General features: G+C 70.1%; 196 protein-coding genes, 1 tRNA gene and 3 pseudogenes (1 of these 200 running past the window's edge). 120 read left to right on the top strand and 80 right to left on the bottom strand.

Features of this window, described 5'->3' with window-relative positions; genetic code table 11:
* From ACYVAG_RS12225 to ACYVAG_RS12215, 3 genes are all read left to right on the top strand, one after another.
* Positions 1-352 (top strand): integrase core domain-containing protein (locus tag ACYVAG_RS12225; protein ID WP_460770028.1); only part of this gene is annotated, 352 nt, incomplete at its 5' end.
* The gene (locus tag ACYVAG_RS12220; protein WP_460770027.1) at positions 324-1,964 is read left to right on the top strand and encodes an AAA family ATPase; all 1,641 of its coding nucleotides are present in this window, start codon (positions 324-326) and stop codon (positions 1,962-1,964) included. The genes ACYVAG_RS12225 and ACYVAG_RS12220, both read left to right, overlap by 29 nt.
* A gap of 130 nt (positions 1,965-2,094) precedes the next feature.
* A complete protein-coding gene (locus tag ACYVAG_RS12215; protein WP_460770026.1) occupies positions 2,095-3,204 on the top strand; it encodes a DNA cytosine methyltransferase in 1,110 nt (369 codons plus the stop codon).
* 3 nt (positions 3,205-3,207) lie between these two features.
* Here the strand turns inward: ACYVAG_RS12215 and ACYVAG_RS12210 are convergent, their stop codons facing one another.
* Both ACYVAG_RS12210 and dprA read right to left on the bottom strand, forming a co-directional pair.
* A complete protein-coding gene (locus tag ACYVAG_RS12210; protein WP_460770024.1) occupies positions 3,208-5,148 on the bottom strand; it encodes an ATP-binding protein in 1,941 nt (646 codons plus the stop codon).
* A 120-nt stretch (positions 5,149-5,268) separates the two neighbouring features.
* The gene (dprA, locus tag ACYVAG_RS12205) at positions 5,269-6,261 is read right to left on the bottom strand and encodes a DNA-processing protein DprA (RefSeq protein WP_460770023.1); all 993 of its coding nucleotides are present in this window, start codon (positions 6,259-6,261) and stop codon (positions 5,269-5,271) included.
* 196 nt (positions 6,262-6,457) lie between these two features.
* Here dprA and ACYVAG_RS12200 point away from each other — a divergent pair, with 196 nt between their 5' ends.
* On the top strand, positions 6,458-6,829 hold the full coding sequence (locus tag ACYVAG_RS12200) for a sulfate permease (RefSeq protein WP_460770021.1): 372 nt from the start codon (positions 6,458-6,460) through the stop codon (positions 6,827-6,829).
* 471 nt (positions 6,830-7,300) lie between these two features.
* Here ACYVAG_RS12200 and ACYVAG_RS12195 read toward each other — a convergent pair whose 3' ends face one another.
* The 5 genes from ACYVAG_RS12195 to ACYVAG_RS12175 form a co-directional block, all read right to left on the bottom strand.
* Positions 7,301-8,572, bottom strand: coding sequence for an IS110 family RNA-guided transposase (locus tag ACYVAG_RS12195; RefSeq protein WP_460769628.1), 1,272 nt, complete (start codon positions 8,570-8,572; stop codon positions 7,301-7,303).
* 291 nt (positions 8,573-8,863) lie between these two features.
* The gene (locus ACYVAG_RS12190; RefSeq protein ID WP_460770020.1) at positions 8,864-9,367 is read right to left on the bottom strand and encodes a DUF4411 family protein; all 504 of its coding nucleotides are present in this window, start codon (positions 9,365-9,367) and stop codon (positions 8,864-8,866) included.
* Positions 9,367-10,524, bottom strand: a complete 1,158-nt coding sequence (locus tag ACYVAG_RS12185; protein WP_460770018.1) for an ImmA/IrrE family metallo-endopeptidase — start codon at positions 10,522-10,524, stop codon at positions 9,367-9,369. Before ACYVAG_RS12185 ends, ACYVAG_RS12190 begins: the two co-directional genes overlap by 1 nt.
* A 536-nt stretch (positions 10,525-11,060) precedes the next feature.
* Entirely contained in the window at positions 11,061-11,702 is a 642-nt protein-coding gene (locus ACYVAG_RS12180; RefSeq protein WP_460770041.1) for an oxygenase MpaB family protein, read from the bottom strand.
* 119 nt (positions 11,703-11,821) lie between these two features.
* On the bottom strand, positions 11,822-12,445 hold the full coding sequence (locus ACYVAG_RS12175; protein ID WP_460770016.1) for a VOC family protein: 624 nt from the start codon (positions 12,443-12,445) through the stop codon (positions 11,822-11,824).
* A 58-nt stretch (positions 12,446-12,503) separates the two neighbouring features.
* On the opposite strand from ACYVAG_RS12175, the gene ACYVAG_RS12170 reads away from it, so the two are divergent.
* Both ACYVAG_RS12170 and ACYVAG_RS12165 read left to right on the top strand, forming a co-directional pair.
* Positions 12,504-13,565, top strand: a complete 1,062-nt coding sequence (locus ACYVAG_RS12170; RefSeq protein ID WP_460770014.1) for a DUF2207 domain-containing protein — start codon at positions 12,504-12,506, stop codon at positions 13,563-13,565.
* 3 nt (positions 13,566-13,568) lie between these two features.
* Positions 13,569-14,312 carry a TSUP family transporter gene (locus ACYVAG_RS12165; protein ID WP_460770013.1) on the top strand — a complete coding sequence of 248 codons (744 nt, stop codon included), beginning with the start codon at positions 13,569-13,571 and terminating at the stop codon, positions 14,310-14,312.
* 4 nt (positions 14,313-14,316) lie between these two features.
* Here the strand turns inward: ACYVAG_RS12165 and ACYVAG_RS12160 are convergent, their stop codons facing one another.
* Entirely contained in the window at positions 14,317-14,442 is a 126-nt protein-coding gene (locus ACYVAG_RS12160) for a hypothetical protein (RefSeq protein ID WP_460770011.1), read from the bottom strand.
* Positions 14,443-14,474: 32 nt separating this feature from the next.
* Complete coding sequence (locus tag ACYVAG_RS12155) at positions 14,475-15,002, bottom strand: hypothetical protein (RefSeq protein WP_460770010.1); 528 nt, start codon at positions 15,000-15,002, stop codon at positions 14,475-14,477.
* Between the two features lie 95 nt (positions 15,003-15,097).
* Here ACYVAG_RS12155 and ACYVAG_RS12150 point away from each other — a divergent pair, with 95 nt between their 5' ends.
* Positions 15,098-15,601: a GNAT family N-acetyltransferase gene (locus tag ACYVAG_RS12150; protein ID WP_460770009.1), complete on the top strand. Its 504-nt coding sequence runs from the start codon at positions 15,098-15,100 to the stop codon at positions 15,599-15,601.
* A gap of 51 nt (positions 15,602-15,652) precedes the next feature.
* Here ACYVAG_RS12150 and ACYVAG_RS12145 read toward each other — a convergent pair whose 3' ends face one another.
* Both ACYVAG_RS12145 and ACYVAG_RS12140 read right to left on the bottom strand, forming a co-directional pair.
* On the bottom strand, positions 15,653-15,859 hold the full coding sequence (locus ACYVAG_RS12145) for a cold-shock protein (protein WP_460770007.1): 207 nt from the start codon (positions 15,857-15,859) through the stop codon (positions 15,653-15,655).
* 212 nt (positions 15,860-16,071) lie between these two features.
* Positions 16,072-16,500 (bottom strand): hypothetical protein, encoded by a 429-nt coding sequence (locus ACYVAG_RS12140; protein WP_460770006.1) that lies wholly within the window; start codon positions 16,498-16,500, stop codon positions 16,072-16,074.
* A 171-nt stretch (positions 16,501-16,671) separates the two neighbouring features.
* On the opposite strand from ACYVAG_RS12140, the gene ACYVAG_RS12135 reads away from it, so the two are divergent.
* Complete coding sequence (locus ACYVAG_RS12135) at positions 16,672-17,109, top strand: arsenate-mycothiol transferase ArsC (protein ID WP_460770004.1); 438 nt, start codon at positions 16,672-16,674, stop codon at positions 17,107-17,109.
* Between the two features lie 113 nt (positions 17,110-17,222).
* On the opposite strand, the gene ACYVAG_RS12130 is transcribed toward ACYVAG_RS12135, so the two are convergent.
* The 3 genes and pseudogenes from ACYVAG_RS12130 to ACYVAG_RS12120 all read right to left on the bottom strand — a co-directional run bounded on the left by ACYVAG_RS12130 (position 17,223) and on the right by ACYVAG_RS12120 (position 22,024).
* Positions 17,223-20,201 carry a glycoside hydrolase family 2 TIM barrel-domain containing protein gene (locus ACYVAG_RS12130; RefSeq protein WP_460770002.1) on the bottom strand — a complete coding sequence of 993 codons (2,979 nt, stop codon included), beginning with the start codon at positions 20,199-20,201 and terminating at the stop codon, positions 17,223-17,225.
* Positions 20,202-20,232: 31 nt separating this feature from the next.
* Positions 20,233-20,840 (bottom strand): annotated as a pseudogene (locus ACYVAG_RS12125) (glycoside hydrolase family 2 TIM barrel-domain containing protein); the annotation flags it as partial.
* Between the two features lie 326 nt (positions 20,841-21,166).
* A complete protein-coding gene (locus tag ACYVAG_RS12120) occupies positions 21,167-22,024 on the bottom strand; it encodes a glycoside hydrolase family 16 protein (RefSeq protein ID WP_460770000.1) in 858 nt (285 codons plus the stop codon).
* Between the two features lie 300 nt (positions 22,025-22,324).
* Between ACYVAG_RS12120 and ACYVAG_RS12115 the strand changes: the two are divergent.
* The 3 genes and pseudogenes from ACYVAG_RS12115 to ACYVAG_RS12105 form a co-directional block, all read left to right on the top strand.
* Positions 22,325-22,447, top strand: a pseudogene (locus ACYVAG_RS12115) (hypothetical protein); the annotation flags it as partial.
* Between the two features lie 419 nt (positions 22,448-22,866).
* A pseudogene (locus ACYVAG_RS12110) lies at positions 22,867-23,046 on the top strand (DUF3798 domain-containing protein); the annotation flags it as partial.
* A 17-nt stretch (positions 23,047-23,063) separates the two neighbouring features.
* Complete coding sequence (locus ACYVAG_RS12105) at positions 23,064-23,378, top strand: substrate-binding domain-containing protein (RefSeq protein ID WP_460769999.1); 315 nt, start codon at positions 23,064-23,066, stop codon at positions 23,376-23,378.
* A gap of 2 nt (positions 23,379-23,380) precedes the next feature.
* On the opposite strand, the gene ACYVAG_RS12100 is transcribed toward ACYVAG_RS12105, so the two are convergent.
* Positions 23,381-23,908 carry a TetR/AcrR family transcriptional regulator gene (locus ACYVAG_RS12100; protein ID WP_460769997.1) on the bottom strand — a complete coding sequence of 176 codons (528 nt, stop codon included), beginning with the start codon at positions 23,906-23,908 and terminating at the stop codon, positions 23,381-23,383.
* A gap of 353 nt (positions 23,909-24,261) precedes the next feature.
* On the opposite strand from ACYVAG_RS12100, the gene ACYVAG_RS12095 reads away from it, so the two are divergent.
* A complete protein-coding gene (locus tag ACYVAG_RS12095; RefSeq protein WP_460769996.1) occupies positions 24,262-24,933 on the top strand; it encodes an FAD-dependent monooxygenase in 672 nt (223 codons plus the stop codon).
* Positions 24,934-25,035: 102 nt separating this feature from the next.
* On the opposite strand, the gene ACYVAG_RS12090 is transcribed toward ACYVAG_RS12095, so the two are convergent.
* The 3 genes from ACYVAG_RS12090 to ACYVAG_RS12080 are packed head-to-tail and all read right to left on the bottom strand — an operon-like array spanning position 25,036 to position 27,087.
* Positions 25,036-26,052 carry an NADP-dependent oxidoreductase gene (locus ACYVAG_RS12090; protein WP_460769995.1) on the bottom strand — a complete coding sequence of 339 codons (1,017 nt, stop codon included), beginning with the start codon at positions 26,050-26,052 and terminating at the stop codon, positions 25,036-25,038.
* A gap of 38 nt (positions 26,053-26,090) precedes the next feature.
* Positions 26,091-26,747 carry a VWA domain-containing protein gene (locus ACYVAG_RS12085; protein ID WP_460769993.1) on the bottom strand — a complete coding sequence of 219 codons (657 nt, stop codon included), beginning with the start codon at positions 26,745-26,747 and terminating at the stop codon, positions 26,091-26,093.
* Between the two features lie 28 nt (positions 26,748-26,775).
* Positions 26,776-27,087 carry a hypothetical protein gene (locus tag ACYVAG_RS12080; protein ID WP_460769991.1) on the bottom strand — a complete coding sequence of 104 codons (312 nt, stop codon included), beginning with the start codon at positions 27,085-27,087 and terminating at the stop codon, positions 26,776-26,778.
* A gap of 132 nt (positions 27,088-27,219) precedes the next feature.
* Between ACYVAG_RS12080 and ACYVAG_RS12075 the strand changes: the two genes are divergently transcribed.
* A complete protein-coding gene (locus ACYVAG_RS12075) occupies positions 27,220-27,849 on the top strand; it encodes a maleylpyruvate isomerase family mycothiol-dependent enzyme (protein ID WP_460769989.1) in 630 nt (209 codons plus the stop codon).
* Positions 27,850-27,894: 45 nt separating this feature from the next.
* Here ACYVAG_RS12075 and ACYVAG_RS12070 read toward each other — a convergent pair whose 3' ends face one another.
* From ACYVAG_RS12070 to ACYVAG_RS12060, 3 genes are all read right to left on the bottom strand, one after another.
* Positions 27,895-28,467: a TIGR03086 family metal-binding protein gene (locus ACYVAG_RS12070; RefSeq protein WP_460769988.1), complete on the bottom strand. Its 573-nt coding sequence runs from the start codon at positions 28,465-28,467 to the stop codon at positions 27,895-27,897.
* 70 nt (positions 28,468-28,537) lie between these two features.
* Entirely contained in the window at positions 28,538-30,271 is a 1,734-nt protein-coding gene (locus ACYVAG_RS12065) for a fumarate hydratase (protein ID WP_460769986.1), read from the bottom strand.
* 75 nt (positions 30,272-30,346) lie between these two features.
* A complete protein-coding gene (locus ACYVAG_RS12060) occupies positions 30,347-30,724 on the bottom strand; it encodes a cytochrome b5 domain-containing protein (RefSeq protein ID WP_460769984.1) in 378 nt (125 codons plus the stop codon).
* A gap of 61 nt (positions 30,725-30,785) precedes the next feature.
* Between ACYVAG_RS12060 and ACYVAG_RS12055 the strand changes: the two genes are divergently transcribed.
* The gene (locus ACYVAG_RS12055) at positions 30,786-31,667 is read left to right on the top strand and encodes a TetR/AcrR family transcriptional regulator (protein ID WP_460769982.1); all 882 of its coding nucleotides are present in this window, start codon (positions 30,786-30,788) and stop codon (positions 31,665-31,667) included.
* On the opposite strand, the gene ACYVAG_RS12050 is transcribed toward ACYVAG_RS12055, so the two are convergent.
* Positions 31,658-32,245, bottom strand: a complete 588-nt coding sequence (locus tag ACYVAG_RS12050; RefSeq protein ID WP_460769980.1) for an alpha/beta hydrolase — start codon at positions 32,243-32,245, stop codon at positions 31,658-31,660. The genes ACYVAG_RS12055 and ACYVAG_RS12050 overlap by 10 nt on opposite strands.
* 242 nt (positions 32,246-32,487) lie before the next feature.
* On the opposite strand from ACYVAG_RS12050, the gene ACYVAG_RS12045 reads away from it, so the two are divergent.
* A complete protein-coding gene (locus tag ACYVAG_RS12045) occupies positions 32,488-33,015 on the top strand; it encodes a PadR family transcriptional regulator (protein ID WP_460769979.1) in 528 nt (175 codons plus the stop codon).
* Between the two features lies 1 nt (position 33,016).
* Here ACYVAG_RS12045 and ACYVAG_RS12040 read toward each other — a convergent pair whose 3' ends face one another.
* A complete protein-coding gene (locus ACYVAG_RS12040; protein ID WP_460769977.1) occupies positions 33,017-33,166 on the bottom strand; it encodes a DLW-39 family protein in 150 nt (49 codons plus the stop codon).
* A gap of 95 nt (positions 33,167-33,261) precedes the next feature.
* Between ACYVAG_RS12040 and ACYVAG_RS12035 the strand changes: the two genes are divergently transcribed.
* Positions 33,262-33,861: a hypothetical protein gene (locus ACYVAG_RS12035; RefSeq protein WP_460769975.1), complete on the top strand. Its 600-nt coding sequence runs from the start codon at positions 33,262-33,264 to the stop codon at positions 33,859-33,861.
* Between the two features lie 57 nt (positions 33,862-33,918).
* Here the strand turns inward: ACYVAG_RS12035 and ACYVAG_RS12030 are convergent, their stop codons facing one another.
* The 6 genes from ACYVAG_RS12030 to ACYVAG_RS12005 form a co-directional block, all read right to left on the bottom strand.
* Positions 33,919-34,995 carry a glycoside hydrolase family 88 protein gene (locus ACYVAG_RS12030; RefSeq protein WP_460769973.1) on the bottom strand — a complete coding sequence of 359 codons (1,077 nt, stop codon included), beginning with the start codon at positions 34,993-34,995 and terminating at the stop codon, positions 33,919-33,921.
* 101 nt (positions 34,996-35,096) lie between these two features.
* A complete protein-coding gene (locus tag ACYVAG_RS12025; protein ID WP_460769971.1) occupies positions 35,097-35,966 on the bottom strand; it encodes an endonuclease domain-containing protein in 870 nt (289 codons plus the stop codon).
* A 199-nt stretch (positions 35,967-36,165) separates the two neighbouring features.
* Positions 36,166-38,058, bottom strand: a complete 1,893-nt coding sequence (locus ACYVAG_RS12020) for a hypothetical protein (RefSeq protein WP_460769969.1) — start codon at positions 38,056-38,058, stop codon at positions 36,166-36,168.
* The gene (locus tag ACYVAG_RS12015; RefSeq protein WP_460769967.1) at positions 38,058-39,515 is read right to left on the bottom strand and encodes an MFS transporter; all 1,458 of its coding nucleotides are present in this window, start codon (positions 39,513-39,515) and stop codon (positions 38,058-38,060) included. The genes ACYVAG_RS12020 and ACYVAG_RS12015 overlap by 1 nt, the downstream gene beginning before the upstream one ends.
* Positions 39,506-41,290, bottom strand: coding sequence for a hypothetical protein (locus tag ACYVAG_RS12010; RefSeq protein WP_460769965.1), 1,785 nt, complete (start codon positions 41,288-41,290; stop codon positions 39,506-39,508). The genes ACYVAG_RS12015 and ACYVAG_RS12010 overlap by 10 nt, the downstream gene beginning before the upstream one ends.
* Entirely contained in the window at positions 41,278-43,077 is a 1,800-nt protein-coding gene (locus ACYVAG_RS12005; RefSeq protein WP_460769964.1) for an outer membrane protein assembly factor BamB family protein, read from the bottom strand. Before ACYVAG_RS12005 ends, ACYVAG_RS12010 begins: the two co-directional genes overlap by 13 nt.
* Before the next feature lie 122 nt (positions 43,078-43,199).
* Between ACYVAG_RS12005 and trxB the strand changes: the two genes are divergently transcribed.
* The 10 genes from trxB to ACYVAG_RS11955 all read left to right on the top strand — a co-directional run bounded on the left by trxB (position 43,200) and on the right by ACYVAG_RS11955 (position 51,427).
* The gene (trxB, locus tag ACYVAG_RS12000; protein ID WP_460769962.1) at positions 43,200-44,204 is read left to right on the top strand and encodes a thioredoxin-disulfide reductase; all 1,005 of its coding nucleotides are present in this window, start codon (positions 43,200-43,202) and stop codon (positions 44,202-44,204) included.
* A gap of 68 nt (positions 44,205-44,272) precedes the next feature.
* Positions 44,273-44,593 carry a thioredoxin gene (trxA, locus tag ACYVAG_RS11995; RefSeq protein WP_460769961.1) on the top strand — a complete coding sequence of 107 codons (321 nt, stop codon included), beginning with the start codon at positions 44,273-44,275 and terminating at the stop codon, positions 44,591-44,593.
* A 2-nt stretch (positions 44,594-44,595) separates the two neighbouring features.
* Positions 44,596-45,213 (top strand): hypothetical protein, encoded by a 618-nt coding sequence (locus ACYVAG_RS11990; protein WP_460769959.1) that lies wholly within the window; start codon positions 44,596-44,598, stop codon positions 45,211-45,213.
* A 92-nt stretch (positions 45,214-45,305) separates the two neighbouring features.
* Positions 45,306-45,746, top strand: a complete 441-nt coding sequence (locus ACYVAG_RS11985) for an OsmC family protein (protein WP_460769958.1) — start codon at positions 45,306-45,308, stop codon at positions 45,744-45,746.
* Positions 45,747-46,001: 255 nt separating this feature from the next.
* Positions 46,002-46,997: an AAA family ATPase gene (locus tag ACYVAG_RS11980; RefSeq protein ID WP_460769957.1), complete on the top strand. Its 996-nt coding sequence runs from the start codon at positions 46,002-46,004 to the stop codon at positions 46,995-46,997.
* A 67-nt stretch (positions 46,998-47,064) separates the two neighbouring features.
* Entirely contained in the window at positions 47,065-47,949 is an 885-nt protein-coding gene (locus ACYVAG_RS11975; RefSeq protein ID WP_460769955.1) for a DUF58 domain-containing protein, read from the top strand.
* On the top strand, positions 47,936-48,466 hold the full coding sequence (locus ACYVAG_RS11970) for a hypothetical protein (protein ID WP_460769954.1): 531 nt from the start codon (positions 47,936-47,938) through the stop codon (positions 48,464-48,466). The genes ACYVAG_RS11975 and ACYVAG_RS11970 overlap by 14 nt, the downstream gene beginning before the upstream one ends.
* The gene (locus tag ACYVAG_RS11965; RefSeq protein ID WP_460769953.1) at positions 48,463-49,452 is read left to right on the top strand and encodes a VWA domain-containing protein; all 990 of its coding nucleotides are present in this window, start codon (positions 48,463-48,465) and stop codon (positions 49,450-49,452) included. The genes ACYVAG_RS11970 and ACYVAG_RS11965 overlap by 4 nt, the downstream gene beginning before the upstream one ends.
* Positions 49,449-50,528 (top strand): vWA domain-containing protein, encoded by a 1,080-nt coding sequence (locus tag ACYVAG_RS11960; protein ID WP_460769951.1) that lies wholly within the window; start codon positions 49,449-49,451, stop codon positions 50,526-50,528. The genes ACYVAG_RS11965 and ACYVAG_RS11960 overlap by 4 nt, the downstream gene beginning before the upstream one ends.
* Positions 50,525-51,427, top strand: coding sequence for a hypothetical protein (locus ACYVAG_RS11955; RefSeq protein ID WP_460769950.1), 903 nt, complete (start codon positions 50,525-50,527; stop codon positions 51,425-51,427). Before ACYVAG_RS11960 ends, ACYVAG_RS11955 begins: the two co-directional genes overlap by 4 nt.
* A gap of 10 nt (positions 51,428-51,437) precedes the next feature.
* Here ACYVAG_RS11955 and ACYVAG_RS11950 read toward each other — a convergent pair whose 3' ends face one another.
* From ACYVAG_RS11950 to ACYVAG_RS11940, 3 genes are all read right to left on the bottom strand, one after another.
* The gene (locus ACYVAG_RS11950) at positions 51,438-52,424 is read right to left on the bottom strand and encodes an IS481 family transposase (RefSeq protein ID WP_460769948.1); all 987 of its coding nucleotides are present in this window, start codon (positions 52,422-52,424) and stop codon (positions 51,438-51,440) included.
* 224 nt (positions 52,425-52,648) lie between these two features.
* The gene (locus ACYVAG_RS11945) at positions 52,649-53,251 is read right to left on the bottom strand and encodes a MerR family transcriptional regulator (protein ID WP_460769947.1); all 603 of its coding nucleotides are present in this window, start codon (positions 53,249-53,251) and stop codon (positions 52,649-52,651) included.
* Between the two features lie 86 nt (positions 53,252-53,337).
* Positions 53,338-54,012: a TetR/AcrR family transcriptional regulator gene (locus tag ACYVAG_RS11940; protein WP_460769945.1), complete on the bottom strand. Its 675-nt coding sequence runs from the start codon at positions 54,010-54,012 to the stop codon at positions 53,338-53,340.
* A 134-nt stretch (positions 54,013-54,146) separates the two neighbouring features.
* Here ACYVAG_RS11940 and ACYVAG_RS11935 point away from each other — a divergent pair, with 134 nt between their 5' ends.
* The 5 genes from ACYVAG_RS11935 to ACYVAG_RS11915 all read left to right on the top strand — a co-directional run bounded on the left by ACYVAG_RS11935 (position 54,147) and on the right by ACYVAG_RS11915 (position 58,952).
* Positions 54,147-55,139 (top strand): NAD(P)-dependent alcohol dehydrogenase, encoded by a 993-nt coding sequence (locus ACYVAG_RS11935; protein WP_460769944.1) that lies wholly within the window; start codon positions 54,147-54,149, stop codon positions 55,137-55,139.
* Positions 55,140-55,231: 92 nt separating this feature from the next.
* A complete protein-coding gene (locus ACYVAG_RS11930) occupies positions 55,232-55,720 on the top strand; it encodes a DUF6326 family protein (RefSeq protein WP_460769942.1) in 489 nt (162 codons plus the stop codon).
* Between the two features lie 138 nt (positions 55,721-55,858).
* Positions 55,859-56,623, top strand: a complete 765-nt coding sequence (locus tag ACYVAG_RS11925; protein ID WP_460769941.1) for an SDR family NAD(P)-dependent oxidoreductase — start codon at positions 55,859-55,861, stop codon at positions 56,621-56,623.
* Positions 56,620-58,089, top strand: coding sequence for a four-carbon acid sugar kinase family protein (locus tag ACYVAG_RS11920; protein ID WP_460769939.1), 1,470 nt, complete (start codon positions 56,620-56,622; stop codon positions 58,087-58,089). The genes ACYVAG_RS11925 and ACYVAG_RS11920 overlap by 4 nt, the downstream gene beginning before the upstream one ends.
* Positions 58,086-58,952 (top strand): NAD(P)-dependent oxidoreductase, encoded by an 867-nt coding sequence (locus ACYVAG_RS11915; RefSeq protein ID WP_460769937.1) that lies wholly within the window; start codon positions 58,086-58,088, stop codon positions 58,950-58,952. The genes ACYVAG_RS11920 and ACYVAG_RS11915 overlap by 4 nt, the downstream gene beginning before the upstream one ends.
* Positions 58,953-58,956: 4 nt before the next feature.
* Here the strand turns inward: ACYVAG_RS11915 and ACYVAG_RS11910 are convergent, their stop codons facing one another.
* The gene (locus ACYVAG_RS11910; protein ID WP_460769935.1) at positions 58,957-59,979 is read right to left on the bottom strand and encodes a prenyltransferase/squalene oxidase repeat-containing protein; all 1,023 of its coding nucleotides are present in this window, start codon (positions 59,977-59,979) and stop codon (positions 58,957-58,959) included.
* Positions 59,980-60,442: 463 nt separating this feature from the next.
* Between ACYVAG_RS11910 and ACYVAG_RS11905 the strand changes: the two genes are divergently transcribed.
* Complete coding sequence (locus ACYVAG_RS11905; protein ID WP_460769934.1) at positions 60,443-61,345, top strand: hypothetical protein; 903 nt, start codon at positions 60,443-60,445, stop codon at positions 61,343-61,345.
* A 181-nt stretch (positions 61,346-61,526) separates the two neighbouring features.
* On the opposite strand, the gene ACYVAG_RS11900 is transcribed toward ACYVAG_RS11905, so the two are convergent.
* Positions 61,527-62,699: a hypothetical protein gene (locus ACYVAG_RS11900; RefSeq protein WP_460769932.1), complete on the bottom strand. Its 1,173-nt coding sequence runs from the start codon at positions 62,697-62,699 to the stop codon at positions 61,527-61,529.
* 137 nt (positions 62,700-62,836) lie between these two features.
* Between ACYVAG_RS11900 and ACYVAG_RS11895 the strand changes: the two genes are divergently transcribed.
* From ACYVAG_RS11895 to ACYVAG_RS11875, 5 genes are all read left to right on the top strand, one after another.
* Entirely contained in the window at positions 62,837-63,940 is a 1,104-nt protein-coding gene (locus tag ACYVAG_RS11895) for a serine/threonine-protein kinase (protein ID WP_460769930.1), read from the top strand.
* A gap of 48 nt (positions 63,941-63,988) precedes the next feature.
* The gene (locus ACYVAG_RS11890) at positions 63,989-64,528 is read left to right on the top strand and encodes a DNA-binding protein (RefSeq protein ID WP_460769929.1); all 540 of its coding nucleotides are present in this window, start codon (positions 63,989-63,991) and stop codon (positions 64,526-64,528) included.
* Between the two features lie 97 nt (positions 64,529-64,625).
* Complete coding sequence (locus ACYVAG_RS11885) at positions 64,626-64,916, top strand: hypothetical protein (RefSeq protein ID WP_460769927.1); 291 nt, start codon at positions 64,626-64,628, stop codon at positions 64,914-64,916.
* Between the two features lie 50 nt (positions 64,917-64,966).
* Positions 64,967-65,821, top strand: coding sequence for a hypothetical protein (locus tag ACYVAG_RS11880; RefSeq protein ID WP_460769925.1), 855 nt, complete (start codon positions 64,967-64,969; stop codon positions 65,819-65,821).
* Between the two features lie 467 nt (positions 65,822-66,288).
* On the top strand, positions 66,289-67,227 hold the full coding sequence (locus ACYVAG_RS11875; RefSeq protein ID WP_460769924.1) for a PRC and DUF2382 domain-containing protein: 939 nt from the start codon (positions 66,289-66,291) through the stop codon (positions 67,225-67,227).
* Positions 67,228-67,409: 182 nt separating this feature from the next.
* On the opposite strand, the gene ACYVAG_RS11870 is transcribed toward ACYVAG_RS11875, so the two are convergent.
* Positions 67,410-67,931: a MarR family winged helix-turn-helix transcriptional regulator gene (locus ACYVAG_RS11870; protein ID WP_460769922.1), complete on the bottom strand. Its 522-nt coding sequence runs from the start codon at positions 67,929-67,931 to the stop codon at positions 67,410-67,412.
* A gap of 134 nt (positions 67,932-68,065) precedes the next feature.
* On the opposite strand from ACYVAG_RS11870, the gene ACYVAG_RS11865 reads away from it, so the two are divergent.
* The 6 genes from ACYVAG_RS11865 (at position 68,066) to ACYVAG_RS11840 (ending at position 73,720) form a co-directional block, all read left to right on the top strand.
* A complete protein-coding gene (locus tag ACYVAG_RS11865; protein WP_460769920.1) occupies positions 68,066-69,337 on the top strand; it encodes a cupin domain-containing protein in 1,272 nt (423 codons plus the stop codon).
* Positions 69,337-70,173 carry a hypothetical protein gene (locus ACYVAG_RS11860; RefSeq protein WP_460769918.1) on the top strand — a complete coding sequence of 279 codons (837 nt, stop codon included), beginning with the start codon at positions 69,337-69,339 and terminating at the stop codon, positions 70,171-70,173. Before ACYVAG_RS11865 ends, ACYVAG_RS11860 begins: the two co-directional genes overlap by 1 nt.
* Positions 70,174-70,283: 110 nt before the next feature.
* Positions 70,284-70,895 (top strand): DUF4333 domain-containing protein, encoded by a 612-nt coding sequence (locus tag ACYVAG_RS11855; protein WP_460769916.1) that lies wholly within the window; start codon positions 70,284-70,286, stop codon positions 70,893-70,895.
* Between the two features lie 120 nt (positions 70,896-71,015).
* Complete coding sequence (locus ACYVAG_RS11850; RefSeq protein ID WP_460769915.1) at positions 71,016-71,603, top strand: hypothetical protein; 588 nt, start codon at positions 71,016-71,018, stop codon at positions 71,601-71,603.
* A 149-nt stretch (positions 71,604-71,752) separates the two neighbouring features.
* Positions 71,753-72,928: a fumarylacetoacetase gene (fahA, locus tag ACYVAG_RS11845; protein ID WP_460769913.1), complete on the top strand. Its 1,176-nt coding sequence runs from the start codon at positions 71,753-71,755 to the stop codon at positions 72,926-72,928.
* A 195-nt stretch (positions 72,929-73,123) separates the two neighbouring features.
* Positions 73,124-73,720: a hypothetical protein gene (locus ACYVAG_RS11840; RefSeq protein ID WP_460769912.1), complete on the top strand. Its 597-nt coding sequence runs from the start codon at positions 73,124-73,126 to the stop codon at positions 73,718-73,720.
* 89 nt (positions 73,721-73,809) lie between these two features.
* Here ACYVAG_RS11840 and ACYVAG_RS11835 read toward each other — a convergent pair whose 3' ends face one another.
* Together ACYVAG_RS11835 and ACYVAG_RS11830 are read right to left on the bottom strand one after the other, a co-directional pair.
* Positions 73,810-74,547: a 3-hydroxybutyrate dehydrogenase gene (locus tag ACYVAG_RS11835; RefSeq protein WP_460769910.1), complete on the bottom strand. Its 738-nt coding sequence runs from the start codon at positions 74,545-74,547 to the stop codon at positions 73,810-73,812.
* A gap of 67 nt (positions 74,548-74,614) precedes the next feature.
* A complete protein-coding gene (locus ACYVAG_RS11830; RefSeq protein ID WP_460769909.1) occupies positions 74,615-76,546 on the bottom strand; it encodes an alpha/beta hydrolase family protein in 1,932 nt (643 codons plus the stop codon).
* 101 nt (positions 76,547-76,647) lie between these two features.
* Here ACYVAG_RS11830 and ACYVAG_RS11825 point away from each other — a divergent pair, with 101 nt between their 5' ends.
* A complete protein-coding gene (locus ACYVAG_RS11825; RefSeq protein ID WP_460769908.1) occupies positions 76,648-77,034 on the top strand; it encodes an HsmA family protein in 387 nt (128 codons plus the stop codon).
* A 16-nt stretch (positions 77,035-77,050) separates the two neighbouring features.
* Here ACYVAG_RS11825 and rraA read toward each other — a convergent pair whose 3' ends face one another.
* Genes rraA through ACYVAG_RS11810 form a run of 3 tightly spaced genes read right to left on the bottom strand, consistent with a single transcriptional unit; the run spans position 77,051 to position 81,589 of the window.
* Entirely contained in the window at positions 77,051-78,142 is a 1,092-nt protein-coding gene (gene rraA / locus ACYVAG_RS11820; RefSeq protein WP_460769906.1) for a ribonuclease E activity regulator RraA, read from the bottom strand.
* A gap of 36 nt (positions 78,143-78,178) precedes the next feature.
* The gene (locus ACYVAG_RS11815; RefSeq protein ID WP_460769905.1) at positions 78,179-79,258 is read right to left on the bottom strand and encodes an MFS transporter; all 1,080 of its coding nucleotides are present in this window, start codon (positions 79,256-79,258) and stop codon (positions 78,179-78,181) included.
* 39 nt (positions 79,259-79,297) lie between these two features.
* Complete coding sequence (locus ACYVAG_RS11810; RefSeq protein ID WP_460769903.1) at positions 79,298-81,589, bottom strand: cytochrome P450; 2,292 nt, start codon at positions 81,587-81,589, stop codon at positions 79,298-79,300.
* 101 nt (positions 81,590-81,690) lie between these two features.
* Here ACYVAG_RS11810 and ACYVAG_RS11805 point away from each other — a divergent pair, with 101 nt between their 5' ends.
* A complete protein-coding gene (locus ACYVAG_RS11805) occupies positions 81,691-82,353 on the top strand; it encodes an IclR family transcriptional regulator (protein ID WP_460769901.1) in 663 nt (220 codons plus the stop codon).
* Between the two features lie 19 nt (positions 82,354-82,372).
* On the opposite strand, the gene ACYVAG_RS11800 is transcribed toward ACYVAG_RS11805, so the two are convergent.
* Positions 82,373-82,999: a hypothetical protein gene (locus ACYVAG_RS11800; protein WP_460769899.1), complete on the bottom strand. Its 627-nt coding sequence runs from the start codon at positions 82,997-82,999 to the stop codon at positions 82,373-82,375.
* A gap of 49 nt (positions 83,000-83,048) precedes the next feature.
* Here ACYVAG_RS11800 and ACYVAG_RS11795 point away from each other — a divergent pair, with 49 nt between their 5' ends.
* The 4 genes from ACYVAG_RS11795 to ACYVAG_RS11780 all read left to right on the top strand — a co-directional run bounded on the left by ACYVAG_RS11795 (position 83,049) and on the right by ACYVAG_RS11780 (position 86,313).
* Positions 83,049-83,810 carry an SURF1 family protein gene (locus ACYVAG_RS11795; protein ID WP_460769897.1) on the top strand — a complete coding sequence of 254 codons (762 nt, stop codon included), beginning with the start codon at positions 83,049-83,051 and terminating at the stop codon, positions 83,808-83,810.
* Positions 83,811-83,862: 52 nt separating this feature from the next.
* Entirely contained in the window at positions 83,863-84,219 is a 357-nt protein-coding gene (locus tag ACYVAG_RS11790) for a DUF3817 domain-containing protein (RefSeq protein ID WP_460769895.1), read from the top strand.
* A gap of 319 nt (positions 84,220-84,538) precedes the next feature.
* Complete coding sequence (locus ACYVAG_RS11785) at positions 84,539-85,381, top strand: ParA family protein (protein ID WP_460770040.1); 843 nt, start codon at positions 84,539-84,541, stop codon at positions 85,379-85,381.
* On the top strand, positions 85,378-86,313 hold the full coding sequence (locus ACYVAG_RS11780; protein WP_460769894.1) for a ParB/RepB/Spo0J family partition protein: 936 nt from the start codon (positions 85,378-85,380) through the stop codon (positions 86,311-86,313). The genes ACYVAG_RS11785 and ACYVAG_RS11780 overlap by 4 nt, the downstream gene beginning before the upstream one ends.
* 488 nt (positions 86,314-86,801) lie before the next feature.
* On the opposite strand, the gene rsmG is transcribed toward ACYVAG_RS11780, so the two are convergent.
* The 6 genes from rsmG to rpmH all read right to left on the bottom strand — a co-directional run bounded on the left by rsmG (position 86,802) and on the right by rpmH (position 89,996).
* On the bottom strand, positions 86,802-87,449 hold the full coding sequence (rsmG, locus tag ACYVAG_RS11775) for a 16S rRNA (guanine(527)-N(7))-methyltransferase RsmG (protein WP_460769893.1): 648 nt from the start codon (positions 87,447-87,449) through the stop codon (positions 86,802-86,804).
* A gap of 1 nt (position 87,450) precedes the next feature.
* Entirely contained in the window at positions 87,451-87,897 is a 447-nt protein-coding gene (locus ACYVAG_RS11770) for a Jag family protein (protein ID WP_460770038.1), read from the bottom strand.
* A gap of 205 nt (positions 87,898-88,102) precedes the next feature.
* Positions 88,103-89,113, bottom strand: coding sequence for a membrane protein insertase YidC (gene yidC / locus ACYVAG_RS11765; protein ID WP_460769891.1), 1,011 nt, complete (start codon positions 89,111-89,113; stop codon positions 88,103-88,105).
* Positions 89,113-89,490, bottom strand: coding sequence for a membrane protein insertion efficiency factor YidD (gene yidD, locus ACYVAG_RS11760; protein WP_460769890.1), 378 nt, complete (start codon positions 89,488-89,490; stop codon positions 89,113-89,115). Before yidD ends, yidC begins: the two co-directional genes overlap by 1 nt.
* The gene (gene rnpA, locus ACYVAG_RS11755) at positions 89,487-89,843 is read right to left on the bottom strand and encodes a ribonuclease P protein component (RefSeq protein ID WP_460769888.1); all 357 of its coding nucleotides are present in this window, start codon (positions 89,841-89,843) and stop codon (positions 89,487-89,489) included. The genes yidD and rnpA overlap by 4 nt, the downstream gene beginning before the upstream one ends.
* Positions 89,844-89,858: 15 nt before the next feature.
* Positions 89,859-89,996 (bottom strand): 50S ribosomal protein L34, encoded by a 138-nt coding sequence (rpmH, locus tag ACYVAG_RS11750; RefSeq protein WP_460769887.1) that lies wholly within the window; start codon positions 89,994-89,996, stop codon positions 89,859-89,861.
* Positions 89,997-90,239: 243 nt separating this feature from the next.
* On the opposite strand from rpmH, the gene dnaA reads away from it, so the two are divergent.
* Positions 90,240-91,769 (top strand): chromosomal replication initiator protein DnaA, encoded by a 1,530-nt coding sequence (gene dnaA, locus ACYVAG_RS11745; protein ID WP_460769885.1) that lies wholly within the window; start codon positions 90,240-90,242, stop codon positions 91,767-91,769.
* Between the two features lie 365 nt (positions 91,770-92,134).
* On the opposite strand, the gene ACYVAG_RS11740 is transcribed toward dnaA, so the two are convergent.
* Complete coding sequence (locus ACYVAG_RS11740) at positions 92,135-92,725, bottom strand: TetR/AcrR family transcriptional regulator (RefSeq protein WP_460769883.1); 591 nt, start codon at positions 92,723-92,725, stop codon at positions 92,135-92,137.
* Positions 92,726-93,202: 477 nt separating this feature from the next.
* On the opposite strand from ACYVAG_RS11740, the gene dnaN reads away from it, so the two are divergent.
* The 8 genes from dnaN (at position 93,203) to ACYVAG_RS11700 (ending at position 100,801) form a co-directional block, all read left to right on the top strand.
* Entirely contained in the window at positions 93,203-94,363 is a 1,161-nt protein-coding gene (gene dnaN, locus ACYVAG_RS11735) for a DNA polymerase III subunit beta (protein ID WP_460769882.1), read from the top strand.
* A gap of 33 nt (positions 94,364-94,396) precedes the next feature.
* Positions 94,397-95,740 (top strand): GH1 family beta-glucosidase, encoded by a 1,344-nt coding sequence (locus ACYVAG_RS11730; protein ID WP_460769880.1) that lies wholly within the window; start codon positions 94,397-94,399, stop codon positions 95,738-95,740.
* Between the two features lie 102 nt (positions 95,741-95,842).
* On the top strand, positions 95,843-96,172 hold the full coding sequence (locus tag ACYVAG_RS11725) for an SDR family NAD(P)-dependent oxidoreductase (protein WP_460769879.1): 330 nt from the start codon (positions 95,843-95,845) through the stop codon (positions 96,170-96,172).
* Positions 96,150-96,665, top strand: coding sequence for an SDR family NAD(P)-dependent oxidoreductase (locus tag ACYVAG_RS11720; protein ID WP_460770037.1), 516 nt, complete (start codon positions 96,150-96,152; stop codon positions 96,663-96,665). The genes ACYVAG_RS11725 and ACYVAG_RS11720 overlap by 23 nt, the downstream gene beginning before the upstream one ends.
* Positions 96,662-97,783 (top strand): flavin-containing monooxygenase, encoded by a 1,122-nt coding sequence (locus ACYVAG_RS11715; protein ID WP_460769878.1) that lies wholly within the window; start codon positions 96,662-96,664, stop codon positions 97,781-97,783. The genes ACYVAG_RS11720 and ACYVAG_RS11715 overlap by 4 nt, the downstream gene beginning before the upstream one ends.
* Before the next feature lie 183 nt (positions 97,784-97,966).
* The gene (gene hutH, locus ACYVAG_RS11710) at positions 97,967-99,538 is read left to right on the top strand and encodes a histidine ammonia-lyase (RefSeq protein ID WP_460770035.1); all 1,572 of its coding nucleotides are present in this window, start codon (positions 97,967-97,969) and stop codon (positions 99,536-99,538) included.
* Positions 99,539-99,555: 17 nt separating this feature from the next.
* Positions 99,556-100,080, top strand: a complete 525-nt coding sequence (locus tag ACYVAG_RS11705) for a glycine cleavage system transcriptional repressor (RefSeq protein ID WP_460769876.1) — start codon at positions 99,556-99,558, stop codon at positions 100,078-100,080.
* Positions 100,073-100,801 carry a class I SAM-dependent methyltransferase gene (locus ACYVAG_RS11700; protein ID WP_460769875.1) on the top strand — a complete coding sequence of 243 codons (729 nt, stop codon included), beginning with the start codon at positions 100,073-100,075 and terminating at the stop codon, positions 100,799-100,801. Before ACYVAG_RS11705 ends, ACYVAG_RS11700 begins: the two co-directional genes overlap by 8 nt.
* A gap of 162 nt (positions 100,802-100,963) precedes the next feature.
* On the opposite strand, the gene ACYVAG_RS11695 is transcribed toward ACYVAG_RS11700, so the two are convergent.
* The 4 genes from ACYVAG_RS11695 to ACYVAG_RS11680 are packed head-to-tail and all read right to left on the bottom strand — an operon-like array spanning position 100,964 to position 104,995.
* Positions 100,964-101,794: an HpcH/HpaI aldolase/citrate lyase family protein gene (locus ACYVAG_RS11695; protein WP_460769874.1), complete on the bottom strand. Its 831-nt coding sequence runs from the start codon at positions 101,792-101,794 to the stop codon at positions 100,964-100,966.
* A complete protein-coding gene (locus ACYVAG_RS11690) occupies positions 101,791-102,978 on the bottom strand; it encodes a CaiB/BaiF CoA transferase family protein (protein WP_460769873.1) in 1,188 nt (395 codons plus the stop codon). Before ACYVAG_RS11690 ends, ACYVAG_RS11695 begins: the two co-directional genes overlap by 4 nt.
* Positions 102,975-103,997 carry a hypothetical protein gene (locus ACYVAG_RS11685; protein ID WP_460769871.1) on the bottom strand — a complete coding sequence of 341 codons (1,023 nt, stop codon included), beginning with the start codon at positions 103,995-103,997 and terminating at the stop codon, positions 102,975-102,977. Before ACYVAG_RS11685 ends, ACYVAG_RS11690 begins: the two co-directional genes overlap by 4 nt.
* On the bottom strand, positions 103,994-104,995 hold the full coding sequence (locus tag ACYVAG_RS11680) for an ADP-ribosylglycohydrolase family protein (RefSeq protein WP_460769870.1): 1,002 nt from the start codon (positions 104,993-104,995) through the stop codon (positions 103,994-103,996). Before ACYVAG_RS11680 ends, ACYVAG_RS11685 begins: the two co-directional genes overlap by 4 nt.
* Before the next feature lie 57 nt (positions 104,996-105,052).
* On the opposite strand from ACYVAG_RS11680, the gene ACYVAG_RS11675 reads away from it, so the two are divergent.
* From ACYVAG_RS11675 to ACYVAG_RS11645, 7 genes are all read left to right on the top strand, one after another.
* The gene (locus tag ACYVAG_RS11675) at positions 105,053-106,114 is read left to right on the top strand and encodes a LacI family DNA-binding transcriptional regulator (protein WP_460769869.1); all 1,062 of its coding nucleotides are present in this window, start codon (positions 105,053-105,055) and stop codon (positions 106,112-106,114) included.
* The gene (locus tag ACYVAG_RS11670; RefSeq protein ID WP_460769867.1) at positions 106,111-107,058 is read left to right on the top strand and encodes a carbohydrate ABC transporter permease; all 948 of its coding nucleotides are present in this window, start codon (positions 106,111-106,113) and stop codon (positions 107,056-107,058) included. Before ACYVAG_RS11675 ends, ACYVAG_RS11670 begins: the two co-directional genes overlap by 4 nt.
* Positions 107,055-107,891 carry a carbohydrate ABC transporter permease gene (locus tag ACYVAG_RS11665; RefSeq protein ID WP_460769865.1) on the top strand — a complete coding sequence of 279 codons (837 nt, stop codon included), beginning with the start codon at positions 107,055-107,057 and terminating at the stop codon, positions 107,889-107,891. The genes ACYVAG_RS11670 and ACYVAG_RS11665 overlap by 4 nt, the downstream gene beginning before the upstream one ends.
* A gap of 25 nt (positions 107,892-107,916) precedes the next feature.
* A complete protein-coding gene (locus tag ACYVAG_RS11660) occupies positions 107,917-109,206 on the top strand; it encodes an ABC transporter substrate-binding protein (RefSeq protein ID WP_460769864.1) in 1,290 nt (429 codons plus the stop codon).
* 61 nt (positions 109,207-109,267) lie between these two features.
* Positions 109,268-110,434, top strand: a complete 1,167-nt coding sequence (locus ACYVAG_RS11655) for an ADP-ribosylglycohydrolase family protein (RefSeq protein WP_460769862.1) — start codon at positions 109,268-109,270, stop codon at positions 110,432-110,434.
* A gap of 11 nt (positions 110,435-110,445) precedes the next feature.
* Positions 110,446-111,774 (top strand): ADP-ribosylglycohydrolase family protein, encoded by a 1,329-nt coding sequence (locus ACYVAG_RS11650; RefSeq protein ID WP_460769861.1) that lies wholly within the window; start codon positions 110,446-110,448, stop codon positions 111,772-111,774.
* Entirely contained in the window at positions 111,771-112,607 is an 837-nt protein-coding gene (locus ACYVAG_RS11645) for an alpha/beta fold hydrolase (protein WP_460769859.1), read from the top strand. Before ACYVAG_RS11650 ends, ACYVAG_RS11645 begins: the two co-directional genes overlap by 4 nt.
* Positions 112,608-112,904: 297 nt before the next feature.
* Here the strand turns inward: ACYVAG_RS11645 and ACYVAG_RS11640 are convergent, their stop codons facing one another.
* Entirely contained in the window at positions 112,905-113,684 is a 780-nt protein-coding gene (locus tag ACYVAG_RS11640) for an IclR family transcriptional regulator (protein ID WP_460769857.1), read from the bottom strand.
* A 143-nt stretch (positions 113,685-113,827) separates the two neighbouring features.
* Between ACYVAG_RS11640 and hutU the strand changes: the two genes are divergently transcribed.
* The 3 genes from hutU to hutG are packed head-to-tail and all read left to right on the top strand — an operon-like array spanning position 113,828 to position 117,776.
* Positions 113,828-115,495: a urocanate hydratase gene (gene hutU / locus ACYVAG_RS11635; protein ID WP_460769853.1), complete on the top strand. Its 1,668-nt coding sequence runs from the start codon at positions 113,828-113,830 to the stop codon at positions 115,493-115,495.
* Between the two features lie 5 nt (positions 115,496-115,500).
* Positions 115,501-116,691 (top strand): imidazolonepropionase, encoded by a 1,191-nt coding sequence (gene hutI, locus ACYVAG_RS11630; protein ID WP_460769852.1) that lies wholly within the window; start codon positions 115,501-115,503, stop codon positions 116,689-116,691.
* Complete coding sequence (hutG, locus tag ACYVAG_RS11625; protein ID WP_460769849.1) at positions 116,688-117,776, top strand: formimidoylglutamase; 1,089 nt, start codon at positions 116,688-116,690, stop codon at positions 117,774-117,776. The genes hutI and hutG overlap by 4 nt, the downstream gene beginning before the upstream one ends.
* On the opposite strand, the gene ACYVAG_RS11620 is transcribed toward hutG, so the two are convergent.
* Positions 117,773-118,726, bottom strand: coding sequence for an FAD-dependent oxidoreductase (locus tag ACYVAG_RS11620; protein WP_460769847.1), 954 nt, complete (start codon positions 118,724-118,726; stop codon positions 117,773-117,775). The genes hutG and ACYVAG_RS11620 overlap by 4 nt on opposite strands.
* Before the next feature lie 215 nt (positions 118,727-118,941).
* Between ACYVAG_RS11620 and ACYVAG_RS11615 the strand changes: the two genes are divergently transcribed.
* From ACYVAG_RS11615 to ACYVAG_RS11595, 5 genes are all read left to right on the top strand, one after another.
* On the top strand, positions 118,942-120,438 hold the full coding sequence (locus ACYVAG_RS11615) for a purine-cytosine permease family protein (RefSeq protein ID WP_460769845.1): 1,497 nt from the start codon (positions 118,942-118,944) through the stop codon (positions 120,436-120,438).
* A 77-nt stretch (positions 120,439-120,515) separates the two neighbouring features.
* Positions 120,516-121,232, top strand: a complete 717-nt coding sequence (locus ACYVAG_RS11610) for a CPBP family intramembrane glutamic endopeptidase (protein ID WP_460769843.1) — start codon at positions 120,516-120,518, stop codon at positions 121,230-121,232.
* A gap of 2 nt (positions 121,233-121,234) precedes the next feature.
* Positions 121,235-122,686 carry a tryptophan-rich sensory protein gene (locus ACYVAG_RS11605; protein WP_460769841.1) on the top strand — a complete coding sequence of 484 codons (1,452 nt, stop codon included), beginning with the start codon at positions 121,235-121,237 and terminating at the stop codon, positions 122,684-122,686.
* A 55-nt stretch (positions 122,687-122,741) separates the two neighbouring features.
* Positions 122,742-123,239 carry a pyridoxamine 5'-phosphate oxidase family protein gene (locus ACYVAG_RS11600; RefSeq protein ID WP_460769839.1) on the top strand — a complete coding sequence of 166 codons (498 nt, stop codon included), beginning with the start codon at positions 122,742-122,744 and terminating at the stop codon, positions 123,237-123,239.
* 56 nt (positions 123,240-123,295) lie between these two features.
* Positions 123,296-123,853, top strand: coding sequence for a hypothetical protein (locus ACYVAG_RS11595; protein ID WP_460769837.1), 558 nt, complete (start codon positions 123,296-123,298; stop codon positions 123,851-123,853).
* A 112-nt stretch (positions 123,854-123,965) separates the two neighbouring features.
* On the opposite strand, the gene ACYVAG_RS11590 is transcribed toward ACYVAG_RS11595, so the two are convergent.
* Positions 123,966-124,175, bottom strand: coding sequence for a hypothetical protein (locus ACYVAG_RS11590; RefSeq protein ID WP_460769836.1), 210 nt, complete (start codon positions 124,173-124,175; stop codon positions 123,966-123,968).
* Between ACYVAG_RS11590 and ACYVAG_RS11585 the strand changes: the two genes are divergently transcribed.
* Positions 124,165-125,535 carry a M15 family metallopeptidase gene (locus tag ACYVAG_RS11585; RefSeq protein ID WP_460769834.1) on the top strand — a complete coding sequence of 457 codons (1,371 nt, stop codon included), beginning with the start codon at positions 124,165-124,167 and terminating at the stop codon, positions 125,533-125,535. The two genes, ACYVAG_RS11590 and ACYVAG_RS11585, sit on opposite strands and share 11 nt — an antisense overlap.
* Positions 125,535-125,702: a hypothetical protein gene (locus ACYVAG_RS11580; RefSeq protein WP_460769832.1), complete on the top strand. Its 168-nt coding sequence runs from the start codon at positions 125,535-125,537 to the stop codon at positions 125,700-125,702. Before ACYVAG_RS11585 ends, ACYVAG_RS11580 begins: the two co-directional genes overlap by 1 nt.
* Positions 125,703-126,120: 418 nt before the next feature.
* Here ACYVAG_RS11580 and ACYVAG_RS11575 read toward each other — a convergent pair whose 3' ends face one another.
* Genes ACYVAG_RS11575 through ACYVAG_RS11560 form a run of 4 tightly spaced genes read right to left on the bottom strand, consistent with a single transcriptional unit; the run spans position 126,121 to position 130,906 of the window.
* A complete protein-coding gene (locus tag ACYVAG_RS11575) occupies positions 126,121-126,987 on the bottom strand; it encodes a ribokinase (protein WP_460769830.1) in 867 nt (288 codons plus the stop codon).
* Between the two features lie 14 nt (positions 126,988-127,001).
* Positions 127,002-128,810, bottom strand: coding sequence for a DNA/RNA non-specific endonuclease (locus ACYVAG_RS11570; protein ID WP_460769827.1), 1,809 nt, complete (start codon positions 128,808-128,810; stop codon positions 127,002-127,004).
* 44 nt (positions 128,811-128,854) lie between these two features.
* Positions 128,855-129,247, bottom strand: coding sequence for a phage holin family protein (locus ACYVAG_RS11565; protein WP_460769826.1), 393 nt, complete (start codon positions 129,245-129,247; stop codon positions 128,855-128,857).
* A gap of 33 nt (positions 129,248-129,280) precedes the next feature.
* Positions 129,281-130,906, bottom strand: a complete 1,626-nt coding sequence (locus ACYVAG_RS11560; protein WP_460769824.1) for an AMP-binding protein — start codon at positions 130,904-130,906, stop codon at positions 129,281-129,283.
* A gap of 226 nt (positions 130,907-131,132) precedes the next feature.
* Here ACYVAG_RS11560 and ACYVAG_RS11555 point away from each other — a divergent pair, with 226 nt between their 5' ends.
* The 9 genes from ACYVAG_RS11555 to ACYVAG_RS11515 are packed head-to-tail and all read left to right on the top strand — an operon-like array spanning position 131,133 to position 140,564.
* Positions 131,133-132,122, top strand: coding sequence for a Bug family tripartite tricarboxylate transporter substrate binding protein (locus ACYVAG_RS11555; protein ID WP_460769822.1), 990 nt, complete (start codon positions 131,133-131,135; stop codon positions 132,120-132,122).
* Entirely contained in the window at positions 132,119-132,610 is a 492-nt protein-coding gene (locus ACYVAG_RS11550; RefSeq protein WP_460769821.1) for a tripartite tricarboxylate transporter TctB family protein, read from the top strand. Before ACYVAG_RS11555 ends, ACYVAG_RS11550 begins: the two co-directional genes overlap by 4 nt.
* Positions 132,607-134,163: a tripartite tricarboxylate transporter permease gene (locus ACYVAG_RS11545; RefSeq protein WP_460769819.1), complete on the top strand. Its 1,557-nt coding sequence runs from the start codon at positions 132,607-132,609 to the stop codon at positions 134,161-134,163. Before ACYVAG_RS11550 ends, ACYVAG_RS11545 begins: the two co-directional genes overlap by 4 nt.
* Positions 134,153-134,788 (top strand): nitroreductase family protein, encoded by a 636-nt coding sequence (locus ACYVAG_RS11540; RefSeq protein ID WP_460769818.1) that lies wholly within the window; start codon positions 134,153-134,155, stop codon positions 134,786-134,788. The genes ACYVAG_RS11545 and ACYVAG_RS11540 overlap by 11 nt, the downstream gene beginning before the upstream one ends.
* Complete coding sequence (locus ACYVAG_RS11535) at positions 134,785-135,930, top strand: acyl-CoA dehydrogenase family protein (RefSeq protein ID WP_460769815.1); 1,146 nt, start codon at positions 134,785-134,787, stop codon at positions 135,928-135,930. The genes ACYVAG_RS11540 and ACYVAG_RS11535 overlap by 4 nt, the downstream gene beginning before the upstream one ends.
* Before the next feature lie 4 nt (positions 135,931-135,934).
* Positions 135,935-136,903: an acyl-CoA dehydrogenase family protein gene (locus tag ACYVAG_RS11530; protein ID WP_460769813.1), complete on the top strand. Its 969-nt coding sequence runs from the start codon at positions 135,935-135,937 to the stop codon at positions 136,901-136,903.
* A gap of 22 nt (positions 136,904-136,925) precedes the next feature.
* Entirely contained in the window at positions 136,926-137,735 is an 810-nt protein-coding gene (locus tag ACYVAG_RS11525; RefSeq protein WP_460769811.1) for an enoyl-CoA hydratase/isomerase family protein, read from the top strand.
* A complete protein-coding gene (locus ACYVAG_RS11520) occupies positions 137,722-139,833 on the top strand; it encodes an acetate--CoA ligase family protein (protein WP_460769810.1) in 2,112 nt (703 codons plus the stop codon). The genes ACYVAG_RS11525 and ACYVAG_RS11520 overlap by 14 nt, the downstream gene beginning before the upstream one ends.
* Before the next feature lie 11 nt (positions 139,834-139,844).
* Positions 139,845-140,564, top strand: a complete 720-nt coding sequence (locus ACYVAG_RS11515; protein ID WP_460769808.1) for a FadR/GntR family transcriptional regulator — start codon at positions 139,845-139,847, stop codon at positions 140,562-140,564.
* Positions 140,565-140,583: 19 nt separating this feature from the next.
* Here the strand turns inward: ACYVAG_RS11515 and ACYVAG_RS11510 are convergent, their stop codons facing one another.
* The gene (locus tag ACYVAG_RS11510; RefSeq protein ID WP_460769807.1) at positions 140,584-141,888 is read right to left on the bottom strand and encodes an MFS transporter; all 1,305 of its coding nucleotides are present in this window, start codon (positions 141,886-141,888) and stop codon (positions 140,584-140,586) included.
* A 197-nt stretch (positions 141,889-142,085) separates the two neighbouring features.
* Here ACYVAG_RS11510 and gnd point away from each other — a divergent pair, with 197 nt between their 5' ends.
* On the top strand, positions 142,086-143,021 hold the full coding sequence (gene gnd / locus ACYVAG_RS11505; protein WP_460769805.1) for a phosphogluconate dehydrogenase (NAD(+)-dependent, decarboxylating): 936 nt from the start codon (positions 142,086-142,088) through the stop codon (positions 143,019-143,021).
* A gap of 122 nt (positions 143,022-143,143) precedes the next feature.
* Here the strand turns inward: gnd and ACYVAG_RS11500 are convergent, their stop codons facing one another.
* Together ACYVAG_RS11500 and ACYVAG_RS11495 are read right to left on the bottom strand one after the other, a co-directional pair.
* Positions 143,144-143,668, bottom strand: coding sequence for a hypothetical protein (locus ACYVAG_RS11500; protein WP_460769803.1), 525 nt, complete (start codon positions 143,666-143,668; stop codon positions 143,144-143,146).
* 100 nt (positions 143,669-143,768) lie between these two features.
* Complete coding sequence (locus ACYVAG_RS11495) at positions 143,769-144,539, bottom strand: CPBP family intramembrane glutamic endopeptidase (protein ID WP_460769801.1); 771 nt, start codon at positions 144,537-144,539, stop codon at positions 143,769-143,771.
* Positions 144,540-144,766: 227 nt separating this feature from the next.
* Here ACYVAG_RS11495 and ACYVAG_RS11490 point away from each other — a divergent pair, with 227 nt between their 5' ends.
* Positions 144,767-146,923 (top strand): alkaline phosphatase PhoX, encoded by a 2,157-nt coding sequence (locus ACYVAG_RS11490; protein ID WP_460769800.1) that lies wholly within the window; start codon positions 144,767-144,769, stop codon positions 146,921-146,923.
* A gap of 69 nt (positions 146,924-146,992) precedes the next feature.
* Here ACYVAG_RS11490 and ACYVAG_RS11485 read toward each other — a convergent pair whose 3' ends face one another.
* A complete protein-coding gene (locus ACYVAG_RS11485) occupies positions 146,993-147,913 on the bottom strand; it encodes a type IV toxin-antitoxin system AbiEi family antitoxin domain-containing protein (protein ID WP_460769798.1) in 921 nt (306 codons plus the stop codon).
* Between the two features lie 158 nt (positions 147,914-148,071).
* Here ACYVAG_RS11485 and recF point away from each other — a divergent pair, with 158 nt between their 5' ends.
* Positions 148,072-149,361, top strand: coding sequence for a DNA replication/repair protein RecF (gene recF / locus ACYVAG_RS11480; RefSeq protein ID WP_460769796.1), 1,290 nt, complete (start codon positions 148,072-148,074; stop codon positions 149,359-149,361).
* Positions 149,358-149,990 carry a DciA family protein gene (locus ACYVAG_RS11475; protein ID WP_460769794.1) on the top strand — a complete coding sequence of 211 codons (633 nt, stop codon included), beginning with the start codon at positions 149,358-149,360 and terminating at the stop codon, positions 149,988-149,990. Before recF ends, ACYVAG_RS11475 begins: the two co-directional genes overlap by 4 nt.
* Positions 149,991-150,011: 21 nt before the next feature.
* Here ACYVAG_RS11475 and ACYVAG_RS11470 read toward each other — a convergent pair whose 3' ends face one another.
* Positions 150,012-152,042: an Hsp70 family protein gene (locus tag ACYVAG_RS11470; protein ID WP_460769793.1), complete on the bottom strand. Its 2,031-nt coding sequence runs from the start codon at positions 152,040-152,042 to the stop codon at positions 150,012-150,014.
* A 92-nt stretch (positions 152,043-152,134) separates the two neighbouring features.
* Between ACYVAG_RS11470 and ACYVAG_RS11465 the strand changes: the two genes are divergently transcribed.
* The 11 genes from ACYVAG_RS11465 (at position 152,135) to ACYVAG_RS11415 (ending at position 161,288) form a co-directional block, all read left to right on the top strand.
* The gene (locus tag ACYVAG_RS11465; RefSeq protein ID WP_460769791.1) at positions 152,135-154,006 is read left to right on the top strand and encodes a dynamin family protein; all 1,872 of its coding nucleotides are present in this window, start codon (positions 152,135-152,137) and stop codon (positions 154,004-154,006) included.
* Positions 154,007-154,026: 20 nt separating this feature from the next.
* The gene (locus ACYVAG_RS11460; RefSeq protein ID WP_460769789.1) at positions 154,027-154,404 is read left to right on the top strand and encodes a hypothetical protein; all 378 of its coding nucleotides are present in this window, start codon (positions 154,027-154,029) and stop codon (positions 154,402-154,404) included.
* A complete protein-coding gene (locus ACYVAG_RS11455) occupies positions 154,401-155,753 on the top strand; it encodes a dynamin family protein (RefSeq protein ID WP_460769787.1) in 1,353 nt (450 codons plus the stop codon). The genes ACYVAG_RS11460 and ACYVAG_RS11455 overlap by 4 nt, the downstream gene beginning before the upstream one ends.
* Complete coding sequence (locus ACYVAG_RS11450) at positions 155,750-156,319, top strand: RNA polymerase sigma factor (protein ID WP_460769785.1); 570 nt, start codon at positions 155,750-155,752, stop codon at positions 156,317-156,319. Before ACYVAG_RS11455 ends, ACYVAG_RS11450 begins: the two co-directional genes overlap by 4 nt.
* A 186-nt stretch (positions 156,320-156,505) precedes the next feature.
* Positions 156,506-158,560: a DNA topoisomerase (ATP-hydrolyzing) subunit B gene (gene gyrB / locus ACYVAG_RS11445; RefSeq protein WP_460769783.1), complete on the top strand. Its 2,055-nt coding sequence runs from the start codon at positions 156,506-156,508 to the stop codon at positions 158,558-158,560.
* An 87-nt stretch (positions 158,561-158,647) separates the two neighbouring features.
* Positions 158,648-159,067 (top strand): YbaB/EbfC family nucleoid-associated protein, encoded by a 420-nt coding sequence (locus ACYVAG_RS11440; RefSeq protein WP_460769781.1) that lies wholly within the window; start codon positions 158,648-158,650, stop codon positions 159,065-159,067.
* Complete coding sequence (locus ACYVAG_RS11435; RefSeq protein ID WP_460769779.1) at positions 159,064-159,378, top strand: hypothetical protein; 315 nt, start codon at positions 159,064-159,066, stop codon at positions 159,376-159,378. Before ACYVAG_RS11440 ends, ACYVAG_RS11435 begins: the two co-directional genes overlap by 4 nt.
* A gap of 1 nt (position 159,379) precedes the next feature.
* Complete coding sequence (locus tag ACYVAG_RS11430; RefSeq protein ID WP_460769777.1) at positions 159,380-159,862, top strand: WXG100-like domain-containing protein; 483 nt, start codon at positions 159,380-159,382, stop codon at positions 159,860-159,862.
* A gap of 1 nt (position 159,863) precedes the next feature.
* Entirely contained in the window at positions 159,864-160,412 is a 549-nt protein-coding gene (locus ACYVAG_RS11425) for a GH-E family nuclease (RefSeq protein ID WP_460769775.1), read from the top strand.
* Positions 160,405-160,950, top strand: coding sequence for a hypothetical protein (locus ACYVAG_RS11420; protein ID WP_460769774.1), 546 nt, complete (start codon positions 160,405-160,407; stop codon positions 160,948-160,950). The genes ACYVAG_RS11425 and ACYVAG_RS11420 overlap by 8 nt, the downstream gene beginning before the upstream one ends.
* Positions 160,947-161,288, top strand: a complete 342-nt coding sequence (locus tag ACYVAG_RS11415; RefSeq protein ID WP_460769771.1) for a DUF2185 domain-containing protein — start codon at positions 160,947-160,949, stop codon at positions 161,286-161,288. The genes ACYVAG_RS11420 and ACYVAG_RS11415 overlap by 4 nt, the downstream gene beginning before the upstream one ends.
* A 66-nt stretch (positions 161,289-161,354) precedes the next feature.
* Here the strand turns inward: ACYVAG_RS11415 and ACYVAG_RS11410 are convergent, their stop codons facing one another.
* Positions 161,355-161,969 carry a C39 family peptidase gene (locus ACYVAG_RS11410; protein WP_460769768.1) on the bottom strand — a complete coding sequence of 205 codons (615 nt, stop codon included), beginning with the start codon at positions 161,967-161,969 and terminating at the stop codon, positions 161,355-161,357.
* Between the two features lie 310 nt (positions 161,970-162,279).
* Between ACYVAG_RS11410 and gyrA the strand changes: the two genes are divergently transcribed.
* The 3 genes from gyrA to ACYVAG_RS11395 all read left to right on the top strand — a co-directional run bounded on the left by gyrA (position 162,280) and on the right by ACYVAG_RS11395 (position 166,415).
* The gene (gyrA, locus tag ACYVAG_RS11405; protein WP_460769766.1) at positions 162,280-165,006 is read left to right on the top strand and encodes a DNA gyrase subunit A; all 2,727 of its coding nucleotides are present in this window, start codon (positions 162,280-162,282) and stop codon (positions 165,004-165,006) included.
* A complete protein-coding gene (locus ACYVAG_RS11400; RefSeq protein WP_460769765.1) occupies positions 164,999-166,261 on the top strand; it encodes a DUF3566 domain-containing protein in 1,263 nt (420 codons plus the stop codon). Before gyrA ends, ACYVAG_RS11400 begins: the two co-directional genes overlap by 8 nt.
* 80 nt (positions 166,262-166,341) lie before the next feature.
* Positions 166,342-166,415, top strand: a tRNA-Ile gene (locus ACYVAG_RS11395).
* A 227-nt stretch (positions 166,416-166,642) separates the two neighbouring features.
* Here ACYVAG_RS11395 and ACYVAG_RS11390 read toward each other — a convergent pair.
* Positions 166,643-167,068 carry an HXXEE domain-containing protein gene (locus ACYVAG_RS11390; RefSeq protein ID WP_460769763.1) on the bottom strand — a complete coding sequence of 142 codons (426 nt, stop codon included), beginning with the start codon at positions 167,066-167,068 and terminating at the stop codon, positions 166,643-166,645.
* 38 nt (positions 167,069-167,106) lie between these two features.
* Between ACYVAG_RS11390 and ACYVAG_RS11385 the strand changes: the two genes are divergently transcribed.
* The 5 genes from ACYVAG_RS11385 to ACYVAG_RS11365 all read left to right on the top strand — a co-directional run bounded on the left by ACYVAG_RS11385 (position 167,107) and on the right by ACYVAG_RS11365 (position 174,226).
* The gene (locus tag ACYVAG_RS11385; protein ID WP_460769761.1) at positions 167,107-167,685 is read left to right on the top strand and encodes a TetR/AcrR family transcriptional regulator; all 579 of its coding nucleotides are present in this window, start codon (positions 167,107-167,109) and stop codon (positions 167,683-167,685) included.
* 384 nt (positions 167,686-168,069) lie between these two features.
* Positions 168,070-169,965, top strand: coding sequence for a family 16 glycosylhydrolase (locus tag ACYVAG_RS11380; RefSeq protein ID WP_460769760.1), 1,896 nt, complete (start codon positions 168,070-168,072; stop codon positions 169,963-169,965).
* 137 nt (positions 169,966-170,102) lie between these two features.
* Positions 170,103-170,660 (top strand): Dps family protein, encoded by a 558-nt coding sequence (locus ACYVAG_RS11375; RefSeq protein ID WP_460769758.1) that lies wholly within the window; start codon positions 170,103-170,105, stop codon positions 170,658-170,660.
* 81 nt (positions 170,661-170,741) lie between these two features.
* Positions 170,742-172,520 carry a glycerophosphoryl diester phosphodiesterase membrane domain-containing protein gene (locus ACYVAG_RS11370; RefSeq protein ID WP_460770034.1) on the top strand — a complete coding sequence of 593 codons (1,779 nt, stop codon included), beginning with the start codon at positions 170,742-170,744 and terminating at the stop codon, positions 172,518-172,520.
* Between the two features lie 314 nt (positions 172,521-172,834).
* Positions 172,835-174,226, top strand: coding sequence for an MFS transporter (locus tag ACYVAG_RS11365; protein WP_460769756.1), 1,392 nt, complete (start codon positions 172,835-172,837; stop codon positions 174,224-174,226).
* Positions 174,227-174,230: 4 nt separating this feature from the next.
* On the opposite strand, the gene ACYVAG_RS11360 is transcribed toward ACYVAG_RS11365, so the two are convergent.
* A complete protein-coding gene (locus ACYVAG_RS11360; RefSeq protein WP_460769754.1) occupies positions 174,231-175,142 on the bottom strand; it encodes a LysR family transcriptional regulator in 912 nt (303 codons plus the stop codon).
* A 121-nt stretch (positions 175,143-175,263) separates the two neighbouring features.
* On the opposite strand from ACYVAG_RS11360, the gene mmsB reads away from it, so the two are divergent.
* A complete protein-coding gene (mmsB, locus tag ACYVAG_RS11355) occupies positions 175,264-176,172 on the top strand; it encodes a 3-hydroxyisobutyrate dehydrogenase (protein ID WP_460769752.1) in 909 nt (302 codons plus the stop codon).
* Positions 176,173-176,241: 69 nt separating this feature from the next.
* On the opposite strand, the gene ACYVAG_RS11350 is transcribed toward mmsB, so the two are convergent.
* Positions 176,242-177,786 carry a hypothetical protein gene (locus ACYVAG_RS11350; protein WP_460769751.1) on the bottom strand — a complete coding sequence of 515 codons (1,545 nt, stop codon included), beginning with the start codon at positions 177,784-177,786 and terminating at the stop codon, positions 176,242-176,244.
* A gap of 497 nt (positions 177,787-178,283) precedes the next feature.
* Entirely contained in the window at positions 178,284-180,089 is a 1,806-nt protein-coding gene (locus ACYVAG_RS11345) for an ABC transporter ATP-binding protein (protein ID WP_460769750.1), read from the bottom strand.
* Between the two features lie 316 nt (positions 180,090-180,405).
* On the opposite strand from ACYVAG_RS11345, the gene ACYVAG_RS11340 reads away from it, so the two are divergent.
* Genes ACYVAG_RS11340 through ACYVAG_RS11330 form a run of 3 tightly spaced genes read left to right on the top strand, consistent with a single transcriptional unit; the run spans position 180,406 to position 182,748 of the window.
* On the top strand, positions 180,406-181,047 hold the full coding sequence (locus ACYVAG_RS11340; protein WP_460769748.1) for a choice-of-anchor M domain-containing protein: 642 nt from the start codon (positions 180,406-180,408) through the stop codon (positions 181,045-181,047).
* Entirely contained in the window at positions 181,040-181,885 is an 846-nt protein-coding gene (locus ACYVAG_RS11335) for an anchored repeat-type ABC transporter ATP-binding subunit (protein WP_460769747.1), read from the top strand. The genes ACYVAG_RS11340 and ACYVAG_RS11335 overlap by 8 nt, the downstream gene beginning before the upstream one ends.
* Complete coding sequence (locus tag ACYVAG_RS11330) at positions 181,879-182,748, top strand: anchored repeat-type ABC transporter permease subunit (protein ID WP_460769746.1); 870 nt, start codon at positions 181,879-181,881, stop codon at positions 182,746-182,748. The genes ACYVAG_RS11335 and ACYVAG_RS11330 overlap by 7 nt, the downstream gene beginning before the upstream one ends.
* Before the next feature lie 313 nt (positions 182,749-183,061).
* Here the strand turns inward: ACYVAG_RS11330 and ACYVAG_RS11325 are convergent, their stop codons facing one another.
* From ACYVAG_RS11325 to ACYVAG_RS11310, 4 genes are all read right to left on the bottom strand, one after another.
* The gene (locus tag ACYVAG_RS11325; RefSeq protein ID WP_460769744.1) at positions 183,062-183,445 is read right to left on the bottom strand and encodes a zf-HC2 domain-containing protein; all 384 of its coding nucleotides are present in this window, start codon (positions 183,443-183,445) and stop codon (positions 183,062-183,064) included.
* Between the two features lie 106 nt (positions 183,446-183,551).
* Positions 183,552-184,118, bottom strand: a complete 567-nt coding sequence (sigM, locus tag ACYVAG_RS11320) for an RNA polymerase sigma factor SigM (protein WP_460769743.1) — start codon at positions 184,116-184,118, stop codon at positions 183,552-183,554.
* 110 nt (positions 184,119-184,228) lie between these two features.
* Positions 184,229-188,005 carry a murein biosynthesis integral membrane protein MurJ gene (gene murJ / locus ACYVAG_RS11315; protein ID WP_460769742.1) on the bottom strand — a complete coding sequence of 1,259 codons (3,777 nt, stop codon included), beginning with the start codon at positions 188,003-188,005 and terminating at the stop codon, positions 184,229-184,231.
* Positions 188,002-190,110 carry a DUF6049 family protein gene (locus ACYVAG_RS11310; protein ID WP_460769740.1) on the bottom strand — a complete coding sequence of 703 codons (2,109 nt, stop codon included), beginning with the start codon at positions 190,108-190,110 and terminating at the stop codon, positions 188,002-188,004. Before ACYVAG_RS11310 ends, murJ begins: the two co-directional genes overlap by 4 nt.
* A 270-nt stretch (positions 190,111-190,380) precedes the next feature.
* On the opposite strand from ACYVAG_RS11310, the gene ACYVAG_RS11305 reads away from it, so the two are divergent.
* Positions 190,381-191,895: a CCA tRNA nucleotidyltransferase gene (locus ACYVAG_RS11305; protein WP_460769738.1), complete on the top strand. Its 1,515-nt coding sequence runs from the start codon at positions 190,381-190,383 to the stop codon at positions 191,893-191,895.
* A 64-nt stretch (positions 191,896-191,959) separates the two neighbouring features.
* On the opposite strand, the gene ACYVAG_RS11300 is transcribed toward ACYVAG_RS11305, so the two are convergent.
* Positions 191,960-192,373: a CBS domain-containing protein gene (locus tag ACYVAG_RS11300; RefSeq protein ID WP_460769737.1), complete on the bottom strand. Its 414-nt coding sequence runs from the start codon at positions 192,371-192,373 to the stop codon at positions 191,960-191,962.
* Positions 192,374-192,483: 110 nt separating this feature from the next.
* Here ACYVAG_RS11300 and ACYVAG_RS11295 point away from each other — a divergent pair, with 110 nt between their 5' ends.
* Positions 192,484-193,155 (top strand): YbjQ family protein, encoded by a 672-nt coding sequence (locus ACYVAG_RS11295; protein ID WP_460769736.1) that lies wholly within the window; start codon positions 192,484-192,486, stop codon positions 193,153-193,155.
* Positions 193,156-193,221: 66 nt separating this feature from the next.
* On the opposite strand, the gene ACYVAG_RS11290 is transcribed toward ACYVAG_RS11295, so the two are convergent.
* On the bottom strand, positions 193,222-193,767 hold the full coding sequence (locus tag ACYVAG_RS11290; protein ID WP_460769734.1) for a dihydrofolate reductase family protein: 546 nt from the start codon (positions 193,765-193,767) through the stop codon (positions 193,222-193,224).
* A 38-nt stretch (positions 193,768-193,805) separates the two neighbouring features.
* On the opposite strand from ACYVAG_RS11290, the gene ACYVAG_RS11285 reads away from it, so the two are divergent.
* Entirely contained in the window at positions 193,806-194,213 is a 408-nt protein-coding gene (locus ACYVAG_RS11285; protein ID WP_460769733.1) for a pilus assembly protein CpaE, read from the top strand.
* Between the two features lie 24 nt (positions 194,214-194,237).
* On the opposite strand, the gene ACYVAG_RS11280 is transcribed toward ACYVAG_RS11285, so the two are convergent.
* The 4 genes from ACYVAG_RS11280 to ACYVAG_RS11265 form a co-directional block, all read right to left on the bottom strand.
* Positions 194,238-195,599 carry an MFS transporter gene (locus ACYVAG_RS11280; RefSeq protein WP_460769732.1) on the bottom strand — a complete coding sequence of 454 codons (1,362 nt, stop codon included), beginning with the start codon at positions 195,597-195,599 and terminating at the stop codon, positions 194,238-194,240.
* Positions 195,600-195,889: 290 nt separating this feature from the next.
* Positions 195,890-196,762, bottom strand: coding sequence for a 5-oxoprolinase subunit C family protein (locus tag ACYVAG_RS11275; protein WP_460769730.1), 873 nt, complete (start codon positions 196,760-196,762; stop codon positions 195,890-195,892).
* Positions 196,759-197,406, bottom strand: coding sequence for a 5-oxoprolinase subunit B family protein (locus tag ACYVAG_RS11270; protein WP_460770032.1), 648 nt, complete (start codon positions 197,404-197,406; stop codon positions 196,759-196,761). Before ACYVAG_RS11270 ends, ACYVAG_RS11275 begins: the two co-directional genes overlap by 4 nt.
* 2 nt (positions 197,407-197,408) lie before the next feature.
* Entirely contained in the window at positions 197,409-198,182 is a 774-nt protein-coding gene (locus ACYVAG_RS11265) for a LamB/YcsF family protein (RefSeq protein ID WP_460769728.1), read from the bottom strand.
* 83 nt (positions 198,183-198,265) lie between these two features.
* On the opposite strand from ACYVAG_RS11265, the gene ACYVAG_RS11260 reads away from it, so the two are divergent.
* From ACYVAG_RS11260 to ACYVAG_RS11240, 5 genes are all read left to right on the top strand, one after another.
* Positions 198,266-198,910: a GntR family transcriptional regulator gene (locus ACYVAG_RS11260; protein ID WP_460769726.1), complete on the top strand. Its 645-nt coding sequence runs from the start codon at positions 198,266-198,268 to the stop codon at positions 198,908-198,910.
* Positions 198,911-199,013: 103 nt separating this feature from the next.
* Positions 199,014-199,775: a DUF969 domain-containing protein gene (locus ACYVAG_RS11255; protein WP_460769724.1), complete on the top strand. Its 762-nt coding sequence runs from the start codon at positions 199,014-199,016 to the stop codon at positions 199,773-199,775.
* A complete protein-coding gene (locus ACYVAG_RS11250; protein ID WP_460769722.1) occupies positions 199,772-200,755 on the top strand; it encodes a DUF979 domain-containing protein in 984 nt (327 codons plus the stop codon). The genes ACYVAG_RS11255 and ACYVAG_RS11250 overlap by 4 nt, the downstream gene beginning before the upstream one ends.
* A 1-nt stretch (position 200,756) precedes the next feature.
* Complete coding sequence (locus ACYVAG_RS11245; protein WP_460769721.1) at positions 200,757-201,800, top strand: DUF2891 family protein; 1,044 nt, start codon at positions 200,757-200,759, stop codon at positions 201,798-201,800.
* A 24-nt stretch (positions 201,801-201,824) separates the two neighbouring features.
* On the top strand, positions 201,825-202,211 hold the full coding sequence (locus tag ACYVAG_RS11240; protein WP_460769719.1) for a hypothetical protein: 387 nt from the start codon (positions 201,825-201,827) through the stop codon (positions 202,209-202,211).
* A gap of 12 nt (positions 202,212-202,223) precedes the next feature.
* Here the strand turns inward: ACYVAG_RS11240 and ACYVAG_RS11235 are convergent, their stop codons facing one another.
* Entirely contained in the window at positions 202,224-202,712 is a 489-nt protein-coding gene (locus tag ACYVAG_RS11235; RefSeq protein WP_460769717.1) for a MarR family winged helix-turn-helix transcriptional regulator, read from the bottom strand.
* Positions 202,713-202,769: 57 nt separating this feature from the next.
* Between ACYVAG_RS11235 and ACYVAG_RS11230 the strand changes: the two genes are divergently transcribed.
* Positions 202,770-203,612, top strand: the 5' portion of a protein-coding gene (locus ACYVAG_RS11230) for an EamA family transporter (RefSeq protein ID WP_460769716.1). 75 nt of this gene lie beyond the right edge of the window; only the first 843 of its 918 coding nucleotides appear in the window; its start codon is at positions 202,770-202,772; the stop codon falls past the right edge of the window.

Genomic DNA, 203,612 nt, shown 5'->3' with positions numbered 1-203,612 from the left:
GGACACCCTCGAGGGGCTGGTGCACCACAGCGACCACGGCGTCCAGTACGTCGCCATTTCCTATACCGAACGGCTCGCGCAGGCCGGGATCGAGGCCTCGGTCGGGTCTGTCGGCGACTCCTACGACAACGCCGCCGCCGAAGCGGTGAACCGGCTCTACAAGAAGGAGCTCGTCTGGCGAGAGGGCCCTTGGAGCGGGATCGAGGCCGTCGAGGCCGCGACCTTGTCCTGGGTCGACTGGTACAACCACCGACGCCTGCACGGCCACTGCAACGACACCCCGCCCGCCGAGCACGAAACCACCTACTACGCTGCACTCAACCGTGCCCCGGCAACCGCCAGCACGGCATAACCCGCCCTCCACGAAACCCGGGGCGACTCACCGCGACGACACCCCGGAACTGGTCGACGTTCACCGCTTCACCCACGCTTGGGAGAAGACCGCCTCACTCGAGCTGCGCCACGGACGCGCCCAAGCCATCGACTCCTACCTCGCCCATCAGCGCATCACCGGCGGCGACGCCGAGACCATGACCGATGCCGCCTACAACGCATGGCGAGCCGACCGCGACAACGGGCTCGTATCAGTGCTCATCGCCGAGACCCACGAAGACGTGACCACCCTCAACCGACGAGCCCGCGCCGACCTGATCCACAACAAGACGCTGAACCCCGACCGTGAGGTCGAACTGCGCGACGGCACCGCCGCCGGTGTCGGCGACACCATCATCACACGCGTCAACAATCGGAACCTCTGCACCGTGACCGGGCGGGACTGGGTGCGTAACGGCGATGTCTGGACCATCACCGCCGTCGGTGACGACGGGACTCTCACCATCGCGCGCGACTACGGGACCGGCACCACCGTCCGCGAAGACGGGACCATCGCACTACGGAAGCGTGGGCGAAGGTTCGGTAACAGCATCGTCCTGCCAGCCTCGTATGTCTCCGAGAATGTTGATCTCGGCTACGCAGTCACCGCCTTCCGAGCCCAAGGCATCACGACCGACACCGCGCATGTGCTGGTCGAACCAACCTCGACCAGAGAGACCTTCTACGTCGCGATGACCCGAGGGCGGCACTCCAACCGCGCCTACGTCACCCTTGACCGCGCCGACGACCATGCCCAGCCGCACCCCGGCGACGACCCCAACGCGACCGCGCGAAGCGTGCTCTACGGCGTGCTGCAGCACAGCGGCGCCGAACTCTCGGCCCACGAGACAATCGTTGCCGAGCAGGAGCAGTGGGGCTCGATCGCCCAACTTGCCGCCGAGTACGAGACCATCGCCGCCGCAGCACAGTACGACCGCTGGGCCACCCTCATCCGCTGCTCCGGGCTCACCGACGACCAGGCCGACAGCGCCATCGAGTCCGAGGCATTCGGACCGCTCACCGCCGAACTCCGCCGCGCCGAAGCGAACCATCACGACATCGACTCGCTCCTGCCGCGTCTGGTCGCAGCGCGAGGGTTCAGTGACGCCGACAACATCGCCGCCGTCCTCCACTACCGCGTCGAACGAACGACCGCGCGGCCATCAGGATCGGGACGACCCCGGAAACCACCGCGACTTATCGCCGGCCTCCTACCACAGGCCCGCGGTGTGACCGACGCCGAGATGCAAGCAGCACTCGACGAACGAGAAGTACTGATCGAAGCCCGCGCCGACGCGATACTCGACGCTGCGCTGACCGAGAGCGCACCGTGGACGACGGCACTTGGTGCGCCGCCCGCCGACCGACGACAAGCGGCAACTTGGCGCAAGTCTGCACGCGTGATCGCCGCCTACCGAGACCGGTACCGCATCACTAACGACGCACCCCTCGGAGCCCCGCCTGAGTCGGCCGCCCAGAAGATCGACGCCGCACGGGCAAGAGCCGCGCTCAGACAGGCGACGGACATCGCCACAGCGCCATCGGTCACGCGTTCTCGGGTGCGAACCGAACCGCCGTCTCGTCGCCTGTAGACCTTGGGGCAGGAGGTCAGACCCACCCAGTAGGATCAGAAGATGAGCTTGCTGCGTGCTCGCCGCAAGATCGTGGTCAGCCGTGAACCGAAGGGTGACAACTCGCCGAGGCAGTGAAGGTAGGTGTTGAGTGCGAACGACCGTGCACAAGCCAACAGACTCGCTCCCGGATGAGACGTGCATTGATGGCGCTTCGGGAGGTTCGCGGCCCAAAGCAGTCGATCTGTTTGCCGGTGCTGGTGGAGCAACCCAGGGGTTGATCGATGCCGGGTTCGACGTGATCGGCGCTGTTGAGTTTGACACCACCGCTGCCCAGTCCTACCGCCTGAATCACGAACGTACGCGGCTGTGGGAGCGGGACATTCGGCAGGTTAGCGCAGCCGAGGTGAAGCGCGAGCTAGAGCTGAAGACGGGCGAGTTGACGCTGCTGAAGGCGTGCCCGCCTTGTCAAGGATTTTCCTCGCTCGCAGAAGGCCGCATTCAGGGCGACGATCCTCGCAATGATCTGGTGAACCACACGGTCAGATTCGTTCGAGCGCTCAGACCCCGCGCCGTATTGGTCGAAAACGTGCCCGGGCTGGGGCGTGACAGGCGGTCCACAGAACTACTGACTGCACTGAGCCGGATGGGCTACAACGCGCGTTCCTACCATGTAAATGCGGTCGAGTTCGGCGTACCGCAGCGACGCAAGCGACTCATCATCCTGGCCTTGCGCGGCACGCGCACGCCACTCCCTCAGTCTCTCACCACAACCGATCCCGAGACGCCCGTGACAGTGCGAGACGCCTTCCGTCAGCTGGAGGCTGAAGTCCCTGCTGATGATCCACTCGGCGTGCATCGCATCCTGCCGGACAACGTGCTCAGAAGGGTTCAAGCGATCCCCGTGGGTGGCAATCGCCGCGACCTTCCGGAGCACCTTCAGCTCGAATGCCACAAGAAGTTGGCCAAAGAGAAGAAGAGCGGGGCGTCCGGGTCGTACGGACGGCTTCACTGGGATCAGCCTGCGCCGACGATGACGACTCGGTGCACAACGCCGGCTTGTGGGCCTTTTCTGCATCCAGAGGAGCATCGACCGATCACTCTGCGCGAGGCGGCGGCGATTCAGACGTTTCCGCCGGACTACAAGTTCGCCGGTACGAGAGGTGCCGTTGAGCGCCAGATTGGCAACGCCGTCCCCGTACGAATGGCAGCCAGGATCGCAGGTGCGCTGCTCGACTCGCTCGAAGGACGAGCTGCGTAGCAACTATTCGGCATTGTCCTCACCTGGCCCGGTCTCCGCGCTCGGTGCAGTCTCGGTAGCGGAGTCGCTTTGGATCGCCTGAATCCGTGGGTCGTCCTGGGGTGCGCGTTCAGTGATCACGTCGAGGTAGTCACGATGCAGACGCTCGGCGGCCTCAAGAAGATGGTCCCAAGGTGAGATTCGGTAGCCGAGGTCCTTCATGCTCTGAATCTCGCTATTGATCCCTGGCTCATCCTTAAGCCCAGAGTGGATCATCACGCCGAGAATCTGGGAACGTTGAGTAGAAAAGTTGCCCGCCTTGTCGTTCCGGTCACGAAGCGTGTTTACGTATCCTCGCAGTTGGCCGAGTTCCTTGAGGCCGATCTTGTCGCCGGGTCGTTTCACCTCGACTACGATCGCGGTGCTGCTGTCTCCGATGCAGAGGAAGTCGAGCCTGCGCTGATCTCCCTCGCTGACCTCAGAGTGGAATGTCTCACGCAAGACCGTTTCGAGGGAACGTTCGTGATGGAGCAGTTGCCACATGGGGTCGATGATCCACGGATGGTCACGCAGGAGGTCCTGCATGGTCGGCTTCTCGGGGGCGCGTTCCTTGATAAGCCGCTTGAGGGTCTGGATCACGACCACCCGGCCGCGTACAAGCTGTGCGGCCTGGACGGCCTCCAGAATGTCCCACTCGCTCATCAAGTCGAGGATGGACTTCTGGTCAGATGCAGTGAGTTCGCTGAGTTCCTTAAGCAGTGCGAAGAACTGCTCGTTCTCGTAGGCATTCAGGAGGATCTCGACGATCTGATCGAGCCGGTCAGACTCCATCGTCGGGGAATCGGCGAGCGTTTGAATCGCCTTGAGGAGCTCCTTCTGCTGCCGCTCCGGAAACTTCTCGATCCGCTTCATGTAGGTCGTGGAGACTCTGAGACGTTCCTTCTGTCTCTTGGCGCGGGCAGCGGCCCACTTGCGCAGAGACTCCCGCAGCATGCCTTGGCCCCATTCCAGGATCGGCTGCGCGATGGGATGCTCCCACAGGACTGTGGCGCGGTCGGTGGCGATCAAGTCGTCGGAGTAGGAGTCGAGTCCGTCCACGAATACCTCGCCGGTGAGGTACTGAAGCCCCAGCTGGTTCTGAGTTCCACCGCTCATGTCGAAGAAGAACGGGGTCTGGACCAGTTTGCCTCTGGAGAGCACGGAAATGCCTCGGATGTCATCGTTCTTGATCGGCTTCTCGGTGAATCCGACCCACCACTGGACTGTTCCGACGCCTGGCAGGTCAACAGTGTCGAGACCGGTCTCTGGATAGCGGAACTGGAGTTCCGTCTCGTCCGAGGCGAGTGCGTCGTTGTTGAGTGTGACCTGGAAGGCATTGCTGAGGATCGAGAATCGTCGTCCCATGCTCCTTCGGAACGATGCAGACGGAATGCGATTCTTCAATTGAAGTTCGGTCAGACGTACCTCAGTCCCGTTGGGTCGCGCCTCGTCAGGCAGGAGCGCCCTGTCCTCGAGCACAACAGGACGGTACGTGTTGGTGTTGCTGCTCACGAGGTCGTCGTAGCTCATCTGGAATGAGGTGAGATGACCGTCGCTGACAGTTGCGATCGTGACGATCTTGGCGATGCCGAAACCGGCGAGCTTTCCGAGGCCCTTGCGCCCGAGAACAAGCCGACCGCCCGGTGAACGGTCGGCGCCGGAGGCCCGTCGATCCCTCCCGACGAGCAAGTACTTGTCGTTCACGTCCTCGAAGGTCATTCCGAGCCCGTCGTCTCGGATCACGATCTCAGAGTTCGCATCGAGAGGCGTGTCGAGGGGAACCTCGATCTGTACCGAGGTCGCGTCGGCATCGTAGGCATTCGCGACCAGCTCCGCGATGGCTGGCACCGCGCCCGAGTACATCTGCAGCCCGAGATGGCGAACTAGCGACCCCGCGAAGTCCATCGTCAACTCTCGACTGCTCACAGGACTCCTTCCGCAGGAACGAAGGTTCCGCGAGGAGGCGTCAGAACCGCATGGCTAGAGTCTACTCGCCTCGCTTCACGCACCCGATGGCGTTGCCCGACTGGGCCGCGTGGTGAGTGGCTACAGCACCGGTTGGTCCGACCGCGACGTCGCCGTGCGAGCGTGCTCGTACGCATGTCGCTCGCCTACAGGCGTGAGGTCCTCCGCCTGGCGGACACCGATGATCTGTTCAGAGTGCGTCACGATGCGAGCGATCCCCAGTTCCAGCAACTCGTGCGGCCCATTGCTCGTTGCGCTGGTCACAGGGCCGGGGACAGCTCCGACGGCGCGGCCGAGTTCGTGCGCGCGCCGGGCGACGGTCATTGATCCAGAGCGAACGCCGGCCTCAACCACGACGGTGGTCGCGGAGAGTGCGGCCATCAGCCGCGCCCGAGCGAGGAAGCGATGGCGGGTCGGCGCCGCACCTGGTGGAACCTCGCTGACCATGAGGCCGAGGTCTGCCATTCGTTCAAGCAGTTCTCGGTGACCCATCGGGTAAGGGCGATCAACGCCGTTCGTCATAACCGCGATCGTGTCGCCACCGGATGCCAGGGCCGCTCGATGGGCAGCCCCTTCGATGCCGTACGCGCCGCCCGCAACCACTACCCGTTCAGCGTTGGCGAGGTCGGAAGCCAGCTCTCCGGCCACGTGCTCGCCGTAGGAGGTCGCGGCCCTGGCGCCGGTGATCGTTACGAACTCACTGAGCGGTCGCGCCAGGAACGAGGTAGCGCCACGAGTCCACAGGACGTATGGCCGCCGATCACCAAGATCGTCGAGCGCGGACGGCCAATCTTGGTCGCCAGGGATCAGCATTCCAATACCCATGCGCTGGGCTTGGACGATGCGCTGGGAGTGTGTCTGAGCGTCTGAACGCTCGAACTGGGCGCGCCAGACCCCTGCGTCAACGGTGCCGAGGCCCGGCACGCCATCGTCACGCTCGGCGAGCCGGAGCACCTCAACCGCTCCCACGTCGCCCAGGAGACGGCCTGTCACGGCATCGTCTGGTTCGACGATCATCGACAGTGCCATCCGTGCTGTGCGCTCGTCCTGGACTACCTGGCTCAGGTTCGCCATCGTCGGTTCCTCTCGCTCCTACAGAGAGGTGCGCGCGGAGACGCGGATGTCGGAGGGTTCCGTGAACGCCAACCCGGGCGTACAGTGGTCGGTGAGGCAGGTTCTCCTTATATCGCGGGTCCTTCAGGACGGCCTTCGGGCACTCATACACGTTCTGCCTCCTCGACGGAGATACACGTGTGACGAGAGGCCCGTCATGTTCCGCTTCATCTGGACGCTCAGCGTTCGCACCCGCGACTACCTTCATCGCTACATGCCGAGCAACCGACTGCTCGCCGCCATCCGCACTCGACGCGGACTCAAGTTGGGGCTACCCGCGATGCTGGTTGCTCTGCCGTACTTCCTCATCGCCTACGCCTGTTCCGCCGCGGTCGCCGACGGCGGCCCCGGTTGGCTGCACCTCGTCGTGCTGTGGGCGTGCTGGAACGCACTCAAGTTCATCATCATGGGACCCGTGAGCGTTGTGCTGCTTGTCCGCGCACGCCGGCACGAGGCCGCGATCCGTCGCCATCAGCGCCGCGAGGCCTCCGCTGAGGCAGATACTCGCGTCCCTGTTCTGCACTCCTAGAATCACCCGACTGCGGTCAGGGACGAGGCGACGCGAGACCGGTGCCCACCACCAGGCCGGATCGCGATGCCGTGCGATGCCAGCGCGTGCCGGACAGCCTGAGGCCCCACCCCAACCTTCACGCCGACCTCTACCAGCGTCAACCCGCTGAGGTAGAGGTCGGCTGCTTCATGGATGCGGGAGCGGTCGAAGCTTCCCCGTCGGATCGGAACCTCCCGACGAATCAGGTGGGCGGCCACCGTTCGGCGGTTCACTCCGAACCGCGTCGCCAACTCCACAAGCGTCGCTCCCGACCGATACTCCGCCACCAGATCGTCGACCTGCTCGGGGCGCAGAAGGGTTTGAGCCATCTCAAGTGACCGCACCATCCGACCCCGCGAGTCCGCCACCGTTGGCCCCGACGAACGCCGGTCCTGCTTGTAGAAGCCGCGTGACCTGCGCAAAGATAGGGTCTGATGCTCCTATCTGGTGTCAAGCTGCTGTGAGCCATTCTCGGTAGCGGTGGGCGAGGTCGTCGCTGCGTCTCTTGCCGAGTTCGATCTCGGAGATTCGTGCGGGCCAGGTGCCGCAGGCTTCGGCGGCGTTGGTGAGGGTGATGTTCTTGGCTTGGCGGGCGGGTCGTAGGTCGGTGTAGTTCGGGATCTCGCAGTGGCCGGTCAGGGCGCGGTAGACCTCTCGGGCGAGTGCTCGTTTGAGGGAACGGTAGACGGCTGCGAGGGTCCAGCCGGCGTCGAGGTGCTTGTCGCGGTAGTCGCGGGTGCGTTGGTCATGGCTCATGCGGACCTTGATGGCTTGGTGGAGGGCCCAGTTGGCCTGCCGATCGCCGCCGCGGGAGAGGCGGTGGCGTTGGGTCTTGCCGGATGAGACGGGGATGGGGCTGGTTCCGCAGAGCGCGGCGAAGGAAGCGGGGCTGCGCAGCCGGTCGGGGTTGTCTCCGGCAGTGATGAGCAGGACTGCTGCCAGGGCTGGGCCGATGCCATGGATGGCGCGCAGCCCGGGATTCCTTGCCGTGGTGTGGGTGTCGAGTTGCGCGTCGAGGTCGTCGAGTTCGGCGCGCAGGAACTGGTGGCGTCGGGCCAGGCTGCGCAGGGCTCGCAAGGTGGTGGCGTCGGCCAGGTCGTTGATCTGGTCCGGGCGAGTGGCGGCAAGCAGGTCAACGAGCTTGTCACGGCCCAGATCACGGTACTTGTCACGCAGCCGGGGGCTGGCGTTGATCAAGATGGAGCCGATCTGGCGCCAGCAGGCCTGGAGGGATTTGTTGGCGCTTCGGCGGGTCACCACCAGAGCGCGCAGAGATTCGATCGTGTCGCGCTTGGGGTGGGTGGTGGCCTCGCCGGAGATCACGGAGCGGGCGGCGCGGTAGGCGTCGAGACGGTCGGTCTTGCCTTGTTTGCGGCGCTCCGCGGGCCGGGTGCGGTTGACCTCGACCACCTGGATGCCGTTGCGGCGCAAGGCCGCGGTGATCCCGACGCCGTAGCTGGAGGTGCCCTCGATGCCGACCGCGGCGACAGGTCCGTGCTTGGCTAGCCAGGCCACGGCTTTGCGGTAGCCGACGGTGGTGGTGGCGAACTCGTGATCGGTGACCTCCAAACCAGTAGCAGTGATCACCGCGATGTGGATGGTGTCCTTGCGGGAGTCGATCCCGGCGACGCGGTCGCCGGGGTTTGTCATGATGGTCATGGCCTGTTCCTGATCGTCGGGATGGGTCAGGTGGCGGCCGCTTCGGTCAGACAGGACATACACCGGACTCGCGATCAGGCTCGTATTAGGTCATGGCCGGGCGGTCGTCACCCAGGCCTTGGAGAGCCGGACTGATCAGATTGTCGGTAGCCCAGCAGGACACCAGTCAGAGGCAGGGTCACGACTCCCCAAGACGCTTTCCATCATGTATGTCAGAGAAACGGTGTAAGAAGGCCACGCTCGGCATAGGCGACAGGCAGCGGTCACAGGTGTACGCACTGAAGGAGGAGCGAACTCGCCCCTTTGCTCAGCTGCTCCATGTCCAAGATGTTCTACCAGCGATGGGCGTATCAGTCACGGTGTGGATGCGCCCGCACTGAGGTCGAGCCGGGCTCCGGTCTGGCGGAGCATCTGGAAGGTGTCGGTCGTGCCGACGCCCATAGCCAGGCAAGCGTCAGGGATCAACACCCTGGCTCGGGCGTTGGGTTGGGCGCGTTCGTGGGTGACCACCGTGTGCTGGTGCTCGCGAGCGTAGGCGACAAGGAGATAGTCGGCATTGGTGCCGGTGAATTCGGCTAGCGCTGCTGGGGTGAAGCTTCGTGAGGTCGCCCAAGTGGTGAGGTCGCCGAAGTGTTGTGTAGTGCCTTGATCGATGGTTCGGAAGAATGCGGCGTTGGCATGTGCCCAGGCGGCGAGCTCGTCGTTACCGTCAAGGAGCTCGACGCGGACCGCGTCGATGCTGCAGGCCACGGATTGTCGGTGGGCCTGATCGAGCCAGGCCCAGAATCCAGGGGCGATGTCGAAGGCGTAGTAACGGTTCTTGGCCTCGATGAGCACGTTGGCGTCGATCAGATACATCAGGCGACCCCCAACTCGGCGGCCAGGTTCTCGAAGGTTGCGTGTTTCTTGGTGCCGAGCAAGCGGTAGGCGTCCCGGTAGGTGGTGGACCCTTCGAAGGCGCTGGCGATCACGGCCTGGGCGAACTGACGGCTAAGTCGAATCGGCTGCGTGTAGTAATAGTTGCCACCGGAGTTCTCGCTGCGCCTCGCCGCGAGGATGCTGATCACGCGGTCCCGCTCGTTCTCATAGCGCTCTCGATAGTCCTCCCAGGTTAGGAGCCGAGCGTCGAAGATGCGTTTGAGTACCACTAGGGTGCTCACTCGGTATTTCTTAGCCAGGCGCTCCAACTCCTCGATGTTCGCTTCTCCGCGGTAGTCGCTGAGTAGTGTGGTCAGCGGGACTAGCACTTCGGCGGCGACTTGGTTGCACCACAGTTCCTCGGTCACCCCGTGGTTAGCGGTCATGGCCGCATCGGACAGGGCGCTTGCTCCCAGCCATACGTGAGCCAGTTCGTGGATCATGGTGAAGATCTGTGCGGCCTTGGTGTCAGCGCCGTTGACGAAGATCAGCGGTACGAGCGGGTCGGATAGTGCGAACCCTCGGAACTCTTCAGGGTTGAGTTTACGATGAGTGTTCGCGCCAACGACGCCATTGATCATCACCAAGACGCCTATGTTCTCGATGCGGTCGATCAGACGTCGTAAAGCGTCCTCCCAGCTGGAGAAGGTGCTCCGTTCGGTCAGATCGAAGCCAAGCAAGTCGCGCATCTGGTCCGCGACAAGCACCGGCGGCGTCTCGGTCGTTGCGGAGCCGACAAACTCAGGTTCGCCCACGCCGTTCTCTTGCACATAGGTCCGGTACCAGTCCTGGCGGGTCTGGCACAGGTAGATCGTCTCCAACAGGTCAGCAGACGGCCGCGGGACCGCGACGTTCCCGATCGTGCGCATGTCTGGGATAGGCACGTCTTCCACTGGCGGTTCAGAGAGGAACAACAGCCCGAAAGGGGTATGAGTATCGCTGGCGAACTTCTCCAACTGCTTCAGCGTTGGACGCTGGGCACCAGAGACCCACCCATCGAGTTTGGGCGCACGACGTTCGACAGTCGCCTCGTCCCACCCCGCTCGTTCGACTGCCCACTGGAGTAGATCGGGGGCGACCTCAACGCGAACAGTCATCCCGTCACCTCCATTCAAGCTCCAGTCGAGATGCAACTCTGAGTGACAGTCTACGTAGCAGGACAGACAAGGGCATCGCCGACGAGCCGCTCTGGGAATGGTTCGCTGACAGCAGTTGCCCGTGACTTGCGCTGGTCACCGCTTCGTGTGCTCCCACACTGTCACCCGATGGATCCCGAACCGCTTGGCGATTGACATGGTGCTTTCGCCGGTTGCCTTTGCCGTTCGGATAGCGTCCACTTCCCTTTCCGTCAGGGGTGTTCGAGACCGTCTCGTAGGGGTCGCTACGACCCCAGGACCTGGCTCGGCTACCGGCGGTTCTTCGCTCGTGCCGACCCGTCTCGCCTCTTCCCACGCGGAACTCAGCCTCTCCAGCCGCTCCCACGTGTTCGGGCTGAGTCCACCGGCGTCCACGTACGTAAGATGAGAAAATCGAAACTTGCCCCGCCTGATGAACCAAAGCGACAGGAGGCGCGACCTTAATTTCCACGATGTAACCCAAGGTCATCGCTCGCGACCTCGCTCCAAGTTCGCGCTCAGTCGACGCGACCGCGTTCCCCCTGCAGCTTCCGCGCGTTCTCGATCAAGCGTACGCCATCTGGTCCCCACATCAGCCGCATGTAGTGCTGCTCGAACGGCGCCTGCTGCAGCACCCACACCAGCGGCAGCGCCGCCTTCGTGACGCCCACCGCGACAGCCGACCGCACCGGGCCCATCCCCAGCGACCTCCGCAGCTTGCCCGACGAGGCACCGATCGCGATCTGGCGGAACAGCCCGTGGTCGAGCGCGAATCCATAGATGGCGGCAGGCAGCTGCGACACGTGGAAGTTCTTCTTGATCTGCCCCGCGATCGCCTTCTCGAAGCCCTCGCTCGAGTCGGGCCAGACCGACATGGTCGGCGAGGTGCCGAAGAGGTCGGCGTACTTCTCATAGAGCGCGCCCAGGTCGGCCTTCGAGCGCTGGATCTCGTCCTCGGGGCCGCCGACCAACTCGCAGTACGCCGCGCTCTCCGCGAAGAAGCGCTCGCGCTCCTCCGGCGTGAGCCGGTGCGGGAGGAGGCCGTCGCGGAAGGCCAGGTTCTCGTACAACCACAGCATCGAGTGCAGCTCGGTCAGCGCCGCCCACATGGCGTCGCGCGGTGTTGCCCGCGAGCTTCTCGCGGCTGATGATCCGGTGATCGTTCTCGATGGTGGCGGTCACACCGATTCCTTCGTCTGGCTGGACTTTCGCAGACATCGTTGCGCGCTGCCGGGCAGTCACGGCACGGTGCAACCATCTTGGCTGTCAGTTGTCCCAGTCAGATCCTGAACCGCCCTCCCGGTCCCACGAACTCGGCGTGCAGGGCGGCCCGATCCGCCCGCCCGACAACGAGGTCGGTCCCGAGCGCCGCGAGCGCCGGCCGCACGGCGTCCGGGTCCGGGTGGGCCGCGGTGAACGCCACCAGCTCCAGCCGCGCCCCGGTCGTCACCGCCGGCGACGTCGACCCCCGCCAGTCGATCAGGAACGGCACGATTCCCGTGGGTTCGGCCGCCAACGGCATCGTCAGTGTCCACTCCAACAGGTCACCCGACTCCGTACGCCGGGCCCCGTCCCGCCCCGGGCCGACGTCCAGCCCGACCCCGCGTACGCGGTCCGCCGCCTCCGCCAGCGACGCCGGATGGGCGGCCCAGGTCGTGATGCGGCGCTCGGTGAGCCCGTCGAGCCCGAACGGGTGGGTCTCCCTGGGGTTGTCCGGGTCCACGGCGATGATCTCGAGATAGGCCTCGCCCCCCAACGACACCAGGGAATTGCGCGTCCCCATCGTCGGGTGCACGCCCCCGACCTCGGCCCGCACCCCCGTCGCCGCCTCCACCTCCGCCACGGTCGCGTCGAGGTCGGGCGTCGCGAGGACGAGGTGGTCGAGCAGCGTCGGTGCGGTCATGGACCCAGCCTAAGGAACGGCCACCGGCTAGCCTCGAACCACCGACGAGAGGACCCCGATGACCTTCCTGATCTTCCTGCTGCTCGGCCTGGTCGTGGTCGGCCTCGTCGTCCTCCACGGCAGGGCCAGCAGCGCCGGCCGCCAGTTGATCAGCCGCCACGACACCCTGTACGCCGGGGTCCCGCCCGGCACGCTGCCGCCGGCCCTCGACGGTCCCACGCGCCCGGCGACAGGCGACGACGTGAACACCGTCGTCGCCGTCCGGTTCGACCCGCCGCAGGGCATGCGCCCCGAGCAGGTCGGCATGGTGACCGACGCCAAGGTCGGCTCGCCCGACATCGCCGCCGCGATGATCGCGCTCGCCGTCGAGGGGTTCGTCCACCTGCGTCGCCTGCCACCCAGTCGGTGGAGCATCAGCCGCAGGCCGAAGCCCGAGTGGCTCGTCACGGTCAACCGCCTCGCGGGCCCCGAGGAGATCGGCCCCTTCCGGGCCGCCCTGCTCCAGGCGCTCACCTCCCTCGATCGCCCCGCGACGATCACCGAGCTCAAGCCGTTCCTCGCGCAGGTCGTGCCCGGCCTCAAGAAGTCGTTCGCCGCCGAACCCCAGCACGCCGCCTGGTATCCGAACCTCCGCGCCGGCTCCCTCCCCGTCTCCGCCATGTTCGGCCCCGGCGCCCGCGCCCGGTCGGCCCTCGGCAGCGCCCTGCGCTATCAGTCGGCGGCCTTCAAGCTGTTCCTCGAGAAGGCCGACGGCGACCGCCTGCGCTTCGAGGCGGGCGCGGGCGTCTTCAGCCGGTTCCTGCCGTGGGCGGTCGCGTACGGCGTCACCGACCAGTGGATCCACGCCTTCCAGGAGGCCGCGGCGGGCGCCGATCCCGGCCTCGCCACCTATTGGGCCGCCGACCTCGCCTGGTTCGGCGACTTCGGGGCGTTCGACGGTCTCGACCTGGACAGCTTCGGTGACGCGATGGGCGACTTCGGCGACGCGATCGGCGACCTGGGTGACGGACTGGGCGACCTCGCCTCCGACCTGTCCTCCGACGTCGGCGACGCGGGCGGCGGCAGCGACGGCGGCGGCGACGGCGGTGGGGGTGACGGCGGCGGGGGCGGCGGGGACTGAACCGTGACCGTCCTCGTCATCGCCGCGGTCGCCATCGTCGGCGGCGCCCTCCTGCAGCGCCTGTCCGGAACCGGCGTCGGGCTGGTCGTCGCGCCGACTCTGTCGGTGCTGCTCGGGCCCACCACCGGCGTGCTCGTCACCAACGCGACGACCACGGTGTCGGGATTCCTGATCATGCTCACCGTGCTGCAGCACGTCGAGTGGCGCCGCTTCGCCTGGATCATCGCCGCCGCGGCGCCGGGCGCGGTCGCCGGCGCGTACCTCGTCCACGCCCTCCCCGTCGCCTGGCTCCAGGTCGTCATCGGCGCCGTCGTCCTGCTCGCGCTGGCGACGTCCCTGGCGCTCCCCGACCTCCCGACCGTACGCGGCCGCGCGCCCATAGTGGTCGCGGGCGCGATCGGCGGCCTGTTCAACACCACCGCGGGCGTGGCCGCGCCCGCCATGGTCATCTATGCGCGCCTGGCGCGCTGGGACCAGCGCGCGTTCGCCGCCACACTCCAGCCGACGTTCATGTCGATGGGCGCGATGTCGGTGGTCCTGAAGACCGCGATGTCCCCCACGGGCCTGGCCGGGCTGCCGCCGTGGTGGGGGCTGCCGATCGTGGTCGCCCTGGTCCTCGCCGGCGTCGGCCTCGGCACGCTCGCCGCCCGCCGCGTCACCTCCCACCACGCGCGTACGCTCGCCCTCGTGCTCGCCGGCATCGGCGGCGCCGTCGTGCTGGGCAAGGGGCTGTGGGCGTTGGTCTGAGCCCTCAGAGGTACGCCTCCACCCGCTCCCGCCAGGCGGGGTTCACCAGCACCATCAGCTCGAGCCACCGCGTACGCCAGTCGCCGCCCGGGGAGCCGGCCCGCGCCATCTCCCGCGCCACGGGCTCCATCGCTCAGAACAGGAGGCCGCCGACGTCGGTCGTCATGTCGTTGCGGATGTCGCGCTCGCCCGCCCTGACCCGATAGCGCAGTTCGTCGCCGTGGGTCTCGATCCACGGGTGGGCGTCGGCGCGCGGCCGCACGTCGGCCACCCGATGAAGCCGGAGCGGTCGGAGGCCTCGAGCCACGCGAGGTGGCGTACGCGCCACTGCTCGTCGGCCGCGCCCATCAGCCAGGCCCACCGCTCCCGCGCCGCGGACCAGCGGAACGGCGCGCCGGGCGGCCGGGTCGCGGTCTCCCAGGCGTGGGCCTCGCGGAACGCGACGTCGCGGATCGCCCAGAACGCGAGGGTGTCGACCGACTCGGTCTCCCAGCGCCAGACGAGGTTGTCACCGTCGCGCATCGCATAGATCGCCGTGTCGTCGCGCACCTCCCAGAACGGCTCGCCGTCGGGGACGTGGTCCTGGGGCGGCGGGGTGGGGCGTACGCCGGTGGCCTCGGCGAGGCGATCGGCGACCCGCGCGAGCTGGCGCTCGATGCGGGCGGGCGCCAGACCGATCCGACGATTCATCACCCAAGGGTGACACAGGCGGACTTCGGCGACGGCAGGGGGTTTGGGTGTGGATAGGGGTGCAGACGGTCGTCCGCACGCGTTATGGTCCGCGCATGATCCGCCCCGTCACGATCCGCCCGGCGACCGAGCACGACCTGCCGGCGCTCACCGAGCTGTACAACCACTACATCCGGGAGACCGTGGCGACGTTCGCGATCACGCCGCTGACGGTGAACGAGCGGCGGCCGTGGTTCGCGAAGTTCGGGGCCGACGGCCCCGCGCAGTGCTTGGTCGCGATCGACGAGGAGTCGGAAGAGCTGCTGGGCTATTGCTCGACGGGCCAGGTCCGGCCGCTGGAGGCGTACGCCGGCTCGGTCGAGGTGTCGGTCTATCTGTCGCCGGAGTGCACCGGGCGCGGGATCGGCGACCGGCTGTACGCGGCCCTCTTCCCCCGGCTGCGCGGCGTCCACCGCGCGTACGCGTGCATCGCCGTGCCCAACGAGGGCTCGATCGCGCTGCACCGCAAGCATGGGTTCCGGTCGGTCGGGCGCTGGGCCGAGGCGGGGCGGAAGTTCGACCGCTGGATCGACGTGGAATGGATGGAGAAGCGGCTCTGAAACGCAGAACCGCCGCCCGGGAGACCCGGGCGGCGGTTCAGGAAGTCAGCGTCAGCGAGAGACGGTGATGTTCGAGGCCTGCAGGCCCTTGGGGCCCTGCTCGACGTCGTACTCGACCTTGTCGTTCTCGTTCAGCGAACGGTAGCCCGTCGAGTTGATCGCGGAGAAGTGGGCAAAGACGTCGGCGGTGCCGTCGTCGGGCTGGATGAAGCCGAAGCCCTTGTCGGCGTTGAACCACTTCACGGTGCCAGAAGCCATGATGTTTCCTCTTTCATTGAAGGTGGGAATGACCATTTGTCACACCCGATGCTGCTCGTAAAACGCCTTCTGAAGAAGAACCGCCAGGCTGGATGCCAAACTGCTTACTGCAAAGAACGAACCGAACAACACTTCAACCATACGCCCTCGGCTGTCATATGCCCAGCCCTGTCGATGAAACGATGAATGGTTCATGGAGTGTTCACCATGGGTCATTCGCCCAGGTCTCGGACGAGACTGCGGACGATGGCCTCATACATGGCCTTGCCCGCCGCGGCGACGACGGGATCGAAGAGCGCCGGGATGCCCTTGATCGACAGGGATTGGCGCCACTCGACGGTGGATGCCTTTTCGCCCGGGCCGCGGGTCGCGCTGATCTCGGCCGTGCCTCGGATCCATCGGCCGACCTTGACGATGCGGGCGTGGTCGGGGCCGAGTTCATGGACCTGCATCACGTCGTCGACGACGATCGGGCCGAGGCTGGTGCGGGCGGTCAGGGTGGACCCGATGGTGAGTGGGCGCGTCCAGATGAGGCGGGTGAGGGGGACGAGCTCGGTGTGACGATCGAGGTCGAGCAGGCGGTCGAGCGCGTCGGCGGGCTGCAGGGGCGTGCGGGCACGGACGACGAGATGGGCGGTCATGGTGCGATGGTCGCAGACTCCGGCCAGTCACACTGGCCGCGGGGCCCGAGCGACGGCGTACTCGGTGGTCGGCGTGACTTTTCGCTCATCAGTGACGATCTCGAGGCGTCCTGCGGCATCGAGATGGGCACTGGCGAGCGAAAAGTCGCACCCATCTGCCACGCTGGAGCCATGGAGCCCACTCGTCTCGGTCAGTCCAGGCCCGTCGTGCTGTTCGTGTGCGTCAAGAACGGCGGCAAGTCGCAGATGGCCGCCGCACTGATGCGTCAGCTGGCCGGCAACCGCGTCGAGGTCCACTCGGGCGGCACCCATCCCGGGTCCTCGCTCAACGACGAGTCGGTCGCGAGCCTGGCCGAGGTCGGCGCCTCGGTCGAGGGCGAGCACTGCAAGCCCATCGATCCGGATGTCCTCGCGCGCGCCGATCGCGTCGTGGTGCTCGGCCGCGACGCTGAGGTCGACCCGGTCCCCGGCATGCGCGGCATCATCGAGCGCTGGGACACCGACGAGCCCAGCAAGCGCGGCATCGGGGGCGCCGAGCGCTTGCGGCTCATCCGCGACGACATTGCCGCCCGCGTGCGCCACCTGGAACTGAAGCTCACCGGCGACTGACCGGTCCGTTCTCCGAGCGAGCGCCAGCGAGACGAGGAGAGCCGAGCGAGCGTTCTGTCGACCTCCGCTCCTCGTCTCGGCCGCCGCCGGCCTCGCTCGAAGAACGTCCAGCGTCACCGCCCCCGGAACGTCAGTCCCAGCTCGAAATCGCGCGGGGTCAGCCAGTTCTTCCACTGGGGTGGCGACCCGCACGCCGCCGAGCCGATGGCGTGCAGGGCGACGTCGAGGTTCAGCCAGTGGTGGCCGTCCCGGACGAGTTCGCCCCGACTCCGGGCGGCTGCCAGATGCTCGGACGTCCACGGCCGGAACGACACGTTCATCGGCGCGTCGGCCTCGATCGCCAGCGACTGCCCCCCGCCGCTGACCTCGGCCCAGGTCACGTCGGCACGGTTGCCGTTCTCCTGCGGCACCACATAGGGCGTCTGGAGCTCGTCGATCGCGAGCGACCACCGCCCGATCCGCTGGGCCTCGAAGGTGTCGGCGTACGCCTCCCCCGGCCCACGTCCGAACCAGGTCAGCCGGTCGAGCGTCGCGGGAAGGCCGAGCCGTAGCCCGACCCGCGGCAGCGTCGGCCCAAGATCGCCGACCACGCGGCCGCTCACGTCGAGGCGCAGAGCGCCGTCGGCCTCCGTCCATTTCCACGTCGTCTCATAGTGCGCGTTCGTGGCCGCCGGCCCGTCGTGGGTGACGACGCAGACGCCGTCGGACTCGTCCACCGAGACGACTCGGTGTTCGAGCCGATCCAGCCCGACACGGTGCCAGGAGTCGGCGGCGTCGGCGCGATGGCTGCCGATCCGATCGTTGTCGGTCGGCGCGCGATAAAGGTCGAGCGCCGGGCTCACGACATCGATGCCGCCGATCGAGCGCAACTGCCCGCGGGCGTCGAAGGTCACGTGGTCGAAACCGACGATGCGTTCGGAACAGCTTGCCAGCGTGGCTTCGACTCGCTGCGCACGCTCAGCCAGCGTGAGATCGCTCTGGCTGAGCGAGCGCCCCTCCTCACGTTGGCTGAGCGAGCGCAGCGAGTCGAAGCCCACCCTCCCCTGCCCGAACGTGACCTCGTGGCCGGCCTCGACCCAAGCCGCGTCGTCGGCGAGCACCGCCCGCACGGTGAGTACGCCGGCCTGCTGCGTCGGCAGCGCGATGGTCACCCGCTCGCCCGGCACCACAGCAGGAACCGCCAGCTCTCCTCCGACGACCCGCTCACCGCGGCCGTCCACCAGCTCCCACTCGAACCGCAGATGCCCCAGATCGCTGCTGTGGTGAAGGTTCTCGACCACCACCTCAGGACCCACGATCACGCGCACCGGCTCATAGACCTTCTTCAGCTCCAGCAGGCCGGGGGACGGCGTACGGTCGGGCAGCACCAGCCCGTCGATGACGAAATTGCTGTCATGCAACGGTTCGCCGAAGTCGCCGCCATAGACGTGCTGCCTCTGCCCGTTGACGTCGCGGGCGATCCCGTGGTCGATCCACTCCCAAACGAAACCGCCGGCCAGGCGCGGGTGGCGCTCGATCAGCGCCTGGTAGTCGCGCACCTCGCCGGGCCCGTTGCCCATCGCGTGGATGTATTCACACAGGATCAGCGGCTTCGGCGGCACGTTCTCGCCGTGCTCGCGGAACGCCAGCCCGCCATAGACGTCGCGGTCGGGCTTCCCGCCCGTCGCGAGCGCCTCGGTCTCCTCGAGGTGGGGATACATGCGGGAATACACGTCGACGTACGCGCACGCGTAGTCGCCCTCGTAGTGCACTGGTCGGCTCGGGTCACGGTCGCGCGTCCACTCGGCCATCGCGGCGAGGCCGGGGCCGGTGTGGGATTCGTTGCCCAGCGACCACATCACGACCGACGGGTGGTTCTTGTCGCGCTCGACGGTGCGCTGCATGCGGTCGAGCATCGCGGGGAACCAGCGCTCGTCCTTCGCCGGCACGCCCTCCCAGCCGATCGGCTCGAACCCGTGGGTCTCGAGGTCGCACTCGTCGATGACCCACAGCCCGTATTCGTCGCACAGGTCTAGGAACCGCGAGTCCGGCGGATAGTGCGACGTCCGCACCGCGTTCACGTTGTGGCGCTTCATCAGCAGCACGTCGGCGATCATGGTGTCGAGATCGAGCGTACGCCCGGTCTCCGGGTGCCATTCGTGGCGGTTGACACCGCGGAACACCAGCGGGGATCCGTTCGCCATTAGGACTTCCCCAGCGATCTCGACGGTGCGGAAACCCACCATCAGCGTGACGGTCTCGCTGTCGGTCGCCACCTCGACGACGTAGCGCCGCGGTGACTCCGCCGACCAGGGCTCGACCCCGTCCAGGCGGCGCTCCTCGCCGGGCGCCAGTTCGAGCGCCAGCTCGGGGACGCGTACGCGGGCCTTTCCGCCACTCACGTCGACCCGCAGCGTGCCGACGCCGTCGGTCCAGTCGGCGTGGGCGAACACGTCGTCGATGCCGCCCGCGGGGCGCGCGATGAGCGCCACCGACCGGTGGATGCCGGACAGCCACCACATGTCTTGGTCCTCGAGGTACGACGCCGCCGACCACTTGTGGACGCGCACGGCCAGGACGTTCTCACCCGGCACGAGCTGTTCGGTGGCGTCGAACTCGTGGGTCAGGCGCGAGCCGGTGGCGGTGCCGAGAAGGACACCGTTGAGGAAGACGGCGAAGCACGAGTCCACGCCGTCGAAGCGCAGCAGCGCGCGCCCGCCCTCGCCCGCGAAATCCTGCGGGGCAAAGAATCGCCGGCGATATTCGCCGGTCGGGTTGGCGTCGGGGACGTGGGGAACGTCGATGGGGAAGGGATACAGCACGTTGGTGTAGGCGGGCAGGTCCCACCCGAGCGGGTCGTGACCCGGCCACCGCGAGGCGATGTCGGTCATCTGCCACGCCGACGGCACCGCCAGCTTTCGCCAGTCGGCGTCGTCGAAGTCGCGCTCCTCGAACCCCGGAGTCGCGTCGGCCAGCGACGGCACCCAGCGGAACGCCCAGTCGCCGTCGAGGTCGAGGCTCGGCGCCGAGGTCGTCAGCCGGGCCCGCGGCGGCAGCGCCCCCGTCCCGGGGGAGACGTCCTCCACGTAGGTGAAGTCGACGGCTTGGGTCATCGGGAATCCCCTTCTGGGTCAGTGAATGCGATCAGGAAGCGTGCTGGCCGGGTGAACCCGCCCAGCGGCGGCGCAGGTGGCGGGCCAGCAACTTGGGCTGTCGGTCGCGGGTGAACGCGCCCTTCTTGTTGCTGGCCACACGCGTGACGCCCGAGACCGTGGCGAAGTCGGCGAAGTTCCACACGTGCTCGCCCACGACGGCGTCGATGGAGTCGAACACGCGATGCAGCATGTCGAGCATCGCCACCTGGTATTCCTCCGACCACGGCAGCGGCGGGTGCAGGTGGAGCCCGTGACGGCGTCGGCGCCGTATTCGGTGATGATGATCGGCTTGTTCTCCGTCGCCCGGCCCTCGAGCTCCTCACGCGCCACGCGCTCGGCCTCGGCGAGGTCGCCGGCCGCGACATACCAACCCCAGTAGCGATTGATCATGATCAGGTCGGCGAACCGGCTCACCCGGCACTGGCCGTGGGGCGCCGAGCCCAGGTTCACGAACCCCACCGGCCGGGTGGGGTCGCGCTCGCGCGCGACGTCGAACAGCGGCGCGAGATAGCGCTCCGACGCCTCGGTGCCGCTCTCGGGCTCGTTGGCGATCGACCGCGTCACCACGCACGGATGGTTGCGATCGCGGGCGATGGTGCGTACGCGGCGCTGATACCAGACATCGCCCACATGGTCGCGGACGTCGTCGGCGGCGCTGAGGTCGTTGTAGCTGGCCGGCACCGCCATGGGCGACGGGTCGCGCAGGGGGCTGGCGTACCAGTGGTCGGTGGTGCCCTCACCACTGGCGTCGAGATTGAAGTCCCAGACGCCGTTCAGGGGCAGGCACTCGCGGGTGGTCGTGTGCTGGGGTCGCAGCATGTCCTCTACTCCTTGGGGAGATTCCACCCTGTCATGGGCGATGGTCCTCCGATCGGCAACCCCCTCCCCGGTCCGCCCGACCGGGGAGGCGGCGCCGCGTCATGTCACTTCCCCTTCGACGTCTGCCACACCCGCACGTAGTCGACCTGGAAGTCGCTCGGCGCCCTGTTGGGTCCCGCCCAGATGCCGACGCTGTTGATCAGGATGATGTAGTGCATGAAGTCCTTGGTGTATGGCTGCACGCCGACGACCTCACCGTCGTAGCGGAACGTGATCTCGGTCGGCCTACACTCGTACGACATCGTGTGCCAGCCGCTGAGCGGCAGTTTGGCGCCGCCGACCTGGCCGTTCTCGGTGTGGATGTGCCACTGGGCGGTCGAGGCGAGGCACTCGTAGAGGTCGATCTCTCCCTGCACCGGCCACTTGTGGCCGTTCGTCCACGCCGACGAGAAGTTGGAGCAACCCGGTGCACCGTTTGCGCGCGGTTCGATGTGCACACGCGTCTCGAACACGCCCCGGGCGAACTCGAACTTGCGCGACGTGTTCACGTGGGAGCCCGTGAACTCCATGTTCTTGGGGACGTTGTCCCCGCCGTTGCACGTCGACTGCCGCTGCTCGAGCCTGAGGTGGAGCGAACCGCCCGACACGCTCACGTTGTTCTTGTCATAGCAGGCGCGCTCGCTCTTCGTGACCGGGCCGCTGATGCCAGTGGCGTCATCGTGCCAGCCCTCCGACCAGCCGTTGTTCCACACCGAGGTGTCGAGGGCGGTGTCGCTGATCTCGTCGTGGAACTTCAGCCGATATTGCTTGTTGCGCTCGATCCGGAGCGGCTGACAGGCCGGCGTTCCCTTGTCACACACGACCTGCGGCGGTGCGGACGCGGAGGCGACGGTCGGCTGCCGGCCGGCGGCGACGACGAGCGATGAGGCGGTGACTGCGAGGAACTTCGTTGTTCTCTTCATGAGGAATCCAATGTCCGTAGGGGTTTCAGGAGTCGATGGTTCTCGGTGCAGTGGTGCGAAAGCCGCGCGCTCGCCGGTTAAGCGGTGCTCGTTGACCAGCACCGCCACCCCCTCCCCGGCCGGCAGGCGCAGGGCCTCACCCACGGCCACCTCGTGCGTCTCTCCGGTCCACAGGTCGCGCCAGCGACCAGGCTCCACGGCCAGCGTCAGCGCCGTTCCGCCGCGCTCGGCCGGCGTCGGCCCGACCACGGCCCACGCCCGCCCGTCTTCGCCAGGTTGTCGAAGATCCCCGGCAGGTTGATGACGACCGGGGCCGAGGCGGTTGGAGTTGAACTCGTCGTTCCAGGCGAGCCTCCAGTCGCGCGCCTCGCGGGCGTGTCGACAGGGGCTGTGTCCCAGGCGGTCAACGACAGCGGCCGCATGCGTGAGGAGACCCGCGTACGCATCATGCAGGCCGCCGACCAGCTCGGCTGGCGCCCCAGTTCGGCGGCGCGTGCGGTGAACGGCATCCAGCCCATGGCCGTCGGCCTCGTGGTCCGCCGAGACACGCGCGTGCTCGACGAGGATCCCTTCTTCGCCAGCTTCCTGTCCGGCATCGAGACCGTGGCCTCCCAGCACGACCTCGCGGTGTCGCTGCGGTTCGTGACGAACCAGCGCGACGAGGACCAGGCCTACCGGATGATGTGGAGCGAACGGGCCGTACGCGGGTTCCTCGTCACCGACCCGCGAATGGACGACCACCGGCTCGACCTGCTGCACGAGCTCGAGGCCTCGGTCGTCGTGACCGGTGACCCCAGCCCGACACGCGGTTCTCGAGCTGTCACCACGAGTCCGCGGCGGCCATCGACGAGGCGATCGGCGCCCTGCGCGAGCTGGGCCACGACAGGCTCGCGTACGTCTCGGGACCGGCGGAGTTCGTGCACAGCCACCGCCGTCGCCACCTGTTCGAGGAGGCGTGCGAACGCCTCGGGATGACCTTCGTGGCGGCGACCGCCGCCGACTTCAGCCTGGCGGACGGGGTGACGGCGGCCGAGCGACTTTGGCCGATGGCACGTTGGCGGGCGCGGTCGCGTTCGGCAACGACGCGATGGCGCTGGGGGCACTCACGGTGTTCGCGCGGGAAGGGATCCGGGTTCCCGACGACGTCTCGATCCTGGGCTTCGACGGCATCGCCATGGGACGGTTCGCGGTCCCGACGCTGGCGACGATCGCCTGTGACTATGTCGAGCTGGGCCAGGAGTGCACGTCGCTGCTGCTGGAGCGGGCGGCCGGCGCGGCCGTGGAGCGCCGCGTGCTCGAGGCGCGCTGGGTGCCGGGGGCGTCGGTGTCGGCGCCGGCGGGTGCGACGGCCTGAACTCAGGCCAGGAGCCGGAGCACCGCGCGTTCGACCTCGTCGGGGTCGAGGGTGCGCGTGCCGATCGTGAGGGCATGGAAGAGCACGCCGTCGAGATAGTCGACGAGTGCGCGGGCGCGGCCGTCGACATCGTCCACCGCGAGGCCCGACAGGAGGTCCACCAGCAGCGCCCGCAGGCGGTCGTGCTGAGGCGCGAGGTCGATGCCCGGCTCGACGGCCAGTGCGAGCCGCGCGCGCTGGGGGCCGGGATCGGCCAACTGGACGGCGACGAAGCGGGAGGCGAGGCGAGCCACATCGGCGACAACGGCGACCGGCGCGAGGTCGAGCTGGGCTGCGAGGGCCACGTCCCGCGCCTCGATCGCGTCGGCGACGGCACCGACCAGCGCGCTCCGGGACCGGAAGTGGTTGGAGGTCGTGCCGACCGGGGCGCCCGCCTCCGCGTCGACGGCGCGGTGGGTCAGAGCCCGGGTCCCGCCGTGGGCGAGCACGCGTACGGCCGCGTCCACCACGGAGGCGCGTCGATCGGTCACGGGGTGGACCCTAGCGGGGCATGTGCACTACATCTGTAGTAGCGTGGGCGCTTGATCACCCTTGACGTCGTCGGCGGCGGGGTCGCCGGACTCGCCCTCGCCGCGGGGCTCGACCCCGCGCGGTTCCGCGTGCGCCTCCACGAGCGCGAGCCGGAGCAGCGTCGCCTGGCGACGGTCTATGGCATGTGGCCGCACGCGATGCGTGCCCTGTGGCGGCTGGGGCTCGACGAGCGCGTGCGGGTCGAGGGCATCCGGGCCGAAGGCGCCTCGCTGTTCACGGCCTCGGGGCGCGTGCTGACGCGGCCGCCGGCCCCGACGACGTCTGGCTGGTCCCGCGGCCCACCCTGCTGGAGGTGCTGGACGCGGCGGTGCCGGTCGAGGTCGAGCGCCACTGCTCCCGGATCGACGATCCGGCGGCGCTGGACGGGGACCTCCTCGTCGGCGCCGATGGAGCTCACTCGATCGTCCGGAAACACGTGTGGGGGCAGGGATCCCGGCCGACCGGCACCCTGGCGCTGCGCGGCGTGGTCGCCGGCGAGGTCACCGACATCAACCCCGGACAGGTCGGGCTGCACGAGTTCTGGGGCCGCGGCCTGCTGTTCGGGATGTCCCCCAACTCCGGCGGGACGACGAACTGGTATGCCGCCATGCACGAGTTCGACACCGACCCGGCCGCAGGGATCTCCTGGGCACGCGAGCATTTCGCGGACTTCCCCGCGCCGGTGCTGCGGGTCCTCGAGCGGGCCGACCCCGCGGCGACCGTGGTGAACCGCGTCGTCGAGGCGCCGAGGCTGGCCTCGCTCGTGCGCGGGCGGCACGTGCTCGTGGGCGACGCGGCCCACGTCATGTCGCCCAACCTCGGTCGAGGCGCCTGCGAGGCGCTGGTCGACGCGGTGACGCTCGCCGAGGAGCTCAGCACGAATCCCCTGGGTCAGGCGCTGCGCGCCTATCAGCGCCGGCGGCTTCTGCCCGGCCAGGGGATCCGGGTCGCCTCCGCCGCGGTGCGCCCCCTCGCCTTGGGCTGACCCGGATGTCACGAAACGTCCACTCGATGGCCCCGGAGCGGCCCTGCCGCCGATCTGACCGTTCGAGTGGACGTTTCGTGACACTTTCCGGGGCGCCAGACCTCAGTCGGCCACCTTCACCAGCGTCTTCCCGAAGTTCTTCCCCGCCAGCATTCCGCGGAACGCCTCCACCGCGTTCTCGAGCCCGTCGGTGACGTCCTCGCGGTGGCTCACGCGGCCCTCGGCGACCCAGGAGCCCATGTCGGCAAGGAATTGCGGCATCTGCTCGCCCGCGAACTCGGTCTGGATGAACCCGCGGATCGTGAGGCTCTTCATGAGGATGCGCCCCATCAGCTGCGCCGAGCGATCCGGCCCGTCCGGCAGCGACGTCGCGTTGTAGCCCGCCACCAGCCCACACACCGGAACCCGCGCGTACGTGTTCAGGCGCGGCAGCACCGCGTCCCAGACGTGGCCGCCGACGTTCTCGAAATAGACGTCGATGCCATCAGGCGTGGCCGCCGCCAGCTGGTCGGCGAAGTCGTCGGCGCGGTGGTCGACGGCGGCGTCGAACCCCAGCTCGCGCAGGTACGCGACCTTCTCCGGGCCACCCGCGATGCCGACCGCCCGGGCGCCTTTGAGCTTCGCGATCTGGCCGACCGCCGAGCCCACCGGTCCGGTTGCCGCAGCAACCACAACGGTCTCGCCCGGCTTGGGTTGGCCGATGGTCAGAAGCCCTGCGTACGCAGTGAACCCCGGCATGCCGAGCACGCCCAGCGCGGTCGACACGGGTGCGACCTCGGGGTCGAGCCGACGCAGGTAGGACGTCGGCTCGACCGAGTGGGTCTGCCAGCCCGCGTAGCCCAGGACGAGGTCGCCCGCCGCGAACTCCGGGTCGCCGCTCTCGAAGACCCGCGAGACCGTCCCGCCGACCATGGTCTGGCCCAGCTCGACGGGGGCCGCGTACGACTCGGCGTCGCTCATGCGCCCACGCATGTAGGGATCCAGCGACAGATAGAGCGTCTCCAGCAGCACCTGTCCCTCACCGGGCGCCTGGAGTTCGGCGGTCTCGGTGCGGAAGTCGGTGGGCTGGGGCTCCCCGTGGGGCCGGTTGGCCAGGACGATGCGTGTGGTTGTCGTCATGTCAGCGACAACACGCGTGAGCGGCCACTATTCCCCGATCAGTTCCCCGCCGACCGGCGCCGCTCCTCCTCGGTGAACGCCGAGGCGATGCGGGCCGCCTGCGGGGCCGCGCCCCCGCGTACGGCCTCCCGATAGCGCGACACCGAACTCGCGAGGCCTGTGTAGGAGTCGGCCGACTGGCCGCGGTCGTAGGTCATCGCGCGGCCGGCCTGGATGCCCATCTTCGCGCCGACCTCGATGGCGTCCTGGTCGGAGCCCATATACATGAACGTCCAGCCGTACGCGTCCTCCTGCTGGCTGATCAGCGTCTTGATCGCGTCGTAGGTGAACTCGGTCGAGGAGTTCTCGAGGCCGTCGGTCATGATCGCGACGATCACGGACGCGGGTCGACGGTCCTCGGGCAGTTCCCGCAGGCGGTCGCCGAGCGCGATCACCGAGCGGCCGATGGCGTCCAGCATGGCGGTCGAGCCGCGGGGGTGGAGCTCGAGCGGCCGCACCCGGTCGATCGGCAGGGCGGTGAACACCGCCTCGTATTCGTTGTCGAACTGGGCCAGCGACACCGTGCACTCGCCCTCCTGGGCGCGCTGCTCGGCGATGAAGGCGTCGAACCCACCGCGGACGTCGTCGGCGATGGTGACCATCGAGCCGGAGCGGTCGAGGAGGAACTCGATGTGGGTCAGGTCGGCGTCGGTCATGGGCGGTCCTTTCGTCGCGGGGTGAACTTCAGGGACCCGCCTTCGAGCGGCGCTCGACGGCGAGGTCTTCGGCCGTGACGCGGCCGGCGGGGGCGTACGCGCGGAACGTCGGCGCCTGACTGAGGCGCGCGGCGACCGTGTTAGGGGCGAGACGGGCGTCGGCGGCGAGCTGACGCAGGGACGTGCCGAGCAGGGCCGACTGGGCCATGGCCTCGGAAAACGCCTTGTTCACCAAGGTTTCCGCGACGCGCAGGTCCTGCACCGCCGCGCGCGGATCGGTGCGGTCGATGCGGGCGATCAGCTCGGCGAGCTCGTCGAGGGTCGTGGTGAGGTCATCCATGGATCGAGAATAGGCGCAAGGATTGCGCATGTGCAAGTATTGCACACGTGCAGTTCTTGCGTGCAGTTCTTGCACTCCTACTGTGCAAGATGGGAGAAGTGGCGGGGACCGCGGGTGGGCAAGGATGGGGCCATGACCCCGATCGACGTCTGGCCCGCCGTCCACGCCGAGCGCCGCGCGCTCATCGATGACCTGTCCACCCTCGCGCCGGCCGAGTGGGCGACGCCCTCACTCGCCGCCGGTTGGACCGTGCACGAGGTCGCCGCCCACCTCATCGACAACGCGTGCGTGACGCCGTTCGGCCTGGTCCGCGCGATGGCCGCCGCACGGTTCGACTTCGACCGCCAGAACGCCAACGGCGTACGCCGGGCCAGGGGCGCGACGCCTGCCGAGACGCTCGAGCGCCTGCGCGCGGTGGCCGACCGCCGCACCGGACCGCCGACGTTCATCGCCGCGCTGGAGAGCCGGCTGGTCGAGGAGATCGCCCACGGGGAGGACATCCGGCGGCCGCTGGGCCTCACGCGCGCCTATCCGGTGGACGCCGTCGTCGCGGCGATCGGCTATCAGGTGCGGACACCCGACGCGATCGGCGGCGCGAAGTCGCTGGTCACCCGCGTACGCCTGGTCGCCGACGACGCGGACTTCGCGGTGGGTGCGGGGCCGGACGTACGCGGCCCCGCGCTCGCGCTGCTCATGGTGAGCAGCGGGCGGCGGCACGCGCTGGGCGAACTGTCGGGCGCAGGGGTGGAACTCGTGCGTTGACTGAGCGACCAAACCACCGTTGACTGAGCGACGAAGGAGTCGAAGTCAGGAGACCTCTCGGCCCACCATCGCCAGCAGCCGGTCCGCCGGCGCCCCGGAGCGCGGCGTACGCGAGGGCCCGAACAGGCCCTCGACGCCGTCCGGGTCCACGCGCGGCTCCTCGTACGCGAGGCAGGCCTCCACGCACTCGGGGTCGAGCGTGACCGGGATCTTCGCCCCGCGGGCGATGTCCCACGCGTGCACGACGAGGTCGACGAGCATCTGGTTCGCGTACTCGGCCGCCGAAGCCGCGCCGTAGGACATCTGGATCTGCTGCTCGGGGTCCGCGGATCGCCACGCCTGCAGGGAACGCGTGATCGCCTCGCTCCAGGCGTCGACGGGTGCCTCGCCCAGGACGTCACCGTCGAAGTCGTCACCGACCTCCTCGATGGTGGCCCCGCCCAGCAGGCGCGGGACCCACAGGTGCTCGGCGGTGAGGTGGTTCACGACATCGCGGACAGTCCACCCCTCGCAGGGGGACGGGTCGGCCCAGCCCCCGTCGGGGATGCGCTCGATGACATCGGTCGCGATCCGTGCGGCGCGGGGCAGCAGGGGGATGGCTCTGGAGAGGTCGGACATGGTGGCTCCTCGACTCGCTTCGCTCGCTCGGAGAACGGATGGACTGGCTCGCTCGCAGAACGCTACGCCTCTACCGGGACGGCACCTCCGCCGGCGCCGAGTCGATGTCCGGGCGCGTGGAGATCGTCATCGCGATCGGCTTGCTCACCGACGCGAAGAAATCGTTGCCCTTGTCGTCCACCACGATGAACGCCGGGAAGTCCTCGACCTCGATCCTCCACACCGCTTCCATGCCGAGTTCCTCGTATTCGACGACCTCGACCTTCTTGATGCAGTCCTGCGCCAACCGCGCGGCCGGCCCGCCGATCGAGCCAAGATAGAACCCACCGTGAGCGGCGCACGCGTCGGTCACCTTCTGGGACCGGTTTCCCTTGGCCAGCATGACCATCGAGCCGCCCGCGGCCTGGAACTGGTCGACGTAGGAATCCATGCGCCCGGCGGTTGTCGGCCCGAACGAACCCGACGCCATGCCGGTCGGCGTCTTCGCCGGGCCGGCGTAATAGACGGGGTGGTCCTTCATGTACTGCGGCATCTCCTCGCCCGCGTCCAGCCGCTCCTTGATCTTCGCGTGGGCGATGTCGCGCGCGACGATGAGCGTGCCGGTGAGCGAGAGGCGGGTCTTGACGGGGTGCTTCGCCAGCTCGGCACGGATCGCGTCCATCGGCTGGTTCAGCGACACCTTCACCGCCGCACCCTTGCCGGTGCCGGAGACTCCGGCGGAATCCTCGTCCAGCTGGGAATCCACGGTGTCGGGGAGATATTTCGCCGGCTCGAACTCGAGCTGCTCGATGAACACACCCTCGGGCGTGATCTTGCCCAGGCACTGGCGGTCGGCCGAGCACGACACCGCGATCGCGACGGGCAGCGAGGCGCCGTGGCGGGGCAGGCGTACGACGCGGACGTCGTGGCAGAAATACTTCCCGCCGAACTGGGCGCCGATGCCGAGCCGGCGTGTCAGCTCGAGCACGCGTTCCTCCATCTCGAGGTCGCGGAAACCCCTGCCCGTCTTGGCATTCCCGGTGGTGGGCAGTGTGTCGAGATAGCGCGCGGACGCGTACTTCGCCGTCTTCAGCGCGAACTCGGCCGACGTGCCGCCGACGACGATCGCGAGGTGATAGGGCGGGCATGCCGCGGTGCCGAGCGAGCGGATCTTCTCCTCGAGGAACGTCATGATCGAGTCAGGATTCAAGATCGCCTTGGTCTCCTGATAGAGGTACGACTTGTTGGCCGAACCCCCGCCTTTGGCCATGAACAAGAACTTGTACGCGTTCTCGTGGCCGCGGATCGTGTCGGCGTACAGCTCGATCTGGGCCGGGAGGTTCGAGCCGGTGTTCTTCTCCTCGAAGAACGTCACGGGTGCGTTCTGCGAATAGCGCAGGTTCAGCTTCGTGTAGGCGTCGAAGACACCGTGGGCCAGTGGCTCCTCGTCGACACCCTCGGTCAGCACGTGCTGGCCGCGCTTGCCCATGACGATCGCGGTTCCGGTGTCCTGGCACATCGGCAGCACGCCGCCCGCCGCGATGTTCGCGTTCTTCAGCAGGTCGAGCGCGACGAACTTGTCGTTGTTGGAGGCCTCGGGGTCGTCCATGATCTTCCGCAGCTGGGCGAGGTGGCCCGGGCGCAGGAAGTGGGCGATGTCGTGCATCGCGGTCTCGGACAACAGGCGGAGCGCCGACGGCTCGACCTTGAGGAACGTGCGCCCGTCAGGGCCTTCGACCGTCGACACTCCCTCGGTGGTGAGCCGGCGATAGGGGGTCTGGTCCTCCACGATCGGCAGCAGGTCCTCGTACGCGAACTCGGTCATCGGTCACTCCTCGCACTGGTTTCTTCGCCCGTCATCCTCCCACCTGCGGGCCGCGCCGATGGCCGAACCCCCGAATCACGACCCGAGTCGGCCCACCACCGGCAGCTTCTCCAGATAGGCCTTCGCGTGGCTCGATCCGACGAACTTCTCCGTCGCGTCCGTCCCCGCGCGGACGCCGTGGTGCTGCCCGCGGGCCCACTTCGGGAAGGCCGCCATGTCGTAGACGACTCCGTTCACCGCGAGGTAGCACTTCGCCCCCTGGTCGCAGGTGGCCGCCGCCAGCTCGGCCCGGCTGACGGTCACCGTGTCGATCCTCGCCTGCTCCTCGGGCGAGAACGTGACCTGCAGCTTGACCGGGTCGCCGACGTTCGGGTCGGGCGGGGACAGGTAGGCGTACGCCACCCCTGCGATCACCAGGACCGCGACGACAATCAGCGTGATCTTCCACCACATGGGTTCCTCCTCCGGTCGCATGAGACACGGTGTCTCACCTTCATGTGAGACACTATGTCGCATGTCAGGTCCAGTGAAACCCGGGGACACCCCGAGCGGCCCCCGATCCGACTCCGTGGCCGAACGGATGCTCGACGTCGCGGTCGCCCAGATCGAGGCCGAGGGGATGGCCGTCGGGCTCGACCAGGTGCGCATGGAACGCGTCATCGAGGCGGCCGGGGTCTCGCGCGCCACCGCGTACCGACGCTGGTCGAACCGCGACGCCTTCGTCGCCGACGTGCTGGTTGAGACGGTCCGGCGCACGTCATTGATCCCCGAAACCGAGCAGGAGGTGGGCCAGCTCGTCGCCCTCGTCGCGGCCCGGCGGGGCGAGCTCCACACCCGCCAGGGTCGCCGCGACCTGGTGGTCGAGGCCCTGCGCATCTCCATCGACCTGGACGTCCGCCGCATCATGGCATCGCCTCGCTGGCGCACCTATCACTCACTGTCGGCGACCTATCCGAGTCTGCCTGCGGGACGGGTTCGGGACGCCGTCGGCGGCGCGCTCATCGAGACCGAGCGCGCCTTCTGCGAGCGCCGCGCCGGGATCTACGCCAACCTGGCGGGGCTCGTCGGCTATCGCCTGGTGCCGCCGCTGGCGGGCCACGAAGGGTTCCTCACCATGGCCGGCGCGGCGGGCGCCATGATGACGGGGATCGTCACCCGCACGCTCCCCGACCCCGCGTGGCTCGACCGACGAACACCGGGCGCGCTGTTCGGCGCCTCCCGGGAGGCGGCGTGGTCGGACCCCGAGCGCTTCGTCGTCGGTCTCGTGCTGGGCCACATCGAGCCCGATCCGACCCTCACGTGGGACAGCGGCCACGTCGACGCGCTGCTGGGCGCGTTCGCCGATCAGGTCAGCCAGATGTACGCAACCTCCGGCCACCCGCCGTTTCAGGCGTAGTCGCCCTTCACCCACCGCGTCGTGCGCTCGAGCACCGGCGTCGGCTGGTCGAGCAGCGGGCCGCCGAACAGCATCGAATAGCCGTGGCCGCTCGGCGCCTCCATCACCGCCTTCTGAGCGGCGGGGATCTCCGGCAGCGCCCCCTTCGCGTTGGCGAGGTCCTTGGCGTCCTCGGGGGAGAACGCCAACAGGGTGGGCATCGTCGCCTTCTTCGCGTCCGCGGTCAGGTTGCACTCCGAGCCCCACGTCGTGACGCCGGAGAGGTCGACGACGGCGTCGGCCTTCACGTCGGTGGCCGAGCGCAGGGCGACCGAACCGCCCATCGACGCCCCCACGAGGACGACGCGCTTCGCACCCCCCGCGCGGGCGTGGTCGACCGCGGCCTTCACCTGGGCGACCTGCTGCCCCTTCACCCCGTCGGGGCACGACGTCGCGCCGTAGCCGCAGAACTCCACGAGCATCGCCCTGACCCCCTTCGAGGCCAGGTGGCGCGCGGTCGGCACCATGCCGCACAGGCCCTTGCCGGAGGTCTGGTGCAGCAACACCGCGACCGATTCCCCCGACCCGGTCGTGGCCACCTGCAGCCGGCTGCCGGAGGGCCCCGCGATCACCTCGCCGGTGGCGATGAGGTCGTCACCACACCGGTCTTGACGTCGTACGCCGCCGGCTTCGGCTGGGGCGTCGGAGTGGCGGAGGCGATCGGGGCGGCGGGTGAGGCCTGGGGTGCCGAGGGGGGCGTACCCCCGCAGGCGGTGAGGAGGAGGGCGGCGGCTGGAACGATGACATATGTCTACTTAGACATAGTCGTACCCTAGGCACCGTGGCCACACTTCGCTATGCCCTCCTCGGATTGTTATGCCGGCGTGACGCCACGGGCTATGAACTGAGCAGGTCGATGGAGCGACCCCTGGGCTATTTCTGGTCGGCGCGCCACAGCCAGATCTATCCGGAGCTCGGCGAGATGGAGGCGGCCGGACTCGTGGGTCACCGGGAGGTCGCCGGGCCGGGACCACGCCCGACGAAGCGCTATCACGTCACCGAGGCGGGGCGAACGGCGATGAGGGTGTGGCTCGAGGAACCGCTGCGCCCGGGGGCCGCACGCAACGAGTTGCTCCTACGCGTCTACAGCCTCTGGCTGGCGGACCCGGATCACGCACGCCGCTTCCTGGCCGAGCAGCGCGCGGAGTGCGTCGAGCAGATGGCGGTCTATGAGTTGGAGGCCGAGAACCTGCCCGAACCGGCGATGGACACCCCGGAGTTCTGGAACTGGGCGACGCTCCAGAACGGCCTCATGCAGGTCCGCGCGAAACTCGCGTGGTTCGACCTGCTGCTGGACCGCTTGGCGTGAGTCAGCGTCGATCCTGGGTGGGGCGTCCCTCGATCGGCTCGGTCGCCACGGCCCACAGTTCGGCCTCGGCCTGGGCGCGGCGGGTCTGGCGCACCATCACCGCGGTGGTCGCCCCGAGCGCGAGGCCGGCGAGGATCAGGAACCTGTTCATGGGGCAAGGCTACGGGACGGCGTACGCGGGCGCTCCCGGCGCGTGTCCCCGCAGGTCTGCGGGGTTCGCGGTCCGTCAGCGTCTACGGTATGGGCATGACCGCTCCGCGTCCCCTCGCCGCCCTCGCCGTCGCCGTCAGCCTCGCGACCGCGCTGACCGCGTGCGGCAAGGATCCGGGGACGACGCCCCCACCCGGCCCTTCCTCTTCAGCCCCCGCCGGGGCGCCGGGAGGCCCCGCGCAGCCCTCCTATGACCCGACCGAGGCGCCCACGAGGCCGCCCGAGGGCACCGAGTTCAGCTTCGACCAGGCCGCCCGCTATGACGACGGCGTGCTCATCGAGATCGGCGACATCCACGCGACCACGGCGACCGGCACCCAACACGGCGCCGAAGGGACCTCCGGCCAGGTCGTCATCGCCGAGATCGTGGTGACGAACAAGTCGGGGGCGCCGTTCGTGACCGACACCATGAAGGTCTGGGGCTACTACGCCGGCGTGGGCGCGCCGAAGATCGTCGACTCGACCGGCGCCGTGGGTGACTCGTTCCGCGGCACAGTCGCCCCCGGTGGTCAGGCCAAGGCCGTGATGGGGTTCGTCATGCCCCATGACCAGCTGGGCGACATCACGATCGAGGTGGACGGCGGCGACGACGCGCACGGACCACTGCAGTTCACGGGGACGGTGCCGAAGCGCTGACTCCTCGTCTCGCTGGCGCTCGCTCGGAGAACGGACCCGGAGTGCCCAAGCTCTGACTCAGGCCCCCAGCTCGTCGGCCCGGACGGCGGCCATCAGGTAGGCCGCCATGCCATAGCTCATGTTGGTCAGGCGGGGGGTCAGGCGATAGCCGAGGCCCGGCACCAGCGGCACCGGGATCGTGGGGCCCGAGACCTCCGGCATCTCGAGTCCCTTCTTCCCCTCGCGCAGGGCGGCGCCCACCGAGTCGAGGGCAGCCAGGCCGCGGTCGGCGTACTCCTCGTCGAGGACGCCGAGCCGATGACCGTGCAACCACCCGGCCCCGACGAGCGCGGTGACCGACAGCTCGCGATAGCTGCGGGGATCGGTGAGCAGGGTGGTCCACGCTCCGTCGGCGCGCTGGAGCGGCAGGAGTGCCGCGCTGGTGCGACGGAGGATGCCGGCGATGGCGTCGGTGCGCGGGTGGTCGCCGATGGATTCCATGATCATGGGAAGCGCGGCGACGACCCAGCCGTTGCCGCGGCCCCAGAAGGTGCCCGCAGCGGGGAAGGCGCGGCCGGTTCGCTGCCACCACGAATGGGACCACAGCCCACTGGCCGGGTCCTGCATCAGGGCGGCATAGGCCTCGGGCTGCCGGGCCGCGGTCTCGATCATGGCCCGGTCGCCGGTGTCGCGGCCGTAGCGGGCCGTGAACACGCCGAACATCATGAGCGAGTCCACCCAGACGGAGCGGGGATAGAGCCGCCCGATCAGCGAAGGGCCGAGGTGGTTCGTCGCGTCCCCGATGAGGCGGGGCTCGTCGCGGATGTAGTCGACGACGCGATCGGTGAGGGCCCGATAGTCCGGGTCACCGGTGAGCTCGGCCATGGCGTGGGTGACGAGGCCGGGCGCGGCGAGGTCGGACTGGTCCACCCGCGGTGGGTGAGCGACCCAGTGGTCACACCAGGCGCGGAGCCAGGGCTCGTGGCGGAGGGGGGCGTCGGGTTCACGGAGGGCGAGGCGCGCGTCGAGCAGCGTCAGGCTGAACCCGAACAGGGCGGGCCCCCACGTCCAGGGCAGCACGAAGCCCCGCCCGAGGTGGTCGTCGCACACGCCGTCGGCGAGGCGGGTGGCCAGGTCGAGCGACGGGTGGGACACGTCACGAGCCTACGCGGTAGGGGCTGGGTGTGACTTTTCGCTCGCCAGTGAGGATCTCGAAGCCTCAAACGGGCTCGAGATCGTCACTGATGAGCGATCTGTCACGCGCATCGCGACGCCCGGCGGGCCTCGAGCGCCTGACGGATGATGCGAAGGACGTAGTCGGGATCGTCCCTGACCATGGTCGTGGTGATGTTCAGCACCAGCCATCCCGCGAGCGTGAGGTCGTTGCGCCGGCGCCGATCCTTCTCGAACGCCTCCGAGTCACTGTGGTGGGTCCATCCGTCCAGTTCCACGGCGACCATCTCGTCGCGGAAGGCGATGTCGAGGAAATAGCGCTTCCCGGCGGCCCTCACGGCAAGGTTGCCGTGCCAGCCGCTCAGTCGCGCCCGGCGGAGCAGCGCGTGCAGGTCCCGCTCACCGCTCGACCAGGGGTGCTTGATCGACTGGGCGACGATCCGGCGACGCCGTGCGTTGCCCGGCGTGTGGGTCATGGCCTCGACGGTGGCGAGGAGCACGTCGTGGTTGAACAGGTCTTTCCTCAGGGCGTCGTCGACGATGTCCGACCCGGTGCGCGTGGCGATCTCGAGCACGGTCCACGCCGGCGCGGTGTGGGGCAGGGGGAACCGGAAGACGTGGCGGTCGGGAATGGTCCCCCGCCCCGCACGGAACCATGGCCGGCCGAGGCGCCACTGCCGCGGCGAGACGAAGGTGAGGATCGGTGGCCAGCGGCCCTTGGCCAGCTCGAATGCAGAGGCCGCCTCGCGGGTGAACACGGCCTGGGGATCGTAGGCATGGATGGCTGCCGCCCTCACCTCCCCCCACTCCTGCGTGCCGGCCCGCACGACGACGCCCGGCAACGGGCTGATCAGCGTGCCACCGGAGACGAGCCGGTTCACGCGCGCATAGTGCGACGACGAGCGGGGCACCCGGATGGCTGAGCGACCGCGGAAGAGGTCATCGAGATTCATGCCGGCACCATGGCGGCGAACCCCGCGAACGGTTCGTCTCGCGGCGAATCTGTGGACAGAGAAAAGTTCTGTCCACAATTTCGGGATTCCCTTCACACGGTGCGACTTTTCGCTCGTCAGTGACGATCTCGGGGCCTCAGGAGGGCTCGAGATCGTCACTGGTGAGCGATCTGTCACGCGCACCGGCCCGAGACCCTGTTCAGGCCCGCGTGCTCCACCGCTGGCCGTCGCACTCCACCGCGATCGCGTCGGGGAAGCGCTCCGCCCGGCCCCACGGCGAGTCCAGCCGCGGATGTCGGGTCACGACCGTTCGGCCGTCCACCAGGGCCGGCCCGTCTCGGTGCACCGCCACCACGCGACGCCCACCCGCGGCCGACAGCCCCGCCACGTGCCACGTGGTCGTCGCCGGGCGCGCCACCACGCGCGTCGCCACCAGCGCGGCCAAGAACTCCTGGGCTCCCCCCGACTCGCCGACGTCGGAGCACGCGACGCCCCAGGCCGTGAGCCTCCCGCTCTGCACCAGCTCGTTCGTCTCCCCGTCCTCGATCGCCGACGAGCCCACCACGCCGATCAACGAGTCGCCCGCGCGCCCCACCACGACGCGCTCGTCCCGCACCACCTCGTCGAACCGGTCGGACGAGAACCACAGGTGGCTCAACTGCCGTCGCGAACGCTCCAGGAACCCCCGGCGCGGCGACAGGTCGTGCACCACCACGAGCAGGTTCTCGTCGGCCACCACGTCCGGGTTGATGCCGTTGCCCACCCACGCCGACGGCGAGAACCCCCGCGCGGTCTCCTCGAACAGCGGCGCCGCGGGGTGGGTCGAGAAGACCGTGATGTCACCGGGGAGCGCCGCGGTCCACAGCAGCTGCTGGTCGCCGAATCCCCTCGGCCGATAGCGCTGTGCGGCCGACAGCAACCAATGGGGGGTACGGGTGGTGACCACGTCCGCACGCTCGATCGCGATGCCCTGCGCGGCCGGGTTCAACACGCGGACCACCCACGGGGCCAGACCGGTGCCCGCCAGTGGCATCGTCCACGACAGCGGCCGCAGGAACGTGTTGCGAGACATCCGCCAGGCCCTCATGCACCGCGCCGTGAGGTCGGCCGACCCCGTGGTCACGAACGCCTCCATCAGCCACAGGAACGCCCCCGTCGTCTCGACCTCCTGCGGTCCCCCGACCTCGCCGACCACCTCGTCGACGTCGAGGCCGTGGGACACGCGCACCGTTGCTGGCCTCGGGTCGTCGGCGATCGCCCGGATGGCGGCCGGCACCTCGTAGTCGCCCAGGACGAAGGTCGCCGAAAGGCGCGAGAAGTCGTACGCGTGCTCACGTTCCCGCGGCCCGAACGCCCGCGCCAGGATGTCGTTCACGTCGGCCTTCGCCGGGTCCTGCTTCTGGGCCGCGTACGCCCGGCCCGACGACGCGACGAAGCGCCCGTCGAAGCGGTGCATCGCCATGTCGAGCATGAGCAGGTCGAGGACCGTCCTTGCCGCTGCGACGAGCTCCGGGTCCTCGCCGTGGTCCACCAGCAGCGCCAGCGGCGCGACGTCCTCCTCGTAATAGGTGTTCGACAGCCATTCGGTGAACCCGTAGCGCAGCCGATGCCCCAGCCACCTCCCCAGCCGCTCCGCCCCGCGCGCAGACCTTTCGCGCCCGGTGAAGCCGCCGTTGGTGAATCGCCTGTCGGGGAAGAGCTGGCCCGCGATCAGCTCGCAGGTGGCGAAGATGGCCTGGTGGTTCTCCGACCAGAAGCACATGCCGTCGTCGCCGGGCTCGTCCATCCAATACTTGAAGCCCAGCACCGTGGATTCCAGCCTGGCCAGGGCTTCCGGCGACAGGAGGTCGGGCCACGCGCACAGCACCTTGAGGATCGTCACCAGCCGGAAGTCGGCGCAGTCGTGGCGGGCGTCGACGAAGTCACACAGCGCGAGCAGCCCCGTCTCGTCGCAGGGGCGCCCGGCCGCGAGGTCGGCGATGCCGGCGAACGACGAGGATCCCATCTTCACCGCCATGCCGGGGTCGGCCGAGACACCGCGGGCGCTCGTGTCGGCCTTCGGGCCCTCGTGGGCGCGGTGTTCGCTGGCCATCACGCGGGCCCGCCCGAGGCCCCGGATCCCACTCCCGGAACCACCGCGTTCTCGGCCTCCCGCAACTCGGCCAGCCGCGGCTGCATCTCCCGCGTCACGCGGATCGTCAGCGGATAGCGCCTCGCCACGAACCACCCGATCGTCAGCAGCACAGCGATCCCGACGAACATGATCAGCCGGATCCCCCACACCGCCGCGCCGGCCTGCGGAGCCCCCCGCAGCCCCGGCTGATAGCCCGTCACCTGCAACACCAGCCCGATCACCTGCAGCGTCACCGCGGTCCCCAGCCCGCGGGTGAACGTCATCAGGCCGCCGAACGACCCGGCGTCACGACGACCGGTCTCGAGCTCGGCCGCGTCGAGCACGTCAGGGAACATCACCCAGGGCAGCAGTTGCGCCCCCGCCATGCCGATCGCGAGGGCGGCGCCGGCCACATAGACCCCGACTGCCGGCCCTGTCCGCGGATAGAACGCGATCACCGCGATCGCCAGCAGCGCAAGGGGAATGAGCGCCCCATAGAGCCGGTTCTTCGAGACCTTGGTGACGAGGTGGGTGACGATCGGGAACGCGATGACGTTCACCACGATGAACAGCGCGAGCAGCGTGAAGGAGCGTACGCCGACGACCACGTTCGCCGCGTAGTAGAGCACCATCGCCGAGACGATGTCCCAGGCGATGGCCTGGCAGAGGTACATACCCATCAGAAAACGCATCGGCCGCACTGTCAACGGGGCAAGGAATCCCGCGAAGAACCGCAGCGGTGCGCGCTCGGGTGGGAGGGGTACGCGCTCCCGGCACACCACCGCGACCAGCAGCACCAGGCAGGCGAACAGGCCGCCGAAGCCGAGCACGAGCCACGCGTACAACGCGGTGGCGGACAGCGATCCCTTCTGGAACGACTCCAGCAGCTGCGTCGCGACCAGCGTCACCGTCGCGCTCGCGACCGTCGAGAACAGCAGGCGCAGGGTGTTGACGCGATCCCGCTGCAGCGGGTCGGTCGTCACCTCGGTGGAGAACGACGCGTACGGCACCGCGATCGTCGTCTGGATGGTGTTGTAGACGATGTAGGACCCTATCGCCCACGCCATCTTCGCGACCTGCGACGAGACGGGCGGCGACGGGTTCCACAGCAGCGCCATGCCGCCGATCAGCAATAGGCCGCCGACGAAGATCCACGGTCGGCGTCGCCCCCAGCGCGTCCGCGTGCGGTCGGAGAGGGCGCCGGTGAGGGGGTCGTTGATGGAGTCCCAGACCTTGGCGACGAGGACTGCGGTGCCGGCAAGGCCGGGCGCGAGGCCGACGACCTCGGTGAGGAAGAACAGATAGACCACGGCGATGAGTGAGCTCGCGCCGCCCGCGAAGACGTCACCGGCGGCGAACGCGAACCGCTCGGCGACCGTCATCGGTCCGGGCGTACGCACGGGACCGCCCGAACCAACCGAACTCCTCAGCGCCATCGCGTCTTCTCCACGTTCTGGTCGAACCAGGCCTGGGGCAGCTCGTCCAGCGGCCCCTTCTCCTCCACCAGCAGCGGGAAGATCTGGAACTCGTCACCGGCGCGGGCGTCGCCGCCCTCGCGGCCGCGCAGGGCGAGGAGGAGGCCGGCGGCGCAGACCGCATACAGCAGAGAGCCGCCCATGGTCTCGTCGCCGATGTTCTCGAGGAGGCCGAGGTTCATCACACCGCTGCCCGCGGCCGCGGCGTGCATCGCCACGGCACTCGCCACCAGGGTGAGGTTGGCGGTGCCGACCAGCACCCGCGACGCCGCCGGGAAGCCGCGCGAGTCGTGACGCGTGAAGCCATATTCGGTGAGCTGGCGCCACGCCAGGCCGAGCAGCAGGCCGCCCGTGGTGCCGGACACCGTCGCCAGGAGGCTGAACGGCTCGTCGAGGACGCTGCGGAAGGGATAGACGGTCGTGACGATGAAGACCGACCCCACCGCCAGCCCGCGGTCGGCGGACAGCCGCCGGGTCACGAGCAGGTACGCCAGGACCGCCACCGCCAGGCCCGCCACCGCCAGCAGCGACTGCGCGTGGTTGAGCGGGAATCCGGCGAGGTTGGCCAGGGGGACGTATGCGGTGTGGATGCCGACCGCCGCGACGATCATGGCCGCGGCGGGGCGCGCCCTGCGCGCGAGCGCGACACCGCACACCAGCGCCACCGGCAGGGCTGCGACCTGCAGCGCGACCCCCGGCACGACCGGCAGCGACAGTCCCCACCAGCCGAGCAGCTGGTCGATCGGGAAGGGGCCGAACATCACCACGGAGAACACGATCGCGACCGCCAGCGACACCGTGGGCCACCCCTGGACGAGGTCGTCGGGATCGACCTGGACGCCCGGCCGGTCACCGCGCGGGACGAAGCGCAGCACGCCGAGCCCCACCAGCGCGGTCAGCACGAACAGGGTGAGGGCCGACGCGATGCCCAGGGGCGTGTTCACCGGGGATCGAAGGGCGAACACGGCCGACACGACGGAGGCGACCACCAGGCCACCGAGGAGCGCGGCCCCGATGGGGCGCGCCCGACGCCCCGTCATGACCGCCTCCCACGTGCCGCGCGCCGCCCACGACGCCGTGGAGATCGTCAGCTCGGCCATCGCGGCACCGGCCATCAGGACCGACGGGGTCGCCCACATCAGCACCGTGAAGGACAGCAGCGCGATCTGGACGACCTGCTGCGCCCCGACGAAGGACTCGCTGGGCGACTGCGCGAACATCATGCGCGCGACCAGCCCCGTGCCGATCACCGCGAGGGGCACGACGACCTCCCACGGCGAATAGTGCGACCGCCACCGCAGGGCGGCGAACGCCACGAGCACGACGACCTCGATCGCCATCACCAGTTTCAACATCGGCGACTCGACCAACAGCGGGTTCTGCGTCGCGAGGGTCATCACCACCAGGAGTGCGGGGACGCGTACCCAGGGGTTCACGTGCAAAGCGGCCGCGTACGCGAGGGCGAGGACCAACGAGATCGCCATCAGGAACGGGCCCAACGTCAACCAGGGCAGGGAGAGGTCGCCCCAGTGCACCAGCGTCATCCCGCGCAGCGTGCCGGCGAAGATGGCGATCGCGGTCATCGCGGTGTAGACGACGAGGCCAACGACGACGAACGGAAGCAGGTGGCGGGGCCAGGCGTCGGTGCGGCGCAGCGAGCCGGTGCGGATGGGCTCGACGATGGCGCGGCCGAGGACGAAGCGGGCCACGGTGCCGATGCGCCTCAACGGATCCACAGCACCTCACCCGCCGTGTCCTGACGGTTGGCCGCTCCCTTGGGCGCCGACGACACAAGGGTGACGCCGTCGCGCGTGAACTGGATGCGGGCCTCGTCGATGGGCGCGTCGAGCGCGACACGGAGGCGCTCGTCGCCGTTGGCCGCCAGGGACACCACGTGCGTACGCGTGGCCACGACCCAGCCGCGGTCGTCGGCGGCGACGTCGAGCGCGCCGTCGAGATGGGCGACCTCCGCGAGGGTCGTGGGATCGATGAGGGTCAACGCGCCTCCGCCGTACGCCGCGAGGTAGCCGTGCGCCGAGAGCAGGCGCGAGGTGCGGCGCCCCACGGCCGCGAGTCCCAGCGCCCGCACCTCACCGGAGACCGGGTCGAGGCGCAACATCTCGCCGCCCAGGTGCATCGTCACCACCGCCCCGTCGGGCGCGATGGCGACCGCGCCGCTGGCGTCCTTCTGGTCGAACACCTTCGTGCCACTGGCGGCATCGAGTGCAACCACGCCGTCGTCGGAGGTCATGACGAGCACGCGGCCGCCCGCCACGACGGGGGCGGTGGTCCCGCCCCCCTGGATCGAGGTCGCCCAGCGCTTGGCGCCGTCGACGAGCGAATAGGCCGCCACCTCACCCGACATCGTCGCCACCACCACCGCGTCGTGGCCGAGGGCGGTCACCCCGCCGGGCGCGAGGTCCTTCAGGGTCGCGGTCCACAGGCGGCGGCCCGACGCGTCGTACGCCGCGAGGCGCTTCGTGCCCGTCGTCGCCACCACCGTGTCGCCGACGACGTCGAGGTGGGCGATGGCGCCACCGGGCTGCACCCACCAGCGCGAGAAGAGCGCGGGTCTGCCGTTCGGGCCGTCGCCGGGCTGCCAACCGGTCAGGGACGACGCGAGGATGTCGGCGGTCACGACCGTGCCGTCGGGCAGGGCGACACCGGGAGTCGCCTCGGGGGACGGGTCGTCGGGCTGCCACCCCATGAGGGGGTCGCCGTTGAGGTGGGCGGGGCGCACGACGCGCGGGGCGTCGGGGAGGCTCCGCCGCTCGGCCCCGCCCAGCGGCGGCGGGGGCCAGGGGCCCGACCACGGCGTACGCAGGGAGCCAAGCATCGGCGTACCGCTCACGACGCCACGGCCGGGGCACCACGTCGCGCGCTCCTCCCGCGGGACCCCGCCGATGGTGGTCTCGCCGTGGACGTCGAGGCAGCCGCGGTCGCGCAGGGCCGGGTCGGTCGGGACGGTGGCGAGCGAGCGATTGGTGACCTCGACGACGCGCTCGCCCATGCGGCCGCGCGCCGAACTCGTCCACGAGCGGCCCGGCGCGACGTCGGGCGGCAGCTCGAGCAGGCCCCGGTCGAACGCCACACCCCCACCCTCGATGCCGCCGAGGGCCAGGATGAGGTGGACGCCGGAGGGGGTCAGTGCGTGGAGGCGGAACTCCCCGGCGGGGGCGGCCGCCGACGGTCCGGCGGCCGGGGCGTCGGCCGCGAGGGCCGGGCGTACGGATTCGCGCCAGAACTCCGTGTTCTTCGGGTCGGCGTCCTCGGGCGGGCGGGCGGCCTTGACGGCAGCGCGCGGGGCGGCCAGCAGGGCGGCGGCCCCGCGTACGCGACCCGAGTCGACCGACGCGGGCTCGCCCTCGGGGCCGAGGGCGACGCGCTCGAGGCGGCCGTCACCGGCCACGAAGCGGGCGACGCCGTCCTTCGCGGGGGACGGCGGGGCCGAGAGGGCGATGCCCATCACCCCGATCCATGCCATGACGACCACCGCGATGATCGCGGCCAGCCATCCGCGCATGGGCCGCACTGTACGGGGCGGACGTGTCCCGTCGGCGACGACGCGGGGGGGCCCGGGAATATCGCCGCGCTGGGGCCGGTTCGGTAGGGTCGGGACGTCCCGCGCACGCGATCAGGAGAGACATGAGCGACATCCGCGACATCATCATCGTCGGCAGTGGCCCGGCCGGTTGGACGGCTGCGGTCTATGCGGCCCGCGCCGACCTGAAGCCGCTGGTCATCGAGGGGTCCGTGACCGCCGGCGGCGCGCTCATGAACACCACGGAGGTCGAGAACTTCCCCGGCTTCCCGACCGGCATCATGGGCCCCGACCTCATGCAGAACATGCGCGAGCAGGCCGAGCGCTTCGGGGCCGAGATCATCACCGACGACGTCACCGAGATGCAGCTCGAGGGCGACGTGAAGGTTGTCATGGACTCGCTCGGCACCGAATATCGCGCCCGCGCGGTGATCCTCGCGACGGGTTCGGGCTATCGCAAGCTCGGCATCGCCGACGAGGACCGCCTGTCGGGCCGCGGCGTGTCCTGGTGTGCCACCTGCGACGGCTTCTTCTTCCGCGACAAGGAGATCGTGGTCGTGGGCGGCGGCGACTCCGCGGTCGAGGAGGCGACTTTCCTGACGAAGTTCGCCTCGAAGGTCCACCTGGTCCACCGCCGCGACGAGCTGCGCGCCTCGAAGATCATGGCCGCGCGCGCCCACAAGGACCCGAAGATCGAGTTCGAGTGGAACTCGGCGGTCTCGGCGATCCACGGCGAGGGCGCCCTGACCGGCGTCACCCTGACCGACACCGAGACCGGCGCGACCCGTGAGCTGCCCGTGGAGGGCCTGTTCATCGCGATCGGCCACGAGCCCCGCTCCGAGCTGCTCGTCGGCCAGGTCGAGCTCGACGGCGAGGGCTATGTCGTCTGCCAGGAGCGCTCGACGCGCACCAACCTGCGCGGAGTGTTCGCCTGCGGCGACCTCGTCGACCACACCTACCGCCAGGCCATCACCGCCGCCGGCTCCGGCTGCTCCGCCGCGCTCGACGCCGAGCGGTTCCTCGCCGAGCTCGACGACGAGGCGCCCCACACGCCGGCCGTCGAGACCCCCGACGTGATGGCCGCGACCGGCACGGCGTCGCAGGCCTGAGCCCCGGCGTACGCGGCCCCGCGTACGATCTGTTCCAGACCCACCCGAACCATCCGAGAAGGAGAACCATGGCCGTCTCCGACGTGACCGACGCCGACTTCGCCGCCACCGTGCTGAAGTCGTCGAAGCCCGTGCTGGTCGACTACTGGGCCGACTGGTGCTCGCCGTGCAAGCAGTTGTCCCCGATCATCGAGGAACTGTCGAACACCTACGGCGACCGCATGGAGTTCGTGAAGATGGACACCAACGCCAACCCGACCACGCCCACCCAGCAGATGGTGCAGGGCCTGCCGACGCTGCAGATCTTCGTCGACGGGCAGGTCGTGAAGCAGTTCATCGGCGCCAAGTCGAAGAAGGTGCTGATCGACGCGATCGAGGACACCCTCTGACGATGGAACCCACGGGATCGACCCCCTATCGGCCGGACGGCACCCCGCCGGCGGTCGGGTCGGCGACCCCCGAGGAGGAGCTCGCCGAAGTCATCGTCCACGAGGACGAGCTGCCGCAGCTGCCGTCGAACGTGCCGATCTATGTCATGGTCGGGGCGATCGCGGCGCTGCTCGCGACCCTCGGCATCATCGGTTATCTGGTGACCCGAGGCACCGCCGAGCCGGTCGCGGTCAGCACCCCCGACCCGACGGGCGTGCCGGTGCTGCCGGTGCGCGTCGGCGAGCTCGCCCGCGAGCCGGGCGAGGGCCAGGCGCCCCAGGACTTCGGCATCGACCGCTCGGTGCAGACGTCGTCGGCGGTGTTCAAGAAGAACGGCCAGGTGGCCTACATCGTGGTGTCGGCGCGTCCGGTCAGCGATCCGAAGGACCTGCTGGAGCGCCAGATCAAGGCGTCGGCGATCCGGCCCATGGGCGATGGCATCTGCGGCCGCGACAAGACCGACCTCGACGTCTGCGCGGTGCGCCGCAACCAGACCACGGTGCTGGCGATCGGTCTGCGGTCGCAGGAGCCGAAGGAGATCCTGGAGTTCGCGCGACAGGTGTTGGCGGACACGAAGTAGTCAGAGGTCCTCGGAGGGGGGCGCCGGCTCCTCGTCTCGGCCGCGAGCGGCCTCGCTCGGAGAGCGTGGGCTCACCGTGACACCATCGCTGCATGACCAACGCTGAGTCCCAGACGCCCGATTCCCTCCGCCAGATCACGCTCACCCGCACCGCGCAGGGCCGCTACACCGCTCGCAACGCGCGGGGTCTCGAGCTCGAGCTCGGCCACGGCGACGACCTGTTCACGCCCGTCGAGCTGCTGCTCGCGGCGATCGGTGGCTGCTCGTCGATCGACGTCGACACCGTCACCTCCCGTCGCGGCGAGCCCGACCGCTTCGACGTCACGGTCAGCGGCGACAAGGTCAGCGACGAGACCGGTTCGCGGATGACCCACCTCCGCGTCGCCTATGACCTCGAGTTCCCCGACACCGACGCGGGCCGCGAGGCGGCGTCGCTGGTGGAGCGCGCCGTGAAGCTGTCGCACGACAAGCTCTGCACGGTGTCGCGGACGGTGCAGCTGGGCTCCGAGGTGGAGATGGTCACGGAGAAGTGAGGGGGCTTCGACTCCTTCGTCGCTCAGCCAACGTTCTCCGAGCGAGGCCGCCTGCGGCCGAGTCGAGGAGCTCCTCGTCTCGCTGGCGCTCGCTCGGAGAACGTGGGGGCGCGCTCGGAGAACGTGGGGGCGCGCTCGGAGAACGTGGGGGCGCGCTCAGCCAACGTTGGACCCCCGCCTGCCAGACTGCTCCCTGGTGACCTTCGCGTCCCCTAGATTTGCCATTGCAAACAGCATCGAGCTTCAGGAGCTTCCGTGGTCCACCGCCAGCGCATCGATCCGGCCGAACTCGCCCGCGCCACTCACCTGATCGGCCGCATCCGCCAGGGGTTCGGCACCAAGGTCGTCGGTCAGGTCGAGCTCACCCGCAGCCTCCTGGTCACCCTGATGGCGGGCGGCCACATCCTGCTCGAGTCGGTGCCGGGCCTCGCGAAGACACTGGCCGCCTCGACCCTCGCCAGCACCGTGCAGGCCAGCTTCGCCCGCATCCAGTGCACCCCCGACCTGCTGCCGTCCGACATCATCGGCACCCAGGTGTTCGACGGCAACACCGGCCAGTTCGTCACCCAGCTCGGCCCCGTGCACCACAACTTCGTGCTCCTCGACGAGATCAACCGGTCGTCGGCCAAGACCCAGAGCGCCATGCTCGAGGCCATGCAGGAGCGCCAGACCACCATCGGCGGCCACACCCACAAGCTGCCCGAGCCGTTCATGGTCCTGGCCACCCAGAACCCCATCGAGGAGGAGGGCACCTATGTCCTCCCCCAGGCCCAGATGGACCGGTTCCTCCTCAAGGAGATCGTCGACTATCCGACCCCGGCCGAGGAGCTCGAGGTCCTCAACCGCATCGAGACCGGCCAGCTCGACGAGCGCACCACCGACGCCGTCCTCGGCACCCACGACGTCGACTTCCTGCGCGACCTGGTCCACCGCATCTATGTCGACGAGGCCATCAAGCGCTACATCGTCGACATCGTCAACGCCACGCGCCACCCCCAGCGGGTCCTCGGGACGGAGAAGGGCGCGTACGTCGAGTTCGGCGCCTCCCCCCGCGGCGCCATCGCGATGCTCCACGTGGCGCGCGCGGTCGCGGTCCTCAACGGGCGCGACCACGTCGTGCCCGACGACGTGCGCATCATGCGCCACCAGATCCTGCGCCACCGCCTGGTGCTGACCTTCGAGGCCGTCGCCGACCGTGTCCGCCCCGAGATGGTGATCGACGCGATCTTCGCGACCGTCCCGACCCCGTGACCCCGCACCGCTCGGCGAGCGAGGGCCGCCGAGACGAGGAGCCGATGCCAGAGAGGAGGCGTACGCCGTGGCCCTGCTGACCAAGGTCAAGACCAAGATGGCCCTGCACGCCCACCGGAAGGTGCGGGGGCTGCTCGACGGCGAGTACGCGTCCATGCACTCCGGGCGGTCGATGGACTTCCACGACCTGCGCGAATATGTCGTCGGCGACGACGTGAAGGACCTCGACTGGAAGGCGTCGGCGCGGCGCGGCGAGTTCCTGATCCGGCGCTATGTGGCCGACCGCAAGCACACGATCCTGCTGGTCGTGTCGACCGGCCGCTCGATGGCCGGCCGGTGCGACCCCGCGACGCCCAAGCGCGACGTCGCGATCCTCGTCGCCGGCATCATGGGCTGGCTCGCGGTCAAACACGGCGACCACGTCGGCCTGATCACCGGCGACGCGGCCGGCCAGCACTCCTTCCGCCCCGGATCGACCGAGGTGCAGCTCGAGCGCATGCTCGTCCGCATCCAGGACTCCACGACCGTCGACGCGGACGCCGCCGACCTCCACGGCCTCCTCGCGTACGCGGTCCGCAGCGTCCGTCGCCGCACGATCATGGTCGTGATCGCCGACGACGTCGCGCTGAGTGACGACGACGAGCACCAGCTCCGCCGCCTGCGCGCGCAGCACGAGGTGCTGTTCGTCACGCTCGCCGACCTCGACCCGACCGATCCGGCGCTCGAGCGGGAGGCCGTCGTCGACGTCGACACCCGCGCGCTCGTGCCCGACTTTGTCCGCGGCGACCGCCGGCTCCACGAGGAGCTGGCCACCCAGAGCGCCGACCGTCACGCGGCGCGGAAGCGCACGCTCGACCGGCTCGGCATCGCCCACGAGCACGTCGCGTCGGAGGCCGCGGTGGTGCAGGCCGTCTTCCGGCTCCTGGAGAGGCATCGTCATGCGGGCCGCTGACCTGGGGCTCCCGGCCATGCGGGCCGCTGAGATCTTCGGCCCCGTGCCGTACGCCCACCACTGGCTCTGGCTCGGCATCGCCCTCGCCGTCCTGGCCGTGGCCTGGCCCGTCCTTGTCTGGCTGCTCACCCGGCCCCGCCGCGTGCGTCCCACCCCGCCCGCGCCGCCGCGTACGCCGGCCCAGGCGCTGGCCGAGGCCCAGTCCGGCATCCGGGCCGTCCGCGCGCGCCACGCCGTCGGCGAGGTCACCGACCGCGGCGCTCACCAGGAGCTGTCGCGGGTCGTACGCCGGTTTGTGGCCGAGGCGTCGGGCTGGCCGACCGACCACATGGGGCTGGCCGACCTGCGCGAGGCGATGCAGCACGACGCGCGGCTGGCGAACCTCACCGACTATGTCGCGGTGCTCCATCCGCCGAGCTTCGGGCCCGACGGGGCGGGCGACGTGGACGCGGCCGCGGATCGCGCCGACGAGCTGGTCCGCCGCTGGGCGACCGCGCTCGAGGAGGTGCCCGCATGACGCTCGCCTTCTGGCCCCTCCTGATCGTCGCGCTCGTCGTGATCGCCGTCGGAGCGTGGTTCTGGCGCCGCCGCGACCCGGCCGCGCGGGCCGTCCCCGCCGGCATCGCCGCGGCCAACACCGACCGGCTCCGTCAGTCGAAGCGCTACCAGCGCCTGGCCGCGAGTGCGCTGCGATGGTCGCTGGTGTCCCTGGTCTCGACGGTGCTCATGACCGCGGGCGCGCTGCTGCTGGTGGGCCGCCTCGCCGCGGCTGCGGAGAGCAAGGACGTGCAGCACAACCGCGACATCATGCTGTGCCTCGACGTGTCGGGGTCCATGACCAACACCGACGCCGAGATGTTGCGGGCGTTCCACAAGATCGTGGGCCAGATGCGCGGTGAGCGGGTGGGACTGACGATCTGGAACAACTCGGCGGTGCTGGTGTTCCCGCTGACGAACGACTACCAGTTCGTGGCCGAGCAGATCGAGACCGCCGCGAAGGCCATCGACGCCAACGACTTCTCGTTCACCGACGGCACCACGATGGGCAGGGGGTCGTCGTTGATCGGCGACGGGCTAGCGTCCTGCGTCCAGCGGTTCGACCGGCTCGACGAGCCGCGCTCGCGCTCGATCATCCTGGCCACCGACAACGACCTCAACGGCAAGCCGGCCTTCACGCTGACCGAGTCCATCGACATGGCGTTGGCGAAGAAGATCACCGTCTATGGCATCGCGAAATATGAGGACGACGACGTCGAGGCCCTGCGTACGCAGGTGCGGCGGACCCAGGGCGAGATGTATCTCGTCAACGGGCCCGGCGCCGGCGACCGCATCGTCGCCGCGATCTCGGCGACCGAGGCGCGCCGCCTGGACGGCGCCGGCGCGGCGCGGGTGACCGACCTGCCGCTGGCCGGCCTGGTCCTGTGCACGGCGGGCGCGCTGGGCCTGGCGTTGGCGGGACCCGTACGCGGGCTCGTGGCCCGCCGTGATCGGAGGGCGTCATGACGTTCCACCCGAACCTGGTGCTGGCGGGGCTCGCGCTGCTGGCCGTGCTTGGCCTGGCCCTGACCGCCTGGCGCGGGCGTACCGGGCCGAAGGTCGCGCGACGCATCGACCTGCGGCGCCTCGGCATGGCCGTGCTCGTGCTGCTGATCGCGGTCCGGCCTGTGGTCGGCGGCCAGCAGGGCCGCGGGCTCGCCTCGAACGTCGACGTCGTGATCATGGTCGACCGCACGACCTCGATCGCGGCGGAGGACTGGAACGGCGCGGAGCCGCGCGTACGCGGGGTCGCCCACGACATCCGCAAGATCGCCGAGCGCTATCCGGGGGCGCGGTTCGCGATCGTGACGTTCACCTCGCGCGGCGTGGTGGAGATGCCGTTCACGACCGACGCGACGGCACTGCTGAGCGTGGCCGACTCGATCGTGCCGGAGCTCTATCTCTATTCGGCCGGCAGCTCGATCTCGGCGGGCGTGGCGACCACCGAGAAGCTCCTGCGGGACGCGGAGAAGGCCCAGCCGGGGCGTACGCGGCAGCTGTTCTATCTCGGCGACGGCGAGCAGACCTCGAAGGAACCCGTGGAGTCGTTCGCGGCGCTGAAGCCGCTGATCAGGGGCGGCGGGGTGCTGGGCTATGGCACGGCGGCCGGCGGGCGGATGAAGACCGGGATCACCGAGAACGGCTATGTGCACGCCGCCGGGGGGGACGCGGTGTCGAAGATCGACGAGGGGAACCTGCGGAAGGTCGCCGGCGAGCTGGGCGTGGACTACCAGCACCGCGCGCGTCCGGACCAGCCGAACCTGCCGAGCGCGGGCGGGTGGTCGACGGCCCTCGGCGACGCGCGGGTGACCAGCGGCATGGAGACCTATTGGATGTTCGCGCTGGCGCTGCTCGGGCTGGTGCTGTGGGAGCTGTGGGACGCGGCGACGGTGCACCGGCGGCTGCGTACGGAGCTGGGCGTACGGACGCGGGCTACGAAGCTGGGCATACGGACGCTGGCTGAGCGAGCACCTCGTCTCGGCCGCGAGCGGCCTCGCTCGGCACAGGCTCCGCGAGTCGAAGCTCCAGGAGGATCGCGATGAGCCCCACCTGGTGGACCTCGCGGCGCAAGCGGCTGGCGGCCTGGTCGGCGCCGGTCTGGATCGCGGCGGTGCTGACGTCGGGCACCCTGATCGGCAAGACGGTCGACAACGCGGCGGGGAGGGAGGCGTACGCGGAGTCAGACATGGCGACGGCCCGCGAGAAGTTCGAGCGGACCCACCGGGTGAACGTGGTGCAGCCGTGGGTGGCGGCGTACAACCGGGGGACGGCGAACCACGGGCTGCGCAACTATCCCGCGGCGAAGACCGATTTCGCCGAAGCGTTGAAGACAGTGCCGAAGGCGCAGGACTGCCTGGTCAGGCTGAACCTCGTCGCGACCATCGAGGTGATGGGCGACGAACTGGCGGTCGCGCGGCGCCACGCGGAGGCGGAGACGATGTACGCGGAGGGGCTCGCGGTGTTGAGGCAGGGGCAGTGCGGGGATCCGACGCGGAAGCCGTCGGCATCGCCGTCGCCGTCGCCGTCGGGCACGAAGTCTCCGACTCCGGGGAAGTCTGGGCAGCCGACGACGGGACCGTCGGGGCAGCCGACGAGCGGACCTTCCGGGGAGCCGACCACCGGGCCGTCGGGGCAGCCCACCGAGGGGAAACCGAGCTCGCAGCCCACCGCCGGCGAGGAGCAGCGCAAGGAGGAGCAGGAGCGCGCGGGCGAGTCGGAGGACCGCATGGAGGAGAAGCGCCGCGAGGAGCAGAAGGCGAAGGAGCGTGAGCAGCGCAGCTCGAAGTCGCCGACGCCGCAGCCGTCGGGTGAGCCGAACCCCGAACCGCCGGACCAGCGCATCGAGCGCGTGGAGAAGCAGAACGAGGAGGCGCGGAAGCAGCAGCAGAAGTCTCGGGACCGCGAGAAGCGGAGCGGGACGGACGTGGAGCGGCCGTGGTGAGGGGGGTCCCCTAGGTGTACTGATCGGGGACGTTGATTAATCGCGAGAAGGGCGGCTGGTTACCGCAGGCCGTGTGGGGGCGGTGCTGGTTGTAGTGGTGCAGCCAGCCATTGAGCCCGTCGCGGCGCTCATGCTCGCTGCGGTAGCAACGGGCATAGGCCCACCCGTCAGCCATGGTGCGGTGGAAACGCTCGACCTTTCCGTTTGTCTGTGGGCGGTACGGGCGGGTGCGCTTCGGGATGATCGACAGGACCTCGCACGTGTCGCGCCAAAGGTACGAGCGGTACGCACCGCCGTTGTCTGACAACACTCGCTCAATCGTGACGCCACGGTCGGTGAACCAGCTGGCGGCCCGACGTAGGACACCGACGGCAGTGACGGCTGTTTCGTCGTCGTGAACCTCGGTGTAGGCGACGCGGGAGTGGTCGTCGATGACGGTGTGTACGAATGCGTATCCGAGCTTTGGGTTGCCGTAGGCGTTGCGTGACTTGTCCTGTGTCGCGGCGCGGTTCTTCTCGCCTTGGCGGCGGCCGACGTAACGCCAGCCGCCACCGTCGGGGATGTTGCCGAGCTTCTTCACGTCCACATGCACCATCGATCCCGGATGGTCATGCTCATACCGGCGGATGGGCTCACCGGTTTCGCGGTCGACATAGGCGAGTCGGTTCAATCGGGCCGATCGCAGGATTCGATGGACCGTCGACGGCGCGATGTTGAGTCTCGCAGCGAGCTGGACCGGCCCTTCCCGCAGACGCATCCGCAGGCTGACGCACCTCTTCGTCACAGTCTTGGGTGTCTTGCCCGGAGATCTCCGCGGCCGCGAGGAGCGGTCCTGCATCGGTTCGCCGGCGAGGTAGCGGTCGACCCAGCGCTTGACCGTCGGCCAGGACACTTGGAAGCGGGCCGCTACTTCACTGATCCGCCACCCCTGGTCGACGACCAGGTGGGCAACTTTCAGCCTGTGGCGCGGGGTAAGGGCCGCATTTGCATGGCTCATTGAGGCTCACATCCAGGCGACGGCTCGACAACGCCGCTGGCCCCGTTTGCCGTGGCCGACAAATCAGTGCCGCTCGCGAACAGGGGCCTGCAGGGTGACGTGCCCCGTCGCGCTGTTGACCTGCCGATAGACTCCAAAGCTGGTCAGGTGTCGCTTCTCCAGCTCGGTCTCGATGAGGATCCAGGCATCCGCGATGCTCTCTGGGGGCACATCGAACGTGACCGTTACGCTTCCGGGACCTCCGGTACGACGATCCTGCTGACCGCCTCAGATTCGGATTGCGTCATAGTCCCGGCCGAGACGGTGATCTGGTCGTCGCGCGTGCCGTCGTACAGAAGCACGATCTCTTCATCGGATTGCGGGAGACGCCGGTACAACTCGCTCACGGCGTGACCGATCTCGGTCTCGTCAAGGACGGCGGTGCTCAGCCCCCAGAAATTGAGGCTGGGCAGTGCGGTGAGGGACAGATTCATGATGATCTCCATGGACTTGTTCTGGATGATGTCCAGCCGGTGCTGAACGTGGACCAGACGTGTTGAAGCCTCGGTGATCTCCCGCTGCAAGGCATCTACCTGGTGAATCAGAAGCGATTCCAGCGTGGACTGCCCGATCTGCGGATCGAGCAGCTGCCCTATCTCGGCCAAACCGAACCCGAGCGCGCGCAGCTCCGTGATGGCTCGCACGCGCCCTAGCTGGCTGTCTTGGTAGCGCCGATAGCCGGTCACGGGGTCGGTTACAGCTGGGGTCAGCAACCCCTCGTCTTCCCAGTGCCGTAGCATGCGCCGCGAGACACCGGTGCTATGCGCGATCTCTCCGATGCTCAACATGTCGACTCCCACCAGACCGCATCACACAGTGTCAAGGTCAAGGCTCCCAGAGAAAGTCACTCTACTAACGTCTCCGGTCAGTACACCTAGGCGGGGGCTCTCAGGCCCTCCAGGGCGGTCAGGATGAGGTCGAGGCCGAAGGTGAACTCCTCCGCCGGGCCCTGGCCGCCGGCGACGAGCGCGATCGCGGACTCGTTGAGGTAGGGGAACTCGTCGGGGGGAAGCTGGGGCAGGAAGACCTCCTCGGCCACGGTTGCCAGCTCGTCAGCGGTGTCGAACGGCAGGCTCGCTTCCTGCAGGGCGAAACCGTAGACGTAGCTGTCGAGCAGCCAGTTGGCGTGCGTCGCCATCAAGGTCGGAAAACCAGCCCTCCGCAGGCAGGCGATGACCGCCTCGTGGTGGCGGAGGTTCGCGGGCCCCGGCGAGGTCCGCGACTCCATCAGGCCGATCGCCCACGGGTGGCGTCGGAGAACCTCTCGGGCGGAGAGCCCCCGGCGTCGCATCGCCGACTGCCAGTCGGCTCCTTCCGGCGGGAGTTCGATCTCGTCGAAGACGACGTCGATCATGGCGTCCAGCAACTCGTCCTTGCTCGCCACGTAGTGGTAGAGCGACATCGCGCCCTTGCCGAGCGTGCCCGCGAGTCGCCGCATGCTCAGCCCCCCGACGCCCTCGCGGTCAGCCAGCCGGATCGCCTCGGCCACGACGCGCTGCTTGGTCAGCCCCTTCTCTGACGCGCCCTGGTGTTGCCCCTTCGCAGGCACGGGTCTCCTTCTCGCTCGAATGCTCGACAGTCGTCCAGCGTACGACTCCCCGCATTTGCGTGGGTGCCGTACAGTGTACGACGTACGGTGTACGAGTCGCGGAGAGCCCCGACTCAGACGTCAGGAGCCCCTGCATGGAAAACGAACCGCGGTCCACGATGCGCGCTGTCGTCCAGCACCGCTACGGCCCTCCCTCCGTGCTCGAGTCGTCCGATGTGGGGATGCCGCGGCCGGGTCGTCGCGACGTGCTCGTCCGGGTGGGCGCGGCGTCTATCCATCCCGGCGACCACTTCGTCATGACCGGTGAGCCCTACATGGTGCGGCTGGCGTTCGGTCTCCACCGGCCGCGCCACGGCATCCGGGGGATGGATCTCGCCGGGGTGGTCGCTGCGGTCGGGGACGATGCCACCGCCCTTGCCCCCGGCGACCGGGTGTTCGGCTGGACCTTGGCGGGAGCCCTGGCCGAGTACGCGTGCGTCAAGGCGGACAACCTCGTGTCCATCCCTTCCACCGTGTCGGTCGTCGGGGCAGCGGCGGTCCCCACGTCGGCCATGACCGCGCTGCAGGCACTGCGCAGGGTCGCGAATGTTCGACCGGGACAGGCCGTGCTGATCACGGGCGCGTCGGGCGGCGTGGGATCCTTCGCCGTCCAGATCGCCAAGGCGTTCGGTGCCGAGGTGACAGGCGTCTGCAGCACCCAGAACCTCGACCTGGTCCGGTCGCTCGGCGCCGACCACGTCATCGACTACACGACGACCGACTTCACCCGCACCGCGAAGCGCTACGACGTGATCCTCGACAATGTGGAGGCCCAGCCCCTGGAGGCTGTACGCCACGTGCTGACGCCCACGGGCACCCTGATCCCCAACAGCGGGCACGGCGGCCGTTGGCTCGGCCCCCTGGGGCGATTCGCCAGAGCGCGCGTGCTGTCCGGGTTCACCCGTCAGCGGCTGAGGCCGTTCACGTCGATCGGGAAGCGCCAGGACCTGCTCACCCTGGCCGACCTGCTGACGACCGGGCAGGTCAGGCCCGTCATCGACCGCACCTACGCGCTGCATGAAGCAGCGGACGCGTTCCGCCACGTCGCGGCCGGCCACACCCGGGGGAAGGTCGTCGTCACGCCCTGACGGCCGGACCGACGAGAACCCCACCGGTGCGCATACACCCCAGACCTACGCCACTCCGGCGGACGGACCCGCTCCTCTCGAAAGAAGCGCTGATGACCATCCGAACGAACACCTCGACCGTGCTCGACGACCCGCCGATCCCCGTGCGCGGGAAGCTTGCGGCAGCCTGGACCAGCTTGATGTTCTTCGTCATCTACATCGACTACTTCCACCTCTACCAGCCCGGCGCCATTGACCAGATCCGAGGCGGCGGCATCTACGCGTTCACCATCACCCCCACTGTGATGATCATTTTCCTGGTGATCATAGGGATCCCGGCGCTGATGGTGATGCTTTCCGTGACGCTCCCAGCCCGGGTGAGCCGCACCGCGAACCTCGTCGCTGGAGCCCTCTACATTCCCCTCATGGTTTTCAACGCGGCAGGGGCGTCCTGGGCCTGGGCCCCGTACTACGCCCTCTCCATCGGAATCGAGGTGATTCTGCTGGCCTTCATCCTGCGCTCCGCCTGGCAGTGGCCCAGCGCTGCAGCCATGCCGGCCGGCCCCCTGGCGACCGAGCTTCGGGAAGCGGTTCGTCGATAGGGATCCGCGCCATGACCACGGGTGAGCCCCCTTCGCGGGGCTCGCTCGTGCAGGGCGCGGCGTCCGCTGTTCCCCGCCACTGCTTGACCACGCGCGTTCGTCCCTCCACGATCGGACCAGTCGATCGAAGGAGCTCGCATGTCCCTCCCCCATGACCGCACCGCCGTCCTCACCGGCGCCGCGTCACCTCGCGGCATCGGGCGCTGCACCGCCCACGCCCTCGCGGCCGCAGGCTGGGCCATCGCGATCGTCGACCTCGACGCCGGCGCGGCCCAGAGCGTCGCCGAGGAGATCGCGGCGGAGCACGGCGTACCGGCCCGCGGGTTCGCCGCCGACGTGTCGGACCAGGCGTCGGTGGAGGTCGCGTACGCCGGCATCGAGCAGTCGCTCCCGCCGGTCATCGGGCTGGTGAACCTCGCCGGCATCTCGTCGCCCACGCCGTTCCTGGAGGAGACCGTCGAGGGCTGGGACCGCGTCATGGCGGTGAACCTGCGCGGCGCGTTCCTCGTCACCCAGCGCGCGCTCCCGTCCATGATCAAAGCGGGTGTCGGCCGCGTCGTGTCGCTGTCGTCGATCTCGGCCCAGCGCGGCGGCGGGACCTATTCGAAGGTCGCCTATTCCGCCGCCAAGGCCGGCATCATCGGCCTCACCCGTGCCCTCGCCCGCGAGGTCAGCCCCCACGGCGTCACCGTCAACGCGGTGTCGCCCGGCCCGGTCGACACCGACATCATGGGCGGCACCCTCACCGACGAGCGCAAGGAGTCGATGTCGGTCGACGCGCTCACGCGGCGCATCAGCACCCCCGAGGAGGTCGCCGCCCTCATCGCGTTCCTTATGGGCCCCGACGCCGGCAACATCACCGCCGCGACCTATGACGTCAACGGCGGGATCCAGATCTCATGACCGGCGACGCCTCGGTGAACCCCGACCCGAGCCGGCTGATGGCGGCCCGCGTCGCCGCGGGCCGGCGTACTGTCGCCCTCGACGACGACCCCACCGGCTCCCAGGCGGTCCACGACGTGGCGGTGGTGACGGTCCTGGAGCCCGACGCGTACGCGGCCGCGCTCGCGGAGCCGGGCTCGACCGCCTTCCTGCTCACGAACACCCGCTCGCTGGACCAGGCCGATGCCGTCGCGCTCACCGACCGCGTCGCCCGCGACCTGTTCGCCCTGCAGCGCGACCGCGGATGGCGCCTCGACGTCGTGTCGCGGTCGGACTCGACGCTGCGCGGGCACGTGCTCGCCGAGGTAGCGGCGCTGGATCGGGCGCGGGAAAGCGCGCTGGGCAAGGGATTCGACGGCATCCTGTTCGTGCCGGCCTATCTCGAGGCGGGGCGCTTCACCTCGGGAGACGTGCATTACGCGATGGTGGACGGGTCGCCCGTGCCCGCGGGCGAGACGGAGTTCGCGCGCGATGCCACCTTCGGGTACGCAGCCTCGAACCTCGCCGATTTCCTCGTGGCGAAGGGGGTTCCGGCCGATCGAGTCACGACGCTGGGGCTCGAGACGATCCGGGCCGGAATCGACGCGGTGCGCGCCGTCCTCGACGAGGTCGGCGACGGGCGGTGGGTGGTGGTGAACGCCGAGACGTACGCCGACCTCGACACCGTCGCAGCCGCCGCGATCGCCACGGGCAAAGACTTCCTGAGCCGTTCGGGCCCCTCGTGGGTGCGCGCGCTGTCCGGCATCGAGGGCGCGGATCCCCTTTCCAGGAACGAGATCTGGCCCTCCGGTGTCCCCGGCACGGGCCACGGGCTCGCCGTCGTCGGCTCCCACGTGGGCCAGACCGCGCGGCAGGTCGAACGGGCCCGCGAGCGGGGCGGCGTACGCGAGGTCGTCATCGACGTGCCGACCCTGGTGGAGGGGGATGACGAGGCCCACGTGGCCGAGGTCGTCGCCGAGGTGCGGGAGGCGCTGGCGACCGGTGACGTGCTGGTCTACACCTCGCGGCGGTTGGTGCGCGGCACCGACGCCGACGATTCGCTGCGCATCGCGCGGCTGGTGTCTGACGCCGTCGTCGAGGTCGTGCGCGGCGCGCTGGAGGCGCGGCCCGCCTGGGTAATCGGCAAGGGCGGCATCACGTCGCACGACGTCGCCGTCCGCGGGCTCGGGATCCGCCGCGCGACCGTGCTGGGGCAGCTGTTCCCCGGCATGGTGTCGGTGCTGCGGCCCGATGACGCACCGGCCGGGGTCGTCGGCACGCCCTATGTGGTGTTCGCCGGCAACGTGGGCGACGAGCACGCGCTGGCGGATGCGATCGAGCTGTTCCGTGAGGACTCCTCGACGCGCGAAGCGCGTGCTGGGCGAGGACGCCCGCGGCCGAGTCGAAGTGCTCGCTCGGAGAACGTGGACAACAAGGAGATCTCATGAAGATCGGATGGATCGGGCTCGGCGCGATGGGCGGGCCCATGGCCCGCACCCTGGGCCGCGCGGGGCGCGAGGTGGCCGCGTACGACATCGCACCGGAGCTCGTAGAGCGCTGGTGCACCGGCGGCGTACGCCCGGCCGCGTCGGCGGCCGAGGCGGTCGACGACGCCGACGTGGTGGGGGTCGTCGTCGCGACCCCGGCCCAGGTCAGGGCCGTGCTTGTCGACTCGGGGCTGGTCGCCGAGCTGAAGCCGGGGTCGACCGTGATCGTCTTCGCGACCATCGGCCCCGACGCGGCGATCGCGACGGCCGAGGCGCTGGCCGCGCACGGCGTCGGGTTCGTGGACGCGCCCATCTCCGGCGGCTCGGCGCGCGCCGCGAGCGGCGAGTTGTTGATCATGGTCGGCGGCGCGGACGAGCACGTCGCCGCCGCGCGGCCGGTCCTCGACGACCTGGCCTCGACGGTGTCGGTGGTCGGCCCGAACGCCGGCGACGGCCAGCGGCTCAAGCTCGTGAACCAGCTGCTGTGCGGCGTCCACGTGGCGGTGGCCGGCGAGGCCCTGGCGTACGCGGAGTCCCTCGGACTCGACGCCGCGACGACGTGGGAGGCGCTCAAGGACGGGGCCGCGGCGTCGTTCATGTTCACCGACCGCGGCGCGCGGATGGTCGACTATCCGGACGTGGAGGTACGCAGCGCGCTGGACATCATGCACAAGGACCTCGGGCTGGTCACCGACTCGGCGCGCGCGGCGGCGCAGCCGACGCCGATCGCGGCGGCGGCGCTGCAACAGTTCGTGGCGGGGCGACGGGCGGGGCTGGGGCGGGCGGACGACTCCGCGATGATCGAGGTGGCGCGGGGGCGGTAGATCCTCAGCGCGACGCGTCCCACCACTCCAACACCCGCAACGCTGTGAACGTCAGCCACGGCGAGGGCTGCCCGGCGTCGACGTCGATCTGACACCACGCCCGCCCCTCGTGCCGCAGCTGCTGGCGCCACGTGCCGTCCGCCTGCCGCTGCTGGCGGATGTGCTCGACCGCCGCTTCCATCCGCGGATCCGGCCCCACGCCGTCATGCAGCGCCGCGGCGCGGAAGTGGTCCGCCGCCCGGATCACGCTGTAGTACCGGAACGGGTACGCCCAGTGCGTGGCCCACGGCGTGTGCACCTCGCCGGTGGTGCGGCTCCGCATGAGTTCCCTCTGCAGCAGGTATTCCTGCGCCCGGTGTCGCGCCTCCACCAGCGCCGGTGTCGCGCCGGTACGCGCCTCGTGGTCCAGAAGGCCAACCAGCGTGTTGAGCGTCGAGTGGAAGGACGCTCGCTGCGACCCCTCCACCCAGTCGCAGTTCCACCCGCCCTCGGCCATCTGGTGCTCCACGAACCAGGTCTCCAGCCCGGACACGTCCCGTCCCAGCCACGACCCGTTGGCCAGCGTCCCCGCATTGATGCAGGCATCGACCTCGCCCTCCCAGAACGGGAGGTCGTCATACTCCCACCGGCTGTTCGCCTCCAGGAGCGATGCCGTGTCCTCGCGCAACGCGTCCGGCTCCACCCCCCACTCCCGGAGCGTCAGCAGCGACCAGTAGGTGGCCGTCCATGGCTGCCCGGGTTCCTGGTGGGCCGGCCCCTCCGCCCCCGGCTGCAGGTCGCCGGGGAAGAACGCCCCACCGTCCCACTGCCCGTCGGGGTCCTGGTGGCCGATGATGACGGCAGCACATCCCTCATGGGGTACGCGGGACCGGGTTTCCTGCCCGATCTCCTCGGGCGCGTCCATGAGGTCGCGCTCCACCTGCCAGCGCAGGGCTGCCTCCCCCTGCAGCAGCCACGCGATGACGTCGACGCGGGCAGGGGATGCGGGCGCCAGAGTGTTCGCCGCCTCGGCGGAGGAAGGGGTCATGGAACCAGCGTCGCCAATGCGTAGCCCGCCACACAAGACCCGGGGGCCCAACTGGGGGGACACAGTGCTGCTCCGGCCAGGCAGTTCGAGGCCACGTGAGCGGGACAGATCGCTCATCAGTGACGATCTCGAGGCCCAGAACGGGCGCGAGATCGCCACTGATGAGCGAAAAGTCACACCGCGCCCCGAGTGGCCCGACTCCAGCTCGCTCGGAGAACATGGACATCAAGGAGATCTCATGAAGATCGGATGGATCTCCTCGACCCTTTCCACGGTTATAACCCGCCGAACATCTCCTGCCAAGGGACAATCTTCGAGACCCTCAGCGCCTCATTTTGCGGTGGCTTCCTCAATTGGGATCCCCTCCAGCATTCCGATAATTTGACTCACTCATTTGATGCCGCTTGTTCGATAGCCCACCATTTGGGTTCCCCTTATTAGTTGGCCCACCCAGCCTTCGCATGTGGACCTCTTCGAGCCTATAAAGTTCTTTGCCCGGGCCGGCGTGGCCAAGGACGTCGAACTCGAAATCCGCATTCGGATGGGCCTTAACGTAATCCCCCTGCCTCGCGAGGAAGCGATCTGCGCGAGGCGCCTGGCCCACATAGGGCTTTATCCCACCAAAAGGGTCCCTTCGCAATCATCCCATACCCCATGGCGAACTAGTCTCTGGTCCATGGACAGCGAAGGCGAAACTGCGACCCTAGAGTGGCGCATCGACTGGCAGGCAGATCGTGGACTCCCGGGCCTGAGCCCCCTGATCAACGGCCGCGACCTGGCTGCCGAGAGCGAGGGGTTCGGCCTCCATCCCTGGACACTCATGCCTTCAACAGGAACACCGGCACATCCCATCGCGGCCAATCACCTCTGGGCGGTACACCCCGAACCGTCCCGCGTCCTCGTGCTCCGCTGCACGTGTGGCGACCTGGGATGCTCCCCGCAATGGGTCACCATCAGTGCCGCCGACGATCATGTCCTGTGGGACCTCCACGAGACACGCTTGGCCCCTCCCACCCGGTACGCCTTCGAGCGCGAGACCTACGACACCGCCCTGACCCACATGCTCACAGATCACAATTGGGAGACCCCGAGCCACCGACTGGGGCGCCTGGTTCGCATAGCCCTCTCTCAAGACGACACCGCCGATGCCCACATCCACTGGGAAGGAGCTGCCGTGCGCAGGGATGGCGACGTGATCGTTGCAGCCACGCGGGGTACACGAACCGAGGCACTCCGCGTAGCGGCCCCACAAGATCACGAAACCATCGACCAAGCCCACGCACGGGCCACAGCCATCGCCGACGAACTCAGGAGAAACTTGGACCAGCCTGAGCCCGAGAACTACCCGCGGCTGTCAACGCTTTAGTGCGGAATCACTGGCTGAGGGAGACGCTGCGGGCGCATCCTGCTCGAAACCAAATGAGTGGGACAGATCGCTCGTCAGTGACGATCTCGAGGCCCAGAACGGGCGCGAGATCGCCACTGATGAGCGAAAAGTCACATCGCGCCCCGAGTGGCCCGACTCCAGCTCGCTCGGAGAGCGTTCCCTACGCCCGTGACCGCGACCAGACCACGCCCGACGCGATGAGCATCAGCGATCCCGCGATGCCGAGGCCCACGGCCGCATACCGCTTGACCGGCGTCGCCGCCGCCTTCGGTGCGCCCCCGCCCTCGACCTCGCCCTCGAACTTCGGGACGCCCGTAATGTCACCGGCCACGTCGATCGTCAGCGTGTAGGAGAAACTCACCGGCTTCCCGAACGGCTTCTCCGGCACCCCGACCACGATCAGGTGCTTGCCGGCCATGAACGACGACTTGCCCGACTTCGCGTACGACCGCCACACCACCGGTGCCGCCACCGCCGCGCGGCGCCCGGTCTCGGAGCTCAGCGACACCTCGGCCTCGGCGACCTCGTTCAGCGTCGGGCCGAGGATGTTCATCTGCAGCGCCGGATATTTGTCGCGCACCGCCTGCATCTCCGGCGTACGCGTCGTCTGGCCCTGCACCGCGAGCGTCTGGCCCCACCCCACGTCGACGACGAAGAACTGCGGCTTCGACGTCGTGATGTCGAGCCGATAGCTGTGGCCGTGCTGCACCGGCGCAGGCTCGGTGATCGTCGCCCCCGGCGTGACCTTCCCCTCGGTCCCCTGCGGCAGTTCCTTGTTGCTGCTCTTCGGGAGCGCGGTCGGCAGCTCCTCGAGGTTCGTGACGCGCGGTACGCGGGTGACACGCAGCAGGACCGGCGCCTCCTTCTTCGTCGACGTCATCGAGTCGAGGTCATAGCGCTCCAGCTGGGCGGTCACCTGCTGCTGCTGGGGGCAGGTCTCCATCGCATTGGCACCGCTCGCCACGACCGCGCGCCCGTCGGAGCCCGTCGAGTTGCCCGACCCCGTCGAGCACGTCTCGTATTTCCCCGCCTCCGTCGTGATCGACACCCCGTCCGATCCGATATCCGGCACGCTCATCGCGGCCCCGAAGAACACCGACGACGCGAGGTCGGGCCGCTCGACGCGGTAGTGGCGCGTCATCGCCGACTTGTTGCTGACCGACCCCAACACGTCTACCGAGTCACCCAGGGGCAGCACCGGAGCCTGCTCCCGGCCCTCGGTCCCGCGTACGGTCGGCGGGGCGGCGGCCGCGAAGGGCGCGTACGCCACCCCACAGCCCAGCCACATCGTGGCGGCGGCGCCCAGGGCGGCGAGGCGGGTCGATCGGGTCACCCGGCCATTGTCGTCACTGGGGGGCCATGGCGCCAAGCAGCGGCGCGAGGGCTTCGACTCGCTTCGCTCACTCAGCCAACGTGATTCGACTCGCTTCGCTCACTCAGCCAACGTGACTGGCGTGGCATCCTTGCCCCATGGGTGAGGTGTTCGGCGGCCGCTATGAACTGGTGGACAACATCGGCGCGGGTGGCGCCGGCACCGTCTGGCGCGCCTGGGACCACAAGGAGCAGCGCTATCGGGCCGCGAAGCTGCTGAAGCAGTCCGACGCGGCGTCACTGCTGCGCTTCATCCGCGAGACCGGCCATCGCATCGAACACCCCCACGTCTGCGCGCCCCAGTCGTGGGTCGGCGAGGACGACCAGATCCTGTTCACGATGGACCTCGCGACCGGCGGTTCGGTCTCGACCATGGTCAAGGACTACGGCCCGCTGCCCGACTGGTGGGCGCTGATCGTCACCGACCAGCTGCTGCAGGCGCTCGAGGCGATCCACGAGCGCGGCCTGATCCATCGCGACATCAAGCCCGCCAACCTCCTGCTGGCCGCGACCGGCGCCGGCCTGCCCGACGTGCGCCTCGCCGACTTCGGCATCGCCGCCCACGAATCCGACCCTCGACTCACCCACACCACGGAGGTCGTCGGCACCCCCGGCTACATGTCCCCCCTCGCCCGCATGGGCGTCGACCCCGAGCCCGCCCAGGACCTGTACGCGGCCGCGGCCGTGCTCGCCGAGATGCTCACGGCTCGGCGGCCCCGCGAGACCGACCCGCCCGTGGACCTGTCCGCGGTCGCCCCCGACGTACGCGGGTTCGTCGAGCGCCTGTGGGCCGACTCGGGCCACGGGTTCGCGTCGGCGTCCGAGGCGCGCGCGGCCCTGCGTACGCTGCGGGCCACGACCGATCCGCGCAGCCACCCCGTGGAGGTCTTCGACCAGGTCGGCGACCTGCCGCCCGGCTGGGGCCCCGGCGGGTCCGCCCACCCGCGCGCGTTCGGCACCCCCAACACCCCCGCCACGCAGGGGCTGCAGCGGCAGGGCGCGTTCCCGAACACCCCGCCGACGTTCACCGGGGCCGGGTTCCCCGTGACGGGCCCGCACACCGTGGGGCAGCCCGCGTACGCCACCGGGTCACACGCCGTCGAGACCACGGCCGACACCCGGCGTACGCCGATCGCGGTGCCCCTCCTCGCGGGCATGGGGATGATCTGCCTCGTGGCGGCCCTCGTGCTTGCTACGGTCTGAAACGTTCCGCCGCGGGCGCCCCGGCCCGCGGAGTTCATCGAGTGAGGAATGATGCAGCAGAGCGTGGACGATGAGGTCACGGCAACGCGGGCGCGCCAGATCGAACTCTATGGCGAGCCGCTCCAGACCGTGCTCGGCCGCTGCGCCACCTCCCTCCAGCTGACCCAGGCCCGGGTCTCGGAGCTGCTCGGGGTCTCCGCGCCCATGCTGTCGCAGCTGATCAACGGCCGCCGCATCAAGATCGGCAATCCCGCCGCCGCCCAGCGCCTCCAATGGATGACCCAGATCGCCCAGCAGGTCGAGGCCGGCGAGCTCGCGCTGCCCGAGGCCCTCGCCCAGTTGCAGGCCAACGCCGACAACCAGGACGTGTTCCACGGGCCCACCACGACGACGGGAAGGCGTACGCGCCCGCTGGGCGCGGAGATCCAGGAGATCTGCCGGGAGACCGCGGGCGCGGGCGAGTGGCTGGACGCCGCCGCTCTGGTCGCCGAGCGTCATCCCGACATCGCGGAATTCCTGCGCGTGTTCGGCGCGGAGCGGGCCGATCGGGCCATCGCGTACGCGGACCGGGTCCACGCGAAGGGCTGACCCGACCCCCCTGTGATGTAGGTCACAGTTGGCGCTATTGTCCTCTTCTAAGTATGGCCACCACGGCACGCGCGACTCCGAACCAGGGAGGACTGCAATGACCCATCACAGCCACGACCGCGAGGGCGGACTGCCCGGCGACCGCGATCACGACGGCAAGCCGAACGCACTCGGCCGCAACGACCACGACGGTCCCACGACCGGGCACGACTCCGGCCACGACAGCCGCGACGCGATCCGCAAGCTGACGAGCTCGACGGTCTATGACCGCGACGGCGACAAGGTCGGCTCGGTGGGTCAGCTGTTCCTCGACGCAAGACCGGCAAGCCCAGCTGGGTCACGGTCAACACCGGCCCCTTCGGCAGCAAGGAGACGTTCGTCCCCCTGAACGGCGCCCAGCACTCCGAGGGCGAGATCCGCCTGCCGTTCGAGAAGGCCGTGATCAAGGACGCCCCCTCCCGCGATGTCGGCGACCACCTGTCGCCCGACGACGAGGAGGACTCGCTCTATCGCCACTATGGGCTGCCGACGAATGACGGCGACCATGACGACCGCGGACGCGACCATGATCGTCACGAGGGCGGGCTGATGGGCGACCGCGACCACGACGGGCGCCCGAATGCCCTGGACCGCGACGGCCGCGACGGCGGTCGGGGCGGCATGGGCACGGCCGCGTCCGCCGGGGCGGCCGGGGCCGCTGGCGGTGCCGCGATGGGCCAGCGCCGCAACCGACTGCGCCGCCACGAGAACGACGGCTTCGGCGGCGGCCAGGGTGGCATGGGCCAGGGCGGGATGCAGCAGCCCGGGATGCAGCAGGGTGCCATGGCGGCCGGCGGCATGCAGCAGGGCGGCATGCCGCCGGGCGGTCAGGACCCCTACCAGGCGGGCTTCGAAGCGGGCCGACAGCAGGCTCAGCAGGGCGGCATGCAGCAGGGAATGGGCCAGCCGGGGATGAACCAGCAGGGCATGAACCCGCAGGGGTTTGACCAGCAGGGCATGAACCAGCAGGGCATGGGTCAGGGCTATGACCAGCAGGGTGGCTTCAACCAGCACCCCCAGCAGGGCGCGGCCGGTCACCAGCAGGGCTATGACCAGGGCGTGCAGCAGCAGGGGGGCCTGAACCAGCAGGGCCAGGCGTACGACGACGACCGCGGACCGGGCCACCAGGGCGGAACCCCGCAGCAGGGTGGCGTCGCCGGAGACCGTGACGGCGATGGCGATGGCGACCGCGACCTTCGCGACCAGATGGGCGATCTTCGCGACGGCACCAACCGCCACGGCGATCAACGCTGATCCTTCGCAGCATCCACAGGGGGCCGGGCAGTTCAACTGCCCGGGCCCTCCCCTTTCACCAAACCCCCACCGCGACGACCAGACCCAGGTTCGGTCCACGAAACCCCCGGTATTGCGGAGGTTCGCTCGACCATCCAGGGGTTTGCTCGACCATCCAGGGGTTTGCTCGACCATCCAGGGGTTCGCTCGACCATCCGAGGGTCTGCTCGACATCTCGGCCCCCCATCCAGCCCTCGCCAAGGCGACACCGCGGCGCAGTGTCACGAACAGATCACGGGAATTCCCTTGTGAACAAGCAAATCTCGAACAGATAACGGTACCGTGGCCAACTCACCAGTAACCCCCATCCCCACCCCGCCGCAGCGACTGTGACGCACGTCGCTACACTCAGAACACCGAGAAGTCGACAAACCCATTCGGGAGGGTCGAGGACTCTCACACCAATGCCACACGCAAAGGAGATCCGCATGACCACGAACCAGAACATCGATGCTCTCGTCAACTCGACGGTCTATGACCGCGACGGCGACAAGATCGGTTCGGTCGGCCAGCTCTACCTGGACGACAACACCGGCCAGCCGAGCTGGGTCACCGTTTCGACCGGCTTCTTCGGCACGCAGGAAACCTTCGTTCCGCTGAAGGATGCGACGATCTCCGGCGACGAGGTGCGCGTTCCCTACGAGAAGTCCTTCGTCAAGGACGCCCCGAACGTCGACGTCGACCAGCACCTCTCGCCCGCCGAGGAGGAGGAGCTGTATCGCTACTACAAGCTCGAGGGCGGCACGGCCGGCACGCACGACCGTGACCACGACCGTACGCGTACCGCTGCCGCCGGCACCGCCGGTACGGCTGGCACCGCCGCCACCGCTGGCACCCACGACCGTGACTTCGATCGCGATCGCACCGCCGGCACCGACCGCGACCACGACGGCAAGGAGTCGCTCGTCGCCCACGAGGAGCGCCTCAACGTCGGCACCGAGCGTCGCGAGGCCGGCCAGGCCCGCCTGCGCAAGCATGTCGTCAACGAGACCCAGCGCGTCGAGGTCCCCGTCCAGCGCGAGGAGCTCCACGTCGAGCGCGAGAAGCTGAGCGGTGACCGCGCCTCGAACCACACGATCGGCAAGGACACCACCGAAGAGACGATCACCCTCCACGAGGAGCGCCCGGTCGTCGAGAAGGAGACCGTCGCCACCGAGCGTGTGAACGTCGGCAAGGAGACCGTCACCGACACGGAGACGGTCCAGGCCAACACCAAGCGCGAAGAGATCGAGGTCGACACCGACGGCACCGGCACCCGTGGCACCACCGGCCGCACGGGTGACCGCGACGGCGACGGCGACCGCGACCTGAAGGACAAGATCGGCGACAAGCTCGATCGCGACAACGACGGCAAGATCGGTCGCTGACGGGTTCCACCCCCAGCAACCCAACGAGGGCCCCGGAGAAATCCGGGGCCCTCGTGGCGTTGGTGGCTTCGACTCGCTGGCGCTCGCTCAGCCAGCGTGAACAGGGCGCGCTCGCTCAGCCAGCGTGAACAGGGTCCGCGCACTCAGCCAGCGTGAACAGGGCGCGCTCGCTCAGCCAGCGTTCAGTCGCGTTCGTTCACCGCGAACCCCGGCCGCGACACCAGCTTGTCGAGCAGCGCGATCAACGTCGCCCGCTCCGCGGCATCGAGCGCCCCCGCCCACTGGCGCTCCCGGGCGTTCTGCTCCGCGTACACCTCTTTGATCTCCACCAGACCGTTGCCCGTGAGGGACAACAGCACGCCGCGGCCGTCGCCGGGATCCGGGCGCTTGGCGACCACCCCCGCCGCGACCAGCGGGCCGGTGAGGTTCGACGTCGCCGCGCGGCTCTGGCCCGTCAACCGCGCCGCCTCCTTCGACTCCAGCTCGCCGGACAGCCAGAGCACGAACATCAGCCGGTACGCGGCCCAGCTCCGCCCGCGCGGGCGGTGGACGGTGGCCTCCAGGTCATAGGTGACGGTGCCCGACGCGCGGTTCAGCGCCAGCAGCAGGCGCGTGGCCTCGGGCTCGGCCGGCCCCACCTGGCCGTCGACGAGACGGGCGCGGGCGCGCTCGACGAACGCCCAGTACGCCGGCTGTTCGGTCACCTGTCCTCCTCCTTGAGTCGGCTCCGAGTTGCCTCAGTGTGACAGATGTCGCACTTGCGCAACTGTGAGCCGCGTCATACGCTCATACACACCTTTATCATCCGCACCGTTGCGGACGACCGGCAGGAGCTCCCGTGCCCCACTACCGCGCCCTCGGCGCCATTCCCCCGAAGCGCCACACGCAGCACCGCACACCCGAGGGTGACCTCTACTACGAGGAGCTCATGGGCGAGGAGGGGTTCTCGTCGGACTCTTCCCTGCTTTATCACCGCCACCTGCCGTCGGCGATCGTCGCCTGCGAGGTCTGGGAGGTGCCCGACCAGCGCACCACGCCGAACCACCCGCTGATGCCGCGCCACCTGAAGCTCCACGAGCTGTTCGGTGAGGACACCTGGGCCGACACCGACGTCGTCACCGGCCGTCGCCTGATCCTCGGCAACCCTGACGTGCGCCTGTCCTACGTCGTCGCCAAGAAGGAGTCCCCGCTCTATCGCAGCGCGATCGGCGACGAGATGGTCTATGTCGAGTCCGGCACCGCGCGGGTCGAGACCGTCTTCGGCGCGATCGAGGCGGTCGAGGGCGACTACGTGTGCATCCCCCGCGCCACGACGCACCGCTGGGTGCCGACTGGCGAGGCGCCGCTCCGGGCGTACTGCATCGAGGCCAGCTCCCACATCGTCCCGCCCCGCCGCTATCTGTCGAAGTTCGGCCAGCTGCTCGAGCACGCGCCGTTCTGCGAGCGCGACCTCCACGGCCCGACCGAGCCGCTGCTCGCCGAGGGCACCGACGTGCCGGTTCTCGTGAAGCACTCGGGCTCGACCGGCATCGTCGGCACGAAGATGGTCTATCCGAACCACCCGTTCGACGTGGTCGGCTGGGACGGCTGCCTCTATCCGTGGAAGTTCAACATCGCCGACTACGAACCGATCACCGGCCGCGTCCACCAGCCGCCGCCCGCCCACCAGGTGTTCGAGGGCAACAACTTCGTCATCTGCAACTTCGTGCCGCGCAAGGTCGACTACCACCCGCTGGCGATCCCGGTGCCCTACTACCACTCGAACGTCGACTCCGACGAGATCATGTTCTACTGCGGCGGCGACTACGAGGCGCGCAGGGGTTCCGGCATCGGCCAGGGCTCCATCTCGATCCACCCGGGCGGCCACGCGCACGGGCCGCAGCCGGGCGCGTACGAACGGTCCATCGGGGTCGAGTTCTTCGACGAGCTGGCGGTCATGGTCGACACCTTCCGCCCGCTCGAACTGGGCGAGGGCGCCCTGGCGTGCGAGGACCCCGCGTACCCCTGGACCTGGTCGGGACGCGGCCCCGAGTCCGTCGCGACCACGGCCAGCGGCCTGGTCGACGGCTCGGACGCCGGCACGTCGGACGGCGGGGTGGAGGAGTTCTGATGGACGTCCCCGTCCTGTACGCCCGGCTCTGCGACGACGCGGCCATCTTCCCGCCCGGACTGAAGCCGCTCGATCGGGCGGTTCCGGACCACCTCACCCACCGGCGATCCGGCCACCGCGACCTCGTCGGCCCGCTGGTGGTGTCGGCGGCCGCGGTCGGCGAGCTGCCCGCACTGACCCGCCACGGGATCGCCGACGGCGACCTCCCGCTGTCGGTCGTCGTGCCGTCGCCGGGCCGCGTACGCGAGGTCGCGGAGCTGGTCTTCGACGTCCCCGCGGCGATGCTGGTTGCGCTCGAGGTCGTGCCCGACGCGGAGGCGAGCGGGGCGGCGACGGTGGCCGAGCTGGAGGCGCAGACCGAGGGGTTCACCGTGGTCGACGTGTTCGTCGAGGTTCCGCGCGACTCGCGGCGGGCCGGGTTCGTCGAGGCCCTGGCCGGCACGCGCTTCAAGGCCAAGTTCCGCACGGGCGGGGTGAGGGCTGACCTCTATCCCGACGAGGACGAGCTGGCATCCTCGATCGCGCTGGCCGTGGGTCATGGCGTGCCGTTCAAGGCGACCGCCGGCCTCCACCACGCGTTGCGCAACACCGACCCCGAGCGCGGTTTCGAGCAACACGGGTTCCTCAACCTGCTGTGGGCGACCGAGCGCGCGCTCGAGGGCGACCAGCCCGGCGTACGCGCGGCCCTGGCCGAACGGGACGGGCCGACCGTCGTGGCGGCGTTGCGGGACCTCGACGACGCGCGGGCCGCGCGCGTACGGGCGGCGTTCACGTCGTTCGGCACCTGCAGCATCGACGAGCCGCGGGACGAGATGATGGCCCTCGGCGCGCTCTAGGCTGGGGAGCAGGCGTTCCGGAGCATTTGCATTTGGAACATTGTGAAGCCTCCTCGCGTCGAAGGATCGTTCCGCAGCACCCCGCACGGACGTCGTCCCAGGAGATCTCCATGAAGAAGCTCGTCCTCGTCCCCGCCGCCATCGCCTCCGCCTTCGCCCTGAGCGCGTGCTCGTTCTCGTTCACCACGGCGAAGGTGAAGGCGTCCGACATCCAGACCAAGGTGTCCACCGAGATCAAGGCCCAGACGGGCAAGGACGCGAGCGTGTCCTGCCCCGGTGACCTCGAGGGCAAGGTGGGCGCAACCCTCACCTGCCAGGCCGCGGTGAACGGCAGGACCTATCCGGTCAACATCAACGTGACCGAGGCCAAGGGCACCGACATCAGGTATGCGTGGAAGCTCGACACCAGCGGCGACAAAACCGCGGCGCCCAAGCCGACCCCGACGCAGGAGGCGACGCCGACGTCCCCGCCGACCTCGGGCTCATCGACCAGCGACTCGGTGCCCGCGGAGAAGCTCGAGGAGTGGGTCAAGGAGGACGTGGTCCAAAAGGACGCGAAGTACGCCGATGCCGTCGTCGCCTGCCAGGGCGCCCTCAGGGCGAAGGTCGGCGCCACGCAGGAGTGCCGCGTCACCCATGGCAGCGGGACCCTGCTCTACACGGTCACGGTGACCGGTGTCGAGGGACGAACGGTGAAGTATTCGCTGAAGGAGCACGGCTGAGCCACATCGTCCGGATTGATTGTTTGCAATCGGGAACCTGAGTGAACTTCTGGTGCGTCAGAGGGGTGTCCGGCCGATCCGGCCGGCGCCCCTCTTCACCGAAGCGACAAGGAGCACCCGATGTCCCCCCTCACGACCGCCCGCCGTCCCCTCGCCGCCCTCGCCCTCACCCTGTCCGCCGGCTTCGGCCTCGCCGGCTGCGCCTCCATCCCCGGCGTGACCTTCGCCGGCCCCCCGTCGGTCTCGCCTCCGGTCAGCCCCTCCACCTCGCCCGCCACGCCCCCGGCGGGCGAGGACCCCACGAGGGAGCCCTCCAGCGAGCCGACCCCCGCACCCACCCGTACGCGGGCGACCACGTCCCCCAGGCCGTCGACCAGCACCAGCACGCGGCCGTCGACCAGCACCCGACCCACGTCGAGCACCGCCCCCAGCCGCACCCCCTACAACCCGACCCCCGATGACGACGAGGTCAAGAACGGCTACGTCCCCAAGGCGTCTGTCGAGGTGAAGATCCAGGCCATGATCAAGGAGAAGACCGGCAAGTCGGCCTTCGTCCAGTGCCCCGGCAACCTCGCGGCGAAGGTGGGCGAGTCGATGGTGTGCGACCTCAAGCGCCTCGACGGCCAGGCGGCCAGCGGCCGCTTCGAGCTCAAGGTGACGGCGATCGAGGGCCGCCGCGTGAACTACAGCGTGCGCTCGCTCGGGTGACCCCGCGTACGCCGGGCCGCTGTATCAGCGAGGTCACATGGGTGGAACTACAGGCGTGTGAGTTATCCCCCGGTTGTGGACAGATCTGTGGATAACTGCCGGGACCGATCGTCCACTACGCTCCGAGACACCATCACGAAGGAGTGACCGTGACCACGATCGACATCCCCGCCGGTTCGCTGTTCGGCCTGGCCAACCTGCCGTACGGCGTCTTCTCCCCCGCCGACGCGGAGCCGCGGGTCGGCGTACGCGTGGGCGACCACGTCGTCGACCTGCACGCCCTGTTCGACGATCCCGACTTCGCCCAGCCGTCGCTGAACGCCTTCATGGAAGGCGGCTACGAGCGGTGGGTCGAGGTGCGGCGCCAGATCCACGAGCGTGTTACGGAAGACCTGCCGGACGACGCCGTGCATGCGGTCGCCGAGGTGCGGCTGCACATGCCGATCGAGGTGGCCGACTATGTCGACTACTACGCCTCGGAGAACCACGCTTCGAACCTCGGGCGCCTGTTCCGGCCCGACTCGGAGCCGCTGATGCCGAACTGGAAGCACCTCCCGGTGGGCTATCACGGGCGCTCCGGCACCGTCATCGTCTCCGGCACTGACATCACCCGTCCCTGCGGCCAGGCCAAGGCGCCGAGCGAGGCGGCCCCGACCTACGGACCGTCGAAGCGCCTCGACATCGAGGCCGAGATGGGCTTCATCGTCGGCACCGGCTCCGAGCTCGGCGAGCAGATCGGCACCGGCAGCTTCGCGCGCCACGTGTTCGGCGTCGTGATCGTCAACGACTGGTCGGCGCGCGACATCCAGGCCTGGGAATACGTGCCGCTCGGCCCCTATCTCGGCAAGTCGTTCGCCACGTCGATCTCCCCGTGGGTCGTGCCGCTGCTCGCGCTGGAGGAGGCGCGCGTACGCACCCCCACGCAGGACCCGACCCCCCTGCCGTACCTGCAGGAGCACGAGCCCTGGGGCCTCGACATCAATCTCGCGGTGGAATGGAACGGTCAGGTCGTGTCCCGGCCGCCGTACGCCTCCATGTATTGGTCTCCCGCACAGATGCTCGCCCACATGACCGTCAACGGTGCCGCCGCGCGCACCGGCGACCTGTTCGCGTCGGGCACGATCTCGGGACCGGAGAAGGACCAGCGTGGCGCGTTCATCGAGTTGACGTGGGGCGGAAAGGAGCCCGTCACGGTCAACGGCGCGGAGCGGACGTTCCTGCTCGACGGCGACGAGATCGCCATCTCGGCCACGGCGCCGGGCGCGGGTGGCGAGCGGATCGGCTTCGGCGAGGTGCGTACGCGGATCCTGCCGGCGAACGACTGACCCGAGGGTCAGATTCCCCGGTCGTTGACGTCACCCCGGGTGGTTGCCCGGGTGATATGTGCAACGCGGCTCTCGAGAACCTGTGAGTAGGTTGAGAAGGACCTATCTTCATGTAAGAATCCTCGTGCAAGTGTGCTCACGCACGCGGGGGACGTCGGGGCGCGGTGCTCCGGGACCCGACATGAAGGAGAACGAATGAACATCGCACGTAAGGCTTTCGCCGCCGCTGCCATCGCCGGTCTCGGCATGGCGGGCCTCGCTGCCACTGCGCAGGCCGCCCCTCCGGCCAAGCCGCGCGCCTTTATCGCGGACTTCCGGGGCACCTCGATCAGCCCCGCCGTCGTGACGTATGAGGCTGGCGCCTTCTACACGATCAACGGCAACCTGCACGTCGAGGCGAACTCCGCGACGCCCGCCCCGAACGCCAAGGTCACCTTCAACACCGCCCCCGGCAACGGTGCCTTCACCTGCTCCGCCTCGGGCGTCACCAACGGCGGCACCGTCTCCGGCGGCACCATCACCTGGGCCTCGCTGCCGGTCGGCACGACCGACGCCAAGTTCGTGATCCGCTGCACGTTCAACCGCGCTCCTGCCGCCCCCATCTATGAGGACGTCAAGCTCACGGCCGCGGGTGCCGAAGGCGTCGGCACCTACAAGTACACGATCGATGGCAACCTCGCGACCCCGAAGCCCACGACCACCGCGAAGCCCACCGCGAAGCCCACGTCCAAGCCGACCACCCCGGTCAAGGACAAGGACTCCAACGGCGGCCTCGCCAAGACGGGCTTCTGAGCCAGTCACCGCACCACAGCACCGCCCGAGGGCCGGTGGAAGGGAGACCTTCCGCCGGCCCTCGGCCGTTGTCCTGCTGTGGAGACGCCCTACTGGGCCGTCCAGCCGCCGTCCATCGCGTACGACGTGCCCGTGACCATGCCCGCCTCGTCGGTCACCAGGAACGCCACCAGCGCCGCGATCTCCCCGGGTTCGATCAGCCGCTTCACCGCCGCCTTCGTCAGCATGATCTTCTCGACGACCTCGTCCTCGCTGATGCCGTGGGTCTTCGCCTGGTCGGCGATCTGGCTCTCGACCAGGGGCGTGCGTACGTAGCCCGGGTTCACGCACACCGACGTGACGCCGTGGGGCGCCCCCTCCAGCGCGATGACCTTGGAGAGACCCTCGAGGCCGTGCTTCGCGGAGACGTACGCCGACTTGTACGCCGACGCCCGCAGGCCGTGGGCCGAGCTGATGTTGATGACGCGACCCCAGCCCCGCGCGTACATGTGGGGCAGGGCGGCGCGGGCCAACAGGAACGGCGCCTCGAGCATCAGGCGCTGGATCAGACGGAAGTCGTCGGGCGCGAACTCGTGGATGGGGGCCACGCGCTGCACGCCGGCGTTGTTGACCAGGACGTCGCAGTCGAGCGTGAGGTCGTCCAACGCGGCGGTGTCGGACAGGTCGACGACCCAGGGCTCTCCCCCGACCTCGTCGGCGACGCGCTGAGCGGCGTCGGCGTCGCGGTCGGCCACGACGACGTGGTGGCCGTCGGCGGCGCTGCGGACGGCGATGGCGCGGCCGATCCCGCTCGCACCCCCGGTGATGAGGATCTTGCGTGCGGTCATGGCGGCCTCTCTGCTGCTGTCCGGCGTTGCGGCCATGCTAGCGAGGGTCACCGATAGTGATCCATGATCACTTCTGGGGATCGGTCAGGTTCTCGATCTTCAGCGGCTCGATCTCGTCCGCGGGGGTGAACCCGAAGAGCTGGCCGAGGAACGACTGGGTGGCCTCCAGGCTCCGCTGGACGCTGTCGGCGCGACGGAAGCCGTGGGCCTCGCCCTCGAACATGATCAGTGCGACGGGGAGCCCCTTCGCACGAACGGCGTCCGCCATCTGTTCGGCCTGGGCGGGCGGCACGACCTTGTCCTCGGTGCCCTGCAGGATCAGCATCGGCGTGGCCAGGCGGTCGAGGTGGTGGATCGGTGAGCGATCCGCATAGTCCGGCACACCGTCGGGGCCGGCCACGAGCGGGTCGAGATAGCGCGACTCGAACTTGTGGGTGTCGCGGGCGAGGGCCTCGAGGTCGCCGATGCCGAAATAGGAGACGCCCGCGGCGAACGCGTCGGTCGACGTCAGCGCGCGCAGCGTCGTGTAGCCGCCGGCGGACCCGCCTTCGATCATGATCCGCTCCGGGTCGACGAGGCCTCGGTCGACCAGGTGTCGGGCTGCGGCCACGCAGTCGTCGACGTCGACGAACCCCCACTTTCCCTTGAGCCGTTCGCGATAGGCGCGGCCGAACCCCGACGAACCGCCGTAGTTCACGTCGACCACGCCATAGCCCCGCGAGGTCCAGTATTGGATCTCCAGGTTGAGCTCCGGCGGCGCGAAGCCGGTGGGACCGCCGTGGGAGAGCACACGTAGTGGCGGCAGTTCCCCTTCTGGGGCGGCGAATGCGGGGTTGCGGGGCGGATAGAACCAGGCGTACGCCTCCGGGTCGCCGAACCGGATCGGCTCGGCCGGCGACACGTACGCGGGGTCGATCGGTTCGGCGGAGCGGCGGACGAGGTTCCACTCGCCGGTCGCGAAATCGTACGCCTGCAGCGAATGCGGCTCATCGGGGAAGCCGAGGTGGAACAGCGCGCGGCCGTCGCCTGCCGCGATGCCACGGACGGTGTTGGCGGGGGTGTCGATCGGCGTGATCGTCGTGTCAGCAAGGATTCCCAGCCGTCCGATGCCGTCGTCGAACCACGTGCAGAGGATCCGGTCGTCGTCGAGGACCGCATAGCCACCGCCGCCGATCGTCCACGCCGGGCCCGTCACGTCGTGGGGAAGTGTGTGCAACGGCTCCGACGTGGATCCGTTCCACACAACGAAGTTCCAGAAGCCCGAACTGTCGGCGACATAGCAGAGGCGACCGTCCGGGAACCATTGCGGTCGTCCCGCGGAGACGTCGGGCTGGTCATGGACGGTGACCACGTCGACGATGGCCGGGACGCCGTCGGTGACCTCGAGGCGGCCCGCGCGTACGCGGGCGGTGTCCCACGGCATGTTCGGGTGGTCCCACTCGGTCCACGCGACGCGGCCGTCCGGGCCGAGCTTCGGGGCGTCGTAGAAGTCGGCGCCCTCCACCAGCACGGTCTCGCGGGCGACACTCGCGCCGGTGGGGTCCAGCGCCAGGGCGACCAGGGCGTTGGTCGGCTCGCCGTCGCCGGAGTGGTCCTCACCGACCGCGAGCACGAGCCCGAGGTGGGCCGCGACGGCGAACCCGGCGTACCGGCGGGGGGAGGGGTCGGTGATCGCGACCGGCGCCTCGCCGGCCCGAACGGTGTGGACGACGTTGGTGGGGAAGTGGGTGAACACCACGAGGCCGTCCGCGACCGCGTACGCCCCGCCGCCGTATTCGTGGACCGTCGACCGCACGTAGTGGTCGGGCGTGAGCTCGCGGGGCGCGCCCTCGGGGCCCTGGGTCCAGAGCGAGGCGCGGCCGCCGTCGGTGGCGCGGGATTCCAGCCAGTACAGGGAATCCCCGTCGACGCGTGGGACCGAGAGGCCCACCGACCCGGCGGTCAGCAGGGCGGCGTCGATGGGGGAGCGCCAGGCGCCGTGGGGTGCGGTGATGACCATGCGGCCACCCTAACCGCGGGCCGACCGAGCCGTCCGGGGGACGGTCCGATCCGTCCGTTCGGACCAGCCGGAGGGGGCGTACGCGGGGTCACTCTGGAGACATGCTTCTTCCCGCCGTCATCCTCATCACCGCAGCCCTCCTCGCCTACACGCTCGGCGTGTGGGCCGAACACCGCCAGGGCACCCTCAAGACGTGGCACGTCGTCGCGTTCGCCGTCGGACTCGCGTGCGACGCGTCCGGCACCTACCTCATGTCGCTCATCGCCGACCAGCAGGCCGGACAGGACCGTGGCGTCCTCACCCAGATCATGATGGTCACCGGCGCACTGGCGCTGATCCTGATGTTGGGCCACCTGATCTGGGCGCTGGTCGTCCTCGTCCGCAACCGCGAGTCGGAGCGCCGCCGCTTCCACAGGCTGTCGGTGGGCGTGTGGGCGTTCTGGCTGATCCCCTATTTCACGGGGATGGCCGGATCCATGATCAACTGAGCCCCCGCCACTGGGTTCAGGCGCCGGCGCGGACGACGATGCCGTCCGCGTCGGCGTACAGCATCTCCCCGGGGACGAAGTCCACGCCGCCGAACGACACGGTGATCTCCCGGTCACCAGCGCCGGTCTTCCCGGACTTCCGCGGGTTCGTGCCGAGGGCCTTCACGCCGAAGTCCATGTCCCCGATCGCCGCCGAGTCGCGGATCGCGCCGTTGATCACCGTGCCGGCCCAGCCGTTCTCCACCGCGGAGGCGGCGATGAGGTCGCCCATGAGCGCGGTGTGGAACGACCCTCCGCCGTCGATCACGAGCACGCGGCCGTGCCCCGGAGTGGCGCACGCCTCCTTGACCAGCGCGTTGTCCTCGAGGCAGCGGATGGTGGCGATCGGTCCGTGGAAGGCCGTACGCCCGCCCAGGTCACGGAACTGCACGTCACAGCTGCATACGCCGGGTCCGATCTCGTCGACGAGGTCAGCGGTGGCGGGGGAGGGGGTGCCTGACCGGTCGGGTGGCGGACTTGAGCCGCGTAGTCCCGGCTCAACTCCGCCATCCGGGCGGTCAGTTCGCTCGACCTGGTCCATCGCGGCCTCAAAACTCTCACTGTCTGCCGGTGCACCCAGGGCTGCGAGCGGATGGGCATGTGCCTCGCTCCTGGCCACCGCCTCGGCCTCCTGCGCCTCGCTGAGCGCGGTGTCCTCGACGCGGAGCTGGAGGCACGGGCCGAGGCCGGCGTGGGCGTAGAGCTGGATGGTGTGGGTGGCGTCCCGCCACAGGGCCGCCGGTGAGCCGGTCGGCCCCCAGCGCTCCACAGCATCACCGCACAGGACGTCGAAGGCCTGAGACAGTCGGCGGAAGCGTTCGATGAGCTCGATGGGGTCGTGACCGGCCCACAGGAACAACAAGACCCCGGAGAACTGACCGTTGTGGAAGTGCAGGCCGCCTGTGGTGCCGTGCCAGTTCTCCAGGGCCGCTGACTCGAAGCCTGTCCTGGGCGCACCCTCGAGGTGGTGCCAGCGCACCCACGCGTCGACCTCGTCGTCGGTCGTCGGCCACGGCCTCGCCAACATCTCCTGCACGGCCTCGGCCACGCTCTGCACGGTTGGTTCCACGTGAAACACCGTAGCCGAGGTGCCGGGGTTCGAGGCTCAGATGAGCGCCTCGGTGATGGCCTTCCCCGCGGCCCCCGCCCGCATGTTCACGTCGAGTTTGATCAGGATGTTGGCGACATGACGGTGGACCGTGTGGGGGCTGACGGTCAGTTCTGCAGCGATCTGCTGATTGGTGCGGCCGACTGCGACCAGGATCATGCCGCAGAACTGCGCGACCGACCCCAGGGTCACGACCTTCAGGACGTCCGGCATCGCGTACTTGTGCACCTTGGTCGCGAACGACAGCACGAACACCGTGTAGAAGTAGAAGGCGATGTTCTCGCCCAGGCGTACGCCGAGGCCGTGCAGCAGGGCACGCGGCTTCGCGAGCGTCTCGATGATCGACGAGCGCGGCGTGACGGCGGCCTTGTCTGCCGCCGCCTTCTGGGCCTCCTTGAACACCGGCGACTCCTCGATGCCGTGGCGGATCCAATAGCCGAACGCCAGCAGGGGGATGGCGAGCCAGAACGCCACGCGCCAGCCCGTCTCGAGGAAGGCCTGACCCGGGAAGATCATCTGGAGGACCGTGACGACGACAGTCGCCAACACCGTCCCCAGCGGGGCGCCCGCCTGCGGCCAGGAGGCCCAGAAGCCTCGCTTCTCCCGTTCCCCGTATTCGGAGACCAACAGCACCGCGGCGCCGAACTCGCCACCCAGGGCGAAGCCCTGCACGAGGCGGAGCGTCACGAGGAGCACCGTGGCCATGACGCCGGCCGAGGCGAGCGTGGGCAGGAAGCCGATGGCGGCGGTCGCGACGCCCAACAGCAGGAACGTCACGACCAACATGGGCTGGCGGCCGAACTTGTCGCCCAGGTGGCCGAAGACGATGCCGCCCAGAGGGCGCGCCACGAAGCCGAGGCCCATGGTGCCGAGGGCCTGCAGCGTGGCGACGATCGGGTCGGGGGACTTGAAGAACAGCGGGCCGAACACGGTGGCCGCCAGGACGGCGAAGAGGGCGAAGTCATACCACTCGAGCACCGCGCCGACCATGGAGCCGGCCATGACGCGGCCGAACCCCTTCGGGCGCGCGGGACGGTCGCCGTGGACGGCAGGCCCCACATTGATGGTGGAACTCATGGATCAGGTCCTTTCAGGGATTCAGAGGGAGAAACGCGGTCAGAGCCGCAGCGTCAGGGAGTCGCCGCACGCGCGAGAGCAGCAGGTCATCATCGAGCCATGGGAGGCGCGCTCGGAGGTCGAGAGCACCACGTCGCGGTGGTCGACCTCGCCCGCGAGGACGGGCACCTCGCAGGTGCCGCAGAGGCCCTCCTCGCAGTCCGACGGGACGTCGATGTTGGCCGCGCGGAGGGTGTCCAGCACGGTCCTGTCGTTCGGCACGGTGAGCGTGAGGCCGGAGTCGGCCAGCTCGAGGGTGAACGCGCGCTCCCGGCTGGGGTCCAGTTCCCCCAACGTCGAGGTGAAGTGCTCGACACGGAGTCGCTCGTCGGGGACGATGGTGGCGAGCGCGGCCAGCAGCCGCTCGGGACCGCAGGCATACACCTGGGTGGCAGGGTCGGCGGTCAGGGCGGCGAGGTCGGCGCGCAGGCCCTCGTCCTTCGCGTACGCGGTCACGCGGCTTCCATGATCACGTTCGAGTCGGTCGAGGAACGCCATGGTCGTCCGCCCCCGCCCGGCGTAGTGGACGTGGTAGTCGAGACCGAGGACCTTGGCGCGGTCGGCCATGGCGAGGATCGGGGTGATGCCGATCCCGCCGGCGACCAGCACCAGTGGCCCGGTGTGACCCTCGTCGAGGCGGAAGTGGTTGGCCGGGCCACGCAGGCGGAGGCGTCCCCCGCTGCGGGCGTTCTCGTGGACCCACCGGGAACCGCCACGGCCCCCGTCCTCCCGGAGCACCGCGATCTCGTAGGTGTCGGCGTCGGCCGGGCCGCACAACGAATACTGCCGGGAGATCCCCTTGCCGGCGGCGTCGGTGCCGCACTCGATGTCCACGTGGGCGCCGGGCGACCAGCGCGGCAGGGGTCGACCGGTGACGTCGCGCAGGCGCAGGCGTACGACGCCGTCGGCAACGGGGTCTGCGGCCTCGACCACCACATTGCGAGCGATGGTGTGGCGGGACGGCTCCCCGACCTTGATCACGGTCTTCTGCTCCAGCACCGAGGGGTCGCGCCGCTCCGGGTTCTGCGCAGGATCCCACTCGACCCACAGGTGCTCGGGCCCGCGGAAGCTGGTGTTCGGCACGAACGTGAACTCCTGTTCGGCCAGCCGCAGGTGGGGGAGCCGACGCGTGAGCTCCTCGACGAAGACCTGCATCTCCATGCGGGCGAGGTTCTTGCCGAGGCACTGGTGGGCGCCATAGCCGAACGTGAGGTGATCGGACGCCGTCTCGCGGCGCACGTCGACCTCGTCGGGGTTCTCGAAGTGGCGCTCGTCGTGGTTGGCGGACGCCTGGACGATCAACAGCTTGTCGCCGGCCGCCAGGCGTACACCGGCGAGCTCGGTGTCGTGCGTGACGAGGCGGCGCCACGCGGCGACGGAGCCGGCGTACCGCAGGCACTCCTCGACGGCGTTGGCGATCAGGCTGGGGTCGGCGCAGAGCTCGTCCCAGACGGGGCGGTTCTCGAGCAGCAGGCGGACCGCGTTGGCGGAGGCGTGGGCGGTCGTCTCGTGGGCCGCGACGATGCCAGCCATCATCATGGAGTGGAGGTAGGAGTCGGTGACGACCTCCTCGCCGGGCGCGGCCCCGGCGGCGCGCTCGTCGGCCTGGACGCGCAGGGAGAACTGCATCCAGCCCGGACCCTCGGGGCAGGCGCGCATGCGCTCGAGGACGCCGCCGGCGTACTGCCAGAACCGGCCGACCTGGTGGGCGACCGCGACCTGCTCGTCGGGCTTCGGGCGGCCCCACGTGTTGACGGTGTGGGCCACCGAGAACTCCTTGAGCGGCCCGTGGTCCTCCTCCGGGATGCCCATGAAGTGCAGGGCGACCGTGAGGGGGACCGCGTACAACATCTCGTCGACGAGGTCGGCGCGGCCCCGGTCGACGAGGCGATCGACCGCCTCCCGGGCGAGGCGACGCACCATCGCCTCGCGTCCGGCGATCTCGTCGGGCGTGAACGGCTCCATCAGCGCACGGCGGCGCGGCATGTGCTCGGGTTCGTCCTCGTTGACGAGCGTGCGATGCATCCCGTAGTCGTAGGACGCCAGCACCGCGTTCGCCTTGTCGGTGGTGGGGGTGATCTTCTCCAGCGCGATGGCCGGGGAGAAGGTCTCGTTGTCGCGGAAGACGGCCTTCACGTCGTCGTAGCGCGTGACGACCCAATAGCCCAGCGTGGGGGAGAAGAAGAGGGGCTCCCCGTCACGACTCCAGCGCAGCGACCCCGCCGGGTCGGTCTGGTAGGCCCCTTCGAACGGGTCGAAGGCTGCGGCCTGGTGAGAGACGGGGCACCCCACAGCATGTCCTCCATTGGCTATGCTTTGACGAATAGCGCACACATGCGTGCGGCCAGCGAACGCAGCGTAATGTGCGCTGGATCACAGACGCAAGGGGTCCCATGTCAACGTTGCAGACTCTTGATCGCGGCCTGTCCGCCCTGGAGGTGATCTCGCTCCACCCCGCCGGCCTCACGGTCGCCGCCATCGGCGATGCGCTGGACGTGCATCGAGCCATCGCGTACCGCGTCGTGGCGACCTTGACCGACCATGGCCTCGTCGTGCGGACGCCCGACGGGCGCGTACGCCTGGCGGCGGGCATCGCGACTCTCGCCGACCGGTACGCGGCCGCGCTGCGGCAGGCGGCGAGGCCAGTGCTGGCCGAACTCGCCCGGGACACCCTGGCGACGAGCTATCTCGCCGTGGCCGAGGGCGAGGAGTGCGTCGTCGTCGCCGTCGATGAGGCACCGGGCACCGTCCTGCAGGTCGGCTATCGGGTCGGCTCGCGCCATCCGTTGGCGCGCGGGGCGTCGGGGATCGCGATCCTGGCCAGACGCCCAGCGGCCGGGGACGACCGTGAGGACGTACGCCGGGCCCGCGCCGACGGGTTCGCCGTGACGCAGGGGCAGCTCCAGGCGGGCGCCATCGGCGTGGCCAGTGCCATCGGCGACGTGGCACAGGGCATCGAGGCCTGCGTCGGTGTGGTCGCCCTGGAGGACCTGGACGTGGAGCGCGCGACGGCGTCGGTGGTCAGGGCGGCTCGAGTTTTGGGCGAGTTGGGGTAGGCCGACCGGGCCAACTCGCTCAGCCCACGTCCGACGATCGGCTCGCGGGCTCAGGCGGGAGGGGGCGTACCCAGGCGGTGAGGCGATCGGCCGTCTTCGCGAGGTCGGGTTTCCAGCGCACCGTGCGCGAGAGGTCAAGGCGCAGACGCGGCCGGACTGGATGCTCTCGGCAGACCTCGAAGCCGGCCGACTCGAGGAATTCGGCGGAGGGGAGGGCGCAGGAGGCCCGGCCCCGGATCGCCTCGGTCTCCAGCGCGTGGAACGTCCGCGGCCCCTTCGCCACACAGGCGGCCGCCGCCTGGACCAACTGCCACCCGGTGCCGGCGCGAGCGTACTCGTCGAGGACGCGGAGGGTCATCACGATCGCCGAGTCCCGGTGGAAGGCCACTCCACTCTGCGGGCCCGTGCGCGGCACGTGGAGAGGCGTGCTGAGGAGGAGGAAGCCGATAATGCGGTCGCCGTGCCAACTCGCGACCCCTGCCTGGCCCCACTCGGCCTCACTGGCGCGCACCCAGGAGGCCACCGAGCCGTCGGGGTCGAAGCCCGTTGCGACTCCGTCCCCCAGGGGGCAGTCGCGGCACGTCGGAGGAAGGGCGGCCAGATGTTCCACGTGAAACGGGCGCAGCCGCGATCGGGTGCGGCTCATCGCTCGACGCTCTCGCTCGCCATGGTCCCCATCGTAGAATGGCCGCATAATGACTGACACCCCCACCGGACCCGGCCACCGCCGCCGGACGCAGGCGCTGATCTGGACCCTCGGCCTGGTCGTCGCCGGGGTCATGATTTTCCTTGGCCTCTGGCAGATGTCGGTCTTCCGCACCCAGGGACGTGATGCGCTGACTCAGCGCATGAATCTCCCACCCGTGCCCGTCGCGTCGGTGGCGGGCACGGGTGGCATCCCCCACGACGCATACGGTCGCCCCGTCTCCGCGTCCGGCACCTATCGTGGGCCCGACCTCCTGGTCCCCAGTGCCACTGATCCCCGCCGGTGTCGCGTCGTGAGCCCCCTGGTCCTCGGCGATGGGACGGTGCTCCCCGTCGTGCGCGGTGTGAGCCCCACGTGCAGCACTCCCGCGGCGTCCGGTCCGGCGACCGAGATCGGCGTGTTTCTCCCCAGCGAGGCAGAACCCGCCCGCGAGCTGCCGCCCGGTCAGCTTGGATCAGTACGCCTTCCTCGGCTCGCCCAGACCTGGGACGGTGCCATGTTGCCTGGGTTCGTCAGCCTCGACGCGGAGCATGCCCGGGCCCACGGCCTGGAACCGGCGGAGATCATCCTGCCCGATGGCGCGGGCAACGCCCGGAGCAGTGGGTATGCCCTCCAGTGGTGGATCTTCGCCGCGGCTGCGGTCGCCGCAACCGTCAAACTGTCCCGGGACGCCGCGACCGGGAGCGGGTTCATGGCACCCGGGGAGGTCCTCTCGGACCGGCGGCCTGTGGACACACCTGTGGAAGAATGAGTCCGGCCGCGTCCGCCCCGGCGCTGCGCCACGAATCGATACGAGGAGAACTGTGGACAAGCCCGGTATCACCAAGGCCCTGACCTTCTATCGGATCATGGCCTGGATCGTGGGTCTCCTGCTCGTCATCCTCATCTGCATCGGCATGCCGCTGAAGTATCTGGCCTCTGATCCCAACCTCAACGCCCTGGGCGCCGGCATCAACCTGTATCTCGGCATCGGCCATGGCTGGCTGTACATGCTGCTGCTGATCTCGGCGATCAACCTGGGTCGCCGGGTTCAGTGGCGATGGGTACGCCTGCTCCTCATCGCGCTCGCGGGCACGGTGCCGTTCCTGTCGTTCGTGGCCGAGCACTTCGCGACGAAGGACGTGCAGCAGAAGGTGGCAGCCCTGCCCGACAAAGCCTGACACTCATGCGTCGTTTCACGTGAAACGGCTGACAGGCCGGCCACTCGCTGACCATGATCGATCTTGCCGGGCGTGTCGGCATCATCCCTAGTAGTGTTGCCTCTCGCATCGACGAAAGGCAGTGATGAGCACTTCCCCCTTGGACGGTCTCGGCTGGCCGGGCACCGGACGCCCGGCGGAAGACCTCGGATGGCCGACCGTTTCACGTGAAACGTCGACGCCCACCAGCGAGAGCGAGCCCATGGACTCCAGCCCCTCAACGCCCATGCCCCCGCCGGGCGAGCCGACCCCAGCCCCTGAGGCAGATCGGTTGACCCAGATGGAGCCGGTCGAGCCCGAGCGCCCACCCCTCGTCGAGCCCTTCCCTGCCCCCGCCGGCACGCGTACCTTCGTGATCGCGAACCAGAAGGGTGGCGTGGGTAAGACCACCACCGCCGTGAATCTGGCGGCGGCTCTCGCCCTGGGTGGCCTCAACGTCCTGCTCGTTGACCTTGATCCCCAGGGGAATGCCTCCACCGCGCTGGGCGTCGACCACGAGACCGGAACCTCGGGGACCTATGAGGTCCTCATCGACGGCGACGACATCGCCGACCACGTGCAGCCGTCGCCCGAGGCGGACCGGCTCCGGGTCCTTCCCGCGACCATTGACCTCGCGGCTGCCGAGATCGAGCTCGTCTCCACCGTGGCCCGGGAGAGTCGCCTGGCGAAGGCGCTGAAGCGCTACGTCGCCGCCAACCCCACCGACTACGTCATCCTGGACTGCCCACCGTCGCTCGGCCTGCTCACGTTGAACGGTCTCGTCGCAGCTCGCGAGATCCTGATCCCCATCCAGTGCGAGTACTACGCACTCGAAGGCGTCTCGCAGCTCATGAAGACGATCAACCTCGTCAAGGGTGAGCTGAACGATGACCTGACCCTCTCCACGGTGCTGCTGACCATGTTCGACGCGCGGACGCGGCTCGCTGCCCAGGTGGCCGACGAGGTCCGCACCCACTTCGCTGCGGAGACCCTGCCGACGGTCATCCCCAGATCCGTCCGAATCTCCGAAGCCCCGTCGTACGGCCAGACCGTCCTCTCCTACCATCCCGAGTCCACCGGTGCGGTCTGCTACATCCGCGCAGCCCGCGAGATCGCCCACCGCGGCGCGAAGGAGCACCCATGAGCACCCCCCAGAAGAAGACCGGCGGCCTCGGCCGCGGGCTCGGCCAGCTCATCCAGAACACCGACACCGCGCGGCCCCATCGCCCGGTGGACGGCGTGATCGACTCCCAGAAGTCGAACCGACGGGTGCCCGAGGGCTCCTACTACGCCGACATCCCCATCGCGTCGGTGACCCCCAACCCCAAGCAGCCCCGCACCGAGTTCGACGAGGACCTGCTCCAGGAGCTCGTCGACTCGATCACCGAGGTCGGCCTGCTGCAGCCGATCGTCGTACGCCCGCTCTCGGGCGACCGGTTCGAGCTGGTCATGGGCGAACGCCGATGGCGCGCCTCCCAGATCGCGGGCAAGGAGACGGTGCCAGCGATCGTGCGCCGCACCGAGGAGCACGACCTCCTGCGTGACGCCCTGCTCGAGAACATTCACCGGGCCCAGTTGAACCCTCTGGAAGAGGCCAACGCCTACCAGCAGCTGCTCGAGGACTTCGGCTGCACGCAGGAAGAGTTGTCGGCCCGCATCAAGCGCTCGCGCCCGCAGATCTCCAACACCATTCGCCTGCTGAAGCTGCCGGCGTCGGTGCAGCGACGCGTGGCGGCCGGCGTACTCTCCGCGGGCCACGCCCGCGCGCTCCTGGGTCTGGACAACCAACTGGCCCAGGAGCGGCTGGCCCAGCGCATCGTCGCCGAGGGTCTGTCCGTGCGCGCCACCGAGGAGCTCGTCACCCTGGGCGAGACCGGACGCGAGGCAGCGGCCCCCCGCGGTCCGAAGGAGCGCCCCGCGCGTGCCGTGGAGTTGACCGATCGCCTGTCGGACCACTTCGAGACCCGCGCCCGCGTCGACATGGGCAAGAACAAGGGCAAGATCGTCATCGAGTTCGCGTCGGAGGACGACCTCGATCGCATCCTGGAGATCATGAAGGTGAGCGAGGAAGGCTGAGTCGATCGGCTCTTATGCCTTCTGATTCCCCTATCCTTAGATTCGACTAGAAAGCGCCATCGCTTCGACACGGCGGTCGTTACGCCTACCACCAGTCCCGCATCAGCGAGCGCCTCGCGTCACCGATCTTCCCGATTGCTCCTGAACCACCAGACCTCGACTCGACCGTCGCAGCAGGACGTGCTCACCGCCTCCGGCGACCCGGAGAAGACGGGGTCGGACGATGGTCGGACTGGATACGTTTCCGCTACGGCGCGGGGTACGCCTGGTTCGGGTTCTCGGCTGACACCGTCAGCATGATCACGGCCATGCTCACCGCGCCGTGATGGTGGGTGATTGGCTTCGACTCGCTGGCGCTCGCTCACCCATCGTGGATCGAGCGCTCCCTCAGCCAACGCGGGTCGAGCGCTCGCTCAGCCAACGCGGGTCGAGCGCTACTCAGTCAAGGTCGGTCGAGTGCTCCCTCAGCCAACGTCCTTCAGGGGTCCCTACGCAGACCCCTTCTTGATCCGCACCGCCGTCGTCGCCTCCACCCGCGGGTCCGCGCGTACGCTCAGCACCTCCGCCACCAGGCCGTGCTTGCTGAGAAACTTGTCCACAGCCTTGAGCTCGTCGTGGACAGATGACCCCTTCAGCACCACCAGCTCGCCCCCGCGTGCCACCAGGGGCCAACTCCACGGCAGGAGCTTGGCCAGCGGGCCCACTGCGCGCGAGGTGACCACATCGAAGTCACCCTCGACGTCTTCGGCCCGCGCACGTTCCACAGCCACGTGGTCGGTTATCCCCAAGTTGTCCACAACCTCGTTCAGGAAGTTGTAACGACGCAGCAGCGGCTCCAGCAGCGTCACGCCGAGGTCCGGTCGCGCGATCGCCAGCGGTACGCCGGGCAGTCCCGCACCCGAGCCCACGTCGCAGATCGCGGCGTCGCGCGGCATGAGGTCAGCGAGCGCGACGGAGTTCAGGATGTGGCGTTCCCAGATGCGGTCGGCCTCGCGGGGACCCAGGAGCCCCCACTCGATGCCCTGGCCCGCGAGCTGGTCGTGATAGCGCTCGGCCAGGTCGAACCGGTCGCCGAACACCTGCCGGGCCGCCTCCAGCACGGCAGGGGAGTCGACGGGATCGCGCTCGTCGCTCACGTCAGCTCGGGAGGACGACCACGCGGCGCTGGGGCTCCTCGCCATCCGACTCGCTGACGAGTCCGGCGGCGGCCACCGCGTCGTGCACGATCTTGCGCTCGAACGGGTTCATGGGGGTGAGGCGCACGGGCTCGCCCGACGACTTGACCTCCTCGACGGCGTCGTTGGCCAGGTCAGTCAGCTCGGTGCGTCGCTTGTCGCGGTGGCCGGCGACGTCCAGCATCAGGCGCGACCGGCGGCCGGTCTCGGTCATGACGGCCAGGCGGGCCAGCTCCTGCAGGGCCTCGAGGACCTCGCCGTTCTTGCCGACAAGCGTGTTGCCCTCGGTCACGATCGAGACGTGGGCTCGGCCGCCCTCGGTGAACGTGTCGATGTCGCCGTCGAGGTCGGCGATGTCGAGCAGCTCCTCGAGATAGTCGGCGGCGATGTCACCCTCCTCGTCGAGGATGGCGACCTTGGACGACTTGCCGCCCTCGCCCTTCTCGGCCTGGTCCTGCTCACCGACCTCGGTGCCCTCGGACGCCTCGGTCTCCAAGCCGGCCTCGGTGCTTTCGGTCTCCTCGACCACGGTGTCGTTCTCGCTCACGTTCGCTCCTTCATCGGAACCACCCCGAGGGGTGGGCGGCCTCTGGTGGCCTCAGGGTGGGATCAGGTCACTTCTTGCGGGTCGAGCGCGTCTGGCGACGCGGCTGCTGGCGCTGGATCCGGGGCTCGGCGGCCAGCTCCTCGTTGGTGGGTTCGGCGGTGTCCTCGACCTTGACGGCCGTCGAGCCCGCCCGACGCGGGTTCGACCCCGGACGGACGTCCTTCGGGTCGTGGCCCTTGCGACGCATGCGCTCCTCCCAGGCCTCGTACGCAGGCGTACCGGGGGTCGGGGAGTTGCGGATGACGAAGAACTGCTGGCCCATCGACCAGAGGTTCGTCGCGGTCCAATAGATCAGCACGCCGATGGGGAACGAGATCGAGCCCACGCCGAAGATCACGGGGAAGAGGTAGAGCATCATCTTCTGCTGCTGGGCCATCGGGCCGGTCATGGCCTCCGGCGGCATGTTCTTGCTCATCAGCTGGAGCTGGGAATAGAACTGGGTGGCGACCATCGCCAACATCAGCACGAGCGCGACGACCTGGACCACGCCGAAGCCGTTGTTCATCGGCATGAACGTGTCGGCCAGGCGGGCGCCGAAGATCTTGGCGCCGCTCAGCGATGCGGCGAGCTCGGGGCGCTGTTCCAGGAACATGCCGACGGCGTTGCCGCGGGCCGCACCGTTGAGCACGTTGAACAGGGCGAAGAAGATCGGCATCTGCAGCAGGATCGGGAAGCAGGACGCCATCGGGTTCACACCCTCGTCCTTGTAGAGCTTCATCGTCTCCTGACCGAGCTTCTCCCGGTCGTGGGCGTACTTCTTCTGCAGCTCCCGCACCTTGGGCTGCAGCACCTGCATGTTGCGCGACGAACGGATCTGTTTCACGAACAGCGGGATCAGCGCGGTGCGGATGAAGACCGTCAGCAGGATCAGCGAGAGCACCCAGGTCAGGCCCGAGTCTTTGCCGAACAGCGGCGAGAAGATCGCGTGAGAGAGGACCAGGAGGCCCGAGACCGCCCAGTGCAGCGGCCACAGGAGCGTGTCCCAGAAGCCGGCGAGCGGGATCAGGAGGGATTCCATCAGTTCACACCTTCGTCGTGCGGTTCATGGTTCTTCGCCGGCTTCGGCTCCGGGTCAGACGAGTTCTCGGTTCCAGTGTTGCGCGCCCACGGTGACGGGCCCGCCTCGGCCGCGCGGTTCGCCTCGTGCTCGGCCTGTTCGCGGGCCCATTCCTGGGCCGCCGGGGTGCCCGGCACCGGGTCGTAGCCCCCGGCAGACCACGGGTTGCAGCGGGCGATCCGGCGTACGGTCAGCGCGCCCCCCCGCCAGGCCCCGTGGACCTGCACGGCCTCCAGTCCGTAGGCCGAACAACTCGGCCAGTACCGGCACACGTTGCCGTACAGCGGGCTGATCAGCAGCCGCCAGAACTTGATGAAGCCGGTCAGGAGCCAGGTCATGCGTACGCCTTGGCGCTCGCCCGCGCCCACGCCCCGCCGAGGTCGTCGGTCAGGTCTGCGGCCTCGGCCGAGGCCGGCAGCGCGCGGACCACCACGTGGAGCGGCTGCGCCGTGGCCTGGGCCAGCGGAAGCGCGAGGTGCCGCAGGCGCCGCTTCACGCGCGAACGGACGACGGCATTGCCGACGCCCTTCGACACGACGAAGCCCACGCGGACGGGCGGGGTGCCGTCGACCTCGGATACGTCAACGCGCCGGGCGTGCACCACGAGAGTGGGCCGACCGGCGCGTACGCCTTGGCGGACAGTGCGCTGGAAGTCCAGCGACGACCGCATCCGAAGCCTTGACGGCAGCACGTCGCTGAGGCGCGATCAGCCCGCCAGCTTCTCGCGGCCCTTGCGGCGGCGCGAGGCGAGGATGGCGCGACCGGCACGCGTACGCATGCGGAGGCGGAAACCATGGGTACGGCTGCGACGCCGGTTGGACGGCTGGAAAGTGCGCTTGCTCACGGGAGGTCTCCCAAGTCGATTCGTGTGGGCACGGAGAAAACGCCGGACACCCCGGCGACCAGACAACGGTACGCGGAGTGACCCCCACCGTCAAACCGGAGTGATTGGCCGGGTGACGTCCAGCCGACACGCCGATGAAGCCAGCGTACGCCTTGCACGCCCCCGGCGGCTGGACTAGCGTCGTGCTTCAGCCCCCATTCCACAGCCTGTGGATAACTTTGTGGGAAACCAGTAGTCTGCGGGATGCGCCGAGCGCGCCCCCGACCAGCGAGACCCTGTGGAGAGACGTTGACCGAACCGATCGATCCCGGCGTGGAAGGCCTGCGGCGCTCACACCCGTATGACCAGTTCGCCGAACCGATCGATCCGTCGGACCGCCTTCACCAGGCCTGGGAGACCATCGTCGCCGACGCCCCGTCGGAACACCGCGTCTGGCTCAAGCGCACCAAGCCGCTCGCCGTCCACGGCTCGAGCGTCATGGTGGCGGTCCCGGACGTCTTCACGCGCAACCGGCTCGAGTCGACGCTGCGCGGCAGCATCGAGCTCGCCCTCTCCGACCTGTTCAAACGCGAGAGCAGCCTCGCCATCACCATCGACGCGTCGCTGTTCGAGACCGCCGAGGTGCTCGACGAGCCCGCCGCACCGGCACCGGAGCGTGCTCCCGACCCGCGGGTCGACCACAGCGAGTCCGTGGGCCGGCTGAGCGGGTCGCAGGGCGGGCGTACGCACGAGATCGACTCGCGCCTCAACCCGAAATATTCGTTCGAGAACTTCGTCATCGGCTCGTCGAACCGGTTCGCCCACGCGGCGGCGGTCGCGGTCGCGGAGGCTCCCGGCAAGGCGTACAACCCGCTGATGATCTATGGCGAGTCCGGACTCGGCAAGACCCACCTGCTGCACGCGCTGGGCCACTACGTGCGCAACTACTACGACCGCGTACGCGTCCGCTATGTCTCGACCGAAGAGCTGACCAACGACTTCATCAACGCGATCTCGGAGAACCGCACCGCGGAGTTCCGCCGGCGCTATCGCGACGTCGACGTCCTGCTGATCGACGACATCCAGTTCCTGGAGTCGAAGATCCAGACGCAGGAGGAGTTCTTCCACACGTTCAACACGCTGCACAACGCGCAGAAGCAGATCGTGATGACCTCCGACCGGCCGCCGAAGCTGCTCGAGGCGCTCGAGCCGCGGCTGCGGTCGCGCTTCGAGTGGGGCCTGATCACCGACGTGCAGGCGCCCGACCTCGAGACGCGTATCGCGATTCTCAAGAAGAAGGCGACCCAGGAGCGGCTCACGGTCTCGCTGGAGGTGCTGGAGTTCATCGCGTCCCGCATCCAGACGAACATCCGCGAGCTCGAGGGTGCGCTGATCCGGGTCACGGCGTTTGCGAGCCTGAACCGCCAGGAGGTCGACATGGACCTCACCTCCCAGGTGCTGCGCGACCTCATCCCCGAGGGCGGCGAAACGGAGATCACGGCGGCGATGATCATGCAGGCCACGGCCGAATATTTCGGCATCTCCGTCGACGACCTCTGCGGCTCGTCCCGCACGCACGTGCTGGCGACGGCGCGCCAGATCGCGATGTATCTCTGCCGCGAGCTCACCGACATGTCCCTGCCGAAGATCGGCCAGCAGTTCGGCGGGCGCGACCACACGACGGTGATGCACGCGCAGCGGAAGATCAGGCAGCTGATGACGGAACGCCGCAACATCTTCAACCAGGTGACGGAACTGACGAACCGGATCAAACAGCAGCAGAACAAGTTTTAAGGCTGGGGCGGGTCATGGAGGATCTGCGCAGATCGGTCGTTTCGGGGCCTCGGGTGGGGGTCTGAGGGCTGATCTGTGCGAATCGTCCAGAGGGGTGCGGGCTCAGTGGCTTCGACTCGCTGGCGCTCGCTCAGCCAGCGTGGCGGAGCTCCTCGACTCGCTGGCGCTCGCTCGGAGAACGTCCGGGCCAGCCACCCACCGCCGGCGAGCGTCGGTGCGGCGCGCCCCCTGTCTGGACGACCACCAAGGCGACGGCCCCACGCGTCGACCCACACGACCCAAGAACCCAAGTTGCCGCGAGGGGCCGTCGACGACTGGGCCGAAGACAGGGGTAAAGCGCCGCGCGCGAGCCGGCCTAAAACATGTCAGACCGGCGTCTTCAGGTACGTGTTGAAGTAGTTGCGCAAGTGCGTACGCATGTCGATCTTGTCCGGCGCGTACAGCCACTGCACCTGGAGCCCGTCCATCAGCGCCGTGAAACTCGGCCCGAGCAGGCTGTGGTCGACGCCGTCCTTGAGATGGCCGCCCTCCGCCAGGTCGTCGAAGATCTTCTGGTTGATTCCGACGATGCGCTCGTAGCGCGCCGTGAAGTAGTCGTGCGCCGGGTGGTTGGGGTCGGTCGACTCGGCCGACAGCGTCGCGAACAGCTCGATCATGCCGGGGATCGTCGCGTTGTGAGCGGCGAGCTCCAGGACCTTGCGTACGTGTTCCACGGGGCCCGGCTGCTCGAGCAACTGGAACACGTCGTCGTTGGTCTCGTCGCGGCGCTCGAGCACGGCGCTGAGGAGTTCCTGCTTGGAGTGGAAGTGATACAGGAGCCCGGGGTGGGTGATCCCCACGCGCTGGGCGATGTCACGCAGCGACGTGCCGCGATAGCCGACCTCACCGAAGAGCTCGACCGCAGCCGCGAGGATCTGCTCGCGTCGACGCCCGCCCTTGGTCGCTGGTTCGTTCATTACGCCTGCTTTCCACGCGTCAGTTTCCGATCATCCTTACCGTAGCCGACCGGGGGCGCCCACGTTCACCAGTTGGTCAGTCTCGCCTGAGAGTGTCCACATCTTGGGGATGGTCTGTGGACAACCGGGGGTCGTCACGCACAATTCAAGCCCCGACCTGTGGGGCGGACCAGGTGTCAGTTCGGTTCATCCTCAAATCCTCCCCGTGTCATTTCGACTTGTGCACAGAGTGACCGATGGTTCGAGGTGAGGCTGACTACGGCGTACGCGGGTTGTCCACACAATTCACAAGCGCTATGACGAGTACTGAATGACAATTGGTGAAGAAGGATCAAACCCGATCCCCCACCGATCTGTGGATTCGTGTGATTCACCGACACGCGGTTGGACTCGCCCACCGCCATGGATATGATCGACGCCCCGGCGCGCCTCCTTGACGTGCCGCGACACGAACGTGCCTGACTAAGGAGCACCCCCGTGAAGATTCGCCTCGAGCGCGACGTCCTGGCCGAAGCCGTCCAGTGGGCTGCGCGAAGCCTGCCGACCCGGCCGAGCGTCCCGATCCTGGCCGGTCTTCTCGTGCGGGCGAACAACGACGGCGTCGTGCTGTCGAGCTTCGACTATGAGACGTCGGCCCAGATCAACGTCCGGGCGTCGGTCGCCGACGAGGGCGAGGCGCTCGTGTCGGGCCGTCTGCTCGCCGACATCTGCCGCTCCCTGCCGAACAAGCCGGTCGAGATCACCACCGACGACTCGAAGATGGACCTCGTGTGTGGCTCGGCCCGCTTCACGCTGCAGTCGCTGCCGGTGGTGGAATATCCGGCGCTGCCCACCATGCCTGAGTCGGCCGGCACGGTCGCGTCCGACGACTTCGCCCAGGCCGTGTCCCAGGTCGTCGTCGCCGCGGGCCGCGACGAGCTGCTGCCCGTGTTCACCGGCGTCCGGGTCGAGGTCGAGGGCGACACGCTGTCGCTGCTCGCCACCGACCGCTACCGCATGGCGCTCAAGGAGATCACCTGGAACCCGGCGAGCCCTCAGGCCTCGGCCGCCGCGCTCGTCCCCGCCAAGGTGCTCGCCGAGACCGCCAAGTCGATGACCGCCGGTGAGTCGCTGTCGATGTCGCTCGCGGCCGGCAACGCGGGCGACGGCCTCATCGGTTTCGAGGGCACCGGCCCCGGCGGCGTACGCGAGACCACCACCCGCCTCATCGACGCCGACTTCCCCAAGCTGCGCCACCTGATGGCGATCCAGCCCAACGTGACCGTGCGCGTCGACACCGGCGAGCTGATCGCGGCCGCCAAGCGCGTGGCCCTGGTGGCCGAGCGCAACACCTCGCTGCGCATGACGATCGAGGAGGACTCGATCCTCCTCGACGCCGGCACCGGCGACCAGGCCCACGCCGTCGAGCAGATCTCGGCCCAGGTCGAGAACCACGCCGGCGGTGAGCTGGCGATCAAGGCGGCGGGGTTCAACCCGGCGTACCTGCTGGACGCGCTGTCGGTGCTCGGCGCCCCCTTCGCGAACTTCGCGTTCACCGCGCCGTCGAAGCCGTGTCTCATCACGGGTCTGCCCGATCTGGACGGCGAGCCGCTGACCGACTACAAGCACGTGATCATGCTGATGCGGGTGCCGGGCTGACGCTGCCGGACCGGCTCAGGGATCATGGGTCCCATGACTCTCCGCGAGCGCTTCGGTGACGACTTCTGCTGGGGCTCGGCCACGGCCAGCTATCAGGTCGAGGGGGCCGTCGACGTCGGCGGCCGCGGCACCAGCATCTGGGACACCTTCGCCCGTACGCCGGGTCGCGTCGCGAACGGCGACACCGGCGATGTCGCGTGCGACCACTACCACCGGTACGCCGACGACATCCGCCTGATGGCCGAGGCGAACCTGGACGCGTACCGCTTCTCGTTCGCCTGGCCCCGCATCCAGCCCGGCGGCCGCGGCCCGGCCAACGCCGAGGGCCTCGCGTTCTATGACCGCCTCGTGGACAGCCTGCTCGAGAACCACATCCAGCCCTGGGGCACGCTGTTCCACTGGGACCTCCCGCAGGAGCTGCAGGACGCCGGCGGCTGGCTGGAGCGCGAGACGGCCGAGCGGTTCGCCGAGTACGCCGGTCTCGTCGCCGAGCGCTTCGCCGACCGCCTCGTGGGGTGGATGACCCTGAACGAGCCGTACATCCACATGCTCGTCGGTCACGCGACCGGCCACCACGCACCCGGGCTGGAGCTCGGCCTCGGCGCCTTCCCCGTGGCCCACCACCAGCTGCTCGCCCACGGGCTCGGCGTTCAGGCGCTGCGCGCCGCCGGGGCCCGAAACATCGGCATCACCAACAGCTACGCGCCCGCGTGGCCGCGTACGCAGTCCCAGGAGGACACGTTCGCGGCCGTCGCGATGGACGCGATCCACAACCGTATGTTCACCGAGCCGCTGCTGCGGGGCGCGTACCCCGAGCTGGCGCTCGACGTGTTCCGCCGCCTCGCGCCCGATTCGCTCGCCAGCATCCGGCCCGGCGACCTCGACACGATCCGCCAGCCGATCGATTTCCTGGGCGTGAACTACTACGCGCCCGACCACGTGCACGCCGACGGCGACGCGATGTTGAAGATGAGCACCTCGCCGGTGCCCGGCCGCGAGACGACCGCCATGGGCTGGTCGGTGGTGCCGGAGGCGCTGACCCAGATGTTGGTCGAGCTCGCCCGCACCAACACCCAGTGTCCGCCGCTGATCGTGACGGAGAACGGGTGCGCCGTCGACGACCAGGTGGTCGACGGCCGGGTCAACGACGAGTTCCGCGTACGCTTCCTGGCCGACCACATCGACGCCGTCGCGAAGGCGCGCGAGCAGGGCGCCGACGTGCGCGGCTATTTCGCCTGGAGCCTGCTGGACAACTTCGAGTGGGCCGAGGGGTACGCGAAGCGCTTCGGTCTGGTCCACATCGACTTCGAGACGCTCGAGCGGACGCCCAAGGACTCGTACCGGTGGCTGGCGGGGGAGCTCGCGCGGCAGGGCTGATCCCAGAAAATCATCTGTCCCGCCCCGGCCATTTGATGTTAATCGCCGGAACAAGTCCCTCGCCGACTGACGACGACTCGGCCACACGAGGGGGGTCGGTCCGTGAAGCCGTTCAAGCCACAGGTCAGCATCGTCACCGGCGGGGCGTCCGGCATCGGCCGCGCCCTCGCCACCAGGCTCGCCGAGCGCGGCGGCCGGGTGATCATCGCGGACCGCGACATCGCCGCCGCCGAGCGCACCGCGACCGAACTCGGCGAGCGCGTCACGGCGGTCGCCCTCGACGTCGCGGACTCCGACGCCGTCCGCGCCCTGGTCGTCGAGACGACCGAGGCCGAGGGACGCCTCGACCTCATCGCCAACAACGCCGGCATCCTGCCAACGGCCCGATCGAGGAGTTCGACGAGCATCACTGGCGGCGCGCGTTCGACGTGAACCTCGAGGGCGTCATCACCGGATCACGGCGGCGTACGCGGTCATGAGCAAGCAGGGCTTCGGCGCCATCCTGAACGCCGGCTCGCTGGCGGGCCTGATGATCTCGCCGCGCATGTTGCCCTACATGGTCACCAAGCAGGCCGTCGTCGCGTTCAGCCGCGGCCTGGCCATCGAGGCGAAGCCGCGCGGCATCGGCGTCCACGTCATCTGCCCCGACTTCGTCGACACCAAACTGCTGGACGAGCCGCTGGACCCCGGCGCCCACGCCGGGAGCTTCCGCACGTTCGCGAAGTCGCTCCAGCCCAAGCTCACCACGCCCGAGACGGTGGCCGACAAGGCGATCGCCGGCATCGAACGCGGACGGGTCGTCATCCCGGTCGGCCGGTTCGCGAACTTCATGTGGCGCTCCGACCGCTTCCTGCCGGGCGTGACCGACTTCGGCTCGGGCTTCGCGGCCCGCAAGGAGGACCAGCGCGCGGGGTTCCGCCGGTGACGGGGCGTACCGTCGTCATCGGCGCCGGGCCCGGTGGCCTGGCCGCGGCGGCCGCGCTCAAGAAGCGCGGCGTCGACGTGGTCGTCGTCGAGCGTGCTGATGCGGTGGGCAGCACGTGGCGCGGCCACTACGACCGGTTGCGGCTCCACACACCGCGCGAGCTGTCCGGCCTGCCGGGCTATCCCATCCCCAAGCGGTTCGGGCGCTGGGTCGGCCGGGCCGATGTGGTGCGCTACCTGGAGGAGTACGCGGCGTACCACGACCTGGACGTGCGCACCGGGGTGACGGTCGAGCGCGTGGAGCGCGACGTGCCGAACTGGGTCGTGCGGCTCGCGGGCGGCGAGGAGCTGCGGGCGCGCGACGTGGTGATCGCGACGGGCTACAACAACACGCCGAAGATGCCGACGTGGCCGGGCCTGGACGAGTTCGGCGGCGAGGTCGTGCACGCGTCGGCATACCGGACGGGGGCGGCGTACGCGGGCCGCGACGTCCTGGTGATCGGCATCGGCAACACCGGTGCGGAGATCGCGGTCGACCTCGTCGAACAGGGCGCCGGGAAGGTCTGGATCGGGGTGCGTACGCCGCCCTACATCCTGCGGCGCGACCGCGGGTTCTGGACGGCGAATCACATGGGCATCGCGGTGCGGCACCTGCCGCCGAAGGTGTTCGACTGGCTGCAGGCGAAGATGCCGCCCGAGACGCCGGACCTGTCGAGGCACGGGCTGCCGCCGGGCCGGGACGGGCTCTATTCGCAGGTGTTGAAGGGGACCATCCCGGTGCAGGACGTCGGCATCGTCGCCGCGGTGAAGGCGGGGACGGTGACGCCGGTGGCGACGCCCGCGCGCTTCGACGCCGCCGGGGTGGAGCTGTTCGACGGGCGCCGCCTCGAGCCGGACGTGGTCGTCGTCGCCGCGGGCTACCAGCGGGCGCTCGAGGGGCTGGTCGGCCACCTCGGGGTCCTGAACGCGCAGGGATCGCCGATCGTCAACGGCGGGAAGCCGGCGCTGCCGGGGCTCTGGTTCAGCGGCTTCACCAACCCGATCTCCGGCATGTTCCGCGAGCTGCGGATCGACGCGGAGAAGATCGCGAAGGCGATCGCGAAGGGGTTGCCGGGTTGACACGCTCTCCGAGCGAGGCCGCCTGCGGCCGAGTCGAGGAGCTCGGCTCCTCGACTCGCTTCGCTCGCTCGGCTCCTCGACTCGCTTCGCTCGCTCGGAGAACGATCCCTATATCTCGGATCCGGGACATGATGTGACCCGAGGTTGGTCACAGTGCCCGCATCGGCCACAGTGGCGCCCGTGGTGAACGAGACTGCTGCTGCCCCCGCCGATGCCGTCGTCACGGTCGGGATCGGACCCGTCAGCGCCGAGGAGGTCGTGCTGGTGGCGCGCGGCGGCGCGCGGGTCGAGCTGGCCGCCGAGGCTCTGGCCGAGATCGCGACCACGCGTACGCGCATCGAGGAGCTGGCGGCCGCGCCGCGTCCCGTCTATGGCGTCTCCACGGGGTTCGGCGCCCTGGCCACGCGGCACATCCCGGGAGAGCTGCGTACGCAGCTGCAGCAGTCACTCGTTCGCTCGCACGCCGCAGGGTCCGGCCCCGAGGTGGAACGCGAGGTCGTACGCGCACTCATGCTGCTGCGGTTGTCGACACTGGCGACCGGTCGCACCGGCGTACGGCCGGTGGTCGCGGAGGCGTACGCGGCCGTCCTCAGCGCCGGCATCACGCCGGTGGTGCACGAATATGGCTCCCTCGGCTGTTCTGGCGACCTCGCGCCGCTCGCCCACTGCGCGCTGGCGGTGATGGGCGAGGGCGTCGTGCGCGACGCGTCGGGCGAGCGCATGGCCGCGGCCGATGCCTTGGAGGCCGCGGGCATCGAGCCCGTCGTCCTCGCCGAGAAGGAGGGCCTCGCCCTTATCAACGGCACCGACGGCATGCTGGGCCAGCTCGTGCTCGCGTGCCACGACATCGGACGGCTGATGACGCTCGCCGACGTCACGGCGGCGATGAGCGTCGAGGCGATCATGGGCACCGACAAGGTGTTCGCCGCCGAGCTGCAGGCGCTGCGTCCCCAGCCGGGCCAGGCGATCGCGGCGGCCAACATGACGAGGGTGCTCGCCGGGTCGCCCCTGGTCGCGTCCCACGATCGCGACGACTGCCCGATCGTGCAGGACGCCTATTCGCTGCGCTGCGCCCCCCAGGTGGCGGGCGCCGGGCGCGACACGCTCGAGCACGCGCGGCGCGTGGCCGCGTACGAGCTGGCGGCGGCGGTGGACAACCCCGTCGTGACGCTGGACGGCCGCGTGTCGTCGAACGGCAACTTCCATGGGGCGCCGGTGGCGTACGTGCTGGACTTCCTGGCCATCGCCGTCGCCGACCTGGCGTCGATCTCGGAGCGGCGCACCGACCGCTTCCTCGATGCGAAGCGGTCGCACGGGCTGAATCCCTTCCTGGCGGACGATCCGGGGGTGGACTCGGGGCACATGATCCTGCAATACACGCAGGCGGGGATCGTCTCGGAAATGAAGCGGCTCGCCGTTCCGGCGTCGGTGGACTCGATCCCGAGCTCGGCGATGCAGGAGGACCACGTGTCGATGGGCTGGTCGGCGGCCCGCAAGCTGCGCCGCGCCGTCGACGGGCTGACGCGCGTGTTGGCGTGCGAGGCGCTGACGGCGGCTCGGGCGTTGGACCTGCGCGAGGCGACCGGGCTCGAGGGCGGCGCGGCGACGCGGGCCGTACGCGACCGCATCCGCCGCGAGGTCGAGGGTCCGGGACCGGACCGGTTCCTCGCGCCGGAGATCGAGGCCGTCGTGCAGCTGGCGGCCTCGGGCGAACTGGTGCGGGCGGCGGAGGCGGTGACGGGACCGCTGGCCTGACTGCCTAGGCTGCGGTCATGGTGAATCTTGTGCTGACCGTCGTCGGTGACGACCGTCCGGGTCTCGTGAGCGCGCTGGCGAAGGCGGTCGCCGACCGCGGCGGCAACTGGCTCAAGGGCGACATGGCTCGGCTGGGCGGGAAGTTCGCGGGCGTGCTGCTGGTCGACGTGGACGACGCGGCGGTCGACGCGTTGACCGCCGATCTCCAGGGACTGGGCGTCCTGGACGTGTCGGTGAGCCGCACCGAGGAGCCCGACGTCGCGACCAGTGACCGTTGGACACTGACGCTCGTCGGCAACGACCGCCCCGGCATCGTCCGAGAGGTGGCTGGCGTGCTGGCGTCGAGCGGCGTCAGCATCGACGACCTCGAGACTGGCACGCGCGAGGCGCCCATGACCGGCGGCGTGCTGTTCGAGGCGAAGGCGGTGCTGTCGGCGCCGGCTGGGGTGGAACGCGCCCAGGTCGCGGAGGCGCTCGAGTCGATCGCGCAGGAGCTCATGGTGGACGTGGAACTGGGAACGGAGGATGAGCCCGGTGTCTGACCCCGATCCCACGTTGGGTGAGCGAGAGCCCGATCCCACGTTGGCTGAGCGAGAGCCCGACCCCACGTTGGCTGAGCGAGCGCCCGATCCGACGTTGGCTGAGCGAGCGCCAGCGAGTCGAAGCCACGACAACACCCCCGACGGCTGGGATGCCCGCTATGCCGCCGACGACCGCATGTGGAGCGGCCAGCCCAACGGCCTGCTCGTGGCGGAGGTGGCCGACATGCCGCCGGGCCGCGCGCTCGACGTCGGCTGTGGCGAGGGCGCAGACACCCTCTGGTTGGCCCTGCGCGGTTGGGATGTCACGGCCGTCGACGTCTCCCGCGTGGCGATCGACCGCGGCCGGGCGGCTGCCGGGGAGTCCGGCGTACACGTCGACTGGCGCGTGGGCGACGTGGTGGCCGCCGGCCCCGAGCTCGGAACCTTCGACCTGGTGACGGCGTTCTATCCCGTGCTGCCGAAGGAGTCCCGTGGCATCGACGTGTTCCTGGACGCCGTCGCCCCGGGCGGCGTGCTGCTGTTCGTCCACCACGTCTTCGGCGACGACCACGCCGCCGAACACGGCTTCGACCCGGCCGACTTCGTCCAACCCGACGACGTCCGCGCGGCGCTCGGGGACGGATGGACCGTCGAGTCGGCGGGCGTCCGGGATCGCACGGTCACCGAGGGACAGGGCGCGGGTCACACGCTGGATTCGTTGGTGCGGGCGCGACGCCACTGACGGTGCGGGTGGTGGCTTCGACTCGCTGGCGCTCGCTCAGCCAACGTGGAATCGAAGCCTTGCCCCACGTTGGCTGAGCGAGGCCGCCTGCGGCTGAGTCGAAGCCTTGCCCCACGTTGGCTGAGCGAGGCCGCCTGCGGCCGAGTCGAAGCCGCCCGCCCCTCACCCCTCCCCGAGCTGATCCGCGAGTTGCACCGTGCGTTGGTGCAGCCGAACCATGGCCGGGTCGAGAAAGGTGCCGTCGGCGAGCACGACGACTCCCGCCCCCGCCTCGGTCGCGCCCTCGAGCGCGGCCAGCGCGCGCCGCGCCCGGTCGACCCGTTCGCTCGATGGCCGAAAGGCCTGCCGCACGGTCTCGATCTGGCGGGGGTGGATGACGGTCCGCCCGACGAAGCCCAGGTCGGCGAGGTGGCGCGTGCTCGCCAACAGCCCGTCCGCGTCGGCCACATCGGTGTACGCTGCCGCCAGCGGCGCAGGCAGCCGGGCCGCGCGTGCGGCCACAACCAAGGTGGTGCGGATGGGGTCGAGCGCGACCTCCCCGGTGACGCCGAGGTCGCTGCGCAGGTCGGCCTCGCCCAGCCCGATGCCCGCGACGCCCGGAACCCGTGCCAGGGCAGGGATCTGCTCGACCCCGACCGCCGACTCGACGAGGGCGTACAGGGGTCGCCCGGGCAGGCGTCGAGCGATGCGGGCCACGACCGCGGCCTTCTCGCACTTGGGGACGCGGACCCCGACGTCGCGTGGGAGGGTGGCGACCGCCTCGAGGTCTTCGGCGTGCCAGGGCGTCCCGATCGCGTTGACGCGCACCTGCGTACGCGTCCCTCCGCTCGTCGCGACCGCCTGCTCCAAGAGCGATCGCGCCCGGTCCTTGTGTTCGGGTGCGACGGCGTCCTCAAGGTCGAGGATGACCTCGTCGGCGCCCGACGCGTACGCCTTGGCGAACCGGTCGGGCCGATCGGCGGGGGCATAGAGGGCGGTGATGGTGAAGGTCATGCGATGACTCCCTCGGCGCGCAGGCGCGCCATGGTCTCGGTGTCGAACCCCAGTTCGGCGAGCACCGCGTCGGTGTCCTCCCCGTGGCGACGGCCGGTGAACCGCACCGATCCCTGACCGTCGCTCATGCGGAACAGCACGTTCTGCATCGCGATGTCGCCGAGGTCGGCGTCGTCGATGCGGAGGATCGTCCCCAGGGCGTTGTACTGCGGGTCGGTCACGATGTCGCCGGCCTCATGGACGGGAGCGACCGCGGCGTGGACCCGCTCGAACTCGGCGACCACGACCGCCTCGTCGTGGCGGCCCACCCAGTCGGCCACGGCCGCGTCCAGTTCGTCGACGTGCTGCACGCGTCCGGCGCCGGTCGCGAACCACGGTTGGGCGACCACGTCGTCGCGGCCCACCAGCCGCATCACCCGCTCGGCAATGGATTGCGACGATGTCGAGACCGCCAACCAGCGACCGTCGCGGGTGCGATAGAGGTTGCGCGGCGCGTTGTTGGCCGAGCGGTTCCCGGTCCTCGGCTGCACGGTGCCGAGCTGGTCCCATCGGGTGATCTGCGGCCCGAGCATCGCAAGGATCGGCTCGATGATGGCGAGGTCGACGACCTGCCCGCGCCCGGTGGTCGTCCGCTGGTGCAGCGCCGTGACCGTCGCGAACGCGGCCGCCAGCGACGCGATGCCGTCGGCGAGAGCCAGGGGTGGAAGCGTGGGGGGGCCCTCGGGATCTCCTGTCAAGGAGGCGAATCCGCTCATCGCCTCAGCCAGCGTGCCGAACCCCGGCCGTCCCGCATAGGGGCCGAACTGGCCGAAACCCGTGACGCGCGTGACGACCAGCTTCGGGTTGACCGAGTGGAGGTCGTCGGGTCCGAGCCCCCATCGCTCCAGGGTGCCGGGACGGAAGTTCTCGACCAGCACGTCGGAGTTCGCGACGAGCTCGAGGAACACCTCGCGTCCGCGCGACAGATCGAGCGCGACGCAGCGCTTGTTGCGCCCCAGGGTCTTCCACCACAGGTTGTGGCCGTCCCGACTCGGGCCGTGGCCGCGGGCGGGGTCGGGCCGCGTCGGGTGCTCGACCTTGATCACCTCGGCGCCGAGGTCGCCGAGGAACATGGCCGTCATCGGGCCGGCGAACAGCGTGGACGCGTCGATGACGCGCGTCCCCTCGAGGGCGGGTGTGGTCATCGCGATCCCTTTGTGGTGGGTTCTTCCGGGACTTGTTCCTGCGTGCTCGGGGGAAGCGTGATGTCCGCCGCCCAGGGAATGCTGCACCCCGTCGGGCGCAGCGCCGACCGCCACCCGTCGGGCACGGCGCCCGGCCCCAGAGCGCTGCCCATCAGGGCCCCGACCAGAGCCGGCACCGAGCCACCCTGGCGGACGAGCGCCAGGGATGCTCCGACCACACCGGGAAGCGTGGCCGCGGGGTGGTCGGGATGGTCCACCGTCCAGGCCACCAGCGCAAGGGCGGCCGGGACGGTGTCGCCGGCGAGGTCGGCGTAGGAATACACCGCGTCGAGCAGCGGGGCGACGGCCAGCGCCAGGCTCCAGGGATCAGGGGCCGAGCGGACCAGCGCGCTGAACTCGGTGTGCTGCAGGGACAGGCGGCCGTGAGGATCGGCGCCCCACGCGCCCGGCTCGCCCCAGACGTCGAGACCGCCTGACACCAGACCGTGTCCCACCAGGTCCCCGAGCCAGCGCGCCGACGCCACCCCGTCCCCGTGGTTCGTCAGCGCGGCGTCCTCCGCGATGGCGGCCCCCGCGTCGCCGCCCAGGGCGGCCGCGAAGCCCAGCGCCCGAAGCGCGGCCAGATCGTCGTGCCCGTGGGGATTGTGGGCGCCCGTGGCGTGGCCGTCGCGCGCGAGTGAATCAAGGGCGGTCATGGCCGAGATGCGGCCAGCAAGCGCCTGACGGTGGTCCAGCCGCCGCGCCCACAGCTGGCTCACCGGCAACCCGTCGGCGGCCCCCCGCCACGTGTCGGCGACCCAGTCGGTGACGTCGCCGGGGCCGGCCACCAGCGGTGTGGGCGTGACGTTCAGGCCGAAAGGGACCACGGGATCGGTGACGCCGTGCTCGTCGCCGAAGGCCGTCAGGTCGCGTGCCTTCCTGCGGGTCCACGCGGGCATCAACCGGCTGCGTTGGAACGCGGCGGGCCAGGCGACGGCGTCGCCGAACGCCAACCCCAGCAGGGTCCCGGCGGCGCTCACGACACGCCTCGCGCAGCCACGAGACGTTCCGCAAGGTCGTCCAGGCGTACGCCCCGCACCGCCTCACCGAGACATCGCCCCGTCAGCGGTCCCAGCCGGTCCCGCCACGCCGCCGGGATCGCCGCGTCCCCGACCCGGGCTCCGACCAGCGCCCCCGCGATGGCCGCGATGGTGTCCGCGTCACGGCCGAGTTCGACCGCCCCGGTCACGCAGGCCGCATAGTCGTCGGGGTGCTGCAGCGCGGCCCACGCGGCCAGCGCGACCGCCTCGGGAGCAAGATCGGTCCACGGGAACCGTTCACCCACGACGGAGGCGAGCACCTCGTCCGGATCAGCGAGGCCGCGTACGCGGGTCACCGCCGTCGCGGTCCAACTGCTGGGCGGGACCAGCGCCAGGGCGGTGTCGAGCGCGGCGTCCATGGCGGATCCCCCCATCAGTGCGGCGACGGCGGCCGCCACGACCACACCGCCATGGACGCCTTCCCCCGACGCGCTGATCGAGGACTCGATCGTGACCAGCCGAGCGGCCTCGTCGGGGTCGCCCGCGGCGAAGACGCCATAGATGGCCGCGCGCATCGCAACGCCGTCGCTCCACGGGTGGAGGTGGGCGGCGCTGGCCGGCGTCGACCAGCCTCGGCGCAGGTTCTCGACGGTGCCGAGTTCACTGAAGCCCGCGCCGCGTTGGACGGCCAGCGGCACGACATGCTCCCGGTACGCGGCCTCCACGTGGGCGGGGGTGAGCCAGTCGCCGCGGCGAATGAGCAACGCGGCCAGGAACGCGGCGTACTCCGAGTCGTCGGTGCCGCGGACGTCATCGGTGAGGAAGTCGGTGACGGGCCCCCAGCGGTCGCGGATCTGCTGTCTGGACAGGTTTTCCGCCGGTGCTCCCAGCGCGTCGCCGATGCCGAGACCGAGCAGGCAGCCGCGGGCCCGCTCCTCGACCGACGGCCTGGTCGGCGTTCCGGGGGAGCCCTTGACAGTCCTGTCGGTGGCGCTCACACTCATCACTGTAAGCGTTTACAGTTGACCCGGGCAAGACTCACGAAGGAGTGGGTGATGCAGGACTCCAATCGCGTGACCGTGAAGACGGTCGCCGAGCGCGCGGGGGTGTCGATCGCCTCGGTGTCGCGGGTCCTCAACGGCCTGTCGGCCCGGCCCGACACCGTCGCACGGGTCGAGGCGGCCGTCGCCGAGCTGCGCTACACCCCGGTCGCGGCTGCCCGCTCGCTGAAGCTCGGCTCGTCCGGCCAGATCGCCTGCGCCTTTGCCGACATCGGCAACCCGGTCTACGTCGCGATGATCCGCGCGATCGAGCGCGAGGTGGCCCGGGCGGGCCTCCGGCTGGTCATCCACGCGACCCACTCCGACCCCCTGGCCGAGGAGCAGGTCGTCCGGGGCCTGGCGATGGGTTATGCCGACGGGCTGGTCATCAGCCCGCTGCGGCCCACCGACAGGCTGGTGTCGCTGCTGTCGGCGAGCACGTCACCCGTCGTCGTCATCGGCAACATCGCCGCCAAGGCCGATGTCGACACAGTGCGCGTCGACTCGCGCCAGGCCGTACGCCTGGCCGTCGCCCATCTCGCCGACCTGGGGCGGCGGCGCATCGGCTTCGTGAACGGCCCGGTCGACACGACCCCGGGACGTATCCGCCGGGAGGCCTTCCGCGCCGCGCGCCTGGCCGCCGGGGACGTGCCGGAAGAGGTCGACCGTCTCATCGTCACCGGCCCCGAGTTCGACGACGACTCGGGTTTCGCCGCCACGCGCGAGTTGCTGGCCCGTGCCGACGTGGACGCACTCCTCTGCGCGACCGACACCCTGGCGGTCGGCGCGGCCCGCGCCCTCCGCGAGGCCGGGCTGAGCGTGCCCGACGACGTCGCCCTGGCGTCGATCGACGACACCCCCCTCGCGCGACTGTGCACGCCCCAGTTGACTTCGGTGTCGCTCAAGGCCGAGGAACGCGGCGCCATCGCGGCCACGATGCTGCTCGCGCGTCTCGCCGAACCCACGATGCCGACGCGTCGCCGCAGCCTGCGCCCCGAGCTCGTCGTGCGCGAGTCGACCCAGCCCGGCCCCCAGACCGATCATTCCCACCGGCCCCGCGCAAGGAGGCGCCCATGACCGAGGTGGCAGCACTCACCCCGAAACCCGAGGTGCCGGACGCCCCGGCGAAGAAGCGGAAGAGCGGCAGGGCGAAGACGGACCAGAAGACGATCTGGCTGATGCTGATCCCGTCGCTGTTGCCGGTCATGGCCTTCAGCGTCTATCCCCTGGTGAATGGCATCTGGCTCGGCTTCACCGATGCGAAGGCCGGGTTCGAGATCGTGCCCCGGTTCAACGGGCTCGACAACTACGCCAAGATGCTCGGCGACGACATTTTCTGGAACTCCTTCAAGATCGGGCTCATCTGGGCCTTCGCGGTCACGATCCTGCAATTCCTGCTGTCGTTGGGATTGGCGATCCTGCTCAACTCGGGACTGCGGTTCCAGAGCTTCGTCCGGCCGCTGGCGCTCGTGCCCTGGGCGATGCCGTCGGTGATCGTCGCCATCCTGTGGAAGCTGATCTACCACCCCGATGCCGGCATCCTCAGCGCAGCGCTGCGGCGTCTCGGCATCATCGACGAGAACATCAACTGGCTGGGGTCGTTCGAGCTCGCGCTCCCCGCCGTCATCGTCGTCGGTGTGTGGGCCGGCATGCCGCAGACCACGATCACGCTCCTCGCCGGCCTGCAGAACGCGCCGCAGGAACTCTATGAGGCCGCGGCGATGGACGGCGCCGGCACGTGGGAGCGCTTTCGTACGGTCACCTGGCCGAGCATCGCGCCGGTCGTGCTGGCGATCACCTCGCTCGACTTCGTGTGGAACTTCAACTCGTTCGGCCTGGTCTACGTCCTCACAGAGGGAGGCCCCGGCGGCCGCACGATGCTCCCGATGCTGTTCGCCTACCAGCGTGCGTTCGGCGGTGGCGACTTCGGGTACGCGGCCGCGCTGGGCAACGCGATGGTGATCATCATCATGGCGATCCTCGTGTTCTACCTCCGCAAGCGGATGAAGGAGGCGGAATGAACCGCACGCCCACCTGGGTCCGCGTCCTGCAGTACGCGGCGCTCGCCGCATACGTCGTCTTCCTCGGCTTCCCGCTGTTCTGGCTGTTCACCACGTCGTTCAAGCCGCCGCAGGAGCTCAGTGTGCTTGAGCCGACGTTCTTCCCGAAGAACTGGACGACGGCGAACTTCGCGGAGGCCTTCCGTGTGACGCAGCTGCCGCGCGCCCTGATGAACAGCCTGCTGGTCGCGCTGGCGACGTCGATCATCACCACGCTTATCGCGATGCCTGCCTCGTACGCCCTGGCGCGCTTCCGCAGCCGCCTGCGTACGGTCGCCGTCGGGTGGATCCTCGTCAGCCAGCTGTTCCCGTTCATCCTGCTGGTGATCCCCCTGTTCATCATGTTGAAGAACTTCGGTCTCATCAACACCCTCGCCGGGCTCGTGCTCGTCTACGTCACGTGGGCGCTGCCCTTCACGCTGTGGATGCTGCAGGGCTATGTGGCGGCGATCCCGGTCGACCTCGAGGAGGCCGCGGCCACCGATGGGGCGTCGCGCATGACGATCCTGCGCACGATCATCTTCCCGTTGCTGATGCCCGGCATCGTCGCGACGGCGATGTTCGCGTTCATCTCGGCGTGGAACGAGTTCTTCTTCGCCCTGGTGATCATCCAGGACCCGGCGCTCGAGACCGCGCCGCTGTTGCTGGCGCGCTATGTCGGCGCGGAGGGGTCGGTCAACCTCGGCCCCCTCAGCGCGACGGCCCTGCTCACGACCCTGCCTGGTCTGCTCATCTTCGCCATCGCACAACGCAAGCTCGTCTCCGGCCTGATGGCCGGGGCCGTCAAGGGCTGAAGCCCAACCACCGAAAGGATCCACCATGAAGCGCCGCTCATTCATCGTCGCCGGATCGGTCGGCACCATGGCCGCCCTGACCGGTTGTGTCCAGGCCAAGTCGGGGGGCGGTGGCACGACCTCGTCGGGCTCCGGACCCGTCAAGCTGACGTTCTCGTCGTACGCGTTCCAGGAGCCGACGGTGAAGGCCGTCGAGGAGATCGTGAAGTCGTGGAACGCCGCACATCCGGACATCCAGGTGGAGCTCCAGAAGGTCGACCCGTCGTCGGTGCACGACAAGTTGGTCACCCAGTTCGCCGGCAACACCGCGCCCGACATCATCCACGACGAGTCGGCCGACATCTCGGGGTTCACGCGTCAGGGCTACCTGACCGATCTCAAGCCCCTCATCCCGGCTGACCTGAAGTCCGCGATTCCCCAGGGCACGTGGGATTCCTGCACATTCGACGGGAAGGTCACCGGAGTCCCGCTCACGGCCCAGCTCTATGTGGTTTTCGCCAACACGAAGATGCTCAAGGAGGCCGGCATCACGGTGCCCACCGCCGGCATCAACTGGACGTGGGACGACCTGATGGCCAACGCGAAGAAGCTGACCGCGGGTGATCGCAGCGGGTTCGCGTGGGGCATGAAGTCGCCCACCGCCGGACTGCTCTCCATGGCCATGAACTACGACGGGAAATACTTCTACGGCAACGAGGCCAAGCCCGAGATCAAGATCGGCGAGCCCGAGCTCAAGCTGCCGCGCATGTTGAAGAAGATGCTCGAGGAGAAGTCGATGGCCGCCAACTCGGTGTCGCTGTCCGGCAGCGACGTGCTCCCCGGGTTCTTCGGTGGGAAGTACGCGATGTTCATGGGCGGCAACTTCCAGGCCGTCCAGGTGGCCCAGAAGGCGCCCTCGGGCTTCGAATGGACGATGCTGCCGCCGCTGAAGGGCACGTCGATCGGCCAGACCGCCAACCCGCAGACGCTGTCGATCGCCCGCCAGAGCAAGGCTCCCGACAAGGCCATGCAGTTCATCGCCTATTTCGCCCAGGCCCAGAACCTCGCGAAGTTCGCGGAGGGCGACGCCCTGCTGCCCGTCACCAAGGAGGCGTCGGAGGTCGTGAAGAAGAACACCGCCGGCAAGTTCGGCTGGGACGCGCTGCTGAGCTCGCCCGAGGCGCTCGTCGCGGCGCCGATGACCAAGGCGGACAAATATTCGCAGTGGAAGTCGGAGGTCGGAAACCCGACGTTCCAGGAGTTCTTCTCCGGCAAGATCGACGAGGCCGCGATGGTCACCAAACTCACGCAGGGTTGGCAGAAGGCGAACTCCTGACGACCCCGCGTACGCCTTCGGGCACACCCCCACCACAGAGGCATCGAACGAAAGGGACCACGTGAATCTTCTGGAGGACAAGGCCGTCGGCGCGCTGCAGGGCGCGGCCGTCGGCGACGCGATCGGCGGAGCGACCGAGGGCCGCAGCGCCGAGGAGATCGTCGACCGCTATGACGGGTTCGTCACGGGCATCGTCGACTACTTCATGCCGGACTGGCGCACCGCGAAGCCGATGTCGCCTTATCACAAGGGCGACGGGCACGTCACCGATGACACCTTGATGACGAACCTGCTCATCGACGTCTACGAGACCGTCGGGGGACACCTCTCGCCGTTCGATCTCGCCGACCACCTGGTGCCGGCCATGATGACAAAAGTCACGTGGATCCCTGAGCTGGAACGGGAAACCGTGCCGCTCCTGCGGGTCTTCCTCGCCGAGAAGTGGCTGGTGACCCGGCTCTACTACGGTCACATCGACCCGCGCGAGGCGGGCGTCGGGAACGTCGTCAACTGCGGTGCGGCGATGTACATGGCGCCGGTCGGCATCGCCAATGCCGGCGATCCCGACGGCGCGTACGCGGAGGCCATCGACATCGCCGGGGCCCATCAGCTCAGCTACGGCCGGGAGGCGGCCGGGGTGTTCGCCGCGGCCGTGGCTGCGGCGATGGCGCCCGGGGCGAGTGTCGACGACGTGCTGGGCGCGACGGTACGACTCGCCAGGGACGGCACGAAGGCGGCCATCGAGGCCGTGCTGGAGGCGGCCGACACGGTGTCGGGGGAGGGGGACGAACGGTGGGGCAACGCCATCGCCCCGCTGCGCGACGCCATCCGACCGTTCGACACCGTGGGCGAGCTGTATCGCGTTCCTGCGCAGGACTCGCGGCGTCCGAGCCGACTGAAGGCCATCGAGGAGCTGCCCGTGGCGCTGGGCTTCGTCAAGGTCACCGGGGGCGATGCGCGGGGCGCCATCCTGGGCGCGACCAACTACGGCCGCGACTCCGACTCGATCGCGACGATGGGGGGGTCGATCTGCGGTGCCCTGAACGGCACCGCGGGCGTCCCGGCCGAATGGGTGGAGCGCGTCGGCACGGCCTCGAAGCTCGACATGGTGGCCGGCGGTCGCCGTATGGCCGACGTCGCCCGGAAGGTGCGGGAGGCCGACCGCGAACGCGAGGCCGCGCGGACGCGGGCGTGGGATGCGCTGGTCGGGGGTGGGCCGCAGCGATGAGGGTGACCTGGGTGCAGCCCGAAGACGTGGTCCGCCACGAACTCTGGCAGTCGGAGCAGGAGGGCAAGGACGTCTCGGCGGTGCGCGAGGCGTGGCTCGGGGCAGGCGGTGAGGACGGCTTCCCCTACGGCGGGGCGACACCAGACCCGGCCTCGCCCGAGCTCCGGGCGCGGGCGGTCGAACTCCTGGCCGAGCTCGCGGCGCTCACCGGGCCCGCCGATGCCGACGAGCCGAGCGACTGGGCGACGATCGCGGGCCAACTCGGCGACGTGCCCGCGACGGGTGCTGCGGCCGACCCGGAACGGATCACGTCGGCGTGGCTGGGTCGCGGCATCGGCTGCGTGCTCGGCAAGCCGGTGGAGAAGGTTCCCCGAGCCGGCATCGAGGAGATCCTGCGCGCCACCGGCCGCTGGCCGCTGGACCGCTGGTTCACCGCCGTCGGGCTGCCCGACGAGGTGTCGGCCCGTTGGCCGTGGAACCGGGCGAGCCGGCCGACGAGCCTCGAGGAGAACATCGACGGCATGCCGGAGGACGACGACACGAACTACACCCTGATGGCGCTCCGGCTGATCGAACAGCACGGCCGCGACTTCACCGCCGACGACGTCGCCCAGATGTGGCTGCTCGACCTCCCCGCCGGGCGTGTGTTCACCGCGGAGCGGGCGGCCTATCGGAACCTGCTGATGGGGATGTCGCCGCCCGAGACGGCCTTCCACCACAACCCCTTCCGCGAATGGATCGGCGCCCAGATCCGCACCGATCTCTATGGCTGGGTCAACCCCGGAGACCCGCTCGCGGCCGCCGAGATGGCGTTCCGCGACGCGTCGGTCAGCCACACGCGCAACGGGCTCTATGGCGCGATGTTCGTGGCCGCGATGGCGTCGGTGGCAGTGACCGGAGCAGACGTGCCTGCGGTGCTCGACGCCGGGCTCGCCGTCGTCCCCCGACGCAGCCGCATGTATGGGGCGATCACCTTCGGCCGCGGGTTGGCCGAACAAGGGGTCGGGTTCGAGGACGCGTACGCGGAACTCGAGCGGGCGTACGGGCACGTCCACTGGGTGCACAGCCTGAACAACTCGGCGCTGGTGGCGTACGCGCTGGCCTCGTCCGACGGCGACTTCTCGACCGCGATCTGCCGGACGGTGATGGGGGGCTGGGACACCGACTCGAACGGGGCGACGGTGGGCGCGGTGATGGGCGCCGTCGTGGGCCCGGGCGGCATCGAGTCGCGATGGTCGGATCCGTTGCACGACCGGCTGTCCACGTCGATCCCGGGCTGCGACGGATCGTCGTTCGGCGACCTGGCGCGGCGCACGGTCGCGCTCCTGCCGGGGTCATGATCGGGTTCGGCGGATTCCACGTCGGTCCGCCGTCCCGCGCCGCCTGGGTCGAGTTCGTCGAGGCCGAGGGGGACGCCACGCCGGTCGTGCTGGTGCACGGAAGCGGGCTGCACGGTGCGTACTGGTGGGGGACTCCTGATCGCCGGCCGGGCTGGGCGCAGGCGATCGTGGCGGCCGGGCGCTCCTGCTATGTCCTCGACTGGCCGGCACACGGCCGCGGCGCGGGGCGGGACGACGACCTGGTCGGGCTGTCGCTGCTCGACGTGCGCGACCGGGTGGCCGAACTCGTCGCCGAGGTGGGTCGCGCGGTGGTGGTGACGCACAGCCGTTCGGGGCCGGTGGGATGGTCACTGCTCGACACCCCTGCGACGGAAGGGATCGCCGCAATGGTCGGCATCTCCCCCAGCCCGCCGGCGAACCTGGTCGAGGAGGGTCATGGGCAGGCCGACGGGCCGATCGCGTGGACCGGGGTGGGCCGCGAGAAGGACGTGACGACCAGCCGCTTCCCGAAGGGCGACGCGGCCGCGCGCTGGTCGAGCTTCCTCGCGCCGGAGTCGACGCGCACGCTGGACGAGCGCAACAACGTGGCCGGGCAGGGTCTGTGGGTGGAACCGGTGCGCGGCGATGACCCGCCGGTCCTCGTCGTGACGGGGGACGACGACGCGGGACACCCACGGGAGTGGGACCGGGCGACCGCCGACCTGTTCGGCGGCGACCACCTGTGGCTGCCCGACCACGGGCTGATGGGCCACGGCCACCTGATGATGGTCGAGGAGGGCAACGACGCGATCATCGGGCTGGTGCTGGACTGGCTGGGGCGACGAGGGGTGTGAGGTGGCTTCGACTCGCTGGCGCTCGCTCAGCCAACGTGGAGTCGAAGCCTCCCCCCACGTTGGCTGAGCGAGGCCGCCTGCGGCCGAGTCGAAGCCTTGCCCACGTTGGCTGAGCGAGGCCGCTTGCGGCCGAGTCGAAGCCTCACCTCCGCCCCTGCAGCCGAGTCGAAGCCTCCCCCACGTTGGCTGAGCGAGGCCGCTTGCGGCCGAGTCGAAGCCTCACCTCCGCCCCTGCAGCCGAGTCGAAGCCTCCCCCCACGTTGGCTGAGCGAGGCCGCCTGCGGCCGAGTCGAAGCCTCACCTCCGCCCCTGCAGCCTCCGCGTGATCTCCGCCGCCCCCGCGCTCAATCCCGCGACCAGCTCCGCCGGGTCGCGCGTCAGAATCCGCGACCGCCATGTCGCCGACAGTGCCGCCAACGGCTGCTCGTGCAGGTCGAACACCGCCACGCCGGCCGACCTCAGCCCCGTGGCCACCAACTCGACCTCCTCGCTGAATCCCTGCTCCCGTTCGGATCGCAGCTGCCGCAGCAGCTCCGCCTGAGACCGCGGCCCGCGGCCGGTGCGCGACACGAAGTCGCCGGGGCGGGCGTACAGCGCCTTGATCTGTGCCGTCCCCATCTGCGCGAGGATCGCGCGGCCGTTCGCGGTCAGGTGCGCCGGCAGCAGGACGCCGATCGCCGTCACGAGGTCGGGTTCGGCCTCGCTGACGTGGGTGGGTGACTCCTTGAGGAGATACATGGTGTTGGCGCCGCGGAGGATGCCGAGGTGGATCGTGATCCCAGCGTCCGCGGCGATTCCCCGCATCACGGGTCGCGCCAGGCGTTCCAGCTGCTCGTGCGGCGTGTACGCCGACCCCAGCCGGAACGCGCCGGCCCCCAGCGAATAGCCCCGCGCCTCCGGGACGTAGGTCACGAAACCGCGATCCACCAGCACGGTGAGGATGTGGTACGCCGACGAGCGCGGCAGGTCCAGGTCGCGCACCAACGTCGCAACCGGCACCGTGCCGGTGCGCTGCGACAGGTAGGTCAGGATGTCGAGGGCCCGGCCCACCGCCGGGGACGTGCTCGATTCGGCCATGCGTACGCCCTTTCCGATCTCGGCAGGCTAACCGACGCGCGTCTCGGATGCCAGATCCACGCGGGCTGCCGCGTGCGGCCGCGTACGCGTCCCCGCACGCTGGGACCGACCCCCGCGATTCCGTCAGGTGCGAAGGAGCAGACATGACCCACGACTTCACCCGCGGTGCCCGCCCGGTGAGCGCCCCCCCCGGCACGGAGCTGCGTACGAAGGGCTGGCCCCAGGAGGGCGCGCTCCGCATGCTCATGAACAACCTCGACCCCGAGGTGGCCGAGCACCCCGACGCCCTGGTCGTCTATGGCGGCACCGGGCGCGCGGCCCGCAGCTGGGACGCGTTCGACGCGATCGTACGCAGCCTCGAGTCGCTCGAGGCCGACGAGACCCTGCTGGTGCAGTCGGGCAAGCCCGTCGGCATCTTCCGCACCCACGAGTGGGCGCCGCGCGTGCTGATCGCGAACTCCAACCTGGTGGGCGACTGGGCGAACTGGGAGTTCTTCCGCGAACTCGAGGCCGAGGGCCTGATGATGTATGGCCAGATGACCGCGGGATCCTGGATCTACATCGGTACGCAGGGCATCCTGCAGGGCACCTACGAGACCTTCGGGGCCGTGGCCAGGAAGCGCTTCGACGGCACCCTGGCCGGCACCATCACCCTGACCGCCGGGCTCGGCGGCATGGGCGGCGCCCAGCCGCTCGCGGTGACCATGAACGAGGGCGTCGCGATCTGCGTGGAGTGCGACGAATCGCGCATCGACCGGCGCATCGAGCACCGCTATCTCGACATCAAGGCTCTCGACCTCGACCACGCGCTGGAGCTGGCCGTCGAGGCCCGCGACGCGAAGAAGCCGCTGTCGATCGGCGTGCTGGGCAATGCGGCCGAGGTGTTTCCCGAGCTACTGCGCCGCGAGGCCCCGATCGACATCGTCACCGACCAGACATCGGCGCATGACCCGCTGGCGTACCTGCCGCTGGAGTATGACTTCGCCGAGATGGCCGAGCGCGCGAAGGACGACCCGTCGACGTTCACCAAGGCGTCGCGCGAGTCGATGGCCAGGCACGTCGAGGCGATGGTCGGCTTCCAGGACGCCGGCGCGGAGGTCTTCGACTACGGCAACTCCATCCGCGACGAGGCGCGCAAGGCGGGCTATGAGCGTGCGTTCGAGTTCCCGGGGTTCGTGCCCGCGTACATCCGTCCCCTGTTCGAGGAGGGCCTCGGCCCGTTCCGCTGGGCGGCGCTGTCGGGCGACCCGGAGGACATCGCGAAGACCGACGCCGCGATCCTCGAACTGTTCCCGGAGAACGAGCACCTGAGCCGCTGGATCTCGATGGCCGGCGAGCGTGTCGCGTTCCAGGGCCTGCCGGCGCGCATCTGCTGGCTCGGCTATGGCGAGCGCCACCGCGCCGGCCTGAAGTTCAACGAGATGGTCGCGGCAGGCGAGATCGGCCCGATCGCCATCGGGCGCGACCACCTCGACTCGGGCTCGGTCGCGTCGCCCTATCGCGAGACCGAGGCGATGAAGGACGGGACGGACGCGGTCGCCGACTGGCCGCTGCTGAACGCGCTGGTGAACACGAGCTCGGGCGCCACCTGGGTGTCGATCCACCACGGCGGCGGCGTCGGCATCGGCCGCTCGATCCACGCCGGCCAGGTCTGCGTGGCCGACGGCACCGAGCTCGCCGCGCAGAAGCTCGAGCGCGTGCTGACCAACGACCCCGGCATGGGCGTCATCCGCCACGTCGACGCGGGCTATGAGCACGCGGCGGACGTGGCGCGGGAGCGCGGCGTACGCGTGCCGATGCAGGAGGGCTGAGAACGTTGGCTGAGCGAGCGCAGCGAGTCGAAGCCACCCTCGTCCACAACATCGCCCACCTCGTCACCAACGACCCCACCCTCGGCGACGGGCCCCTCGGCATCCTCCGCGACGCCGCGGTCGTCGTCGAGGGCGGCCGGATCGCCTGGGTCGGTCCGAACGCCGAGGCCCAGCCCTGCGACGACCGCGTCGACGCCGAGGGCCGCGCGGTGATCCCCGGGTTCGTGGAGTCCCACTCCCACCTGGTGTTCGCCGGAGAGCGCGCGGAGGAGTTCGCGGCGCGCATGGCGGGGGAGAAGTACGCTGCCGGCGGCATCCGCACGACGCTGGCGAAGACCCGGGCCGCATCGTCGGAATCGCTGCACCGCAACGTGTCTCGGCTCGTCGCCGAGGCGCTGCGCCAGGGCACGACGACGGTGGAGTGCAAATCGGGCTATGACCAGACGGTGGCCGGCGAGCTGCGCTCGCTCGAGATCGCGGGCGCCCACGCCGACGAGGTCACCCTGCTCGCCGCCCACGTGTGTCCGCCGGAGTTCGAGGGACGCCAGGACGACTACGTACGCATGGTCATCGACGAGATGATCCCTGCCTGTGCAGCGAATGCGCGCTGGATCGACGTGTTCTGCGAGCGCGGTGCGTTCGACGGCGACCAGTCGCGCGCCATCCTGCGGGCGGGCCAGGCAGCGGGGCTGGGCGTACGCGTCCACGGGAACCAGCTGACCCAGGGACCCGGCATCCAGATCGCGGTCGAGCTCGGCGCGGCCTCGGTCGACCACGTCTGCCACACCGACGACGCCGACATCGAGGCGCTGGCGGCGTCGTCGACGGTCGCGACCGTGTTGCCGGGTGCGGATTTTTCGACCAGGAACAGATATCCGGACGCGAGGCGCATGATCGACGCGGGCGTGACCGTGGCGCTGGGGGCGGACTGCAACCCGGGGACCAGCTACACGACGTCGATCCCGTTCTGCATCGCCGTGGCCGTGCGCGACCTGCACATGACCCCCGACGAGGCGCTGTGGGCCGCGACGGCGGGCGGCGCGAAGGCCTTGCAGCGTCGGGATGTAGGAACCCTGACGGTCGGGAACCGCGCCGACCTCGCCTTCCTCGACGCCGATTCCCACCTCCACCTCGCCTATCGCCCGGGCGTACCCCTGGTGTCGCGGGTGATGCGCGGCGGCAGGATGGTCGCATGAGCGTCCCCGGCATCGATCGCCCCGCCCCCGCCTGGACCGGCCGCGACGACGGCCCCGGCATCGAGCACGCGCGCTGGCACTCGGTGGTGACGGTCGTGGGCGGTGAAAAGTGCACACCTGCGCGCAACACGCCGGGTGAAGAGCCGGATTCGGTGCGAAGTGCGCACACGTGTGCACTTTCCACCGACGAAACACACCCGCACCCCGGCGTCGCCCTCATCGGCTTCTGCTCCGACGAGGGCGTACGCCGCAACCTCGGCCGTGTCGGCGCCGCCGAGGGCCCGGCCGCCATCCGCCGCGCGCTGGGCTCCCTCTCGGCCCCCGGGCGACCCGAGATCGAGATCCCACTGACCGACCTCGGCGACGTCGTCGTCGACGGTGAGGACCTCGAGGGTTGCCACGACCGCCTCGGCCGGGCCGTGGCTGCGGCGCTCGATGCCGGGAACCTCGCGGTCGTCCTCGGCGGGGGCCACGAGGTCGCGTACGGCACCTATCGCGGCGTCGCCGAGAGCCACCGATCCGAGGGCGCGCGCCACGGCGTGTTCAACGTCGACGCCCACTTCGACCTGCGCCGGGCCGAGCGCGCCAGCTCAGGCACCCCGTTCCTGCAGATGTTCGACGACCAGCGGGCGGCCGGAAAGTCCTTCTCCTACAGCGTTGCCGGCATCTCCGAGGCCAACAACACGCAGGTCCTGTTCGACACCTCGGCCGAGCTGGGCGTCGACGTGCTGCCCGACCACGCGTGCACGCCCGAGGCCTGCGACGTGTTCGTGGACCGCTTCCTGGACACCGTCGACGTCGTCCACCTCACCATCGACCTCGACGCCATGCCGGCGGCCGTGGCCCCCGGCGTCAGCGCCCCGGCCGCCTTCGGCATCGGCGTCGACGTCGTGCGCCGCATGTGCCGCCGCATCACCGCGTCGGGGAAGCTCGCCGTCGTCGAGGTCGCCGAGCTGAACCCCGCGTACGACATCGACGCCCACACCGCCCGGCTGGCGGCGCGCCTTGTCGACGAGGTCGTGCGGGAGTACGCGTCGCGCTGGTCTCCCGGCGACCGGGGATCGTCCCTCCAGACGCCAGGCTAGGAGGCGCGCCCTCTGCCTACCCCCAGAAGTGCGAGCACGTCCTCGGCCGCACCCCAGGACTGGCTGACGCCCGACCCCCCGTGGCCGTAGTTGTGAATCACCGTGAGCCGGCCGCGCTGCTCGCGCTCCACCCGAGGGGTGTCGCGCACGGGTCGCAGACCCACGTCCACCCTGATCTGCCCCGCGCCCCTCAGGCGTGGTTCCAGCGCCTCACAGCGGCCGCGGATCCCGGCGCTGACCTCGTCATCGTCGGCCAGGCTCCAGTCGTCGTCCGTCGCTACGCCGCCCAGCAAGACCTGGTCGCCCTGCGGGAACCACGAGGTCCAGCTGCCAGTCATGGACCATTCGAAGAAGAAGGAGTCCAGCCCGGGGTTGGTGACGACGACGTGCTGGCCACGCACTGCGCGTACGCCGGGGTCGGGCACCAACTGGCGGGCACCGATTCCGCTGCAGTTCACCACCACGGGTGCGAGGGTGGCCGCCTCGTCCAGGCTGGCGAAACGCGTCTTCTCCACCCAGATCCCCTCGGTCGACAGTTGCCGAAGGAGATGGTCGAGGTACGCCGGCATGTCCGCAATGGGCACGTCCACCCAGAATGCCGACGCGAAGTCCATGGCCTCGTCGCTCGTGCAGGCTCGAAAGCCAGGTAGGTCACGCGCCCAGACGGGAATGCCGGGCGCCATCCGCGACACCAGTCGGCCCCGTACCAGTGCGATCCCGGCGTCGGCCTCGTGGCTGAGGGCGGTGAACTTCTCGTCACAGACCTGGGCCCAACGGTCCAGGCGGCTGTCGCCGGTGGGGATCCGCGGGCCGCACATCGCGCCGGCCACGGCCGAGGTTGTCCGGCCCGGGGGATCAGCCGCACACACCCGCACGCTGTGTCCGGCCTCGACCAGGCGCACTGCGCACGTCAGACCCATGACTCCTGCACCCACCACGACGATGTCCATGGCACCACTGTGGGTTCTCGGCAGGCGTTCGTCTTGAACAAATGGGAGACGAAGCGACAAGGCCGCGGCCCGGGGGCAGGTGTGACCCGCGTCACCACCTGTCTCATTGCCGAGACCAACAGGCGAACACCGCGTACGCCCGCTTCCGCCGGGTGCAAGGTATCCCCACCACGGGAGCGATTTCCGTGCGAAGGCGTGCACCCGAGGAGGAACACGTGAGCGAGACCACCACCGGCCAGACCACACCAGGCCAGACCGCCACCCGCGGGATCGAGCGCCGGACGATCGACATGATCCCCGACGAGGAGCGCCACGGCTCGCCGTGGAACCAGTTCACGTTGTGGTTCGGGGCGAACCTCCAGATCACCGCCATCGTCGACGGCGCGCTCGCGGTCGTGTTCGGCGCGGACGCGCTGTGGGCGATCATCGGCCTGTTCATCGGCCAGGTCCTCGGCGGCATCGTCATGGCGCTCCACTCCGCCCAGGGCCCGCGGCTCGGGCTGCCCCAGATGATCAGCTCGCGCGCGCAGTTCGGCGTCTTCGGTGCCGCGATCCCCCTCGTGCTGGTCGTCCTGCTCTATCTCGGGTTCGCCTCGACCGGCACGGTGCTGTCGGGGCAGGCCATCAACGCCGCCCTCGGAATCAAGGCGCCGATCGTCGGAATCGCGATCTTCGCCGCGCTCACGGCCCTCGTCGCGATCATCGGCCACAACCTGATCCACGCGCTGGGCCGGATCGCCTCGGTGGTCGGCATCCTGGGTCTCGGCTATCTCGCGATCCGCCTGTTCCAGCTCAACGACTTCTCCGCCGCGATCAGCCAGTCGAAGTTCGAGATCGCGCCGTTCCTGCTCGCGGTGTCGCTGTCGGCCGGCTGGCAGCTGACGTACGGGCCCTATGTGGCCGACTATTCGCGCTACCTCCCGCGTACGACCAAGGAGTCGACCACCTTCTGGGCGACGTTCCTCGGCTCGGTCGGCGGCGCGACCATCGCGATGACCCTCGGCGTCTTCGTCGCCCAGGCCGGTGGCAAGGCCTTCATGGCCAACCAGGTCGGCTATCTCGGCGGGCTCGCGCAGGCCGCGTGGGTCGCCGTCCTGATCTACCTCGTCATCGTCGTCGGCAAGCTCACGATCAACACGCTCAACGCGTACGGCGGGTTCATGTCGATCGCGACCACGCTGGCCGCGTTCACCCACAAGGACCGCGTCTCGCCGACCGCACGCGTGATCTGGGTCGTGGTCTTCAACCTCGTCGCCGCGGCGATCGCCCTGTGGGCCACCGCCGACTTCCTCAACAACTTCAAGAACTTCGTGCTCGCCCTGCTCATGGTGTTCACGCCATGGTCGGCGATCAACCTGCTCGACTACTACCTGATCTCGAAGGAGAAGGTCGACATCCCGGCGCTCTACGACCCCAAGGGGCGCTACCGCGGCTGGCAGTGGGGCACGATCGCCGTCTATGTCATCGGCGTGCTGGTGCAGATCCCCTTCATGGCGCAGAAGCTCTATACAGGCCCGATCACGAAGATGCTCGGCGGCGTCGACATCTCGTGGATCGTCGGCCTGGTGGTGACGGCGTTGATCTACTACCCCGTGGCAAAGCGGTCGGTCCAGCACCCGAGCCGCATGATCTACCCGGCCCACCTGGACCACCTCAACGAGCGCGAGGGTGGCTCGACGGCGGCCGTGGAGACGGAGCCCGCGCGGTCCTGACGCGTACGCAGCGGAGTCCGCTCAGGGTCAACGTGCAACGATGGGGTGACCCGACCACCACCCCGAGGGGGCCGCCCGTGCACGAGATCGCCGAGAGCCCCAGCGCGCAGAACCTGGGCGAACCGGGCCCCAGCGCCCCGGACCAGACCCGCCGGCGTGCCGTGGTCGCCGTCACCCTCGTCGTCGGCGCAGGCCTCCTCTGGTGGTCCCTCGGCCTCGAGCCCGGCGACACCGCGTTCTATGGGGCCACCCTCGCCCTCGCGGCCGTCTGGGCCGGCGGCGCCTTCGCCTCGGGTCCGATCCCGCTCGGTGAGGGACGCCGGCCCGGTGCCGGCCCCACGTCCCTCCTCCTGCCGGCCTTCGTCCTCGGCCTGCTCCTCCTTGCGGTCTTCCTCGTCGGCGCGCTCGTCGTGTCCCAGATCCCGCTGCTCGCCGGCCCCGTCGACGGACTCCTCGACCACGCGCGCCGCGGCTCGCTCGCCCTGGTGCTCCTGAGCACCGTCATCAACGGCTTCGCCGAGGAGACCTTCTTCCGCGGCGCCCTGTACGCAGCCGTCCCCACCCACCTCCCTGCTGCCGGTTACCTGCCTGTCGCCGTCACCACGGCCGTCTACGCCCTGTCGACGATCGGCTCCGGCGTACCCCTGCTCGTCTTCGCCGCCGTCCTGCTCGGCCTGGTGACCGCGCTGCAGCGCCGCGCCACCGGCGGCGTCCTCGCCCCGATGATCACGCACGTCACGTGGTCGACCGGCATGCTCCTGCTCCTCCCGCCCGTTCTCGAGATCCTGAGGTGACCATGACCGACACGACCCCGACCCCCGCGACCACCACCACAACAAAGACCCGCCGCGCCCTCGTCACCGGCGCGTCCGGCTATGTCGGCGGCCTGCTGGTCCCGAAGCTCCTCGAGGACGGCTGGACCGTACGCGTCCTCACCCGCGACGCCGACCACCTCGACTCCCCGTGGGTCGACGACGTCGAGGTGGCCGAGGGCGACGCCACCTCCGCGGACGACCTCCGCGAGGCCCTCGCCGACGTGACCGCCGCGTACTTCCTCATCCACTCCATGGAGGGCGGCGGCGGCTTCGCCGACGAGGACCGCGACGTGGCCAAGACCTTCGCCGCCGAGGCGAAACAGGCGGGCGTACGCCGGATCGTCTATCTCTCCGGCCTCCACCCCGACGGCGAGCTGTCCGAACACCTGGCCTCGCGCGTCGAGGTGGGCGACATCCTGCTCGACTCCGGCGTACCCACCGCGGTGCTGCAGGCCGCCGTCGTGCTCGGCCACGGGTCGGCGAGCTTCGAGATGTTGCGCTACCTGACCACGCGCCTGCCCGCGATGGTCGCGCCGAAGTGGCTCGAGAACCGCATCCAGCCGATCGCGATCGACGACGTCCTGCACTATCTGGTGGCGGCCGCCTCGCTGCCCGACGACGTCAACCGCACCTTCGACATCGGTGGTCCTGACGTGTTGACCTACGCCGAGATGATGCAGGAGTTCGCGTCGGTGACCGGGCTGCGCAAGCGCGTCGTGCAGACCGTGCCGGTGATGACGCCCGAGCTCGCGTCGCTGTGGGTCGGGCTCGTGACCCCGGTGAACGCGAAGGTCGCCCGGCCTCTGGTCGGCTCGCTGGTCCACGAGGTCGTCGTGCAGGAGCGCGACCTCGACGACCTCGTCGGCGCGCCGCCCGGCGGCCACACGCCCTATCGCGAGGGGGTCGCGAAGGCCATGCGCGGCGTCCCGAAGGACCGCGCGTTCCCGATCTGGGCCGCCACCGTCGGCGCGGTCACCGCGACCGCGGCCGCCGGCACAGCGGTCACCGACCCGACCAGCGCCTGGTATCGCTCGCTCGACCTCCCGGCGTGGCAGCCCCCGAAGCTCGCGTTCCCCATCGCCTGGACCGCGCTGTACGCCGACATCGCCCTCACCTGCGGCAGCACGCTGGTCAAGCTCGACCAGCGCGCGGCCGAGGGCGACCGCGAGGCCGCGAGGCGGCGCGACGGCCTGGCGCGGGCGCTCGCCGTGAACCTCGTCCTCAACTTCGGCTGGTCGGCGCTGTTCTTCGGCGCCAAGAAGCCCGCGGTCTCCGCCGTCGAGGCGGCCCTGCTGGCCGCCAGCTCGACCGACCTCGTACGCCGGGTCGCGGCGGCCGACGGTCGCGCCGGCGCCGCGCTGTCGCCGTACGCCGCCTGGACCACCTTCGCGACCGCCCTCTCGACCGAGATCTGGCGGCGCAACCGCCGTTGATGCACCCGTGGCCCGGCGCCCGCCGGGACCCACACCCCCACCGGAAGGAACGACCATGAGCCAGCAGCCCCTCTCCACCGATCCCAAGGACGTCGAGCAGATCCGTTCGCTGATGGAGGACATCGACATCGCGATGGTCACCACCCACGACGCGTCGGCCGACCGCCTCATCAGCCGCCCGTTGTCGACGCAGATGGCCGAGGAGGACGGCGACGTCCTGTTCCTCACCACGCGCAGCAGCTCGTTCGTCCGCGACATCACCGTCAACCCGCAGGTCAACGTCGCGTACACGTCGAAGAAGGCCTGGATCTCGGTGGCCGGCGAGGCCCGCGTCGTCGAGGACCGCGCGCTGGTCGAGAAGCTCTGGAGCGCCGGCGCGTCGGCGTTCATGGAAGGCGGGCCCGAGAACCCCGACAACGTGGTCGTCCGCGTCCACGGCGACACCGCCGAGCTGTGGGGCGGCGGGTCGCTGGTCGGTCTCGCGGTGAAGATGGTCCGCGGCATGGTCGGCAACAAGGACGACGACGGGACCAAGGTCGTCGACCTCGGCTGATTTGGGCGGTCCCCCGCCCGCTGGTTGGATGTATGCCCGATCTTCGAGGAGGAACCATGACCGCGTTCTGGCGTGACACCGATCGTTCTGCCGTGCCCGTGCAGGTGGCGATCAGCGAATGGGCGCTGGCGGCCTGGGACGTGCTCGAGGCGATCGCGGGGCGGTGGAACAAGACCGTGACGGAGGACGACCTCGGCTCGGAGGTGCAGCGCCGCTCCGGGATCGCGACCTCGACCCCGACCGATTCCTGGATCGGGCCGGTGCTCTCGCTGGTGGCCCAGCGTTCCCACGAGTCACGCGGTCCGGCGCTGGTCTCGCTCGTCGTCGACGAGGCCGGCCACCCAGTGCCCGCATTCAGAGAGGCGTTGGGGCTCGAGGGCCGGTCGGCGCTCGGCGCGGCCGACCTCGCCGAGCAGGCGCGGGAGACGCGGCTGAGCTGCCACCGGGCGTACGGGGCGAAGATCCCGCGGGGCGCGGCGGAGGCGGCGCCGCGTACGCCGCGGGCGACCAAGGCGGCCGCGGCCCCCGCCAAGCCGCCGAACCCCCAGCGCGCGATGTGTCCGAAGTGTTTCCTCGAGGTGCCGGTCACCGGCGTCTGCGACAACTGCGACTGACAGATTTCCCACCTGTCCACCTGACCCGCCCGTCAGATCCATGCGAGGATGGCGACGCAGTGGGGGCTGCTCGGGGGCCCTCGCGAACCTTGGGGGATCGACATATGCGGCTTCACCGACGGACGCTGGTTGCGGGGCTGGCCCTCGCTCTGGCCTCGACCAGCGCCGCGTACGCGGCCCCGACGCCGACCGGGACGCCGACCCCCACCGTGACGCCGTCCCGCGCTGCAACGGTGACGCCGAGCGCGACACCCACCCCGACCGCGACCACGTCCACGCCGACGCCCGCCGCGACCCCCCGGGCGGCTGCGTTGACCCCCATCCAACAGCGGTACGCCGAGCTCGGCGGTCCCACCGGTGAGCTCGGTGCCCCGACCAGCCCGGAGTTCGCGGCCGGCCGGGGCCTCACGGCCCAGATCTTCGAGCGCGGCAACCTCTATTGGCGCGCCGACCTCGGCGTCACCCTGGTCCGCGGGCCGATCCTGCAGGCCTACGGCCGCCACGGCTGGGAGCACGGCACGATCGACGCCCCCACCGCCGGCGAGTTCCGCAGCGGCGACGGCCGCTCGGTCCTGAACTGGTTCGCCGGCAACAACGGCACGACGATCATCCACAACCCCGCGACCGGGGCCCACGTCGTGCAGGGAGCCGTGCGCGACAAGTGGCACGCCCTCGGTGCCGAGTTCCACCTCGGGCTGCCGACCACCGACGAGTTCGCCGGCAACGACGGTGGACGCTCCCGCCTCAACTTCTTCGCGGGGCCGGGGTTCGACGCCTCGATCGTCTGGACGCCGTCCACCGGCGCACACGAGGTGCGCGGTGCGATCCGCGAGCGCTGGCACACGGTCGGCGCCGAGGGCGGTGCGCTCGGGGCGCCGACGTCCGACGAGTTCGAGGGGCAGCGCGCGCGGGTGAACCGCTTCGAGCGGGGCCTCATCATCTGGACGCCCGCCAGCGGCGCCCATCCGGTGCTCGGCGCGCTTCTCGATGAATATGCGCGCCGCGGCTGGGAGGGCGGCGACCTCGGGGCCCCGACCTCGGGCGAGTGGCGCTTCGACGGTGGCTGGGGCCAGGACTTCCAGAACGGCCGCCTCCTCTTCCACGACAACGGCACGTTCCGCACCCAGGTGAGCGTGAACGCGTACGTCCGCCAGGCCCAGCCCGCCGACGTCCAGAAGACCTACCGCGCCGGCTGCCCCGTCGGCCCCGACCAGCTGCGCGTGGTCGAGATGAACCACCTCGGCTATGACGGCCGCATCCGCCGCGGCATGATGGTGCTCCGCTGGGACGCCGTCGACCGCACCATCAACGCGTTCGCCGGCGGCGGCTGGGACTCGTTCCCCATCAACTCGATGCTCAACCCCGACGTGTGGGGCAACGACCCCGACCAGATGGCCGCGAACAACACCTCGGGATTCTTCTGCCGCTCGGTGGTCGGCAACCCCTATTCCCAGAGCCCCCACTCCTACGGTCGCTCGGTCGACGTCAACACCGTCCAGAACCCCTATTTCGACGGGTCGCGCTGGTGGCCGGCGAACGGGACGCCCTGGATCGACCGCAACCGCCGCGACCCCGGCATGCTCTTCGACAGCGGCATCATGACCAGGAACATGACCGACAACGGCTATTTCTGGGGCGGCTGGTGGGCGGCCCGGGACTACCAGCACTTCCAGATCAACTGATGCGTACGCGGGTCGGCGTCGTCGCCCTGGCCGTCGCCGCCGTGGTGTCCGACCGCACGCCGTGGAGCGAGGCGGGGCGGGTGCGCGGGCGATCGGTCGTGCTGGTGCTGGTCGGCGGGCTGGAGGAGGACCTGCGGGTGATGGGGGAGGCGGTCGGAAGGGTCTAGGGCCGTCAACATTGCGCCGCTCCGCGGCGCGATCGGCCTCGCGCGCACAATCCGGTGTGTGCGGACACTCTTCGCGACGCGGCCCGACGTGGGTTCGAAGCCTGCGGTTCGTCGGTAGGGCCGCGCCGCTCATCGGTCCTCCAGACACCGGGCGCGCGAGTCCAGGCGGGGCTGGCCGGGACGTTCTCCGAGCGAGCACTTCGTCTCGGCCGCGGGCGGCCTCGCTCAGCACAGGCTCCGCGAGACGAGGAGCCGACGGCTCGGGCAGCCCCTGTTGGCGAACGCACGTGCAGTTGGAGTGTCGAAATTGCGTTGGCGAACGTTGCAGCGTTCGCGAGGACAACTTCGGTTCGCCAACTGCAGGACGGTTCGCCAACCGCAAAGGTGACGCGCGCGCGGAGCGCCCGACCCCGCCGCCCTACACCTCCTTCGGCTGCGCCCCTTCCCGCCCCACCACGTACGCCGCCGCCTCCGTCCCGCGCTTGGCCGCCTCGACGAGGTCGCAGCCGGTGGACAGCGCCGCCGCCAGCGCCCCCACGAACGCGTCGCCCGCGCCCGTCGTGTCGACCGCGTCGACGCGTTGCGCGGGCACGCGTACGCGGTCGTCACCCGACGCCACCAGCGACCCCTCCGCGCCCAGCGTCATGACCACCGACCGCGGACCTCGCTCCAGCAGTGCGTCGACCAACTCGTCGGGCGAGCCCTCGCGACCGGCGAGATCCGCCGCCTCGGATTCGTTCACCACCAGGGGATCGCAGGCAGCGAGCACACCGGCCGACAGGGCCGCCGAGGGTGCGGCGTTCAGCACCAGCCGATAGCCCGACCGCCCGCTCCGCGCCGCGAGCGCCTCGATCGAGGCCATCGGGATCTCCAACTGGGCAACCACGACCCGCACGTCGTCGAGCTCAGCCGCTCCCTCGACCACGTCGGGGGTCAGGTGGCCGTTCGCCCCCGGGCACACGACGATCGCGTTCTCGCCGTCGGGGGTCACCGTGATCAGCGCGACCCCGGTCGGGGCGTCGACGCGGCGGACCGGGGCGGTGTCGACCCCGGCCGCGCTCAGCGAGTCGAGAATCAGTGCGGACGCGTCGTCGGATCCCAAGCAGGCAAGGAAACCGGCCCGCACGCCGGCCCGGCCGGCCGACCACGCCTGGTTCGCGCCCTTGCCCCCGGGGAGGCGGCGCAGGTCGCCGCCCATGACGGTCTCGCCCGCGCCGGGGCGACGGTCGAGCGCGGTGACGAGGTCGCAGTTGGCCGACCCCACGACAAGGACATCGAAAGCCATGCCTCAGGCTAACGTCACCACACGATGTCGTCGACGGAGGCCAGCTCGCGCGGCTCGCTGACGGCCTCGGCCACGGTGCCCGCGGTGAGGGCGGCCGGGAACACCACCCCCGTACGCGCGGTCAGGTCGTCGAGTTGCACCTGGAAGGTGCGGAACTCGGCCAGGTCCAGCGTCTCGAGCCGGTCCAGGTTCTGGGTCAGCAGGAAAGCCCGCGCCTTCAACTTCTCGCCCTCGACGAACGCGATCACCTTCCAGAACTCGCGGGGGAGGCGTACGCCGCGGTAGTCGCGGTCGTCCGGCCCGAGCACCGGGCCGCCGATGCAGCTGATGCGCAGGCGGTCGACGTCGACCTCCGCATAGACGGCCTCCTCCAGCTTCCCCCAGACCCCGCCCTTGCTGCCCTGGTTGAAGTTCTCGATCTGCGGCGCGATGTTGGTGAAGAAGAACGAGTCGGCGTTGGCCTGCTCGGCGTCCGGCCCCCAGGTCAGGTCGGCGCGGCGCGCGATGTGGCCGCGGTCGAGGCGGTTGCCCGCGTACGCCTCGTCGCCGACCTGCGCGGTCTTCGGCACCCGGGGGTCGAGCCGGAACTTCATCGACGACCGGCTGAGCCGGCGCAGGTCGCCGCCGTCGACGTTCCAGGCGACCCAGCGGGCGAGTCGCCGCGACCGGCTCTGCACGAGCGAGAAGTGGGTGTAGTCGATGACCTCCGACCCGTCGACCTTCACCAGGTCGCGGGCCAGCTCCGGGGTCACGGTCGGCGCATCCACTGTGTGTGCCAGGAAATCCGGGTCGTAGCCGCGCGACTTCGCGGCCACCTGCGGCGTCACCGTCGGTTTCAGCGTGACCTGCAGCTTCTCGAACACCGAGCGCGGCAGGCAGGCGAGCGCGTGTTCGGCCCCACCGCCGGCGTCGCCGCCGAAGTGGAGTCCGGCGAGCACGCGCGACGTGCGCCCGTTGGCCGACCGGAACAGCCACGCGGCGCCGGAATCCCCGCCGTCGCTGAGTTTCTGATCGATCGCCGGCCGGCCCGCGTCGGGGCCGATCTCGAAGCCGCCGATGCGCTTCTCGCCGACGCCCTCGCCGTAGTTCAGCTCGACGATGACGTCCACACGCGTCACCACGCCATGGGTGACCCCGGTCGTACGCCCGCTCTTGACGACCTTGTCGCCCAGCTCGGGGTCGCCGATCTCGTCGGGGGCGGCGCCGAGGTCCATGATCACGGGATCGATGCCCCGCCCCTCCACCGTGGCCACCGCGCAGTCGCCGGCCACGCCGAGGTGGGAGCGCACCAGGGTCCCGAGGTGGTTGCGGTCGACCCGGTTGTCGTCGTGGGGACCCGGCTGGACGACGGTGTCGCCGATCCTCCCCTGTGGCCCGTGGAGGACGTGCCAGTTGCTCAACACCAGCGGTACGCCGTCCTCCGCACCGTGCACGATGCACCCCAGGGTGCCCGCCGACACCGTCGGGTGGGCAATGCTGACGCCCGGCACGACCGGGTCGACGCGCATTTTGCGTGCGTCCGCGGCCGCCTCCGGCACGACCTGGTACGCCGGGACGAAGCTGCGCTCGAGCACATCGGTGGGCACCTCGGCCGAGTCGACCGTGATGGTCTCCGGCAGCGGCGACGACCCGACCGACTGGATCTGGCCCTCGGGCAGCTTCGCGTGGACCGTGAACTGGAGCGCGACGGTGTCGGTGACCCGGCCGTCGACGACCTTGAGTCCGACGCCGATCGACGAGATGTTCGGGTCGTCGAGATAGCGCTCGCCGTGGGCGCGTACGAACCGACGCAGGGACGCGGGGGTGGCCTTGGGGGTGGGCATGGGCCCAGCCTCTCATTCGCCCCCGGGCCCGGCCCGAAGACCCGTCAGCGCCGCTCGCGCCGCTCGCCCGGCTCGGGCAGCAGCACCGTCAGCAGCCCCGACACGAGGCTGATCACGATCGACCCGAACACCGCCGGCCAGAACCCGTTCACCAGGAACCCGAAGCCGAGCTGCTGGGCCAGCCACGAGGTGAGCATCAGCATCAGCGCGTTGATCACCAGCAGGAACAGCCCCAGCGTGAGCACGACGAGGCAGCCTGTCAGGGCCTTGAACAGCGGCTTCACCACGCTGTTGACGAGCCCGAAGATCAGGGCGACGACGACGAGCGTGATGATGCGGGTCGTGGTGTCACCGGCGACGAGGTCGATGCCGGGGACGAACCAGGTCGCGACGGCGGTGGCGAGGGCGGTGGCCAGGAGGCGCAGGATCCAGGTCATGCACCCATGGTTGCACCGCGCGCCAACCCGGGGTCAGTTCGGCCCTTCGGCCCGCATGGCCCGCAGCTCGACCCGGCGTACCTTCCCCGACGGCGTCTTCGGCAGCTCCGGCACGAAGTGGATCTGGCGCGGGTAGGCGTGTGCCGCGTAGTTCTGCTTCACGTGCTGCTGCAGTTCGGCCGCCAGCGCGTCGGAGGCCTCGTGGCCGGGGAGCAGCACCACGTACGCCTCCAACACCTCGCCGCGCAGTTCGTCGGGTACGCCGATGGCCGCAGACTCGGCCACGGCCGGGTGGGTGACCAGCGTCGACTCGACCTCGAACGGCCCGATGCGATAGCCGGCCATGAGGATGACGTCGTCTTCGCGCGCCGAGAAGAAGTAGTCGCCGTCGTCGTCGCGGCGGCCGGCGTCGCCGGTGAAATACCAGACGCCGTCGGGCGAGAAGCGGTCGCTCGAGCGCTCGTCGCCGTACGCGTACCCCGGGAACCACATCAGCGGGGTGTCGATCCGCAGGGCGACGCGGCCCACCGACCCGTCGGTGACCTCGCGGTCGTGGAGGTTGTCGAGGATCGCCGCCTCGAAGCCCGGCATCGGGCGCCCCATCGAGCCCGGGTTCAGCTCGCGCCGCAGCCCGTCGGCCCAGCAGTTGATGACGCACATGCCCATCTCGGTCTGGCCGTAGTGGTCGCGGATCGTCTGCCCCAGGTTCTTCTCGGCCCACGTCATGATCTCGGGGTTCAGCGGCTCGCCCGCGCTGGAGATCACGCGGAGGCTCGGCTTCGGGCCCTCCGGCGCACCCGCGGCGCGCAGCGCTCGGAACACCGTCGGCGCGGCGGCGAGGTTGGTCACGCCGAACCTCTCGAGCACCTTCCACGTCGTCTCCGGCGCGAAACCGCCCTTCAGCAACAGGTTGCGTCGGCCCATGACGAGCGGGCCGAGGATGCCGTAGTAGAGGCCGTACGCCCAGCCCGGATCCGCCACGTTCCAGAAGACGTCGTCGGCGCGGACGTCGAGGCCGAACTCCAGATAGCCCTGGAAGGCCGCGAGCGCCCGGACGGGGACGGGCACCGCCTTGGGGTGGCCGGTGGTGCCGGAGGTGAACAGGTGGACCATGTCATCGTCGGGCTTCCGCGTGGCGGCAGGGAATCCGGGCTCCTGGGCGGCGAGCAGGGCGTCGAGGGCCGGGCGATCGGAGTCCCCCGCGTCGCCGGCCACCACGACCTGCCAGGACGCGTCGGCGGGGATGTCGGTCGACGGCGCCAGCTTCGCGACCTGGCCCGAGTCGGCGATGACCACCTTCGCGTCGGACGGCACGAGCCGCGCGGCGATGCCGGACGGCGCGAAGGCGGTGAACAGCGGCACCAGCACGGCGCCGAGACGCCAGATGCCGAGCACGACGGTCGCGTACGCGGCCGACTTCCCCATGAGGGTGGCGACGCGATCGCCGGGGCCGACACCCAGCGCGGCGAGCGCTGCGGCCATGCGTTCCGAGGACTCCTTCAACTCGCCGTAGGTGAGGTCGACGGCGCTGAGGTCGGGCTCGATCACGGTGAAGGCCACCTGGTCGGCCGGGTGGCGGTCACAGAGGAGCGCGGCGGGCGCGACGGGGCCGGAGACCTCCGTGAGCAGGGCGTCGACGCGGGAGGAGAAGTCGGACATGGGGCGGCCTTTCGGTACACGACGGTGTGTCGGTTCACGACGGTGTGAGGAGGCTGCGACGGCGCAGGCCGTCGCGGCGACCGTAGCGCGTGGAGACGCGCGTACGCATCACTTTGACGGGATCCCCCTCGACCGGGGGTGTCCGCATTCTGGAACAAACCTTGCAATGATTGAGAGGAATGAGTTGAGTGAGCCCCGTCACAGCCGTCCGTTCAAGGAGGAACCCATGGCTCGCGCATCCCTGCGTCGCGGCATCGCGCTCACCGCTGTCCCCGTCCTGCTGGTCACCGCGTGCTCCGGCACCAAGCAGGCTGCGCAAGAAGCCCAGGCGAAGGACTATCCCAAGAAGAACGTCACCTGGGTCGTGCCCTACGCCGCGGGCGGCAACACCGACTCGATCTCGCGTGTCACCGCCGAGGCGATGTCGAAGGACCTGGGCCAGAAGGTGGTCGTCGAGAACAAGGCGGGCGGCTCCGGGGCCATCGGCATGCAGGAGATCGAGTCGTCGAAGGCCGACGGCTACACCATCGGCATGTTCACCACGGGCACGATGGTCGTGACGCCCGTGGTCAACAAGCTCAAGTACAACCAGGACACCTTCACCAACATCGGCCTCCTCCTGACCCAGCCCGTGGTCGTCCTGACCAAGCCGGGTGGCAAGCACGCCACGTTCGCCGACATGGTCACGGCGGCCAAGGCCGCGCCGGGGTCCATCAAGGTCGGCGTGCCCGGCGCCACCACGCCGCAGGCGTACGAGCTGCAGCGGATGGAGCGCGACTTCGGCGTGAAGTTCACCGCCGTCCCGTTCGACAGCAACGCCGAGGTCATCAAGGCCCTGATGGGCGGCTCGGTCGATGCCGTCGCCCTGAACGCGTCGAAGGACGTCCAGAAGCAGGCGACCGGCGGAGACCTCAAGGCCGTCGCGGTCGGCGAGGCGAAGCGCCTCAGCTGGCTGCCCGACACGCCCACCTTCGTCGAGTCAGGCATGCAGGGGCTGGATGACTCCGGCACGTTGATCGGCCTCACCGCCCCCAAGGACCTGCCCGAGGGCGTCCGCGCGCGCCTGGAGAAGTCGCTCGAGAAGGCACTCCAGGACCCCAAGGTCATCGAGCTCCTCGGCAAGGACAACATCAGCCCGACGTTCGTGGGCACCGCGACGCTCAACGAGAAGCTCAAGAACAGCCGCGGCACCTATGAGGAGCTGGCGAAGAAGTGACCGACGACGCCACCACGGTGGCGCCGGCCGGGGGCCGCCGCCACCGCCATCTACACCGTCTGGTGCCCGCGGCCTTCGTGGTCCTGGGCCTGGTCGGGGTCGCCGGCGCGCTGTCGCTCGGCCTGGGCACGCCGGTCCAGCCCGGCCCCGGGCTGTGGCCCCTCGTCGTGGCGATCCTGCTGACGCTGGCCGCCGCCGTGCTCGTGTTCCGCGACGAGCCGGCCGCGTACGAGGCGTGGACGGGTTCGTCCGTACGCGTCCTCCTCGCCGGCCTCTCGCTCGTCGGCTTCATGGTGGTCATGGTCCTCGGCGGGTTCTTCGTCGCGTGCCTGCTGACACTCCTGCTCTGGTTGAAGGTGTTCGCCCGCGAGAGCTGGAAGTGGACGATCCCGCTCGCCGTCGGTGGGGCCGCGGTGTTCTATCTCGTCTTCGAGCTCCTGCTCGCCGTGCCGTTCCCCGAACCGCTGGTGTTGGGAGGCCTCGCATGACCGACCTGTTCCAGGGATTCGCCACCATCATGGACCCGTGGACGCTGCTGTATGTCTTCCTCGGCGTCCTCATCGGCACCCTCATCGGCGTGCTGCCGGGGCTTGGCCCCACCGCGACCATCGCCCTGCTGCTCCCGATCACCTACACGATGCAGCCCACCCAGGCCATCGTCATGTTGGCCGGCATCTACTACGGCTCGATGTATGGCGGCACCATCACGTCGGTGCTGTTGCGCCTGCCCGGCGAAGCCGCCTCCGTCGTGACGACGCTCGACGGCTATGAGATGACCAAGGCCGGCCGCGCCGGCCCCGCGCTGGGCATCGCGGCGATCGGCTCCTTCGTCGGGGCCACGGTCTCGCTGCTCATCATGACGTTCCTCGCCAAGCCCATGGTCGCGCTGGCGGTCACGTTCGGCCCACCCGAATATGTCGCGCTCGCCATCGTCGGCATCGGCCTGGTCACCTACCTCGGCACGGGGTCGACGTGGAAGGCCCTGACGATGGCTGCGCTCGGCCTGTTCCTCTCGACGATCGGCACCGACCCCATCGCCGGCACGCCGCGGTTCACCTTCGGCCAGGCACAACTGTTCGACGGCCTCGACTTCGTGGCCGTGGCGATGGGCCTGTTCGGCGTCGGCGAGATGCTCCAATCCCTGGAGGAGAGCGAGCACGGCGTCAAGGTCAAGGCCAAGATCGACCACATCTTCCCGACGCTGAAGGACCTGCGGGAGTCGGCCGGCTCGATCGCCCGCGGCTCGGTGCTCGGCTTCTTCATCGGGATCCTCCCCGGCGGTGGCGGGGTCATCTCGTCCCTCGCCTCGTATGCCACCGAGAAGCGCATCGCCAAGGACCCGAGCCGGTTCGGCAAGGGCGCCATCCAGGGTGTGGCCGGCCCCGAGACCGCCAACAACGCCTCGTCGACCGCGGCCTTCATCCCGCTGCTGACCCTCGGTCTGCCGCCCAACGTGGTGCTGGCGCTGATCTACGGGGCCCTGCTCGTGCAGAACGTCACGCCGTCGCCGCAGCTCATCAACGAGCACCCGGAGATCTTCTGGGGCGTGATCGCCTCGATGTATGTCGGCAACCTCATGCTGCTCGTGCTGAACATGCCGCTGGTCGGCGTCTTCGTCCGCGTGCTCCAGGTGCGCGCCGGCATCCTCACGTCGTTCGCCCTGGTCATCACGATGGCCGGTGTCTATTCGATCAACAACGACCTGTTCGACATGGGCGTCGTCATCGTGTTCGGCCTCCTGGGCTGGGCGATGAAGAAGACCGGCTTCGAGCCGGGCCCGCTCGTGCTTGCCTTCGTGCTCGGACCCATCCTCGAGCAGGCGTTCCGCCAGTCGATGCTGATCAGCAACGGCAACCCCGCCATCTTCGTCACCCGCCCGATCTCCGGCACGATCCTCGTGACCCTCGTGGTGGCCCTGGTCGCCGTGACGTTCGGGCGCAAGGTGCTGCGGAAGACCATCGGCCTCGACGACCGGGCCCATCAGGTGGTCCCGGGCGACGACGTGGCTTCGGGCGAAGGGAAGCGCGACGATGCGCGTTGACCTCGCCCCCGACGACGTCGCGCTGGCCGACGGCGTGCTGTCCACCACCCGGGCCGTACGCCGCCGGCTCGACCTCGCCCGCGACGTCGACGACACGCTGCTGCGGGACGCCCTGAGCGTCGCCGCGGCGGCCCCGAGCGCCGGCGCCGAGGAGCCCGTGCGCTGGGTCGTCGTCCGCGACCCAGAGGCACGCCGCAGGATCGGGGACGCGTACGCGGGGGCGTACCGTGCCCTGGACTCGACGCGCGCCCCGGCCGCCGACGACCGGACCCGGCGCGTGCGCGCCAGCTCGGCCCACCTGGCCGACGTGATGGGCGAGGTGCCCGTCCACGTCCTGGCCTGCAGTAGCGCCGCGCCGCCGACCACCGGTGCCGGGGCTGACGGCGCGCGCTACTGGGCGTCGGTGTTGCCGGCCGTCTGGTCGCTGCAGGTGGCGCTGAGGGCTCGCGGGCTGGGCTCGTGCCTGACGACCATCGGACTGAACAACGCCGACGCGATCACCGCGGCGGCCCGCGTACCGGAGGGGTGGACCCTGTGCGCCCTCCTGCCGGTCGCCCACATCACGGGAGACGAGCTCCGCGCCCCGGCGCGGGCCGAGCAGGAGAGGACGACGCTGTGGGTGTGACGACCCCGATGGACCTGCGGTATTCGGAGCAGGAGGAGGCGTTCCGGGCCGAGGCGCGGGAATGGCTCGAGGCCCACGTGCCGCGCGAGCCGTTGCCGTCGGGCGACACCCGCGAGGGGTTCGCGCGCCACGTCGAGTGGGAGGGTGAACTCCACGCCGGGGGCTGGTCGGTGGTCTCGTGGCCGAAGGCCTTCGGCGGCCGCGACGCCTCGCTGTGGGAGTGGCTGATCTTCGAGGAGGAGTACTACCGGGCCGACGCGCCGGCGCGCGTCACCCAGAACGGCATCTTCCTGCTGGCGCCGACCCTGTTCGAGTTCGGGACCCCCGAGCAGCAGGAGCGCATCCTGCCCCGCATGGCCGCCGCGCAGGACCTGTGGGCCCAGGGGTGGTCGGAGCCCGGAGCCGGCTCCGACCTCGCCTCGGTGCGCAGTCGGGCCCAGCGCGTCGAGGGCGGATATCGCCTGTCGGGCCAGAAGACCTGGAGCACGCGCGGCGGGTTCTGCACCCACCTGTTCGGTCTGTTCCGGTCCGACCCCGAGTCGACGCGCCACCGCGGGCTCACCTACCTGATGGTCCCGCTGGACGCGGAGGGCGTGACCGTACGCCCGTTCGCGCGCCTCGACGGCGACGACGGCTTCGCGGAGGTGTTCTTCGACGACGTGTTCGTGCCGGACCACGACGTGATCGGCGAGCCCGGCCAGGGCTGGAAGGTCGCCATGGCGACCACCGGCTCGGAGCGCGGGCTGACGCTGCGCTCACCGGGCCGCTTCCTGCGCGCCGTCGACCGGCTCGTCGAGCTCGCCCGGCAGCACCCCGAGGCGGCGTCGCCGTCGGTGCGGGAGCGGATCGCGGAGATCTGGGCCGACGCGGAGGCGTACCGCGTGTTCACGCTCCGCGAGGTGACCGACATCGTCGACGGGTCGCCCACTGGGGCGCGGTCGAGCCTGAACAAGGTGTTCTGGTCCGAGATGGACGTGCGGCTGCACGAGATCGCCCTCGACCTGTTGGGCACCTCCGCGGTGCTCGACCAGCCGTGGGTGCGCGGCTTCCTGTTCTCGCTCGGCGGCACCATCTATGCCGGCACCAACGAGATCCAGCGCAACATCATCGCCGAGCGCGTGCTCGGCCTGCCGAGGAGCTGAGCCCATGCACTTCGCGCCCACCGACGACCACCGCGAGATGACCGACCTGGTCCGAGAACTCCTCGCCGACCGCTGCACCCCAGACGTGGTGCGGGAGGCCTGGGAGTCCGGACCGCCGCGCGCCCTGTGGTCCGAGCTGGCCGACATCGGCGTCCTCGGCGCCCTGGTCGGCGAGGACGACGGCGGCATGGGCCTCGACGAGACCTTCCTGGTGCTGCTCGCGCGTGAGATCGGGTATGCGGCCGTCCCCCTTCCGGTCACCGAGGCCATGTGCCTCGGACCGGTCCTCGCGCACGCCGACGCCGAGGCGTGGGCGGCGGTGTCGAGCGGGGAGAAGATCGCGACCTGGGGTGACCACGACCTGGTGGGGTGGGGTGGGGTCGCCGACCTCGTCGTCGCACGCGAGGGGTCCACCCTGGTGCGACCGTCGGGCGAGGCGCGGCCGCTCCCCACGACCGACGGCGGGCGGCCGGTGGCTGCGTACGACCCCGAGGGGGGAACGCCGCTCGAGGTGGATCTTGCTGCCCATGCGCTGCTGGAGGCCCGCGCGACCCTGGCGACCGCCGGACAACTCGTCGGGCTGGGGCGCCGCATGATCGACCTCGCGGTCGCCTACGTGAAGGAGCGCGAGCAGTTCGGCCAGCCCATCGGGGCGTTCCAGGCGGTCAAGCACCACCTCGCCACGGCGTTGGTGGACGTCGAGTTCGCCGAGCCCGTCGCGCTCGCGGCGGCCTGGATGGTGGCGCACGACGGGCTCACGCCGGGCGTCCTCCGCGAGGTCGCCGCCGCCAAGCTGCTCGCCGCGCGCGCCGCGTCGGGGGCCGCACGCCACACCATCCAGGTGCATGGCGGCATGGGCTACACGACCGAGTACGACCTGCACCTCTATGCCAAGCGGGCCTGGGCACTGGTGCCCGGCCACGGAACCCCGGCGGTGCACCGTGCCGCCATCGCCCAGTCGCTCGGCCTGTGAGCCGGCGGAATCAGGAGAGACCATGCCCGAGACGAACCAGCCCAAGACGAACCAGCGCGAGACCGTCCTGCTCGAGGCCGTCGGCCAGGTCGCGCGCGTCACGATCAACCGGCCCGACAGCCTCAATGCCATCGACCCCGAGACGAATCTGCTGCTCCAGGAGACCCTGCGCCGCGCCGACCTCGACACCGAGACCTGGGCGATCGTGCTGACCGGGGCCGGCCGCGCGTTCTGCGCCGGCGGCGACGTGAAGGGCATGCAGGGCAAGAGCGTGTACGGCCGCGCCGACCGGGTGCTGTCGATCGGCCGGGACCTCATCGACACCCTGATGCGCCTCGAGAAGCCCATCATCGCGGCGGTGAACGGCCCGGCCGTCGGCCTCGGCGCGACCATCGCGCTGTTCTGCGACGTCGTCTACATGGCTGACACCGCCAAGATCGGCGACCGGCACGTCAACGTGGGGCTGGTGGCCGGCGACGGCGGCTCGGCCATCTGGCCGCTGCTCGTGGGGGCCTCGCGGGCCAAGGAGCTGCTGATGACGGGGCGGCTCCTGTCGGCCGCCGACGCCGAGCGGTGGGGCGCGGTGTCACGGGCGGTCCCCGCGGGCGAGCTGGAGGCCGAGGTGATGGCGCTGGCCGACGAGCTGTGCGCCCTGCCGCCCTACGCCGTCCGTGCCACGAAGACCTCGATCAACAAGATGCTGCAGATTCAGGCGGCCCAGATCATGGACCTGTCGCTCGCGTACGAGCACCTGTCCATGAAGCAGGAGGACCACCAGGAGGCGCTGCGCGCCTTCGCCGAGAAGCGGAAGGGAACGTATGTCGGGAGGTGAGGTGTCGCGGGAGCGTCAGGACGCCGCCGCCACCGTTCACGCGCTGCTGCACGCGCGGTCGATCGCGGTGGTGGGTGCATCGGCTGATCCCATGAAACCGTCGGGTCGGGTGCTGCGCTATCTGAGGCGCTATGGCTTCTCCGGCCGCGTGTTCGGGGTGAACCCGGCGCGCGACGAGGCCCAGGGCTATCCCTGCTTCCCGTCGCTCGCAGCGCTCCCCGAGACGCCAGAACTGGCGGTCATCACGCTGCCGGCAGCGGCGATCGCCGACGCGCTGCGTGCGTGCGGAGACGCCGGCGTACGCACCGCCATCGTCTTCGCGTCGGGTTTCGCCGAGGCCGGGGACGAGGGGCGGGCGCTGCAGGAGGCGACCGCGCGGGCGGCGCGCGAGGCCGGCGTACGCGTGCTCGGTCCGAACAGCAACGGTGTGATCGGTGTGCGTGACGCGGTGCTCGCGACGTTCATGTCGGGCGTCGACACCGACGACCTGGAGCTGCGCGACGACGGGGTCGCCTTCGTCAGCCAGAGCGGCGCCCTGGGGGCGTTCATCTTCCAGCAGGCCCAGTCGAGTGGGCTGGGTGTCGGGGCCTTCCTGAGTATCGGCAACGAGATGGACCTGACGCTCAGCGAGGCGCTGTCGGGCCTCGTGGACGATCCCGACGTCCGGGTCGTGCTGGCCTATGTCGAGGGGCTCGGAGATCCGGAGGCCCTGCGAGACGCGCTGGAGCGGGCGCGGGCGCGTGACCTGCCCGTGGTGCTGATGAAGGTCGGGCGCTCGGCGCGCGGCGCCGAGGCCGCCGCCTCACACACCGGCGCGCTGGCGGGTTCCGACGCCGTCTTCGACGGGTTCCTGCGCCAGCACGGCGTGGTGCGGGTGACCGACATCGACGAGATGCTCGACTTGGCCCGGCTGCTGGCGTTCACGCCGCCGCTGGGCGGCCGCAGGCTGTCCGTGATCACGCTGTCGGGCGGGGCCGGCGTCATGGTGGCCGACGCCGCGGATGATCTCGGTCTCTCGGTCCCGCCCTGGGAGGGCGAGTGGTTGGAGCGCATGACGCAGGCGCTCCCGGCGTACGCGTCCCCGGTGAACCCGATCGACGTGACCGGCGCCCTGCTCGCCGACCCGCAGCTGTTGCGTGCCAGCCTCGACGTCGCCATCGCCCACCCGGGGACCGACGCCATCGTCGTGGTGCTCGGCAACCTCCAGTCGGTGGAGGAGACCTGCTGTTCCATGATCGCCGACGCTGCCGGCCGCACCGACAAGCCCGTGGTGACCGTGTGGGTCGGCGGGACCGGCCGGGTGCCGCGCATGCTGGCCGAGCGCGGACTCCCGGCGTTCACCGACCCGGGGCGGGCCATGCGGGCCCTGGCGGCGGTCGCGGACCGGGCGGGGCTGGCGGCGCTGCCGCGGGTCGCAGCCGATGATCATGGTCTCGGTGATCATGCTCTGCGCCCGGCCATGGACGAGGTCGCGGCCAAGCGTCTGCTGGCCGAGGCCGGCGTACGCACGGTGGAGGAGCGCGCCGTCCCCGACGCCGGGGCCGCCGTCGCAGCGGCCGAAGCGATCGGCTTCCCCGTGGTGATCAAGCTCCTCACCGCCGAGGTGGGCCACAAGTCCGACCTGGGACTCGTGGAGGTGGGACTGCGCACCGACGGCGAGGTGAAGGAGGCGGCCGAGCGCATCCTGGGGCGCGCCGTGGCCGCCGGGCTGGGCAATCGACGCCTTGTCGTCCAGGCCATGGTCTCGTCCGACCTCGAGCTCATCCTCGGCATGACGCGCGACCCGGTCTTCGGTCCGGTGATCATGGTCGGGGTGGGCGGCGTCCTGACCGAGCTCGCCGCCGACGTGCAGATCCGCGTACCGCCCCTGACCGAGGCAGACGCGGCGGACATGCTCGACGACCTGCGCTGGTCGGCCCTGTTGGACGGGCCGCGGGGGCGTACGCGGGTCGACCGCGCCGACCTCGCCCGCACGATCGTGGCGTTCGCCGACGCCGCGCTGGCCTCCGGGCTGGAGGCGCTCGAGGTGAACCCGCTGCTGGTCTCGCCGGACGGACGCGTGGTCGCGGTGGACGCGCTCGCGGTGGGCGCGGACTAGGCTGCCTGCCCATGGCCCCGCACCCCCACGCGCGCCTGCCGAAGGCCTCCGACCTCGTCGTGCAGGGCATTCGGCACGCCGTCATCGCCAACCGCCTGCCGGTCGGGACCAGGCTGGGCTCGGAGGTCGACCTCGTCGAGACCTACGGGGTGGGCCGCGTGGCGGTCCGAGAGGCCCTGCGGCTGCTCGAGCGCGACGGGCTGGTCGAGCTGCGGCGCGGCATCCAGGGCGGCATCTTCGTGGCCAACCCCAACATCCAGCAGGTCAGCGAGGTGATCTCCCTGCTGTTCGGCGTCCGCGGCACCACGCTCCGCGAGTTCGTCGAGTTCCGTCAGATCGTCGAGCCCAACGCCGCGGCGCTGGCGGCCGAGCGGATCGATGACGAGCAGCGCGTACGCCTGGAGCGCAGCCTCGACGGGCCCGACGACCTGGCCCACGTGCCCGACCTGCACGTCATGGTCGCCGACGCGGCGGGCAACGGGGTCCTCTCCGTTGCCCTCAACGCGCTCCATCACCCCCTGGGCGAGCACTTCCGGCCCGCGCAGATCCAGCCGAGCCACCTCGCCGCCACGGCGGCGGCCCACACCAAGATCGCGCGGCGCATCCTCGAGGGGGACGCCGACGGGGCCTGCCGGGCCATGGAGGTCCACCTCGAGGCCTATCGCGACTATCTGGTCCGTGAGGGGCTGATCGACGAGCCGATCATCCCGGTGGAGTCCTGGGCTCCCTGACCGGCCGACCCCGGTTCGCTCACATGTCCGCCCGCAGGTCCACCTTCCGCCCCTCGCGCGCGATCAACACCGCGATCGCGGTGATCACGAACGCCGCGACGTACGCGACGGCGATCGGTGTCATCGAGTGATAGCGGCGCATCAGCTCCGCCGCCAGGAGCGGCGTGAATCCGGCTCCCAGGGTGGAGGCGGTCTGATAGGCGAGCGACGTCCCCGTGTAGCGGACCGAGGTCGGGAACAGCTCCGACAGGAACGCGGTGTAGGGCCCGAACAGTGCGCCCTGCATGATCGCCTGTCCGATGATGATGGCGGTCGCCGTGCCCCAGATCGTCCCGGTGTCGAGGGCACTCAGCAGGGGGAACGTCAGCACGGCGCCGATCACACAGGTCGCGATCATCACCGTGCGCCGCCCCACGATGTCGGAGAACCACGCGGCGAAGGCCATCACCACGAACATGCCCAGCGGCGCCCACGCCTTGATGTCGAGGATCGCCGCCTGCGGCACCTTCAGCGCCGTGGCCCGCTGCACGGCCCACACCGACAAGAACCCCTGGGTCGCGAAGCCCGCGATGCCGGCGAGCACGCCGATGACGAGCGCCTTCCAGTGTCGGGTGAACACGTCGGCGGCCGGCGTACGCTTCGCCTCGGACTTCGCCTGCAGCTCCTCGAACAGGGGCGTCTCGCTGACCTTCAGGCGAACCAGCATGCCGACCCCCAGGAGGACGACGGACAGCAGGAAGGGGATGCGCCATCCCCAGGCGAGGAAGTCCTGCTGGGACATGGAACGGCTGAACACGCCCATCACGAACGCCGCGAGGAACGAGCCGGCGGGGCCGCCGAGGTTCGCGAACGAGGCGGCGAATCCGCGCCGGTGGCCCGGGGCGTGTTCGACGGCCACGAGCACCGCGCCCCCGATCTCACCGCCCAGTCCGATGCCCTGGACGATGCGCAGCAGGAGCAGCAGGACGGGAGCCAGGACGCCGATGGTGCGCTGGTCGGGCAGCAGGCCGATGCCGACCGAGGCGAGGCCCATCATCATCATCGTCACCACGAGCATCTTCTTGCGTCCGACCGTGTCACCGAACTGACCGAACAGCCAGCCGCCGAGGGGACGCGCCAGATAGCCCGTGGCGAAGGTCGCGAACCCGGCCACCGAGGCCATGCCGTCGCTCAGGTTGTTGAAGAACACCTTGTTGAACACGAGGCTGGTGGCGAGCGCATACAGCAAGAAGTCATAGAACTCGATGGCCGAGCCGAGGAAGCTGGAGAGCAGGATGCGCCGCATCTGGGGCGTGTTCATCGACGGCGTCGCGGTCGTGGTCATCGCAGCAAACTAGCCGAGCGCGGCTGGACCACCCGGAGACGACGAAAGGTGGGACTCGTCCCCCGGCGAGTCCCACCCGATCCTTTGTCGCGCCCCGAGGGCAAAAGGTTCCCGCGAGTGCCAAGATCGTTCACCGCTAGGCTGACCGCGGCGTACTCGACCGGTCACGCCGATCCCGAACGCGATAGGAGCACACCATGCAGATGGGTCTCGTCGGCCTCGGCAAGATGGGCGGCAACATGATGAACCGGCTCGCGGAGGCGGGCCACGACATCATCGGCTATGACAACAACCCGGAGGTCTCGAAGGTCGAGAGCCTCCAGGCCATGGTGGAGGGCCTCCACGACGCGCCGAAGGTCGTCTGGGTCATGGTCCCGGACAAGTTCGTCGACGGCGTGATCGACGAACTCGCAGGCCTGCTGGGCGAGGGTGACGTCATCATCGACGGCGGCAACTCGAAATGGGTCAACGACGGTCCGCGCGCCGAGAAGCTCGCGAAGAGCGGCATCGACTACCTCGACTGCGGCGTCTCGGGCGGCGTGTGGGGCATCAAGAACGGCTATGCGCTGATGGTGGGCGGCAAGCCCGAGGTCGTCGAGCACGTGAAGCCCATCTTCGACTCGCTGAAGCCGGCGGGCGAGTTCGGCTTCGTCCACGCGGGCGACCACGGCGCGGGCCACTTCGCGAAGATGGTCCACAACGGCATCGAATACGCGATCATGCAGGCGTACGCCGAGGGCTGGGAGCTCCTCGAGGCCGCCGGCCACGTGACGTCCGTGCGCGAGACGTTCAACTCGTGGCGCGAGGGCTCGGTGGTCAAGTCGTGGCTGCTCGACCTGGCCGTCAACGCGCTGAACGAGGACGAGCACCTCGACAAGCTCAAGGGCTACGCGGAGGACTCCGGCGAGGGCCGCTGGACCGTCGAGGCCGCCATCGACCTGGCCGTGCCGCTGCCCACGATCACCGACGCGCTGTTCGCCCGGTTCACCTCGCGCCAGGAGGACTCGCCGGCCATGAAAATGGTGTCGGCGATGCGCAACCAATTCGGTGGCCACGCCGTGCAGGGCATCGAGTCGAAGCCGGGCGAGAAGCCGGCCAACCCGGCCGACGGTGACCAGTCGGGCCGCGTCTGAGGCTGCGTACGTCCCCCTCCCCGTATTAGCGGGTCCTATTGCGACCCATCGAGCCCCATGGGACTCGATGAATGACAGGCTGGGTCGCTAATACGAGGGTGAGGTGTACGCGTACGCGGGTCTCAGCGCAGCTCGTACTTCTCCTTCGCGACCAGGAAACTCTTGCCGTCGGCGTTCTGGCAGGTGACCCCCACCGGCGACGACGAGCAGACCACATCGCCGGAGCGCACCGAATAGCCGTACGCGAGGCTCACGTAGTCCTTGCCGTCCGGCCGGCGGACGGTCGGTGCGCCCACGTCGAAGCCCCAGGCGGAGCCCGAGCCCTTCATGGCCTCGGCCGTCGGCAGGATCGGGTCGCCGGCGCAGCCCGGCTCAGCAGGTCCGCGGGCGCCGAGCCGCCAGATGTTGCCCCATTCGGCGGCGCAGTTCGCAGGCTCCGGCGTACGCCAGTCGTGCTCGAGGGTGTCGCAGCGCACGCCGCCCTCATTCATCGCACAGACGATGTTGCCGCTGGGGCTGACGAACGAGCCACCTGCCGGAAGCCGGGTCTCCGGTGCCTGGTCGGGCCCCACGGCGCCTGCGGCGGTGCCGGTGAGGGCGAGGGCGGCGGCGCCGGCGGCGAGGGCGATGGTCCTGAGGGTGTTCATGGTTCTCCTTTCGCGGCGGTCGGCGCGGTGTGGTTCGTGCATGGACACCCGTGGGTGGCGCCGGACCCGGAGATTGTTCCCGGCGGCCGGGAGATGGGTCTCAGTGCGCGGGCCGGCGTACGCGGCCCAGCACGCCCCACAGGATCGCGACCTGCACCGCCACCACGACCGCGGAGAGGACGACCTCGGTCCACCCGAACCGCGAGCCGGCCTGCAGGGTCCCGATGGTGGACGCCACGGCCCAGGTGATCGGCCAGAGCACCAGCAGGTTCGGGACGAGCGTGAACACGATCGCGAAGACGAGGCCGAACGCGGCGAACCCGAGCGCGGTCTCCACGGGGACGGCCCCGAGGTGATAGACCCCGAAGGCCAGCCCCGTGAGCAGCACCGCCGGCAGGTGCCCGAAGGCCTCCCGGAACCGCAGCTGCAGCCAGCCGAAGACGAACAGTGGCTCCCAGAACACGAGCGCGTTGAAGACGAGTTGGGTCGTCAGCGGTGCTCCGGCCGCGGCGGCGAGCTTGATGGCCTGGGGGAGGCTGCCGACCGCGAGCACGACGGCGACGCCGAGCGCCAGCCGCCAGCGGTGGCGGCCGATGCCGAGGGCGGCGAGGCCGCCATGGCGCCGGACGGCGAGAGCCGGGATCACCGTCGCGGTGACCAGGCAGCCGAGTCCGGCGAAGACGCCCCAGCTGGCGGTGGGGTCGGGAATGCGGGTCGACCCGGCGTACGCGACCCACATCAGGCCGATGGTGAGGAACGCGAGCCCGGTGAGCCGGGTGGGTCGCCAGCGGACGACCGGCGTACGCGGCCGCGCGGGGGCGTGGTTCTGGTCGGCGGAGGTGGTCTGGGCGGGGGGTGACGCCTCGGTCATGGCGGCACGCTAACCCGCGGTAGGGTCGAGCTGCGGACCGACCGATTTACGCGCCTCGGGACTTGCGTAAATCCCCTTGTGGGGCCGTGATTGGGGTGCTCCGAAGATGTTTCGCGAGGCGTTGCCGAACGTTCACTTTCGCGCCCCCTGCGCCGTCGGGTCGGTCGCCTAGGTTCAGCCCGTACACAGCCTGTTCTCAGGCAACTGAGTCCTCAGGAAGGGACCTCATGAACCATCGTCGCAACCTCCTCACTCTGCTCACGCCCGGCATCGGCCGCTCGCAGCTCACCTGCCAGATGCGCTGCGGAGACCAGTGCAGCCACCCCGTGCCCAACGAGACCGAGAACGCCTACATCGGTGACATCATCACCTCGGCCATCTCGCGGCGCACGCTCCTTCAGGCCTCGGTGGTCGTGGGTGGCGTGGCGACGGTCGGGGTCGGCGCCAACGCGTTCATGAAGGCCCCCGAGGCCCACGCGATCTCCTACCCGGGCTCGCCCGCGGGCATGGGTTGGACCCCCATCGCCCCGTCGACGGCCGACGCCGTCATCGTGCCGCAGGGCTTCGAGCAGGACGTCGTGATCCGCTGGGGCGACCCGATCTTCCCGAAGACGCCCGCGTTCGACGCGAACAACCAGACCGCGGCCGCCCAGCAGCGCCAGTGGGGCTACAACAACGACTACCTCGGCTTCGTCCCCACCGATGACCCGACCGTGCTGCTCATGGTGGCGAACCACGAATACACCGACGAATACATCATGTTCCCGAAGTACGACGCGGCGAACCCCACGCGTGAGCAGGTCGAGATCGCGTGGGCCGCCCACGGCCTCTCGGTCGTCGCCGTCAAGAAGGTCCCCGGCACCGGCAACGTCGAGCCCGTCCTCGACAACCGCATGAACCGCCGCTTCCACACGACGACCCGCTTCGAGCTCACGGGTCCAGCCGCCGGCCACGAACTGGTCCGCACCTCGGCCGACCGCGCCGGCCGCCACGTTCTCGGCACGCTGAACAACTGCTCCGGCGGCCTCACCCCGTGGGGCACCTGGCTGACGGCGGAGGAGAACTTCAACCAATACTTCGCGAACGCCGCCTCGGTCACCGACCCCGTGGCCGCGGCCCGTCTCAAGCGCTACGGCATCTCCGGCACCGCGTCGGAGCGCAAGTGGGAGCGCTTCGACAACCGCTTCGACCTGGCCAAGGAGCCCAACGAGGCCAACCGCTTCGGCTGGATCGTCGAGGTCGACCCGTTCGACCCCCAGTCCACCCCCAAGAAGCGCACGGCGCTCGGCCGCTTCAAGCACGAGGCCGCCAACATCTCGGTCACCAAGGACGGCCGCGTGGCGGCGTACATGGGCGACGACGAGAAGTTCGACTACTTCTACAAGTTCGTCTCCACCGGCAAGATGCAGACCGGCGGTACGCGTCAGGCCCGCGCCCGCGCGAACTCCGACCTGCTCGACGACGGCACGCTCTATGTCGCGAAGTTCAACGGCAACTCCGGCCCGATGGACGGCTCGGGCACGCTGCCGGCCGATGGGAAGTTCGACGGCGCCGGCCAGTGGATCCCGCTCGCGTCGGGCACGCGCTCGTTCGTCGCCGGCATGACGGCCGAAGAGGTCTATCTCTTCACCCGCCTGGCCGCCGACAAGGTGGGCGCCACGAAGATGGACCGTCCCGAGGACGCCGAGCCGTCGCCGAAGACCGGCAAGGTCTACATCGCCCTCACGAACAACTCCGACCGCGGCAAGGCCGGCAAGGCCGGCGCCGACGAGGCCAACCCCCGCAACCTGAACAAGCACGGCCACGTGCTCGAGCTCATCGAGACCGGCAGTGACGCGGCCGCCACGACGTTCGCGTGGAACCTGTTCCTGGTCGCGGGTGACCCCAACGACCCGGCGACCTACTTCGGCGGGTTCGACAAGTCGCAGGTCTCGCCGATCTCGTGCCCCGACAACGTGGCGTTCGACGAGCACGGCAACCTGTGGATCTCCACCGACGGCACCCAGCTCGGCGCTCACGACGGCATGTTCGCCGCCGTGGCCGAGGGCGCGAACCGCGGCCTGCTGAAGCAGTTCCTCTCGGTGCCGAAGGGCGCCGAGTGCTGCGGCCCGTGGGTCGACGCCGAGCGCGTGGCCGCCGCGATCCAGCACCCGGGCGAGACCGACGGGGCGTCGTTCGAGGCCCCCTCGTCCCGCTGGCCCGACGGTGGCACGACCATCCCGCGTCCGTCGGTCGTCGTGGCCTGGCCGAAGGCCGCCGCACCGACGCCCAGGCCGACCCCGTCGGCCCCGGGCACGCCCGCGCCGAGCACGCCCGCCCCGGGCAAGCCGTCCAATCCCCCGAAGAAGGACTCCGAGGGCGGACTGGCCAAGACGGGTCGCTGACCCGCGCCTGACCGATCGGGTGGCGGAGTTGAGCCGTGACTACGCGGCTCAACTCCGCCATCCACCCGGTCAGGAGCAGCGTGGGCAGGTGTGAGGGACCCCCAGCCAGCCCCTGCTCCGCAGAACCGGTGCCACCTGTCTGGCCGACGAACAGGGCCGCCCGACCGAATCGGCCCACCCATAGCGCAGCGTGACGAGCCCTTCGACGAGGTTCTTGTTGTCGCGGCGGGCGTCCCTGAAGGCCCCTTCGCCGACGTGGCCGAGCCGCCCGTCGAGTTCGAAGACCACCCGGTGCTCGTCGTCGACCAGGTCCACTCGACCGGCGACGGTCCGCACCTGGCGTTGGCCCACCGGGAGGCCGCGGGCGACCAACACGTCGGCCACGAACCGCCGCTCGAGCGGACTCTCGACACCCAGTCTGACCTCGGTCAACATCTCCGCCAACAATCCCCGGCGCGGCTGATGCGGCCGCTTCGACAGTGCCTTCATCATGGCGCGGTCACGCCGGCCACCCCGCGATCCCCGGGCGAGCCACGTCACCATCTGGTCGATGTCCGCGACGGCGCAGAGGTCAAGGGCAGTGGTCACCGCGCCTGTGTGGGCCGGCCATCCCTGCCAGTCCCTCTGGAGCGAGTCGCGGTGGAACCTGACCCGCCCGAAGTCACTGAGTTGCCGCGACCGTCCCGCCCAGACGTCGACCACGGCCGGTGGCCGAGGCGTCCAGTCCATGAGGTACGCCGCCGCCTCGAGACCCACCGCCGAGCCGGGGCCGGCGTACAGGGTCCCGGCGTGGGCCCACGCCCTGGTGTTCGGTTCGCCGGGGTGAACGAGATAGATGCCCGGTGCGGCCAGCCTCCAGCCCGACCTGAGGAGGCGTCGGATCGAGTGACGTGTCAGTCCCTCGGCGAGACACTGCTCGCGCGACAGGACGCCGGCCTGGAAGTCAGCGAGTTGGGTGAGGCGGTCGGAGATGTGGTGTGGGGTGCGCACCCTTCGAGTCTGGCGAAGTCGGGCGGCTCTGAACTCGTTATCCACAGGCCAATTGCCGCGTCTGACCGATCGGGTGGCGGAGTTGAGCCGCGTAGTCACGGCTCAGCTCCGCCATCCACCCGGTCAGGAGCGCCCGGCCCACTAATCTGGGCCCTGCCATGTTTGTCGACCACCTCTCCCTCGCCGACTACCGGAGCTATGAGCTCGCGGAGGTCGCGCTCGAGCCCGGCGTGACGATCTTCGTCGGCGCCAACGGGCAGGGGAAGACGAACCTGGTCGAGGCCGTCGAATATCTCTCGACGCTTGGCTCCCACCGCGTCGCCTCCGAGATCCCGCTGGTCCGCGCCGGCGCCGAGCGCGCCATCGTCCGGGCCGCCGTACGCGCCGGCCGCGATGACGATCGCCGTCTCCAGCTCGAGGTCGAGATCACCCCCGGCAAGGCCAACCGCGCGCGGCTCAACAAGTCGCCGCTGCCCCGCGCCCGCGAGATCCTCGGCATCCTGCGTACGGTCGTCTTCTCCCCCGAGGACCTCTCCATCGTCAAGGGCGACCCGGCCGAGCGCCGCGCCTTCCTCGACGCGCTCGTCGTCAACCGCTGGCCGCGGATGGCCGGCGTGAAGGCCGACTACGACAAGGTCCTGCGCCAGCGGAACACGCTCCTGAAATCCCTCGCGGGCAAGGGCTCCCGCCTGCGCCCCGATGACCCGTACGCCGCCTCGACCCTCGAGGTCTGGGACGAGCACCTCGCAGCCGTCGGGGCCGAACTCCTCGAGGCCCGCCTCGACACCCTGCGCGACCTGATGCCGCACGCGAGCCGCGCGTACGCCGACATCGCGCCGACCAACAACGTGGCGACCGCGACCTACAAGACCCAGCTCGAGATCGCCGAGGGCTGGACGCGCGACGGACTGAAGGACGCGCTCCGCGCACTCATGACGGAACGCCGAGGTGACGAGATGCAGCGCGGCGTCTCGCTCGTCGGCCCCCACCGCGACGACATCACCCTCGAGCTGGGGGAGCTGCCGGCGAAGGGGTACGCGTCCCACGGCGAGTCGTGGTCCTACGCGCTGGCCCTCAAGCTGGGCTCGTTCCACCTCCTGCGCGCCGACGGGATCGAGCCCGTGCTGGTGCTCGACGACGTGTTCGCCGAGCTCGATTCGACGCGTCGCGAGCGTTTGGCCGCGCGCGTCGTGGATGCCGAGCAGGTGCTCGTCACCGCGGCGGTCGGGGCGGACGTGCCGGCGCTGCTCGAGGGCGCCAGGTTCACGGTGAGCCGTGGCTCGGTCACGCCCGAGCGTTCTCCGAGCGAGCGCCAGCGAGACGAGGAGCCGAGCGAGCCCGGGCCCCAGGCCGATGGTTCTGCGAGCGAGCCCCAGCGAGACGAGGAGCCGAGCGAGCCCACCCCCCAACGTTCTCCGAGCGAGCGCCAGCGAGTCGAGGAGCCATGACCGATCGCTTCGACCCCGATCCCGACCGCGACCCCGCCCACGCCGATCCCGAGGCCGCGGAGGCGTACGACCGCTTCGACGACCCCGACCCCGACGACCCCGCCGATCGCGCCGCCGACCTGGCCGCCGCGGCCGAGGCCCACGACCTGACCGGGCTCGAACTCGCCCGCCAGATCGCCGCATCGATCGGCGCCCAGTCCCGCGGCGTACGCAGCCGCCCGGCGCGCCGCCGGCGCGCCACCGGCGAGCACCGGTCCGGCGCGCGTCCCGACGACCGTGACCCGCAGCTCCTCGGTGCCGCGTTCGAGCGCCTGATGGGGGAGCGCGGCTGGTCGACGCAGGTCAACGTGCACATGCTGCTCGGCAACTGGCCCCGCCTCGTGGGCCCGGTCAACGCCGATCACTCCCACCCGGAGTCGTTCGACGACGGCGTCCTGACCGTCCGCGCCGACTCGACGACATGGGCGACCCAGTTGCGGCTGTTCGCCCCCCAGCTCGTCGCGGTGCTGAACAGCGAGCTCGGCGACGGTTCGGTCACGCGTGTGACCGTGAAGGGCCCGGATGCGCCCAGCTGGAAGCACGGCCGACGATCCGTACGCGGCCGCGGGCCGCGCGACACCTACGGGTGACCGGGGCCACCCCGAGGAAGGTCAGGAGACCGTCCACGTCTCCCGGGCGACGAAGAACGTCCGCTTGCCGTTGCGGCAGGTCACGCCGCGCCACGACACGTCGCAGCGCAGCGACCCGAACGACGGCGAGTCGCCGTAGTCGCTCACCGGCGCATCGGGCGGGATCGCCTCGGTGCACACCATCTCGCCCCGCCCGCCCGCGGTCAGCCTGATCGTGTGGTCCCACCGGTCGGCCGTGCAGTCGGCCGGCGGCGTGGACTTCTGCCAGTCGTTGCTCAACGCGGTGCACACCACTTCGGCGTCGGAGCGGTCCTTGGCCCGGGCGCGGAACGTGCAGACGATGTTGCGGGACTGCGTACGGAACGACGCCTGCTGGGCCCACGGTTCGGGCGTCGGTGTCGGCTGGCCCGTCGGCGCGGCCGAGGGGGCCGGCGCCGCCGGGATGGGCGTGCGCGAACCTCCGGCGAAGGGCAATGGCCCCCCACCCGCGCGCCACCACCACAGACCGCCGGCCAACAGGGCGGCGAGGACGACGATCGCCACCAGGGGGAGCACGCGTACGCGACGTCGGCGCGTGGACGGGACCGCGGTGGCCGCGTGTGCCGTCCGGCCGGGGGTCGATCGCGGGGCCGGGCCGGACGCCTCGGCGGCGGGCGTACGCGGGCCGAACGTCGCCGACAGGAACGACGTCGGTTCGGGCTCGCCCGGCGGCCCGGGAGGCGACACCGCCGGGGTCGGAGCCTCGGTGGGGGGCGGCGGGGGTGAGGCCACCGACCGGGCCGACCCCGCCGACCGCGCCGACGTGTCGCCCTCGGGCCGGAACAGGTAGTCGGGCATGGGCGGCCGCGCAGGTTCCTGGTCGCGCGGTGGCGGGGCGACGGCGGCGGGCGCCGCCAGCCGGGTCTGATCGCCCGTCGTGGGCTCGGGCTTCGCGACCGCCAGGGCGATCGCGGAAGAGCCCGCCGCCGGCGTCCCCTGCGCCTCCAGCCACTGCAGGGCCCCCAGGACGGTGACGGTCTTCGGGTCGAGCTTCAGCTGCGGCGGCTGGCCCAGCAGCGGCGTCAGCCGGTCGGGGACGGCCCTCAGGCGGCTGGAGCCGCCCGTCAGGTAATAGGCCCCGAGCGCCTCGAGCGGGGTGCCCGCCTCCGTGAGCACCCGCCGCGTCAGGGTGACGAACCGGTCGACGACCGGCTCGGCGGTGTCGGCCAGCTGGCGGTCGGTGATGGTGATCGTGGCGGTGCCGGCGTTGAGGCTGGCGTGGGGATATTCGGCCAGGTGGTGCTTGGCCTCGCGCACGTCGGCCCGCAGCGCCAGGAGGCGACTCGCGGCCCGGCGCTCGGGACCTGTCGTGCGGCGCTCCAGTCGCAGCCCCTGCGCGGTGTCGTCGTGGCCCGACGAGTCGAGTTCGCCCAGCACCATCGCCACCAGTGCGGCATCGAGGTGGTCGCCGCCGACGGGCTCGCCGTCGGAGGCCAGCACCCGATAGGCCCCGGAGGACTCACGCTCCAGGACGGCGACGTCGCAGGTGCCGGCCCCCAGGTCGCCGACGGCGACGAGGTCGAGTCCGTCGATGGCGGTCGCGTACGCGGTGGCCGCGGCGACCGGTTCGGACACGAGTGTCACCTCGCCCAGACCCGCGAGTCGCGCGGCCTCGCGCAGCTGTGCGGTGCGGTGGCCCTTCCACTGCTCGGGATGGGTGAGGACGACGTGGTCGGGATTGGTGCCGCCCGCATATTCGCGCGCCCGGCGCACGGCACGCTCCAGGACGGCCGCGACCAGCAGGGGCACCGGCACCGTGCGGTCGCCGAACTGCCAGGCGGACTCGCCGAGGTAGGTCTTGGGGTTGGCCAGGAACCGCTCGGGCTGGACCGCGGCCTGGCGGGTGGCCGCCCGGCCCACCCAGATCTGGTCGGACTCGGTGACGAGCACCGCCGACGGCATCTGGTCGGAGTTGTCGTCGAGACGCACCACCGCGGGCGCGGGCGCCCCGTCGAGCCAGACGGCGGCGGCGGTGTTGGACGTGCCGAAGTCGATCGCCATCCGCCAACCCACGGCGACCCCCTTCCGGCCTCGCATGTCCACCACTCCCGACCCGGCGACGTTAGCAGCCGAAGGGTGACGTTCCCGGTGGTTAGGGTGACCCCATGTCGACCTGGAGCGACCCCCAGCGCCGCGCGGTGACCCGCGCCAGGGAGGTCTTCACCCTCAGTGGGTACGCGGAGCTGGCCGGTTGGCTCGACAACATGCTGGCCACCGACGCCGACCGGGCGCCGATCGTCGTCGTCGGGGAGGTCAAGCGCGGGAAGTCGTCGCTGCTGAACGCCCTCCTCGCGGCCGACCTGTTGCCCGTGGGGGTGGACGTCACGACCGGCGGGTTCATCCGCGTGGTCCCGGGCGACGAGCCGTCGGCGCTCGTCCTTGCGGGCGACGAGCGGCGACCGGCCCCGCTGGCCGGCGCCCTGCGCGCGGTCACGGTCGGGGCCCAGCCGCTTCGGGAGGGCGCCGACGACCTGGGTGCCGGCGCCACGGGTGTCGAGATCACCTGGCGCGGTCGCTGGCTGCCCGACGACGTGCTCGTCGACACCCCCGGCATCGGCGGCCTCGACTCCAGCCACGCCGAGCTCGCCATCTGGCAGGCGTCGCGCGCCGGCGTACTGCTCGTGGTGTTGGACGGCGGCCAGGTCATGACCCAGCCCGAGCTCGACGCGATCGTCCGCGCCGCCGGTCACGTGGCCGAGGTCGTCGTGGCGGTCTCGCGCACCGATCGCCACCCGCAGGGGTGGCGCACCGTGGTGGCCGAGGACCGCGCGATCCTGGCGGGGGCCGGCCTCAGCCTCGAGATCGTCCCCGTGTCCGCGGCGCTGGCCGAGGAGGCGGGGCGGGCCGAGGCCCAGGACGACACCGCGACGGCCGCCCTGCTGTGGCAGGCGTCCGGCGTGCCGGCGCTCGCGACGACGCTGCGCGAGCGAACGGCCCGCGCCCGCGCCTGGCCCGCCCAGAATGCGCTGCGGGCGGCGACCACCGGACTGGAGCGCTTCCGCGACCAGCTCACCGCCGAGCGCGCCGCCCTCGACGGCCGCGGCGTACGCGAGGTCGAGCTCACCCAACGCCGTGACCGCCTGCGCGAGCTGACCGACCACAACGCGCGCTGGCCGCTCGACCTCCAGCGCGACCTCGCGCGGCTGCGCCAGGAGATGACGGCCGAGGTCGGGCGGCGTCTCGACGACGTCGCCGACGAGTGGTTGCGGGCACTCCCGCAGCAGACGGGCCGCTGGACCCCGGGCCGTCTCGACGCGCTCGGCCGCACCGTCGACGCCGCCCTCCGCGTCGCGGCGGAACAGATGGTGGCCGACTTCCACACCCGCCTGTACGCCGTGGTCAACCGCATGTTCGCCACCTTCGACAGCGACTTCGACCTGAGGCCCTTCGTGCCGCCGGTGCCTGCCGGGCGCGGCCCGGTGCGCGTGCCGCCCCGGCGTACGCCGGTCGTCGACCCGTCGGTCGTGTCGGTCGCGATGATCGGAGCCGGCCTTGCCCCGCAGTTCGGCTCGCTCGTCGGCATCGCCACCGGCGTCGGCCTGTTCCACCCGGCCGGCCTCGTGTTCGCGGGCGCGCTCGTCGCCCTGAACGTGGCCTTCCGCAACACGCGCGCGGGTCGCCAGCAGGTCACCGAGATGTTGAACGAGGCCGTGCGCCACCTCCGGGCCGACCTGCTCGGCTATGTCGACGCGGTCATCACCGAGACCTCACCGGAGATCAGGGTGGCGTACGCGGCCGAGGTGCGCCGGGCGATGGACGCGGTGAACGCCGAGCTGGCCTCCGCCGAGAAGGCCCGTCGCGCCGACGCCGCCGAGATGGACACCGCCCGCCGCGGGCTCGACAAGAAGCTGGCGGTGGTGGATCGGGTGGCCGCGGAGGTGGCGGAGGCGCTCGAGGAGCCCCACTCTGAGATTTCCTCAGCCCATCCGGGAACATCCGCCCCCCGGCGGCCCTCCGAAGGACATACACCCCGGTAGATTCCGGACCAGGAGGATCCATGACCGACCATTTCCCCGAGGGCGACCAGGCCGCGCAGCTCCCCGAGGTGCCTGCCGAGCTGTGGGAACGCGTGCTCGCGCACGCGTTCGACCCGGCCTCGAGCGTGCTGCCCGACGTCGTCCCCGACGACCTCGACGCCGACATCTCCGCCGCGTGGGGCGACGACGCGACCCCTGACGCGCCCGCGGCCGACTCCGCCGCACTCGACGCCGACCCTGTCGGCCACGACCCCGTGCACCCTGCCCACGACCTCGGCGACCTCCACGACGCGCCCTGGCACGACGCCCCCACCCCCGCCAGCCCGGCCGATGCGCCCGACGGCCACGTCGACCACCACGGCCCTGACGCCACCGACGACGGGGGCGTTGCCTGGTGAGTCAGGCCCTCGCCGGGAGCCTGCGCGAGCTCTGCGGTGACCTCAGCACCCGCCACCCCCAACTCGTGCCGGCGGTCGGCCGCATCGCCGCCACGCTCGACGAGCCCCTCCGCCTGGCGGTCGTGGGCCGCGTCAAGACCGGCAAATCCACCCTGGTCAACGCACTCGTCGGCCGCCGCGTCGCACCCACCGCGGCGGGGGAGTGCACGAAGGTCGTCACCTGGTATCGCTTCGGCTCCCCCGACCGCGCCGTGGTCATCACCACCGACGGGCGCGAGCGTCACCTCCCGCTCGTCGACGGCCACCTGCCGGCCGACCTCGGCGTCGACCCCACCCGCGTACGCCGGGTCGAGGTGTTCCTCCAGTCGGCCGCGCTGCGGACCAAGACGCTCATCGACACCCCCGGCCTCGCGTCGGCGACCACCGCCGTGTCGCAGGACTCGGCCGCCGAGGCCGACGCGCTGCTGTTCCTCGTCCGCGAGGCCGACCGCCTCGACGAGGTCGCGTTCTGGCGCGAGTTCGCCGACGCGTGCGGGCCGTTCGCCTCGGCCGGCGTCAACGTGGCCGCGGCGCTGTCGCACGCCGACCTCACCGGCGACGGCCAGCAGGACCCCTTCCCCCTGGCCGCCGGCCTGGCCGCGCGGCTGGCCGCCGACCACCACCGCGTGCTCGCCGGCGTCGTCCCGGTCGCGGGCCTCCTCGCCGAGACCGCCCGCACCGGCAACCTCACCGACCACGACGCCCGCGCCCTTGCGGCGCTCGCGACCGCCGACCCCACCCGGCTCCGCCTCGCCCTCGCGGGTCACCTGCCGCCGGGCGAGCTCCCGGTCGAGGGCCGTCACCTCGACTCGCTGGCCCAGCGGCTGGGGGCGTACGCGACCCTCGCCGCCCCACACCACGCCCGCGACGCCCGCGCGCTGCTCGACTGGCTCGACGCGACCAGCGGGGTCGCTGTTCTCGAGCGCCTGATCGCCGACGAGCTCGAGTCGCGGGCGACCCTGCTGAAGAGCGCCCGCGCGCTCGCCGCCCTCGCGAAGGTCGTCCGCGGCATCCCGCGCGCCGAGGCCGCGGTCGAGGCGGCGGGCCTCGATCCGGTCGCCCACCCGGTGCGGGAGCTGGTCGCGCTGCAGCGGCTGCGCGCCGACGACCCCGACTCGCCGGCGCTCGACGCGCTGCTCGAACAGCTGCGTACGCCGCCGTTCACCCGCGAACTCACCCCCGCCGAGTGGGCCCGCCGGGCGGGGCTGGCCCAGGCCGAGGCAACAATGTCCCTGACGCCGGTGGAGGCCGACGCGTGGCGCGTGCTGGCCCGCAGCTTCCAGCGTCGCGCCGTGGAGGAGGAACGATGACGGACGCCCTGCTCGAGCCCGAGGACGAGGCCGAGCTGCTGGAGCGCGCCCGCGAGGGCGACCAGCAGGCGTTCGCCGCGTTGGTGACGCCCTATCGCAACCGCACGTGGGCGGTCTGCCTCCGCATGACCGACAACCACACCGACGCCGAGGACGCCCTCCAGGAGGCCATGACGGCGGCGTGGCGCAACCTCGACAAGTTCCGCGGGGACGCGCGCTTCGGCACGTGGCTCTATCGCATCGCCGTGAACTCGGCCAACGCGCTGACCCGCAAGCGCCGCGAGCGCCCGACCGACATCGAGGAGTGGCAGGCGCTGGCGAACGAGGTCGACCCCTACGACCAGCTCATCGACAACCAGCGGCTGAAGGACGCGATCGCCGGCCTGCCGGAGCACTACCGCGAGGCGCTGGTGCTCCGCGAGGTCGCCCAGCTGTCCTATGAGGAGGTCGCGGCCCACCTCAGGATCCCGGTGCAGACGGTGAAGTCGCGTCTCAACCGCGCCCGCAAGCAGGCGGCGGAGGCACTGGGGCCCGACTTCGGCGGCCAGGACGCGCGGCGCTCCTGAAACGTCTCGTGGGCGGTTTTCCGCCCCGGTCCGCGTACGCCGCCCCGTCCGCACCCCTGCGAGGCGCTCGCAGCGGCCAAATCTGGCCGGTCACGCGAAATTTCGGGCGTCGCGCCCCCCGCAAATGCGGGACTTGTCGGTGCGTACCACTAGAATCGTCCTGCTGACCCGAGAAGAGGATTCCCTGTGACGGACACCCCGCAGAACCCCGAGACCACTGACCCCGGCATCACGCCGGAGGCCTCCGAGGTGGTCGAGGAGAAGGCCGAGGCCCAGAAGCGCCACCTCGTCGACGCCGGTGTCTATGACTCCTCGGCGATCACGGTCCTCGAGGGCCTCGACGCGGTCCGCAAGCGCCCGGGCATGTATATCGGCTCCACCGGCGAGCGCGGCCTCCACCACCTGGTGCAGGAGATCGTCGACAACGCCGTGGACGAGGCGCTGGCGGGCTACTGCGACACGATCGACGTGCGCATCCTCGACGACGGCTCGATCCAGGTGTCCGACAACGGCCGCGGCATCCCGGTGAAGATCCACCCGGCCAAGGGCATCCCCGCGGTGACGCTCGTCTACACCGAGCTCCACGCCGGCGGAAAGTTCGGCGACGGCGGCTACAAGGTGTCCGGCGGCCTGCACGGCGTCGGCGCGTCGGTCGTGAACGCGCTGTCCGACAAGCTCCGCGTCGTGGTGCGCCGCGACGGGTTCACCTGGACCCAGGACTTCGTGCTCGGCGTCCCGACCGGCGAGCTCGTGCAGGGCGAGGCGACCGACGAGACCGGCACCACGGTGACGTTCCTCGCGAGCCCCGACATCTTCGAGACGACCGACTACTCCTACGAGACGCTCGCGACGCGCTTCCGCGAGATGGCCTTCCTCAACAAGGGCCTCAAGATCACGATCACCGACGAGCGGTCCGACCACGTCGACGAGGACGGCAAGCAACACACGGCGACCTACAAATACGACGACGGCCTGATCGACTACGTGAAATACCTCGTCAAGGGCAAGGACGTCATCCACTCCACCGTGGTCGACGTCGAGGCCGACGACGAGGAGGCCGGCCTGTCCGCCGAGATCGCGATGCAGTGGACGACGTCCTACACCGAGTCGGTCCACACCTTCGCGAACACCATCAACACCCACGAGGGCGGCACCCACGAGGAGGGTTTCCGCGCCGCGATGACCAACACGGTCAACAAGTGGGGCGAGACCTGGGCGCTCATCCGCAAGCCGGAGGACCGCGTCAAGGGCGAGGACATCCGCGAGGGCCTCACCGCGATCATCTCGGTCAAGCTCAACGAGCCCCAGTTCGAGGGCCAGACCAAGACCAAGCTCGGCAACACCGAGGCCCGCTCGTTCGTCCAGAAGGCCGTCAACGACAAGCTGTCCGACTGGTTCGAGCAGAACCCGGCCGAGGGCAAGGACATCGTCCGCAAGGCCCAGGCCGCCGCTTCGGCCCGCATCGCCGCGCGCAAGGCGCGCGACATGGCCCGCAACCGCAAGGGCCTGCTGTTCGGCGGCGGCCTGCCCGGCAAGCTGAAGGACTGCTCGTCGACCAACCCCGAGGAGTGCGAGGTCTTCATCGTGGAGGGCGACTCGGCCGGCGGCTCGGCGTCGCAGGGCCGCGACCCGCGTACGCAGGCCATCCTCCCGATCCGCGGCAAGATCCTGAACGTCGAGAAGGCGCGCCTCGACAAGATCCTCCAGAACAAGGAGGTCGAGGCGATCATCAACGCGCTCGGCACCGGCGTGCACGACGAGTTCGACGTCGCCAAGCTGCGCTATCACAAGATCGTCCTGATGGCCGATGCCGACGTCGACGGCGCCCACATCCGTACGCTGCTCCTGACGCTGCTCTTCCGCTTCATGAAGCCGCTGATCGACGCCGGTCATGTCTACCTCGCCCAGCCGCCCCTGTTCCGCCTGCGGTGGACGAACGCGCCCCACGAGCTGGCGTACAACGACCACGAGCGCGACGTGATGCGCGACAAGGGCCTGGCCGAGGGCAAGAAGCTGCCGACGGTCAACCCGATCCAGCGCTACAAGGGCCTGGGCGAGATGAACCACGACGACCTGTGGGAGACCACGATGGATCCCGAGGGCCGCATCCTGCTGCAGGTCACGCTCGAGGACGCGGCGCGGGCCGATGAGATGTTCTCGATCCTCATGGGCGAAGACGTGGAGCTGCGCCGCACGTTCATCCAGCGCAACGCGAAGGACGTACGCTTCCTCGACATCTGAGGCGGAATCTTCCGGGCGGTAGGGGCGCCGGCGATGAGCCGGCACTTCCGTAGGTTTGTGGGGCGTACCCCAACAGCCGGAGGACCCATGGAAGACGACCTGGTGAACGTGGTCGGCGAGATCACCGCGACCGGTGACAAGATCCGCGAGCGCGCGGGCGCCGAGGGCGTGGCGAAGGAGACCGCAGCGACGCTGGCCGAGGTCGAGGCGTCCGCCCTGGAGAAGGCAGGCCGGATCGAGGTCACCATCGCCGACGGCAAGGTGACCCGTCTCGCCCTCCAGACGGGTTGGCTCGAGCGCGCCCCCAGCTACGAGGTGGAGCGCGTCATCGCGGCGACGGTGAACGACTGCCTCGAGAACTACCAGGCGGCGCTGGGCGAGGCCATGCAGAAGGCCACCGGCGACATGGGCGAGATGTTCCAGTCGCTCAAGGCACTCGACTCGCGGCTCGACGCGGCGTACGAACGCGCGATGGCGCGCATTGACGGAGGTGAGGCGCTGTGGTGAAGCTGACCCCCAGCGCGTGGGACGACGGCGCGCGCGATGTCGAGGGCGTGGCCGAGGAGTTCGCGCGGGAGGCCCGCGCGCTGGTCAGACGCACCACCGACGTGTCGGCGATCGGGTCGGACCAGGGCAACAGCACGGCCGACGACGCGGTCTGCCTGATCCTGCCGGCGGCGGCGCTGGTGTTCGAAGAGGCCATCAAGGGGCTCGAGTCGGGCCTGCGCGGCGAATCGGCGCTGATGAAGGACTCCGCGGCCATGATCCGCGACACCGAGGACCACAACACGACGATCGCCAAGAACCCGGGGGTGTGAGATGGCACTGATGTTGAGTGGGGGCGAGCGCGAGGCGCTGCGCTTCCTCGGCTATGACTGGCCGGCGACGAACGAGGACACGCTGAAGGGCTATGGCGACGAATGGAAGGCCTTCGAAGCGACCTGCTCGCGCCTGATCGACCGCCTCAACGGCGCGGTGAGCACCGTGGGCGGCGGCAACGAGGGTGACGCGTTCAGTCAGTTCAAGAGCTACATGACGGGGTCGGACTCCAACACCGACGGCATCCGCAGCTTCGGGACCGCGGCGGGCGTGGTCGGCAACGGCTACCGGCTGGCGGGCAATGCCATCTATGCGCTCAAACTGCTGATCATCGGCAAGCTCGCCGCGCTCGCCGCCTCCATCGCGGTCGGCATCCTCACGGGCGGCCTGATGTTCCTGGTCAGCATGGGGGCGCGGAAGGCCGCCGAATATGCGATCGACATCGCCATCGACCGCGCGATCATGAGTCTGACGGAGGGCTGAGATGGCGAAGGCACGCAAAGTCGTCAGCACGCCTGGAGGCGGGGTCCTGGTCCGCGAGGCCAGGAAACTGTTCCGCTACACCGACGTGCCGCCGGCGCGGGCGGGGCGCCACACCGAATATCGACGACCCGGTGACTGGAACGGCCCGCGTACGCCGGACGGCAAACCCAAGACCTACATCGATCCGGACGGCAACGTGCACGTGGCGCCGGGCGACAAGCGGCCCTACCTCGACCCGAACAGCAGGCCGTCGTTCCGGAAGGGCGTGCCGGAGGACGTCTGGGAGAAGGCGCCGAAGAACAAGGACGGCAACGTCATCGACCTCGCGGGACGCGAGGTCGACTGGAAGCCCGGCGATTCGCGTTCGGGCGTCTGGGACATGGGGCACGTCCCCGAGCAGCAGTATCGTCACGAGTACGACAGATATCTGGAGGGCAAGCCGCCCTACCACCGCGATGATGCGTCCGAGAAGTTCAGAGACTGGTACAACAACCCCGATCACTATCGTGTGGAGCACCCCACGACGAACAGGAGTCGCAGGCATGAATGACGATGATCTGGTGGCGATGGTCTACCACGGCGAGCTCGACGAGGTCGCCGACGAGGTGCGCGGCCGGTTGGGCGCCAAGGATTCGGCCAACGGGCGGACCCTGCTGGAGGCGGCGGCGTCGATCGGGGATCCCTCGAAGCGCTACACAGCGATCAATCAGCTCATCGATTGGGGCATCGACGTGCCGAGGGCGAGTTATGGGCAGGCGGGGGTCATGTCGATCCTGTTCTCCCGTTCCCGGCACGACGCGGACGAACTCGTGTCTACCGCCGTGCGGCTCGTGGAAGCCGGGGCCGACACCGGGCGTCCCTACCCGAGCGGGGACCGAACCCCGTCCACCGAGTTGGCGTACATCCAGGTGCCTGAAGACGCGCTGTCGCCGCTGTACGACGTGTGGTTCGCCCGACCCGACCTTGCGCTCGGTCGCGCCAACGGCGATGGGGGGAACGCCGTCGACCTGGCGGAGAAGCTCGATCGCGACGACTTCGTGAAGCGCGCCAAGGCGTGGCTCGAGGAGCATCCGGAGGAGAAGTCGTGACGACGGAGTTCATCAAGGATGCGGGCGCGGTGATCGTCACGAAATCGGTCCTCGAGGGGCGTACGCCGTTGAAGTGGATTGTGCGCGACGAGCCGATCGAGCCCCCGGACACGGGGTGGCGCTTCATGGGGATGCATGACACCCAGGCCTATCTGGATGATCCGGCGAACAGCGTGGTGGCCGACTTCAACACCGTCGCCGAGATCGAGCCGGCGGTGATCGGCATCTACAACTTCCCCGTGGGGACCGACCTGCAGTTGGTCGAGCACCAGGACGGTCGCAAGGAATTCGTGGACAACGAGACCGGCCAGCCGATCGATCCGGCGACACTTCGCTGATGTGCGAAAGGGCCACCCGGGAGCGTTGATCGCGGCCCCGGGTGGCCCTCGCTCTGTGCGGCCGGATCAGGCCGAATAGCCCTTCGGCGGGATCAGCGTCGCCAACTGGTCGAAGCTCAGCCAATAGTGGTGGTTGCCGCCGAAGTTCGCCGAGTCGGCGATGTAGGCCTGCTTCAGGTCGGGGTTGTAGCCGACGATCGCGATGTAGTGGAACACGGTCTCGTTCGCCGGATAGCCGGGCGGCTGGTTGCCGGGCGGGGCCACGATGTTCGCCACGAGCCCATAGCCGCGGTCGATGTCATAGACGATGTCGTGCCACAGCAGGTCGCGCTGGGCCGGCGTCGGCGGATCGTTCGGCATGAGCTTGCTCTCGTAATAGCCGCCGAAGTGCTGGTTCAGCACGTTGGTGACCAGCCCGATGTGGGCCGTGCCGACGATGTTGTCAATCCGCAGTTCCCGCGCCAGCTGGGCTTGGCTGGGGGCGGGCTTGCGGCACGAGATGGCGATGCGCGTCGCCGCGGCGCCGCACCAGTTGCCGGTCTCCTGGGCCTGGTAGTCGTGCTTCAGGACCTTCCAGTTGGCCGCGTGGGCCTTGTCGGGGCCCAGGAGGGCGGCGCCCCCGAGGGTCGCGGCGGCGGTGGCGCCGGCGCCGGCGAGGAACGTTCTGCGGGTGAGGGTCATGGTGATTTTCTCCAATGGTGAGGTCTTCTCTTGGGGGTGATGTCCACGCTGTCAGGCGTACGCCGGTTTGGACACCCCTGCGGCGTACGAGGCGGAACCTTCCAGCCCGACCGGGACGGCCGCCCCACGCGGGGCGCAGAACCCCGGCACGCCGGGCCGCGCGGGGGCGCGTACGGGCCAAAGACGATAGGATCGTCAGGATGGCCGTATTGCGAGATTCGTGGAATGAGAGCCGCCGTGGGCGGCTCCGCCGCGACCCCGTGCGCGCAGGCGTACGCACCCGTGGGCAGGGGCCCAGTGAGGAACAGCGATGACTGACACCCCGGACGAGCCGACCAACGAGACCGGACCGGAGAACGGTCAGGTCGAGACCGAGTCCACTGTCGACGAGATCGTGGCGCCCGAGAAGGGCACGACGCAGCCGATCGACCTGCAGGACGAGATCCAGAAGTCCTATCTGGACTATGCGATGTCGGTCATCGTGGGCCGCGCGCTGCCCGACGTGCGCGACGGGCTGAAGCCGGTGCACCGCCGCGTGATCTATGCGATGTTCGACGGCGGCTATCGCCCCGACCGCGGCTGGAACAAGTGCTCGCGCGTCGTCGGCGAGGTCATGGGCCTCTATCACCCCCACGGCGACTCGGCGATCTACGACACGTTGGTACGCCTGGCCCAGCACTGGGCGATGCGCGCGCCGCTGGTCTCTGGCCAGGGCAACTTCGGCTCGCCCGGCAACGACAAGGCCGCGGCCATGCGATACACGGAGTGCAAGATGGCGCCGCTCGCCATGGAGATGGTGCGCGACATCGACGAGGACACCGTCGACTTCAAGCCGAACTACGACAACCGCGAGCAGGAGCCCGTGGTGCTCCCGGCCCGGTTCCCGAACCTCCTGGTCAACGGCTCGACCGGCATCGCGGTCGGTATGGCCACGAACATCCCGACCCACAACCTCCGCGAGGTCAACGACGCCGTCCAGTGGGCGCTGGCCCACCACGACGCGACGCCCGAGGAGCTCCTCGAGGCCGCGATCGAGCGCGTCAAGGGCCCCGACTTCCCGACCGGCGCCCTCATCGTGGGCCGCTCCGGCATCGAGCAGGCCTACCGCACGGGTCGCGGCTCGGTCACGATGCGCGCGGTGATGGACATCGAAGAGGACAAGAGCGGGCGCACGACGCTGGTCATCACCCAGCTGCCCTACATGTGCAACCCCGACAACCTCGCGCTGAAGATCGCCGAACTCGTCAACGCCGGCAAGATCAACGGCATCGCCGACATCCGCGACGACTCGTCGGGCCGCACGGGCCAGCGCCTGGTCGTCGTCCTCAAGCGCGACGCCCAGCCGCGCGTGGTGATGAACAACCTGTACAAGCACACCCAGCTGCAGGACACGTTCGGCTGCAACATGCTCGCGCTGGTCGACGAGGTCCCGCGTACGCTGCGCCTCGACCAGTTCATCTCCTACTGGATCACCCACCAGATCGAGGTCATCCAGCGGCGGACGAAGTTCCGCCTCGCGAAGGCCGAGGCCGACGCCCACATCTATCGCGGCCTGGTCAAGGCGCTCGACGCGCTCGACGAGGTCATCGCGCTGATCCGCCGCTCGCCGTCGACCGAGGAGGCCCGCGAGGGCCTGAAGGACCTGCTCGACATCGACGACGTGCAGGCCACGGCGATCCTCGACATGCAGCTGCGGCGCCTCGCGGCGCTGGAGCGCCAGAAGATCGTCGACCGCCTCGCCGAGCTCGAGCGCATCATCGCCGACCTCCAGGACATCTTGTCCAACGAGGTCCGCCAGCGGAAGATCATCGCGGACGAGCTGCAGGAGATCGTCGACAAATATGGCGACGAGCGCCGCACGCGCATCATCTCCGCCGACGGCGACATGTCGGACGAGGACTTCATCCCCGACGAGGACGTCGTCGTCACGATCACTCAGGGGGGGTACGCGAAGCGTACGCGTACTGATCTTTATCGCGTCCAGAAGCGCGGTGGGCGCGGCGTACGCGGGGCCGCGCTGCGCGCCGACGACGAGGTCGCCCACCTGTTCACCACGACCAACCACCACTGGATCCTGTTCTTCACGAACATGGGCCGGGTCTATCGGGCGAAGGTCTGGCAGCTGCCGGAGGCCGGCCGCGACGGGCGCGGCTCCCACGTGGCGGGGCTGCTGAGCTTCCTGCCCGACGAGCAGATCGCGCAGGTCGTGACGCTGCGTACCTATGAGGACGCGCCCTATCTGCTCCTCGCCACCCGCAAGGGACTGGTGAAGAAGACGGCGCTGACCGCATACGACTCGCCGCGCTCGGCCGGCGTCATCGCCGTGAACTTCCGCGAGGAGGACGACCGCCTGATCGGGGCCGGGGTGTGCGCGCCCGAGGACGACGTGCTGCTGATCTCGACCAAGGGTCAGGCCATCCGGTTCGCGGCGACCGACGACCAGCTGCGGCCCATGGGTCGCGCGACGTCCGGCGTGACCGGCATGAAGTTCCGCGACGACGACGAACTCCTTTCGATGTCGGTCATTGACGCCGACCTCCCCGAGGACGACCGGTTCGTGTTCACGGTCACCGACGGCGGGTTCGCGAAGCGTACGCAGGTCTCCGACTATCGCCAGCAGGGTCGCGGCGGCCTCGGCATCAAGGCGATGAAGCTGAACGAGGACCGCGGGTCGCTCGTGGGCGGACTCGTGGTGCAGGAACACGACGAGATCATCGCGATCAAGCGATCCGGGCAGGTGACGCGCAGCAACGTTTCCGACGTTCCGGTCAAGGGACGTGACACGATGGGGGTCAAGTTCGTCGGTGTCAAGGGTGACGACGGCGTCTCGCTGATCGCCCTGAACCCGGAGAACCAGGTGGCGGAAGAGGTCGAGGAGGTCTCGGGTGATGATCCGGACTCGACCGAAGTTGCGCCGACCGGGCAAGATGGGTCGCCGGACGTCGATCAGGTGGCCGACGGACGTGATGACGCAGGCAACGACGACGCAGTGAACGCTGCTGACACCGCCGAGGCGGAGGAGGACAACCGTGAGTGATCCCAAGCGCGGCACCGGGCCGGGCTCTGAGGACGCGGAGGCCACCATGGTCCGCAGCGCGAAGGACTTCTACGGCAACACTCCCGTTCCCGAGCCCAAGGACGAGTCCCGGGCCGACCGCATCATGGGTCGCCGCGGCGACGGTCCGCCCACGGGTTCGCAGAACGCGGTGCGCTCGGCCGGGCCGGTCTCGCAGCCGGCGGCGCCGTCGGGCGCGACCCCGCAGCGCAGCCAGGGAACGCCGGCCGGCGCCCCGGCTCGGGCGGCGGATGGGCCGGCGCGTGGAGATGCGCCCCTGCGTGGCGATCGCGGTGCGGGTTCGAGCCAAGGGTCGGCCTCCGGTGACCGGGGCGCGTCCCCGCGCCAGTCCGGCATCGGATCGGCGAGCGGCGGCCTCGGCAGGCGCGAAGCGCCGACGAAGCAGGGCGGCCGTCCGTCGTTCAACGCGCCGGCGGGTGCTGGTGCTGCTGGTGCTGCTGCCGGCGGGTCTGCGGCGCGTTCGGCTGAGTCGGCCCCCCGCACCGGCGGCGTGGAGGCGAAGGGCCCGGGCGCGCGTACTGTCCCGGACAACCAGACGCCGGCTCGCCCGGGTTCGGGCGACAACGATGCGAGCGAGAAGGATTCGCCCAGGTCCGGCGCCGGCGCGAAGGCTGCGGCGGCCGGCGGCGCCCTGGGCGCGGCGGGCGGCGCCCTGGCCTCGCGGCTGAAGGGACTCCGCGGTGCGGCGACCGGCTCGGGTTCCGGCGCCGCCACGCGGACCGGCCAGGCGGCCGGGGCCGTCCCAGCGCCCGGCAGCAGGGAAGACACCGCCGAGCCGTCGGGCATCGCCCGAGACTCGGCGACGACCGGTTCGCAGGCCGCGGTGCGGAAGTCGGGAGCCCGGCGTACGCGCAAGGCGCGACTGCGCCTGGCCCAGATCGATCCGTGGTCGGTGATGAAGACGGCGTTCCTCTTCTCGGTGGCCGCCGGCATCGTGCTATGGGTCGCGACCGGAACTGTCTGGGCCGTCATCGGCAGCTCGGGTCTGTTCGAGTCGCTGAACTCGATGATCGGCTCGATCATCCAGACCCCGGGTGATGACACCCCGTTCCGCATCCAGGACTACATCGACACCAACCGCGTCATGGGCACCGCGGCCCTCATCGCCGTCATCGACGTCGTGATCTTCACGGCGCTGGCGACGCTGGCCGCGTTCCTCTACAACCTCGCGTCCGCCATGATCGGCGGCCTCGAGGTGACGCTCGCCGAAGACTGACACGGCCTGGCAGGCGCGTTCGCGATTTGGTGGACGCGCCGGCCATGCCGTAGCATTCTTCCTCGGTGCTGATGCATCTCGCGCCTATAGCTCAGACGGTTAGAGCGCTGCCCTGATAAGGCAGAGGTCACTGGTTCAAGTCCAGTTAGGCGCACCGAAGATCCTGTATGAAGCCCCCGGCCAAGCCGGGGGCTTTTGCGTTCTCCGAGCGAGGGCGAGGTCACGTTCTCCGAGCGAGCGCAGCGAGTCGAGGAGCCTCACGTTCTCCGAGCGAGCGCCAGCGAGTCGAGGAGTGCGACTTTTCGCTCATCAGTGACCATCTCGAACGCTCTGGAGGCTTCGAGACGTCTACTGATGAGCGATCTGTCACGCCCCGCTTCATCACCAGCATCGCCGCCTGCCTGCGCGCTCGATCAGGGCCGCCACCCCATGCGCCACCCCGAGCGCGGCCGGGATAAGCGCCGCGGCGAGCAGGCGGTCCCGGCCAGTGGGGCCGCCGAACCGCTTCCTGGCCCACCACGCGTACGGAAGGACGGTCAACGGAGTCGTGATGACTCCAGGCGTATAGCCGCCCGTTGCTGCCGACGCGGCCAGATGGCCCAGACCATGGAGCCCATATGCCTCGACAGCAACGCGAAACAGGCGCGACCGGCCCCCCGTCCTGGCACCGTCGACGGCCGCGACGCCGACCAGCCCACCCATCACCACGATCGCCACCCGTTGATGGCGGGTCGGGATCGCGATCCATTCCTCGGCGTCGTGGACCGCCCAGGCTGGCAGAAGGGCGGCGGCTCCCCAAGTGATCATGGCGACTCCTTTTAGCAGACACTGTGTAAACTAATCGAATGAAGCACACCTCGCAACGGGGCCGCCCGCGCAACGCCGGCATCGAGCCCACCGTCTTTGCCGCGACACTCACGTTGTTGAGCGAGGTCGGCTATGAGGGGGTGTCCATCGACGGCGTTGCCAGCGCCGCGGGGGTCTCTCGTCCCACGGTCTATGCGCGGTGGGCCAACAAGCGGGAGTTGGTCGTGGCGGCGCTGGCGTCCGCGGGCCCTCCGCTTGTCCCGGGGATCAGCGATGATCCGACCGAGCGACTGGTAGCCCTGGTGGCTGGGCTGGTCGTGGCGCTCAGTGCGGCTCCTCATGGCCGGGCAGTCCTGGCAATCCATGCGCTGGCCACTCCGGGCGGCGCACTGCACGCCGACTTGGAGCGCCACTACTGGGCGCCGAGGGCGGACGCGTTCGCCGCGGCCGTGGCGAACGCACGCGAGGCGGGGCTCATCGGCGGGGAGATCGACGACGACACCGTGCGCGACGCCCTGTTCGGACCACCGATCTATCGCTGGCTCGTCACGGGTGCGCCGACGACCGAAGACGGGGTCAACACCTCCGTGCGCGCCGCGATACGCGGCCTCGGGTGAGGTGAGTGCGACTTTTCGCTCATCAGTGACCATCTCGGACGCTCTGAGGGCGTCGAGAAGTCCACTGATGAGCGATCTGTCACGCCCACCGGGTCAACCTGGATCAGGCAGCGGCAGGATGTCGCACCCGGAACTCGTCGTCAACCCTGACCCGACCGACCGGGACTTCTGCGCCCTGTGATCGCACGTCAAGACCGGCGCCGCACTGTTGAGTCCGAATTCACAACGGTTCCCTGTCAAGGCTCTCGCGAGGGGACCCCGGGTGTTCGACTGAGATTCGTCATCCGGCTCCTGCGGGGTTCCTGCGCGGCACCGGGATCGTCCACCGAAGGACTGCAATGAAGCAGCTTCACCCATTCCGTCGCCTGGCCCTCGGCCTGGCCGGTGCGCTCATGGCCACCACGGGACTCGCCCAGGTCGCCACCGCGGCCCCCACGGTGTCCCCCACCGTTCCCCCGCGCGCGGACGAGTGTTGCCCCGGGCGCCACCGCCACGCCCACACCCACCGCCACACACACCCGCACCGCCGCCCCGCGCGCGGCCACCCAGCTGACCGAGGACTTCACCGGTCCCGCCGGCAGCCCGGCCAACCCGGCCATCTGGGGCTACGACACCGGCCGCGGGTTCCAGGGGTGGGGCAACTGGGAGAAGCAGTTCTACACCGACACCCGCAACAATTCTTGGCTCGACGGCGAGGGTCACCTCGTGATCCAGGCGAAGTACGAGGCGCCGGGCGCGACGATGCAGTACGGCGACGACGCCGGAAACGCCCACAACTGGGAGACCCGGTGGACCTCGGCCCGCCTCGTCACCCGCGACAGGTTCGAGTTCACCCATGGTCGCGCCGAGGCGCGGATCAAGGTCCCCCAGGGCGCCGGCATGTGGCCGGCCTTCTGGAGCCTCGGCGCCGACAACGAGACCAACCCGTGGCCCAACTCCGGTGAGATCGACATCTTCGAGAGCAAGTCGGACACCCCGACGATGAACCTCTCCAACGTCTTCGGCGGCAACGCCTGGAACGACCTGCGCATGATCGACGGCTGGACCCAACAGGGCGTACGCCTCGGTCAGGATTTCCACACCGTCGCCCTCGAGTGGACCCCCGACACGCTCCAGTTCTTCTTCGACGGCCGCCTGCATCACGAGGTCACCCGCGCCAACATGGGCAGCGACTGGCGCTTCGACAAGCCTGTCTATCTGATCCTCAACGTCGCGGTCGGCGGTGGCTTCGGTGGCGCGTTCAACGCCGACAGCGGCAAGGACGCCACGCTGCTGGTCGACCACGTCCGCGTCACGGGCACCCGCAACCCCCACCCGACCGGCGCGCTGGCGATCAGCAAGCGCTGGACCGCGCTCGGTGGGCTCAGCGGGCGCCTCGGCGACAGCCCCCGCACCAACTCGCGTACGCGCTGTGACCTTGTCGATGCGGGCTGCGTCCAGCACTTCGACGGCGGCCTCATGTATTGGAACCTCACCACCGGCGCCCACCCCGTCTGGGGCGAGATCGGCCGCAAGTACGCCGACCTGGGCTGGGAGCGCAGCCTCCTCGGCTATCCGACCGGTGACGAACTCTGCGGCCTGCGCGACGGCGGCTGCGTCCAGAACTTCCAGGGCGGATACATCTACTGGACGCCGAAGACCGGCACGCAGGTGGTCTGGGGAGCCATCGCCAAGGAGTACGCCGACGTGCGCTGGGAGACCAGCCCGCTCGGCTATCCGACCGGCGGCGAGGTCTGCGGCCTGCGCGACGGTGGCTGCGTCCAGCACTTCCAGGGCGGTTACATCTACTGGTCGCCCAAGAGCGGCGCCCACGCGGTCTGGGGCGCCATCGCCAAGACGTACGCGGACGTCCGCTGGGAGACCAGTGTCCTCGGCTATCCGACCACCGGTGAGGTCTGCGGACTGCGGGACGGGGGCTGCGTCCAGCAGTTCCAGGACGGCTACATCTATTGGACGCCGGGCACCGGCGGCCACGCGGTGTGGGGCGCGATCGCGCGCAAATATGCGGACGTGCGCTGGGAGACCAGCACCCTGGGCTATGCGATCGGCGGCGAGTTCTGCGGCCTGCGGGACGGCGGCTGCGGTCAGCGGTTCCAGGGCGGCTACATCTATTGGTCGCCGGCGACCGGCGCCCACCCCGTGTGGGGCGCCATCGGAGACCTGTACGCGGCCCAGCGCTGGGAGCAGGGCTCGCTCGGCTATCCGACGTCTGACGAACTCGTCACCCCGACCGGCTGGGAGCAGCGGTTCCAGGGCGGCGTGCTCACCTGGCGCCGCTGAGCCGAAGCGCGTCGGGTCGGGCGGGCCTGCGGGGTCACGCCGCCCCGGCCTCGGTTCTGTCGGACCCCCTCGCTAACGTGGAGGGCACTTCGATTCATCCCCTGCCGCCACCGTGGCGGTCCACGAGAGGAGTTCCCATGGCTGTCGATTTCACCCTGCCGGGCGTCACCAAGAAGGACGCCGAGAAGATCATCGCCGCGCTCCAGGTGCGGCTGTCGGCCTACAACGACCTCCACCTGACCCTGAAGCACGTCCACTGGAACGTCGTGGGCCGCAACTTCATCGGCGTCCACGAGATGATCGACCCGCAGGTCGAACTCGTCCGCGGCTTCGCCGACGAGGTCGCGGAGCGCATCGCCGCGCTCGGTGGCTCGCCGAAGGGCACGCCCGGCGCGATCATCGCCGATCGCACGTGGGATGACTACGACCTCGGCCGCGACGGCGTCCTCGCCCACCTCGGCGCGGTCGACAAGGTCTATGACGGCGTCATCGCCGACAATCGCAAGGTCATGAAGCTGCTCGACGACCTCGACCTCGTCACCCAGGACATGATCATCGGCCACACGGGCGAGCTCGAGAAGTTCCAGTGGTTCGTGCGCGCCCACCTCGAGGACTCCCAGGGCGTGCTGTCCGATGCCGGCGCCAAGACCGAGAAGGGCGCGGCCCGCGCCGCGTCCAAGAAGTCGAAGAACTGAGGCAACTCAAGCGCCGCTGACGCGGCGGATCGGCGGCGTCGACCACCTTCGGGTGGGTGACGTCGCCGACCCCCCCGCGCCCTGGCCGGCGCCCTGCGCTATCTCCGCCTCTTCTGGCGTGACTACGCGACCCTGTTCCTGCTCGTCCACGCACTCATGGCGCTGGTCGGCCTGCCGCTGTCGGGCTGGTTGCTCTCGCTCGCGGTGCGGGTCACCCAGACCGGCGCCCTGACCAACGCCAACCTCCTGTCGGTGATCGGCGACCCGCTGGGGCTGCTGCTCGTCTTCGGGTCGCTGGTGCTGTTCACCGTGGCGGTCTTCCTCGACGTCGCCACGATCGCCGCCGTGGTCCACCTCCAACAGACCAGCCGCGACGTCACGTGGGCGAACCTCCGCGGCGTGCTGGGGCGTACGCTGCGTCGCCTCGTCTCCCCGCAGGCGCCGCTGCTGATGGTCTATCTCGCGCTGGTCGTGCCCCTGGTCGCGTTCGGCGTGACCTCGACGCTGACGACCCGCATCCGCATCCCCAACTTCGTCACCGGCGAACTGCTCAAGACCCCGAGCGGCACGGCGGCGTACGCGGGGGTCATGGCGCTGCTGTTCTTCCTGAACCTGCGCCTGCTCTATGTCGTGCCGCTGCTGGTCGTCACCGAACAGTCGATCTGGGGTTGCGTACGCGAGAGCTGGCGCCTCACCGGCCTGCGGGCCGAGGGCGACCGGGGCAGCGTCGGGCGCGCGCTGAAGGCGGTCGGGCTGCTGGCCCTGATCGTGGCGGCTGTCGGTCTGGCCGTGAGCCTCTTCGCCGTCCTCGTCCTCGCGATCGGGGCCGGGCTCGAGCGGTGGCTGGGCCGCCAGGCGCTCTGGCCGCTGGGCGTCCTGCTCGCCGTCGCGCAGGTCGCGCTCATGGTCGGCCCGGTGCTGGCGTCGGTGACGTTCATGCACGACCTGCTGCTGCGTCGGCGCCTCATCGAGGGGTTGGACACCCACGAACCGGGCGGCGAGCCGATCCGGCTGTTGCGGGGGCTGCGCCGCGTCCTCGTGGGCCTGACCGTCGCCGGCCTGCTCCTGGTGAACATCGTCTATCTGGGCTACATCAAGCTCGAGAGCCAGGCGTGGGTGATCGCCCACCGCGGCCTCACCGACGCGGCGGTCGAGAACACCATCGAGGCGGTCGAGGCGGCCGCGGTGCACAAACCGACTTATGTGGAGATCGACATCCAGCAGACCGCCGACGGCCAGTTCGTCGTCGCCCACGACGTGAACCTCAGACGACTGGCCGGCGACAACCGGCGCATCAGCGACCTGACGCTCGCCGAGGTCACCCAGGTGGTGCAGACCCAGAACGGCCACACCGCGAAGGTGCCGAGCCTCGAGGCGATGCTCGAGCGGGCCAACCAGCTGAAGCAGCCGCTGCTCATCGAGATCAAGCCCACCGGTCGCGAGACGCCGGACTATCTCGACCGGTTCTTCGCCCAACTGCAGAAGCACGACGCGGTCGGAACGCACGCCATGCACTCACTCGACCAGGTCGTGGTCGAGACGCTCGAGGAGAAGCACCCCGAGCTGAACACCGGCTTCATCGTGCCGATCCAGGTGACGGGGCTGGTCGACGTCCGCGCCGACTTCCTGGTGTTGGAGGAGGACGCGTTCTCGGGCGCCGCGCTCGAGCGGGCCCACGCCCGCGGCCAGAAGGTCGTGGTGTGGACGGTCAACGAGCAGCAGGCGATGAGGAAGTTCCTCATCGACGGGGCCGACGGGGTCATCTCCGACCCGCTGCCGCTGCTGGTGGAGACGCGCGCGGGGCTGCCGAACGACACGAGCTTCTTCAACAAGGCGCTGGACCTGGTGATGCCTGACTGATTGCGTCGCTCCGGTGGCTTCGACTCGCTGGCGCTCGCTCAGCCAGCGTGGGGCCGGGCGCGCGAGTCCCAAGAGCCCCCCGCTCACGTTGGCTGAGCGAGCCAGCGAGTCGAAGCCTCACGTTCACCGAGCGAGCCAGCGAGTCGAAGCCTCACGTTCTCCGAGCGAGCGTCAGCGAGACGAGGAGACCCCACTGCACGTGTGCGAATTTGCACCGTCTCCCTGCGGGAGTGTCCGTTGCTGTTTCAACGGATGCAGGCCCATACTCACGGGCAACAACCATGTGGTCAACGTTGACCCAGGAGGACAATCACATGAGCACCATCCCCCACGCCGAGGCGGAGACCCCCCAGGGGGTCCGCGAACGGCTCACCCGCGTGGTCGCGGCCTCCATGGCCGGCACCGTCGTCGAGTGGTACGAGTTCTTCCTCTACGCCTCCGCGGCCACCCTCGTCTTCGGCAAGCAGTTCTTCCCGTCGACCGGCTCGGAGCTCGACGGCATCATCAAGGCGTTCATCACCTACGCCGTCGGCTTCGTCGCCCGCCCGCTCGGCGGCATCGTGTTCGGCCACTTCGGCGACAAGATGGGTCGCAAGCACCTGCTTCAGCTCTCGATCATCATGGTCGGCGTCGCGACGTTCCTGATGGGCTGCCTCCCCACCTTCCACCAGATCGGGTATGCGGCACCGGTCCTGCTCGTCCTCCTGCGCTTCATCCAGGGCTTCGCGGTCGGCGGCGAGTGGGGTGGCGCGATCCTCCTGGTCGCCGAGCACTCGCCCGACAAGAGCCGCGGTTTCTGGGCCTCGTGGCCGCAGGCCGCGGTGCCGATGGGCAACCTGCTCGCCACCGGCGTACTGCTCGCCCTGTCCTCGTCCCTCTCGCAGGCGGCGTTCCTCTCGTGGGGCTGGCGCATCGCGTTCTGGCTGTCGGCCGTCATCGTGTTCGTGGGCTGGTACATCCGCACCAAGGTGACCGATGCCCCGATCTTCCAGCAGGCCAAGGAGGAGCAGATCGAGAAGGCCGCCGCCGGCTACGGCGTCGCCGAGGTGTTCCGCACCTACCCGCGCGGCGTCTTCACCGCCATGGGCCTGCGCCTCGCCGAGAACGTCATGTACTACCTCGTGGTCACGTTCTCGATCACCTACCTGAAGGTGCAGCTCAAGCTCGACACGTCGCGCATCCTGCTGCTCCTGCTGCTCGCGCACGCCATCCACTTCTGCGTCGTCCCGATGGTCGGCAAGCTCACCGACATCATCGGCCGCCGGCCCGTCTATGCGGCCGGCACGATCCTGACGGCCACGTGGGGCTTCGTCGCGTACCGCATGTTCGACACCAAGGACAACATGATGATCCTTGGCGCGATCATCATGGGCCTGATCTTCCACGCCCTGATGTACGCCGGGCAGCCCGCCATCATGTCGGAGATGTTCCCGACCCGCATGCGCTATTCGGGCGTCTCGCTCGGCTATCAGGTGACGTCGCTGTTCGCCGGATCGATGGCGCCGATCATCGCGACGGCACTGCTCGAGCGCTACAAGTCGTCGACCCCGATCGCGATCTATCTGGCGGTCTGTGCGGCGATCACCCTCGTGGCCGTCATCGCGGCCAAGGAGACGAAGGGCAGCTCGCTGCACGAGCTCGATCGCCTCGACGCCCTGGGCCAGGCACCCAAGCAGTCAGCGGCCGATCCGGCGCTGCGACGCTGAGGCGTCACTGCGCAGCCGCACGCCTGAGCGCGTCCATCGTGGCGCCGACGGCGGGGTTGCGCAGTGACTCGTCGCGGATGACGGCCCAATAGTCGGCGGGGTGCGCGTACTGCTCCGGCAGCACGCGCACCAGCCCGTCCAACTGGTCGGCCATGAAGTCGGGCAGGATGCCGATGCCGGCCGACGCGAGCGTCGTCTCGACGTGGACGAACACCGACGTCGACCGCATCGTGCCACGCATCCGCGGGAGGGGCCCGGTCGCCAGGTCGAGCTCGTCGATCTGCAGCGACTGCTCGATGTAGTAGACGAGAGTGTGGTCGGCGAGGTCGGCCAGGTCACGCGGGTGGCCCACCCGGTCGAGGTACGCCGGGGTCGCGTACAGCCCGAGGTGGTAGTCGCGCAGGTGCACCGCGACGGCGCGATGGACCTTGGGTTGGGTGACCGTGACCTCGATGTCGACCCCGGAGCGGTGCTGCTTGAGCCGCTGGGTGGCGGTGATGAGCTCGGTCTGCAGGTCTGGATGGTCGCGACGCAGCCGGACCAGGGCGGGCACGGCGAAGTGGGTGCCGAACCCGTCGGGGGTGGCGAGGCGCACGACGCCGGTCAGGCCGCGCTCGGCGGGGTCGCTGTTGTCGAGCGACTTCAGCGCCTGCTCGACCGACTCGGCGGCGGTGAGGACCGCGGCGCCGGACTCGGTGAGCTCCCAGCCGTCGGGGGTCTGCACGATCACCCGCGCGCCGAGCGCCTTCTCGAGGCTCGCGATGCGGCGCGACACGGTGGTGTGGTTGACCCCGAGCACGTCGGCCGCCGCGCTGTAGCGTCCCAGCCGCGCCACCGCCAACAGGACGAGCAGGTCGTCGGGACTGACAGGCGTACGCGCCATCGGACCTCCAGGGAACGCGCGGAATGTGTGCATGGATGCACGGCGAGGTTGCGGAATTCACCCTATCCCGTGCGTTGATCGCCATGGGTCCGCGCGCCTACGGTGAGCGGAACGGCTCGGGCACGGGCGTGTCTCAACGACGAGGAGCACAGCAATGGCGACCATCGCATGGATCGGACTCGGCAACATGGGCGCGCCCATGTCGGCCAACCTGGTGAAGGGCGGCCACGACGTACGCGGGTTCGACCTGAACCCCGCGGCCGTGGAGCGCGCGACGCAGGGTGGCGTCACGGCGGCGGCATCGATCGCCGAGGCCGTACGCGGGGCCGAGGTGGTCGTGACGATGCTGCCGAAGGGCGAGCACGCGCTCGCGGCCTACACCGGCGACGACGGCGTCTTCGTCCACGCCGAGCCCAATGCGCTCATGATCGACTCATCGACCATCGACGTCGAGACCGCCGGCAACCTCCACGAGATGGCCCGCGACAAGGGGTTCCGGTTCGTCGACGCCCCGGTGTCGGGCGGCATCTCCGGCGCTTCGGCCGGCACGCTCTGCTTCATGATCGGCGGCGAGGACGCGGTGGTCGCCGAGGCGAAGAAGATCATCGACCCGATGGCCGGCAAGATGATCGCCACGGGCCCGGCGACCACCGGCCAGGCCGCGAAGATCTGCAACAACATGATGCTGTTCATCGAGCTGATGGCCTGCAGCGAGGGCTCCGTGCTCGCGAACAAGCTGGGCCTCGACCCGAAGGTGTTCCACGAGATCGTGACGGCCTCGTCCGGCAACTGCTGGGCGGCCAACACGTGGTATCCGGTGCCGGGCGTGATCGACACCGCCGCCGCCAACCGCAACTTCGACGCGACGTTCGCGACGGCGCTGGCCCACAAGGACGCCGGCCTGGCGCTCGCCGGCGCCAAGCAGGTCGGCGTGGAGCTCCCCGCGGCCCAACTTGCGTACGACCAGCTGCAGAAGCTGATGGACGACGGCTACGCCGACAAGGACTGCAGCCTGATCGTCCGCAACATTGACCCGCAGGCGCCGGGGACCGAGAACCTCTGAGCCGCTGAAGAGCCCGGGCCCGGCCATCGCAGGATGGCCGGGCCCGGGCGTACGCGGTGGTGCGTCAGTTCACTTCCAGTCGATGCGGACGTCGGCCGGGTCGGCCTCGAAGAAGTACATGTAGGCCGGCCCGAACTCGAGGATCCACGCGCGGTGGCCGTCCGGGTAGTCGTGGTAGTAGGGGTCGGCGACCGGATAGCCAAGGCGGCCGCTCTCCCAGCCGTGCTGGCCCCAGGCCCCCATGAACTCCTTGAAGACGGGGTGGGCGCCGGTGGCCGGCGAGAAATAGATCATGTCGTCGCCCTCGAACACCTGGCGGCAGCCGCCGTTCTTCATGCCGCAGATCTCGTCGGACAGCGGATAGCCGTACTCGTTCTCCCAGCCGTACTCGGCCCACTTCGCCTTGATGGAGCCCTTGACGAAGTGCGCGCCGGACTTCGGCGACCAATAGATGGAACCGTTCTGGAAGTGCTGGCCGCAGCCCCCGGCGCGCAGGCCGCAGAACTCGCCGCTGGTCGGATAGCCGAGGTGGCCGGCCTCCCAGCCGTTGCGACCCCAGTGGTCGAAGATCGCGCCGCGGATGAAGTGGGCGCCGCTCGCCTGCGACCAATAGATGTGGCCGCCCTGGAAGTCCTGGAAGCAGCCGTTCCTGATGAAGCACTGCTCGTCACTCGTCGGGAAGCCCAGCGAGCCGCCCTCCCAGCCGTTGCGCCCCCACTCGTCGAAGATCGCGCCGCGGACGAAGTGGGCGCCGCTCGGCAGCGACCAATAGATCAGGCCGCCCTGGAAGCGCTGGAAGCAGCCGTTGGAGATCCAGCACTCCTCGTTGCTGGTGGGATAGCCGAGGAATCCGGCCTCCCAGCCCAGCGAGCCCCACTTCTCCTTGACGGCGCCGCGGATCCAGTGGGCGCCGGAGTCGGGCGACGCATAGATCGAGCCGCCGGCGAAGTCCTGGAAGCAGCCGCCGCGGACGATGCCGCAGATGGCGTCGCCGCGCGCATAGCCGAGGGGACCGGAGACCGAACCCTCGTACGCGGACACGAGCGGCGCGAGGACCGCGTACGTGCCGGACTTCGGGGAGAAGGTGATCTGGCCGCCGGTGAACGTCTGGACGCAGCCGGTGGTGGTGCACATCTCGTCGGTCGTCGGATAGCCGAGCTTGCCGGTCTCCCAGCGCAGCGAGCCCCACTTCTCGAAGATCAGGCCCTTGGTGACGTGGGCGCCGGTGGCGGCGGTCCAATAGATCGAGCCGCCCTGGAAGGCGCGGAAGCAGCCGCCGCCGACCAGCCCGCAGATGAGGTCATGCTTCGGGGCGCCGAGGAAGCCGGACGCGCCGCCGAGGGTGGCGTACCTGGCGTCGACGGGATGGACCGGCGTGGGGGTCGGGGTGGGCGTGACCGTGGCGGCCGCGGCCGGCGTGGCCCCTTCGGTCGGCGTCGCGGTGGCCGCGGGGGTGACCGTGGCCTCGGCGGTGGCGGTGGCGGTCGCCCGCGGGGTCGCCGTCGCGCGCGTGGGCGAGGAGGTCGGGGTGGGCGTGGGGGCGGCGTACGCCATCGGTGCGGAAAGAACCGTCATCGACAACGCCACCGCAGCGATGAGACTGCGGACGTTCATGGGTCGCTCCAGGCGAGGAAGTGGCGCCTCTCATGGGCGCCGTATGCGCACTTTGTATCACCGCGTCGTGACGCGGGGCGACAAAATCTTCCAAGTCTGAATGGGGCCTCGAGACTTACCGGGAGATCAGTTCGCAGTATGGGTCGGGCGTGAAATGCGCACACGTGCGCGCGGAACGTCGATGGGGTGGGTCGTGGTCGGCCGGGGGTGTGTGCAAAGTGCGCACGTGTGCCTGAAACGTGGGGTGTACGCGTGGGTAACCCGCCAAAACTGCGCAGGTGTGCGCTTTTCACGCCTCACGGCTTTCCACATCCCACGGCACGACATCGCGCACTTGCGCACCTTTCGTCCACCCGCCACCCAGGGAACTTTCCCTGGGACGCTTGGTGTGCAGGGGTTGCGTCGACACGCCGGGGCGTACGCCCAACTCGCGCACGGGTGTGCACAAGTTGGGCGGAGGGGGGACCCCACGCACGTACGGGGGAGGGGACCCGACGTCAGCCCACCATGTCGTACGCGGCCAGCCGCTTGCGGTCCGCCTTCGTCGCGGACGCCTGGAGCTGGAGCAGCTCGGCGTAGATGCCGCCCGAGCGGGCCAGCTCGTCGGGCGTGCCGATCTCGTCGACGCGACCGTCACGCAGCGTGACGATGCGGTCGACCGTCGAGATCGTCGACAGCCGGTGGGCGATGATGATCGAGGTGCGGTCGGCCATCAGCGCGTCCAGCCCCGCCTGCACCGCGCGCTCCGACTTCGTGTCGAGCGCCGACGTCGCCTCGTCGAGGATCAGGATCGGCGCGTCCTTGAGGATCGCCCGCCCCACCGCGATGCGCTGCTTCTGGCCGCCGGACAGCTTCAGCCCGCGCTCGCCGATCAGCGTGTCATAGCCGTCGGCGAATCGCTCGATGAACCGCGCCGCGTTGGCCTTCTCGGCGGCCTCCAGCACCTCGGCCGGGTCGGCGCCCGGCCGGCCGTACGCGAGGTTCTCCCGGATCGTCCCCGAGAACAGCGACGGGTCCTGGAACACCACCCCGATCTGGCGGCGCAGCTCGCCCGGGTCGAGCTCGGCGAGGTCGGAGCCGTTGACCACCACGTGCCCCGACCGCAGCGGATAGAGCCCCAGCAGCAGGTTCACCAGCGTCGTCTTCCCGCCGCCCGACTCGCCCACCAGCGCGACGCGCTCGCCCCGGCGTACGGCGAAGGAGACTTCCTTGACCACCGCCTGTTCGTCGTCATAGCCGAACGTGGCGTCGTCGAACACGATCATGTCCTCGCCGGGGCCGACGCGCGGCGCGGCCGGCCGCGTGCCGGCCGGGACCGGCGCCGGCGTGCGGTCGTCGTCGAGCGCCATGACCTCGAAGAAGTCCTTGGATCCCGCGATGGCCTTCTGGCCGGTGTCGATGAGATAGCTCATCATCGTCACCGGGTGGCGCGTCATCGCGACGAGCTGGATGAGCAGCACCATCACGCCGACGGTGAAGACCCCGCGTACGGTCTGGACGAAGATGATCGCGTAGATGCCGAAGAACACGACATTCAAGGCGGTACGCCGGACCACGTCCATCCAGTGCCACCAGCGCGACTGGGCCTGGGTGGTGCCGACGGTGGAGTCGAACCGCGTGCGGAACGTGGAGAGCTCGGCCACCTCGCGCACGAAGCTCTTCACCACCCGGATCTGGCCGATCACCTCGATGAACCGCCCCGACGCGAGGTCGACCTGGGCGTTCTTCTCGCCCTCGAGGCGCTGCCAGCGCGTGGTCGTCAGCGCGGTCAGCCACGTGTAGAGCGGGAACACGATGATCAGCAGCACGGCCAGCCACGGCGAATAGAACGCCGACACCGCCAGCGCCGCGAACGTCGTCAGCAGCATCGGGAAGAAGTTGTTCGACATCGCCTGCAGGAAGTGGGTCGACTCGTTGATCGAGCGGTTCAGGCGGCCGGTGATCGTGCCGCTCAGCTCGGAGTCGAAATAGCGCTGGGGCAGCGCGAGCAACTTCTCGTAGTAGCGCGTCGACAGGATCGACCGCAGCCGGGCGGCCATCACGTCGCCGAGATAGCCGCCCCAGTTCGTGACGAGCGTGTTGACGACGTCAGTCGCGAGCAGGGCCACCGCGAGCCACAGCACGACGGTCACCGCGCCGGGACGCGGGCCGCTCGTCGCGGCGACGACCTCGTCGGTCGCGAACTTGATGATGAACGGCGTCAGCAGCCCGGTGAGGGCGGTGAGCACCGAGGCCACGACGATGCCGACGTAGTAGGGCCACAGTTCGCGGGCGAAGGCCAGCAGTCTGACGATGGGGCGCACGGGGATCATCCTTCCGGGTACGCCGGGGACAGCACCAGCCGGTCAGGAAATGTTCCCCTCGTGCTCCAGTCGCCCACGTTCTCCGAGCGGGCGCCAGCGAGTCGAGGAGCCTCCACGTTCTCCGAGCGAGCCCCAGCGAGTCGAGGAGTGCCGGCTGTCACGAATCGTCCACAACTCCTCGAAAGTCAGACCAGATCGCCTGTCTGAGCCCATCGACTGGACGTTTCGTGACATCCGTCGGCTTGCCCTTCCCCGCCCCTCCCCTTATCGTTCGTCCTGCACATGAAAGTCATATTCAATAATAAGAGAGAGAAGCATGCGTACCCGCCCCCGCCAACGGGCAGGACTCCTCCTCCTCCTGCTCGTCCTTTCGCTGCTGGCACCGACGTCCCTCGCGTACGCCGCTCCCGGCCCCGAAATCCCGCCCTCCTCCACCGACCCGGCGGTCACCGAACGCATCGAGCGCGGCGCCAAACTCGTCCTCCATCGCGTGCAGGGCCCCGGCGCGTTCCACGTGTTCCTGCAGAACGGGTTCGACCCGCCCCAGCCGCTGTGGGCCGGCGGCGGTCCGGACGGGCAGGAGATCTGGGTCGACACGAACACCCACACCCACGCGAACTGGGTGTTCGGCAAGCCCGGTGTCTACCTGGTCGACTTCTCCGTCGTCGCGCAGGGACGCGACGGCCGCGCGTACGAGAGCCGGTCGACGCTGCGGTTCGCCGTCGGCGACGCGGTCGGCGCCGACGAGGTGTGGGCCTCGCGCCTGCCGACGACCACCGCGGCGCCGGTGGCCGCGGCCCCGCCGCCCGCGCCCGAGGAGCCGTTCGGCACGACCATGGTCGCGATCCTCGTCGCCGCCGGAGTGCTGCTGGCGCTGGGCGCGCTCGCGCTGGTCCACACGATCCGCTCGGGTCGCGCCCGCGCGGCCGCACTCCGCGAGGAGCCCGGCGATGAGTGACACCCGCCCCCATGACCCCCGCCCCGACACCCCCCGCCTCGACGTCCGCGGCGTCGACGTCCGCGGCGTCGCCGTCGACCTCGGTGGCCGTCGCGTCCTGTCCGACATCGACCTCGCCGTCGACGCGGGCGAGTTGCTCGGCCTCGTCGGCCCCAACGGGGCGGGCAAGACCACGTTGCTGCGGACGCTGCTCGGGCTCGTCCGCCCGGTCGCCGGCACCGTCACCGTCGAGGGCCGTACGCCGGCCCGCGCCTCCCGCCGCCTCGGCTATGTCCCCCAGCGCCACGAGTTCGCCTGGGACTTCCCCATCAGCGTCGAGGCGGTCGTGATGTCGGGCCGCGTACGCCACATCGGGTGGCTGCGTCAGCCGGGCGTCGCCGACCACCGGCTCGTACGCCGGGCCCTGGCCCGCGTACGCCTCACCGACCTCGCCGACCGCACCGTCGGCCAGCTGTCGGGCAGCCAGCGGCAGCGCGTGCTCATCGCGCGGGCGCTGGCGACAGACCCGTCGATCCTGCTGCTGGACGAGCCGTTCACGGGCGTGGACATGCCGACCCAGGAGCTGCTCGGTGAACTGTTCCGCGCGCTGGCGGCCGAGGGGACGACCGTCGTCATGACGACCCACGACCTCGCCGACGCCATGGCCTCCTGCGACCGCATCTGCCTCGTCAACCGCCGCATCGTCGCCGACGGCACGCCCGACGACGTCCGCGACCCCGAGCTGTGGATGCGCGCGTTCGGGGTCTCGGCGACCTCGCCGCTGCTGGCGTCGGTGGGCGCCGCGACCAGCTCCCCGGCCACCGTGCCCACCGACTCCCGCGAGGACGTCGCGTGCTGACCCCCGTCGAGTTCCTCCACGACCTGACCAACCCGCTGCTCGCCTTCCTGCCGAAGGCGCTGCTGGTCGCGGTGCTGTCGTCGCTCGTCGCCGGCGTCGTCGGCGCCCACGTCGTCCTGCGCGGCATGGCCTTCATCGGCGACGCCGTCGCCCACTCGGTGTTCCCCGGGCTCGCGATCGCGTTCTGGCTGCAGGGATCGCTGCTGCTGGGCGGCGCGGCGGCCGGGTTCGCGACGGCGATCCTCATCGCCGTGGTGTCCCAGAACCGACGCCTGCGGGAGGACTCGGTGATCGGCATCCTGTTCGCCTGCACCTGCGCCTTCGCCCTCGGCATCGTCGTGATCTCCCGCGCCCCCGGGTACGCCGGCTCCCTGCAGCAGTTCCTGTTCGGCTCGATCACCGGCACCGACGACGGCGACATCATCGTGGTCGCGGTGACGGCGGCCGCGGTGCTGCTCGCGTGCGGGCTGCTCCACAAGGAGCTGGTGGCCGTGGGCCTCGACCGGGAGATGGCGCGGGCCGCGCGCCTGCCCGTGTTCGCGCTCGACCTCGTGCTCTATCTGCTGGTGACCGCGCTGGTGGTGATCTCGGTGCAGACCATCGGCAACATCCTGGTGGTGGCGCTTCTGGTCACCCCGGCGGCGACCGCGCGGCTGCTGACCGACCGGCTGGGCGCGATGATGGTCCTGGCGCCGGTGATCGGGGCGGTCAGCGCGCTGGTCGGGCTCTATCTGTCGTGGTCGATCGACCTCCCGGCGGGCGGCACGATCGTGCTGGTCGCCACCGGCATCTTCGTCCTGGCCTGGCTGGTCGCGCCGCACGGGCTGCTGGGCCGCGTACGCCGAGCCAAGCCTGCGATGTGAGTCAACGTTGGCTGAGCGAGGCCGTCTGCGGCCGAGTCGAAGCCTCCGCGCGCCCTCAGTCAACGTTGGCTGAGCGAGGCCGCCTGCGGCCGAGTCGAAGCCTCCGCGCTCAGCCAGCGGGCAAGTGGGTGGCTTCGACTCCTTCGTCGGCTCAGCCAGCGTTGGTGGGGGTGCGTCGCTCAGCCAGCGGGCAAGTGGGTGGCTTCGACTCCTTCGTCGCTCAGCCAGCGTTGGTGGCTTCGACTCCTTCGTCGCTCAGCCAACGTTGGCTGAGCGAGGCCGCCTGCGGCCGAGTCGAAGCCTCCGCGCGACCTCAGTCCTGCGACAGCTTCTCCCCGTCGTGGTCGCCCACGGCCTTCCCCCCGTACGCCGGGTTCTGTCCGAAGCTCCCGACCGACGTGCGCTTGGCCGTCAGGGCTCGCGCGTCCGCATCCTCGTTGTCGGCGGCCCCCGACGCCCGGCGCTCCGACTCGGCCTCGACCACCGCCTGCAGGCGCGTGAACACGGTGTCGGGCATCGGCGGGACCGGCGCGTCGGCCAGGGCCTCGCAGACGTCCACCAGCGCGGCGGCGACGGCGGCACACGACGAGCAGCCGCCCACGTGGTTCTGGACGGCGGCGGCGCGCTCGGGGGGCAGGAGGTCCTCCGCGGCGTCGGCGAGCTCGTCGACCGACACGTGCTGGGCATCGTTGCTCACGGTGCTTCCTCCCTTAGTCCTGACCACATGGTCACCATCGCCGAGTGGGGCGACACGATTCCGACGCCCCGGCCAGCCCCCCCGGTTCCCGAGACCTGCGTCACGTTCAGGCCACTGTCTCACGCAGGTGGCCCAGCAGGGGCACGAGCTTCGCCCGTCCCCGCGCGCACCGGCTCTTGATGGTGCCGACGGCGCAGCCGAGGATCGTGGCCGCCTCCTCCACCGAGTACCCCTCCATGTCCACCAGCACCAGCGCGGCCCGCTGGTCGGCGTTGATCTGGTTCAGCGCCGTCGCGACATCGGCGCGGCGTTCCTTCACCTCGAGCACGTCGGTGTCGTCGGTCACGCCGAGCTCTGCGGCGCGCTCCGGGTCCTCGGGCAGCGGGTCGGCCGCGCGCACCTTGTTCCGGCGGATCCGGTCCAGGCACGCGTTCACCACGACGCGGTGGAGCCACGTGGTCACCTGCGAGTCACCGCGGAAGGTGTGGGCGCGCCGGAACGCCGAGATGTACGCCTCCTGGAGCGCGTCGGCCGCCTCCTCCGGGTTGCGCATCGTGCGCAGGGCGACGGCCCACAGGCGGTCCCTGTGACGGGCCACCAGCACGCCGAACGCGTCGGGATCGCCGGCGACGTGGGCGGCCAACAACTCGTGGTCGCTGCGCTCGTCGGTCACGGTCCCCCCTCGGGCCCACGGCCCCTCACCCCGAGCCCACGCCGGGCCGGTCTGTCGAAGAGTCAACCTACGCCAGGGCGTACGCGAGGAAAAGTCCCGGCGGCGGATGTTCAGCCGGCGAACGTGACCTCGGCGACGCCGCCCTGGTGGCCCTGGGCCGTCTTCGGCAGCTGGGTGAGGTTCACGAGCACGAACCGCGTCACGACGGGCTGGTCGAGCTTCACCTCGGCGCTCTCGCCCGCGTTCGCCACCGACGCGACCGACGTCCAGTCCTTCACCGAGTCGGTCGGCGGTGTCGTACGCGTGTCGGCGCCCGTCGCCGGGACGCGCAGGTCGAACGTCGTCCCGGTGCCCTTCAACAGGACTTTCGCCTCCGCCACCGAGACCGGGCGGCCCAGGTCGACGATGATCCCGACGCCGTCCTTGTCCATCGTGGGGTTGCGATAGGTCACCGTCGTCCACGCCGTCTCCGGCTTCCCGTCGATCGCCAGGGGGGCCTGCGCGCGGTTCTCCTCGCGCGAGTCGCCCTGCGGGTCGAAGTCGGTCGCCGACACCAGCGCCAGCGCGGTCGGGGCCGGCCTGGGCGTGGGCGTGGGAGCGGTCTGGGGCGTACGCGGGTTCCGCTGCAGCGCGACCGCGACCAGCGAGCCGATGAGGACGACGAGCCCGAGGACGACCAGGCGCGTGATCCACGGCCGGCGCATCGACGGACGCGACCCCGGGGGGCGCGGGGGGCTGGCGGGGGAGCGACCCGATCGGTCCGATCGGCCTGTCAGGCCCCCGCCCGGCGCGATGCCGGTGTTCACGGTCGGCTCGCCGGCCGACGCCGGGGTCGCGACCGCAGCGAGCCCCTGGGTGGGTGCGTCCGCGTCGGCCTGGTCGGCGGAGACCTGGGCGCCGCCGAAATACATGTCGGCGGTGTCGGCCTGGGTGTAGGCCGACATCGGCGACTGGGCCGGGATGGGCTCTTCCTCGTCCATCTGCACGACGGGCACCGGATATCGCATGCGGCGCTCGAGGTCGTGGGACGCATCGGCGGTGCCGAGCACGCGGCCGAGCTCGTCGGCGACCTCGGCGGCCGTCCGCAGCGGTGCCTCCTTGCCGCGCGGCAGGTCGCTCAGGATCTGGTCGCAGATGCGGTCGAGCGCCGGCGACACCCCGGCCCGCACCTGGCGCGGCGTGAACAGCTGGCCGTCGTTGTCGGTCGGCGCGGACGCCATGCCGTACGCGTGGCCGCCCGGCCAGCGCGACACCAGCGTGCAATAGAGCAGGCGGCCGATGTCCATGACGTCGACCACCTCGGGATCGCTCGTCGAGGCGATCGGGTGGTGGCTGGGTGACATCTCGGCCTCGAGCAGGAAGCCCACGATCTTGACGTTGCCGGCGGCGGTGATGACGACGGTGTCGGGGGAGATCCGCTGGTGGTACAGGCCCTGCGCGTGCATGCCGGCCAGCGCGTCGGCGACCTCGCGGACCAGCCAGGCGGCCTCCAGCGCGCTGAGCGGGCCGGAGGCCAGCAGGCTCTCGAGCGACACGCCCGGGGCGAACTCGCAGACGATGTAGGCGCCGAGCCCGTTGGCCTTCTCCTCGCCGGTCTCGCTGTCGACGCGCACCGACTCCTCGGCCGTCGGGCGGCCCACGTCGAGCACGCGGAGGAAGCGGGAGTCGGTCGCGATGGCGGCCCGGCGGGCGGCGACCATGATGTCGTCGTGGTCCTCCGCGCTCGGGAGGAGGTGGATGAGGACCGGACGCGAGAGGACCTCGTCGAACGCGCGCCACGTCTGGGTGGTGGCCCGGCGGACGAGCACCTCCTCCAGCCGATAGCGGCCGGCGAGTTCGAGCCCCGCGCGCACCTTGACCGGGTGGACGTCCTCGGCAGTGTCCTCGACGTCCTCCATGGTGTCGGGTTCGTCGTGGTCGACATACGGGACGAACGGCGCGTACGGCTCCTCGTCGCCCTCGGGGAACGGCACCGAGACGACGTCGCGCTCCTCCTCGAGGGCGGCGAGGTGGGCGGTCTCGTCACTGGTGTCGCCGGCCTGCTCCGCGGGGGTGCCCTCGTCGGCCTGCTCCGCCCGGCCGCGGCGCCGCAGGAGGGTCGCGACGATCTCGGTGACCTCGGTGATGCGCAGGAGGCGGGCGAACAGGAAGAACAGCGCCACCGCGGCCAGCACGCCGCCCACCAGGCCGAGGACCTGCATCAGCATGCTGTCGCCGACCCGCGTGGTGATCCACCACGCCAGCACGGCGCCGGGGGCGACCGCGAGGCCCACGCGCACGAGGTGGCGGATGACCTTGGTGGCCGACAGCCCCGGCAGCCGCCGGGACAGGCGCGCGAAGGACAGGCCGAGGCCGAAGACATAGGAGAGCGAGTATGCGAGCGCGAGCCCCGGCGCCACCAGGTCGGGCCGATCGACGGGGATGACGAACGCGATGGCGAACAGCACGTTCAGCGCGGCGATGACGCACTGCTGCCAGAACGTCGAGCGGGTGTCCTCGAGGGCATAGAACGCGCGCAGGCAGACGTACTGCACCGTGAACGGCACCAATCCGATCGCGAACGCGATCAGGGTCCAGCCGATGTAGTGGGAGTCCTTGGCGCCGGCGCCCTGGCCGAACATCAGGCTGGTGACGGGCATGGCCAGCGCGATGAAGGCGGCCGCCGCGGGCAGCAGCACGGTCGTCGCCAGCCGGATGGTGCGCATGGTCTCGCGCCGCACGCCCACGAGGTCGCCGGCCGCGGCGAGCCGTGAGGCGCTCGGCAGCATCGCGGTCGCGAGGGACACGGTGATGAGCGAGTGGGGAAGGATCCAGATCAGGTACGCACGCCCGTACGCCGCGAGACCGGCGCCGTCGCCGCCCACGGTGGCCGAGGTGGCCAACTTGTTGACCACGACCAGCGCCAGCTGGTTGACCAGCACGAAACCCAGCGTCCACTTCGCGAGGTGGAAGGTGTGGCCCAGACCGGTGCCGCGCAGGTCGAACCGCGGGCGGAAGCGGAAGTCGATCTTCCGCATGAACCACACCATCACCAGGGTCTGCGACGCGATGCCGAGCGTGGCGCCGCCTCCCAGCAGCAGGGCCTGCGGCGTGGTGAACGGCTGCGACCCGTCGGACGTCCCCCACACGCCCAGATAGACCAGCAGCACCCCCACCTGCACGACGTTGTTCGCGATCGGGGCCCACATCATCGGGCCGAACCGGTCGTGGGCGTTCAACACCTGCCCCAACAGGAAGAACACGCCGTAGAAGAACACCGACGGCAGGCACAGATAGCCGAGGAAGACCATCGACTGGTAGAGCGCGGCGTTCTGGGGGGCCTTCCAGTCGTCGGCCGCGTAGACCCCGATGACCAGCGGCGCCGCGATCGTCAGCACCACCGCGAACGCGCCCACGAGCAGCAGGAACGCGGTCATGATGCGGTTGGTGTAGGCCTCGCCCCCGTCCGGGTCGTTGTTCACGGCCCGGACGATCTGGGGCACCAGGACGGTGTTCAGGGCGCCGCCGGCGAACAGGATGTAGAGCGAGGTGGGGATCACCGTCGCCAGCTCGAACATGTCGGCCTGGTTGGTGCCGTTGGCGAACAGCGCCGCCAGCAACATGACGCGGACGAAGCCGAGGATGCGCGACGACATCGTGCCGGCGGCCATCAGGGCTGTGGCGGAGACCAGGCGGCGGGTGGACCCGGAGTCGCTGTCGCCCTGGTTCGAGCCGCCCTGGTTCGAGCCGCCCTGGTCCGAGCCGGCCGGTCCGGAGCCGCCCGGCGGGTTCGCGGCGGAGTCCCGCGTACGCACGGGGTGGAGCGTGTCCTCGAGTTCGACCGGGTCCATGGGGGCGGTGGGGAGGTCGGCCTGGTCCGCGCGCGGGGTGGGGGGGCGTTCGGTCACTCCCCACTCCCTTCGGTCGGTTCGATCCTCACCACGGGCACCGCGGGACGCTGAGCGGTGACGGTCGCGTCCTCGGCTGCCCGGCGGGCCGCATTGGTGGACACTCTCTCACGCGCGACCTGCCGGATGCGTAAAGCCGTCGCCGCCAGCAGCACGATTCCCGAAGCCACCACGATGATCCAGCCCACGAAGCCGAAGTTGGTGGCGCGCACCTCGACCCGGTTGTGGCGACCCAGCGGCGTGCCGCCGGGCGTCACCAGCTGGGCCGTCACCATGACGGGACCGTTCGCGGCCGCGCGGGGGCGGACGTTCACGGTCGTCGACTGGCCGGCTGGCACTTCGATGTTCTCGTGGCGGGGGATCGACAGGCGCTGCGGCTGGTCGGAGTCGAAGTCGATGGCGACCCGCACCGGCGTACGCAGGGTGTTGGTCACGGTCACCGGGAAGGACCCGCTCTGGCCCGACATGATCACGGTCTTCTGGGCGGTCAGCTTCACCGCCCCGGTGAGCGCCTGGTTCGCCTCGGTGAGCAGCGGGTCGATCCAGGTCTGGAAGCCCGCGGGGTTGCCGCGCCACCAGCTGGAGGCCGAGCGCGCGGCCTGGGCGTCGCCGTCGCGCTGATGGGGCGCCGGGTCGACCATCATCTCGGCGTACGCGGCCTGGGCTCGGGAAAGGTCGCGCAGCCGGCCGACCTGGGCGGGGCTGAGCTCGGCCGCCCGCATCTCGGGGGTGTAGTCGAGCTGTTCGGACCACTCCGAGGGGCGGTCCCGGAGGGTGTCGGTGAGGGGTACGCGGGCGATCCAGGCGGCGCGGGCCCCGAGGTCGGCGTCGGCCTCGTCGGCCGACGCGACGACGTGGACCTGGGGTCCGGAGGCGTTGGTCGCGGCGAGCCAGGTGTCGGCCAGGAGGCGCTGGCGCACGTGGATGGCCGTCTGGCGCGGGTCTGGGCCGGGACCGCCGGCGAACGTCGCGCCGCTGAAGGCCACGAGGGGGGCGGTCTGGATGGGGGCGAGGAGCGCCTGCTCGGTGCGGGCGTTGGCGACGAGGATGGCGGCGGGGTCCATGCGCTCGATCCAGCCGACCGTGGGTGTGTCGAGGAAGCCGCCGTTGGCATAGCCCAGCAGGGGGAGATCGCGGATGCCGTCGACCTGGGTGGTCGCGGACACGATGCGGTGGAAGGTGTCCTCGAGCGCCTGGTGGGCGATGGGGGTCAGGTCGGGGACCGCGAAGGGGAGCCGGAAGGCGTGGGTCTCGTCGAGGCGGTCGAGGTCGGCGAGCCAGCGGCGGGCGACGGCCTGGCCGGTGCCGGGGACCATGGCCCCGTCCGCCTGCCGGATCTGATAGCCGGCGTCGTCGGCCATGGCGCGCGCGGCCTGCAGGAGCGCGGGATCGATGGCGTGGGAGACGTCGGTCCGGGAGGCGGCCCGCATCAGTTTCGACAGGCGGCCGTTGGCCGACATCTCCTCGGCGAGGTGGTCGTCGGCGAACAGGCCGGGGCGGACCATCGAGGGCCGACTCGTGAGCATCACGACGGTCGGCACCTTGACGGTGGCGGGCGTCGTGGGCGCGGCCCCCTGGTTGTTCTGGCGGGGCAGGGGGACGAAGACGCGGGCCCGGCCCAGGGTGGCGCTGGCGCGGCGGCCGATCTTTCCGACCACATGGACGCCCATGAGATAGACCCCGGCGGTCCGGGGAAGCTCGAGGGAGCTGACCGGGGCCTGCACCTGGAACGGCACGGTCTCGCCGGGGGCGATCGTGGTCTTCTGGTCGGTCGTGAGCGGCTGGAAGGCGCCGATGTCGGTGACGCGGCCGCCGTAGGGCTGGGTGGCGGGGGATTCGAGCGCGGCGCGCATGCCGTCGGCGGAGGTGATGGGCGACCAGTCGCGCCAGAAGAGGGCCTGGGCGGTCGAGAGGGGCTCGCTGGAGGTGTTGGTGACCTTGCCGCGGATCGTGATAGTGGCCGCGCGGTCGGGCGTGGCGGGGTCGAACTGGTCGATGGTGATCGCGACCTGCTGGTCGTCCGCGGCGTGCGCGACGGGCACGGCGAGCGTCGGCGCCAGCAGCGCGAGCAGCCCGGCGAGCAGCACACGCACCAGTCGGATCACTCGGCCATCGTAATCACAGCGCCTGTGGGGACCACGTTCTCCGAGCGAGCGCCAGCGAGTCGAGGAGTGTTGGCCTGTACGTTCTCCGAGCGAGCGCCAGCGAGTCGAGGGGTGTTGGCCTGTACGTTCTCCGAGCGAGCGCCAGCGAGTCGAGGGGTGTTGGCCTGTACGTTCTCCGAGCGAGCGCCAGCGAGTCGAGGAGTGTTGGCCTGTACGTTCTCCGAGCGAGCGCCAGCGAGTCGAGGAGCGCCCCAACTAGACTTCACCCTCGTGCCCACCCCGTCGAACGCCCTGACCGCCGCCCAGACCAATGCCGTCGCCGAACTGTTGCGCATCGCGCCGGTCGTCGACCGCCTGGGCGAGCTCTTCACCGGCGCCGGCCACGAGCTCTACCTCGTCGGCGGCTCGGTCCGTGACGCGCTCATGGGCCGCCTCGGCCACGACCTCGACTTCACCACGTCGGCGCGCCCCGACGACATCGAACGACTCCTGACGCAGTTCACCCGCGGCGTACGCGGGGCCGCGGTGTGGGACATCGGCAAGGAGTACGGGACGATCGGCGCGAAAGTTCCGGTCGACGGTTCCGAGTCCGGCGACGTCTGGCTCATCGAGATCACCACGTTCCGCTCCGACGTCTACCGCGACGACTCCCGCAAGCCCGAGGTCGCGTACGGCGATGACATCGCGGGCGACCTCGTGCGCCGCGACTTCACCGTGAACGCGATGGCGATCTCGCTTCCGGACCGCCGGTTCGTCGACCCCCACCAGGGCCTGGTCGACCTCGCGGCCGGGGTGCTGCGTACGCCGGCGACCGCCGAGCAGTCGTTCTCCGACGACCCGCTGCGCATGATGCGGGCGGCGCGGTTCACCAGCCAGCTGTCGGACGCGGTGGGCGAGCTGCGGTTCGCGCCGGCGCCCGACGTGGTCGCCGCCATGGTCGCCATGGCCGAGCGCATCGACATCATCTCGGCGGAGCGCGTGCGCGACGAGCTGTCGAAGCTGCTGCTGACCGACCACCCGCGGCCGGGGCTGAACCTGCTCGTGGAGACCGGCATCGCCGCCCGCGTGCTGCCGGAGCTGCCGGCGCTGCGCCTCGAACGCGACGAGCACCACCGCCACAAGGACGTCTATGAGCACTCCCTGACGGTGCTCGAGCAGGCGATCGATCTGGAGCGTACGCGCGGTCACGCGCCCGACCTCGTCTCGCGGCTGGCCGCGCTGCTCCACGACATCGGCAAGCCCGCGACCCGGAAGTTCGAGGCCGGCGGCAAGGTCTCGTTCCATCACCACGACGTGGTGGGGGCGAAGATGACGAAGAAGCGCATGCAGGCGCTGCGGTTCTCCGCCGACGAGACCAAGGCGGTCGCGAAGCTCGTCGAGCTGCACCTGCGGTTCCACGGCTATGGCGACGGGCTGTTCGACCCGGAGCGGTCGTGGACCGACTCGGCGGTGCGGCGCTATGTGCGCGACGCGGGCGACCAGCTCGAGCGGCTCCACATCCTGACGCGCGCCGACTGCACGACCCGCAACCAGCGCAAGGCCAACCGGCTGCGGACCGCGTACGACGACCTCGAGCGCCGCATCGACGTGCTCGCCGAGCAGGAGGAACTCGACGCGATCCGGCCCGACCTGAACGGCGACCAGATCATGGCGATCCTCGGCGTGAAGCCGGGCCGCGAGGTCGGCGAGGCCTACAGGTTCCTGCTGGAACAGCGCATGGAGCACGGCCCGCTGGGCGAGGAGCGCGCGACGGAGGCGCTGAAGGAGTGGTGGGCGGCGCGCTGACCCACGCTCTCCGAGCGAGCGCCAGCGAGTCGAGGAGCTGAGCCCGCCCCAGCGAGACGAGGAGTCAGTCCTCCGAGATCTCCTTCACCACCTCGCCCGTCTCCGCCGCCGCCAGCTCGCGGGCGACGTCGGCCTGCGACACCATGCCGACCAGTTCGCTGCCGTCCATCACGGGCACGCGGCGGATCTGGTGTTCGGCGAGCGTGTCGGCGACCAACTGGGCGTCGTCGTCGGCCTGCACATAGACCAGCCGACGCGACGCGATCGCGCCGATCGTGGTGGTCTTCGGGTCCTTGTCCTCGGCGATGCCGCTGACGACGATGTCGCGATCGGTCAGGATGCCGATGACGCGGTCGGAATCGGTCACGGGCATCGCGCCGACGTCGTGCTGCTTCAGCGCGCGGGCGGCGTCGGCGAGGGTGTCCTCGGCCTTCAGCGTCTCGGCGGGGGAGGTCATGAGGTCGCGTGCGGTCTTCATGGGAGGGCCCTTCGGGTCGGCGTACGCGGGTCTGCTCGAAATGTACGCGCGCCGACCCGTCTCCCTCGGCCGGGGTGGCCCTCGACCCCCGACGCCGGAATACTGTCGCCATGCTGATCGTCACGAGCAACGGCGTGCCCGGCCACCGGGTCGAGGCCGTCCTGGGCACCGTCATCGGAACGTCCATCCGGTCCACCGACCTCGGCGGTGCCCTGCGCGGGCTCGGCGGGGGTGACCGCGACGAGCTCGACCACACGTCCCGGGTGTCGCGTCATGAGGCGCTCGACGCGGTGTGGCGCGAGTGCCAGCGGCGCGGCGCGAACGCGGTCGTGGCGCTCAAGTTCGACACGGCCGAGATCGGCGGCCGCGCGACTGAGGTCTGCGCGTACGGCACCGCGGTCGTCGTGACGCCGCTGGCCGAGGGCGAGCCGGGCGCGACGCCGCAGTCGATCGCGATCGCGGCCCAGCCCGTGAACCCGGAGGGGAACTGGCCGAAGATGGAGGGCGACCGGGGTAGGCCGGCGGAGGGTACGCGGCCGCAGGCCGCCGAGGCTGCGCCGGCGGGACAGGCGTCCCCGGTGGGCCAGCCGTCCCCCGCGCTCCAGGCATCGCCGGCCGTCCCGGCGGCCCCGCGTACGGCACCCGAACGCCGCTCCGACGACCCGCGCTGGCAGCCGACCGCCGACGCGCCGACCACCGATTTCCCGGCGGTGGGGGTGCCGCAGGCGGGTACGCGGGGCAAGGACGGCCAGGGGTCCTGGCTGGACCTGCCGCCGCGCTGACGCGCTGAAGCCACGGACAACGCGTACAGCCCAGGAACCGCGGGGGTTTACCCGACGCAGCGGGGGTTAGCTCCGGGGGCCCTTCACGTCATACGTGGCGCAGATGAAGGACCGGTTGCGCGCCACCTCCACGAGCTCGAGGTCGAACCGCCGCGGGAACAGTGGGCGGCCGGCGCCGAGGGTGACGCCCGCGATCGACACGACGACCTGGTCGAGCAGACCCGCGTCGGCGAACTGTCCCGCGAGGTCACCGCCCCCGACGACCCAGACGTCCTTGCCGCCGGCGGCCCCGACGAGGTCCTGGTGGACAGCGGCGACGTCGCCCTGCGTCCACCGGAGGTCGGCGCCCTCGATGCCGGGAAGGTCGGCGTGCGTGAAGACCCAGCTGGGTTGGGCGTACGGCCACGGCTCCCCAGTCCGCGCGAGGTGCTCGCGCAGCCACGCGTACGTCGTGCGGCCCATGGCGAGCGCGCCCACCCCCGCCATGAACGCGTCGATGCTGTTGGGACCGTCGGCGTCGATGTCCTGGACGAAGAGCCAGTCGAGGGAGTCGTCCTCGTCGGCGAGGAAGCCGTCCAGGGTGGTGGCGGTGTAGAAGATCGTGCGGCTCATGGGGTGCCTCCGTTGGGGCGTTGATGCAGGATGGACCGATGCTGACACTGGACCTCGCCCGCCGCCTCGCCGCCGCAGGCGTGCTGTGGGAGCCACGACCGGGCGACCGGTTCGCGATCGACGTGGAGGCGCTGGCCGACGACATCTATTGGATCAGCGACCTGACGATCGAGCTGCACCACTACGCCGACAAGTCCGTGCTGGGGTTCAACGGCACCACCGAGTGGGCCCTGGATTCGATCGAGCTGGACCAGACGGTGTGGTTGCCGCGGGAGGACCAGCTGCGCGAGCTGCTGGGGGACCGGCTGCGGTCGGTCCACCATGAGCCGGCGGCTGACGAGGGGACGGTCTGGCGCGTGGTCACCAGCGACGGGCAGCAGGAGCGCACGACGCAGGATGACGACCTCGAGTGCGCGTACGCGCGGGCGCTGCTGGACCTCTGCTGAGGATCAGCCCCTGAGGGCGCTCCCTCAGGCCGTCGTCGCCGCCCCTTCACTCGCCGCCTCGCGCCGTGTACCCCTGTTGAAGATCGCCGAGCCGATGCGCCCGCTGCGCCACATGAAGTACGCCGCCACGGCCAGGAACGCCACGCCCATCGCCACGAAGCCCACCATCGAGTGGCCGTCCAGAGGGAACGTCAGCGCCACGATCACTGCGGCCAGCACGAAACACGCGTTGAAGATCATGTCGTAGATCGTGAACACGCGGCCCTTGAAGTCATCGTCGACGTGGGCCTGCACCAGGGTGTCCACGCAGATCTTCAGCGTCTGCGACGCCACGCCCAGCAGGAAGCCCGCCAATACCAGCGTCCACAGCGAGAAGATCGACCCCGGCACGATCTGGAACACGCCCGCGGCCACGAGCACGCCGATCATGGTCCGGCGTACGCCGAAGCGGCCGACCAGCGGCGGCACCAGCGCCGCCGACGCGATGTAGCCCGCGCCCGTCGCGCCCGCCCACAGGGCGAGGTCCTTCATCGCCGCGGCGACGTCATCGACCGGGTGGAACCAGTTGCGGAACAGCAGCATGGTCGCGACCTGCGTCATGCCGACGACCACGCGCTGCAGCGCGATGATCGTCAGGCCGATGCCGGCCGGACGGCGCTCGCGCAGGTGGGCCACGGCGTGCGTGAGCCCCTCGACCACCTCGCCCACCCGCGTACGCCGGGCCTCCTCAGACTTCAGGTCGGGCCCGAGCTGCCAGCGCCCGATGCGCAGGGCAAGCATGACCGTCAGCGCGAACCCCGTGGCCGCGACGCCGAAGACGATCGCGTCGGCCTGGTAGGTCTCCATGAACGGGGCGGCCGCGAAGCGGATCCCGGTGGCGACGCCCGCCCCGACCAGCACGCCAGCCGGGCCGATCGTCGGCATGACCGAGCTCGCGATCAGGTATTCGTCCTCGTCCACCGTGTGGGGCAGCGACGCCGACAGGCCGGCGAGGAGATAGCGGTTCAGGCTCATCGCGACCAGAACGCCGCCGTAGAACAGGAACGTCTTCCACGTGCGGCCCATCTCCGGGTCGAGCACCAGCCACGCCAGCATCACGCAGATGGCCACCCGCACCGCGTCGGTCAGCACCGCGACCTGCCGCCGCGAGAACCGGTCGAGCGTCAGCGACACGAACGGCCCGACGATCGAGAACGGCAGCAGCGTCACCGCCAGCACGAGCGCGATCGACCATGCATCGGGCTGTTTCTGCGGCGAGAAGAAGACGTACGCGGCCATGCCGACCTGCAGGATGCCGTCGGACGCCTGGGTGGCGAGTCGCACCGCGACGAGCTTGCGGAACAGGGGGTGACGCCACAGGTGCCGCAGGCCGCGTATGAACTCCACGGCGTCAGGCTAGTTGCCGCCCCGGCATCACGGCGAAACGTCGGCGTGCCGGAACGGGTCGCCCGCGCGGTCGGCTTGGGCTCCGGGTTACCGTGGGTCACATGACTCACCCCCTGAGCCCGCCCGAGACCGACCAGCCCGAGACCGGCAAACCCACCCGCCAGGAGCGCCCCCTCCCGAGCCGTTCCACCTGACGGTCGCGGGGTCGCTGCTGTTCGGCGCCTTCATGGTTGTCGCCCTGTGGGGAATCGACTATCTGAAGACCCGCTCCTGACCCGAGGCCACGAGGCTCACCCCAGCGCCCGCGTCTCCATCCGGAACCGCACCTTCGTCCCCGGCCGCGCCTGCGCCAGCCGGTCGGCGTCGGTGTCAGCCACGACCGCGATCACCGGATAGCCGCCCGTGGTCGGGTGGTCGGCCAGGAACACCAGCGGCTGCCCGCTCCGCGGCACCTGCACGGCCCCGCGGACGATGCCCTCGCTGGCCAGTTCCCCCTCGCGCGCGCGTTCCAGCGCCTCGCCGGCCAGGCGTACGCCGACCCGGTCGCCCTCGGCCGTGACCTCCCAGACCCCGCGCGCGAACGCCGCACGCGACTCGGCGGTGAACCAGTCGTCGCGCGGCCCCCAGATCGCGCGCAGCAGCAGGTCGCGGTGGGGGTGGGTCACCTCGGTCGACGCGTCGCCGCCCGGGATCAGCTCCTCGGGGCGCGCGCCCACCGGCAGCACGTCGCCGACGGCGACCCTCGGGGGCCCCACACCCGTGGTGGGGTCGGTCGAGCGTGAGCCCAGGACGGGCTCGACGTCGATGCCGCCGCGCACCGCGAGATAGGTACGCAGCCCGTGCTCCGGCGCGCCGAGGATCAGCACCTCGCCCGTGTGCAGCCGCCACGGCGCCAGGAACGCCCGCGGGCGCCCGTCGACCTTCGCCGGAACGGGTGCCCCGGCCAGCGCGACGGTCACGTCCGCGGTCGCGCGTACGCGGAGCCCGCCCATCAGGACCTCCAGCGTGGCCAGCGATTCCGGGTTGCCGACCAGGCGGTTCGCGAGCCGGTGGGCGCGGCGGTCCAGGGCGCCCGAGGTCGAGATGCCGAGCGGGCCATAGCCGGGTCGGCCGAGGTCCTCCACGAGCACCAGCGGGCCCATGGCCTCCACGACGAGGCTCATCGTCCGGCCCCCGAAGCCCCAACGGCAGAACCCACGTCCACGAACCTGATCCGCGCCCCCGGCGTCAGCACCGCCGGCGGCGTGCGCGTCACGTCCCACAGCACGATGTCGGTCGTCCCGATCAGTTGCCAGCCGCCGGGCGAGGCCTGCGGATAGAGCCCGGTGAAGTCGCCCGCCAGCGCGACCGAGCCCGGCGGGATCCGCGTACGCGGGCTGTCGCGCCGCGGCACCGTCAGCCCGCCGGTCTCGCCGCTCAGATAGCCGAACCCCGGCATGAAGCCGGCGAACTCGACGGTCCACAGCTGTCCGGTGTGGCGCTCGACGACGCCCTCGGGCGTCAGCCCCACCAGCTCGGCGACGTGGGCCAGGTCCTCGCCGTCGTAGGTCACGGGGATCTCCACGACCTCGGCGTCCGGCCCCGCATCGGCGGTCACCGCGCCCAGGTCCAGCGCCCGCAGCGCCGCGGCCGCGCCCGCCACCCGCTCCGGCAGGTCGAGCCGCACCAGCACCGTCACTGCCGCCGGCACGTGCTCGACCATCCCCGGCAGCGGGTCGCGCCGCAGCGCCGCGTCGAGCAGTCGCCGCTCGGCCGCATCGGCCAGCTCGACCATGATCGCCCGGTCGCCGCAGGGGCGCAGGCTGATGGTCACGTGAACGCCTCGACGCGCACGCCGGCGTCGGTCAGGGCCGCGCGTACGCGGGTCGCCATCGCCACCGCGCCCGGGGAGTCGCCGTGGACGCACACCGAGTCGGCCTCGATCTCGACGCGCGTGCCGTCGATCGCGGCCAGCGAGCCCGTGGTGACGAGCTCGACCATGCGCGCCGCGACCGCGTCGGGGTCGTGCAGCACGGCCCCCTCGAGCCGGCGCGAGACCAGCGTCCCGTCCGCGTTGTACGCCCGGTCGCAGAACGCCTCGCGCACCGCGCGTACGCCCGCCTGCTCCGCGAGGCCCAGGGCGACCGAGCCCGGCAATCCCAACAGGGCAAGGGGATGATCGAGCCGCTCGTTGACGTCCGCCACCGCCCGCACCACGGCCTCGGCCTGGGCCTCGTGGTGGACGATCGCGTTGTAGAGCGCCCCGTGGGGCTTCACATAGCCCACGCGGGTGCCGACCGTCCGAGCGACGCCGTCGATGGCGGCGAGCTGATAGAGCACGTCGGCGTACAGCTGGCGCGGGTCGACGTCGATGAACGAGCGCCCGAAGCCCGCCAGGTCGCGATAGGCGACGTGCGCGCCCACGCGTACGCCGCGCTCGGCCGCCAGCCGGCACGTGCGCAGCAGCACCGAGGGGTCGCCCGCGTGGAATCCGCACGCGACGTTGGCCGAGCTGACGACCGACAGCAGGGCGTCGTCGTCGCCCATCGACCACTGGCCGAACGACTCGCCCATGTCGGCGTTGAGATCAATCGTGCGCGTCATTGTCGCAGGATTGTTGAACGATCAGGCGGTGTCAAGACCTGACCGGTCCGCGGACGGGGAAATGCGCGTGTCACCATGACCCCATGGAACATGCGGCGTCGGCGGCCACCACCGTCGCGGATGAGATTCGCCAGGAGGTCCTGGCCGGCAACCTCCCCCCGGGGGCCCGGCTCGACGAGGTCAGCCTGGGCGCCGCCCACGGCGTCAGCCGCAACACGCTGCGCGAGGCGTTCCGCCTCCTGGCCCACGACCGGCTGGTCGAGCACCGGCCCCATCGCGGGGTGTTCGTCCGCACCATCGACGAGGCCGAGGCCCACGAGATCTATGCCGTCCGCCGCATGGTCGAGGTCGGCGCGCTCCGCGAGCTCGCGGCGCATGCGGGAATTCCTACGCCTGTGGAGATCGCCCGCATCGAGGACGCGGTCGGCGCGGCCGAGCGCGCCCGCGACGCCGGCGACTGGGCCACGGTCGGCACGATGAACGGCTCCTTCCACCTCGCCCTCACCGCCCTGGCCGGCAACCGCGTCGTCGACCGCCTGATGTCGATCCTCGTCACCGAGATCCGGCTGTTCTTCCTCACCGCGGGCACGCCCGACGAGGTCCATGACCGCTATCTGGACGAGAACCGCCGCATTCTGGAACTCGTCCGCGCCGGCGACCTGCCCCGCGCTGCCGTGGCCCTGGAGACCTATCTGCTCGACGCCGAGAGGCACCTCGTCGGCCCATGACGCGCCTCGGAAAACACGAGACCCCTTGCCGACCTTGTTCAACAATGTCTAGTGTGCGCGCAGCGGGCGCCATCGGGGCGCCCCCCGTTCAGGGAGACCGCCCATGTGGGTCCTGCTCGCCGTGGCCGTCGTGGTCGTCGGCTTCGCACTCAGAATCAACTCGATGCTGGTCGTCGCGCTCGCCGGCATCACCGCCGGCCTGATCGCTGGCATCAACCCCATCAAGATCGTCGAGGCGTTCGGCACCGGCTTCGCCGGGTCGCGCTCGGTGACCGTGTTCATCGTCGTCCTGCCGGTCATCGGAATGATCGAGCGCTTCGGCCTCATGCAGCAGGCCCGCCGCCTCATCGGCAAGCTCAAGTCGATGACGGCCGGCAAGCTGCTCACCGTCTATCTCCTCATCCGCCAGCTCACCGCCGCCGTCGGTCTGACCGCCATCGGCGGGCCGGCACAGGCGGTGCGCCCGCTCGTCGCCCCCATGGCCGAGGCCTCGGCGGAGCGTACGCACGGCAAGCTGACCGACAAGATGCGCGAGAAGGTCCGTTCGTACGCCAGCTCGGCCGACACCATCGGCCTGTTCTTCGGCGAGGACATCTTCATGGCCATCGGCTCGATCCTGCTGATCACGGGCTTCGTCGACGCGACCTACGGGCTGAAGCTCGAGGCGCTCGAGATCGCCCTGTGGGCCATCCCCACCGCCATCTGCGCCTTCATCATCCACGGCTTCCGCCTGATGATGCTCGACAAGAACCTGAAGAAGCTGGCGCTCGCGGGCGGTGCCTCGACCGGCGCCGGACTCTCGACGACCGAACCCCATGACGCGTCGGGCGTCGCCACCGGTGAGCCCAAGGAGGACAAGCGATGATCAAGGTCGAATGGTTCTATTGGCTCTGCGCCCTGTTCTTCCTCGTGATCTCGGTGATCCGTCTGCGTGACACCACCGACCGCAAGCGCATCGGCTCGGCCGCGTTCTGGGCGATCCTCGCGTTCACCTTCGTCTATGGCACTTTCGTGGTGAAGAAGACCGGCTCGCCGCTGATCGAGGGCATCGCCGTCCTCGCGCTCGCCGCACTCGCCGGTCTCGGCTTCCCCGGCAAGGGCAAGGACCGCACCACCGATGAGGAGTTCCGCGAGGCCGGCGCCCAGCGCTACGGCAACAAGCTGCTCATCCCCGCCCTGCTGATCCCGGGGGTTGCTGCGGTCTTCGCCCTGATGGGCATGTTCAACGTCAAGGCCGGCTCGCAGCTCTTCCTCGAGAAGGGCATGGCGACCATCATCGGCCTCGGCATCGCCGCCGTCGTGGCGCTCGTCGCCGCCATGGTGCTGTTCCGCGAGAAGAACGTCATGGTGCCGTTCACCGAGGGCGACCGCCTGCTCGGCCACATCGGCTGGGCGGCGATCCTGCCGCAGTTCCTCGCCACGCTGGGCCTGCTGTTCAACCAGGCCGGCGTCGGCAAGGCCGTCGGGACGATCACCAAGCAGATCCTGCCGAACGGCTCGCTGTTCGCGGCGGTGCTCGTCTATTGCGTCGGCATGGCCGTGTTCACCATCATCATGGGCAACGCCTTCGCGGCCTTCCCGGTGATGACGGCGGCGGTCGGCTGGCCGGTGCTGGTGCAGATGTTCGGCGGCAACCCGGCCTCGATCTTCGCGATCGGCATGCTCGCAGGGTTCTGCGGCACGCTCTGCACCCCGATGGCGGCGAACTTCAACCTCGTCCCGGCGGCGCTGCTGGAGCTCAAGGACCAGTACGGCCCGATCAAGGCCCAGCTGCCCTCGGCCGCGCTGATCTTCGTCTGCAACGTCCTCCTCATGTATTTCCTCTGCTTCCCGAAGGTGTCCTGACATGACAGATCACGATTCCCCGTTGGCTGAGCGAGCCGAAGCCAGCTGGAAGGACGCGTACGCCCAGCCCTGGGCCGAGACCGTCGTCCGCGTGCTCACGACGCCGTTCCCCTGGGCGTCGACGCACGTGTCGCTGGACGCGGACGACTGCGACGTGACGCCGTGGAAGCTCCACCCGAGCTTCCACGCGTCACTCGACTGGCACTCGTCGTGCCACATGCAGTGGTCGGGAATCACCTTGCTGGACAGGGCTTCCGACCACATCGACGAGGCCACGCGTACGGCCATCACCGCCCAGCTCGACGAGCGGCTCACGGTGGCGAACGCGCAGGTGGAGGCCGACTACCTGCGGCGCCACCCGCGGTTCGAGCGGCCCTACGGCTGGGGCTGGGCGGCCATGCTGGCCGTCGCCGCGCGCGACTCGGCGCAGCCGAACGCCGCCCAGTGGGCCGAGGCGACGGCGATCATCGCCGACGCCGTGGCCGACAACCTCGTGGCGTGGATGCCGAAGCTGGTCTATCCGGTCCGCACCGGCCAGCACGACAACACCGCGTTCGGCGTGGCCCTGTGCCGCGACGCGTTCGGCGCGCTGGGGCGTACGGACGTGGTCGAGGCGATCGACGAGAACGCCCGACGCTGGTTCCTCGCCGACCGCGACTATCCGGTGAGCTATGAGCCGAGCGGCAACGACTTCCTGTCGGCGGCGCTCTCGGAGGCCGACCTCATGAGGCGCGTGCTGCCGCGCGACGAGTTCGACCCGTGGCTGACGGCTTTCCTGCCCCGGTTGGCGTTCGAGGGCGACATCCTGCTCGACGTGCCCGAGGTCATCGACCGCACCGACGGCAAGCTCGTGCACCTGTTCGGGCTCGTCCTGGCCCGGGCGGCGCAGCTCCGGGCGCTCGCGCCCCACTGCGGGCGGGAGCAGGCCGACCGGATCGCGGAGCGTACGCCGGGCATGATCGCGGAGGTCGAGCGGGAGATCATCGAGGGCGACTTCATGTCGACGCACTGGCTGGTGTCGTTCGCGCTGCTTGCTGTCTTGTAGAGGGACCGGTGTGAAGATGGCTTCATGGATCGTCGCGAACGTGCCATGGACCACGCCGCCGCTCTCGAGCGCGCCCGTGCGGCCGAAGCCGCACGGGCGCAGGAGTTGATCGACGCGTTCGTGGCGCGGGCCGAGCGCGAGGACATCGCGCCGGTCCCGCTGCGGGCGACGCTGCCGGGCGGCCACCGCGTACGCACCGACCGCTCCGGCTGGTATCTCCGCCGCAACGAGCTCCTCGCCATCGGCACCGACGGGGGCTATTACAACCTGTCGGTGCCGGGCGGCCTGCGCGAGCGGCTGGCCGGCGTACGCCTGGTCGCGGCCCCGCCGCCCATGGTCATCGGCCGGGGCGGGCGCGACGGGGAGTCGGGCGACCTCGCGGAGTTCCTCGACCGGATCACGGGCGCCTGAGCGGCCGCAGACTCACTCCTCCAGGCTGACCAGCCACCGCCGCAGGATCGCCGCCAACGCTTCGCGGTCGTCCGCCGACAGCCCCGCCAGCAGCCGCTCCTCGTTCGCCACGTGGCGCGCCACGAGGTCGTCGATCAGCCGCAGGCCCGCGTCGGTCAGCGAGATCTCGCGGCCGCGCCCGTCGGTGGCGCACGTCTCGCGGCCCACCAGCCCGGCCGAGACGAGCCGGTCGATGCGCTTGGTGACCGCGCCCGAGGTGACCATCATCTGGGCGCCCAGCTCGGTCGGCGTGGCGCGATGGGGCGGCCCCATGCGCCGCAGCGTCGCCAGCACGTCGAACTCCCCGTTGCCCAGGCCCGCGTCCGCGAACACCGGCCGCAGCTCGCGTTCGAGCAGGTCGCCGAGGCGATGCACGCGGCCGATCAGGCCCATCGGCGAGGTGTCGAGGTCGGGGCGCTCGCGGGCCCACTGCGCCAGCAGGCGATCGACGGCGTCCTCCATGGGGGTCAGCGTACCCGAGACTTGCCTTTAGCTTCCAAGGAAGACAAACTATCTTCCATGGAAACCAAAAGTCTCCGGGGTTCGCTGGCCGTCACCGTCCTGCTCACCCTCCTCGCGCCGATCGCGTGGGGGAGCACCTATGTGGTCGCCCAGACCCTGCTGCCGCCCGGCCGGCCCCTGTTCGGCGCGGTCCTGCGCGCGGTTCCGGTGGGCCTGGTCTTCCTGCTGTTCGTACGCCGTCTCCCGCCGCGCGGCTGGTGGGGTCGCGTGCTGATCCTGTCGGCGCTGAACATCGGCGCCTTCTTCCCGCTGATCTATCTCTCGGCCTATCGCCTCCCGAGCGGCCTCGCCTCCACCATCGCGGCCAGCTCGCCGCTCGTGGTCACGTTCCTCGCCGCCGCCCTCCTGTCGGAGCGCGTCCGGGCGCGCGGTGTGGTCGGCGCCCTCGTTGGGCTCGTCGGCGTCGGGCTGCTCGTGTTGCGCGGCGCGGTCCACCCGGACCCGATCGGGCTCGCGGCGTCGGCGGGAGCCATGCTGATGTCGGCGGTCGGATTCGTGCTCGTGAAGCGCTGGCAGCCGCCGGCCGGCCTGTTCACGCTCACGACGTGGCAGCTGCTGTTCGGCGGCCTGATGATCGTCCCCGTCGCACTTGCGGTCGAGGGCGCGCCGCCGGCGCTGACGGCGACCAACCTGGCGGGGTACGCGTACCTCGCCGTCTTCGGCACCGCCATCGCCTACCTGGCGTGGTTCAACGGCCTGCGCCACCTGCGCGCGGCGACGGTGTCGGTGCTCGGGCTGGTCAACCCGGTGGTCGGCACGCTGCTGGGCGTGGTCGTCGTCGGCGAGCCCTTCGGGCTCACCCAGGCGGCCGGCGTCGCGCTGGTGCTGGCGGGCGTCCTG

The organism is Mariniluteicoccus flavus, from assembly GCF_054776655.1.
The sequence above is the reverse complement of the archived record's forward strand: the minus strand, read 5'-3'. Positions and strand labels throughout refer to the sequence as shown.

Bases quoted from the DNA above. Each gene is read 5' to 3' on its own strand.
- dprA (WP_460770023.1), bottom strand. From the start codon at position 6,261: ATGGCGAACCTGAGCCAGGTAGTCCAGGACGAGCGCACAGCACGGATG.
- ACYVAG_RS12200 (WP_460770021.1), top strand. From the start codon at position 6,458: ATGTTCCGCTTCATCTGGACGCTCAGCGTTCGCACCCGCGACTACCTT.
- ACYVAG_RS12190 (WP_460770020.1), bottom strand. From the start codon at position 9,367: ATGTATCTGATCGACGCCAACGTGCTCATCGAGGCCAAGAACCGTTAC.
- ACYVAG_RS12185 (WP_460770018.1), bottom strand. From the start codon at position 10,524: ATGACTGTTCGCGTTGAGGTCGCCCCCGATCTACTCCAGTGGGCAGTC.
- ACYVAG_RS12175 (WP_460770016.1), bottom strand. From the start codon at position 12,445: ATGACCGCACCGACGCTGCTCGACCACCTCGTCCTCGCGACGCCCGAC.
- ACYVAG_RS12170 (WP_460770014.1), top strand. From the start codon at position 12,504: ATGACCTTCCTGATCTTCCTGCTGCTCGGCCTGGTCGTGGTCGGCCTC.
- ACYVAG_RS12160 (WP_460770011.1), bottom strand. From the start codon at position 14,442: ATGGAGCCCGTGGCGCGGGAGATGGCGCGGGCCGGCTCCCCGGGCGGC.
- ACYVAG_RS12155 (WP_460770010.1), bottom strand. From the start codon at position 15,002: ATGAATCGTCGGATCGGTCTGGCGCCCGCCCGCATCGAGCGCCAGCTC.
- ACYVAG_RS12150 (WP_460770009.1), top strand. From the start codon at position 15,098: ATGATCCGCCCCGTCACGATCCGCCCGGCGACCGAGCACGACCTGCCG.
- ACYVAG_RS12145 (WP_460770007.1), bottom strand. From the start codon at position 15,859: ATGGCTTCTGGCACCGTGAAGTGGTTCAACGCCGACAAGGGCTTCGGC.
- ACYVAG_RS12140 (WP_460770006.1), bottom strand. From the start codon at position 16,500: ATGACCGCCCATCTCGTCGTCCGTGCCCGCACGCCCCTGCAGCCCGCC.
- ACYVAG_RS12135 (WP_460770004.1), top strand. From the start codon at position 16,672: ATGGAGCCCACTCGTCTCGGTCAGTCCAGGCCCGTCGTGCTGTTCGTG.
- ACYVAG_RS12130 (WP_460770002.1), bottom strand. From the start codon at position 20,201: ATGACCCAAGCCGTCGACTTCACCTACGTGGAGGACGTCTCCCCCGGG.
- ACYVAG_RS12120 (WP_460770000.1), bottom strand. From the start codon at position 22,024: ATGAAGAGAACAACGAAGTTCCTCGCAGTCACCGCCTCATCGCTCGTC.
- ACYVAG_RS12090 (WP_460769995.1), bottom strand. From the start codon at position 26,052: ATGACGACAACCACACGCATCGTCCTGGCCAACCGGCCCCACGGGGAG.
- ACYVAG_RS12085 (WP_460769993.1), bottom strand. From the start codon at position 26,747: ATGACCGACGCCGACCTGACCCACATCGAGTTCCTCCTCGACCGCTCC.
- ACYVAG_RS12080 (WP_460769991.1), bottom strand. From the start codon at position 27,087: ATGGATGACCTCACCACGACCCTCGACGAGCTCGCCGAGCTGATCGCC.
- ACYVAG_RS12075 (WP_460769989.1), top strand. From the start codon at position 27,220: ATGACCCCGATCGACGTCTGGCCCGCCGTCCACGCCGAGCGCCGCGCG.
- ACYVAG_RS12070 (WP_460769988.1), bottom strand. From the start codon at position 28,467: ATGTCCGACCTCTCCAGAGCCATCCCCCTGCTGCCCCGCGCCGCACGG.
- ACYVAG_RS12065 (WP_460769986.1), bottom strand. From the start codon at position 30,271: ATGACCGAGTTCGCGTACGAGGACCTGCTGCCGATCGTGGAGGACCAG.
- ACYVAG_RS12060 (WP_460769984.1), bottom strand. From the start codon at position 30,724: ATGTGGTGGAAGATCACGCTGATTGTCGTCGCGGTCCTGGTGATCGCA.
- ACYVAG_RS12055 (WP_460769982.1), top strand. From the start codon at position 30,786: ATGTCAGGTCCAGTGAAACCCGGGGACACCCCGAGCGGCCCCCGATCC.
- ACYVAG_RS12040 (WP_460769977.1), bottom strand. From the start codon at position 33,166: ATGAACAGGTTCCTGATCCTCGCCGGCCTCGCGCTCGGGGCGACCACC.
- ACYVAG_RS12035 (WP_460769975.1), top strand. From the start codon at position 33,262: ATGACCGCTCCGCGTCCCCTCGCCGCCCTCGCCGTCGCCGTCAGCCTC.
- ACYVAG_RS12025 (WP_460769971.1), bottom strand. From the start codon at position 35,966: ATGAATCTCGATGACCTCTTCCGCGGTCGCTCAGCCATCCGGGTGCCC.
- ACYVAG_RS12020 (WP_460769969.1), bottom strand. From the start codon at position 38,058: ATGGCCAGCGAACACCGCGCCCACGAGGGCCCGAAGGCCGACACGAGC.
- ACYVAG_RS12015 (WP_460769967.1), bottom strand. From the start codon at position 39,515: ATGGCGCTGAGGAGTTCGGTTGGTTCGGGCGGTCCCGTGCGTACGCCC.
- ACYVAG_RS12005 (WP_460769964.1), bottom strand. From the start codon at position 43,077: ATGCGCGGATGGCTGGCCGCGATCATCGCGGTGGTCGTCATGGCATGG.
- trxB (WP_460769962.1), top strand. From the start codon at position 43,200: ATGAGCGACATCCGCGACATCATCATCGTCGGCAGTGGCCCGGCCGGT.
- trxA (WP_460769961.1), top strand. From the start codon at position 44,273: ATGGCCGTCTCCGACGTGACCGACGCCGACTTCGCCGCCACCGTGCTG.
- ACYVAG_RS11990 (WP_460769959.1), top strand. From the start codon at position 44,596: ATGGAACCCACGGGATCGACCCCCTATCGGCCGGACGGCACCCCGCCG.
- ACYVAG_RS11985 (WP_460769958.1), top strand. From the start codon at position 45,306: ATGACCAACGCTGAGTCCCAGACGCCCGATTCCCTCCGCCAGATCACG.
- ACYVAG_RS11970 (WP_460769954.1), top strand. From the start codon at position 47,936: ATGCGGGCCGCTGACCTGGGGCTCCCGGCCATGCGGGCCGCTGAGATC.
- ACYVAG_RS11965 (WP_460769953.1), top strand. From the start codon at position 48,463: ATGACGCTCGCCTTCTGGCCCCTCCTGATCGTCGCGCTCGTCGTGATC.
- ACYVAG_RS11960 (WP_460769951.1), top strand. From the start codon at position 49,449: ATGACGTTCCACCCGAACCTGGTGCTGGCGGGGCTCGCGCTGCTGGCC.
- ACYVAG_RS11955 (WP_460769950.1), top strand. From the start codon at position 50,525: ATGAGCCCCACCTGGTGGACCTCGCGGCGCAAGCGGCTGGCGGCCTGG.
- ACYVAG_RS11950 (WP_460769948.1), bottom strand. From the start codon at position 52,424: ATGAGCCATGCAAATGCGGCCCTTACCCCGCGCCACAGGCTGAAAGTT.
- ACYVAG_RS11945 (WP_460769947.1), bottom strand. From the start codon at position 53,251: ATGTTGAGCATCGGAGAGATCGCGCATAGCACCGGTGTCTCGCGGCGC.
- ACYVAG_RS11935 (WP_460769944.1), top strand. From the start codon at position 54,147: ATGGAAAACGAACCGCGGTCCACGATGCGCGCTGTCGTCCAGCACCGC.
- ACYVAG_RS11930 (WP_460769942.1), top strand. From the start codon at position 55,232: ATGACCATCCGAACGAACACCTCGACCGTGCTCGACGACCCGCCGATC.
- ACYVAG_RS11925 (WP_460769941.1), top strand. From the start codon at position 55,859: ATGTCCCTCCCCCATGACCGCACCGCCGTCCTCACCGGCGCCGCGTCA.
- ACYVAG_RS11920 (WP_460769939.1), top strand. From the start codon at position 56,620: ATGACCGGCGACGCCTCGGTGAACCCCGACCCGAGCCGGCTGATGGCG.
- ACYVAG_RS11915 (WP_460769937.1), top strand. From the start codon at position 58,086: ATGAAGATCGGATGGATCGGGCTCGGCGCGATGGGCGGGCCCATGGCC.
- ACYVAG_RS11910 (WP_460769935.1), bottom strand. From the start codon at position 59,979: ATGACCCCTTCCTCCGCCGAGGCGGCGAACACTCTGGCGCCCGCATCC.
- ACYVAG_RS11895 (WP_460769930.1), top strand. From the start codon at position 62,837: ATGGGTGAGGTGTTCGGCGGCCGCTATGAACTGGTGGACAACATCGGC.
- ACYVAG_RS11890 (WP_460769929.1), top strand. From the start codon at position 63,989: ATGATGCAGCAGAGCGTGGACGATGAGGTCACGGCAACGCGGGCGCGC.
- ACYVAG_RS11885 (WP_460769927.1), top strand. From the start codon at position 64,626: ATGACCCATCACAGCCACGACCGCGAGGGCGGACTGCCCGGCGACCGC.
- ACYVAG_RS11875 (WP_460769924.1), top strand. From the start codon at position 66,289: ATGACCACGAACCAGAACATCGATGCTCTCGTCAACTCGACGGTCTAT.
- ACYVAG_RS11860 (WP_460769918.1), top strand. From the start codon at position 69,337: ATGGACGTCCCCGTCCTGTACGCCCGGCTCTGCGACGACGCGGCCATC.
- ACYVAG_RS11855 (WP_460769916.1), top strand. From the start codon at position 70,284: ATGAAGAAGCTCGTCCTCGTCCCCGCCGCCATCGCCTCCGCCTTCGCC.
- ACYVAG_RS11850 (WP_460769915.1), top strand. From the start codon at position 71,016: ATGTCCCCCCTCACGACCGCCCGCCGTCCCCTCGCCGCCCTCGCCCTC.
- ACYVAG_RS11840 (WP_460769912.1), top strand. From the start codon at position 73,124: ATGAACATCGCACGTAAGGCTTTCGCCGCCGCTGCCATCGCCGGTCTC.
- ACYVAG_RS11835 (WP_460769910.1), bottom strand. From the start codon at position 74,547: ATGACCGCACGCAAGATCCTCATCACCGGGGGTGCGAGCGGGATCGGC.
- ACYVAG_RS11830 (WP_460769909.1), bottom strand. From the start codon at position 76,546: ATGGTCATCACCGCACCCCACGGCGCCTGGCGCTCCCCCATCGACGCC.
- ACYVAG_RS11825 (WP_460769908.1), top strand. From the start codon at position 76,648: ATGCTTCTTCCCGCCGTCATCCTCATCACCGCAGCCCTCCTCGCCTAC.
- ACYVAG_RS11815 (WP_460769905.1), bottom strand. From the start codon at position 79,258: ATGAGTTCCACCATCAATGTGGGGCCTGCCGTCCACGGCGACCGTCCC.
- ACYVAG_RS11805 (WP_460769901.1), top strand. From the start codon at position 81,691: ATGTCAACGTTGCAGACTCTTGATCGCGGCCTGTCCGCCCTGGAGGTG.
- ACYVAG_RS11800 (WP_460769899.1), bottom strand. From the start codon at position 82,999: ATGAGCCGCACCCGATCGCGGCTGCGCCCGTTTCACGTGGAACATCTG.
- ACYVAG_RS11795 (WP_460769897.1), top strand. From the start codon at position 83,049: ATGACTGACACCCCCACCGGACCCGGCCACCGCCGCCGGACGCAGGCG.
- ACYVAG_RS11785 (WP_460770040.1), top strand. From the start codon at position 84,539: ATGGAGCCGGTCGAGCCCGAGCGCCCACCCCTCGTCGAGCCCTTCCCT.
- ACYVAG_RS11780 (WP_460769894.1), top strand. From the start codon at position 85,378: ATGAGCACCCCCCAGAAGAAGACCGGCGGCCTCGGCCGCGGGCTCGGC.
- yidC (WP_460769891.1), bottom strand. From the start codon at position 89,113: ATGGAATCCCTCCTGATCCCGCTCGCCGGCTTCTGGGACACGCTCCTG.
- yidD (WP_460769890.1), bottom strand. From the start codon at position 89,490: ATGACCTGGCTCCTGACCGGCTTCATCAAGTTCTGGCGGCTGCTGATC.
- dnaA (WP_460769885.1), top strand. From the start codon at position 90,240: ATGCGCCGAGCGCGCCCCCGACCAGCGAGACCCTGTGGAGAGACGTTG.
- ACYVAG_RS11740 (WP_460769883.1), bottom strand. From the start codon at position 92,725: ATGAACGAACCAGCGACCAAGGGCGGGCGTCGACGCGAGCAGATCCTC.
- ACYVAG_RS11730 (WP_460769880.1), top strand. From the start codon at position 94,397: ATGACTCTCCGCGAGCGCTTCGGTGACGACTTCTGCTGGGGCTCGGCC.
- ACYVAG_RS11705 (WP_460769876.1), top strand. From the start codon at position 99,556: ATGGTGAATCTTGTGCTGACCGTCGTCGGTGACGACCGTCCGGGTCTC.
- ACYVAG_RS11695 (WP_460769874.1), bottom strand. From the start codon at position 101,794: ATGACCTTCACCATCACCGCCCTCTATGCCCCCGCCGATCGGCCCGAC.
- ACYVAG_RS11690 (WP_460769873.1), bottom strand. From the start codon at position 102,978: ATGACCACACCCGCCCTCGAGGGGACGCGCGTCATCGACGCGTCCACG.
- ACYVAG_RS11675 (WP_460769869.1), top strand. From the start codon at position 105,053: ATGCAGGACTCCAATCGCGTGACCGTGAAGACGGTCGCCGAGCGCGCG.
- ACYVAG_RS11670 (WP_460769867.1), top strand. From the start codon at position 106,111: ATGACCGAGGTGGCAGCACTCACCCCGAAACCCGAGGTGCCGGACGCC.
- ACYVAG_RS11665 (WP_460769865.1), top strand. From the start codon at position 107,055: ATGAACCGCACGCCCACCTGGGTCCGCGTCCTGCAGTACGCGGCGCTC.
- ACYVAG_RS11660 (WP_460769864.1), top strand. From the start codon at position 107,917: ATGAAGCGCCGCTCATTCATCGTCGCCGGATCGGTCGGCACCATGGCC.
- ACYVAG_RS11645 (WP_460769859.1), top strand. From the start codon at position 111,771: ATGATCGGGTTCGGCGGATTCCACGTCGGTCCGCCGTCCCGCGCCGCC.
- ACYVAG_RS11640 (WP_460769857.1), bottom strand. From the start codon at position 113,684: ATGGCCGAATCGAGCACGTCCCCGGCGGTGGGCCGGGCCCTCGACATC.
- hutU (WP_460769853.1), top strand. From the start codon at position 113,828: ATGACCCACGACTTCACCCGCGGTGCCCGCCCGGTGAGCGCCCCCCCC.
- hutG (WP_460769849.1), top strand. From the start codon at position 116,688: ATGAGCGTCCCCGGCATCGATCGCCCCGCCCCCGCCTGGACCGGCCGC.
- ACYVAG_RS11620 (WP_460769847.1), bottom strand. From the start codon at position 118,726: ATGGACATCGTCGTGGTGGGTGCAGGAGTCATGGGTCTGACGTGCGCA.
- ACYVAG_RS11605 (WP_460769841.1), top strand. From the start codon at position 121,235: ATGACCGACACGACCCCGACCCCCGCGACCACCACCACAACAAAGACC.
- ACYVAG_RS11600 (WP_460769839.1), top strand. From the start codon at position 122,742: ATGAGCCAGCAGCCCCTCTCCACCGATCCCAAGGACGTCGAGCAGATC.
- ACYVAG_RS11595 (WP_460769837.1), top strand. From the start codon at position 123,296: ATGACCGCGTTCTGGCGTGACACCGATCGTTCTGCCGTGCCCGTGCAG.
- ACYVAG_RS11590 (WP_460769836.1), bottom strand. From the start codon at position 124,175: ATGGGGGTCAACGCAGCCGCCCGGGGGGTCGCGGCGGGCGTCGGCGTG.
- ACYVAG_RS11580 (WP_460769832.1), top strand. From the start codon at position 125,535: ATGCGTACGCGGGTCGGCGTCGTCGCCCTGGCCGTCGCCGCCGTGGTG.
- ACYVAG_RS11575 (WP_460769830.1), bottom strand. From the start codon at position 126,987: ATGGCTTTCGATGTCCTTGTCGTGGGGTCGGCCAACTGCGACCTCGTC.
- ACYVAG_RS11570 (WP_460769827.1), bottom strand. From the start codon at position 128,810: ATGCCCACCCCCAAGGCCACCCCCGCGTCCCTGCGTCGGTTCGTACGC.
- ACYVAG_RS11565 (WP_460769826.1), bottom strand. From the start codon at position 129,247: ATGACCTGGATCCTGCGCCTCCTGGCCACCGCCCTCGCCACCGCCGTC.
- ACYVAG_RS11560 (WP_460769824.1), bottom strand. From the start codon at position 130,906: ATGTCCGACTTCTCCTCCCGCGTCGACGCCCTGCTCACGGAGGTCTCC.
- ACYVAG_RS11555 (WP_460769822.1), top strand. From the start codon at position 131,133: ATGGCTCGCGCATCCCTGCGTCGCGGCATCGCGCTCACCGCTGTCCCC.
- ACYVAG_RS11545 (WP_460769819.1), top strand. From the start codon at position 132,607: ATGACCGACCTGTTCCAGGGATTCGCCACCATCATGGACCCGTGGACG.
- ACYVAG_RS11540 (WP_460769818.1), top strand. From the start codon at position 134,153: ATGCGCGTTGACCTCGCCCCCGACGACGTCGCGCTGGCCGACGGCGTG.
- ACYVAG_RS11530 (WP_460769813.1), top strand. From the start codon at position 135,935: ATGCACTTCGCGCCCACCGACGACCACCGCGAGATGACCGACCTGGTC.
- ACYVAG_RS11525 (WP_460769811.1), top strand. From the start codon at position 136,926: ATGCCCGAGACGAACCAGCCCAAGACGAACCAGCGCGAGACCGTCCTG.
- ACYVAG_RS11520 (WP_460769810.1), top strand. From the start codon at position 137,722: ATGTCGGGAGGTGAGGTGTCGCGGGAGCGTCAGGACGCCGCCGCCACC.
- ACYVAG_RS11515 (WP_460769808.1), top strand. From the start codon at position 139,845: ATGGCCCCGCACCCCCACGCGCGCCTGCCGAAGGCCTCCGACCTCGTC.
- ACYVAG_RS11510 (WP_460769807.1), bottom strand. From the start codon at position 141,888: ATGACCACGACCGCGACGCCGTCGATGAACACGCCCCAGATGCGGCGC.
- gnd (WP_460769805.1), top strand. From the start codon at position 142,086: ATGCAGATGGGTCTCGTCGGCCTCGGCAAGATGGGCGGCAACATGATG.
- ACYVAG_RS11500 (WP_460769803.1), bottom strand. From the start codon at position 143,668: ATGAACACCCTCAGGACCATCGCCCTCGCCGCCGGCGCCGCCGCCCTC.
- ACYVAG_RS11495 (WP_460769801.1), bottom strand. From the start codon at position 144,539: ATGACCGAGGCGTCACCCCCCGCCCAGACCACCTCCGCCGACCAGAAC.
- ACYVAG_RS11490 (WP_460769800.1), top strand. From the start codon at position 144,767: ATGAACCATCGTCGCAACCTCCTCACTCTGCTCACGCCCGGCATCGGC.
- recF (WP_460769796.1), top strand. From the start codon at position 148,072: ATGTTTGTCGACCACCTCTCCCTCGCCGACTACCGGAGCTATGAGCTC.
- ACYVAG_RS11475 (WP_460769794.1), top strand. From the start codon at position 149,358: ATGACCGATCGCTTCGACCCCGATCCCGACCGCGACCCCGCCCACGCC.
- ACYVAG_RS11465 (WP_460769791.1), top strand. From the start codon at position 152,135: ATGTCGACCTGGAGCGACCCCCAGCGCCGCGCGGTGACCCGCGCCAGG.
- ACYVAG_RS11460 (WP_460769789.1), top strand. From the start codon at position 154,027: ATGACCGACCATTTCCCCGAGGGCGACCAGGCCGCGCAGCTCCCCGAG.
- ACYVAG_RS11450 (WP_460769785.1), top strand. From the start codon at position 155,750: ATGACGGACGCCCTGCTCGAGCCCGAGGACGAGGCCGAGCTGCTGGAG.
- ACYVAG_RS11440 (WP_460769781.1), top strand. From the start codon at position 158,648: ATGGAAGACGACCTGGTGAACGTGGTCGGCGAGATCACCGCGACCGGT.
- ACYVAG_RS11430 (WP_460769777.1), top strand. From the start codon at position 159,380: ATGGCACTGATGTTGAGTGGGGGCGAGCGCGAGGCGCTGCGCTTCCTC.
- ACYVAG_RS11425 (WP_460769775.1), top strand. From the start codon at position 159,864: ATGGCGAAGGCACGCAAAGTCGTCAGCACGCCTGGAGGCGGGGTCCTG.
- ACYVAG_RS11420 (WP_460769774.1), top strand. From the start codon at position 160,405: ATGAATGACGATGATCTGGTGGCGATGGTCTACCACGGCGAGCTCGAC.
- ACYVAG_RS11410 (WP_460769768.1), bottom strand. From the start codon at position 161,969: ATGACCCTCACCCGCAGAACGTTCCTCGCCGGCGCCGGCGCCACCGCC.
- gyrA (WP_460769766.1), top strand. From the start codon at position 162,280: ATGACTGACACCCCGGACGAGCCGACCAACGAGACCGGACCGGAGAAC.
- ACYVAG_RS11390 (WP_460769763.1), bottom strand. From the start codon at position 167,068: ATGATCACTTGGGGAGCCGCCGCCCTTCTGCCAGCCTGGGCGGTCCAC.
- ACYVAG_RS11385 (WP_460769761.1), top strand. From the start codon at position 167,107: ATGAAGCACACCTCGCAACGGGGCCGCCCGCGCAACGCCGGCATCGAG.
- ACYVAG_RS11375 (WP_460769758.1), top strand. From the start codon at position 170,103: ATGGCTGTCGATTTCACCCTGCCGGGCGTCACCAAGAAGGACGCCGAG.
- ACYVAG_RS11365 (WP_460769756.1), top strand. From the start codon at position 172,835: ATGAGCACCATCCCCCACGCCGAGGCGGAGACCCCCCAGGGGGTCCGC.
- ACYVAG_RS11360 (WP_460769754.1), bottom strand. From the start codon at position 175,142: ATGCACACATTCCGCGCGTTCCCTGGAGGTCCGATGGCGCGTACGCCT.
- mmsB (WP_460769752.1), top strand. From the start codon at position 175,264: ATGGCGACCATCGCATGGATCGGACTCGGCAACATGGGCGCGCCCATG.
- ACYVAG_RS11350 (WP_460769751.1), bottom strand. From the start codon at position 177,786: ATGAACGTCCGCAGTCTCATCGCTGCGGTGGCGTTGTCGATGACGGTT.
- ACYVAG_RS11340 (WP_460769748.1), top strand. From the start codon at position 180,406: ATGCGTACCCGCCCCCGCCAACGGGCAGGACTCCTCCTCCTCCTGCTC.
- ACYVAG_RS11335 (WP_460769747.1), top strand. From the start codon at position 181,040: ATGAGTGACACCCGCCCCCATGACCCCCGCCCCGACACCCCCCGCCTC.
- ACYVAG_RS11300 (WP_460769737.1), bottom strand. From the start codon at position 192,373: ATGAAGACCGCACGCGACCTCATGACCTCCCCCGCCGAGACGCTGAAG.
- ACYVAG_RS11295 (WP_460769736.1), top strand. From the start codon at position 192,484: ATGCTGATCGTCACGAGCAACGGCGTGCCCGGCCACCGGGTCGAGGCC.
- ACYVAG_RS11290 (WP_460769734.1), bottom strand. From the start codon at position 193,767: ATGAGCCGCACGATCTTCTACACCGCCACCACCCTGGACGGCTTCCTC.
- ACYVAG_RS11285 (WP_460769733.1), top strand. From the start codon at position 193,806: ATGCTGACACTGGACCTCGCCCGCCGCCTCGCCGCCGCAGGCGTGCTG.
- ACYVAG_RS11275 (WP_460769730.1), bottom strand. From the start codon at position 196,762: ATGAGCCTCGTCGTGGAGGCCATGGGCCCGCTGGTGCTCGTGGAGGAC.
- ACYVAG_RS11265 (WP_460769728.1), bottom strand. From the start codon at position 198,182: ATGACGCGCACGATTGATCTCAACGCCGACATGGGCGAGTCGTTCGGC.
- ACYVAG_RS11260 (WP_460769726.1), top strand. From the start codon at position 198,266: ATGGAACATGCGGCGTCGGCGGCCACCACCGTCGCGGATGAGATTCGC.
- ACYVAG_RS11255 (WP_460769724.1), top strand. From the start codon at position 199,014: ATGTGGGTCCTGCTCGCCGTGGCCGTCGTGGTCGTCGGCTTCGCACTC.
- ACYVAG_RS11250 (WP_460769722.1), top strand. From the start codon at position 199,772: ATGATCAAGGTCGAATGGTTCTATTGGCTCTGCGCCCTGTTCTTCCTC.
- ACYVAG_RS11245 (WP_460769721.1), top strand. From the start codon at position 200,757: ATGACAGATCACGATTCCCCGTTGGCTGAGCGAGCCGAAGCCAGCTGG.
- ACYVAG_RS11240 (WP_460769719.1), top strand. From the start codon at position 201,825: ATGGATCGTCGCGAACGTGCCATGGACCACGCCGCCGCTCTCGAGCGC.
- ACYVAG_RS11235 (WP_460769717.1), bottom strand. From the start codon at position 202,712: ATGGAGGACGCCGTCGATCGCCTGCTGGCGCAGTGGGCCCGCGAGCGC.